This is a genomic window from Robinsoniella sp. RHS (assembly GCF_001029355.1).
Classification (GTDB): domain Bacteria; phylum Bacillota; class Clostridia; order Lachnospirales; family Lachnospiraceae; genus Robinsoniella; species Robinsoniella peoriensis.
In genome coordinates this window covers 57672-288357 of sequence record NZ_JNGB01000004.1, presented here as the reverse complement: position 1 = coordinate 288357, position 230686 = coordinate 57672, and the positions used below count along the sequence as shown (strand labels likewise).

Annotated in this window: 187 protein-coding genes and 2 pseudogenes (2 of these 189 only partly in view); 31 read left to right on the top strand and 158 right to left on the bottom strand. The window is 41.0% G+C overall.

The features are described from left to right. From RHS_RS04245 to RHS_RS04195, 12 genes and pseudogenes are all read right to left on the bottom strand, one after another. Positions 1-693 carry the start of a response regulator gene (locus RHS_RS04245; RefSeq protein ID WP_047832407.1) on the bottom strand. 837 nt of this gene lie to the left of the window's left edge, so 693 of the gene's 1530 nt are visible here — the first part of the coding sequence; the start codon lies at positions 691-693; its stop codon lies off the left edge, out of view. After that, a complete protein-coding gene (locus RHS_RS04240) occupies positions 668-2476 on the bottom strand; it encodes a sensor histidine kinase (RefSeq protein ID WP_047832406.1) in 1809 nt (602 codons plus the stop codon). The genes RHS_RS04245 and RHS_RS04240 overlap by 26 nt, the downstream gene beginning before the upstream one ends. A 178-nt stretch (positions 2477-2654) precedes the next feature. Next, positions 2655-3638, bottom strand: a complete 984-nt coding sequence (locus RHS_RS04235; protein WP_138003170.1) for an ROK family protein — start codon at positions 3636-3638, stop codon at positions 2655-2657. Continuing rightward, on the bottom strand, positions 3635-5062 hold the full coding sequence (locus RHS_RS04230; RefSeq protein WP_047832450.1) for a 6-phospho-beta-glucosidase: 1428 nt from the start codon (positions 5060-5062) through the stop codon (positions 3635-3637). Before RHS_RS04230 ends, RHS_RS04235 begins: the two co-directional genes overlap by 4 nt. A 252-nt stretch (positions 5063-5314) precedes the next feature. Next, positions 5315-5818 (bottom strand): annotated as a pseudogene (locus RHS_RS30070) (MBL fold metallo-hydrolase); the annotation flags it as partial. A 77-nt stretch (positions 5819-5895) separates the two neighbouring features. After that, complete coding sequence (locus tag RHS_RS04225) at positions 5896-8658, bottom strand: family 78 glycoside hydrolase catalytic domain (RefSeq protein WP_047832405.1); 2763 nt, start codon at positions 8656-8658, stop codon at positions 5896-5898. Positions 8659-8677: 19 nt separating this feature from the next. Continuing rightward, entirely contained in the window at positions 8678-10075 is a 1398-nt protein-coding gene (locus RHS_RS04220) for an MFS transporter (protein ID WP_047832404.1), read from the bottom strand. Between the two features lie 312 nt (positions 10076-10387). Then, complete coding sequence (locus RHS_RS04215; RefSeq protein ID WP_047832403.1) at positions 10388-16126, bottom strand: LamG-like jellyroll fold domain-containing protein; 5739 nt, start codon at positions 16124-16126, stop codon at positions 10388-10390. 59 nt (positions 16127-16185) lie between these two features. After that, a complete protein-coding gene (locus RHS_RS04210) occupies positions 16186-20811 on the bottom strand; it encodes a discoidin domain-containing protein (protein WP_395021238.1) in 4626 nt (1541 codons plus the stop codon). 62 nt (positions 20812-20873) lie between these two features. Next, entirely contained in the window at positions 20874-21698 is an 825-nt protein-coding gene (locus RHS_RS04205; RefSeq protein WP_044294292.1) for a carbohydrate ABC transporter permease, read from the bottom strand. Between the two features lies 1 nt (position 21699). Next, a complete protein-coding gene (locus RHS_RS04200; protein WP_044294291.1) occupies positions 21700-22569 on the bottom strand; it encodes a carbohydrate ABC transporter permease in 870 nt (289 codons plus the stop codon). 85 nt (positions 22570-22654) lie between these two features. Further along, positions 22655-24037, bottom strand: a complete 1383-nt coding sequence (locus tag RHS_RS04195; protein ID WP_047832401.1) for an extracellular solute-binding protein — start codon at positions 24035-24037, stop codon at positions 22655-22657. 194 nt (positions 24038-24231) lie between these two features. On the opposite strand from RHS_RS04195, the gene RHS_RS04190 reads away from it, so the two are divergent. Beyond that, positions 24232-26055 (top strand): histidine kinase, encoded by a 1824-nt coding sequence (locus tag RHS_RS04190; RefSeq protein WP_047832400.1) that lies wholly within the window; start codon positions 24232-24234, stop codon positions 26053-26055. Beyond that, positions 26042-27574: a helix-turn-helix domain-containing protein gene (locus tag RHS_RS04185; RefSeq protein ID WP_047832399.1), complete on the top strand. Its 1533-nt coding sequence runs from the start codon at positions 26042-26044 to the stop codon at positions 27572-27574. The genes RHS_RS04190 and RHS_RS04185 overlap by 14 nt, the downstream gene beginning before the upstream one ends. Before the next feature lie 24 nt (positions 27575-27598). On the opposite strand, the gene RHS_RS04180 is transcribed toward RHS_RS04185, so the two are convergent. From RHS_RS04180 to RHS_RS30055, 20 genes are all read right to left on the bottom strand, one after another. Beyond that, a complete protein-coding gene (locus RHS_RS04180) occupies positions 27599-28777 on the bottom strand; it encodes a MalY/PatB family protein (RefSeq protein WP_047832398.1) in 1179 nt (392 codons plus the stop codon). A 103-nt stretch (positions 28778-28880) separates the two neighbouring features. Continuing rightward, positions 28881-29495 carry a LysE family translocator gene (locus RHS_RS04175; RefSeq protein ID WP_027292170.1) on the bottom strand — a complete coding sequence of 205 codons (615 nt, stop codon included), beginning with the start codon at positions 29493-29495 and terminating at the stop codon, positions 28881-28883. Positions 29496-29552: 57 nt separating this feature from the next. Then, positions 29553-30098 (bottom strand): cyclophilin-like fold protein, encoded by a 546-nt coding sequence (locus RHS_RS04170; protein ID WP_047832397.1) that lies wholly within the window; start codon positions 30096-30098, stop codon positions 29553-29555. Between the two features lie 61 nt (positions 30099-30159). Then, positions 30160-31026: a DUF3737 family protein gene (locus RHS_RS04165; RefSeq protein WP_047832396.1), complete on the bottom strand. Its 867-nt coding sequence runs from the start codon at positions 31024-31026 to the stop codon at positions 30160-30162. 60 nt (positions 31027-31086) lie between these two features. Beyond that, positions 31087-31719, bottom strand: a complete 633-nt coding sequence (locus tag RHS_RS04160) for a cyclophilin-like fold protein (RefSeq protein WP_047832395.1) — start codon at positions 31717-31719, stop codon at positions 31087-31089. Positions 31720-31834: 115 nt separating this feature from the next. Next, on the bottom strand, positions 31835-34183 hold the full coding sequence (locus RHS_RS04155; RefSeq protein ID WP_047832394.1) for an FtsX-like permease family protein: 2349 nt from the start codon (positions 34181-34183) through the stop codon (positions 31835-31837). Between the two features lie 11 nt (positions 34184-34194). Beyond that, entirely contained in the window at positions 34195-34956 is a 762-nt protein-coding gene (locus tag RHS_RS04150) for an ATP-binding cassette domain-containing protein (protein ID WP_047832393.1), read from the bottom strand. Then, on the bottom strand, positions 34931-36316 hold the full coding sequence (locus RHS_RS04145) for a phenylacetate--CoA ligase family protein (protein ID WP_047832392.1): 1386 nt from the start codon (positions 36314-36316) through the stop codon (positions 34931-34933). The genes RHS_RS04150 and RHS_RS04145 overlap by 26 nt, the downstream gene beginning before the upstream one ends. A 15-nt stretch (positions 36317-36331) precedes the next feature. Continuing rightward, positions 36332-37426, bottom strand: coding sequence for a linear amide C-N hydrolase (locus tag RHS_RS04140; RefSeq protein ID WP_047832391.1), 1095 nt, complete (start codon positions 37424-37426; stop codon positions 36332-36334). 203 nt (positions 37427-37629) lie between these two features. Further along, positions 37630-38238 carry a hypothetical protein gene (locus RHS_RS04135; RefSeq protein WP_044294274.1) on the bottom strand — a complete coding sequence of 203 codons (609 nt, stop codon included), beginning with the start codon at positions 38236-38238 and terminating at the stop codon, positions 37630-37632. After that, positions 38235-40673, bottom strand: a complete 2439-nt coding sequence (locus RHS_RS04130) for a glycoside hydrolase family 3 C-terminal domain-containing protein (RefSeq protein WP_044294273.1) — start codon at positions 40671-40673, stop codon at positions 38235-38237. Before RHS_RS04130 ends, RHS_RS04135 begins: the two co-directional genes overlap by 4 nt. Before the next feature lie 76 nt (positions 40674-40749). Further along, positions 40750-43782 (bottom strand): glycoside hydrolase family 3 N-terminal domain-containing protein, encoded by a 3033-nt coding sequence (locus tag RHS_RS04125; RefSeq protein ID WP_047832390.1) that lies wholly within the window; start codon positions 43780-43782, stop codon positions 40750-40752. Between the two features lie 127 nt (positions 43783-43909). After that, the gene (locus RHS_RS30065; RefSeq protein ID WP_395021230.1) at positions 43910-45226 is read right to left on the bottom strand and encodes a GHKL domain-containing protein; all 1317 of its coding nucleotides are present in this window, start codon (positions 45224-45226) and stop codon (positions 43910-43912) included. Position 45227: 1 nt separating this feature from the next. Further along, entirely contained in the window at positions 45228-45932 is a 705-nt protein-coding gene (locus RHS_RS04115) for a LytTR family DNA-binding domain-containing protein (RefSeq protein WP_044288849.1), read from the bottom strand. 332 nt (positions 45933-46264) lie between these two features. Then, positions 46265-47437, bottom strand: a complete 1173-nt coding sequence (locus tag RHS_RS04110; RefSeq protein ID WP_044294270.1) for an iron-containing alcohol dehydrogenase — start codon at positions 47435-47437, stop codon at positions 46265-46267. A 139-nt stretch (positions 47438-47576) separates the two neighbouring features. Further along, a complete protein-coding gene (locus RHS_RS04105) occupies positions 47577-48128 on the bottom strand; it encodes a flavin reductase family protein (protein WP_027292182.1) in 552 nt (183 codons plus the stop codon). A 15-nt stretch (positions 48129-48143) separates the two neighbouring features. Beyond that, positions 48144-48551, bottom strand: a complete 408-nt coding sequence (locus tag RHS_RS04100; RefSeq protein ID WP_027292183.1) for a MerR family transcriptional regulator — start codon at positions 48549-48551, stop codon at positions 48144-48146. Positions 48552-48646: 95 nt separating this feature from the next. Then, positions 48647-49342 carry a response regulator transcription factor gene (locus RHS_RS04095; protein WP_047832389.1) on the bottom strand — a complete coding sequence of 232 codons (696 nt, stop codon included), beginning with the start codon at positions 49340-49342 and terminating at the stop codon, positions 48647-48649. After that, on the bottom strand, positions 49343-50188 hold the full coding sequence (locus RHS_RS30060) for an ATP-binding protein (RefSeq protein WP_395021227.1): 846 nt from the start codon (positions 50186-50188) through the stop codon (positions 49343-49345). Then, complete coding sequence (locus tag RHS_RS30055; RefSeq protein WP_395021225.1) at positions 50189-50836, bottom strand: hypothetical protein; 648 nt, start codon at positions 50834-50836, stop codon at positions 50189-50191. A gap of 262 nt (positions 50837-51098) precedes the next feature. Here RHS_RS30055 and RHS_RS04085 point away from each other — a divergent pair, with 262 nt between their 5' ends. Continuing rightward, complete coding sequence (locus RHS_RS04085) at positions 51099-51998, top strand: LysR family transcriptional regulator (protein ID WP_047832388.1); 900 nt, start codon at positions 51099-51101, stop codon at positions 51996-51998. 55 nt (positions 51999-52053) lie between these two features. Here RHS_RS04085 and RHS_RS04080 read toward each other — a convergent pair whose 3' ends face one another. From RHS_RS04080 to RHS_RS04065, 4 genes are all read right to left on the bottom strand, one after another. Beyond that, positions 52054-53379, bottom strand: a complete 1326-nt coding sequence (locus tag RHS_RS04080) for an MATE family efflux transporter (protein WP_047832387.1) — start codon at positions 53377-53379, stop codon at positions 52054-52056. A 139-nt stretch (positions 53380-53518) separates the two neighbouring features. Further along, on the bottom strand, positions 53519-54409 hold the full coding sequence (locus RHS_RS04075; protein WP_047832386.1) for a LysR family transcriptional regulator: 891 nt from the start codon (positions 54407-54409) through the stop codon (positions 53519-53521). A gap of 328 nt (positions 54410-54737) precedes the next feature. Continuing rightward, complete coding sequence (locus RHS_RS04070) at positions 54738-56366, bottom strand: FIVAR domain-containing protein (protein WP_047832385.1); 1629 nt, start codon at positions 56364-56366, stop codon at positions 54738-54740. A gap of 239 nt (positions 56367-56605) precedes the next feature. Continuing rightward, positions 56606-60268: a LamG-like jellyroll fold domain-containing protein gene (locus RHS_RS04065; protein ID WP_395021220.1), complete on the bottom strand. Its 3663-nt coding sequence runs from the start codon at positions 60266-60268 to the stop codon at positions 56606-56608. 369 nt (positions 60269-60637) lie between these two features. Between RHS_RS04065 and RHS_RS04060 the strand changes: the two genes are divergently transcribed. Next, positions 60638-61057 carry a low molecular weight phosphatase family protein gene (locus tag RHS_RS04060; RefSeq protein ID WP_047832383.1) on the top strand — a complete coding sequence of 140 codons (420 nt, stop codon included), beginning with the start codon at positions 60638-60640 and terminating at the stop codon, positions 61055-61057. Positions 61058-61139: 82 nt separating this feature from the next. Here RHS_RS04060 and RHS_RS04055 read toward each other — a convergent pair whose 3' ends face one another. Then, positions 61140-62123, bottom strand: a complete 984-nt coding sequence (locus RHS_RS04055) for a M28 family peptidase (RefSeq protein ID WP_047832382.1) — start codon at positions 62121-62123, stop codon at positions 61140-61142. Positions 62124-62442: 319 nt separating this feature from the next. On the opposite strand from RHS_RS04055, the gene RHS_RS04050 reads away from it, so the two are divergent. Then, a complete protein-coding gene (locus RHS_RS04050; protein WP_027292212.1) occupies positions 62443-62877 on the top strand; it encodes a DUF1801 domain-containing protein in 435 nt (144 codons plus the stop codon). Positions 62878-63090: 213 nt separating this feature from the next. On the opposite strand, the gene RHS_RS04045 is transcribed toward RHS_RS04050, so the two are convergent. From RHS_RS04045 to RHS_RS03935, 21 genes are all read right to left on the bottom strand, one after another. Continuing rightward, a complete protein-coding gene (locus RHS_RS04045) occupies positions 63091-63261 on the bottom strand; it encodes a flavodoxin (protein WP_395021273.1) in 171 nt (56 codons plus the stop codon). Positions 63262-63279: 18 nt separating this feature from the next. Next, the gene (locus tag RHS_RS04040; RefSeq protein ID WP_047832381.1) at positions 63280-64035 is read right to left on the bottom strand and encodes a carboxymuconolactone decarboxylase family protein; all 756 of its coding nucleotides are present in this window, start codon (positions 64033-64035) and stop codon (positions 63280-63282) included. A 110-nt stretch (positions 64036-64145) separates the two neighbouring features. Then, positions 64146-65240 (bottom strand): aldo/keto reductase, encoded by a 1095-nt coding sequence (locus tag RHS_RS04035; protein WP_047832380.1) that lies wholly within the window; start codon positions 65238-65240, stop codon positions 64146-64148. A 116-nt stretch (positions 65241-65356) separates the two neighbouring features. Next, positions 65357-66475, bottom strand: coding sequence for a metallophosphoesterase (locus RHS_RS04030; protein WP_047832379.1), 1119 nt, complete (start codon positions 66473-66475; stop codon positions 65357-65359). Between the two features lie 186 nt (positions 66476-66661). Continuing rightward, a complete protein-coding gene (locus RHS_RS04025; RefSeq protein WP_047832378.1) occupies positions 66662-67414 on the bottom strand; it encodes a flavodoxin in 753 nt (250 codons plus the stop codon). A gap of 210 nt (positions 67415-67624) precedes the next feature. After that, on the bottom strand, positions 67625-68467 hold the full coding sequence (locus RHS_RS04015; RefSeq protein WP_027292217.1) for an aldo/keto reductase: 843 nt from the start codon (positions 68465-68467) through the stop codon (positions 67625-67627). Positions 68468-68842: 375 nt separating this feature from the next. Then, entirely contained in the window at positions 68843-71281 is a 2439-nt protein-coding gene (locus RHS_RS04010; RefSeq protein WP_047832376.1) for a glycosyl hydrolase, read from the bottom strand. 96 nt (positions 71282-71377) lie between these two features. After that, positions 71378-71899 carry a GtrA family protein gene (locus RHS_RS04005; RefSeq protein WP_027292219.1) on the bottom strand — a complete coding sequence of 174 codons (522 nt, stop codon included), beginning with the start codon at positions 71897-71899 and terminating at the stop codon, positions 71378-71380. A gap of 95 nt (positions 71900-71994) precedes the next feature. Beyond that, positions 71995-74937 (bottom strand): glycoside hydrolase family 3 C-terminal domain-containing protein, encoded by a 2943-nt coding sequence (locus RHS_RS04000; RefSeq protein ID WP_047832375.1) that lies wholly within the window; start codon positions 74935-74937, stop codon positions 71995-71997. A 178-nt stretch (positions 74938-75115) separates the two neighbouring features. Further along, on the bottom strand, positions 75116-76420 hold the full coding sequence (locus RHS_RS03995; protein ID WP_047832374.1) for a GHKL domain-containing protein: 1305 nt from the start codon (positions 76418-76420) through the stop codon (positions 75116-75118). Positions 76421-76422: 2 nt separating this feature from the next. Further along, entirely contained in the window at positions 76423-77127 is a 705-nt protein-coding gene (locus RHS_RS03990) for a LytTR family DNA-binding domain-containing protein (RefSeq protein WP_027292222.1), read from the bottom strand. Positions 77128-77163: 36 nt separating this feature from the next. Continuing rightward, the gene (locus RHS_RS03985) at positions 77164-77970 is read right to left on the bottom strand and encodes a metallophosphoesterase (protein ID WP_047832373.1); all 807 of its coding nucleotides are present in this window, start codon (positions 77968-77970) and stop codon (positions 77164-77166) included. 95 nt (positions 77971-78065) lie between these two features. Then, positions 78066-79046: an ABC transporter ATP-binding protein gene (locus RHS_RS03980; protein ID WP_047832372.1), complete on the bottom strand. Its 981-nt coding sequence runs from the start codon at positions 79044-79046 to the stop codon at positions 78066-78068. A gap of 688 nt (positions 79047-79734) precedes the next feature. Continuing rightward, on the bottom strand, positions 79735-80202 hold the full coding sequence (locus tag RHS_RS03970; RefSeq protein WP_027292226.1) for an LURP-one-related/scramblase family protein: 468 nt from the start codon (positions 80200-80202) through the stop codon (positions 79735-79737). 98 nt (positions 80203-80300) lie between these two features. Continuing rightward, a complete protein-coding gene (locus RHS_RS03965) occupies positions 80301-81305 on the bottom strand; it encodes an ABC transporter ATP-binding protein (RefSeq protein ID WP_044296886.1) in 1005 nt (334 codons plus the stop codon). A gap of 142 nt (positions 81306-81447) precedes the next feature. After that, on the bottom strand, positions 81448-82263 hold the full coding sequence (locus RHS_RS03960; RefSeq protein ID WP_027292228.1) for an ABC transporter permease: 816 nt from the start codon (positions 82261-82263) through the stop codon (positions 81448-81450). Positions 82264-82272: 9 nt separating this feature from the next. Beyond that, positions 82273-83214, bottom strand: a complete 942-nt coding sequence (locus tag RHS_RS03955) for an ABC transporter permease (protein WP_027292229.1) — start codon at positions 83212-83214, stop codon at positions 82273-82275. Positions 83215-83236: 22 nt separating this feature from the next. After that, on the bottom strand, positions 83237-84853 hold the full coding sequence (locus RHS_RS03950) for an ABC transporter substrate-binding protein (RefSeq protein ID WP_047832370.1): 1617 nt from the start codon (positions 84851-84853) through the stop codon (positions 83237-83239). A 52-nt stretch (positions 84854-84905) separates the two neighbouring features. Next, a complete protein-coding gene (locus RHS_RS03945; protein ID WP_395021208.1) occupies positions 84906-85745 on the bottom strand; it encodes an MBL fold metallo-hydrolase in 840 nt (279 codons plus the stop codon). Continuing rightward, positions 85742-86605 (bottom strand): MurR/RpiR family transcriptional regulator, encoded by an 864-nt coding sequence (locus RHS_RS03940; RefSeq protein WP_242858575.1) that lies wholly within the window; start codon positions 86603-86605, stop codon positions 85742-85744. The genes RHS_RS03945 and RHS_RS03940 overlap by 4 nt, the downstream gene beginning before the upstream one ends. 90 nt (positions 86606-86695) lie before the next feature. Further along, positions 86696-87385 carry an HAD family hydrolase gene (locus RHS_RS03935; RefSeq protein WP_027292231.1) on the bottom strand — a complete coding sequence of 230 codons (690 nt, stop codon included), beginning with the start codon at positions 87383-87385 and terminating at the stop codon, positions 86696-86698. A gap of 433 nt (positions 87386-87818) precedes the next feature. On the opposite strand from RHS_RS03935, the gene RHS_RS03930 reads away from it, so the two are divergent. From RHS_RS03930 to RHS_RS03920, 3 genes are all read left to right on the top strand, one after another. After that, positions 87819-88550 carry a GntR family transcriptional regulator gene (locus RHS_RS03930; protein ID WP_027292232.1) on the top strand — a complete coding sequence of 244 codons (732 nt, stop codon included), beginning with the start codon at positions 87819-87821 and terminating at the stop codon, positions 88548-88550. Between the two features lie 13 nt (positions 88551-88563). Continuing rightward, the gene (deoC, locus tag RHS_RS03925) at positions 88564-89268 is read left to right on the top strand and encodes a deoxyribose-phosphate aldolase (protein ID WP_047832369.1); all 705 of its coding nucleotides are present in this window, start codon (positions 88564-88566) and stop codon (positions 89266-89268) included. A gap of 238 nt (positions 89269-89506) precedes the next feature. Then, positions 89507-90562 carry an NAD(P)-dependent alcohol dehydrogenase gene (locus tag RHS_RS03920; RefSeq protein WP_047832368.1) on the top strand — a complete coding sequence of 352 codons (1056 nt, stop codon included), beginning with the start codon at positions 89507-89509 and terminating at the stop codon, positions 90560-90562. Between the two features lie 105 nt (positions 90563-90667). Here RHS_RS03920 and RHS_RS03915 read toward each other — a convergent pair whose 3' ends face one another. The 22 genes from RHS_RS03915 to RHS_RS03805 form a co-directional block, all read right to left on the bottom strand. Next, positions 90668-92092: a sugar transferase gene (locus RHS_RS03915; protein ID WP_047832367.1), complete on the bottom strand. Its 1425-nt coding sequence runs from the start codon at positions 92090-92092 to the stop codon at positions 90668-90670. A gap of 35 nt (positions 92093-92127) precedes the next feature. Further along, complete coding sequence (locus RHS_RS03910; RefSeq protein ID WP_047832366.1) at positions 92128-92889, bottom strand: tyrosine-protein phosphatase; 762 nt, start codon at positions 92887-92889, stop codon at positions 92128-92130. A gap of 32 nt (positions 92890-92921) precedes the next feature. After that, entirely contained in the window at positions 92922-93998 is a 1077-nt protein-coding gene (locus RHS_RS30050; RefSeq protein ID WP_052431008.1) for a glycosyltransferase family A protein, read from the bottom strand. Then, positions 93998-94558 (bottom strand): immunoglobulin-like domain-containing protein, encoded by a 561-nt coding sequence (locus RHS_RS03900; protein ID WP_047832365.1) that lies wholly within the window; start codon positions 94556-94558, stop codon positions 93998-94000. Before RHS_RS03900 ends, RHS_RS30050 begins: the two co-directional genes overlap by 1 nt. 23 nt (positions 94559-94581) lie before the next feature. Beyond that, a complete protein-coding gene (locus RHS_RS03895) occupies positions 94582-96033 on the bottom strand; it encodes a polysaccharide biosynthesis tyrosine autokinase (RefSeq protein WP_047832364.1) in 1452 nt (483 codons plus the stop codon). A 28-nt stretch (positions 96034-96061) separates the two neighbouring features. Next, entirely contained in the window at positions 96062-97450 is a 1389-nt protein-coding gene (locus RHS_RS03890) for a CpsD/CapB family tyrosine-protein kinase (protein WP_027292239.1), read from the bottom strand. 10 nt (positions 97451-97460) lie between these two features. Continuing rightward, complete coding sequence (locus RHS_RS03885) at positions 97461-98375, bottom strand: hypothetical protein (RefSeq protein WP_047832363.1); 915 nt, start codon at positions 98373-98375, stop codon at positions 97461-97463. 35 nt (positions 98376-98410) lie between these two features. Then, positions 98411-99397 carry an O-antigen ligase family protein gene (locus RHS_RS03880; RefSeq protein ID WP_395021201.1) on the bottom strand — a complete coding sequence of 329 codons (987 nt, stop codon included), beginning with the start codon at positions 99395-99397 and terminating at the stop codon, positions 98411-98413. A gap of 387 nt (positions 99398-99784) precedes the next feature. After that, entirely contained in the window at positions 99785-100789 is a 1005-nt protein-coding gene (locus RHS_RS03875) for a glycosyltransferase family 2 protein (RefSeq protein WP_044288853.1), read from the bottom strand. Beyond that, positions 100771-102081, bottom strand: coding sequence for a PssE/Cps14G family polysaccharide biosynthesis glycosyltransferase (gene pssE, locus RHS_RS30045; RefSeq protein ID WP_395021199.1), 1311 nt, complete (start codon positions 102079-102081; stop codon positions 100771-100773). Before pssE ends, RHS_RS03875 begins: the two co-directional genes overlap by 19 nt. Positions 102082-102099: 18 nt before the next feature. Further along, on the bottom strand, positions 102100-102576 hold the full coding sequence (gene pssD / locus RHS_RS03860; protein ID WP_047832361.1) for a PssD/Cps14F family polysaccharide biosynthesis glycosyltransferase: 477 nt from the start codon (positions 102574-102576) through the stop codon (positions 102100-102102). A 9-nt stretch (positions 102577-102585) separates the two neighbouring features. Beyond that, positions 102586-103698, bottom strand: a complete 1113-nt coding sequence (locus tag RHS_RS03855; protein ID WP_395021196.1) for a DegT/DnrJ/EryC1/StrS family aminotransferase — start codon at positions 103696-103698, stop codon at positions 102586-102588. A gap of 8 nt (positions 103699-103706) precedes the next feature. Continuing rightward, a complete protein-coding gene (locus RHS_RS03850; RefSeq protein WP_047832360.1) occupies positions 103707-104357 on the bottom strand; it encodes a NeuD/PglB/VioB family sugar acetyltransferase in 651 nt (216 codons plus the stop codon). Positions 104358-104369: 12 nt separating this feature from the next. Next, positions 104370-106136 carry an ABC transporter transmembrane domain-containing protein gene (locus RHS_RS03845; RefSeq protein ID WP_047832359.1) on the bottom strand — a complete coding sequence of 589 codons (1767 nt, stop codon included), beginning with the start codon at positions 106134-106136 and terminating at the stop codon, positions 104370-104372. A gap of 59 nt (positions 106137-106195) precedes the next feature. Next, complete coding sequence (locus tag RHS_RS03840; RefSeq protein ID WP_395021192.1) at positions 106196-107095, bottom strand: glycosyltransferase family 2 protein; 900 nt, start codon at positions 107093-107095, stop codon at positions 106196-106198. 9 nt (positions 107096-107104) lie between these two features. Further along, positions 107105-108115 carry a glycosyltransferase family 2 protein gene (locus tag RHS_RS03835; RefSeq protein ID WP_395021190.1) on the bottom strand — a complete coding sequence of 337 codons (1011 nt, stop codon included), beginning with the start codon at positions 108113-108115 and terminating at the stop codon, positions 107105-107107. A 40-nt stretch (positions 108116-108155) separates the two neighbouring features. Further along, positions 108156-109139 (bottom strand): glycosyltransferase, encoded by a 984-nt coding sequence (locus RHS_RS03830; RefSeq protein ID WP_047832358.1) that lies wholly within the window; start codon positions 109137-109139, stop codon positions 108156-108158. A gap of 32 nt (positions 109140-109171) precedes the next feature. After that, positions 109172-110617 carry a lipopolysaccharide biosynthesis protein gene (locus RHS_RS03825; protein WP_052431009.1) on the bottom strand — a complete coding sequence of 482 codons (1446 nt, stop codon included), beginning with the start codon at positions 110615-110617 and terminating at the stop codon, positions 109172-109174. Between the two features lie 12 nt (positions 110618-110629). Then, a complete protein-coding gene (locus tag RHS_RS03820) occupies positions 110630-112888 on the bottom strand; it encodes a polysaccharide pyruvyl transferase family protein (RefSeq protein WP_047832357.1) in 2259 nt (752 codons plus the stop codon). A 21-nt stretch (positions 112889-112909) separates the two neighbouring features. Then, positions 112910-113842 (bottom strand): glycosyltransferase, encoded by a 933-nt coding sequence (locus RHS_RS03815; RefSeq protein ID WP_044296905.1) that lies wholly within the window; start codon positions 113840-113842, stop codon positions 112910-112912. Further along, positions 113839-115542 (bottom strand): hypothetical protein, encoded by a 1704-nt coding sequence (locus tag RHS_RS03810; RefSeq protein ID WP_044296906.1) that lies wholly within the window; start codon positions 115540-115542, stop codon positions 113839-113841. Before RHS_RS03810 ends, RHS_RS03815 begins: the two co-directional genes overlap by 4 nt. 24 nt (positions 115543-115566) lie before the next feature. Further along, positions 115567-116253 carry a helicase associated domain-containing protein gene (locus RHS_RS03805; protein WP_161597389.1) on the bottom strand — a complete coding sequence of 229 codons (687 nt, stop codon included), beginning with the start codon at positions 116251-116253 and terminating at the stop codon, positions 115567-115569. Between the two features lie 331 nt (positions 116254-116584). Here RHS_RS03805 and RHS_RS03800 point away from each other — a divergent pair, with 331 nt between their 5' ends. The 3 genes from RHS_RS03800 to RHS_RS03780 all read left to right on the top strand — a co-directional run bounded on the left by RHS_RS03800 (position 116585) and on the right by RHS_RS03780 (position 122929). Continuing rightward, entirely contained in the window at positions 116585-117349 is a 765-nt protein-coding gene (locus RHS_RS03800; RefSeq protein WP_141728653.1) for a LytTR family DNA-binding domain-containing protein, read from the top strand. 159 nt (positions 117350-117508) lie between these two features. Next, on the top strand, positions 117509-120910 hold the full coding sequence (locus RHS_RS03795) for a hypothetical protein (RefSeq protein ID WP_047832356.1): 3402 nt from the start codon (positions 117509-117511) through the stop codon (positions 120908-120910). A 1044-nt stretch (positions 120911-121954) separates the two neighbouring features. Continuing rightward, positions 121955-122929 carry a GHKL domain-containing protein gene (locus RHS_RS03780; protein WP_395021185.1) on the top strand — a complete coding sequence of 325 codons (975 nt, stop codon included), beginning with the start codon at positions 121955-121957 and terminating at the stop codon, positions 122927-122929. A gap of 146 nt (positions 122930-123075) precedes the next feature. On the opposite strand, the gene RHS_RS03775 is transcribed toward RHS_RS03780, so the two are convergent. The 11 genes from RHS_RS03775 to RHS_RS30035 form a co-directional block, all read right to left on the bottom strand. Next, positions 123076-124185: a hypothetical protein gene (locus RHS_RS03775; protein ID WP_377143493.1), complete on the bottom strand. Its 1110-nt coding sequence runs from the start codon at positions 124183-124185 to the stop codon at positions 123076-123078. 99 nt (positions 124186-124284) lie between these two features. Then, entirely contained in the window at positions 124285-125679 is a 1395-nt protein-coding gene (locus tag RHS_RS03770; RefSeq protein WP_047832352.1) for an ATP-binding protein, read from the bottom strand. Next, entirely contained in the window at positions 125676-126329 is a 654-nt protein-coding gene (locus tag RHS_RS03765; protein ID WP_047832351.1) for a response regulator transcription factor, read from the bottom strand. The genes RHS_RS03770 and RHS_RS03765 overlap by 4 nt, the downstream gene beginning before the upstream one ends. A 91-nt stretch (positions 126330-126420) precedes the next feature. Beyond that, on the bottom strand, positions 126421-127776 hold the full coding sequence (locus RHS_RS03760; RefSeq protein WP_047832350.1) for an ATP-binding protein: 1356 nt from the start codon (positions 127774-127776) through the stop codon (positions 126421-126423). After that, a complete protein-coding gene (locus RHS_RS03755; RefSeq protein ID WP_027292259.1) occupies positions 127752-128426 on the bottom strand; it encodes a response regulator transcription factor in 675 nt (224 codons plus the stop codon). The genes RHS_RS03760 and RHS_RS03755 overlap by 25 nt, the downstream gene beginning before the upstream one ends. Before the next feature lie 17 nt (positions 128427-128443). After that, positions 128444-129175: a lantibiotic immunity ABC transporter MutG family permease subunit gene (locus RHS_RS03750; protein WP_047832349.1), complete on the bottom strand. Its 732-nt coding sequence runs from the start codon at positions 129173-129175 to the stop codon at positions 128444-128446. Continuing rightward, positions 129172-129669, bottom strand: a complete 498-nt coding sequence (locus RHS_RS03745; RefSeq protein ID WP_395021180.1) for a hypothetical protein — start codon at positions 129667-129669, stop codon at positions 129172-129174. The genes RHS_RS03750 and RHS_RS03745 overlap by 4 nt, the downstream gene beginning before the upstream one ends. 267 nt (positions 129670-129936) lie before the next feature. Continuing rightward, positions 129937-130635 (bottom strand): lantibiotic protection ABC transporter ATP-binding protein, encoded by a 699-nt coding sequence (locus tag RHS_RS03735; protein WP_027292262.1) that lies wholly within the window; start codon positions 130633-130635, stop codon positions 129937-129939. Beyond that, positions 130636-130806, bottom strand: a complete 171-nt coding sequence (locus tag RHS_RS30040) for a hypothetical protein (protein WP_395021177.1) — start codon at positions 130804-130806, stop codon at positions 130636-130638. A gap of 50 nt (positions 130807-130856) precedes the next feature. Further along, positions 130857-131180, bottom strand: a complete 324-nt coding sequence (locus RHS_RS03730) for a helix-turn-helix domain-containing protein (protein ID WP_047832346.1) — start codon at positions 131178-131180, stop codon at positions 130857-130859. An 84-nt stretch (positions 131181-131264) separates the two neighbouring features. Further along, positions 131265-131438 carry a DUF6783 domain-containing protein gene (locus RHS_RS30035; protein ID WP_395021271.1) on the bottom strand — a complete coding sequence of 58 codons (174 nt, stop codon included), beginning with the start codon at positions 131436-131438 and terminating at the stop codon, positions 131265-131267. Between the two features lie 29 nt (positions 131439-131467). On the opposite strand from RHS_RS30035, the gene RHS_RS03725 reads away from it, so the two are divergent. From RHS_RS03725 to RHS_RS03695, 7 genes are read left to right on the top strand one after another with little or no spacing between them, the layout of a single operon-like run. Beyond that, positions 131468-132082 (top strand): 4Fe-4S binding protein, encoded by a 615-nt coding sequence (locus tag RHS_RS03725; protein ID WP_047832345.1) that lies wholly within the window; start codon positions 131468-131470, stop codon positions 132080-132082. Beyond that, positions 132076-133614 carry a glycine betaine ABC transporter substrate-binding protein gene (locus RHS_RS03720; RefSeq protein ID WP_047832344.1) on the top strand — a complete coding sequence of 513 codons (1539 nt, stop codon included), beginning with the start codon at positions 132076-132078 and terminating at the stop codon, positions 133612-133614. Before RHS_RS03725 ends, RHS_RS03720 begins: the two co-directional genes overlap by 7 nt. Positions 133615-133628: 14 nt before the next feature. Then, positions 133629-134381, top strand: a complete 753-nt coding sequence (locus RHS_RS03715) for an ATP-binding cassette domain-containing protein (protein ID WP_395021174.1) — start codon at positions 133629-133631, stop codon at positions 134379-134381. Between the two features lies 1 nt (position 134382). Continuing rightward, positions 134383-135162, top strand: coding sequence for a protein-ADP-ribose hydrolase (locus RHS_RS03710; RefSeq protein ID WP_047832441.1), 780 nt, complete (start codon positions 134383-134385; stop codon positions 135160-135162). Continuing rightward, positions 135107-135592, top strand: a complete 486-nt coding sequence (locus tag RHS_RS03705) for a hypothetical protein (RefSeq protein ID WP_395021171.1) — start codon at positions 135107-135109, stop codon at positions 135590-135592. Before RHS_RS03710 ends, RHS_RS03705 begins: the two co-directional genes overlap by 56 nt. Further along, positions 135589-136452 carry a Sir2 family NAD-dependent protein deacetylase gene (locus RHS_RS03700; RefSeq protein ID WP_243133061.1) on the top strand — a complete coding sequence of 288 codons (864 nt, stop codon included), beginning with the start codon at positions 135589-135591 and terminating at the stop codon, positions 136450-136452. The genes RHS_RS03705 and RHS_RS03700 overlap by 4 nt, the downstream gene beginning before the upstream one ends. Before the next feature lie 50 nt (positions 136453-136502). After that, positions 136503-136877, top strand: coding sequence for a TnpV protein (locus RHS_RS03695; RefSeq protein WP_047832342.1), 375 nt, complete (start codon positions 136503-136505; stop codon positions 136875-136877). 133 nt (positions 136878-137010) lie between these two features. On the opposite strand, the gene RHS_RS03690 is transcribed toward RHS_RS03695, so the two are convergent. The 4 genes from RHS_RS03690 to RHS_RS30030 are packed head-to-tail and all read right to left on the bottom strand — an operon-like array spanning position 137011 to position 138666. Further along, on the bottom strand, positions 137011-137439 hold the full coding sequence (locus RHS_RS03690) for a DUF1016 N-terminal domain-containing protein (protein ID WP_047832341.1): 429 nt from the start codon (positions 137437-137439) through the stop codon (positions 137011-137013). Beyond that, positions 137412-137762, bottom strand: coding sequence for a tetratricopeptide repeat protein (locus RHS_RS03685; protein ID WP_395021169.1), 351 nt, complete (start codon positions 137760-137762; stop codon positions 137412-137414). The genes RHS_RS03690 and RHS_RS03685 overlap by 28 nt, the downstream gene beginning before the upstream one ends. Next, positions 137759-138235: a hypothetical protein gene (locus RHS_RS03680; protein WP_156042733.1), complete on the bottom strand. Its 477-nt coding sequence runs from the start codon at positions 138233-138235 to the stop codon at positions 137759-137761. The genes RHS_RS03685 and RHS_RS03680 overlap by 4 nt, the downstream gene beginning before the upstream one ends. A gap of 47 nt (positions 138236-138282) precedes the next feature. Beyond that, positions 138283-138666, bottom strand: a complete 384-nt coding sequence (locus tag RHS_RS30030) for an ATP-binding protein (protein ID WP_395021166.1) — start codon at positions 138664-138666, stop codon at positions 138283-138285. A 39-nt stretch (positions 138667-138705) separates the two neighbouring features. Here RHS_RS30030 and RHS_RS03670 point away from each other — a divergent pair. Continuing rightward, a pseudogene (locus RHS_RS03670) lies at positions 138706-138933 on the top strand (DUF4368 domain-containing protein); the annotation flags it as partial. Positions 138934-139296: 363 nt separating this feature from the next. Beyond that, positions 139297-140667 carry a D-alanyl-D-alanine carboxypeptidase family protein gene (locus RHS_RS03665; RefSeq protein WP_052431067.1) on the top strand — a complete coding sequence of 457 codons (1371 nt, stop codon included), beginning with the start codon at positions 139297-139299 and terminating at the stop codon, positions 140665-140667. A 98-nt stretch (positions 140668-140765) separates the two neighbouring features. Here the strand turns inward: RHS_RS03665 and RHS_RS03660 are convergent, their stop codons facing one another. After that, positions 140766-141272 (bottom strand): VanZ family protein, encoded by a 507-nt coding sequence (locus RHS_RS03660; protein WP_047832339.1) that lies wholly within the window; start codon positions 141270-141272, stop codon positions 140766-140768. A gap of 335 nt (positions 141273-141607) precedes the next feature. On the opposite strand from RHS_RS03660, the gene RHS_RS30025 reads away from it, so the two are divergent. Then, positions 141608-141730 (top strand): hypothetical protein, encoded by a 123-nt coding sequence (locus tag RHS_RS30025; protein ID WP_276327281.1) that lies wholly within the window; start codon positions 141608-141610, stop codon positions 141728-141730. A gap of 403 nt (positions 141731-142133) precedes the next feature. After that, positions 142134-142946, top strand: coding sequence for a DUF305 domain-containing protein (locus RHS_RS03655; protein ID WP_047832338.1), 813 nt, complete (start codon positions 142134-142136; stop codon positions 142944-142946). Between the two features lie 443 nt (positions 142947-143389). On the opposite strand, the gene RHS_RS03650 is transcribed toward RHS_RS03655, so the two are convergent. From RHS_RS03650 to RHS_RS03625, 6 genes are all read right to left on the bottom strand, one after another. Then, complete coding sequence (locus RHS_RS03650; protein WP_047832337.1) at positions 143390-143818, bottom strand: hypothetical protein; 429 nt, start codon at positions 143816-143818, stop codon at positions 143390-143392. Between the two features lie 20 nt (positions 143819-143838). Then, positions 143839-144069 (bottom strand): alcohol dehydrogenase catalytic domain-containing protein, encoded by a 231-nt coding sequence (locus RHS_RS03645; RefSeq protein ID WP_047832336.1) that lies wholly within the window; start codon positions 144067-144069, stop codon positions 143839-143841. Between the two features lie 38 nt (positions 144070-144107). Continuing rightward, positions 144108-144641: a hypothetical protein gene (locus RHS_RS03640; RefSeq protein WP_047832335.1), complete on the bottom strand. Its 534-nt coding sequence runs from the start codon at positions 144639-144641 to the stop codon at positions 144108-144110. Positions 144642-144644: 3 nt separating this feature from the next. Then, positions 144645-145721, bottom strand: coding sequence for a HAMP domain-containing sensor histidine kinase (locus RHS_RS03635; protein ID WP_044297520.1), 1077 nt, complete (start codon positions 145719-145721; stop codon positions 144645-144647). Continuing rightward, the gene (locus tag RHS_RS03630) at positions 145718-146389 is read right to left on the bottom strand and encodes a response regulator transcription factor (RefSeq protein WP_027292280.1); all 672 of its coding nucleotides are present in this window, start codon (positions 146387-146389) and stop codon (positions 145718-145720) included. The genes RHS_RS03635 and RHS_RS03630 overlap by 4 nt, the downstream gene beginning before the upstream one ends. 68 nt (positions 146390-146457) lie before the next feature. Then, positions 146458-147120 carry a hypothetical protein gene (locus RHS_RS03625; protein WP_044297521.1) on the bottom strand — a complete coding sequence of 221 codons (663 nt, stop codon included), beginning with the start codon at positions 147118-147120 and terminating at the stop codon, positions 146458-146460. Positions 147121-147370: 250 nt separating this feature from the next. On the opposite strand from RHS_RS03625, the gene RHS_RS03620 reads away from it, so the two are divergent. Genes RHS_RS03620 through RHS_RS03610 form a run of 3 tightly spaced genes read left to right on the top strand, consistent with a single transcriptional unit; the run spans position 147371 to position 149673 of the window. Continuing rightward, entirely contained in the window at positions 147371-148006 is a 636-nt protein-coding gene (locus RHS_RS03620; RefSeq protein WP_027292282.1) for a TetR/AcrR family transcriptional regulator, read from the top strand. 16 nt (positions 148007-148022) lie between these two features. Next, positions 148023-149324, top strand: a complete 1302-nt coding sequence (locus tag RHS_RS03615) for an MFS transporter (protein WP_395021161.1) — start codon at positions 148023-148025, stop codon at positions 149322-149324. Between the two features lies 1 nt (position 149325). Beyond that, entirely contained in the window at positions 149326-149673 is a 348-nt protein-coding gene (locus RHS_RS03610) for a hypothetical protein (RefSeq protein ID WP_027292284.1), read from the top strand. Between the two features lie 76 nt (positions 149674-149749). Here RHS_RS03610 and RHS_RS03605 read toward each other — a convergent pair whose 3' ends face one another. Continuing rightward, positions 149750-150808 (bottom strand): uroporphyrinogen decarboxylase family protein, encoded by a 1059-nt coding sequence (locus tag RHS_RS03605; RefSeq protein ID WP_047832334.1) that lies wholly within the window; start codon positions 150806-150808, stop codon positions 149750-149752. Positions 150809-151024: 216 nt separating this feature from the next. Here RHS_RS03605 and RHS_RS03600 point away from each other — a divergent pair, with 216 nt between their 5' ends. Beyond that, positions 151025-151873, top strand: a complete 849-nt coding sequence (locus tag RHS_RS03600) for an AraC family transcriptional regulator (protein WP_047832333.1) — start codon at positions 151025-151027, stop codon at positions 151871-151873. A gap of 3 nt (positions 151874-151876) precedes the next feature. Here the strand turns inward: RHS_RS03600 and RHS_RS03595 are convergent, their stop codons facing one another. From RHS_RS03595 to RHS_RS03585, 3 genes are all read right to left on the bottom strand, one after another. Further along, positions 151877-152353, bottom strand: a complete 477-nt coding sequence (locus RHS_RS03595; protein WP_395021158.1) for a helix-turn-helix transcriptional regulator — start codon at positions 152351-152353, stop codon at positions 151877-151879. 128 nt (positions 152354-152481) lie between these two features. Next, a complete protein-coding gene (locus RHS_RS03590) occupies positions 152482-153621 on the bottom strand; it encodes a glycerate kinase (protein ID WP_047832331.1) in 1140 nt (379 codons plus the stop codon). Between the two features lie 85 nt (positions 153622-153706). Continuing rightward, positions 153707-154429 (bottom strand): FadR/GntR family transcriptional regulator, encoded by a 723-nt coding sequence (locus RHS_RS03585; RefSeq protein WP_044297527.1) that lies wholly within the window; start codon positions 154427-154429, stop codon positions 153707-153709. Between the two features lie 261 nt (positions 154430-154690). On the opposite strand from RHS_RS03585, the gene RHS_RS30020 reads away from it, so the two are divergent. Further along, a complete protein-coding gene (locus RHS_RS30020) occupies positions 154691-154831 on the top strand; it encodes a hypothetical protein (RefSeq protein WP_395021155.1) in 141 nt (46 codons plus the stop codon). Here the strand turns inward: RHS_RS30020 and RHS_RS03580 are convergent. The 6 genes from RHS_RS03580 to RHS_RS03555 form a co-directional block, all read right to left on the bottom strand. Beyond that, positions 154824-155624, bottom strand: a complete 801-nt coding sequence (locus RHS_RS03580; protein ID WP_047832330.1) for a TIM barrel protein — start codon at positions 155622-155624, stop codon at positions 154824-154826. The two genes, RHS_RS30020 and RHS_RS03580, sit on opposite strands and share 8 nt — an antisense overlap. Then, positions 155621-156667 (bottom strand): alcohol dehydrogenase catalytic domain-containing protein, encoded by a 1047-nt coding sequence (locus RHS_RS03575; protein WP_047832329.1) that lies wholly within the window; start codon positions 156665-156667, stop codon positions 155621-155623. The genes RHS_RS03580 and RHS_RS03575 overlap by 4 nt, the downstream gene beginning before the upstream one ends. Before the next feature lie 27 nt (positions 156668-156694). Continuing rightward, positions 156695-158065, bottom strand: a complete 1371-nt coding sequence (locus RHS_RS03570; protein WP_044297531.1) for a GntP family permease — start codon at positions 158063-158065, stop codon at positions 156695-156697. An 88-nt stretch (positions 158066-158153) separates the two neighbouring features. Next, positions 158154-159038: a 2-hydroxy-3-oxopropionate reductase gene (gene garR, locus RHS_RS03565; RefSeq protein ID WP_044297532.1), complete on the bottom strand. Its 885-nt coding sequence runs from the start codon at positions 159036-159038 to the stop codon at positions 158154-158156. 49 nt (positions 159039-159087) lie between these two features. Next, positions 159088-160020, bottom strand: a complete 933-nt coding sequence (locus RHS_RS03560; RefSeq protein WP_047832328.1) for a transketolase family protein — start codon at positions 160018-160020, stop codon at positions 159088-159090. Positions 160021-160034: 14 nt separating this feature from the next. Further along, complete coding sequence (locus RHS_RS03555) at positions 160035-160859, bottom strand: transketolase (protein ID WP_027292294.1); 825 nt, start codon at positions 160857-160859, stop codon at positions 160035-160037. 298 nt (positions 160860-161157) lie between these two features. On the opposite strand from RHS_RS03555, the gene RHS_RS03550 reads away from it, so the two are divergent. Further along, entirely contained in the window at positions 161158-161421 is a 264-nt protein-coding gene (locus RHS_RS03550; RefSeq protein ID WP_047832327.1) for a CatA-like O-acetyltransferase, read from the top strand. On the opposite strand, the gene RHS_RS03545 is transcribed toward RHS_RS03550, so the two are convergent. The 8 genes from RHS_RS03545 to RHS_RS03510 form a co-directional block, all read right to left on the bottom strand. Continuing rightward, positions 161410-162057 carry an ABC transporter ATP-binding protein gene (locus tag RHS_RS03545; RefSeq protein WP_047832437.1) on the bottom strand — a complete coding sequence of 216 codons (648 nt, stop codon included), beginning with the start codon at positions 162055-162057 and terminating at the stop codon, positions 161410-161412. The two genes, RHS_RS03550 and RHS_RS03545, sit on opposite strands and share 12 nt — an antisense overlap. 71 nt (positions 162058-162128) lie before the next feature. After that, positions 162129-163025: a hypothetical protein gene (locus RHS_RS03540; protein ID WP_047832326.1), complete on the bottom strand. Its 897-nt coding sequence runs from the start codon at positions 163023-163025 to the stop codon at positions 162129-162131. Continuing rightward, positions 163018-163776 carry a hypothetical protein gene (locus tag RHS_RS30015; RefSeq protein WP_395021150.1) on the bottom strand — a complete coding sequence of 253 codons (759 nt, stop codon included), beginning with the start codon at positions 163774-163776 and terminating at the stop codon, positions 163018-163020. Before RHS_RS30015 ends, RHS_RS03540 begins: the two co-directional genes overlap by 8 nt. 97 nt (positions 163777-163873) lie before the next feature. Beyond that, on the bottom strand, positions 163874-165460 hold the full coding sequence (locus RHS_RS03530; protein WP_047832325.1) for a DUF6034 family protein: 1587 nt from the start codon (positions 165458-165460) through the stop codon (positions 163874-163876). Positions 165461-165536: 76 nt separating this feature from the next. Next, positions 165537-167267, bottom strand: coding sequence for a sensor histidine kinase KdpD (locus RHS_RS03525; protein WP_047832324.1), 1731 nt, complete (start codon positions 167265-167267; stop codon positions 165537-165539). Positions 167268-167278: 11 nt separating this feature from the next. After that, complete coding sequence (locus RHS_RS03520) at positions 167279-167950, bottom strand: response regulator transcription factor (protein WP_047832323.1); 672 nt, start codon at positions 167948-167950, stop codon at positions 167279-167281. Positions 167951-168204: 254 nt separating this feature from the next. Continuing rightward, a complete protein-coding gene (locus tag RHS_RS03515) occupies positions 168205-172521 on the bottom strand; it encodes a PAS domain-containing protein (protein ID WP_395021146.1) in 4317 nt (1438 codons plus the stop codon). A 4-nt stretch (positions 172522-172525) separates the two neighbouring features. Beyond that, a complete protein-coding gene (locus RHS_RS03510; RefSeq protein ID WP_395021144.1) occupies positions 172526-176113 on the bottom strand; it encodes a response regulator in 3588 nt (1195 codons plus the stop codon). Positions 176114-176470: 357 nt separating this feature from the next. Here RHS_RS03510 and RHS_RS30010 point away from each other — a divergent pair, with 357 nt between their 5' ends. Together RHS_RS30010 and RHS_RS30005 are read left to right on the top strand one after the other, a co-directional pair. After that, positions 176471-177064: a TetR/AcrR family transcriptional regulator gene (locus tag RHS_RS30010; protein WP_070041922.1), complete on the top strand. Its 594-nt coding sequence runs from the start codon at positions 176471-176473 to the stop codon at positions 177062-177064. After that, on the top strand, positions 177058-177945 hold the full coding sequence (locus RHS_RS30005) for a hypothetical protein (protein WP_395021141.1): 888 nt from the start codon (positions 177058-177060) through the stop codon (positions 177943-177945). Before RHS_RS30010 ends, RHS_RS30005 begins: the two co-directional genes overlap by 7 nt. Before the next feature lie 33 nt (positions 177946-177978). Here the strand turns inward: RHS_RS30005 and RHS_RS03495 are convergent, their stop codons facing one another. The 6 genes from RHS_RS03495 to RHS_RS03465 form a co-directional block, all read right to left on the bottom strand. After that, a complete protein-coding gene (locus tag RHS_RS03495) occupies positions 177979-178359 on the bottom strand; it encodes a hypothetical protein (RefSeq protein WP_047832321.1) in 381 nt (126 codons plus the stop codon). A gap of 637 nt (positions 178360-178996) precedes the next feature. Beyond that, positions 178997-179956: an ABC transporter permease gene (locus tag RHS_RS03485; RefSeq protein WP_047832319.1), complete on the bottom strand. Its 960-nt coding sequence runs from the start codon at positions 179954-179956 to the stop codon at positions 178997-178999. A 4-nt stretch (positions 179957-179960) separates the two neighbouring features. Beyond that, positions 179961-181454: a sugar ABC transporter ATP-binding protein gene (locus RHS_RS03480; protein WP_047832318.1), complete on the bottom strand. Its 1494-nt coding sequence runs from the start codon at positions 181452-181454 to the stop codon at positions 179961-179963. A gap of 24 nt (positions 181455-181478) precedes the next feature. Continuing rightward, entirely contained in the window at positions 181479-182585 is a 1107-nt protein-coding gene (locus RHS_RS03475) for a substrate-binding domain-containing protein (RefSeq protein WP_047832317.1), read from the bottom strand. Positions 182586-182732: 147 nt separating this feature from the next. Next, entirely contained in the window at positions 182733-183854 is a 1122-nt protein-coding gene (locus RHS_RS03470; RefSeq protein ID WP_044297544.1) for a uroporphyrinogen decarboxylase family protein, read from the bottom strand. 51 nt (positions 183855-183905) lie between these two features. Further along, positions 183906-185411, bottom strand: a complete 1506-nt coding sequence (locus RHS_RS03465) for an FGGY-family carbohydrate kinase (protein ID WP_047832316.1) — start codon at positions 185409-185411, stop codon at positions 183906-183908. A gap of 339 nt (positions 185412-185750) precedes the next feature. On the opposite strand from RHS_RS03465, the gene RHS_RS03460 reads away from it, so the two are divergent. Continuing rightward, positions 185751-186545 carry a DeoR/GlpR family DNA-binding transcription regulator gene (locus RHS_RS03460; protein WP_044297546.1) on the top strand — a complete coding sequence of 265 codons (795 nt, stop codon included), beginning with the start codon at positions 185751-185753 and terminating at the stop codon, positions 186543-186545. Positions 186546-186673: 128 nt separating this feature from the next. Here RHS_RS03460 and RHS_RS03455 read toward each other — a convergent pair whose 3' ends face one another. From RHS_RS03455 to RHS_RS03295, 32 genes are all read right to left on the bottom strand, one after another. Then, positions 186674-187651 carry an ABC transporter permease gene (locus RHS_RS03455; RefSeq protein WP_027292312.1) on the bottom strand — a complete coding sequence of 326 codons (978 nt, stop codon included), beginning with the start codon at positions 187649-187651 and terminating at the stop codon, positions 186674-186676. After that, on the bottom strand, positions 187648-188394 hold the full coding sequence (locus RHS_RS03450; protein ID WP_047832315.1) for an ABC transporter permease: 747 nt from the start codon (positions 188392-188394) through the stop codon (positions 187648-187650). The genes RHS_RS03455 and RHS_RS03450 overlap by 4 nt, the downstream gene beginning before the upstream one ends. A gap of 13 nt (positions 188395-188407) precedes the next feature. Then, positions 188408-189346, bottom strand: coding sequence for an ATP-binding cassette domain-containing protein (locus RHS_RS03445; protein WP_047832314.1), 939 nt, complete (start codon positions 189344-189346; stop codon positions 188408-188410). Then, the gene (locus RHS_RS03440; protein WP_027292315.1) at positions 189339-189914 is read right to left on the bottom strand and encodes a MarR family winged helix-turn-helix transcriptional regulator; all 576 of its coding nucleotides are present in this window, start codon (positions 189912-189914) and stop codon (positions 189339-189341) included. Before RHS_RS03440 ends, RHS_RS03445 begins: the two co-directional genes overlap by 8 nt. A 247-nt stretch (positions 189915-190161) precedes the next feature. Continuing rightward, entirely contained in the window at positions 190162-190650 is a 489-nt protein-coding gene (locus RHS_RS03435) for a helicase associated domain-containing protein (protein ID WP_044297550.1), read from the bottom strand. A 110-nt stretch (positions 190651-190760) separates the two neighbouring features. Next, positions 190761-191435, bottom strand: a complete 675-nt coding sequence (locus RHS_RS03430) for a hypothetical protein (protein WP_047832313.1) — start codon at positions 191433-191435, stop codon at positions 190761-190763. Between the two features lie 5 nt (positions 191436-191440). Further along, on the bottom strand, positions 191441-191878 hold the full coding sequence (locus RHS_RS03425; RefSeq protein ID WP_027292318.1) for a hypothetical protein: 438 nt from the start codon (positions 191876-191878) through the stop codon (positions 191441-191443). Between the two features lie 52 nt (positions 191879-191930). After that, positions 191931-192224: a cell division protein SepF gene (locus RHS_RS03420; RefSeq protein ID WP_044297552.1), complete on the bottom strand. Its 294-nt coding sequence runs from the start codon at positions 192222-192224 to the stop codon at positions 191931-191933. Positions 192225-192293: 69 nt separating this feature from the next. Beyond that, the gene (locus tag RHS_RS03415) at positions 192294-193052 is read right to left on the bottom strand and encodes a class C sortase (protein ID WP_044297553.1); all 759 of its coding nucleotides are present in this window, start codon (positions 193050-193052) and stop codon (positions 192294-192296) included. A gap of 1 nt (position 193053) precedes the next feature. Beyond that, positions 193054-193911 (bottom strand): class C sortase, encoded by an 858-nt coding sequence (locus tag RHS_RS03410; RefSeq protein ID WP_047832312.1) that lies wholly within the window; start codon positions 193909-193911, stop codon positions 193054-193056. Between the two features lie 63 nt (positions 193912-193974). After that, complete coding sequence (locus tag RHS_RS03405; RefSeq protein ID WP_047832311.1) at positions 193975-195546, bottom strand: SpaH/EbpB family LPXTG-anchored major pilin; 1572 nt, start codon at positions 195544-195546, stop codon at positions 193975-193977. A gap of 3 nt (positions 195547-195549) precedes the next feature. Further along, entirely contained in the window at positions 195550-198402 is a 2853-nt protein-coding gene (locus RHS_RS03400) for a SpaA isopeptide-forming pilin-related protein (protein WP_047832310.1), read from the bottom strand. Positions 198403-198565: 163 nt separating this feature from the next. Then, positions 198566-200146: a glycosyltransferase family 39 protein gene (locus tag RHS_RS03395; RefSeq protein ID WP_047832309.1), complete on the bottom strand. Its 1581-nt coding sequence runs from the start codon at positions 200144-200146 to the stop codon at positions 198566-198568. A 12-nt stretch (positions 200147-200158) separates the two neighbouring features. After that, complete coding sequence (locus tag RHS_RS03390) at positions 200159-200551, bottom strand: GtrA family protein (RefSeq protein ID WP_395021128.1); 393 nt, start codon at positions 200549-200551, stop codon at positions 200159-200161. Then, positions 200548-202116, bottom strand: coding sequence for an NAD(P)/FAD-dependent oxidoreductase (locus tag RHS_RS03385; protein ID WP_047832308.1), 1569 nt, complete (start codon positions 202114-202116; stop codon positions 200548-200550). The genes RHS_RS03390 and RHS_RS03385 overlap by 4 nt, the downstream gene beginning before the upstream one ends. A gap of 90 nt (positions 202117-202206) precedes the next feature. After that, on the bottom strand, positions 202207-202866 hold the full coding sequence (locus RHS_RS03380; RefSeq protein WP_047832307.1) for an MIP/aquaporin family protein: 660 nt from the start codon (positions 202864-202866) through the stop codon (positions 202207-202209). A 30-nt stretch (positions 202867-202896) separates the two neighbouring features. Next, positions 202897-203688, bottom strand: coding sequence for a hypothetical protein (locus tag RHS_RS03375; RefSeq protein WP_044297560.1), 792 nt, complete (start codon positions 203686-203688; stop codon positions 202897-202899). A gap of 65 nt (positions 203689-203753) precedes the next feature. Beyond that, the gene (locus tag RHS_RS03370; RefSeq protein ID WP_027292327.1) at positions 203754-204686 is read right to left on the bottom strand and encodes a glycosyltransferase family 2 protein; all 933 of its coding nucleotides are present in this window, start codon (positions 204684-204686) and stop codon (positions 203754-203756) included. A gap of 35 nt (positions 204687-204721) precedes the next feature. Further along, a complete protein-coding gene (locus RHS_RS30000; RefSeq protein WP_395021124.1) occupies positions 204722-207223 on the bottom strand; it encodes an NlpC/P60 family protein in 2502 nt (833 codons plus the stop codon). 28 nt (positions 207224-207251) lie between these two features. Then, positions 207252-208382 carry a hypothetical protein gene (locus RHS_RS03355; RefSeq protein WP_047832306.1) on the bottom strand — a complete coding sequence of 377 codons (1131 nt, stop codon included), beginning with the start codon at positions 208380-208382 and terminating at the stop codon, positions 207252-207254. A gap of 39 nt (positions 208383-208421) precedes the next feature. Further along, complete coding sequence (srtB, locus tag RHS_RS03350) at positions 208422-209303, bottom strand: class B sortase (protein ID WP_047832430.1); 882 nt, start codon at positions 209301-209303, stop codon at positions 208422-208424. Further along, entirely contained in the window at positions 209257-211674 is a 2418-nt protein-coding gene (locus RHS_RS03345; protein WP_047832305.1) for a WG repeat-containing protein, read from the bottom strand. The genes srtB and RHS_RS03345 overlap by 47 nt, the downstream gene beginning before the upstream one ends. 18 nt (positions 211675-211692) lie before the next feature. Further along, positions 211693-214332, bottom strand: a complete 2640-nt coding sequence (locus tag RHS_RS03340) for a YfhO family protein (protein WP_047832304.1) — start codon at positions 214330-214332, stop codon at positions 211693-211695. Between the two features lie 13 nt (positions 214333-214345). Next, complete coding sequence (lepB, locus tag RHS_RS03335) at positions 214346-214894, bottom strand: signal peptidase I (RefSeq protein ID WP_052431072.1); 549 nt, start codon at positions 214892-214894, stop codon at positions 214346-214348. A gap of 10 nt (positions 214895-214904) precedes the next feature. Next, positions 214905-215513, bottom strand: coding sequence for a hypothetical protein (locus tag RHS_RS03330; protein ID WP_047832303.1), 609 nt, complete (start codon positions 215511-215513; stop codon positions 214905-214907). 36 nt (positions 215514-215549) lie between these two features. Beyond that, positions 215550-216197, bottom strand: a complete 648-nt coding sequence (locus tag RHS_RS03325) for a hypothetical protein (RefSeq protein ID WP_027292333.1) — start codon at positions 216195-216197, stop codon at positions 215550-215552. Positions 216198-216278: 81 nt separating this feature from the next. Continuing rightward, the gene (locus RHS_RS03320) at positions 216279-216701 is read right to left on the bottom strand and encodes a hypothetical protein (protein WP_047832302.1); all 423 of its coding nucleotides are present in this window, start codon (positions 216699-216701) and stop codon (positions 216279-216281) included. Positions 216702-216883: 182 nt separating this feature from the next. After that, positions 216884-217690, bottom strand: coding sequence for a hypothetical protein (locus tag RHS_RS03315; RefSeq protein ID WP_047832301.1), 807 nt, complete (start codon positions 217688-217690; stop codon positions 216884-216886). 68 nt (positions 217691-217758) lie between these two features. After that, positions 217759-221274: an InlB B-repeat-containing protein gene (locus RHS_RS03310; RefSeq protein ID WP_047832300.1), complete on the bottom strand. Its 3516-nt coding sequence runs from the start codon at positions 221272-221274 to the stop codon at positions 217759-217761. A 20-nt stretch (positions 221275-221294) separates the two neighbouring features. Further along, positions 221295-225836, bottom strand: a complete 4542-nt coding sequence (locus tag RHS_RS03305; protein WP_047832299.1) for a hypothetical protein — start codon at positions 225834-225836, stop codon at positions 221295-221297. A gap of 80 nt (positions 225837-225916) precedes the next feature. After that, positions 225917-229243, bottom strand: a complete 3327-nt coding sequence (locus RHS_RS03300) for a hypothetical protein (protein WP_047832298.1) — start codon at positions 229241-229243, stop codon at positions 225917-225919. Positions 229244-229619: 376 nt separating this feature from the next. After that, on the bottom strand, positions 229620-230686 hold the 3' portion of the coding sequence (locus RHS_RS03295; protein WP_044297570.1) for a site-specific integrase. 67 nt of this gene lie beyond the right edge of the window; 1067 of the gene's 1134 nt are visible here — the last part of the coding sequence; the start codon falls outside the window, past its right edge; the stop codon is at positions 229620-229622.

Sequence of the window (230686 nt, the reverse complement as noted above, 5' to 3'; positions counted from 1 at the left end):
CAGCAGAATGTTATTCACATAAATACCATAGAAGATGTTCTGCCGGTTTCGCTCTTCTTCTTCCTGCCGTAGTTCTTCCAGCACTTGCTCCAGATATACCCGTTCCAGAAAATATACATAGCAGAGATGGCAGGGACGTTGGTAAAGATCTATATATTGTCCGTAGAAATCCTGAAGTCCTTCCACTTTCTGTTCAAATATATCCCCTTCTTCCCTCTCAAGCGCAATGCCATCCATCAGCAGATGAAAGATTGCATCCTGGCGAATTGTTCTTGTCATAGCGCTCTGCTGTTCCTTTTCTTCCATCTGTTGTTTTATTCTGAGACATTCTTCTCTGGCCTGTATAATACTTTCCCGGATTTTTTCCTCATTGCATGGCTTCAAAAGATAATGTCGGATACCATATTTCATGGCCTCCCGGGCATATTCAAAATCCTCATAACCCGATAAGATAATAAATTGTATCTGCGGATTCGTTTGTGCTATCTCCCGAACAAGATCCAATCCTGACAGACCGGGCATCCGTATATCTGTCATGACAATATCCGGTGTTTCATCCAGGATCATATTGTATGCCTCTATCCCGTCACTGCACAGACCGACTAATTTTATTCCAATCTCTTCCCAATCAATGAAACTGGAAATTGTCTCCCTAATTACTCGTTCATCATCTGCAATTATTAATTTCAACATTCCTTTCCTCCTCCGGCGCCGGAATAGAAAGCTCTGCTACTGCATAATCCTCCTCATTATACATACGCAAGCCGTATTCCTCTCCATATTGCATCTTCACTCTTCTGTCAATATTCATCAGTCCCACACCATTACCATGAGGTTTAATTTCTTCTTGTATCAGCTTTGTAAGCAGATTTTCTTCCATTTCCGATCCTGTGTTCTTCACGTAAAAATGCAATACCTTCCCTTTTATTTCTGCCTCCAGAACAATATAGCATGCTTCTACATTTGTTTCCAGACCATAAAATATGGCATTTTCTACCATTGGCTGAATTACCAATTTAGGGATTCTCAGTTGATTGTAAACTTGACCAATATGATTTTCAAATTTCAGTCGGTCTTCATACCTCAGTTTTTGTATGGTAATATAGGAATGTACTGCCTCCAATTCTTTTCCTAATGTAAAATCATTCTCATCCTTATTGCTTAAAGACGTACGCAGCAGTGTCCCCAAAGCATCTACCATATCAGAAATATCTCTTTCTCCGCTAGCCATTGCCCGCCATTTAATCGATGCCAGTGTGTTATATAAAAAATGCGGATTTATTTGATTTTCCAATGCTTTAATCTGTGCCTCTTTTTTCAGTATTTCATTTACGTAATTTTCTCTGATTAAATGAATAATCGTTTCGCTCATCTGATCAAACTGCCGGTTCAATGTTCCGAGTTCATCTCCCCGACTTGAATAATCATAATCCACCTCCGGCACCCGTGTATTATCTCTGGCAAACTGCTGCATCTTATCGGTCAGTCTTCCCACATGTACCATTAATTTTCCAACAAGCCGGACAGATAAATAGATTACGATCAAAAGATCCAGGACGATAATTATGAAGCAGATCCACTTAATACCGGCCAGTTGTTTCGCAATTCCTTCATAAGAGATCAGATAATAATAATCCCAGCCATACTCGGAAATATTTCCATGCACCGCAAAGTAGCTGTTTCCATTTAACCACAATACCTGATAACTGTTTGTTTTCTCCAAACGGACCAACTCCGCATTCTCCAGGGACAGGTTGTCAGTGTGATACAATATCTGGTCTTTATCCAATATCACGTAGGCTGATTCACCGTAATTATCCTCCAGCTTTGTACTGGAAGCAATCAGCTTATCCATATCTACATTCAATAAAATTGTACCCAGCTTATCAAGTTGAAGTCCCTCAATCTGTCGGATATTTCTGGCAAGAAACAATCCATATTCATCCATGTAATCTGCAACCCAGCAGGGTGCACCTCCCATTTCATCTGCCTGTTTCAGTATCTCCTCCTGAATTTCTTTTGGTGTCTTATCTGCAGCGATAATATTCGTATAAACGACTGAAGAGGGCAAGTAGAGATTAATATATTTTAATATCCCGTCAGAAAAGGATTGATAATACTCTCCTATATAGGAACGCATATTCTGGACAGCACTCATGGAGCTGGCCATCTTCAAATTATCTTCTTTGATTGTTCCTAAATTATTCTGTACCTTCTCTTCTCCCAAAAACATGGACGTGAGCGACTCCATTTTTTTCATATACTCTGTAATTTCACCGGATGAATAGGACATTGATTCAGAAAGAGTCTGATAGAGCATCTTGTTGTAAGAACCAGCCAAAACCTGTATAACAATATAGGCTACTGCCGCCATAACCGAAACCCCAATTAGTACAATGGCCATAATTTTTTGTTTTAATGGCATGTCATCAATTTTTTTTCTTGCTGCCCTAAGCATGCTGTTATATCCTCCCATTATTTGGACTCCCTATCAGGTAAACTCTGCAATATTTGAATTATAGCATGCTATGCCTGCTTCGTCCAAATATTTAAATCCTATCTATATACGCAACAGAAGCACCTCAACATGTGAGATGCTTCTACACAGACAGAAACCTTTTATCTAAATCAGGCAGCCACCGCGTCTGCCACATCTATCCAATAAAAAGTTCCCTTAAATACTGTCCTTCTCTTCTATCCTGCACAAGGCTCATGAATTCTTTTACTTTATCCATGTTGATTTTCTCCTCTTTTGACTTCAGATGCACATATAATGCGCCAATCAGATTGGAATCATTGAAGAATTTACAGGCTGTGACTTCCGGAATCGGTACCTCATGAGGATAAACTCCGTTTAATTTTTTTAGTTCTTCCTTGATCATTTGCAAAAACAACGGCTGCGCACTGATCCCACCGCCGATAGCTATGCGTTCCGGGTCAAAGATAAACTGGCAGTTTGTAATCTGAACTGCCAGCGTATTAACAAAACTGCGGATACAGCAAAGCGTTTCTTCATCGCCGCAGTTTGCCATGGAGAATATTTTTTCTCCATCCAGTTCTGCTATTGGAATGCCTTTCTTTGATGAAACCAGATGTATCAATGCCGGAATACCGTTTGTCATAGCCAGCGTCTTATCCTGATTAAACGCATCTTCTCCATCTGTTAATATATAGCTGAATTCCCCTGCCATAAAATGCTTCCCTCTTAAGACCTTGCGGTTGCAGATCACGGCACCGCCCACCGCAGTGCCGCATATGACTGCAATGGCATTTTTACAGTCAGACAGGCTTCCTCTCCACACCTCAGCCAATGCTGCACACTTTGCATCATTTTCAACAGTTACCGGTACATGACAACGGTTCTCCAATATTTCCACTATGTTAATATTGGAAATGCAGAAAATAGATCCACCGTTGTACATAAATCCTGTTTCACTGTCAATAATGCCTGCTGCACTTAATGCGATGCCTTCTATCTGATCTTGATTTTGTTCATAAATCCATTCCAGCATTTGTATAAAATCTTCGAAAGATTCCTGCCTGGTGGCAACTTTATTCTTATTGTAAAAATTACACTCTTCGTCCATAACCGCATATTTTGTATAGGTACCGCCTACGTCAATGGCCAAATATTTCATATATCTGCCTCCTCACTGCCGTCCTTTAATGACGCTCCGTTGCTGGCTATCACATCCCGGTACCAGTAGAAGCTTTTCTTTTTATACCGCTCTAATGTACCACTGCCGTCATCATTCCTGTCCACGTAAATGAATCCATACCGTTTCTTCAATTCAGCGGTGGATGCACTGACCAGATCGATGCACCCCCAAGTGGTATATCCCATGACTTCTACACCATCCTCAATTGCTTCCTTCACCTGCAGCAGATGATCTCTTAAGTAAGCAATCCGGTAATCGTCAAATACAGTAAGATTCCCTTCCTCATCCTCTTCTAAACGGTCCACTGCACCCAGTCCGTTTTCCACAATAAACAAGGGCTTCTGGTATTTATCCCAGAACTGATTTAATACATAGCGCAGCCCTCCTGGATCAATCTGCCAGCCCCATTCACTGGCTTTAAGGGCAGGATTTGGAACTCCTCCAAAGAGGTTTCCCTCTCCGCTGATATCTTTGCGCTGATCTGCCGTGGCACAAACACTGGCATAATAGCTGAAAGAAATAAAATCCACTGTATTTTTCAGAATCTCTGCATCCCCTTTATCAAATGCGATCTGAATGCCATGTTCCCTTAGGTAACGCTTCATATATCCCGGATATTCACCCCTGACATGAACATCTGTAAACATGGCATGTTTATGCTCCTCCTCCATCGCCCGAATGACGTCCCCGGGATCTGGTGTCAGAGGGTACACCGGCATACTGAGGATCATGCATCCAATCTGAAAATCCGGGTTAATTTCATGACCGATTTTCGTTGCAAGGGCACTGGCAACTAATTCATGATGGATTGCCTGGTATAACTGGGACTCAGTCAGCACTTCCTTCGGTGTATTAATTGCACCGCTCATAAATGGAGAATTTAAGATAGAATTAATTTCATTAAATGTCAGCCAGTATTTTACTTTCTCTCTATAGCGTTTGAAAATCGTCCTGACATACCGCTCATAGAATCCGATCATCCTGCGATCCAGCCATCCGTTCCAGGTTTCCGCCAAATAAAGTGGCGTCTCATAATGGGAAATCGTAACCAGTGGTTCCATTCCATATTTCCTGCACTCGTCAAACAGGTCATCATAAAACTGAAGTCCTGCCTCATTTGGCATTTCTTCATCTCCACGTGGGAAAATCCTGCTCCATGCTATCGAAGTGCGGAATACTTTAAATCCCATTTCCGCGAATAATTTAATATCTTCCTTATATCGGTGATAAAAATCTATGCCCACAAGTTTCATGTTGTCCTCTGAAGGCTTTTCTGTCCTGGGGCCTTTGATGCCGTGTGGCATCACATCCTGAATAGAAAGACCTTTGCCATCCTCCTGATAGGCACCTTCACACTGGTTGGCGGCAACTGCTCCGCCCCACAAAAAGTTTTTCGGAAACATTTTCACATGTTCTTTGCTGTAAATAATATTTCCGGCTTTCCCATCTGTCCTTTCGAACCGTTCATTACATGATTTTGCAATATATGCATGCATCCCCATAAATGAAAATGGAATATCGTCTGCCTTCCCCTGCAAAATATCCTCACAGACCTCAATTACATTTCCAATGATATCAACCGATACTTCCATCACATGGTGAGACAAAAAAACATGTTCATACTTTCCATCCAGGCGCAGCTGAATACGTTTTAATGTATCCCGGTATTCTTCCAATGGGCTTGCATCCTGGTCAAAAAGAAAGGTGGAATTATTACAGGAATCTCCTAAAATCAATATTTTCAGTTCCGGTAGCAAAAACACCATGCTTCCCTGTGTATGTCCCGGCAATTCGTATGCCTCAATATGAAGCCCTCCCAAATCAAATTCCATACCATCAATCAAAGGCTGAAATTCCATGAAAGGAACTGATTCCACATAATTGAGATTCGCCGTCTTTTCAAAAACTGTTCCCAGATTCGCCTGCAGATAACCCCTGCGTTCTTTCACATGACACTGCCTCCGGTAAATTGGGATATCCTTAACATTCATATACACATTCTTGAATTCAGGTGCTCCCATGGCATGATCAATATGTCCGTGTGTCAATAAAACCATAATCGGCTTCGCTGTAATATTTTCAACAAAATGCCTCAGATCCCCCACACCAAGACATGTGTCTATTAAAACTGTCTTTTCTGTTCCTTCCGCCAGATACATAATCTCCCCTGTCAGGCTATGTATGGCAGTAATATGTGTATTTATTTTCTCTGCTTTATAAAATTCCATTCTAATCACTACTCCTCATACAGCTTTGTTAATTCCTTCGTAAGACTTTCAATCTCCTCCATGGAGAATCCTAGGAAGAACATTCCCTTTAACGTTTCCAGACTTTCATGCAGAAATTCCTCATCTCCGGAACCCAGGAAGTGCTGAAGCAGCGGTGAAATGCGGTCTATAATTTCCAGGGCGGCATCATCCTGCATCATGTCTTTAAACAGCGTCTTCCTGGTATACCTGCTTCGCAAATTCTCCATTGGCTGATAACAGAACTGATGAACTCCAGCGTTAAGTTCACCAATTGCCTTTTCGGGATACGATGGCAGACAGACTATTGCCGAACAGCCAAACGGAATCTCAATCAGCACCCGGATCTGTCCATCTTTCTGAATTTTCCACTCACTGCGGTATCGCCCATAAGCAGAATCATAAGACGCTTTCATATATTTTAGTTTCTGATTGACCAGCGGCGTAATCTCTGCCTTTTTAAATCCGGGTTCCAGTGCCTTAATTCCCGCCACATCCCGGTACAAAAATTCTACTATGGCCCCAAAAGAATAATGATTCAGCGAATTCATTAAAGTGCCGCTTATCTCACCATTATCCAGTACCGAATTCCATCGTTCCCATATGGTAGTTGCGCCTAAATTAATGCAGTGCATCCATCCTGGAAAGCCTTCCTGAAGCAGGAAATAAAATGCTTCATCTTCCATTCCATTTTCAGCCAGAACCCTGCACATCACCGGTGCACCGGCAAAACCTCCTTTTAGTTTATAACAATCTTTATAAAGCCGCGTTCTCAGACCTTCTATTATTCTCTGCTTATCTTTATAGATACCAAAATAAAGTGAAACGATATATCCTGTCTGGGTATCTATACACAGCCTGCCTGTTTCGGAAAAATACTCCTTCAAAACCGCATTGTAAACACGTTCATGCAAATCTCTGTAATATATCTCTTCATCCTGCTTTCCAAGAACCTTTGCCGCATCAGCCGTTTTTTTCAGAGATTCGGCATAGTAGCATGAACCAATAAAATATTCGTCCGTACCGCCTTTCATGCTCTGTGAAGTTCTGCCATCCAGAGCCAGCCAGTCGCCCAACTGATTGCCAAAATCGAACAGATATTTCTGCCCTCTCAGCCGGTCTTCTTTGGTAATCTTATCCACCCAGTCCTTCATCATAGGATAATACTGTTCCAGCGCTTCAACATCCCCGTAATGTTCATATAATACCATAGGGAGAAAGGTGGCAATATCTCCCCAGACGCTGCTGAAAATCGGACCATTTGGATCGAATACTGGGATCACTCCCGGAAGAATTCCATCATATTTTTTCTGTTCTGTCCGCAAATCATGAAGGAATTTATGATAAAATGCTGCAGTATCCATATTGTAACAGGCGGTTCCTGAGAAGACCTGGGCATCTCCAGTCCAGCCCAGACGTTCATCTCTCTGGGGACAGTCTGTTGGAAAATCAATGGAATTAGACTTTTGCCCCCATAATGTGTTCGAAAAAAGCTGGTTTACACCCTCATGCCCGGTTACAATATGCCCGGTTGTGCTCATTTTAGAATACAGCGCCTTTCCGGCAAAATCCTCTTTTTTTACCTCTGTGGTCCAGCCGCTTACCCGGACATAACGAAATCCAAAAAAAGTAAACTGCGGTCTTACCCATTCATCCCGCCCATCCGTTGTATAGACGAGCCGGGATTTTGCTTTGCGGTAATTTTCATTATAAAAATTGCCATTCTGGAGAATTTCCCCAAAATCCAGAATAACTTTCGTTCCTGCGGGAAGCTGAGAATGAAATATAACATATCCTGCAAAATTCTGTCCAAAATCCAATACGGTCTCCCCTGCAGGCGTATGAATGATCTCTTTTACAGGCATTTCTTCCTGCTCTGTAACCGGGACGCTGTAACGTTCCACAAGTTGTCCTTCTATTTCTCCCAAAGCAGGTTTTTTCAAGGCATTTTCTTTTTCTTCCCATAGAAGATGATTGATTATCTCTCCGTCATAAATATCGCTGTCCTCAATGTCTGAACCTTTATACAACCATGTTTCATCAGAAGAAATCACTTGTTCCGTGCCATCTTCGTAGGTCAGATGGATTTCAGCAATCATCTGAAATTCACTTCCGTAATTCTGATCCATATAGGCAAGCCCGAATTTTCCTTTATACCAGCCATTGCCCAGCATAACTTCGATTCTGTTGTTTTTATGTATTTCACCTGTGATATCATAGGTCTGGTACTGGCATTCCGTATGATAGTCACTGAAATACGGTGCCAATACCTCATCTCCTATTTTCTTTCCATTGAGCTTTGCCTGATACATGCCAAGTCCTGAAATATAGAGCCCTGCTTTTACTGCTTTTTTTGTGGTCTGGAATTCTTTTATAAATACCGGATGAAATCGGTCACCACACTGGGGTTTCAGCCATTGTGCTTTCCATGGCTCTTTCATTTTACCTGTCTCAAAAAATGCAGTTCCCGTACTTACCGCTTTTTCACCATTATCCCCCATAGCCTGAACACGGATATAGTACCTGCTTCGGGGTGCAGCCTTCATATCCAGCCTTTCCCCGGCGGAATTCAGCTCCTTTCCTTCTTTTACATACACAATGTGCTGAAATTCCCAGTCACTGCTTACTTCTATTTTTATCTTTTCAACAGCTTTTGCCTGTGTATCTGTAATAATCCAGGCACAACGAATCGTATGAAATGAAAATCCTATGGGATTCACCATCCCATTAATCTTTAATCTGCCTATTTTCATAAAATTTCACCTTTGGTTCTTATTCTTTTTCCCGGGTTTCAAGTTCCGTTATAATAGATGGCATTTCATCATCCAGCCGATAGAACAACATCAGTATAAAAGCTAAAATAACGCATCCCACAGGAATCCAGTTATAACATATACTGATTGCAGTCAGTGCAGTGTCAGGCTGGGTTTCCAGCAAAGCATTGAAACCGCCGGCAGATAAAACCCATCCCATTACAGCCTGTCCAAGACCAAGTCCCAGCTTCTGTGCCGTGCTAATACCTGCATTACCCATACCAACGGCACGGATCCCTGTTTTCCACTGTCCATAATCAATTGTATCAGAAATCATTCCAAATGCCATGCCGCCGGCAGCCCCCAGTCCAAGACCCTTGACTGCATTGAAAAAGATTAACAGCGGTATATTCGTACCGCTCAGCCCGGTTCCAGCAAATCCAACCATAAGAAACAGCAATCCAAACTGATATATCTTGTGTTTGCCGAATTTCTTCATAAAAAATGGGGTAATGAACATGATTCCAAATTGTGCAACAGAAATCGCATTATTAATCGCTGTATAATAACCTGCATCCCCCAATACATATTGAGCATAATAAATCGCAGCAACTACATACATGACAATTACAAAGAAAATCAGGAACATACAAATAGTAAGAATAACCCAATATTTATTTTTAAAAAGGGATTTTACCGCACCTGCCGGATTAGATGCATCTGTGGTTCCTTTCCCTTTTTTCCCGGTTTCATGAATCCGCTCTTTGGTTCCCATAACAGTAATAACGCTGGCTGCAGCCACAATTATTCCCACAACAATGAATGCCATTGTCCACCCCTTCTGGGAATACATATCGCCTCCGCCAAATGCAGTAAGAAGCTTAATAAAAAAGGTATTCATGGCAATATTGGCAAGTGTTGAAAAGATCTGATTGATATTTCCTAAAAGTCCACGCTCATAACGGTTTCTGGTCATAAGATAATTCATGGAATTATATGGAACTGCCATTGCGGTGTAAAATACAGCATTAACAATATTATACATGATAAAAACATAAACACATTTCACTAAACCCGTCATGGAAGCCGGAATAGAAAATAACAGGATTGTGGACAATACCAGCGGAAGGCACATTCGCAGCAGCCAGACCCTGGCCTTGCCCATTTTTGATTGTGTACGGTCAACAATATTACCCATAACTAAATCGCTGATGCCGTCAAATATTTTGGAGACCGCTACAATTGTACCGGCTACTCCGGCATCCATAAAAGAAACATTCGTAAAATATACCATTAAAAAAGATCCGAGAATACCATTAATCAATCCCATACCAAACATGCCTGAGCCATAACCAAGCCGTTCTGCCCAGCCTAGCGCTGCCTCTGGATCATCGTGCTTTGTTGCAAAATTTAACATATCTTCTCTCCTTTACTTTCATACTAAATCTGTGCTAATTACGCGCGTTTTTAACATTCTTGTTTGATGTCATAATAATATCAGGTAAGAAGAAATTGTTATATCGTTTTTTTGTCCTTTTTGTCTTTATTTTGCTGTAATCTGAGTTGTGTTTAGCTTAAATCCGACGAATGAATCTCTGCAGAAGAAGGTACAAAAACAGCAGGAGATATAATTTTACATCTCCTGCTGCATCTCCTGATCAGACTGCTCTCTCATGCATATGGAAGAACTTTTGTCAGTTTTAATATGGAATATGGATGGAACGGTGAATTAAAATTTTACAACCTTTTTAATTCCTTTGTCTTTCAATAACTTTTTATACGTTCTTAACTTAGAAGACGGTACCTTTATTACCGCATTGCTTCTACTCTGATCGAATGCCTTTTTACCTACCTCATGCAGTCTGGCAGAATAAATCTTAACATTTTTCAGTTTCTTTTCCGTTCCATAGAATGCATAGTTTCCTATTTTCGCTACGTCTCTTCCTATCTTTACACTGCTCAGCATTTTACAGTTCTGGAATGCACGCGGGCCTATCGAAGCAACATTGCTGCCTATACTTACACTAGAAAGTTTTTTAAAGTTCCTGAAAGAACTGCTTCTGATATAAACAACTTTAAATGTATAATCTTTATATTTGACAGTTGACGGAATGCTTACTTTTTTAACTGACTTTGATACCGCTCCTATAACACTAACTGTTCTTTCTTTTTCCGTAGATTTCTGTACTTTGTATTTCAGTCCCTTATAGCTAAAAGCAGTGCCGGATTTCGGAAGGGATACCGGATTCGCGGCAGGTGCCGCTTTTTCCAGCTGCGCTATTCCTGTCTTGAGGCTTTGTGCCGCTGCCTGTATCGCTGCTGCGGAGACATTGTTATCCCCATATATTTTTTGTGCATTGGCTAATGCATCCTGATACTTTTTCCAGGAAACTGCTGTATAAGCATCTGCTTTTAACAGTTTTGAGCAGGAAATGATGCTTTCCAGAATTGCCTTTTCCATAAGTATCTCATTCTGATCAAAAGATTGTTCCGGGTCAACAGTCCCTCTCTTCTCAAGAGCCATGATCGCTTCCTTCAATTCACTCTGTACCCTTTCCAGCTCCTGTGCGGATGGCATGATACGCTCTAATAATTTCTCTGCATTTTTCAGGACTTCTGCCATCCTGGCATAGCTTTTTTCCGTATAATCTGCCTGGGATAAAGTTTTTGCAAATGTAACGGTTCCTTCCAGTTCACTCTTCGCTTCCACATCTACATGCTCCATGCATATGCTTCTGACGCGTTCCCCGGTCAGACTGACATTGTAAAAATTCAGTTCATCAATCATTCCCTTAAACTGCCTTACAGGCTCACCTCCGGCAGCATTGCGGTAACCGCCCAGCCACATGGTATACTCATTTCCTGACTGATCGATACCTGCACTTTCTTCCGATGCTTCCTGTTTCCCATTTACATACAGTACAAAAGTGTCTCCTTCCCTGACAAGGGTTATATGATTCCATTCTCCTTCCTTAATAAGACCCGGATCCGTTTTAAGTTCTGCCTTTACTTCCTGTTCATTTCCTCCCTTACCATTATTGATTTCAAAGAATACGCTTCCTTCCCTGATACCAAGATTCCACATCCATGCCGGGAATGTATCTCGCTGTTGTCCCAGCAATGTCTGTTCTTTCTGTATATCCTCCGGGTTCATCCAGAAAGAAATCCCGAACTCTGTAAAATGATCTACTACTCTACCAAGATTTACATAATTCTGCGCTCCGTCAAAGGAAAGTGCCGATCCCTGAATACCATTTACCCGGATTGAATTTCCATAGATGGTTCCATTTTTACCATTAATGCGATCCAGAATTTCATCTCCGTCTGTCTCATTAAAATCAAATGCTCTCAGATTTCCGAATACAATTGACCGGGCACTGCCTTCAGCAATTACATTTCCGGATAGATCTTTTATGCCGCCGGCTTCCACTTCAATTTCTGTAAATGCCTTCATTTCTTTTTTCAGAGTCAGCGTTACTTGCTTGCCGTCTGCATCCAGTGCGGCGGATAAAACTTCATTTCCAGAAACACGGTAGCTGCCCGTATTTTCCGCCGTTTCTCTGTCTAATTTCTCGTTAAAACGAAGTTGGATTACATTTTTGTCCACTGCTTTTGCTTCTGTTAATTCAGGCGCCTCTTTGTCCTCTTCTGTACTGATGGCCACTTTTGCGCCAGTTCCGGACACCGTATTATGCACGGGTATGATTTCATATTCGTAGCTGCTATTCGCTTCCATTGTCTTATCGGTAAATGCATTGGTAAATGCCTTTCCAAGATAATTGCCATTGCGGTAAACAGCATATTCTTTTACATTTCTGCCATCTGCGGAAACAGGATCCCAGCTCAGAGTGATCTGGCTGCTCTCCATAGATGCTTCTGCATTTTGGGGAACCGGTATTGCCGCGGAAGTTCCCGGCGCATCCTCGGGATCATATACTGTAAACCATGCATAGGTTCCCGGTTCCATAGTTAATTCAATTTCAATGTTTCCATTGCTGTCAATGGTATATTCCTGCGGATTCATATCACCAAAACATAATACTGCTTTTTTATCCGTAGGAACTCCCTCCGGTGTATTAATTTCCGGTATCGGCGGATCATACCAATCCCCCAGACCGGGGTATACCCTCATGTCATCACGGTAATGGGACCCTTCCACAGGTGCCGGTGCCGCTTTTAAATCCGTAAGGCCGGTATAATAAAGCGGTACTTTCACTTTCTGCGTAACTTTTTCTCCGGTCTGGTTGAAAAATGCGCCCAGCCCTTTTTGCTTTGTATCCACAGATGCATGAATAAATCCATCAATATCTAATGTTTTATCACTTGTACGGCTGTTTGATCCTTCCGGGATATCATATACCGGTGGTTTTATATGAATCACATCACCATTCAAAATATCATTGTATTTATTATAGAATTCACCCCAAGTCTTCATAACATTTTCCGAGGGTGCCCCTTGATACAGCCCATTTGCACCGCGGTAAGAGCCGCCTACGCCAAACATCATATTCAGTGCAATAATGTAATCATAATCGTTGATTCTTTCATCATATGGCCAGAAAACGGAATCGTCTCCTCCGGTATAGGCTGAAAATGGAACCAGCGTCCATCCCATGGACGGCATTTTACCAAAAGTGCCATAATAAGCGATCTCTCGTCCATAGATCAGCTGGTGGGCTCTTGGAATTGCAAAAGCCGCCTCTTCATATCCCATTACACCCATACTTGCACCATTCATATAATGCCAGTCCGGGGAATTGATATATACATTCATTTCTCTTAAATCTTTGTAGAAATCCCTGACTGCTGTCTCCCACTGTTTCGCAATGGAATCCTGTTCCCCATCATGTCCGATGTGTTCCGGTTTTTTATTGTTACAAACCCAGCTTGGGTAGGTACCATCGATTTCAATACAATCCATGCCTGTTTCTTTATAAAATTTCAATGCGTTTTGGAGACTTGTCTCTGCTGCAGCAGAGGTCATACAGCGCATATTCCCCCAGCATCCGTTATAGCTTTCGTGGGCGCCCTGATCCCCGCGGGATACTACCATGGTATAGGAGCCGATCAAAATATCTTTTTCATGAGCGTAATCGCAGATGCGTTTATACTTCTCAATATTCCCTGCCGAAACATCCTCTACATTGACTCCGGAACCAAAGGAAAGAAGTACCATGTTGAATCCCGACGCTTTTGCCTGATCAATACCTTCTTTAATTTTTTTCTCGTCCGAACTGATCAAATGATAAATTGTAGGATTATCCGTTGTCTGTGGAAAAAGCACCCGGTACATTTTCTTTACCGCAAGCTGCTGCCATTCATAATAGCTGCTGCTTTGAAATAGTTCATATGTACGAAAACCTGTGAAAGTCTCACCCGGCTGCAAGGTATATGCGGGACCAAATTCTTCTATTTTCTGACCCAGATCCGGTTCATACGAATACTGGCTGATAAGCTGTCCAAATGTCCCATTGTCTTTCCACTGCACAGACTGGTGTCTTCCATTATTCCTGTCGTGATTTGGATTTCCGCCATTATAACTGGTTTCCATATACAGTGCATCCTTTTTTGGTATCTGTATGGGCAGTATTTCAGACCTCAGATGCTGAACAACTATTTTCTCTCCGCCCTCGTTCACAACTTTTACATACTTGGATATTACGGGTATTTCATCGTAAATTTCATACCGCACCTGAAGTTTCACACCTCTGTATTTTTCTTCAACCGAATCTTTTGCCCCATAGTTAACTATCAAAGCCTTTCCCTTTGCGGGCCAGGGTGTATCCTTCATAGTCGGATCCGCCATACGCGGGTCATATTCCCAGTGGAAAATCTCTTCCGTATTCTCTTCGGTTGTATAGTTCAGGTATTCAAAATCCGAATCTTCTCCGCCTATCCGGTATCGTACTTCTCCATCGTCCCCATCTGTATAGTGGTCATTAAGCACAATTTCCATATCTGCCCCAAGGCTGCCATTCTCCAGTAAATCCAGTCCTGTGTACAGATTGTTATAACCGGTTGTCATGAAATTTTTGGATACATCAAATGTCCTCTCCACAATCCCATTGCTCAAAGTAACCATATCATCCTTTTGTACAATCGTAGAAGGAATCTTAACTTCACCGTTGAGCCAATCACCCAGAGTGCTTTCGGCGCTGTTTCCTTCCAGTTCTATGCCAACGCTAAAGGTAAAGATCTTTAATTCTCTGTTGGTTATTCCCTGAAGATTCTCCAATGCCCCGGCAGGAATGGTAAGAGAATACACATGTCCCGAAGCCAGTGGCTCCGCCGCTGTTATTTCCAGGGTTTCTGCACCTTCAACTTTTTCATCACAATCCAGCACTTCACAAGCAGCCGGAACCTCTGTACCAGTTGTTTCATCTTTGAAAATAATGGCTTCCGTACTCAGTTGAACCGCCATATTATAAGTAACAGCTATCTTTCCCTGTTTACTAATGGTACTGCCATCGGATGGTGATACCCCTTTGATCTCCGGCGGCAGATTCTGAAGGATTCCTTCGGTTGATTTTTGAATCTGCTGTTCTGTCAATGCAACATTGAAAATCCTTACATCATCCATTCTGCCTTTAAAAGCATGACCGTTAAAAATAGCAGATCCGTCCGCATTCCATCCTGAACCGATCAGCAGGTCATTGGGATTTAATGCCTGGTCTATCTGCATCGCTACCGCTTCCGATGCTATCAGCTCTCCATTCAGATACATTTTATAAGTATTTTTATCACAGGTAACAGCCAGATGGCTCCAGTTATCAAATGCCAGACGATAGTCTTCACCCGCTGCTATCCAGGTTCCTCCTGCAGTTCCTTTGTTCTCAAATTCAATATTTCCGTTGTTTCTGACGCAAAAATAAAAGGCATTCTGTGGAACCGTGGTGCGGTCCCGCCCAAAAATTTTATTCAGGCTGTTTCCGCCGCTGGGATCAATATTTACCCATGCTTCAAATGTATACTCATCGTGGATATCCGGATTACCGATATTGATATAGGTATTATTTCCGTTAAACTCCAGAGACTTTCCATAAATACCAAAATCATCCACCCTATAGTTACCATTTACTGCGTATTCTTTCTGATCAGTTTCGTTGATCACGACCTTTTTCCCTGCATTCTCCCCGGTTCCGTCCACGACCTCATCCATTGTGAACTGGAATAAGGATTCGGGCAGTTCTATCTCTTCATCCGGGTTCCCTTCCGCTGCCAGATCTTTCATCTTGGCATCATTTACAGCCGTATCAATGTAGTTTGAAATTCCGTCGAATTCAAGTGCTTCTCCATGGCTGCCAACGGGGTCCGTCAGGGATTCGTTATTCCCGGCTTCAGGTTCTGCTGTTTCTTTCTGTACCGTGTTTTCCGTGATTAACTCAGCTGCGCTTACCGGTACGGCCCCCATTACCATACTTGCTGATACAGCCAGTGCAAGACTCTTTTTCATCCATTTTTGTATCATTTTTTTCCCTCCTGCATTATAATTTTACTAATATGCTTTTCTCCTTTATCTGACTAACATTATTTCTTTATTTCCACACTACCTGGCAAGCCTTTCCCCCTGAATAATTTCTTATAAGAAGAAACCTTATTTTTAGGCACGCGTATAACTGTCTTCCTATTAATTTTCTTAAATGCGCTGGTACCTACGGAATTTAATTTTTTAGTCTTGATCTGGATATCTATTAAATTTTTATCTCCATAGAAAGCATATTTGCCTATTTTCGTAACCCGCTCGCCAATTGTAACTTTTTTAAGCTTTGTATTATTCTGGAATGCATAATTTCCTATAGAATTTACATATTTGCCAATAGTTACCTTGGACAGCTTTTTGTAGTTTTTAAATGCTTTTGCAGAGATTTCCGTTACACGGAATGTATAGCCATTCACCTTGACAGAGGAAGGGATACTCACTTTTGTCATGGTATTCTTCGTACCTGACACTACCGCAACTGTACCGTCTTTTGCTGCAGATTTTGTCACCTTGTATCTCAGGCTTCCAATCTTATGTACAGAGCCTGCCTTTGGAAGTTTCACAGCCGGCGTTGCGGGAGGCGTAACTGGCTTTAGCTGTAAACCATTTGCTGCCAGTCTTAGTTTTTGAGACATTGCCATCATCTCTGCCTTATCTGCGGATGGTTTTGCTGCAAGTGCTGAACCTTGTGCAATCGTATCATTGAAAGCTTTCCAGCTTGCATCCGTATAATTGCCCTGGCCTTTGCCCAGAACCGTATTCAGTACAGACAGGATGGACTGAAATTCTATTTTGGCTTCCACAAAGGAAGTATCTGCTTTCACCGTTAAGTTCCGGAATGCATTCTTCGCCCGGTTTACTGCTCCAATGACTTCCGATGAGACTGCATCCTGCTTATCCGACATCTGAACAGCATTGTTCACTGCATTGATATATGCTTTCCAGCTGCTGTCCGTATAGATGCCCTGGCCTTTTTCCATCATGGCTTTTCCCACTAATATCTCTTTTTCAAGAGCTATCTTCGCCGTTTCCAGATCAACAGACTCCTGAGTAATCAATCCCCGGACTGCCTTTTCGATTGCTGCAGCCATTGCATCTACATCTGCCTGCCGGTCAATCGTCAGATCCCTGACAACAGCGTTAACCGCGTCTGTTACTGGAGCTGCACTTTCCCGGGTATAAATGGTGAGATCCTGCGGAACCTGACTCAGTGCCGCATCCACATTCGTGTAATCAGCCGGTTCTTCTCCTGCATACTCAATGGTATAAACTGCGTTTTCGGTACTTTCAAATTCAATTGTCTTTTCCCCCGTATTTACTGTAGAACCTTTTTTATAATCAATTTCCTGTCCTGACTGGTCGGTTACTCTTACAACAGAATTTTCCCAGGGATTCACCAATTTGACCGGTTCCCCTTTTTCACTGGTGATTTCAATGTAATCCACCTGTCCGCCTGTCATGCTGGAAGACAGTAAGAATGCTCCTCTTTCCCGCAGTCTGGTAAAGCTTGCATCCGCTCCAGTCCAATTCGGGAATACCTTAATAATATCATTGTCACTCTGTAATAACATGGTGTTAATAAATTCAATTGCTCCCGCTTTTTCGATTCCGTGGTAGCCATCCTGTATCACGAAGTTCTCACACATGGAACTGTCAAGAAGCTGCTTGAATTTCGATATAATGTATTGAGGATCCACACCGCATCTTACCGCATGCAGATATACTTTCGGTGTTTCGTTGATTTGAGACCATATATTTTTGTTTGCAAGCTCTTTTAATTCAATACTGTTTCTTGCCGCTTCCCGTAGTTCCGGATCGGTATCATATCCCAGCTGCTGTCCCGGAGCTATAAACTCAAGCCCGACATTTGCCTCATGAGCCCTGAATTTGGCTCCTACCTCACTTAACGGAACATACGGTTTGTCATAAGTAAAATTCGCATCACTCTGAGGCACAAAATCCTGGATCGGGTAATCCGCAAAGTTTTCATACATGTCCTTCCAGACCGCCAGTTTCTCTGCCGGAGGGAATATATTTCCATCCTCTGTTCCATCGATCAGGCATTCTAAGATATTCTTTACCGTACCGATTGCAGTTCCGGAATTCATGTCAAAGGTGTTCTCATGTGCTCCTGTCCAGATATTATAACGGTATTTACCATCTCCAAGATCTTCTTTTTCACACCATTTTTCATAAAAATTAGCATTTGCTAGCAGATACGGATAAATTTCCTTTAAATAATCACCATCTTTCGTATAATTGTAATATTGTGTCAGACCCATTGCTGCAAATCCCGCATTGTATACCTGCATCAGATATCCGCCTGCTTCGCCGCCCCATGCATAAGATCCCCATGGTCCCAGTGCAACCGGGTACAGAATACCGTCATCAATTCCATCCACCAGTTCAGGTCTTCCGTCAAATTTACCATTATTAAAGGCCGTTCCATTTTCGCCCGGCTGATTTCCTCCATAGATATAATTATAGTATACATTAGCGATGTCTGTCTTTGCTCTCTGGCTGCCGTTTTCCATGAAATCTAAAAGCGGGTCCTTCAGCGATTTGGAAAATTCCCCGCGGTTGCTGGAATGCATACCATAAAACGGTGCAATAAAGTTATAATTCATATGGAAATCCCCGTTCCACATAGCACCGTCCGTTGTGGTCCAGATACCATAGAGACCGGGCGGAAGACTGTCTTCCCTGCTGGTACACGCCATATAGTATAAAGAACCATAATAATATCTGTGCAGTTGTTCATCTCCGATGTTAATATAAGATTTCAGCCAGTAATCTTTCCACCACTGATCATTGCTTTCTTTTAAGGATACCAGATCCTGGGCATTCTGATACTGTGCCAGAATATCGGATGCCTCATTTTGCGGCTCCATACCCTGTAAATTACCTGTGAAATCATAATTTTGGCCGCCGCCTCCCACAGATGTTACAATCTGCACGGTCTGTCCCGGTTCAATGGTAAACTTAAGTACTGCTTCGGAATCTTTATTTTTCTCAGCTGCTGCTTTAGTGCCCAGAACTTTTGATTTTAATACAACTTCAGAAGTCCAGGATTTTTCATTCTGATTTTCAACCAGATTAACCGTTTTCTTCGACGCCCAAACCATGTCGCCGTCAACCCCGGAATCAAGTGGGAAATCCTCAAGATCTGCTCTGGTCCAGACTGCACTTTCCAGATTAAGCGGTTCTTCTCCGGTGGATGTTATTTCTGTTACCATTACATTATCCGTAGCAGAGATCCAGGATGAACAGGTAATAGGTATCCCTGATATTTCCATATTTGTATCCAGTCTGCCATCTGTGATATCCAGTGTTTCTTTAAAATCATACACAATATCGCCAGTGATCAGATTTTTGTTGGCCTCATCATAAAACCGCATTTCTGCAATCCGGGCGGTACTGTCTCTTCCAGGATTAGCCTTTGAAATAAAGACTTTTACGTACTGCGCCTCTATTGCCTCATCTAGAATAAACTCCGTTGCATTTTCCAAATTTTCCGTTACGGTCTGAACTGTTTCATAATTTTCACCATCCTTACTCACCCGGACTTCAAAATCAGAGGTATTCATTTCCGTCTGGGCATTATTATAGGATCCCTGATGGTAAAGAACATATTTTTTTAGCCTGTTCACTTCCCCAAAATCGACCTGGAACCAATGGCTTTTTTTATCATCCGCATGTTCGTTGCCATTACATGCCCAGGTGTCCTTGTCCTGTTCCATTTTATCATCTATGATTCCTTCCAGATCATAGATATACGCAGGGTTTGCATCACTGATATATCCACAACCGGTTACCTTTGCTGCTGCTTTGGTACTTTCCAGCAGTTCCATTTCCAGAATTCTGGCTGTGTTATCTCTGTCTGCGTTGGGTTTTGCAATATCTACTTTGATATATTGTATTTCTTTTGCCTGTTCAAACTGAAAGCTCGTTTTTTGCTGGTCATTGTCCGTAACGGTTTGTACAGTTTCATAATTAATTCCGTCTGAACTAACGGATACTTCAAAGTCTGATGTATACATTAATGGATTCATATGGTGATAAATTTCATATCCACGGATGGATTTTACCTGATTTAAATTAATCTCAAACCAATGTGCGTCCGGCTCATGATCGGTTCCCTTACATGCCCAGCTGTCTTTATCCTTATCCATCTTACCGTCAATAATGCCATCCAGATCATAAACATATTCCGGATTCGCATCATCGATAAACCCGCATCCTGTTACGGTAGGTTTTATCTCCGGTTCCTCTTCCTCCTGCATCTCCCGTATGGTCAGGCCCCCGACGGACAGGGGGGATACCCTGCCTGCATCTGCAGAGCCTATGTTATCCGTGTTCATATTTCCACAGTTCCAAAAATCTTGTTTTGATATTAAATAGGACTTTTCTTTTGAATTACCGGAAGAGTTAACACCGACATCTCCATTTCCCATCAATGCAGTCTCTATCATTCTCTGCGCCACAGCACCTTTATAGGTGGCATCATTCCACACAGGAGTATAATTCTTCAATGTCTCACGCAGCGTTTCCCATTGAGCGTCGTTGCCAACGGAACTTCCTTCATTTGCAGCTGCACTGACCGGCATCATATTCATAAACACCGATGTAATCAGCAAAGCAGATAATCCTCTTGCCATAAACCTTCTTTTCATTCTCTTATTTCCTCCTTTTGTAAAATTCTGCAAATTCATGCATCTGGCCCCATAGCCAATAATCATCCTTTGACAGCTCCTGCCGTAGTTCCGCTGACAATATATTTCTGTCCAAATATATAGAGAATCATAATCGGTGCAACAGATAACAGAATATCTGCAAAAATCATATTCCATTCATTAAAATGCTGTCCGAAGAAATTATATATTGAATTAATCATTCCCAGCTTTTTTGTATCGTTTAAAAGATACAGCGGGGTAATAAAATCATTCCATGCCCCTAAAAAGTTAAGCACAAGCCCGGTGATGGTAACCGGCTTCAAAAGGGGCAGAATCACCTTAAAAAACAGACTGAGAGGTCCGGCTCCATCAATAACTGCCGCCTCATCCAGCTCTCTTGGTATCCCTCCAATAAAACTGTCAAAGAGAAAGATCAGAAACGGAATGCCTAATGCTGCATTCACCAGGATAATTCCCATATATGTATTCTGAATATGCAGTGCCTTCAATACAAATATAGTGGCGACATAGTTTACCGGTGCAATCAGTCCCAGAAAAAAATAATTGTATAGGCCCTTATTCATTTTATTTCTGTCTCTGCTAATAGAAAAAGCAGCCATTGCCGAAACAATCAGGCAGATCACTACGGATACTCCTGATATAAGCATACTGTTTCCAAATGCTCTCACCAGGCTTCCTGCTTCAATTACGTCTATATAATTCCTCCATTGGATTACCTGGGGGAATGCAAAGTTCAATTCTCCGGCTTCACTTGAGGTTTTCAGGGAATTTATTACAATGAAATATAACGGCAGAAGGACGGTAAGGCTGCCTATGGCGGCAGTTATAAGTCTTAATATTTTTCCAGTCAACTGTTTTTTCTTCATTTTATTCCTCCTCCCCAACTAAAGCTTTTTTCATAACCATTGAAATAATGAAGGTTACCAGAAATACAATGACAGAAAGTGCATTAGCCATACCATAACGCCCACTGCCAAATTCCTTGAACACCTGTGTATTGATTACTTCTGAATAGGTTCCAGGACCGCCGCCTGTCAATGAATAAATAATGTCAAATACTTTCAGCCCGTGAATTGTATTCAGTACCATAACCATCGTCAGCGAGGATCTTAAGAACGGCAGCGTTACATAGAAAAACTGTTTCCATTTACCCGCTCCGTCAATTCCGGCAGCCTCATAATACTCTTTCGGAATCATTTGGAGACCTGCAAGCAAGATCATCATATTCCATCCTGCCATTCTCCAAATCTCAACAACCATGGTACTTCCCAGAGCTGTATGCGGATTGGCAAGCCATCCTTTTACCAAGCTCTCAAGCCCCAGAAGACGAAGAATGTTATTCAGCGGTCCATCCATTCCCAGAATTGAAGTAAATGCAATACCGATAATCAAAGGCGCCAGTGTATACGGGAGAAAATACAGGCCTCTGAATAAATTTTTGCTTCTCAGTCCTGTATTCAGGAGAAGCGCCAGACCAAGCCCAAGCAGAGTTTTACCTATAACCGTTACTACGGTAAACGAAAGCGTATGCTCCACACTCTTCAGATATGGGCCGCCGTGGGACAGGAAAATATCTTTATAATTCTGTAGCCCTACAAAAGAAATTTTAGACCAGGACGTATTCCAGTCTGTTAACGAAATGCCGATTCCGGCCACCACAGGTATCATAAACATAACTGTATACAATACAATTGCCGGAACTGAAAATAATGGACTGTATATCTTTTTTTTGTTCATAATATTTTACCTTTTCTCTATTTCATCTTAATATTTAAGAGGTAATGATTTTGCTTATCCATTACCTCTTTTCCATAACCTTTCTCTATTTTTCAAATAACGGTTCTCTCATGGCATCAATGCCTTCCAGCACTTCCATAGCTGTTCCGCCAAGATACATATTTTGAACCTGAATACCAATCTCTGTGCTGTTCCAGTTGGTTACACCGGTTTCAAAGTTCTGTCCCACTCCTGTTCCATTTGAAACTACGGTCTTATAACCATTGGATACATTCCCTTCAATATCCGTAAATGAACACTGTCCCAGATCCTGTCTGGCTGCATAATAAGTTTCCAGATTATCCTTTCTTGTCAGGAAATTAAAATAATCTTTCGCTGCATCGATCACCTTAGAATCTTTGTTGATACTGCGCCCTACACCACCTGAAGACTGGGCAAATACCGTATTGTCATTTAACGGAACCTGGAACATTTCCCATTTGTCTGCATTAGTAGACGGATCTTTTGCCATAATCTCATTCTGGAAAGTAGTATATACCAGTATCATGGCATATTCTCCCGTAATCATTTTATCCACACTGCTCTCCCAGGTGTTGGACATGAATTCTTCTCCAAAATAACCAGCTTCTTCAATTTGCTTCATCTGTTCCAGACCTTTTAAAAGTCCTTCCTGTTCTGCAAACTTTGCAGTGTCCTGATTGAGGGATTCCCGAAGTCCCGGCTTGCTTGCTTCCGCCTGAGCCGAAAGAGTATCCAGCCATGTTGCCTGGTGCCACTGAGCCGCTCCCGGTTCATAGATCGGTGTAATACCTAAATTCTTAATTGCCTCACAGGCTTCCATAAAACTGTCAAAGGTCTTAGGTACTTCTTTGATACCCGCTTTTTCAAAAATATCCGGGTTATAAAGCATCGCCCATCCGTCAGCACTCCAGGTAAGGCACTGCACTATTTTTCCGTCATAAGTGGTTCCTTCTTTTGCCCAGTCGCGATAGCGTGATACCCATTCTTCTCCGGACAGATCCAATGCATGTTCTGACGGCTGATATTCCTGTATTCCGGCTCCTGACTGGGTGAGATAAATATCCGGTCCTTCACCCACAGCAAATTTAGAATTCAGTACATTGGTATACTGGTCATCAGGGCTTGCCTGCCACTGGATTGTATTGCCGGACTCATCCTCATATTTTGCAGCAAGTTCCTTATCAATATCTTTGATCCAGTTGGATGATGCAGCTACCGTAATCGTAACCCCTTCTTTCGCTTCATCGCTCTTTGCTGTTTCCGCAGATCCCGCTTCCGTATCACTCGCCGTGGTATCTCCCGTTGTTTCCTGAACCGCTTCCGTTCCTTTCGATTCAGTAACTGCCGTTTTGCTTTCCCCGCTTCCGCCGCATCCTGCAAGTGCTGCTGCTGATATCGTTGCTGCCAGTGTAACTCCCAAAACCTTTCTCAATTTCATGCTATTCATTTTGCTTCCTCCTTTTTGTTTAACATGTTTATACTATAGCACCCGGAATTGTATTTGTATTTACACATTTTCTACTTCACATTGTGGACTTTTCCTACTTCTTCCTTTTCTGCCTGTTTTTAGCAAATAATCACTTGTAATTCCTTAAAATAACGGATATGATTAAGAAAATAAGAACTTTTTGGGGGGAAGATATGAAAAAGTCTATTCAATCCAATCTTTTTTTGAGCTATTCAAAACTAATTGTTATCCTTATTCTTATTTTAGTGACTTTCTTCTATGCTTACATATCTAATTCACTAAAGGAGAATGCTTCTAACGCGCTGGTGGACAAATGCGACAACCTGACTACCCAGATTGATACCCAGTTAGAAAGGCTCAATAACTATTCCAAACGTATTGCTGTATCCAAACCGATCAAATCACTGTTAAAGCAAGACATGTATAGTTTTACACGTGAAAGTGCCCAGAAAAAGTTAGACTTTTCAGATATGGTATTTAGTGCTTTGGACTATAGAATCGATAATATATCCATTAATATTTTTGATTTTGACGGTCACTATATCAATATGTCAAAATCCAGTACGTTTAAAACGATCCCCCCCGAAAAAGTAAAAAACCTGACCTGGATCTCCGATGTTATGGATGCAAAAGGCAATAAAATCCTGCTTGAGCCTCACCCGGATGACTGGGGTTTTGAGAATGAACCGGTTATTTCACTTTGCCGCTCCTTCAGTGAAAAAAATACCCTTCCCCATAATACGATACTGGAATTACAGCAGCCCTTCTCTGTGATTCAAAAGATCATTGATAAGACGCTGTCCAATAAAACAGAATCTTATAACCTTTACATATTGGACGAGAACGGCCATATTGTTTATGCATATGAAAACACCGGTCATAATAACCATAACGGGAGTATCAGCGAATATTGGAAATCGATTACAGTCTGTGAATCTGCCAACGGTCTTCTCCAGGGAAATACTGCCGAAGCAGGCAATACTTACTGTGCTTACCGGACTTCAGCCCAGTTTGGCTGGACGTTCCTTGTGGAAACCTCCAGGGATGTACTGTTAAAACCCATTAACCAGTTCCGCAATATTATCTTTTTAACACTTGTTGCAATCCTTCTGACTACGCTTCTGATATCCTATCAGATATCCAGAAGTCTGGTAATACCGCTGCGAAAGCTGCAGGAAATCACAACCCGGCTGGATCTGAAGACGATATCTAAAGACACCGTTCCGGATTACAGCAGCCAGTATGATGAACTAAACCAGCTGTACCATTCCTTCCAGTCCATGAACAAGAAGCTGGAGGATTCCCTGGATGAAGTAGTATCCCTGCGTTCCCATGAGATTCAGGCAAAAATGCTTGCCCTTCAGTCCCAGATGAATCCCCATTTTCTCTATAACACACTGTCAACCATCAGTATACTGGCGGAAGAAGACTGTACGAAAGAAATTATCGATGTATGTGACGATCTTTCCTCCATTCTCCGCTATATTTCTTCCAGCAGTATGCAAAAAGTAATCTTAATCCAGGAAATTGACCAGAGCATTGCCTACATGAACCTGATGAAAATAAAATTTGAGGATCGGCTTATCTTCCACATAGATATTGATGATTCCATGTACCACATAAGAATTCCAAAACTAATCATCCAGCCCCTTCTTGAAAACTGTATCAAGTACGCAATCCATGTAATCCCCCCCTGGGTGATACATATTGAAGGAACAACAAAAGAAAATACCTGGTATATCAAAGTAACCGATAACGGATCCGGTTTTAATCCTGAAAAATTAGAGGCACTTGAAAACACGCTTGCGTCCATTATTCCTGAAAAATCCCTGCCGGAACTGGAAATTGATGGTATGGGGCTGATTAACCTCTATATACGGCTTAAGCTGGCTTACCGTGAAAATGCTGTTTTCAAAATAAAAAATCTGCCTGGCGGCGGAACGGAAGTTACTATTGGTGGAATTATAAGCGAGGATAAAAATTATGGAGATAAATAGACCTGTACGCATCATTGTTGCGGAAGACGAATCTTTGATTTTAAAAAATATCATTAAAAAAATTGAAAATATTTCCCCAGATTTTCAGGTGGTTGGAAGTGCCTACAACGGATTGGATGCCCTTCACCTTCTGGAATCAACTAAAGCACAGATATTATTTACGGATATAAAAATGCCAATGATGGATGGGCTGGAATTAATCCGGCGCATACGGGAAAAAAATACATCCCTTCAAATTGCCATCATCAGCGGTTATGATGACTTTGAATATGCCAGGAGTGCAATCCGGTACGACGTTGCAGATTATCTGTTAAAGCCGGTGAAAGAAGCGAATCTGGAAAGTATTCTGCGAAAAATGCAGGACACAATAAAGCAAAAGGAGAAATCAATTGAGCGCAGCATCCTCTCTTCCGCCCTTGCGGGGCAAGCCTCGGATGCGCTTATGCCTTCTTCCTTTTCCGGCAGACACTTTATGCTGTTCCTGATCTGTTTTGGTAATTTAAAAAACCATATTCCCGGGCTGACGGTTCAAGCAGACGATGACTCTTTATTTTCGGAGGATACTATGCTGAAAGCGCTCAATACTTGTTTTTCTAAACAGGAAAGCTGGTGGCTGATTGACGAACGGGAAATGAACCAGAAATTCTTAATAGTTGCTGCCAGTCAGAATAATGAAAAAGAAATCTTGCAAAATGCCAAAACTTTGCTGGGGATTCTGGAAAAAATATATGCACCTGTATCAATCGCTGTCTGTGAACACTATATTGCATATCAGGATATTGAAACTTCATCAAGGATGCTGCGAAACCGTTTGTACCATGGCTTGATTATCGGTTTCTCCCAAGTCATTACTCCGGAATCCACCGTCGGTCATACCAAGCTTGATATTTCCGATATAAATAAATTATCCGCATCTGCGAAGTCTGAGAATTTTGTATCTTTTTCACAATTTCTGGAGGCTTTGTTCAGTCAGTGGCAAAATTTAAAATGTCCCCAGTATATGATTGAAAGTCAGCTGCTGCAAATTCTCCGTTTAACGGAAAATGACTTCGAGACAACAAATGAAGAAAATAATATGCACGAAAAAAGGTTATACGACTGCATCCAAAATGCAGCCGCCATTAATTCATTATTTTCTGAGGTCTTAAACATATTCCAGGAGATCTTCCGTACACAATCAAGAAAATGCTCGGATGCATCTTCTATCATAAATGAACTAGAGCTATTTATGAAGAAAAATTATGCATCCCCTATTAACATAGAGGACATGGCAAGGAAGTTTAATTTCAACGCCTCTTATCTGACCCGGATTTTCAAAAAGCATACCGGAGAATCCCCCGTGAAATACCTCCTGCGGCTGCGTATAGACGAAGCAAAGAAACTGCTTCTGGAACATTCCGATTTATCCGTGAAGCAAATAAGTACTTTGGTCGGTTATGAGGACCAGCACTATTTCAGCCGGTTTTTTAAGGAATTAACCGGTGTATCTCCTTCCGATTACCGAAATAAGAATCTTTGAATAAAATAATTGCTGCCGTCTATATTAACACTGGCCGCATACCCATGACTCATAAGCTGCCACACTGTCCTTCAGACGTTTCAGGCCATCTTTCACTTGCTGCCTTGGACATGCCAGATTCATACGCAGGAACCCCTTTCCGTTCCGGTATTCATTTCCGTCCGAGAGATATAAACCACTGTGGCGGCGAATAAAGCGGCAAAGTTCCGATGAGTCACCAATGACGGACCGGCAGTCAATCCAAAGCAAATACGTTGCCCTGCCGGAAACCGCTGATACTCCTCTGATTTCTTTTTCCATGTACGCTTCTGCATACCTCCTGTTCTCCCACAGATACTCTCTTAAGGCATCCAGCCAGTTTCCGCCGCAGCCAAATGCCGCAGCCGGTGCCATGGCAGCAAATACATTTGGCTCTGCCACTTCATCGGTATTCAGACCTCTGACCACTTTATTCCTCAGATTATCATCCGGTACAATCACAGCAGCCGTCTGAATCCCTGCCAGATTAAATGCCTTGGTAGGGGATACACATGTTATACTGTTGTTTTGGCAGTTTTCCGATACTGAGGCAAACGGTGTATAATCAGAACCAGGCTCAGTAATATCACAGTGTATCTCATCCGATAAAACAGTCACATGGTATTTGACACATAAATCCCCAATCCTCTTAAGCGTTTCTCTGTCCCAGATTTTGCCCACCGGATTATGTGGATTACAAAGGATCAGTAGGGTCGTCTGGGCATCTGCCAGTTTCTCTTGCAAATCTGTAAAATCAATCTGATATTCATTGCCATCGTATTTCAATGGGTTTTCCAATACATTTCTGCCATTATTACTTATAGAGTTAAAAAATATGTTATATACCGGAGTCATTACTACAACATTTTCCCCTACGGTAGTTATCTTACGGACTATGCTGGAGACAGCGGGCACTACACCAGTGCAAAAAACCAGCCACTCTTTCCTGATTTCAAACTGATGCCGTTTTTTCCACCAGGTCTGGTAAGCCCCATACCATTCATCTGTCACCAATGTATATCCAAATACTCCATGTCTGGCTCTATCCACCATGCTTTCTGTTATTTCCGGTGCTGTCTGAAAATCCATATCAGCCACCCACATGGGAAGTTCATTTTCATTCACATCCCATTTCATGGCCCCCGTATTCCTGCGCTCTATTATTTGATCAAACTGAAAATTCATGCCTTTTCCTCCTATTTTCTTTTAATTTCAAGCTCAGTGCCCGCTTAGTATTCAACTGTCTCCCATCGCATTCTAAGCTTCCCTTTTTCAGCGAAACCCAAATTTAAGATATAATTGTTTGATGTAGTACTACTGCACCAAAAAGGATTAAAATGATACCGAATATCCGGTTTATAGCTGCGAGATGATCCTTCTTTGCTTTTTTCTTTAGTAAGGTAACCACTCCGGAAAGTGTTCCCCACCAGATATAGGTCCCGATAAATACGCCGCACACCAATCCGATCCCGGATGTAATTCCCGTCTCTCCATCTATACCAAACCAGGAAAACGCAAACAGAAAGGTAAGAATGGCTGCCGGGTTTGTTATTCCCACTGCAAAGGACGAAACGAACATCCGGATACCTCTGACAGGATTCTGTACATTTTGAGGCCTGGCATTTTTTATCGTCAGCATACTGATACCCATGCCCAGAATCAGGCAGCCTCCCCCCAGATGAATGATACTTTGATGCCGAAGTAAAAAATCGGAGATAAAGGTAAATCCACAGGCACCGATACAAGCATACAGACAGTCCGCAGCAGAGGATCCTAATCCCGTTATCAGACCTGCTTTCATGCCATAATTCATGGTTCTTTGTGCTGTCATTGCCCCAACTGCTCCGGCCGGCATGCCAAAGATAAGCCCGATTAGAATCCCCTTTATAATAAAAATACCCATTTGTTCCTTCCTCTCCTCTCCCGCCTGTTCGTCTGGCGGAAATCCTCATCTTTTCTTTTACTCACCGTTTACTGCTTCAATCTTTAGTTCTCCTGATAAAGTTTCAATCTGTTCCGTACCAGACACAGCTTCGCCAAGTGCATACAGGCCGCTTGCGCCTCCACACTCACCGTAGTAAAGAACCACATCCCCCCACGGTTCATAGTAAGCCAGTGTTCCTGCAGGTCCCTTGGCCAGGGGAGTGTCCCTTGTATCCAATTCATTGGGGGGATAAAATATTTTTTCATCATTGCTGTAATCTTCTGCCGGGACAGAAAGAGGGAGCTGGTCATACAATGCATGTGCTGCGGAGCTGTTATTCAACTGAAAAACAATATTCTGCCCGTCTTCTCCTTCTACCCGGATTTGTAATTCCTTTATGGGGGGTTCCTTTGTATCAGAAGCTGTTTCTTCTGATGGCGGGGGCGGGGCCTCCGTTACAGGAATGGTTTGTTCTGTCTGGTCTGCATTTATACTTTCCGTATGCAGCCTGGAACTGCTGCTGCAGGCTGAAAGGATAAACAGCAATACGACACAAAGGAAAAGGGGGGTTAATTTTTTCATGTGCTATACCTCCTGTTGTGGCTGTTGTTCTCATATATATCCATTATGTATGTTTCATTGGTTAAACCGCCATTTTGTCTGGACTTTGATCCATTGTGCAGGTAATGACTGTTTTATGCGGATCCACTTTGTCTTTTTCAATAATCAGTTCCTTGATGTAATCTGCCCGGATACTTCCTCCTGTTGGATTCATAACGCTGTCAATCTTTCCGTCAATTTCTACATCCACGGTAGAATACTCGAATGCAAGGGTGGTATTCAGCAGCCTGCAGTTCTTCATAACAAGATTGTCAATATAACACATTCCCTGCAGGCTTTCGACGGTACAGTTAATCAGTGTCAGATTTTTTGCATTCCAGCCAAGATATTCCCCTGATATAAAGGAATCATATACCGTCACGTTTTCACTGTTCCAGAAAGCATCTTTGGAGAGCAGTCTGGCATTATGGATTTCCATATTTTTTACCCCGTCAAAGGAATAGTTCCCGATCAGTTGAAAATTCTGAAGCTTCATGTTCCGGCTGTTCATGGCAAAGTAGTCTCCTTTTGCCGTAACCTGCTCCATGATGACTTCATCACAGTTCCACAGGGTTTCTGCTGCATTTGGAAAATGTACATTCTGAAGGGTCACGCCATGACACCGGCGGAAATTCTTTGGTGCCTCAATGACTGCATTCTTTACCGTGATATTGTCCGTATACCACACCCCTGCACGGCCCATTTCAAACCAGGTGCAGTCCTCGGCAATGATATTCCTGCTGTACCACAATGGATATTTCCATTTGAACATACTGCCGAAAAGCTCAATATCATGACTTTCCTTAAGCGGTGATTCCCCATCCGTAAATATGGTGTCGTATATTTTTAAATTTTCTCCTTTAAAAAGTGCACGTTCTCCTGTTAAAAACTCACGTCTGATTTCTTTCATTTCTACCTCTCCTTTGATATGTTGTCTTTATGTTATCTTTATGTTATTTTTATGTTATCTTTATGGCTGTGCAATCTGCACGATCTTGTTTCCCCAGCCTTCTAACACAGGGTTTTCCTCTACAGCAGTCACAAAGTCATCCGTTGCATCAAAGGTTCCTATTTTGGTATATTCTCCCGTGATTTCTGCGTCATGATAAAACAATACGATACGGTTTGGGTCCGAATAATAGACTTCCCCGGCTTTTTCCGATGTTACTGTTTTCCCATTGGATGGGATATTATATCTGCCGGATACATCGTAATACTGCATCACGTCATAGTCCGCATCATCATCTCTTTCATAAATGGGAAGTCTCCAGTCAGAAGTTCCCACATAGCGGGCAATCGCTGCCGCGGTCTCGTTATCTTCCAGCTGCATCATGAACGGGGAGCCGTTATCTCCGAACCGTACTTCCAGTTCAGTTACTCCGCTTGTATTCTGGCTGTCAGCTGAATTGCCGCTTTTGGCCTCTGTTTCTGTTACTGTATCCGTCTCTGTTCCTGCATTGGTGCCGGCCACAGTATCTGATGTACTTTGTCCGGTGCTTACGCTCCCCTGTCGTTCCTCCTTGCCGCAGCCAGCCAGAAGTGCCGCAGATAGCATAATTAAAGTTGCTGCTCCCATTGCTTTTTTTACGAGTCTATTCTTCATAATCCATACTTATTGAGATGTTTTTCCTCAATAAGATCTCCTTTCTGCGCATTTGCGCTCAGCTTATTTCTCTTTACCATGTCCTGACTCCTATCTAATGATATGTGTTACACGACTATTCAGCCGTCAACACTGTCATATCTGACTTCTTTATACGGCCGGCTGCCAGATAAGAAAATCCCAAAAACAACAGGATAACGATGAAACCTGGCAGAACCATAGTGAGAATATCCGGATGAGATGCAAAGTTGCTGATTCCCGCAAGCCGCATGACTGCGGAAACCAACGGGTCTGTAAAAATGGATGCCAGTACAGTCCCCACTGCCGCGCCCGTCACTGCTGCGATGCCAAACCGCAGCGAAAATGACAGGCGCAGCATTCTGGTGGAACATCCAATGGCTTTATAAATCCCCATGTCCTTCTGCTCCGCTGTAAGAATCTTGCTTCCGGTCATGATTGTCACAATCAATACAAATAATGCGATCATCCCGTACATAAATGCCAGAAGCCCATGCATAGCCGAAATGATTCCGAACAACCCCGGCCAGGAATTCTCATGCACATGTACGTCACCTCCAAAAGCTGCCTGAAGCTCCTCCGTTATCGCTGTCCTCTGTGACTCGTCTGAGAGGAAATAATGGTGGCACCATAATTTGGGGTCATCCTGCCCGATAGTGAGATATCCTTCCCGGCTCATCCCGATATTGGCCCCCATGTCATTTGCACAGTGATAGATTCCGGAAACCGTAAAGGTACCGCTCCCCATGTCCCCACGGATCGCCACCGTATCTCCAATGGATACCCCCAGGTCGGAGGCGGCGGTTTCTGTCAGTACCACCTCATCTTCTCTCCGGCTGGTCTCACCCTGGCTGATATGGAACCGTTCCGGCTCTGTGATTACATTTGCCGTAAAATTGGTTCCATTTACGGATATACTTGGCATGGCAAGTTGGTAGCTGTCGGTGATGTCGGTGTAAGAGCGGACCATGTCCTCCATCACCTCCGGTTCAAGCTCTCCCAGCGCCTGCACGCCGATATCCAGATCCGCCGGATTAAATGCATCCATCATTCCTTTGCCCTCCGGTCCAAGCCATGCATTTGTCCTTCCTGTCAGTGAGGCAAAGAAAACCAGCAAAACCGCAATCAGGCAGGCGCTTATGTACTGCTTTTTTCCAGTCTGAAGCTGGCGCATTGCAAGCCTTAGAGGAAGCCCTTCTTTTTTCATCTGGACTGTTTTTAGCGGTTTCCATTTTCGTTCTGCTGTTTCACCCCGGATCGCCCTCATGGGTGTGACAAACATGATTTTCCTTAAGTTTAAAACTGCGAATCCCACCAACAGGAGAAAAATCACTGCAAAAACTATAAGAGAAGGCAGAATCGGTATATTCTGGGGCAGAAGGACTCCTGTGGCCGTCAGCGTAATCTTTCCTGCCATGCTGACTGCAGGAGATGCCGCCAGTATTCCTGGCAGGATCCCGATGCACATGGCTGTGGCATACTGCACAAGCTGCAGCCGGACCAGCCGGTTTGCGGTAAGCCCGATGGTTTTTAATATCCCCAGATTTTTATATTCCTGTTCGATCACACCGGAAATGCTGTGCCCCAGAACCACCATGGCTGCCGTTAGAAGAACCAGGGCAAATGCCGCCAGCAGCCCACAGAAGGCATTCTGCAGGATACCCATAAAGCTCCGGATTGCCTCTGCACTGTGTATAAACTCTGTGTATTGGGAAATGGGGGTGTTTTCATTGAGTCTCTGGTTGATTTCGTTTACACTGAACTGTTCATTATTCGTAAAGATATGGATCATCGCACCGTTCCTGGCCAGACTGTCCATCCCAGTCTCTTCAATCATCTTCTGAATCTCCGCGTAATCCGCTTCTGATACCAGGAAGCCTTTCATTCCAATCATGGAGCTGCCCATGAACGGATCCTCATAATATCCGGATACCGTTAAGCTTTTGGTGATTCCGCTTCTAGCCACAGGAAATGTGATGGTGTCACCAATTTTAAGGTCCATAACGGAGACCATGGAAGGAGATACATAGACCGTTCCCGGAACGATTTCCCTTGAAGCGTCCCTGTAACCGTCCAGCCCGTCACGGAAGAAATGATAAGTTTCTGTTCCCGAATTCCAGGGGATTAGCTGTCCTTCGCTGTCTGACTTCACGCCATTTGCTTCGTAATCGGAAAAGATAAGGTCCTGTACTTCTGTCCTTTCAATCCCCTCCTGTGTCCCTATGCTGTTGGTCAGTGCCGCAAGATCCGGCACACCCGATACCCAGGCGGTAAGGTTTCCAAACCCAGCCCGCTGCATCTCCTGCTCTATATGCCTGCCGCCGCCAAGGTACACCGTGAGTACTGTGGTCAGGGACAGGGAAACGAAAAACAAAAGGACTGCTATTCCGAAAAGGCTTGCTTTATGCCTTCGGATTCCGGCTCTGCATATGATTGTATTTTCCATGTTGTATCCTCCTACCACTGTAATTCGGAAAGCCATTCTTTTAATTTGTTTTCCCTCTGCCTTTCCTCAGCCATCTGATATTTTGTCATGGTCAGCTCATCCAGGACTTTTCCGTCCTCCAGATATAAAATCCGGTTCCCTCTTAGCGCTGCCCTAAGGTCGTGGGTTACCATCAGGATACTCTGTCCGGAATTGTTTAAGGAGGTCAAAAGGTTTAAGACCTCATCGGTATGGGATTTGTTCAGAGCCCCGGTAGGTTCATCCGCAAACAGGAGTCCGGGATTTCCAATCATGGCTCTCGCAATGGCGGCACGCTGTGCCTCGCCGCCTGACACCTGGGAGGGAAGACGGTTCTCTGCTTTTTCTACACCCATCTGGGTCAGCAGCGTCCTGGCACGTTTCCGGATTTCCCCCGTACTGCCTTTTTTACTTACGAAGCCTGCGACCGCCACATTTTCAAAAAGTGTAAGATTGCTTACCAGATGTGTCTGCTGGAATACAAATCCAAATTCCTCCGCCCGAAGCTTCGCCATCTGCTTTTCCTTTAAGCGGCTGATCTGTATTCCTTTGTATTCCACCGTCCCATCTGAAATAGCATCCATTCCGCTTAAGGCATATAAAAGTGTGGATTTTCCGGCACCGGAGGAGCCCATGATAATGGTAAAGTCCTGTTCATAGATATCTACATCCACCAGGTCCAGTATCTTATTCTTAACCTGGCCCTGCACAAAGACTTTGCTCACCTGTCTACCCTGCAATAACACTTTTTTCATACTGGCCTTCTGCCCCTTTCTGAAGTATCAATGATTTTTTGCCTGTCCTTGGATCCGGAAGGATTTCATTTGTAAAAATCATATAAAACTGTACATAATCCAGCTTCTTGCCGGCAAGGATTTTTTTCATCTGATACAGCATTTCTGCTTTTATTTTTTCTCTGGAGGCAGATGCAGAAGTTTCTGCGTACATTTCAAATGCATCCTTTCCGACCTGCCGGAACTGGTAATCCATAAGCCCTTCGATACAAAAGCCCTCAATGGCAAGAGGATGCAGGAACTCTTCGTTTCCGGATCCGTCTTCAAACCAGAGGATATCTTCGTTTCTGCCCAGAAGACCGACCGCCCTGGTAAATGGATAGGGACTGTTAACCTCTGCCGCTTTCAGAACAAGACTGTCAGAAATACGGTAACGGATCAGAGGCTGTGCAAAGTTATACAGACATGTCAGATACATCACTCCGCTCTCCACTTCAATAAAGTTCATATCATCAAAGAGTATCATACCTTCCTCCGGGTTCAACTCCACGCCTATAGTCAGTGATTCACTGGCTCCATAGAAATTGACCACCTTTGTCTGAAAACTTCTTTCCAGGTAGTTCCGAAGGCTTGCCCCAAGAGGCTCCCCGCAGGAAATCACCCGTACTGCATTTACTTCTACCCTGCCTTTTTCTACAAGTTCCGCCAATATCTTGATGGCGGATGGATATCCAATGATAATATTGGGTTTGAATTCTTTGATCTGCCGTATCCACTCGTCAAGCGGTGTCTTGATATCCAGATACATCCGGCTCGCACCCACTCCGTCGATTCCGTCACCGACTGCCATTGCGCCCCCGTATCGTCCATCCGTTGCTGCAATATATACAATTCTGGGACGTTTTGCCAGCAGGGACAGTATCTGGGGCATGGTCATGTTCCAGAGCGCTGCCCGGATCATGCCAAGCAGCATATGATTCCATGCCGCTTCATCATATACAAAATATCCCGGTTTTCCGGTACTCCCGGAGGAATGTACCACATGGTATTTCCCTTTGTATGGCTTTCGGTCGGATGAATCTGCCGCATCAAATTCACGGAGTTCTTTCTGGCGCAGATCTATTGGAACAATCAGCTCGTCAAAATGCTCTAAAAATTCTTTCTTATCGATGGTAGGGAAGCAGGATAGCGGGAGTTCATCCAATTGTTCCTCTGTGATGCCTGCCGCCGTAAAGGTTCTTCTGTAGTAGGCAGAATGTTTCCATGCGTAATGCAACATGTTTCTTAACTTTTTATTCTGCAGGGTGCGCATCTGTTGTGTGGTAAGCTTTGCCTGTTTTTTCAAACGGTATAGATCCACCAGCGTCTTAAAATAATTCATCGTTCTCCTCCTTTTCTATTCAACCGATATGGTATATCCCTGCTTATAATTTTCCCTGTGATAGTAAGTCAGTTCCTTTGTCTCCTGATTCATGACGATGCTCCATTCCGTAGATTCAAACTCTCCGAAATTGTCTTTACTCACGCTGTCCAGTGCATTTCTCACATCCGTTTCCGTCATGCTTTCCTGCTTTTCCAGTGTCTCGTTCAAAATATCATATCTCGTATGGGACTGGGAAGTTCCTATCCCGTATTTCTCTCCTGCCGACAGGTAAAAATTGGTGACAACCGGGGTCTCTGTTACAATCATCTGATTGTTTACATATTCCACCACGACACTGTTTCCTTCTGCATCAGAAAGTGCCAGATGGATCATCATTCCCATAGAAGCATGGAAGTCGTACTGGGAAAGCAGATTCAGTGCATCCTCCACATTTGCGGCCTGATCCAGAAGCAGGCGGATGGCTGTCGTGGTTGTAATGTCCGGCTTATCTGTATTCTGTTCAATGGTGTCTGAATCCTCAATCATGTTGACAGATACCGCGAATCCTTCTTCATTCATACCATCCAGCGGCGCATACAATCCGATTATAGCCTGTGCCATGTCAGGCAGTTTAGAAATATCAAGCCCGCCAGCCTGAATAAAATCCATGTTGACAGTTGAAACGGATGCGTAACCATTGTCCGGTTTTGAACTGATAATCAAAGCGTTACAGGCATCCCAGTCAAAGTTTCTGCCGAACAGGTAACCGCCATCGGTATTCTTCACTGAAAGTGTGCTGCACCCGAATGGGTTCCCGCCAAATAGCAGTTCTGGTATGCTTGATGTGAGCTGGCTGCTCAAATACTCCACCACCCCTTCATCGGAGACAGCGCCGCCCTGCTCCAGAAAACTGCCGAAGCCATAGTCTCCTTCATAGCGGACTAATGACAGCCCTTCTTCCAGCTCTGTGATTTCTGTTCCCGGTTCTACCTTTTCCTTAACCATATCTTCTCCTTTTGCTGTTTCCGTCTGTACTGTATTTTCAGGTGTTTTTGTATTCTCTCCACAGCCGACGACTGTACCGAGAATCAATGACATCATGAAAGCCATGTATATTTTTTTCTTCATCTCATTTATTTCCTTTCTTCATCTGCTACTACTGTAACTCCCACGGATAACATGCATCTAACAAAAAGATAAACAATTTCTAAACGGATTCTTTCGTATTGAACCAATAATTCCAGATGCATCATTTTTTTAATGACAGAAGCCCTATTGTCTCAGCATGTTTACTACTGTTCCATTTATGACTTTTTAGACAACATCAATTTTTAGTTCTTTTGCGCTTCACCTTCCGGAAAGATAATCTTGAATACAAAAAAGAAAATAATCATAGATACGCCACCGGTGATAAATGTCACCAGCAGGTTATAGACTGCCGGGGCCACATAAACGGAGGCAATCGGCATCCATAAGTTATTGAATCCATTGCAGATCAGGGAAATCACGACCCAGGCAAGGAAATACCATACAGCCTGATACCAGGGATTACCGTGGCTTTTAAAAGTGATGTTCCTCTGCAGTGGGAAATTGATACACTGGGCAAGAAAAGACCCAACTTCATAACTGATAAAGTATCCAAGCCCTCCACCTATCATCACAGCGCCTCCGGCATCATAGAGAACATTGTAGCCAAGAAGGCTCCATGTGAAGTCAACACCGAAGAGATGCAGCTCTTTTTGCGGCCACATAAACCTGGTTCCGGCAAGCCCCATTCCCAGAAATCCCGGCAGAAAGGTAAAGACCAGGTACTGAAATACCGTTACCATCATGCTGAATACAAAAAAATAAAAAATCTGATATACCCACTTGGAAAGTTTCGGGTGCTTTTCTTCAAAGCCGTTCCATCTCGTAATCCATTTTTCTTTTATCTGACTCATCTTGTTTTCCCCTTCTTTCCTGATAATCTTCTTTCATATGCCTTATTTGCCCTGGCATTGCCAAAGAATCCACCTATTATCTTTTTCATTCCCCTAAAGAACTGACCGTTCACAACTGCTACAATGCCATCTACCATATCCATGCTGACTGCCCCTGCCGTCATTTTTGCCAATGCCCGAAACGGCATGTTATAAATAAAGAGGATATTCAAATCCGGTTTTCCCCTTTCCTCACTTTTCTTTTTTATGCTGGTCAGACGGTTATAAATGAATCTGGCAAGTCCGCTCTTTGCATAATACATTTGACAAATGGCATCATTCGATGTAAGTTCCCCCGTCCATTTTCCTTCCGGAATCGGATACCCCAGAAGTGTCTCAAATTCCAGGTCAGATATCTGCTGTACAATCCCTGTATAATAGTAGGGAAGCATTGCCGGATGATATGGATATTCAGAAGTGGTGCCTTCCACTTCCCATTCTGCCTCCAGCCGGATATCATTTACACTTGCACCGACCATAATGCGGTAGGTTCCCATTTCTTCTTCCCAGCAGTTCGTTTTTATGTTCCAGTAACGGAAGGTTTTATCGTCGAATGAAATATGCACTTTACGGCTTTCCCCTGTTTTCAAAAATACTTTTATAAATCCTTTCAATTCTTTTTCCGGGCGGAACACAATGGCATTTGGAAGTCCCACATACAGCTGCACCACTTCTGCGCCATCCATGTTTCCGCTGTTTGTCACATTCAAGGTAACCCCCTGGCTGTCAGTTTTCATATCCGAATAGGTAAATTCGGTATAGGACAGGCCGAACCCGAATGGATACTGTACCCGGACTTTGCTGGTATCATAATAGCGGTACCCCACATAGATACTCTCCCGGTACTCTGCATTTCTCTCTGTGCTTGGAAAATGCCTTAGTGCCGGTGTATCCTCATACCGGATAGGATAAGTCTCCGCAAGCCTTCCGGATGGGTTTGTTTTTCCGGTCAGGATATCCAGCATGGCGCTGGCTCCCGCCTGTCCAGAAAGGTATCCATGCAGAATCGCTTTGCAGTTCTTCTGCCACGGCATTTCCACAGAGGCCCCAGCGCTCATAATTCCAACGATATTCTCATTTACCTGCAGAATGGACTGCAAGAGTTCAATCTGGTTCTGCGGGATCCGCATATGTGTACGGTCCAGCCCTTCCGACTCACTGAGTTCATCCAGTCCAAAAAAGTACAATATAACATCTGCCGTGGAAACAAGATTCAATGCTTCCTTCTTCAAAACTTCGTCCGCCTCACCGGTACGTCTATAGCCCCTTGACACTCCAGCCACCTGCAAGTCATACTCTGTAATGGAGTTCTCTATGGTCTCTATTTTTGTGGGTTTCACCATAGATGAGCCTGCGCCCTGATATCTCGGTTCTGCCGCAAAATCCCCGATTACTGCAACTTTACAGCCTGCGTTCAGCGGAAGTATGTGATCGGCATTTTTTAGAAGCACCGCACTTTCAGCCGCCGCTTTTTTGGCAAGCTTGTGATGTGCTGCCTCGTCAAAGTGCGCTTTCTTTATTTTGTGGATTTCACTTACTGTGAACACGGCATCCAGCAGATCGTCTACACAGTCATCCAGTTCTTCCATTGTAAGCTCCCCATCTTCGATGGCAGATAGAATCTGTCTTGCCGAGTCCAGTCCCGGTGCAGGCATTTCCAGAGTTGAACCTGCTTTTACGCCTTTCACATGGTCGTTAGAACCGCCCCAGTCTGTAATAACAATCCCATCAAACCCCCACTCTTTTCGCAGAATGTCTAAAAGAAGATGCTGGTTTTCATTGGCATATATTCCATTCACCTGGTTATAGCTGGACATTATAGCCTTCGCGCCACCCTCTTTTACAGCTATCTCAAATCCGGTCAGATAGATTTCCCGAAGCGCCCGCTCATCCAGCACTGCATTCATCGCCATCCTGCGGAGCTCCTGGCTGTTCACTGCAAAATGCTTCGGGCAGGCATACACTCCCTGGCTCTGTATTCCCCGGATATAAGAAGCTGCCATTTTCCCGGACAGATAAGGGTCTTCCGAAAAATATTCAAAGTTCCTGCCGCAAAACGGGCTTCGTTTGATATTAAGTCCCGGTCCCAGCAGCACTTGTACATCCAGTACCGCGGCTTCTTTGCCCAGTGCTTCTCCGATTTCTTTTCCCAGATTCACATCCCAGCTGTTTGCTATGGTAGCTGCTGTCGGAAAACAGGTGGCCGGCAGAGACTCATTTAACCCCAGATGGTCACCGGCTCCCGCCTGCTTGCGGATTCCATGAGGTCCGTCAGAACAGAACACAGAAGGAATACCAAGGCGGGGGATATCACGGGTATCCCATTCCCCTTTCCCGCTTAAGAAGGCTGCTTTCTCCTCAAGAGTCATTTTTTCTATCATATCTAAATGTTTCATTACATTCTCCTTTTTCTAAAGGGCAGTTGAGAACGAAAGGGCTTCCCATTACTGAGAAGCCCCGTTATCCTGCCTGTTACTCTTCTGTCTTTGGAACTATTTCAATGGTAACTTTTTTTCTCTTTTTAAAGTACCTGACAAGAACAAGTGCCATAATACCAAGTGATACCACTGCTACGGCAGCATCAATTCCAATGAATAATTTTGTCATATTCGGCATCTTGTCTGCATTTGGATCCTCTATGGTGTAGTTTCCGCTGTTAGAAACCGTATAGAGAATGTTTTTAGCCGCCTGCCGCATAGCCAGAACCATTGTGGGTGAGGTGTTTGTAATCTGGTTGGACTCTGCTGCAAAGAATCCAAGCATAGCATCGTTTCCATTACGGACAGCGTCATCCGTATTCTGATATCCGTAAGAACCATTCCAGTCAGATAATACCATTCCCTGGAATCCCCATTCATCCCGAAGTACGTTATTCAAGAGGTTTGCATTGGCACCAGTCCATCTGTCCCCGATAAAGGTAAAGGAGGACATCACAGCCAGTGACTTTCCGTCAAAGTTCTTTACACAGATCTCAAACGGTTTCAGATAGATTTCCCGGATGGCCTGTTCATCAGAATAGGTCAGGAGCAGACTGCAGCGGTTTGTCTCCTGTTCATTCAGTGCAAAATGCTTCAGATATGCATAGACACCTTTTGTTGCCATTCCATTTACCGTGGCCGATGCCATATGACCGGACAGCACGCTGTCCTCGGAATAATATTCAAAGTTTCGTCCGGTAAATGCAGAGCGGTGGATGTTCATGGCCGGCGCGTAAGCCCCGAAAATACGGCAGTCAGCATATTCTGCGCCAACGCCTTCACCAATGCGGCTGGAAAGATCTTTATTCCATGTCTGTGCGATGAGAAGCTGTACCGGGTAAGCAGTACCATATACCCCGATATACCAGTCATTTAAACCCGATGTGCCATCGGAATCCAGTGTTCCGACTTTTCCAATAGAATCCACGGCAACGGTCTGGAACCCTCCAAGATTGACCATGTTAATCATATCTTCCACGGACAGCTCATCCAGCAGTTCCTCCCACAATGGGTCGTCGTATTCTTTTCCCGTCAGATCCGCTACGGTTACTCCATTGTCTGCCTCTGTTACAGGCATCTTATCCTCCGGATTATCATATTTGGTGGAATCATAATGTGCAACAGATTTCTCACTTACAAACGCTTTTGTTTCCTCATCCATCTCATACAGCTCTTCGCCTGGCGCTGCTGTGGCTGCCTCATAGTTTGCAAAGCCATTTGCCCGTGACAGATAGGTGACTCTGCCTGCGGAATACTCCTGGAATTGATTTACTGCAGTGGTATCATCGGATACACGGCCATCTGCAGCATAATTGATTTCTGCATCCACATGGAAAGTCTCCTCATCCAATACCGTATGGGAATCGGATCTGACAGAAAGGTTATAATCTCCGGCTTCCAGGATGTAACCGCCATTTTCTACCTTGATGCCTCTGGAGTCATAAGCAGCCATATCTTCCTTCATGATCTCAAAGGAAACTACTTCTGATTCTCCCGGCTCCAGCACTGCTGTTTTACCAAAATCGATTAAGTTCACAGATGCTTTTTCAATTCCGCCATCGGTATATGGAGGGGTATAGTAAAGCTCAACTACATCTTTTCCTGCTGTGTTTCCCGTATTTGTAACCGTCACATCTACAGAAACAGTATCCCCATTATCTTTCAGATTTTGAAGCTCCTGAGTGAATGTGGTATAGCTCAATCCATATCCAAATGGGTACTGCACTATTTCGTCATAGTTAATTAAATTTTCCTGTGCAGCCGTCTCATAGAATTTGTATCCCACATAGATATTCTCCACATAGTTTACAAAGGGAAGCCCTCCCTCATATGCCTCGTCTGCTTTTGTGAGTTCTTCTTTTAAATCCTCCACATTGCTGAATGGGAAATTCCCATAGTTGTTGTATGTAGGGGTACTTTTCAAGTCATATACATATGTGTCCACGGTTTTACCTGATGGGTTCACAGAACCGTTTAAGATTTCTCCTAAGGCAGCCATACCGGTTGCTCCGGTGCCCGGTGCCAGAATCACAGAGCCAATATTTTCGTATTCGTCTACCCATCCAAGCTCCATTGTATTATTTGCATTGATGACTACAATGACATTGTCAAATTCAGAGCATACTTTCTGAATCATAGCCTCTTCTGTATTGGAAAGCTCCAGATAGCTTTCTCCTTCATCAAAGTCATCATAATCACCGTTATTATCGTATTTGCAGGCAAAATAGTTATAAAGGTCATTTCCATTAGCCACCTCGTCACGGGGATCGTAGGTTCCGTCAATGACTGCTTTCATATCAAGGGGAACATCCTGCCCCTCTCCGCCTGACCTTGACAGAACGATGATGGACGTGTCAGAAAATTCTTTTGCTTCCTTCATCAGATCATCTGTGTAATACTCTTGCGTTGGTTCCGGCAGAGACCAGTCAGTATAAAAGACACTGCCGGCACTTCTGGTGGGACTGTATTCCTTATACATATCTGCAAGTTCCTGATTTACTTGAAACCCGGCATCCGTCAGCGAAGTAAGGATATCCACACTTCCGGAATTATCAGCCGCCCCTGCCCCTGTACCGCCATAAATCGGATTGGTGGATGCCCACCCAAATACATTCACATTGGTATTGGCTTCCAGAGGTAAGGTTCCCTCATTTTTTACCAGTGTCAGTCCTTCCTCACCGGTTTCTTTGATAATCTCCCTGGATGATTCTATGGTTTCCTCAGAAACAGAACCTTTGCCATTCAGAATCGGCGCTAAGTTATTGTACATGGGGCCAAAGGAAATCATATTGGCCAGAACTGTCACAATGAGTATCCATGAAATACCGGCGGCCCAGCGGACAACATGTCTGGTTCCTTTTTTTACCACCCAGTGGGCTGCTATCATAATAACAACTGCTGCAACCAGCAACCCTGCAATCACATAAATATAACCGCCTAAAGTATGTACATACCGCTGTACATCCGTTTCACTGACACCCATGCTATTAAAAATAGGGGTCAGCCAGTCAATTAAAAATTGAAGCATGTTTCTTCCTCCCTTGCTTTAAAAATTATAGTTGATTTCTTTAACTGTGTTTATTATAGCAGGGAAAAGTCTATGTAAATGTAAATGCGAAAACTGGTCGTTTTTTTACGATAATCGGTAAACTGGTCTATTCTTCTGCCAATGACGGAAGTAAGATATCCAGATTGAACTTACCGTCCCGCACAGACATTACAATATCACCATGATATTTATCCACAATATAAGTCATGCTTTTTACACCAAAACCGTGTCGCGTCTTATCTTTTTTTTCTGTGACAGGCATACCGTTTTCAAAGGAAAGCGAGCTGCTGCATCTGTTTTCCAGATGAATCAGCATCATATCATTATGGTGTTTGATCTGAAAGCTGATGATACGTTCCCCTCTCTTTTCCTTCATCACACGTTCCAGTGCATTGTCTAATGCGTTTCCCAAGAGAGCATACACATCGGCAGAGGTCATGTATGAGATCATTTTACCTTCCACCATACAGCTGAACTCAATCTGTCGTTCATTGAATATCAGTGTTTTTTCCCGGAGCACATAATCCAGCGCGCTGCACCCGGTATGGTAGGTAGCGTCATAAATGGATACCGCATCCCGAATCTCCTGTAAATACTCTGTTCTGGAACTGTCATCTTCTATCTTCGCCAATGCTTTCATCTGGTGTTTCAGGTCATGGCACTTCATATTGATGATATCAATGGCTTCTTTTGAGCTTTTCTGCTGTGCAGTTGATATTTGGAGAAGCTGCTCCATCATTTCCTGTTCATGTTTCAAGCTGTTTTCCCGGAGCACGTAATACTCCATCAAAAGTACAAGCACGCAGCATAAAAAGCTGTATGCAGGACAGATGATGTCCCCGGTGCCGATATATTCCTTGGGATAGGACCAGTAAACACTGAATCCAATGGCAAAGACCATGATGATAAAACCAAGCACTGCAATCCTAAAATCACTGTCCCTCAGTTTATTCTCTTTTTTCTTTGTTCGGATGATTAAAAGGTATACCGCCACTGCCCCAAACACATAAATAAGGTATCGTGTGACCAACAGGTGAAGCAGGCTGCCATATAATTGATATCTTACACGTATCAGGTGCAGAACAATCCTGCTGAGTGCAAAAGTCATATGTTCTGTCGCATATCCACCTGCCAGAATAAAAATCAGCTCCTGAATTCCGATATCGAAACTGCCCAGAATGGGTATCATCGTTAAAAGCGCGTAGCCAAAATACAACAGGACGTATTGGAATAAGGATTGAGGTAATAAGTATGTTAGTGCAGATTCCCACAGAACGCCCAAAATGATTTGCAGAGCCAGGCAAATGACCAGCCTCGGTACAAAGCGCTTTCTTCTAGGTACATCAAGTAAAAAGATCCCTTCTGAAATAAGCAGCTGAAATGGAAATTGAATACAAAGATTTTCAAAAAAGTTATATATCATCTTACAAGCCTCCCATGAATCTAATATAATCTTGTGCAAACAGTTTTTTTAACCTTCTGGAAAGCGGAAGCTTCTGATCTGTAGTCAATACCACACTTTCTTTCTCTACCCTCCTTACATAATTCAGATTGATTAAACAGCCGGAGCTGCACTCGGCAAAAGGAAGGGATTTCAGTTTATCCTTGATTTCCTTCATACTCCCTCTGCTCTTGGAACATCCCTGCCTTGTATAAAACAAAAGATAATCACGGTCTTTCTCTATGTAAAAGATATCAGAAGCTGTTATTCGGACAATGCCATCTTTATTGCTGATTAAAATATCCTGCTCTTTATGAATTTCTATAAAACGGAATGCTTTTTCCAGTTTCATCGAAAAATTGTAGTAACCGACTGGTTTTACCATGAAATCAATTGCCTGGACCTCATACCCCTCAATGGCATACTGGGCCAGACTGGTAATAAAGATGATACCGACTGCCTGGTCTCTCCCTCTTATTTCCCGCGCCACCTCTAAGCCATTACTCCCGGGCATTTCGATATCCAAAAAAATAACATCGTAATCCCCACAATATTCTTCTAAAAAGTCAAAGCTGGCATAAAAGACTTTTGTCTGAAAACTTTGGCTGTTTTCTCGTTCAAACTGCTCTAAATATGATACAATACGATCCGCATCCTCTATTGAATCATCTACTACCGCTACTCTCATATCCTTTATTCTCCTTTTTCCTGCGTTGTTCTGCTTTCTGCGGCGAAATACTTTCCATCTTTACTTCCATATTAGCATGTGCTACGATTTATAACAAATACGTATCCTTAATGCATTTCTATAGCTTTAAATAATGCAAAATAGTAATGGGAGTTCTTTGAGTAATACAGAAAGTGTTTGAATTATAATTAAAAAAAGGATGTACCAAATCCGCTTAAGATTGGTGCATCCCTGAAAATATATAACATTATAAAAATTCTCAGCCCATACCACTACCTTTAGATGTAGCGAATGGTATGGCAGACTGGAAACAGGCCTTTTATATATCCATATTACAGACTTTCTTTAAAAATCACCTTAATTTCTTCAGGTGTCAGCACTTTATAACCACCTTCCATAACAAGGGTACTCTTAACAAGGTCATCCAGCATCTCCTCTGTCACACCCAGTTCCTTGATGTTCATCACTACACCAATCTCTTTCATCCAGGCTTCCATCGCATCTAAACCAGCTTTTGCAACTTCCTTATCACTCTTTCCTGTCGGATTAATATTCCAGACATTCTCTGCAAATCTTTTAAACTTCAAAAGCCCGTATGGCATGATATGTCGGTAATAGGGCAGCGAGACAGCAGAAAGTGTCATACCGTGTGTTGCATCTGTATGAGCACCCACTGCCTGGCCAAGCATATGCACCATCCAGTCTGTGGTTTTTCCCATAGCTACCAGGGTATTCAGTGCCCATGTGGCCGTCCACATGATATTGCTTCTTGCCTCATAGTTTTCCGGCTCCTTTATTGCAATTCTGGAGCTGTGGATCAGTGACCTCATCAGTCCCTCCATCAGATAATCAGATGTATTATCATCCTCTCCTGAAAAATACTGTTCGCAGATATGATTCAGGATATCATAAAATCCGGATACCATCTGGTACTTCGGCAGGGAATAGGTAAAGGTCGGATTTAAAACGGCAAATTTCGGGAATACCCGTTCTCCGAAGATATGTCCGATTTTCAGCTTACTCTCATGGTTTGTTATCACTGCGCCGCCATTCATCTCAGACCCGGTCCCAACCATAGTCAGCACACATCCTACCGGGATAATCTTTGTGTCTGCATCCACGTCCTCGAATTTCAGATAATACTTTTCCCACGGATCCTCCTTGCAATTGACAGATATAGAGACTGCTTTTGCATAATCGCAGCAGGAACCGCCGCCCACCGCCAAAATAAAGTCCACCTTATTCTCCCTTGCAATCTGAACACCCTCATAGAGCTTTTCAACCGTTGGATTTGGCATAACGCCGCCATCCTCGAAGATTGCTTTTCCATTGGCTTTTAAGATTGCTGTGACCTTATCGTAAATGCCTGTCTTTTTAATGGAGCCGCCGCCATATACAAGCTGTATATTCTTTCCGTATTTTGGCAGTTCCTCATTCAGATAGCTTAAGGAATCTTCTCCAAAATAAAGTTTCGTTGGGTTTGTAAACGCAAAATTTCCTAACATGTTTAAATTCTCCTTTTTATCTTCTAATTTCTATTTTATATGTAACAGTTTTCTCTGCATCTGATATGCTGCAAATAGGAAATCTAAATGCACGATGCTGCAAATACTGTTTGTTTCTCGATTATCAGCAAACTGCCTGTTATGCTTCCTCTTTACCAATCTTCATACATTTCCCAATGATATCTCCGGTCCGGAGGTACTCATAGGTTGGCATTTCAAACAGTACGGGTTTTAAAGTATGATAATCCAGTTTTCCCTGTCCATTGATTACCTGTTCCTCTGCATAAACATGGTCGATGGTGCAGATAAAGCTTTCAAATCCTTGTGTTTGATAGATATCCTCAACGCTGCACTCCATAACCACAGGTGCCTCATCCATGATTGGTACCCCAGAATCGCTCATATGATAAGCAAATATTCCAGATTTATCTTCCTTCGCGCCGCTGACACAGCCCACATAATCTGCTTTTGTAAGCATTGCTTCGTCCACAATTGCTACGGAAAGCTTTTTTGTTTCTTTGATGCCCTTATTCGTGTAATGTGCGTTTGCCAGACTCACCATAATGTGGTCATGGCCCATAATTCCCAAATGTCCGACTAAAAGCCAGTTTGGTTTTCCTTCCACAACAGCCCCTACAACTACTAAGGGTGTCGGATATAATGCTAATGATTTTCCAATATCTTTTTTCATGGTTTACCTCCAAATTTATGATTCCTGTTCTTTTTTCTTCTTCCAGTCATTTACCATATCTATCGTGACGGGACCGCATTTCTGGTCATAAGTGTCCAGCTTGTAACTGATTACATCAAGGCTTTCCTGGATTTCCACTAATTTAATTTCCAGCTGTTCTTTTGTTTCCAATAAAATTTCTTTTCTGGCGGGTTTTGTTTCTTCCCCTTCCATCGCAAGCTGTACATACTCACGAATGGATTCCAGTGCCATGCCACCACGTTTAAAGCGCATTACAAAATCTATCCAGCTTAACGTGACATCATCATAATTTCTAATTTTGGAAGCACTGCGCGGTACTTCCGGAATAAGTCCTATCCTTTCGTAATAACGGAGATTATCAACGGATATGCCAGTTTTTTCGGATGCCTCTTTAATGGTCATATTTCATTCCTCCTGTCTGTAGAATCGATTCTGTAATGACTATAAACCCTGAACCTAACTCAAGGTCAATACCCTTTTTTCTTTTTTTCTATTCATCAGCTAATTCTGAAACGGTATCCTGCTCCCCAGACAGTCTCGATAAACTGTGCTTTTTCTGAATTTTTTCCAAGCTTATCCCGCAAGCGGTTGATATGTACCGTTACTGTCGCCATATCTCCTATGGAATCCATTCCCCATATGCGGTCAAAAAGTGTGTCTTTAGAAAAGACGATATTCGGATTCTCTGCCAGAAAAAGCAGAAGTTCAAACTCTTTGTTTACCAGGATAACCTCTTTCTTGTCCAGATACACCATTCTGGATTTTGGAAGAATGGTAAGATTCTGATAAGTGATATCAGTCTCTGCATTTTCATCCTGCGATTCCAGCAGCAGACTGTGGATATGGATATGGGACTTCACTCTGGCTACCAGTTCTGCCGGACTGAAGGGTTTCACCAGATAATCGTCTGCACCCAGACCAAGTCCCCGGATTTTGTCGATATCTTCTTTCTTTGCCGTCACCATAATAATCGGCAGATGTAAAAACCGCCTCAATTCCCGGCATACATCAAATCCTGTTTTTCCCGGAAGCATCACATCCAGTAAAATAGCATCATAGCCTCCTGTTTTTGCCTTTCTTTCTCCTTCCAGCCCATTATAAGCAATTTCAGTCCCGAACCCATTGGCTTCCAGATAATCCCGCTCCAGCTCCGCAATCAGTTCATCGTCTTCCACAATCAATATTTTTTCCATCTATGTTATATCCTCCCTGGTTATTGGAAGATGGATGATCATAGCCAGCCCTTCCCTGTTCTCCGCCCGGACTTTACCGCCGTGTCCAAGAATGATTTCTTTCACCACGGCCAGCCCAATGCCGCTTCCTTTTTCAGACTGGGTTCTTGCATCATCCACCCGGTAAAAACTGTCAAATATCTGTTCCAGGCTCTCACATGGCACTCCCGGTCCGTCATCTTGAAATACCAGTTCAATATCCGTGCCTTCCATCGTGCGTTTTAGTGATATCTGAATGTTTGATTTTTCTAACGTGCGGTATTTGACCGTGTTTGCAAACAGATTGTCAAACACCCGTTTGAATTCCTCCCTGTCAATCTGTACCGGATAGGTCTCTTTTCCATATAAGAATGTTATTTCCACATGGTTCTGTTCTGCGTCAGATCGATAGGTTCCCAGGTACTGATCCACAAAATCCTTAAAATCTGCTCTCTCCATCCGGTACCGGAACCCATTGTCCAGCCTGCTGTACTCCGAAAGACTGTCCACAAGGCTCACGAGATTCCCAGTACGGGTCTTAATTGCCTGCAGATAACGGCTTCTTTTTTCCCGGGTATCTGCAATCCCATCCATCAGCCCGTCAAGATAGCCGCTGATGGATGTAAGTGGCGTCCTTAGGTCGTGGGAAATACCGGTGATGAGAGAACGTCTGCGTTTTTCATCTCTCAGGCGCTGGTCAACGGACTCTTTCAGATAAGCACGCATCTCGTCAAAGTCCCTGCATACTTCCCCAAACTCATCTTTCTTCTGATATTCCATCCTGGTATCCAGATTCCCTTCCCGGATTTCTTTTGTACCCAGACTCAACTAATGCAGCGGTTTTAAGATGCTTCTTGATATCCACCAGGAGGTTATTCCATTCACAAATACAGTCAGTGCTACAAAGAATGCAAGTATTCCAATCAAGTATTTCAGGATATAATTCTTCAGATAATTCACAACCCCCTGATCTGTCTGCTGACGGTGAACAGCCGTAATACAAAATACTTTCTCACCATGATAAAAAGTATTCTTGATAACAGAAACCTCATGCCTGCTGGCGGTAAGAGTCTTTGCCGTATCAATCGCATCCCCGGCTACCGACCGGGCCGCCTGCATATCTTCTTCCGTAAGATTGGTATAGATCAACTTTTCATTTTTTGTGATCATGAACTGGTATCCCATCCCTGACAGCTTATCTTCCAGATGGTTCATCTCGTCACTGCGGTTTATTTCAGATATCGCATCCGGGTATTTCCCCTGCCCCCAATTATTCTCCCACAACTCCTGCTGGTAGGTATAGATCATGCTCTGAGCAAACTGAATACTGTTTTCATCGCTGTACATGGCTTCCAGAGTATACCAGTAACTTCCCAATGATGTGTGCAGGCAAACATTTATCACGATTGCCGTAAATAAGATGGGAATCAGGACCATCATAATATTGGATATCCTGATTTTTTTCTTAATTGTCAATATCTTACTCTCCTTTATCGTTACTGAACCAGGTATCCGGTATTTTATTTTTACCTGACCGTTCTGCGTCAAAGGTCAGGTTCTTGAATTCTTTCATTTTCCGCCTCCTTATTTGCACTTAAAACGACTTCTGTTTTCAATTACAGTATAGTCCGAGCGAATAATAATAGCCAATACTTATATCATATTCATTATCATAGTTGAAACCTATACATTTTCATGTTAAAGTATTAGTAAATCTTATTGCAAAGGAGATTTACTAATGGAATTAAGAGTACTTCAATATTTTCTGGCAATAGCAAGAGAGCAGAGCATTGTACGGGCTGCAGAGTCTCTGCATCTTTCCCAGCCCACCCTTTCCACACAAATTAAAAATATGGAAGAGGAATTGGGCAAGCAGCTTCTGATACGGGGGACAAAGGGGTCACGGAAGGTTACACTGACGGAAGAAGGCATGATCTTGCGGAAACGCGCAGAAGAGATACTGGAACTGGTAAAGAAAACAGAGTCTGAAATCACGCTTTCCGACAATATTATCTTAGGTGATGTTTATATCGGGATGGGAGAAACAGATGCCGTGCGTCTGATCGCCAAAGCCGCTAAGACTCTTCAGGAGTCTCATCCCGGAATCCATTACCATATTTCCAGTGGAAATGCCACTTTTGTCATGGAACAACTAGATAAAGGACTTATTGACTTTGGCGTTGTATTTGGAACGGTGGATTTAACAAAATACAACGCATTAAAAATGTCAGATACAGACATATGGGGGGTATTAATGCGTAAGGATTCTCCTCTAGCAGAAAAAGAATTGATTACGCCAGAGGATTTGTGGAACAAACCTCTAATCCTATCCCAGCAGGAAAATAGAGGCGGAGATGTTATCCGGTGGCTAAATCTGGAAGTATCCGAATTAAACATCACTGCAACTTATAACCTTATGTTTAATGCTTCTTTGCTGGTCGAAGAAGGTCTTGGGTATGTTATTGGCTTAGCTCATATCATCAATACCTCCGGAGACAGCAATCTCTGCTTTCGCCCGCTTGCACCCAAGCTAGAAAATGAACTGAGCATTATCTGGAAGAAATATCAGTTGTTTTCTAAACCATCACAAAAGTTTTTAGAGGTTTTGCGGCTGTATCTTGATACGGACTTGATCTAATTCCACATATGTATTAAAGTGTTTTTATGTTTCATTAAATATAGGTATCAGTACTTTATATCACCCGAATTTTTTTCCACTTCCCACTTTTATATCGGATTGAAAATGCAACAGAACGTGCCAGCCAGTCCATGCCCATGGCAATCCATACACCAATAATCCCCATATTGCAAACGATCCCAAGGAAAACAGCCGTTCCCAACCGAAACACCAGCATAGATCCGATCCCAATGTACATGGTTATCTTTACATCTCCTGATGCCCGAAGGCTGTTAGATAAGTTAAACGAAGTGGGGTGAAGTAAAAATGCCATCACATTGTGCATCACAACCAGAATGCAGCCCAGCTTCCACGTCTCCTCCGATATTATATAAAATCCATGAATTACCGGCAGCAGCAGACAAACTCCAAGACCAAGGGTTCCCGTTGCGATATAAGATATTTTCATAAGTTTTTTTGTATACTTTTCGGCCTGGTCATATTCTCCTGCCCCGCTGCACTGCCCTACCACAGTCACCACGGCAAGGTTAATGGCATTTACTACCAGGATTGCAATCTGGTCAATGCCGTTTGCCACACCATTGGCGGCAATCTGGTATGTGCCAAACAATGCCACAATGCTGGTGACAAGCACTTTTCCCAAAGCAAACAAGCCATTTTCTATACCATTTGGAACCGCAATCCGAAGGATTTTTTTAACGGTCTCTTTATTCCAGGCAAAGATTTCTCTCATCTTCACGGACACCTGATTTTTTTCGTTAAAGGACATAGCAAGCATAATCACCGCACCTGCCATTCTGGAGACCAGCGTAGGTACTGCCACACCTGCCACTCCGGCATGCAAAACAAAAATCCCAATGGCATCCCCTGCTATATTGATCACATTGATGAGAACAGATACATACATGGTGATTTTCGTTTTCTGCATGGAGCGGAAGATGGCAGCGGACGAATTATAGATTCCCAGAAACGGAAAGGAAAGGGCTGTGATCAGAAAATAAGTGACTGCCGCCTTTTTTACATCTGCATCAATCGCCCCAAACAAAAGCTCTAATATCATTGTATGGAACACAAGGCAGATTCCCATAATGGCTATTGATAGCAGCACAGTGACCAAAAGGAGCTGGCTGGCACAGCGGCCGGCATTTTTCTTGTCCTTCCTTCCCAGATATTGGGATACGATTACCGCACCACCCGTATCAATAGCTGAAAGTACCACAATAATCAGATAATTTATCATATCAACCAGAGCTACACCCGAAATTGCCGCCTCGCCAACATAGGACACCATCACGGTATCCACAATCCCTACCATCATGACAAGCGCCTGCTCAATCACAAGCGGGAAAATCAACTTTCTTAAATCTTGATTTGAAAACATTTTCACTGCTCCTGTCTTTTCTGCATTACCTCCTCCGTCATTTTCATCGAAAAAAATAATGTAAATGTTCTGAGAAGAATATTTCTACTCTACATTTACATTATAATTTCTGCGGTTTCATATGTCTAATACCTATGTTTTATGTCTTACTCATGCTTAAAAAGCATTTAATGTGTTCGATGAATTTTGCTGCAGCGGGTCCAAACGGCTGTCCTCTTTTCCACGCCAATACACTTGTGGCTGTCAATTCCGGAAACAACGGACGGTAACAGATTTTTTCTTTATCCAGGAATGGCAGGGACCCTTCAACCACCAGTGAATATCCCAATCCCCGGTATACCATGACCGCACCATTGGTACTTAAATTGCTGGTAAAGAGTATATGCAGATCCTTGAAGTAATCACCAAACCAGCTTGCCAGCTCACTCTGTACATTGGGACGTCTTACCATAATAATAGGCAGGCCGGACAAATCAGCGGCTGTAACATACTCTTTCCTGGCAAGGGGATCGTCGGGTCTCATCAGTACCACCCAGCTCTCTTTCATATCCAGCCGTATAAAATCATACTTGTCCATATCAACCGGCTCCAGTAAAAGCCCGATGTCTGTCAGGCCATTATCCATCCGATCTCTGATCTGATCTGCATTTGCAGTAAATAAATCATAATTGACACCGGGATATTTTTTGCTGAACGTATCAAACAGCTCCGAGAGAATTCCTACGGATGCCAGCTCTCCGCAGCCAATTGAGATTTTCCCTTCAATCAGCTCTTCCTGCTCCGCCAGTTCCCTTTCCGTAATGTCAACCAGCTCCAGTATTTCCTGCGCCCTCCTGCGCAGCAGAATTCCTTCACTGGTAAGGGTAATTTTTCGTGTCCCTCTGTGGAACAGCGTAACCCCCACGGCTTCCTCCAGCTGGGCCAGCTGCCTGCTCAGTGTGGGCTGTGTTATATGCAGTACTGCTGCTGCTTTCGATATGCTTTCCTCCCGTACTACAGTTAAAAAATAATTCAACACTCTGATTTCCAAACGTTCACCCCATTCCTGAAAAATATACTTATGGGTATATCATAACAAATCAAAGTAAAATTTGCAAAATCTTATTCCTAACAGCCCCGCCCCCATCACGGCAGTGACGACGTTTTGAAACGGACAAATTGATATTCAAGGCAAGACTCAGGTGCCTGGGCGGGCATAATGGGTTGAATTAATACAAAAAAGGAATCAGCTAATTAAATTCAATCGCTGATTCCCTTTTTCGCGCGTCTGTCTTAGAAACAATTTTCCACATTTCTTTCTGCCTGCTAGATCTGCTTTAATTTTTCACCAGGGCATTTTCCCAATCATTTTTTAATGATCATTTTACTTTTACTTTAACTTTTATCTCGTTGCTGTATTTACCATAGACATTCTTACCATTCGCTTTTTTATACACACGTACCTTGTAAGTATATGTTTTACCTTTTTTTACTTTCTTGTCTGTAAATCTGGTAGTTTTGCCATTAACAACTCCGATGCGGCTCCATTTTTTACCTGTCTTCCTGTAAATACGGTATCCGGTTACTGCAGAAGATTCTTTCTTCCAGGTTACTCTGATGTTTCCTTTCAATTCTCTTGCTTTTATTGTGGGACTCTGAGGAACCGCCTTTATAGTAACTATTTTATACTTACTATAAACTGTTTTTCCATCTGCTTTCTTGTATGCTTTTACTGCAAAAGTATATTTCTTGCCAAGTTCTGCTTTTTTGTAAACATAGGATGTGGAACTGTTTTTCTTAATTGTTTTAATTGTTTTCCATCCTTTGCCAGTTTTGTTCATTACAACATAGCCATCCGCTCCGGAAACTTTCTTCCAGCTTAATTTAATGTATCTGGAAGCCTGATTTGCAGCTTTTGCGGTAACTGTTGCAGCTTTTACTTGTACAGCCGCTTCTTTATCTGCGTCAATTTTTAATCCCTGAATTGCTTTTGCCAGCGCTGCAGTCTGTGCATCGATGGCTGCCTGTGCTGCTTTCGGGTCTGCCGCAACTTTTTCTGCAGCTGCAATGGCTGCCGTCAGCGCGCTATAGGATGCATTTGTATAATTGCCGATCTTAATCGCTTTTGCCTGCGCAATTTTTGCATATAGTGCTGTCTTCGATGGCTGTGGTATTTCTACTTTCAGATTGCTGATTGCATTCTTCAGTGCGTTTACCTGGGCATCAATCGCTGCCTGGGTTGCATTCGGATCTGCTGCAACTTTTTCTGCTTCTGCAATGGCAACGGTTAAAGCGTGGAAGGAAGCATCGGTATAGCTGCCTTTTTTAATAGCTTTCGCTTCTGAAATTTTCCTATTCAAATCTGCCTTTGACGGCTTTTTTGTTTCTTTCATATTGGTAACGGCATCCATCAGATTCCGGCTTGCCTGATTGACCGTCTGCGCATCCGCACTGATATCTGCAAATATTTTTTCCGCTTCTGCAAGTGCAGCCTTTACTGCTTCAATGCTTTCAGGGGTATAGCCCGACAGCTCCGCACCGTCTTCCAGAATAGCTTTGGCTCCATCGATCGCCGTCTTCAGCCCTACTTTTTGTACGCTGTCTTCCAGAAGATCACAAGCCGTAATCAGTTTCAGAAAAGCCTTATCAATCTCTTCCTGGGTTAATTCCGGCTTTTCCAGCATTGCTCTTGCTTCATCCAATGCTTCTTGTACTCTTTCCCAGCTTTCCGCTGTAAAACAGTTGTAATCTTTCTGCTGCTGCTCTAACTTCCCAGCCTCGGCTACTGCAAGCTTCAGGCTGTCCGCAGCAGACTTATTTTCATCAACATTTGCATTGCTGCTCCTGAATCCTTCATTGAACTCCGGCATTTCCTGAGTCAGAGGCTCGTCTTCCGTGATACTCTCTGCATGCACATTTATGGTCCCGGACAAAGCTGAAAATGGAGACGAAGCCGCTAATACACCGATTAATATCCCTGCTGTAAACTTTTTTCCACTTTTTTTCATATTTTCTTTTCCTTTTCATTTTCTGGCATCAGAGTCTGATTAATATGTTCCTTTTATCCCTTGACGCTCATTAAAATTATTGAAGAAATAATTTACTTCTATTGACAATATATTACCATAAAGGACACGGATAACTTTAGGATTATATTAAGGCAATCTAATATTTTATCAAGATATTATGGGTTACTACTTGCATTATTTTGTAGTTTTTGGATTATTTTAAGAAAATTTAACCTGTTCTAAAACTCCGTTATTCTTTCGGCTGCATACTTTAATATAAACGTTGCGTCAGTACCGTCAGAGATGCCATCACCATTCACATCCGCCACTTTATGCTGCTCTTGCGTAAGTTCTTCAAGCTCTGCCACAGATTTTAATACCTTTGAAGAGTCAGCGGTATTCACCTTTCCGTTCATATCCACGTCTCCCATCAAACGCGCCTTCAGAATCTCATTGACCAGTTTTTTAAGAGTTTCTCCTACTTTATTGCTGTCTGCATCTTCATTGTCATAAACTGCCTGAGCCTCATCTATCACTGCTTCCAGCCCGGCAATGCTTTCCGTTAAATATTTACCGGTATTAGTCAGGATCTCATTTGCCTTGTCCAGAGCATTCTTCAGTTCCTCTTTGTTCGCTTTTCTCACAAGTGAGGTCATAGCCTCTGCCAGTTTGTTATAGGCATCATTGATTTGTAGATCTGCCGCCTGGCTGTTACCAGCCACAGCCTCTGCTGCCTCTAATGCCTGTTCCAGCGCCTGCACACTTGAAGGCGTATACTTATCTTTATTTTTCAAAAGTTCATTTGCTTTTAGAATCAGGATTTCCAGCCTTGTCCCCTCGTTTTTCACCATCAAACTGGTAACTGCATCCATCAATTTCCGGCTTGCTTCATTGACCGTCTGCTGATCCGCACTGGTCTCTGCCAATACTTTTTCAGCTTCTGCAAGTGCAGTTCTTACTTTCTCAATACTTTCCAGGGCATACCCCGACAGTCCCGCCTCGTCATCCAGGATCGCTTTCGTCCCCTCTATCGTCGCCTTTAGTCCTGCTTTATGCACCCCTTCCTCTAAAAGGCTGCATACCGTAATCAGATTCAGGAAAGCTTCATCAGCATCTGCCTGTGCTGCTTCCGGGTTTTCCAGCAATCCTCTTGCAATATCCAGGGCTTCCTGTACTTTGCTCCAGCTTTCATCTGTAAAACATATATTTTCTTTTTGCTCCGCTTCTAATTTCTCAGCCATGCCCACTGCAAGCTTCAGACTGTTTAAATCAGCTGAAACTGGTGGCTCAGGATCATCATTCTCTACGGTATTCAATATATCAGGGTAAATTTCTTTTCCCGCCTCTGTTCCAAGCATAATCTCTTCCAGTGCCAATTGCGCATCGCCTGTTGATATATAGGTAATTTCAGCAAGGCGCTCTGGCTGGCTTTCATAAGAAATAGTCAGTTTCAGCTTCCCGTCTGCCGTTTCCTGCCGAAGAATATTACCATTGTCTATACGAACATCATCAACTTCTGCACCATTTAATTCAATAACTGCATCTATCACCCTTGTATCTGATTTCTGATTTTCGAGAGATAGTACCGCTGTGCTTTTCCCTCTTTCTAATACAACTTTTTCAATATCACGATTTTTCTTACTCATCTCTTCCTGGGTAAGAAACATGTTCTCGTCAAATACCCGGCCTGTCATAGACTCCGGTACTTCCATGCGAAGCGCTGACAAAACCATAGGGGAAATATCCGCATTTGTACCTCCCTGCAAGCGAGTTCCCGAATTAACCGTCTGTCCCCCTACTCCTATAAATATATCCATATTCGATGGATCAAGAGAACCATGCCCATAACCGCTTCCACCATGATCAGCATTCGTTACAATCAGGGTTTCATCATATTCTCCGCTTTCTTTTAAGGCATCAATAACTGCTTTGTACTGATCATCATACTGCTGAAGTTCATCCCAGAACACATCCGAATAATACCCTCTTCCATGTCCTACATGATCCATCCAGTCATTCTGCATATATACCACTGCCGTATTTTGATATTCTTTACTCCTAATATAATCTGCTACATCATAAAAACTTCTCTGAGATTCAGAAACGCTGCATATCACCGGAGCATCCGGTTCAATAATACCATCCATAATCTCTGCCCACTCAGTAAATGCCACATTCTGACGTTCTGGAAATGCAGCTTCAGCCGCCTTGAAAACAGAAGGATACAGCGGTGTTTTTCTTCCATAATCCGTATAATAACTGACACTTGCCATATCATTATCGATTTGATAATCTACTGGTACGTCCATCCATGGAATCCCATGAAGAATTGAGAAGTAGTTCTGCGCCGAAATAGACGGCACAGTCGATTGGGCAGTATAACTGGCTGCAAATTCTTCATTCATAAGTTTCATTGCATATGTATTTTTTCTTTTGCCCATTGTTTCCGGATCCGAATGCTTCGTAGGTATTACATCATTATTTGGGGCATAGTATACTGCGTCCGGATCCCACACATTACCTGAGCCGTCCATTGTGAGAATTACGGCATGTTTGTATGGATAAATGGATGCCTCCCCAGCGACGGCAGCTTTTAAATTGTCCTCAGCAAGTGCGATATCTCCTGCACCAATAATCCCGTCCTCATTAACATCAAGCATATTTTTCCCATAGAGACACATCTCTTTTTCGGCCTTTGGAAGCATTTCCAAAGTTTCTGTGACCTCTTTGTTTGAAGAATAAGCTTTGAAATTATCCGTATATACTGTCGTCGTAACAGAATCCGATATTCCTTTTATCTTAAAGTTTAATTTTCCCATTCTGGTAGCGTTATAATTATGGAAACTTTCTGTTGATAGATCCATTTCAGAAACAACATGCAGTCTTCCGCTTTCTTCTTCTGTAATCGTAACACCTTCTTTTAGATGCTGCACATTTTTATATTCCATAAGGGTGTTATCATAAACAATATCATACTCGATCTTGTCTATATCATTTGATTTATTTTTATTTCCATGGATATTCAGATTCCAGGAAGCCTCTTCTGCGATACCGGAAGATCCAATCAATCCAAGATTTATCTGGCTGCCTGCTTCTACTGTTGCTCCTTCAAACGCATTTTCATTCATAATACTGATTTGTTCATCTGATAAAGCCTCACTGTATATTCTGGCAAATCCAATATCTACATTTGACAAGAAATTTGCACTTCCATCTACCGTACTGTCTCCACCTAAGACCATATTCCAGGCATCTGTGGAGGAAGGGAATTGTATTCCTGTATTCCAGGCATCTGTATTTACTGCCTTTAGCTCTCCATTCACATACAGCTTTACTTCCTTGCCATCTACCACCCCTGCTATATGATACCATTGATTTGCAGATACTTCTGCTTCAGGCTGCCGGTAATTTCCATCTACATGCGCAAAAAAAGTAAGCATACCATTATTTAACCCTAAACCAATGCCCCCATATTCCTGATTAGAGAAAAACTCATGTTCACCGGTTGGAATATCTTTAAACTTTACCAGACATTCCATTGTTAAATTCTGGCTGATTTTATCATAATTTTTCTTTCCAAAAGAATAAATATATGCTGACCTTCCATTAAAATTTGCAATATTTTTATTCAATTCCCTGTCATTAGCAATTTCCGGAGATCCCAATGTTTTTCCCAGTTGATTTTGCATTGGTGATCGGTCCTCCAATCCAATTGAAAAATCAACATTAAAAACATCTGCACTGGGAAGTTCTGCGTTCTTCAAATTTGTTTCATCCTTAATATCAAAATCCCCACCGGCTTCTGCATATGCAACAGACTGATTACCTATCATAGCTGCTGCTAATAATATAATGATTAATTTTTTAGATTTTCCAAGTTCAAAATATCTTTTACGTTTCATATATTCCTTCCTTATATTTTTCTTCCTCATCTCTTCCTTCTCCTCTCTGCATATTCATTAGAGTAACCCTGAAAATCCTTCCATTTTTGTATCTACATTTATTATAGCACAGGCTTTTTTAAGGTTTTTAGGATTAAATTTATGTTAATTATTATTATTTCAAGAAGATCCGAATTAATCTTGGATATTTTAAGCCAATTTGAACTTTTTCAGGCACTAAAAGAAAACAGATAGAGACGTCCGGTAAGACGTTTTAACTCCGAGATCACACTCATAAAATATTCCATACACAAAATATCAAATTGACATCAGTCGCTTTTAGTGTTATTGTTTTCATATCGAAATTTATGAATATGAGGTTGGAATAGAATGAAAATAAAAATTGCATTTATTTGTGTACATAACTCATGCCGGTCACAGATTGCAGAAGCACTTTGCAAAAACTTTGCAGCCGGGGATTTTGAATGTTATTCTGCCGGAACAATGATCGCACAAAATATTAATCCTGATGCAGTAAGGCTTGTTAAAAAAATCTATGGCATTGATATGACAAAATCACAGGCTCCTAAATTGATATCAGATATTCCAGAGGTTGATATCGTCGTTACTATGGGATGCAATGTTGCCTGTCCTGCCATGCCATGCAAATATCGTGAAGATTGGGGGCTTTCGGACCCAACCGGCAAAGCGGATGATGAATTTACAGCCACGATACGGTTGATTGAAAGCAAAGTAATAGATATGAAAGCCAGATACCAGACTTTATCAACTCTGCAAAATTCAAAGTAAAATCTTAATAGTGAGTTTCAGATTGGGGTGATAGGCTAACCATTATTTGATTAGCCTGCCACCCACACTGTACACACTTAATTTAATAAACTCTTCCCCCGCTGTCTAATACAAAATCAGCCACCACATTTGATAATCTTATTATTTCGCTGTAATCCAGCAAAGACGTATCATTATCATTTTCGGTATTAACGATTTCCGCCAATCCATCTTCTCCCAATATGATTGCAGCTCTATCATTATTCTGGAAGATCTCATGGTCACTTGTACCTATTACCTCAGTACCATCAAATGCATATAATACGTCCTTGGTAGGTATATCATATTTATCAAAATATTCCCCGAAATCCCGGTAAAGATTTTCCGACTCACGATGATTATTCTGAATCGCCAGCGGCTTATCCAGAACTCCGACACAATCCATATTTATATTATAAAAATCTTTATATTCTTTTGTCATTTCCTGATAAAAGTATTCACTTCCCAAAAGTCCTATTTCCTCTGCATTATATGCAGCCAGTATAATATCTATTGGAAATACATCATTTTCCAATCTTTGGGATATGATTTTCCCTGCTTCCAATAGTGCTGCGATACCAGAAGCATTATCTATTACACCTTTTGAATCAAATGAATCTAAATGTGCCGATATTACCACTGCTTTAGAACTGTCTGCGCCTTCCATTTTTCCGACGACATTTTCTACTTCTCCACTTACCGGTAGAATCTTAAATTGTGAATTTTTCAAATTCTGGGCTGTAAAACGTTGATAATACGTATTATTCTGAAAAGGTTTTAACCCCAACGCTTCAAAGTAGTTTCTTATATATTGTGCTGCTTCTGCATTTCCCCTGGTCCCTGCATCCCTTTTCTCCGGAGATGTCAGGTAAGCTACTGTAGTTTCCGGATATACAGATTCCACCTTACTTCCTATTAAGGTATTTTCTTTTATATTGGATGAATTATATACTTTAGCATAGACAAATATATAGTATAGAATTGATACAATCAGGATAAAGGCTGCTACGATAATCAGTGACCTTAACAGCCTACGTCTCGGCTTCAAAATTCAGTTCCTCCTTGTATATATGGTACTTTTTTCGTTATACTATTCCCTAATTCATATTAGATATACAATTCTGTTGCGTCAATACAAAATACAGAAGTCTTCCGTGTATGCCATAAAGACTTATTTTTATGTTTCAATAGCAAATGGAAGATCAAATACTGGCGACACTATTTGATAAATACCATAAAATTATTTTTTACGCATAAACACTTTACTCCGAAAGAATAATGTAAGTATGTTACCTTTGATTCTGCGATCCGGCAAAATGCTGTGAGACGTAAACGGAATACCCAAACTAAAACCAAAGGAGTCTAAGATGAAAAGTAAATACACATTGAAAACCCAGCCTACTGATAAAGACCCAATGCAAGTAATTGACTCAATCCCGGATGAAAAAAAGCAAGCAGACGCAAAAACTTTGCTGGATATATTTGAGAAAACCGTTGGGAAACCACCCGTGGTATGGGGAGAAAAGTTTATCGGCTATGGAACCTGCAAGTACCGCTGCGCCTCCGGATACAGTGGGGAGATCTATGCTACCGGCTTTTCTGTGACGAAAAGAAAAATCACGCTGCATCTTTATTTGGACGAGCCGGAACTACAAAGCTATCTTAAACGGTTGGGCAAGACCACATCAGGCAAAAGCTGTGTGTATATAAACAAACTTGCAGATATTGATACCTCTGTTTTGGCAGAAATGCTGGGCAAAGCGATGAGCTATGCCAGCAAGCTTTCAGACAAGGATGCCTGACAGAATGACCTGCCCCGTTCATTCCCCCGTCTCCTTCATGAATCAGATACATTCCCTGGAGGGCAGACTTTATGCATCTATCAACAAGATAAACAACTTCTAAATGGATTCTTTCGTGTTTCTTAACTGCTTTTATCATAATACCAGGTGTTATATAAAAACAGGGATGTACCAAACCGATTATGTTTGGTATATCCCTGCACATATAAAACATTATAAAAAATTTTCAGCCCATTCCTTCAGTTCTATTTCTCCTGTACCTGCGTCAAAACGTCTGCCTCTCCGCAGATCAGCCCCTTTACAGGAATCCGCCAATTCTGTATTCGTATTTCCCATTTCACTGCCTCCGGACGTAGCGAATGGTATGATTGTTTTACCCTCCAGATGGTAGCTTACTCCTTCTTATTTTACTTTTCCATATTGTTCATCATCAACCTGCTCCAGCCATTCATTGCTGCTGTTCTCACCAGGCACCTCCACTGCCAGATGAGAAAACCAACTGTCCGGTGCGGCGCCATGCCAGTGTTTCACACCAGTGGGTATATTAACAACATCGCCTGGTGTCATCAGTACAGGCCCTTTACCCCATTCTTGATAATATCCGCGCCCTGCCACACAGACTAAAATCTGGCCGCCGCCCTGGTCTGCATGATGGATATGCCAGTTATTACGGCAGCCCGGTTCAAAAGTCACATTAAAAATACCCACCTGTTCTGCAGATACCGGTGCCAGATAACTCTGCCCCGTAAAATACATTGCATATCCATCATTGGAACTGCCAATAGGGAATATCATACGATTCTCATGCTCTGCCTTTGCATCATCTCCGCCCAATGCTTCTGCCCACACTTCCTTTGCCATATAAAAAGCGGCCCATGCCTTAGGCCATCCGGCATAAAAGGCAGCGTGCGTAAGAATTTCCGCAATCTCCGTTTTCGTAATACCATTCTTTTTTGCTGTCATGAGATGATATTGAAACGAGGAATCCACAAGCCCCTGCGCCATAAGTGCAACCACGGTTATTATGGAGCGGTCTCTCAAGGAAAGTTTATCTTCCCGGCTCCACACCTGTCCAAACAATACATCATCATTCAGTGCCGCAAATTCAGGCGCAAATTCACCTAAAACATCTCTTCCTGCTGTCTGTTTTACTGCCATATTTAATCCTCCCTTTTGTTCTTCATTTTTATCAGAAACGTCATATTCTTTGCCAGCGTCCGCACTGTATAACTGACGATCCCGGAACGCAATTAAAGTGGCGTTATCAACTATTCCCCGAAATAAGTTCCTATACTTTTCATTCGCTTCATCTGGTTTACATGGAAAGGACAACGGGAATCGCAATGTCCGCATCCAATACACGCATCCGCCTTCTTCTCCAGTTTTAAATAATGACTGTGGGCAAGTTTATCTCCTGCCTTTGTCAGATCATAATATTTATTGATAAGCCCCACATCCAGCCCGGCAGGACAAGGCTGACAGTGATTGCAATACACACAGATTCCTTCCGCAGCCGGTGGTGCAAAAGTACCCAAAACAGAGTAATCCCGTTCTTCCGGTAATGCTGTGAAAAAGCCTAAAATACGTTCCAGATCCGATTTCCCCCGAATACCGGGCAGTACCGTCACAACACCAGGCTTATCCAGCGCATACTGGATGCACTGGTACTCGCTCAATGCTTTCCCGAAAGGCGAAGTTTTGGCGTTCAGCAGCTGTCCGCCGCTGAATGCTTTCATAACTGAAATGCCCACACCCTCTGCTTCACAGCGGCGATAAAGAGCCATCCGTTCTTCAACATTTCCTATGGCATAATCCCCATGCCTATAGTCATATCCTGGATTGATACTGAACATTACCATATCAATCAGATCCATATCCAGCACCTGGTTCACCAGTGCAGGGGTATGGGAAGACAGACCGATATGCCTCACGATTCCCTGTTTTTTCAGTTCCTGAATATACGGAAGAATTCCCCCGGACAGAACTTTTTTCAAATCAGAAGGTTCATCAATACAGTGGATAAAACCAAAATCTATGTAATCTGTCTTTAGCATCCGTAGCTGCCAGTCTATGGATTGTTTCACCGTATCCAGATTCACCGTCCAGCCATAACTTCCGGTTTCATAATTTGCCCCAAAATGAATTTGATAATAAACCTTATCCCGGCTGCCTGCTGCTGCCCGACCATAGGCACCAAATGGCTTTGCATCTGCCGATGCCATATCAAAATAATTTATCCCATTCTCCAAAGCAAACGTTACGGTTTCCTCAATCTCTCTTTCGGAAGCAGCACCAACAGAGCTTGTGCCCAATCCGAGAATGCTGATGTCTTCCCCACCGCGGGGCAGTTTTCTATATTCCATAAAAATGACCTCCATTAGAACTCTAATATCTTGTTTAATATCTTAAATGTTTTAAGGCACATGACAGAGCCATATACATCTCTATTTACGAATTACGTTTATTATCTTAAATGTTTTCAAGGTACCGCCATAATATCTATTATTACATACTCACAATTACCTTCTGTTCTTACCGGGTATCCCCATCCTGTAAATCCGGAGGACACAATTACCTTGCAGTTTCCTTTCTGATATTCTCCGTAGTTTAAGACTCCTGCCAATTCGGACAGCCATCCTACAGGCCATATCTGACCTGCATGGGTATGACCGGAAAGCTGCAGGTCTACCCCCTGCGCATTATTTTCCTCTGCCGCAATCGGTTGGTGATCTGCCATCACAATATAGTTATTCCGGTCAGCCCCTTCCAGAATTTCTTCTGTGGAAGCCCTTCCGGATGTACCTCCCCATGCAGCATCGCCCCTGCCTGCAAGCACCAGATCATCCTGAATTACTACATTTTCATCCTCCAGAATGGAAATCCCGTTTTCTGTTATGGCCTCAGTCAGTTCTTCATCTGTATAGCTCCGGCTGTCTGTATAAGGCTGCCTGTCATGGTTTCCATATACATAATAAATACCATATTTACTGTTCAGCATCCCCAGCAGTCCGAATATTTCCTGCATTGATTCTTTTGAAGTCCCCTCCTCAACAATATCACCGCCCAGGATTACAATATCAGGTCTCTGGGTATTAATTTCTGAAATACGATTTTTTAAGATATCCGGACTTTGTATTGTGCCATAATGGGTATCTGTAATTAAAACGATCCTGTAATTGCTCACATTTTTAGTGGTTTCAACAAAATATTGTGTTTTTACCACATACTTCATATTTTCATATCCATACCCCAACAGGAGAATGGTGAGCACAACCGGCAGAAGACCGCAGCCGTATAGTTTTCTGCATACTTTATAGGCTTTATATGTGCTCCAGCTTTTAAAAAGTTTTTTCAACACCAGCGCAATCATATCTGTCAGAATAAACAAGGCAACTATATGCAGAAGCACCATTGCTCTTGTGTTCCACATATTTACGCAGGAAACAATTACATATATAACCAGAGCGATATTTACCATTCTTAAAAATTTCCCGGAAGTATTGAATCCATAAAATTTCATAATTCTTTTAACTGTGTGATACACATATACACCCAGGGCTGCTGCCAATACAATCATTATCATCAAATATGCTGACATAGTTCCCTCTTTTGCTTACCGAAACCCCCACCTTACCGCTTCACAGCGAGGGGCGAGATCCATCCTTTCTTCTATGTTTCCTTTAATGCAGGAATCCATTCAATTTTATTATAAAATCCTTTATTTCTTATGTCTATTGCTTAAATTCTCTGCCTAACCCATGCCTTTCAAGCATCTTTCACCTAATTACAGTCCCAGATCCCTCAGCCATGACTGAATATCATCTGAGGATGTCCCGGAGCGGAATCGATCACCCTCAAGCCAATTTCCTGATCCTGCCATTTCTTGAAGCAGCTCTCCACTCTCTCCAATACCTGAGGAAGTGGCAGTACAAAATGGAACAACTGTCTTCCCGGTAAAATCATTCGCTTTAACAAATCCATTTACTGGCCAGGCTGCAATTCCCCACCAGATAGGATAGCCGATAAACACCGTTTCATAAGATTCCCAATTATCAACCGTAGCTGCTGTAAGCTTAATCTCTCTGCTGTCTGGATTATCGTGTTCCCTGCTTACTCTACTGTCATCGTTTCTCCAGTCCAGGTCATCATCACTATATGGTTCTTCCGGTTCCAACTCAAATAAATCTGCGTTTGCAGCCTCTGCAATTGTAGTGGCAACATTTTCTGTATTTCCTGTTGCTGAATAATATACAACAAGGCTTTTTCCGCTATCCTTTGCCACTGCTGCATTTTCAATGTCTGTGATTGTACTATCTTTATCTGTACTTTGATTATCTGTGCTTTGATTATCTGTGCTTTGATTATCTGAGCTTTGATTATCTGTGCTTTGATTATTTGTGCTTTCTTTATCCTGTTTATCTGCACTTTCCGCAGTAGGATCAGATGCTGTAGTTGTCTCATCAGTGGTGCTTCCACATGCTGTTAATCCAATAAGTAATGTTGCTGCCAAAATAGCAGCCATGATTCTTTTCTTCATATGATGATCCTGCCTTTCATATTATAGCGTTTGAGAGGTAAACAGCGCATGAAACATGAAAAATGCCATGTTTTTTCCAAAAATGCGCATGGTCTGCATAAAAGACCCGGTCCAGAAAAGAGGTCATCCCGCCGGGAGCCGCTCCACAGTGGACAGGGGGTTCCAAATATGAACCCGTGGCTTCCGTTTGTCAATAATACTTTCATATCCTTAAATTCCCCTTTTCGTCAGCATTTCCACAATAGCCGGATCATAGTGGGAGAAGAACAGACTCTCCTCCGTATCTAAATCTGCAATTTTCTGCATATCCAATGCATCCAGTGTAAAATCAAATATTTCCATGTTCTGCTCCATACGCTCCCTGCGAACGGATTTCGGAATGACTGCCACACCACTCTGCAGCAGAAAGCGCAGTGCTGTCTGTGCAGATGATTTCCCATATTTTTGTCCAATCTCCGTGAGCACTGAATTGGTAAAGAAATTTTTTCTTCCCTCTGCAAAAGGCCCCCAGGACTCATGCTGCACACCATACTTTTTCATTACCTCATGGGCTTTCTTCTGCTGCTGGAACACATGGGTTTCCACCTGATTGACTGCGGGTATAACCTCCACGAACTGGCAAAGGTCAATTAATCTGTCCGGATAGAAATTGGAAACACCAATCGCACGCAGTGTTCCCGCCTTATAGGCTTCCTCCATGGCACGGTAGGTTCCGTAATAATCATTGAATGGCTGATGAATCAGAAGCAGATCCAGATAGTCTGTCTTCAGTTTTTTCAGAGATTCCTCAATGGAGGCCTTCGCCTTTTCATAGCCGCCGTTAGATATCCATACTTTTGTTGTAATGAACAATTCTTCTCTGGGCACACCACATTTTATAATTGCACTGCCCACTGCTTCTTCATTCCCATAAGCCTGTGCCGTATCAATAGAGCGGTATCCAACACTAATAGCATCCAGCACACACCCCTCACACTCCTCATTACTTACCTGATAAACACCGTATCCCAGCTGCGGCATTTTTACTCCGTTATTTAATGTTATATATTCCATATTATACCATCCTTTCCATTCGTGTTTTATTCTTCGAAAACCTCTTTTGCCATGCAAAATGATGCTGCTTTTGTTCATCCAAAGCCTGTACCTGAGCTTTAAGAAGCAGCTTTATTATAAACAAATCGAGGCCTCATAAGAAGTCTCGATTCATTTAAGCTGCAACCTTGAATGGGCATCATCCACCTCCGAGTATTTTCCTATGCTGCTATTATACCTTTCATTTACTTAACCCGGAATCTCCAATATGTTACCATTGTATAAATATTTAGTTTATACTATAACGTATGTTTGTTGTATCTCCTGCTATTCTGTAGGTTTCAAAGGTCCATAAAAGTAATACGCAGTTGCACCTCCATCAATAATCTCCTCTCTTTAATTTCCCAACTTCTTCTCATATAATTTATTTGCTCTGGCATTTCTAAAGTATCCGCCGATCACCTTTGCCATCCCCCGGAAGAAATGTCCGTTGACTATGGCAACAATTCCCTCTGCCATTTCCATGCTGACTGCACCGCCCGTCATCTTTGCAATTCCGCGGAAAGGGATATTATAAATAAACAGAAGATTTAGATCCGGTTTTCCCTTCCTTTCATTTTTCGCTTTCATCTTAGTGAGTATTTTATATATACACCGGGCGAGACCACTTTTTGCATTATACATTTGGCAGACAGCGTCATTAATTCCCAACTCTCGGGACCATGTTTCTGATGGAATAGGGTGTCCCAGCAACTCTTCAAATTCTGCGTCCTTTACTTCCCGAACAAGACCCGAGAAATACTGCGGCATTATTTCGGAATTATAAGGCATTTCACTTGTAGTTCCTTCCCGTGCAATCACCTCTTCCAGCCGGATATCTGATACGTTTGCACCCACATATATGGTGTAATCCCCGCCTTCTTCTTCCCAGGCATTGGTCCTGGTATTCCAATAACGGAACGTTTTATCATCGAACAAAATGGCAGCACGCTTGCTTTCTCCCGCTTTTAGGAATACCTTTGCAAAACCTTTTAATTCCTTACACGGACGGAAAATCTTCTCTTTTGGCCCGCCAACATACATCTGGGCAACCTCAGCACCATCTCGTTTCCCGGTATTAGTAAGTACAAATTCAATTCCTTCCTTCGTTACTTTTAATTTGGAATAGGCAAATGATGTATAAGATAGTCCATAGCCAAACGGATATCGTACCCGTATTCTGGCAGTATCGTAATAGCGGTATCCTATAAAAATACTTTCCCGGTATTCAGAATTTCTTTTTGTACCAGAGCATGTTTTAAAATGAAGAAATGCAGGAGTATCTTCATAGCGTACCGGATAGGTTTCGCTTAATTTTCCGGAGGGATTCACCTTACCGGTCAGCACATCCATCACGGCACTTGCACCTGCCTGTCCGCCAAGATAACCGTGTAAAATTGCCTTACAGCAGTAATGCCACGGCATTTCAATGGAGGACCCTGCGCTCAATACCCCTACAATATTCGGATTCACCTTCGCAAGTGCTTCCAGAAGCTCAATTTGGTTTTGTGGTATCCGCATATGGCTGCGGTCCATCCCTTCCACTTCACTAATTTCGTCCAGTCCAAAGCAGTAAATCACGGTATCTGCACGCTGTGCAAGCTGCAAAGCCTCCCTTTTCATCGTTTCATCGTTCTTACCTGTTCGGTGATATCCCGAAGCACATCCAACACAATTTATCGGGTAACTACCGATTACTTTTTCCATAGTCTCAATCTTTGTAGGATTTACCATAGAAGAACCCGATCCCTGATACCGTGGATCAATGGCAAAATCCCCGATGAGCGCCACGCTGCAGCCTTTTTTTAATGGAAGAACTGCTTCGGGTTGGGCTGTATTTTTCAAAAGTACAATGCTTTGTGCCGCTGCCTTTCTTGCTAACCCATGATGTGCATCCCGGTCAAAATTCTCTCCTTTTTTCCCGCCTTCCTTTTTTAAAGTTAAGATTGCATCTAACAGATCATCTACACAGTTATCCAATTCTTCTGCCGACAGTTCCCCCCTTTCCAGAGCCAGAATAATCTGTCTGGCTGAATCCAGTCCCGGTTCAGGCATCTCCAGATTCGAACGCGCAGCCACCCCACTTACGTGGTCATTGGATCCACCCCAGTCTGTTATGACAATCCCATCAAATCCCCACTCATCACGAAGTATATCTTTTAGCAGATGTTTATTCTCATTGGCATAAGTTCCGTTTACCTGATTATAGCTTGTCATCAGGGCTTTCGCATTTCCTTCCTTCACTGCGATTTCAAATCCAGTCAGGTAAATCTCCCTCATCGTACGTTCGTCCAGTACGGCATTCATTGCCATCCGGCGTAGTTCCTGGCTATTAACGGCAAAATGTTTCGGGCAGGCATATACCCCTTTGCTTTGAATTCCTCTTACATAAGATGCTGCCATTTTCCCCGACAGATAAGGATCTTCAGAGAAATATTCGAAGTTTCTTCCGCAAAGAGGACTCCTTTTCACATTAAGCCCCGGTCCTAACAGTACATTTACATCCTGAACCGCAGCTTCTTCTCCCAGTGCTTCTCCCAGCTCCTGTCCCAGCTGTTCGTCCCAGCTGTTGGCAATCGTCGCTGCAGTCGGAAAGCAGGTAGCCAGGAGGGACGGATTAAGTCCTAAATGGTCTCCCGCTCCTGCCTGTTTCCGGATACCATGAGGTCCGTCAGCACAAAAAATTGCCGGTATTCCAAGTCTTTTAATTTCCCTCGACGTCCATTCCGAATCTCCGCTTAAAATCGCTGCCTTTTCTTCCACAGTCATTTTACTGATTAAATCCGCATGCTTCATGCCTGGTGTCTCCTCCTTTTTTCATTCAGGCAAAATACCCTGAACTCTTTCATTTCATGGATCAATCCAAATTTAATACACCATGTTTCCATATCATCATCTCACTGTTTTTTTATTATCCACATTTGGCATTATCCAGAACTTCATAGCCGGATAACTGATCACTACCTGCACTACTATATTCGCTACATTTGCCAGTGTCGGCGCAATTTTCAGTGGAAGCCCTATATTTACAAAAAATGCCTGACTGTAAGCCGGAAGGGCAGCAGATACAAGCACCAGTATCACTGCCAGTAAAATGTATTTCGGTACTGCTTTTCCATAATCTGCATTTGATTTAAACACAAGGTTCTTCTGTACAATGAAATTTACGGTCTGCGCACATGCCGTTGCAGTGAGGAAACTCAGGAACCCGCATAGTCCCAGGTCACTTTCCACATTGGTATAGTGAAAGATCAGGAACTGGAAAGGTTTGTCAGCAAAAGACCGGAATACTAATCCGGTACACACCCACATCACAATAAAATTTGCTGCTGTCGCACAGTTTGAAAGAAGATTGAATAAGATAAATTCCCACAATGAAGGATGTTCATCTATCCATTTCTTTACTGCATTCATCTGTTACCCTCCTTAAAAATCTGCTCCGGGCACAGGAATTTTAAAGTTCCATATACCCGGAGATATTTTTTGTCTGTACAAATCTGGTAAAATGATTACTCTTTACTTTCACCTTCTGCATTTACTGCTTCAATTCTGATTGAATCTTTTCTCTTTTTTATAAAGCTTCTTATCATTAAAATCTCCGTCAGCAGAACCAGCACGGCAATGACTGCATCTGTAATATAGAGAATCAGCATCCAGGACGGGATTGTTCCCGGAGTGTACTCCTCATAGGCCGCACTATTGACCGTTACATAGAAAATATTTTTTACAGCCTGCCGCATTGCGGTCACACTTGTGGCACTCAGATCAGTCATAATTGCTTCGTTTCCTGCGGTTCCCAGCATCAGATCTGTTCCTCCGCGTACCGCACGGTCAGCATCCATGTACCCGTAATTGCCGAAGTAATCGGAAATCACCATTCCACGGAATCCCCACTCTTCTCTTAATATGTCATTTAAAAGTGCCGTACATCCGCCTGCCCATTCTGTTCCAAGAAAATTGTAGGAAGACATCACTGCCAGCTTTCCCTTTTCAATATTTTTCACACAATATTCAAAGGGCTTCAAATAAAGTTCCCTTACACTCTGTTCATTGAACCAGGTACACAAAAGCGCATTTCTGTTAATTTCCTGTTCATTCAATACAAAGTGTTTTATGTAAGGGTATATCCCTTCCTCTACGGCTGCAGAAACTTCAGCCAGAGCCATTTTACTGCTTAACAGACTGTCTTCCGAATAATATTCAAAATTACGTCCGCCGAAAGCGCTCCGGTGTAAGTTCATGGACGGTGCATACCATCCAACGATATTGTAGTCTGTAAATTCTCTGCTGATTCCCTGTGCTGCTTTTGCTGCCAGCTCTTCATTCCAGGTCTGGGCTATAACGATTTCCGAACAATATCCGGTTCCAAAGGCCCCCAGTGTACTGGAATTCACACCTGCCGGTCCGTCTGTATCCAGTGTTCTAAGTTTTTTCACAGAATCTACAGCGGCAGTCTGATGTCCTCCATATGCAATCAATTCCACCATCTCATCTACGGTCACCTGGTCAAGAAGCGTCTCCCACCGGGGATCATCATATCCGGCTCCTCTTAATTCAAATAATTCCATATCGTTATCTGCCCCGGTGATCGGCATTACATCCTCCGGATTGTTATAATCCTCAGGATTATAAGTTCCATTTCCCTGAACCTCTCCCTGGAGCTCAAAATTTTCCGGGGCTTTCACTGCTTCTTCGTAATTGGCAAATCCATCTGCACGGGATAAATAAACCACATCCCCTTCTGCAAAATCAAGCCTGTTTTCCGCCGCCACTACATCATCGGAGTGTGGATTGTCTTTATCAAATAGGATTGTCCGGTCCGCCTTATACACTTTTCGTTCAATCACATTGTGACTGTCTGAACGAAGGCTGATTTCATAATCACCGGATTCCAGAACATATGCCCCTGCACCATAAGTGTCATAAGAAGCCATGTCCTCGATTGGAAAGCTGATTGTCAGTGTCTGGGACTTCCCCGGCTCCAACAGATCCGTTTTACCAAAAGCCGCCAGATTGACACTGGATTTTTCAATGCCGCCATTCACATAAGGAGGAGAATAATATAATTCTACAACTTCTTTTCCCGCTGTGTCTCCTGTGTTGGTTACCGTTACATCCACACGGATACTGTCCTCGGTGATCTGCAATTCTCCCATTTTCTGGTCAAAAGTCGTATAGCTTAACCCATATCCAAAAGGATACATCACATGGTCATTGTAATTAATCAGCTTTTCTTCCGCTGCTGTTTCATAAAAACGATAACCGGTATATATGCCTTCCGTATAATTAACAAAGGAAACAATGCCATCTGCTTTTTCCCACGCTGCCTTAGCTGCCTCTTCTACATCTTTGGTATTGGTATATGCGAAATGCCCAATATTATTTATGTAGGGTGCCTGTTTTAAATCTTTCACCCAGGTATCCACTGTTTTACCTGATGGATTCACATTACCTGCGATCACATTTCCCAGAGCATTGAATCCCGTTGCCCCTGCACCGGCGCACAGCAGAACACTTTTAATCTGTTCATAATCATTTGTCCAGTCAAGTTCCAAGGTATTTGCACCATTATATACGACAATTACATTTTCAAACTCACTGCAGACCATTTCAACCAAATCTGCTTCTGTACGGCTTGGTTCCAGATAAGACTGACCCGCTTCAAAATCAGCATACTCCACTGAGTTATTTACATAGCTTCCTTTCAGATATTTCGTTCCCACATGCATGGTGGAACCGTCCATAATGCTTCCCATATCCTGCGGCAGATCTGTCCCCTCTCCGCCAGTACGGGAAAGTACGATAACCGCCGTATCTGAAAATTCTTTTGCATACTCTATCATATTATCCGGATATTTAGAAGCAGGTACCTCAGGAAGCGTCCACTCCTGCCCTTCATTAATACTGATCACCGGACGGTCTGCACGATAATTTACATAAAGATCAGACAGTTCACTGTTTGTCTCAAATCCGGCATTCTCAAGCCCCTCCAGAATACCCACTGCCGTAGTCGTATCTACCGTACCTGATCCGGTGCCTCCGTAAATTGGATTTGTAGAAGACCAGCCAAAAACATTGATTTTTTGTGGTGCCAGCGGCAAAAAAGAATCCTTATTTTTGGTCAGGACGATGCCCTCTCCGGTAATTTCTTCAATAACCTGCCTGGAATGGTCAATATTCTCCTGACTCAATTTCCCTTTATCAGACAACACTACATTTAATGTGTTATACAAAGCGCCTGATAACATGGTATTCACCACAAGTGCTACAACCACGATGAATGCCATAAACGACTGAAACCGTATAAAACCTTTCACAGGCTTTTTCCATCTGCCTGCAATAAACATAACCGCTGCCATACATATCAGTGCAGCCGCTATTACGATCAGATGTGTCCTGACCAACTGGATGACGCTGATCACGTCCTCCCATGCAACTTCAACATTTCCCATACCTTTTCCCTCCATTAATTTTTTTTGTACTTCTTATGTTGTAAACTCAAAATACCACAAAATAATACAAAAAATAATTTCTGGTTAATTTGGTATTCCACACGGTAAAACTGGTCATTTTTTGCAGCAAAAAACAGCGGATATGTTATACCCGCTGTCAGTTGACCCTTTCTTCATCTTACAAATAAAATAGTATATCTACCTGAAACCGCTGCTCAACAGCCTGCATCAAGATATCACCTTTATACTTGTCAACAATATATTTGATACTTTTCACACCAAAGCCGTGATAAGCTTTGTCCTTCTTGGAAGTCACTGGCAATCCGTCTTCAAAAGTGAGCTGCTCGCTGCAATAGTTGTCCACATGAATATGGCAGCCCTGAGGTTTCTTCGCCACCAGTATACTGATAATTCTCTTCCCTTCATCATCTTCCTTCATGACACTTTCAATCGCATTGTCCAGCAAATTACCAAAAAGCGCATATAAATCAGTTGTATTGCTAAAATTCATAATGGAACCTTCTATCATACAGCTCATTTTTATTCTGTATTCATCACATAAAAGGCTCTTTTCTGTAAGTACAAGATCCAGGATATCATTGCCTGTCTGGTATATATTATCATAGATTGCCACTGCGTCTTTTATCGTCTCAATATATTCTTTCTGTTCTCCTGCGTCCTCAATTTTGGAAATTTTGGAAATCCGGTATTTTAAATCATGGCATTTAATATTAATAATATTGATGTTCTCCCTGGACAGCTTTTGCTGTTCCTTCAGATTGTGCAGCATGTTTTCCATCATTTCGTTCTCGTGTAGAATCCAATTCTGCCTGGTCAGATTAAACGCAGCAAATATCGCCATTGCACAGCAGAGCACTGCATATATTTTACAGAGAATATTTCGCAAAATGCCCGATTCTCCCTGAAACATCCTGTTGTCTACCAGCGCACTGATAAATATTGCCGTAAGCAGAATTACAAATGCTAACACCAACATACGGCTATCCCGATCTTTCAGCTCGCTTTCTCCCTCATACCTTCTAACCAGACCGAAGTAAACACACAGGGAAACCAGTACATATGGCAAAAATCGATAGAACAGGAAGTCAGGTACCGGACTCAGCACAATTCCGGTTATCTCCCGAAAAATCATAAAAAACGCAAAAGCGATATGCTGGGTGGCATAGGCACAGACGCCTGCAAATAGAATTTCCTTCGCCTTTACCTGAAAACAGCATTTCATCCCTGCCAAAGTCAAAAAAAACATGCTAATATAATATAACGTATAGATGACCGGATTACTGCCCGGAATGCTAACGAATAAATGAAACAGCAGACTTACAGACAAAAAATATACTGCAAAGGATATTAGCAGCCGCAGTATAAAGTGATGCTTCCGGTTCCACCCTAAAATAAAAAAGGCTTCTGCAATCATCAATTGTAATGAAAAGCGCACACATGAAATAAACTGCATATCTTCCATTCTTACATCCCTCCTATATATTTCATCAAGTCTTCTTTAAATTCCTTTTTCCTCTGCCTGCTTAAGGGAAGCTGTATCTTATCGACCCATACCATATCTTTTTGAACCTTTGTTACATATTTCAGGTTAACCAGACAGCCGCTGATGCACTTTGAGAATCCTTCCGTTTTCAGTATTTCTTCAGCCGATATCATCGTTCCCCTAACACGGTAAGCATCTCCTTTAGTATGATAAATCAGGTAATTTTTATCTTTTTCAATATAAGTAATCTGAGAAACCCTCAGCTTTACCACAATCTCCTCTGTATCAACCACAACTTCCTTTTCCATATTCAGTTTGGAAAATCGGAGTGCCTTTTTTAATTTGTCAGTAAAGACGTAATACTCCACGGGCTTCACTATAAAATCAATGGCATTCACTTCATAACCCCTTATGGCATACTGAGCCATGTTAGTCACAAAGACAATTCCCAGTGTCTGGTCTTTTTCCCGTATTCTCCTGGCCGCCTCCAGACCGTCAAGATGCGGCATTTCAATATCTAAGAAAACGACATCCAGCTTTCCATCATATTCTTCTACAAAATTCAGTCCGTTGCGATATTCTGTGATGGAGAAATTCATGTTTTCCTGCATTCCATATTTTTTTAAGTATGATTTCATCAACTCCAGATGCTGAACATCATCGTCCACTAATGCAATCCTGATCATGATACTCCCCTTCCCAAATTCATAAATCTTAAATCTTTATGATAGCTCAATCACCTGCATCGCATCCCCAACTTCCTCAGCCAGCACGCCACTCTGCCATTCCGTATGGTAATTCAGACACACACATCGGTAATCCACACCATTTTTCTGAAGTCTCTTCCGGTAATGCACATGACCCATAATACTATAAGCAACCTTATATTTTTCAAACAGTTCCCCATATTCTCTGCTTCCCAGAAAGGCATTAAAATAATCCCAGTCCGGTCTATCTTCGGGCACTTTAAATTCCGGTACCCCAACCATATGGGTAACCACAATTATCTTCTTTCCTGCACATGCCAAAATCTTTTCTTCCAGATCCCCTAAGATCTTCGTATGGAATTCTTTGTCACTCTGGTGCCATTTCACCATAATGCTGTCCTGCCATACCCTTTCATTATGTTCTTTCTTCACAAATTCATCTTCCGAATAATCCGATGCCCCAAATGAATAATCATACCAGCCGATATTTCCAATTACAACCCACTCTTCATTCAGCTTGGTAATCTTTCCACACAGACAGTCCTTTCTGGATGCATATTTTTCGTAGATTTTCCGGGCATCCTTAAATTCTCCTTCTTTATCCCACATATCATGGTTTCCCGGCACAAAGAAGACGGGTATGCCGGCAGCTTCCTTCATCTGGTCCAAATAGGGAAGGCTCATTTTATAACTATTCGATATATCTCCTGCCACTAATAATACATCCAGCTTCTCTTCCCTGATTCTGTCACAAATTGCTTCGATCACCGGATGTGCTTGATTCACATCCAGGTGTATATCAGATATTGCTCCGATTCTCATATTGATTCCTCCTGCATATCCAGGTCCCGCCTGCGATACCTCATTCATAATTTATTTAAAAAGAATTTGTTTTACCATTGTTTGATCCTGCATGATTACACATAATGGCAGCTTACAAAATGACCTTTTTCAATTTCAACTAATCCTGGACATTCCATGTTGCAGGATTCCTTCATTTCCCTGCATCTGGTATGAAAAGGACATCCCCCGGGAGGAGCCGAAAGATCCGGTACATCCCCTGTCAGTAAAATACGTTCCCGCTCCTTTTCTCCGCTCACGGATGGAATGGATGAAAGTAATGCCTTCGTATAAGGATGCTTCGGTGAGTGATAGATATCATCGACACTTCCAACCTCCACCAGCTTTCCAAAATACATCACTCCAATTCGGTCACTCATATACTGCACCACATTTAAATCATGAGAAATAAACAAATAGGTCAGATTCTTTTCTTCCTGAAGCTTCTTCATCAAATTCAGAATCTGAGATTGTATGGACACATCCAAAGCAGATACTGATTCATCGGCGATTATAATCTCCGGATTCAGCATCAGTGCCGCAGCGATACTTACTCTCTGTCTTTGCCCGCCGCTGAGCTCATTGGGATACTTGCCTTTGAAACTTGCATCTAATCCCACAACTTCCAGTATTTCTTCCACTTTCTGCTTTCTCTCCTGAGATACAAGTTCCGTATGCAGCTTTAATGGTTCTTCCAAAATCCACCCTATTTTTTTCTTAGGATTTAACGATGAATACGGATCCTGAAAGATAATTTGAACCTGCTTATGATACTCTTTTTTTTCTTGATGGCTCATAGCTGAATAATTTTTCCCTTTATAGCTAATCTGTCCATTTGTGGGCGTTATGACATCTACCAGCATTTTAGCAAAAGTACTTTTTCCGCATCCGCTTTCTCCTACCAGTCCAAACACTTCTCCGGGATAAATGCAAAGGTCTATATGCTCCACTACTTTTATGTATTTTCTTTTATTGAGAATCTTGTTACTTTCTGCTGCATAATACTTGCAAAGCCCTTTTACTTCCAGTAAAGGCTTCTCTAAATTTTCGTATTTCATTCGTATCCCCCTAAATTCTTAAATTAATCAGGTCAAATAAAATCAAAATCCAACTTCCGGATGGAATACCAGAACGTGTTTGAAAATTCATTCCTGCACAATTGGATAACCAAGAAGGATAAGCTTCATTTCCATTTATCTGAATTTTTTCCTTCACTCAAAATATAAACCACTTTTATTATGTTCTCATTATATTATTGTAAAATTTCTGCAAATAAATGATGTGAGGTAAATTACTACAGCGAACAATAATCTTAAATTTGGGTTTTGCTGATTAAGGGACGCTTTGTAGATTTAGGTAGTGTTCGGAAAGATGGGAGACCCTGGGCTGTGGCCGGCCGTTCGTTTTTGGATGTTGCAATATGTGTTTCAGCAGTTCTGTGTGAAATGGATGTGACCGGAGTGCTTTTTGGCGGATACAATTCGACTAGTACTGCATTGCAAAATGCAGTACTTCTCCCATCGGATTGTAAGCGGGCAGTGAGCGTGCCGCCAAAAAGTGCTCCGGGAAAGTTAGAAAATGCCAGTTTACTGTTTGCTGTAGTACCAGTTACTCTATATTCAATCACAATACGTACTCTAATGTCAATTACCTTTATAACAAAAATATCTTCCTGATTCAGCCTCATTCCTTCTGAATCAAGAAGATATTTTGGAAAGCAAAAACACGTTTCCAGAAATTTTCCGATTATCCTCTGCTGCATTTAGCAGCATCAATCGCCAAAACGATCATCAGACATATCAAAGCATCTTCATCCTGCTCGATATCCATAACATAGGTATCCGACCAGTTAAACAATTGCTTTTCCACGTGCATAATATGACGCGCACTGCTATATACGTCATAATCCCATTCCATAACACTTCCCTGAATTTCCCAGTCATTACATGTCAGATAAAATTTAGGTACAAAAAAGCTTAATTCTTTCTGTATAATTCCAATCTCATTACCATGAATATACATCCGAAACTTTGGAAGAAAGGTTAATACTTCTTCCCTAATTTCACCAACTTCTTCACCCCGCTGATTATAAATTACCAGACGATGTCCCCATGATAGTCTTCCCTCTACCGTAAAAACGGTGTCCTCATATTCATTATAAATATCATAGCTATCCAGCCAGCTGAAAACACGTTGTTTAAATAAAAGCTGCATAAGAGAACCTCCTTTGACTTTTGTTTAATTATAACATGATTTTCATGGAGCGTCGATTGTATTAATTTACTCGTTTCATTTTGTAAATCCTTTACCCTTCAGGCAGAGACTCTTTTACATTCCTCAGGTAGTTTTTCCTTCCCGTCCAATTCCAGGCAGCTTACTCTTCTTCCCTCTGTTTTTTGCATTTCCGGTTTTTGTGTCTGGCATTCTGCCTTGGCATTTGGACAACGTTTTGCAAAGACACATCCCGTCTGGCTTCTCTTCGTCAACGGCTCTACGATACCTGGTATATTATAGAGGATTTCTCCTTTTTTTTGGGGTGTGGGTATGGATTCCAGCAGGCCTTTCGTATAGGGATGCATTGGGTTGTGCAAGATTTCTTCTGTACTTCCTTCTTCCACAATATTTCCTGCATACATAACAATAATTCTGGAACACAGCTCTTTGACTACGCCCAGATCATGGGAAATAAATAATATAGTGGACTTAAATTCCTTATTCAGTTCCCGCAGAAGCTCCAATATCTGATACTGGATTGTCACATCTAAAGCTGTAGTCGGCTCATCTGCAACGATCAGCTTCGGATGATTGATCAGCGCCATGGCGATTACAATTCTCTGTTTCATGCCCCCTGATAATTGATGGGGGTATTCCCGGTAGAGCTTTTCTACCCTGGAGAGTCCAACTTTTTTCATCATTTCTTTCGCTTTTACACCGGCATTTCTTTTTTCTCCGGGATGGTGAAGGAGATAGGCTTCCTCTATCTGTTTTCCTACCGTGATCAATGGATTCAGCGCGGTCATCGGCTCCTGGAAAATCATTGAGATATCAGCGCCTCTGACACCGCACATCTCCTCCTCCGACAGCTTTAACAAATCGGTATCTCCCAGACAGATGCAGCCTGCCGATACCCTTGCCGCCTGAGGTAAGAGCCTCATAATCGCCAGGGAGGATAAACTCTTCCCACATCCTGATTCACCCACCAGACCGACAATTTCCCCCTCTTCTGCCTGAAAACTGATGCCATCCAGTGCCTTGTAATAATTATTCTGATTTTTAATTTCTACCGTTAAATCTTCTATCCTTAATTTTTTATCCATTTTATTCCTCCTGCTTGTTGCTGAAATTGCACCGCTGCCGGCCACTGAGCAAATGTTTCGGATTCTCCGGTACGGACAGCCGGGTGTATTGGCTAAAATCTGCGTCAGGTGTTCATACACGAAGCCTGGCAGATTGCAGTTACTAGCTGCGGCAATCCGTTATATCCCGGATTCCGTCTCCCAACAGGTTAAATCCTAATACCATAATGGTAATCATGACACCGGGTACGACGGCATACCAGGGGTTGGTCAGCAGATATCCCTGGGCTTCAAACAGCATCTTTCCCCAGCTGGCATCGGGCGGCTGTATTCCAAGCCCCAGATAGCTTAATCCAGCTTCAGATAAGACTGCACTGGAAAATCCAAGAGATGCCGTAACAATCAGTGAGGATACGACATTGGGTAATATATGTATAAACATAATCCGCAGATTCGATGCCCCCCTCGTCCGCGCTGCTTTGATATAATCCATTTCCTTTATCTGCATAAATCCGCTTCGGGTCATCCGGCAGAACCTGGGAATCGCCATGATTCCAAGTGCCGCTGCGGTATTCAGTATCCCGCTTCCGAAGATTGTGATAAATACCAGCGCCAGGATTACCCCTGGAAATGCCATTTTTGCATCCATGATTAACATGATAATCTTGTCAATCCATCCCTGGAAATATCCTGCAGCCGCACCCAGTATTACACCGATTGCCATTCCGATTGCTACTGCCGTGAATCCCACCAGAAATGCTGTCTGAGACCCCTTTACAATACGGCTGAAAATATCTCTGCCAAAATTATCGGTTCCCAGAAGATGGGCAGCCGATGGTCCCTGAAAGCTGTTTAAAGTATCCATCTCATTCGGATCGTAGGGCAGGTAGATGAAACTTAGCAGCAGAAGCAGTCCCAAAAATGCGACCATACCTAATCCAATCATAAAATTTTTATTATTTCTGCATTTTTTCCACATATCAGCCACCTACTCCAAACGAATTCTGGGATCCACTGCCATATACAGCAGATCTACCACCAGATTAATCACAATCACCATAAACGCAAGATAAAATACCAGCCCCTGGACCAGAGGAAAATCCCGGTTTCCTACTCCTGAGGTAATAAGATGTCCGATTCCCGGCAAATTGAAAACATTTTCAACAATAATGCTGCCGCCCAGTACATCCACAACGGTCATTCCGAGAATTGTAATGGTGGGAAGCAGGGCATTTTTCAATACATGCCGGTAGAGTACTCTCTTTTGTGTGGCACCTTTGCTTCTTGCCGTCCTGACATAATCCAGGTTCATTTGATCCAACAGGGTATTTTTCAGATAGCGGATAACCACTGCCGATGTACCAATGGCGATAGCCACCGATGGCAGTATAAGAGACCGGATGCATCCCAGCGGGTCTTCTGAAAAGGGAATAAAATCTCCCGAAGGCAGCACCTGAAGTGTAACAGCAAATAGCATAATCAGCAAAATCCCCAGCCAGAAGGACGGGACTGCCACACCGATCTGTGTTAAAAAAGACAGAAACAAAGCTGATTTTTTGTTATTGTTTTTAGCCAGAAATATAGCGATTGGAATCACGGTAACCACCGTAATCAGCAGCGAAAAAACCGTTAAGGAAATGGTAACCGGAAGACTGCTCTTTAACAGATCCCCCACAGGAACCTGATAACGGATAGAATCTCCAAGATCTCCCCGGAATAAATCCCCGATCCAGTTCACATACCGCTCACCAAGAGGCAGATCCAGTCCTAACTGCTTTTCAAGGGCCTGTGCCTGGAGCGGATCTGCATCCACTCCAAGTATCACATCCACCGGATTTCCAGGAAGTATCTGAAAGACGCCAAAGGTCAGTAAAGATATAACAAATAACGTACATACCATGGTAACTATTTTTTTCAAAACGTATTTCATCAAAATTACCTCCCGGTATCCCCTATTTTGTCAGGCTGATACTGCTCATATCCAAAAACGTAACCGGATAATTTTTCATTCCCTGTACACTTTTTGAGGTAGCATAGATGACATCCGGGTCCTGGATATAGACTGCCGCTGCCTGGTCTACCAATAACTGCTGACATTCCTTAAATAATTCTACTCTTTTTGCCTCGTCCGTGGATACTGCCGCCTGGTGAATCAGCTCATCGTACTGAGGATCGGAAAATTTAAAATAATTCTTATCATATGCGGAATCAAAACGGTTGAGAAAATCGTTCGGATCCAGTTTTCCGCTGTGTCCGATAATTGTTGCTTCATAATTTGCCTTACCATAAACGGTATCCAGCCACTGCGCCCATTCGATCAGCTGAATGTCAGCTTCAATACCTATTTTGCTCAATTGGTTTTTAATCACCTGTGCGGTATCTACATGGGTCTGGTAATTAGATGGTACGGTAATGGTCATTTTAAATCCATTCTCATATCCCGCTTCTTTTAAGAGTGTCTTCGCCTTTTCGATGTCCGTGTCATAACAATTTTTCAAATCCGTATTAAAATAAGTGCTCATACTGGGGCTTAAGAAGGAATCTACTTTCGTTCCGTTGCCATTTACCACCGTATTGATGATCTCTTCTTTATTTACAGCATAATTGATAGCCTGTCTTACTTTTACGTCATTAAATGGTTCCACGCTGTTATTCAGCGCCATGAGCTGCACCATATTCTGTGGCCCCTGTACAATATTGTAATCATTTTTCAGTGCTTCCACATTCTTTGCATCCACAGAGGTAATATCCAGATCCCCGGATTTCAGCCCCATAAGGCGCGCATTTGCATCCGTCATAATCTTAAATTCTACTTTGTCAATAACCGGCATCCGCTCTTTGATGGTACTGTATTCCGGATATTTTTCTAAAATAACTTTCTGGCCCTGTATGTATTCCACAAATTTAAATGGTCCGGTACCAACTGGTTTTGTGCTGTTCTGGGTATAGTCTTTTTCTACGATAGATATAGTAGCTTTCGATAAAAATCCTGCATTTTTTTCTTTTAGAATAAGATTTACACTGTAATCATCCGGAGTTTCAACCGATGCCAGCAGCTGGTTCAAAGTTTCATTCAATGGTGCTTCCCCATTTAAACCGGCGAGCTTTTCATAAGTATATTTTACATCTTTGGATGTAAAATCTGCTCCGTCGTGGAATTTTATTCCCTGTTTCAGTTTGAAGCTGTAGGTAAGCCCATCTTCAGAGATATCATAGGTCTCCGACAAAGCAGGGATGAATTCTCCTTTTTCATTAAATCCCAGTAAACCTTCAAACACATTCATCATGATTGCAGATGTATCCGTTGCAGAAGAAAGCATCGGATCTAAATTATCCGGCTCGGATCCAACCGATACCTTCACGGTTCCTCCAGCTGCAGATGTCTTTTCAGCTTCTGCACCGGCATTCTGGCTGTCAGCCTCTGCTGCAGCAGATTCTCCTGTTTGTCCTGCTTCCGTAACTGTAGTGTTATCCGCCTCTGCCTTGCCTTGAGAACTGCCGCAGCCAGCTGCTGATGCAGCGATAACTGCTGCTAATGTAAACACCATTAATTTCTTTAATCCTCTCATAATTGCTCCTTTCGTACCTTAACGTACTGTCTGTACTATCTGTACTATCTGTTCAATCGGCTTCATTCCGGTTATCTCCAGTCAAATATCCCAGCCCACCGCGGGGTATCTGATCCTCGCGGCAGTCTCCAAATGATCCCCAGGCGTTGCATGGCTCTTTGCTCACGGGAATATTCAGACGCATGCCCGGCTCTGCCAGAATAATATTACCCTGATATACTTTTTCTGCTTCTTCCTGCAGGTTTCGGATTTCCCCATAATGAGGAAAATGAGTCAGGCATAAACCAGATACTTCTGCCTTCACCGCCACTTCCCCGGCCTCGCTGGAGCACATATGTCCCCAGACATCTCCTTTTTGACAGGCATACAGTGAAGCTTCGCATAATAATAAATCAGCTTTTCCTGCAAACTCCGCCAACCCATCGTAATAATTCGTATCACCCGAATATACCAGCACGCCTTCTGACCTGCCTTTAGTCTTTACGGCATAGGAAGGGATCTCATGCTGATTCAGGTTCACTTCAAATTCCAGGTCCCCGATTTGAAAATGGGGCTGGTTCTCATAACTGTATCCTTTGCAGTAATTCTCATATGACAGCTTATTCTCATTTCCGGGCCCCCACGCTGCAAAATCTTTCCTGCGCCTGCCGGTTAGGATATCCAGCATCACCGCATATTGCAGGCATCCCAGGTCTGCACAGTGGTCAGGATGATAGTGGGTGAGAACCACCCCGTCTAACTCCTTTAAATCTATCACATTTTGTAACCGGGATAATACACCGCTCCCGCAATCCAGAAGAACTCTGGTATTCCCTTCTTCCAGGAGATAACCGGAAGTTGCTCCATTTTTCACGGGATATGCTCCGTGGCAGCCTATGATTGTCAGTTTCATATGTTCCTTTCCATACAGTTTTCATAGATCATCTCTGTACTTTTTACATTACTCTTAATTCTTTCTTTGTCCAGGCTGACCAGTTTTACCACCAGTGCCTGCGCAAGTGTAAATACCGACGAATAAGAATCCAGAAAAAACACGGATTCCGTAGCGGCATAATACGATATATCAGCCGCTTTCGCAAATGGTGACAGGCTGCAGTCTGTAAATGCAAGAATGGTGACTCCCTTTTCTCTGGCGAGGTTTGCTGCAGACAGGGTTCTCTTACAATACCGCTGGAAGCCCACCAGAATCATCACATCGCCCTCTTTCATAAATGCAATGTGCTCATAATAATTGGACAGATTCAGATGCGTGGCATTTCCCAGAAGGTAATTCAATACAAAATGCAGATAGGAGGATACTCCCAGTCCCATTTTGTCACCCATAATCCAGATTCTCCCGGCATTTGCAATTTCCTTTGCCCCCCGTTTCAACTCATCTTTTTCATTCAAACGAAGGGTATTGGACAGGTTTGCTGCTTCCATATGCCAGTATTCTTCCAGCCAGCTTTCCTGGTCCGTGTTATTTTTCAGCTCCAGATTCACCAGTGCCCGGTTTTTCATCAGATTTTCTTTGACACTGTTTTTCATCTCCAGAAAGCTTTCATATCCCAGTCTTCCAGCCAATCTATGTATCGTAGCCTCACTGACTTTTGACTGTTCTCCCACCTCTTTAGCCGTCATCACGCAGATATTTTCCCAGTTTTTCTTCATATAAATAGCTGCCTGCTGCTGTGTATCCGTCAGCTGCTCAAACTGGTCATCAATCCTTTCGTACAGATTCCTGCCCTTCTTTTCCATTTGCTTTTCTTTCATAATCCACTCCCTTTACCGGAAGGTCCTAAAACAGAGTTTCCGGCCTTCCGGTATTTATTTAAATTTTCGATCCTATACTAATCATAAATTCTAATCTACAAACTTTATAATTTCTGATATATCGGAAATGATTTTATCATGGGTGATCTCTTCAATTCCTTCGTTTCCGTAAGGATTGATTAACACACAATTCATTTCCACTTTTGCGGCCCCTATCACATCGTCATAATAATTGTCTCCGACGTACAGAGATTCTTTGGCACTGGTATTCCCTTGCTCAAAAGCCGCTTCAAAAATTTCTTTTTCCGGTTTTTCAACTCCCATTTCCGAAGAAATTACCACCGTGTCTAATAAATCCAGTAATTGATTTTCCTCCAGAACTTTCCTGCAGGTACGATCCCAGTTAGAAATCAATCCCGTTTTTATCCCTTTTCGTTTCAACTCTTTCAAAACCCCCAGTGCACTGGGAATTTGTTTCCAACCTGCCGATTCTTTTGACCGAATCTCTTTAAACCTCTGGTAAACCTCCATAATATTAAGCCGGACATCTAAAAAATAATTCAGATTTCCAATATACCAGGGCATATAGCAAGTCTCATCCGTCCCCAATACATGGGGATACTCTTTCATAAACAGCTTATCTGTCAGATGATAAGCCTTGTGAATCCGGTTCTCAGACCGGTCAATCTGAAACTCCTTTAATACTTTTTGATACAGCGAACTTCTGGATGGTTCAACCAGAGTCATTCCCAGATCAAACCAAACATAATGATATCTCATTCATTCTGCCGCTCCTTTCTGTAGCCTAAACTTCAATTTCGTGATTATGAATTATTTCCTACAGTTTAATAATATAAATGATATTTATCATGCCTTTATCAGAATAATGTAAAGTTTTTGTGAAATAGTTTTGTGAATAGTTGGACGGTAACCCTGCAGATTACCATCGATGTCATATATTACATTATTTCAGAATATGTATTTTGATACTGGCATGGTAGAAATGAAGTTTAGGTTCATTTTTTTCAGTCTCATTATAATACAGGAACTTGTTCAATGCAAATCCATATACATCAAAAAAAGCCCTCCACGGGCTTTTTTAATTACAGTACAGAATCAATTAAAATCTTTGTAAAAGTCAGCAAACACTTGCGCACCATAATCATTTGCCATATACTATATGCAAACAGATAAAAAAAGAAAGAGGACAGTTATGAGCGAACGTTTACCTGCCTATTTAAAAGTATACCAACAATTAAAAAATGACATCCTGGATGAAAAATATAAAGTTGGGGAAATGATTCCCGTTGAACGCCAGTTAGAAGAAATCTATTCTGTCAGCAGAATTACCATCCGCAAAGCAGTGGAACTTCTTGCGGAAGAAAACTACGTGGAAGTCCGCCAGGGAAGAGGAACCAGGGTATTGGATTATAAAGCCAGGCAAAGCCTCAACTGTGTTACCTCTGTTACGGAAACATTACGGAAAAAGGGGTTTACAGTAACCACAAAGAGCATGTATATCGATACCCTGGTACCTCCGGCTCATGTTTCCCAGATTCTTCAATTAGGGGACAGAGAAAAAGCAGCCAGAGTACAGCGCATACAGCTGGCGGACGGACAGCCTATCGTAATTATGAAAAATTATATTCCGGAATCCCTGGTTCCCGGTATTGCCGGCTATTGCAGCCAGTTCTCCGCACTGTACCAGTTTCTGGAGGATACGTATCATATTGAAATTGATGAAGCCGCTGATAAAATCTTTGCTAAGAACGCAGAGTTTGAAGAGGCACAAATGCTGGAAGTAGAGGTCGGGGAAGCACTGCTCTGCATTCAGAGGCGCTGTTCCCAAAGAGGAAAACCGGTCTGTTTTGATGATGTAACCATTATTGGTAAGAAATATGAGCTCTATACTAATATGACCGGCCGGAATAAAAACTCAATCTGAAAGGAGTAATCCAATGAACCTGCAATTCTTAAAGGAACTGCACCGGCACATCGATGTTAGCTGTGTCCGTGCCGAAAATACCATGGATGATATTAAGCAGATGATTTTATATGCAAAGCAATACCGATTTATCTGTGCATTCTCAATGCCCTGCTTTACCCCTTATCTGGCAGATGCCCTGAAAACAGAACCGGATATACATACCGGCGGAGTTGTGGGCTTCCCTTCGGGCGCAGACACCACCCTTTCTAAAGTACAGCAGAGCACACAGCTTCTGGAAGCAGGATGTCAGGAACTGGATATGGTAATGGCAGTGGGAGCCTTAAAATCAAAAGACTTTCAATATGTAAAACAGGACATTGCACAAGTGGTACAGACAGCCAAAAAAGTACCTGTTAAAGTAATCATAGAGGCGTCTTATTTAAATGATACTGAATTGGAAACTGCTTGTAAAATTGCTTCAGAAGCCGGAGCCGCTTATGTTAAAAGCGGTACCGGCTGGGCAAATATTCCGGTCAGTGCTGATACGATCCGGAAAATGCGTGCTGCTGCTTCGGCTCATGTCAAAATAAAAGCCGCCGGGGGAATCCGCACCCTTGACCATATATTAGATATGCACGAAGCCGGGTGTGACCGGTTTGGCATTGGTGTACAGACAGCTGTGCGGATTATGGCTGAAGCAGAAAAACGCCTTGAAAGTGGGTCAGACAGAGGATAATCGTCATATGAATGTCGTTTTACCGAGACCGTAAACATTATATAAAGATTATATCTTATATAATGTTTACGGTTTTATTTTTACTTTTCTGGTTATTTTATATACAAATTGCACAATTTTTATCCCAAAAGATTATGATATATTTTTGTTATTATTGAATTGATTATACATTCATTATATGTTATATTTATGGCATGTCAAATAATTAACAATGTGTTTTCGAAAGGAGATCGTAACTATGAGAGGTTTTGCAATGTTAGGAATCGGAAAAACTGGATGGATTGAGAAGCAGGCACCTGAATGCGGACCATTAGACGCAATCTGTAAACCACTTGCCATCGCTCCCTGTACTTCTGATGTACATACAGTCTGGGCAGGCGCTTTAGGTGACAGACATGATATGATTTTAGGACATGAAGCAATTGGTGAAGTTGTGGAGGCCGGTTCCCTGGTAAAAGACTTTAAACCGGGAGATAAAGTAATTATCCCTGCTATCACCCCGGACTGGAATTCCCTGGAGGCTCAGGGCGGATATTCCATGCATTCCGGCGGAATGCTTTCCGGATGGAAATTCTCCAACTTTAAAGATGGTGTATTCGGTGAATTATTTCATGTAAATGATGCAGACGGGAACCTTGCCCTGCTTCCATCCGGTATGGATCTGGCTTCCGCAAGTATGCTCTGTGATATGGTTCCCACCGGATTTCACGGTGTTGAATTAGCGGATGTACAGTTTGGTGATACGGTAGTTGTCATCGGCATCGGTCCTGTAGGGCTTATGGCGGTAGCCGGAGCTGCACTTCGCGGTGCCTCCCGCATCTATGCCGTTGGTTCCAGACCAAACTGCATTCAGATTGCGAAAGAATACGGTGCAACAGAAATTGTAAATTACCGTGAAGGCGATATCGTGGAACAGATTATGGAAAAGACCCATGGAAAAGGCGTTGACCGTATCGTCATTGCCGGCGGTGATGTAGACACCTTTGACCAGGCAATCCGTATGTTAAAACCAGGCGGAAGAATTGGAAATGTAAATTACCTTGGAGAAGGTGATTATATTAAAATCCCAAGAGTTGAATGGGGCTGCGGCATGGGCCACAAGACAATCGCAGGCGGTCTGATGCCGGGCGGAAGACTCCGTATGGAAAAGCTGGCTTCTTTAATCGAAACCGGCAAACTGGATACCAGTAAGCTGATTACCCATACATTCCACGGATTTGATAAAGTGGAGGAAGCGTTGATGCTGATGAAAGACAAGCCAAAGGATTTGATTAAACCGGTTGTACTGATTTAATATAATGACAAGGGGCTGTAAAAAAACACCCTTTACAAAACAGGTTAGCGGGCATCATCTGTGCCAGCTAACCTATTTTAGTTAGGGGAGTTTTTTACAGCCCCTTTATGTTGCGCCTCTTCTAAAAAACACAACATAAACCGTCTGAAAAAGTATTTTTATATCCAGACCCAGCGACCAGGTATCAATATATTTTAAATCCAATGCCAATACATCTTCGAAATCCTGTATATTACTTCGGCCGCTCACCTGCCAGAGTCCTGTAATTCCAGGGCGAAGAGTTAATCTCCTTTTATACTGACCTTTATATTTTTCGAATTCATCAACAGTCGGTGGTCTGGTTCCAATAAGGCTCATATCACCTTTTAATACATTCCAGAATTGTGGAAGTTCATCAATACTGGTTTTTCGTATGAATTTTCCCACACGCGTAATTCTAGGATCATCTTTGATCTTAAACATGAGACCATTCATTTCATTTTGCGCTAAAAGCTCCTGTTTCCTATCTTCCGCATCTGCGTACATGGAACGGAATTTATATATCTGAAACCGCCGTCCGTTTTTACCGATCCTGATCTGGGAAAAGAATAAAGGTCCGGGTGACTCCAAAAGAATAAATGGAGCAACCAAAACAACTGAAATGCCAGTTAAAACCAGCCCTACTATTGCACCTGCTATATCTATTAATCTTTTAACTACCTCCATTCGCAGGCCAATGGTTTTTTTATAAAAGGAAGTGACATAATAATTCCCCATAATCTGCAATTGCTTATTATGGTCCGCAAGCCGTTTATCTAATACCTGTATATTAACATCCACCATAGCTCCCATATCCTCCAGGCTTTCGATAATGGGATAAAGGTCAATGCCTCCATTGTACGGCATGTTAATAAATACTTCATCCATAACTGCCTGCTTTGCATATTGAAACAGATTATTCTTATTAGCAGTGATCTCAATACCTCTGATTTTGTCACCCAGTTCCTCATCACCTGCATCCCACAGAACCAGAGACTGAATTATGTAATCCCACATACTCTCATCTTCCAGATTATCCAGAACCTCCTGCACACACTCCTTTACAGTTAAAACTACCAGGCGCTTGCTATGATTACTGTATTTATAAATACTGTTTAAATAAATTTTATAAAACATCCGGAATAAAAACATGAAGAGTATATTACCAATAAAATTATAGAGCAATATTAACCTTGAAAAATCAGATGATTTTTTCACCAGGAACAGCAGCACTATAATAACTGCTATCAGGTAAATATTTCCCCGCAGAACAGAAATCAGTTCCTTCCATGCACCTCTCCTAAAAAAGCGCAGGCCGGATGAGCGTAAAAAATATATTCCTATATAAACCAGCACAATTACCAATAAAGATGATCCCGTACCAAATTCTATTCCAATCTCAAAGAAATCTCCAAAACGTATGTAATTCGCAATAAAAAAACTAAGTGAAATGGCCATTATATCCATTAAAATCACGATTACGGTATTCAACTTTTGTTTTTCTGAATTCATACAACCATCCCTCCTTCTCTGATACATTTTTTCTATCAATATAAATATGATCCTGGTACCCTTGGATTTATAATCAATACCTGTTGATCCCTTAATATTCTTTCGGGATTAATATTGAAAAGAATCTGCGCATAGCCTTCTGAATAATTTCTGCTGATATAACGGTATACACTTTTCAATCCCGGCATCCGGCTGTGGATGTGATGGCAGTCACTGGCTATCACCTGTACCAGATTACAATCTAACAGAAGGTGCGCAGTTTCCTTTTCAGCCCGCCCGAATACACCTGCAATACTTCCTTTATTTATCTGAATAATATAACCTCTCCGATTCCAATCATAGGCAATCTGAGGATTTTTTTGAATTGTTTTATATCGTTCCGGATGCGCAATCACCGGAATTAATCCTTTACTTTCAATGATCTGAAGAAGTTCAAACAGAATTTCCCGATCAGTATCAAATGAAAATTCAGTCAGCAGGTACTTTGACTGGTTCAGTGTCCAGATAGTTCCGTCGGATAATTTATCATATAGATTATAGGATGCAAATACTTCCATACCTTTATAAATATTTATTTGCATGTTCAATTCAGAAAGTCTTTTTTCTAACCGTTTGAATTGGTTATTTATTGACTCCTGCCGGCTTTCAGGGAATATCTCCGTCAGATTTCCGTGAGGTGTCAGAACCACATCCGTAACACCAGACTGTGTACATATTTTTAACATCTCTACTGCTTCTGTCAAAGAATCTGCCCCATCATCTGTTTCCGGTAAAATATGGGTATGTATATCTATCATGTCATCCTCCTTCAAGTGCAGTAAAATCAACATTAATTACGGTATTCCGGTTTTCTGATTATTTTTCGCAAGAAACAGACATTCTTTTTTAATCTGATTTTTATTTTTTCTTTCAGACAAATAAAGAAATATATCAGAAAACTGCAATTTACAGCTGCAAGCAGGCTTATGATCCTGTACACAGGAAATTTTCCTGGATTCCGGTAACTTTTCCAGAATTCCATTACTTCCTTGTTTAGACATATTTGTTTTACTTTATTATATCCTTGTTTTGCACAGTACATATTGATCAATTGGGCATGTTTCAAATACGCATAATGGTCTTCATAAGCCTGCTGAATCCTGCTGTTCTGCTCTGCAAATCTACCAAGCCGTTTCAGACAACGGTTTTCTACTTTAATTCGGCTGTCTAATATAACCTTTGTAACCAGACTGTTCTCTCTGGTATAATAGATGTACACAGATCTGGATACATATCCGACCTTTCTTTTCAAATGGGAGAAATATTCCAGATTAAAAAGATAATCTTCACACCAGGATATATCCTCCGGAAACCAGAGATTGTTATTTTGAATAATTTCTTTTTTGTATAGTTTGTTCCATAATGCACCGTAATAAAAACCATGTACACATTTTGAAAAATCATCAATAAAGCTGCTCTGATCCAGCACTCCCGTTAACGTTGACTGCCAGAAGTTTCTTTCATTTTCAAATTTCCCAATAACCAGATCTACATTTTCTTGAGAAAGAAAAGGAAATACAAGTGCAGACAAACTTTCCCGATCCATCCTGTCATCTGCATCTACAAACCAGAGATATCTGCCCTTTGCCCTTTTTATACCTTCATTTCTGGCATGTGAGACCCCCAGATTTTCCGTATGGATAACATAAATTCTTTTATCCATTTTCTTAAACCTGTCACACAGAAGACCGCTTCCATCATCAGAACCATCATCAATAATAATGATCTCAAAATCCTGATACGTCTGATGCAGTATATCCTGTACGACAGCCTCTAACCATGATATACAATTATAAACTGGAATTATGATACTAACCGTGTAAGTTGACTGCATATAGCCATGCCCTTCTTCCGTTCTGGTTACCATTATTTCACTGTTAAATACAGCTTTTTCCCAGTTGAGACATTTCCGTCCTCATCCGCAACGGTATATACAAGTGTATATGTCCCGGGAGCTTCCGTATTATATTCACCATCAACCATGATCTGACGGTATAAGTACTGTTGGGATGATTTATCGTCAACAATTTCTGATATATAATCCAGTGGATTAAATTTGTCACCTATTTTTATTTCAACTTTTTCTTTCAGCAGCTTCAGCACCGGTACTGCCGGATTTGCATTCTGTTGTGATGTATCCGTTTCTGTTGAACCTGATTCTGTTATTTCCTGCTCTTCTGTATTCTTTTCTGTAATATTTGTTTCAGCTTCTGTTCCATTATCTGCTTCTGTTACATTCCGCTTATTTACTGATTTATTATTCTCGGAGTTTACTGCATCTTTTTCATCTGTATTTTTATCTGTAAACTCCACCGTATCTTCTCTGCCCTGACGGATCCGGTTCTGTGTTACTTCAATTGCACTGAGACTTAATAAAAACAGACCTGCGCATATAATTCCGAGAATCACTGTTATGATTTTTCTCATATACACCCCTCCATTGCCGTATTTTAATATCGTTCATTTTCATAATCTACGTATTCATCATATTTTGAATACCCATACTTACTGTATTTTCCATATTTTCCGTTTCCGGTAATTCCTGACTCTGCAAAATTAAGTATATATCCTAGAATATTGATGCCACTGCTTTGTAAAGTGTCAATTCCTTCCTCGACTGACCTCATTTTGCTCTGCCCCTGCTTCATTACATATATTGTCTCATCCACATATCCTCCGATTATAACCCCATCATTCATCAGTGTAACCGGCGGCGAATCAATAATAATGTAATCAAAAGATTCCTCTTCCTTAAGGTATTGCAGTAATTTAGGGATATCTCCTTTCGTGAGCAGTTTGTCAATTGCTTCTCTAGCTGTACCTGACGGAATCATAAAGAAATTTTTATCCACTTCTTTCAGAATATCCTTTACCTCTATATCCCCAGCCAGATAATTAGCAATACCTGCCTCATTTACCTGCATTACCAGATAGTTGTCCGGGTTTGACTTCTGATGCAGATTCATATCCATTAATACTACTTTTCTGCCTATTGAAGCAAGCGCTCTTGCAAGCCCCGTGGCTATCGTCGTAGTTCCTTCATTTCTTCCTGAACTGGTGACCAGAAAAACTTTACTTTCTTCATCTCTTTTTTTGTGTTCCAGTTTAAAGCCTACCACATTTAATAAATCCTGAAATTCATTACCCACACGGCTTTTTCCAAAAATCATTTCATTTCTGCGCCGGCTTCTGGCTTTCATTAATATTGTGGGCAGCTGAGTGAGGCAGGGTATATTGGTTATACGTCGTATATCCTCAGCAGAACGCACGGTTTTCTGTGATGCTGTATAAAAAACCACAAACAATACACAAGCGAAAACCCCCAGAACACCTCCTATTAAGCCATAATAAACTGCATGATATGGTGTCATCGGCTCCTTTTCGTTCATAGGATTTTTAACTTCTTTCAAATCAACATTTCCCACTACGTCAGATGCATACGACGGGTATACTTCTTTTATTGTTTCCGCTACACTCTGAGAGACGGAATAATGATCCGACACGGCCTCTATGGTGATCATATTGATACCTTCTACATAATAACCGGTAATTTCAGCAGGAATACTGTCCAGGGAATCCACCCCCAGAGCATTCGCGATATCTTGTCCGCAGCCGCTGGCTGTTAATGTTTCTTCAAATGCTGTTCCCAGGTATTTTGCCATCAGTATATTCTGGGAAGAATCCTGGGTCTTATTGACCATGTATGTAACAGCTGCCTTATATTCCGGATAGTATATAAACCCTGCCACAGATAAGACCAATGCTGCTGATGATAAAATAACCAATAACATTGACAGCCAATAACGTGACAGGCACCTCCAGATGTCATCTATGATACTGCTGATATTTATTACGGCTGCATCATCATAAATATCTTTTACCTCATTTTCATAATCTCGCATCTATTTATCCTCTTATTTTCTATAATTACTAATAAGTACTAATTCGTTTTTCTTTGCTTTTTTGTCTTTTCACCATGCTGCACACTTTATTCTTTACTCCATTAAGTACAAATCCAATAACCGGAACCCCATTGCTCTCCATTAGGTCAATACTGTCATTAATCATTGTAACCCTGGATGACTCCTGACGTACTACCATAAGCATGGAATCCATATATCCCGCCATTACTTCGATATCCTGAATAATACCTACAGGTGCAGAATCAATAATAATATAATCCATCTCTTTTTTAGCTTCTTCCAGCAATGCTTCCAGATTCCCTATCTTTTGTATGAAATTGTTTCCTGCTATAAATTTATCACCGAGAATATAGTACAGATTGCAGCGTCGGTCATAAGATATCAGGTCTTTATATCCGGTACCATATTCAAAACAATTACCGATCTGTTTATCCGGCAGTACAGGAAGTCCCAATACTTTATGTAATGCTGGTCTTCGAAGATCCAGATCCAGAACCAATACTTTCTTTTCCCTTTGTGCCAGAATTAATGCTATATTAGCTGCAAGCGTAGACTTTCCTTCATTCTCCAGGACACTTCCCAAAAGCAAAGTTTTGGATTTGGTTTTATCCATTTGATATTCCATTTTAGTTACAATCTTCTTCATATTTTCAGAAAATGCAAATGACACTGAGGGTTTTGTTACCAGAATACTTTCTTTTCCTTTATGATCTTTTGCTTCGTAACGAACACTACCGATAAAATCAGCGTCGATCTTTACCTTGGCCTGCTGTTCATTATCCAGTTTCCCATTGAACACATGAAATAGTATAACAGCCGCCATTCCCGTAATAACAGCCAGCAGACTAATACCGACAGATAACAGTATTGCATTATTAGGTATCGGTTCAATCTGGTCAGCAGATGGAGCAGATAACGTTTCCAATGTATAACTTTCCATGGCATATGCTGACACATCTTTATAACTGTTAATTGCTTCTTTCATTATTTTAAAAGCATTTTCCGGAGTATCTCCGGATGCCTTTAAAACTATAAGATTTGAATTCTCAGTTCCTTCTGCAATCAGACAGTTTTTCGTATAGACATTCTTTCCCAGTTTTTCTTTTACTATGTTTAAATAAATATCACTGTTTAATATTCCGCAGTACTGTGCCACAGCCTGATTATATTGAAACTCTCTTAAAGTCTGTGCTGAATTATCTTTTGCCACCACTACTACACTTGAGGCAGCAGAGTACTTAACCGGTAACAATTGATTAATACCTACATAACTTAGGAATCCCAAAATGATACTCAACATCAATATAATTTCTAAATTCCTCAGCACTGCTCTGGCAATAGCCGGCATGTCAAGACCCATGGTCTTATTTAGTAAAACTTTACTTTCTGATGCCATAATATCCTCCTCATTCAACAACAACTATCAATTCTGCATTGCCGCTATAACCGGTTTCTTTTGATGTATAGTTATAAATAACGGAATAATTACCCTTTTTGGCAGTATCAACATTTGACTTGTAAGATATATCAGCAATCGAGATCCATTCCCCTGCCTTTTCTAAAAGCTGTGATTCTGTGTTTTCTCCCTCTGAGACACTTCCCCGCTCAATCTGTTTTACACTTCCGTCTTTTACATAAGCCACAAAATCTGCCGGATTCAATTGCTCACCTTTTTTCATGTATAATATATATTGTTTTAGATATATCTGCGGTTCAAATGCTGTTTTCTCATAACTATCCTCATATATTTCCACAGAGACCGGCAAAACGGCAGTATCTCCAAGGCTATTTTCCACTTCCAGAGAGCACTTATAAATTCCGCTTTCTATATCCTCTTTAAAAATATCATCGCCTGTGACTTTTACAAATGCACTGATATCGCCATCAATACAATCATCGGCATGAACAATAGACATCAAATCTATCGCAGTAGATTTGGAAAATCTCAAAGGACTGTCTATGTTGAAATGAGGGGAATTATAATCTGTATACTCCAGCTTTCTGGAGGTCTTCCCAATATTCCCTGCCTTGTCTATCGATACATAAGTTGCTGTAAATTCCTGTTGGTCCCCCTCCGGATTTTTTTTAATTCCTTCCAGGAAAACTGAATCTGTCAGATCACCTTCTTCAGGATCCATCGCAGTCACACCTTTTAACAGATCTTTCTGGCTATCGTGTATACTTGCTTTTATTTCTGTGGGATTACAGCTTAAAACCGGCTCTCTCAGATCTTCATTTTTAATCTGTATGAATATATATACAACCATACAGATCACAGAGCATGCAAACAAAATTCTCATTACATATTTCAACCATTTCATATTACTAAGTACTCCTTTCATTGAAACTCTTTTTTCTATTCCGGTAATTCTTTGTATTTTACCAGCATATATTTCTCATCCATCGCATATAGAAGCGCAAATAATACAAAAATGTAATCCAGGGTTCCAAGCACATCTACCCACCACAGAGATATAAAATATAAGACAAAGCATATGCTTAGTGCAGCCGCCAGACGGGAGCCCCTGCATAACGCGTTCCGAAAGCCTTTGATAAGAAAAAATCCATATAGCAGCAGCTGTATTATTAACCCGGGATAGGCGACTTTTATATACTGGTTCACATAATAATTATCAATGGAACTTATCCAGAATCCCTGATACGCCCAGTTAAAGGTATATCCATATCCTCTTCCTATCAATGGATTGATCCAATCTAGTTTAAAAATAAGCGGCAATAACTTTCTGTAATCTTCACTCAATACATATGTCGTTGTATCCACCCCCAGAGATTCTGCAAACTTTGTATTTAAGGCTGCATCAATCAGATGGGCAATGGAGATAAGTACCGACTGGACAGCAGAGGTATTGTAAAACAACATTATGACAATGATACCGGTTATAGCAGTATAAAAAGCAATTAATAACACCGGTAATTTTTCTTTACGGGAACTTGCCAGAAAGATAATGAAGATTTCAAGCAGAAACAGTCCCAACGTAGATCTGGAACCTGTCAGATATACATTTACGGCTATCAGCAAAAAAAGCCAGAAGTGTGAAAATAAACTAATTGCTCTTTTCTTGTAATGAAAACAAACCAAAGGTGTCATTATCAATAAATACAATCCGTACCCCAGTGGATGATGAGCCGGCCCCATGATCCGGTACTGACCATTTCGAAAAGAATCACCCACCACCATGCCTGGTATCATTTCAAACTGTAAGAAAACAGAACCTTTTAACAGGAATTCCAAAATACCAAGAATGCACAGCACATAAGCGATACGGATCAAAACGGATAAAAATTTCTCAACCGAAAGTTCGGCTTTAAATAAATAGATCATTGTGTATAGAACCGCCAACTGATCAAAAAACGGGTTAAAGAATGTATTTATATTTCTTCGGTATACTGCTGTGTAAAGCAAAACAATCATATATATCAGTACAAAAGCATTCCCTCGAAATGAAAAAATGACATTTTTAAATTCCTTTGTCCGCCCAGGATTACGCAAAATCATATACCAGATGATTAAGAGTGTTACCCTCTGGCAATTGAAAACAGAAAAACCTATGTAATCCGGAATAAAAAAAATCGAGATTACAAGAAAAATTGATAATGAATATAAGGAAACTTTTTTATTCTTACTTCTATTCTGGTGCCTTAATTTTTTTTGGAAACCAACTTCGCTGTTCAATGGAAATATTCACATCCTCTCCTGATTCTAAATCCCCTACACCTTCATTCTGATTCTATAGAATTGTCCAAAAACCACTCCGAATCCCCTTATCGTATATTTGTTAACTAACTTTAAAATACATCCTCTTATTCCTCTTTTAAGATATTTATTACTTCTGTAATTACTGAAATAAGTATCAATTATGTTTATAATCTGATTTTGATAATCCATTTTTAATTTCTTATCCCTTAATAAAGCAATTCTTCCAAGGGAACTGCATAGCAGGATTTTTACACAGAAATATTCCAGTTCTGCAAAATAGGTATCCCAGAAATGGTGTACATGGTAAAACTGAATGATTTCGTGTATTACCGTAATCATTTCTCCAGCCCGTGGATTATGCTTTTGTGTCTGGGTAGAATTTTTTCTATAATAATGTGTTACATATTCAGCTTCCAGATAAACGGCTCGGTTAATATACGGAATTAAATTTATGTAAAAGGCAGTATCTTCGTATATCAGCCCTTCCGGAAAAAACACTCCGGCCCGCTTTAATACCGATGCCTTATACAGCTTATTCCAGGGAGAAACCAGGGGATCCAGAAAAAGTTCTCTCTTATTCTTTTTCTCTGATACGGAGGCATAATTTTTCAGACGGTATTTTCTTCCATTTTTAATCTCATAATATCCGTAGCCGCATTCCACCATATCTGCACTTGTTAATACTGCTCTTTTATACATTTGCTCATACATAGCAGAATCAACTGAATCATCAGAATCCACAAATCCTACATATTCTCCGGAACATAAAGATAAGCCCTGGTTTCTGGCTGCAGCCTGGCCTCCATTAACCCTGGTGAACATCCGGATTTTATCCGGATATTTTTTTAAGTATCCTTTCATAATCTCCTCTGAAGAATCTGTAGATCCGTCGTTTATCAGGATAATTTCTATTTCCGGTAATGTCTGGTGCACCAAACTGTCCAGACACTCTTTTAAATATGCTTCGGTATTATATACCGGTACTATAACGCTGACTTTTATTTTTGATCTCTGCATGCCATAACCTCTTCTATAGACCTGACTAAAAAATCCGGAAAATATAAACTGATATCAGAATGATTTTCATAATATAAGATTTCTTTTTTCGTTGAAAAATTACCTGTCTCTAAATCCATCAGCATAAATTTAATATGCTCAGAATAGGTATGTTCTGCTTTAGAGTAATGCAGGTAAATATGGTTTTCTTTATTATTTCGGACAGCATCCAGGATCTTCACTCTCAGATGATTATTTAATTTCTCTAATTTATCCTGATCTGCATCCAAATACCCACAGCCGGTAACCGATACCAGAGTCTGCTCCAGCCGATTATTTTCATCCATCAGATAATCTCCAAGCCGGTATTGGGGGGCACCTGCAATGATTGTACTGCCAGGAATCCGAACCCCAAAATTGATTGCTGCATAACCGCCTTTACTCGATCCGGCAAAAATGATTTTTTTATACCGGCCTTCACTGATTGTTTTCTTAATCAGGCTTTCAACTGCGCGTTCAACAAAAAAATCCATATTCTCACCCAGATAAAATAATCCTCTTGCATCATTCCCTCCATCGTCCAGCACAAACATTTTATCTGCATTTATCCTCTTTAGTGTTCTGACGTAATTATATCTGGCCTTAATTCCGGCTCTTGTACAGGAACTAAACACAAAAATGACTGCATCAGAGTGCATTTTTTCAAATAGATATTTCACAGTAGTATTTTCATACCAGTAGTATTTCTGATGAAACATGATTTTGATTTTTGTAGTGAGATATTCTATATATTTCCCAAATCTTTTCTTAGCAGACTGATCCTGTTTTCCTGCTTGTATCCGATCCAGACAGCCTCCAATATTTTTGATATAAGATTCCGTATTCGAGTTGTAAATGAGGGGGGTAAACTGTTCAATTGCCTCTAATTTATTTGCAAGATCAGCTGTTTCCCTGCAAAAGCAAATAAATCCTGCTGCTTCGAACTGGCTGAGCAGTTCCACCTGATGATTGTCTATATGTTCATGGTATTCTTTTTTCCTTGGCACTGCGACTACCTTTTTCCCAGCTTTTATTGCCCTGACTATAATCCCGGTTCCACCGTGTGTTATAATAATCGAACTTTCAGATATTTTTTCTTCCATCTCAGTCTGGTTCAGAAATGCACGGTATGTATAATTAACAGGGATATATTGGGAATAACCGGTTTGGGCATAAACAGCTTCTTTTATGACACCTGTCCCGATCAGGCGGTCTACCTCTATTAATAGCCTGTCAAAAGGAAACTTTTGACTGCCCACTGTAACAAAAATCATTTTTAATCATCTCCTGCCTTAATAAATACCTCCCAGATAAGAAGCCCGGGGAAATATATCCAACATTTTCTTCCATTGTACATAAAAGTTATCCGCAAATTTATATAGAAGTTTTCCAGTTTCCGTTGGGCTTTCAGACTTTGCAAAAGACTCTATATAAATTACTTTTTTTCGAAACAGTTTACATAGCAGACACATCGGTACCATAGCCAAAACACCGGTGCAGACTACCACTTCCGGTCCTTCCATCATAAAAATCCAAAAAGATCTTAATGTTATCTGAAACATATTTAAGACCCACAGCTTCTCTTTTCTGTTGATCTGTTTCAGAAAATAGGTTTTGTGATTTTTTGTACTGACTTCATAGCCGGTTTTTTCCGTCAATATAAAGCTGTCATACTTGTCCATTAAAGGATCAAGCATCATTAACTGATCAAAATGCCCACCGGAAGATGCCGCAAAACACACTTTTAACTTTTTATCTGCTTTCTTCATTTTTTTCCCTCATCTGCATGCTTTCATCAGTTCACAAATACGATCCACATCATCCATAGCAAGTTGCGGATAGAGCGGCAATGTTATGATATTCTCGGATATATATTCTGCTACAGGTGTAAATCCAGGATCAAACCTCTCCCTGTAACATCTGCAATTATTGATTAACGGGTAGAAATATTTGCGCGGATAGATCTGTTCTTTATTCAGTGCCTCACAGACTTTATCCCGGTCTGCTCCAAAGCTTTCCTCCACTAAGACCGGAAAATAAGCATAATTATATTTGATATTGTCTTTTCGTCTGTTTAACCGGATTCCGGTAACATCTTTTAAATTTTCTTCATACCGATGTACAATATTTCTTCTTCCGTTAATCAGTTCATCAACATGCTTCAGATTACATAAGCCCATTGCAGCCTGAAATTCATTCATTTTGGCATTTGCTCCGATACTGCTGATTGTAGTTTCACCGGTAATCCCAAAATTTTTAAGCTGATACAGCTTATAACCGGTCTCCATGTCCTTTACAACAGCTGCCCCTCCTTCAATTGTCTGAAACACCTTTGTAGCATGAAAACTAAATATGGAGCCGTCACCATAATTACCAATTCCAATTCCATTTACTTCTTCGCCAAAAGCATGCGCCGCATCATAAATAACTTTTAACCCATGCTTTCTGGCTATTTTTCGTATAGATTCCACATCACAGGGATTTCCGTATACATGAACCGGAATAATAGCTGAAGTCTTATCTGTAATCAGTGCTTCTATCTTACCGGTATCAATTGTATAGTCGTCTTCCAAAATATCGCAGAACACAGGTGTCAGTCCATTTCTGACAATGGCATGTACCGTTGATGCAAATGTAAATGGTGTTGTAATAACTTCTCCTGTCAAACCGGCGGCCTGAATTAAAAATTCAAGTGACAGATGTCCATTAGTAAAAAGCATGGCATAAGGAACATTAAGATATTTTCTTAACTGTTCCTCCAGGTGATTATGCAACGGTCCTGAGTTTGTAATTACACCGGATTGCCAAATTTGATCCAGGTAACGGTCATATTCTTCTCTTGGCGGTAAAAATGGTCTCGTCACATAAATAGGATTCTTCATCTTATCCATTCCTTCCTCTAAAAAAGCTTTTTACCATTTTCACGTACAATGCTTTTGGCGGGATTACCAATTGCTGTGGTATGTGCAGGAACATCTTTATATACAGCAGCATTCATACCGATCACAGACGCCGTACCAATGCGCAGCCGGTCACGGATAGCCGCTGCCGGTCCAATATAAACTTTTTCTTCTACACTGCAGTGACCTGCAATAAAAACACCTGCCGAAATCATTGTATTGCTTTTGACACATGTGTCGTGTCCGATCACTGCCATATACCCCACCGCCACATTATCTCCCAGTGTCACATCGCTCCCGATAAATCCATTAGCTACGATCAGTCCCTCTCCGGCTATCAGTGACGGGGATATATTCGAATGAGGATGGATAATTGTTGCAAGATAATATCCGTTATCTTTTATTCTTCTGTATAGAAGTTCCCTGTCAGCCGGATCTCCCACCGATACTGCAAATTCAATCTCATCTGAATCATATGCAGTGATTGCCTCCTCAAAAGTATAAACTCTTTTCTGATATGACTCACTCACACCAATAACATCATCAATAAATACAATTTCCTGCCATCTCTGTTTGAACATATTTACTGTTTCTGCAAGATCTACAAGAATTTTGCCATTTCCGCCTGCTCCATATACCCCTAGTACCATATCAGTCTCCTTTTAAAAATCATTTATCAATTTTTTTATTTCACCATCATCCAGTTCCGTTACCTTATGATCAACAATCCGGTATACGCTGCTGCACATAGCCAGTACACTTGGTCTGTGAGTGGTAAGTATACAGGTTCTTCGGCTTGCCTGGCCCATAAGATTTTTGAGTATTTTCCGTTCCGTCACTACATCCAGCGCAGAAGTCGCCTCATCTAAAAACAGGATGGGTGTTCTGCATAACAGGGCTCTGGCTATTGCCAGCCGCTGAGCCTGGCCTTCTGAAAAACCGATACCGCCTTCTCCAACAGGCTGATGAATGCCTGCCGGAAGTTTATTGACAAAATCCAGGGCACAGGCATTATCCAGAGCTTCCATTAATTCTTCATCAGAAGCTTCCTCCCGTACTAAGCGAAGGTTTTCTGCAATTGTACCGCTCATTATTGTATTTCCCTGTGGGACATAAGCAATCAGTTTACGGAGAGACGGATTCAGTGGCAGAGTATCTTCTTGATTATTACCAACCCGCATCACCGCTTTGTCCCCCGGCACACGAACAAGACCAAGTAATATCCGGAGCATGGTGGTCTTTCCTTCACCCGAAGGGCCTACCAATGCTACAATTTTACCGGGCTCTGCTTTCAGAGTGACATTTTCAAAGACCTCTTTTCCATTTTGGTAAGAAAAATTCATATGCTGAATATCAATTGTCACACCTGTACGCATCCCTTTTTCCAGAAAGTCCACGCTCTCTTCTTCATGTTCTGTCTTTTCATCTTCCATAGCCAGCAGGCTGCGTATCCTGGAAGAAGATGCTATGGTTGTTACTGCATTGGGAATTGTCTGAACCAAAGTCTTAAAAGCTGTGGCTATATAGTTTGCCAATACGATTAACAGAGTCATCGTTCCAATGGAAATCACACCGGTATAGATATGATAGATTGTCCATGCCAGACATACCATTGCACCAAGCTGGCCGCTTACATACATCACTCCCCAGGAAGCAATGGAGTATTTATTTACCAACAGTTCAATTTTCCTTCGTTTTTCCTGTAAATCTACAGATTTTTCCGTGAATACTTTATGAAGATCAAATGCTTTGATTGACTGGATATTATGGAAACTTTCTTTTAAAAACGTCATCACATCGCTGACAGCTTTTCTCTGCGTTTGATTACATATGTACATTTTCTTTAAAAAAATTCTGGAACCAAACAGTACTACAGGCCCTAGAAACATAATTAAAAATATCATGCTGAAATCGTAATAGACTATCAGCAGTGCAGAAATACCTATCTGGATTCCCAGGGATAAAAGACTGGGTATCCACCCGACAACGCTCCCGGATACCATATTAATGTCTTCACTTAGCCTGGTCATCAAATCTCCTGAATGAAGCCTTGTAAGATTTTCCCATTCTGCCGTCAGTATCTTTTTATAAGCCCGCACCGATAAATCCTTTCTCATCCGGTTGCTGATTATGGCAGATAATCTCTGGCTCAGCATGGCTATTATTAAATTCACTAATCCTATGCTGATATAAATTGCAGCAACGGCTATTACACCCTTAAAATCTTTATTCAGCAGCAAATCCACAAAATCTTTTAGCTGTACGGAAATAACCAGTGTAATGCATGCCGTAAACAATGCCAGTGCAGTATACAGAATAATTCCTTTTTTATATGCATTTGAAAGCTGATAGATAAATTTCAGCTCCTGACAAACCTCTTTAAAAAATCCTTCCCTGATTTTATGAACCACTTTTTTTATTTTTATCATCACGTACTCCATCATATCTATTCTGAATTTTCTTTTTCAAACGAAGGTATAATATCCGATTACCATGAATTATCATATACATTCTGTGCGTTCCAAAAAGGATCAATAAAAAAAGCAAGAAAAAAATATCCCGGCCGTTTACATACAAACCCTTTCGCCATATAGTCAGAATAGAGCTTCGCCTCCAGATTACGATAAGAAATTAAAACATTCAGTTTTTTTCCTATCTTTTCAATTTCTCTATGTATTGCAAAGGCATACGCTCTCCACAGATAATTTCCCCTTTGAAACTTATATGACCAGCTGCCTTTCTCTTCAATCAGATAACGATATACGGACATTTGTTCCTGCATACAGCCAATCTTCCCCTCACTCAGCAAAAACAGCGGGACAATTCTGTCAAGCGGCGCATAATGTACCTTGTAAAGCAGCTCCAGGAGGGATAAATCCTCTTTCCAAAAGTTTCTGGCTATTACTGTTGAAGTCTGACCTGGGATTAAATAATTCTCCATATCTTTTACCGAATATTCCGGCGAAGCTGAAAATGTACCGGGTAATTCTATTTCTGTCTCATGATGGTCTATAACTTTACATGCGTGATAAATAGCTGAATAATCTCTGTGCTGATCCAGAAAGTCCACCTGCTTTTGCAGTTTCCCACTATCTGTCCAGTAATCGTCCCCCTCTAAAAAGGCAACATATTCACCCTTACAGGTTTTCAACGTTTCAATACTGTTGATTTTCATCCCTACATTTTTTTTCCGGAGTACTGGCACTATGCAATCAGAATTTTGTTTTTGCAGTTTTTGAATCACTGCTTGTGTCCGGTCCCCAGAGCAGTCATCACTGACAATAATTTCAATTGAAAAGGATGTCTTTTGCGCTAATACGCTTCGTATGGCTTTCTCTATATATTTTTCATGGTTATACGTTATAATTGCTACACTGACTTTTTTCACTTTTTCCTTCTAACTCATCCATTTATGGATTATGTTTTTCTTCTTTATTAAAAAAAACTGACTCCATAGGAAGACTCTGCTGGCTGTTACCGGATATTTCGCAATTACGCGGTAAATCAGCTGCTTTCGCTTATGTATTGTCTTTTGATACTTTTCTGTCTCGGCTTCCAACAGCCTGATTAAGCTTTCCCATACATCTTTTTTATCTGCCTCTACCATACGAAATAACTGTATGCAGATAGTATCCAGATAACTTTCTGTCATTTTACTGCGAATCTCTGCATATACCTCTTTCTGGCATATAATAACCCTTTCCCGGAAAGCTTCGATCATGGAAAGATGACGTATATCCAGAAAAAACTTTTTATCCATAATACTTCCACGCCGTTTTCTGTAAAAATATAACTGGCTGGCGGTTACAACTGCATATGGGATTTTATCAACCAGCTGGTGGATAATTAATTCATCTTCATGCAGCTTTCCAGGAGAAAAACGACACGTGCAGAACAAGTCCCTTGAAAATAATTTATTACAGGAAATAATAATTGTCGTGTTCTTTTCATCGCATCCTGTATATGCCAGCGACCGCATTAGCTCTGCTTTGTCCTTTATGACCGGTTTGTCAGAAAGTTCTTTATCAAAATTCAGGTCTGTATCCTGTTCAAAAACCAGGAAGCTGCATATTGAAACTAAAGCATGGAATTCAATAATGTTCCGGTATAAAATTTCCAGATATCGTGGATGGACAATATCATCAGAATCAACAAAACACAAATATTCTCCGGAAGATTCCTCAATCCCTCTGTTTCGAGCCGCAGATAATCCTTGGTTATCCTGTGTAAAATACTGTATTTTTTCAGATGTCTTAGACAAGTCTCTGCATATTTCACCGGAATGATCGGTAGATCCGTCATTAATAAGGAGAATTTCCATGTCCTGGTAAGTCTGGGAAAGCAGAGAATCCACACATGCTTTTAGATAAGGTTCTACATTATATACCGGTACAATTACACTGATCATTCCATTACTTCCTTTCCTCCATTCCCCTGGATTTTCTTTATCACTTATAATAATGTTCAAAGAAAAAAATCCTTTTTTTCATCAGCCATATTTTAACCTTCATCTTATTTCTTCTGCTTACTGCATTCGCCAGGTAATATTTAAATTTCGGATTCGTTAACATCTGATATTCTTTTTCCAGTTTTAACTTCCAGGAAAACTTTTTATTTCTGCGTACCTCCTTTGAAAACATCAGCATTTTATGAACCAGATCCGCATAGTAATGTGACATATCTATATTATGCGGCAGAAGACAGATCTCAAGTTTCTCTCCTAAGAGCATAATTGCTTTATCTGTATCTTCATGGTATTTCGTTGTCAATGCACCGGGGCGGAAATAGTTATAACGGTAAAGTGCTTTATCGATTACTTTCAAATACTTTGAACAGTTTATTAAATCCATTGAAAAAATTAAATCTTCCAGAAACCAAAAATTCTCGTGAAAACGTATGTTATATTTTTTTAGAAACTCTGTTCTGACCATCTTATTCCAGGGTGCATTAATTAAAAAATCATCATACATTTTCCGAAACCTCGTCGTAACAAATCTGTCTTTTCTTCCTGAAAAACGCTTGCCAATCTGATAGGAAACCAATTTTCCTTTACGGTACAGATGAAAACCACAGATTACAAAATCAACATAATCTTCTTTCATTTCCTTACACATGTTAGAACACGAATCTGTTTCCAGGGTATCGTCACTGTCTACAAATAGAATATATTTCCCTTTTGAATGATCAATTCCATAGTTTCTGGCAGATCCGGGACCATTGTTTCTCTTTTTATAATAATGTATTCTGGAATCCCTGCCTGCATATTCTGTACATATGTTCCTTGTATTGTCAGTACTCCCATCATCAATGCAGAGTATCTCGATATTTTTATAATCCTGCTGTATCAGACTCTCCAAACAAAATCCAATGGTTTCATCCGAATTATGGATAGGAATAACAATACTTACCAGTTCTTCTGTCTCCCTCTTCATTCCAATTCCTCTCGCATACACTAAGATATCCACTATTTGTCCCGAATATCTTTTATAATATTTATCAGATATTTTCTTTTTATTACTACCGTTAAAACCAACCCCAAAATAAGCAGATACCGAATAATCCAGTTTCCATAAAACACACTAATAACTGACGCGAACATCAAAAAAGCAAATGAGACTGCCAGTAAGTCTGATGTACTGAACAATGGAGATCCGGTGTTAGCTTTGACAACCTTATTGACATAAACGTAATGCATTCCTGCAAAAAGCAGATAACAAAACAGCGTTGTGTAACCTGCTGCTGAATATCCAAACCGGGGAATACAATAATAATTCAGTATAATGTTGGCGGCTGCCCCTATTGTTGAAATGATCATTGCTGCCTTATTTGCATCATAAAAAAACTCAATATTGCAAAATACGCTGTATAGAAAAACAAAAAACATACTGGCTGCAACGGGCGGAATGACTTTTACCGCGTCATAATATTTTTCAGATGCCATTAATCTGATCAGCTCCGGACCGAGTGCTATAAATACTAAAAAAGCAAATGCCATCATAATACCTGCAGACTTCATCTGTCCTGCTACAGCCTTGTATTGGCCCTTTTCAAGTTTCCGGTACTGCCAGGGAATCAGTGCATTATTAATACTGTTAACAATTATTTTCGTTACAAGCCCGGCATTGTAGGCTACACTATATAAAGCTGCAGATTCCAGACCACACATTTTCTGAATCATAATACGGTCAGACTGATCCAGAATATAAGACGAAAAGTAATGGGGAATTAAAGGGATATTAAATATAATTGCAAATTTAATATATTCCCATTTCCAAATCTTTTTACTTTTGCTTAAATTAAGCAGGTAAAAGATCATGCCAAAACATGCCTGTACGATAACACACGAAAGTATTCTGGCAATTCCTTTATCCTCCATACAGATAACAGCAGCTAAGCCAATCAGAAAATTTGCAGCAGACATAGCTGCTGTTACAAAAACTACACCTCTATAGTGAAAGTCATATCTTTGCCGGATCATCCAGAAATTCAGAGCAGGCGTAAATAACAATTCTAAAAACAGAAACAAGGTAATTGTTGTACTTAATTCCGTTAATTGATTAATCTGTTTTCGAAACAACAGATATGCCAGAAAAGCAGTAATTGTCAGTAACGTTGTAATTCCCTGCATGGATGAAGTATACTCTTCTTTATTGTCGTGATATTTGGTCATCCCTTTATTAAATACCCCAAAATCTAACCGGAAAGTGCACACAATGGTAAATACCTGCAGCCATGACAGATAAACACTATATATTCCAAATTGTTCTTTTGTTAAAAGGCGAGTAAACACCGGGGTTGTAATAAGTGAAAAACTTTTTTGTATCACGCTGCAAATAACAAACCAGATTCCGGCTTTAGCGGCTATTGACAGCGTACTGTATTTTTCCTTGATTTTAATTATTCTGCTCACAGACACCGCCCCTTATCTGCTCTCTCCAAACATAGCTGCCATTTGCTCAGCCATGGAATAAACGTTTTTTTTCCAATCCTTAACCTTTTGCTCAAATTCTTTATTCTCATTGCTGCAAATCAGGGGGATTTTATTTACTAAATTCTCTATAGCAAGCCTGTCATTGCGATAACAATTATCCTGGCACCCGATTGCCTCCATAAAATTATCAATTTTAAAATTATAGGATATAGCAATACTCTCAATGTTATAAGAGGCAGATATAATTACTGGATGCATCTTTGAGCTTATCATTACCTGTCCTTCTGAGAGATATCTGCACAGTTCATTTACCTTAGGATTTATGATGATTTCATAATCTTTATCCGGTAAATTTTTTGCGATTTTTTTCGTGAAATTCAAATCAAAATACCAATTTGTGCTCATAACAAAACGTATTTTGAATTTCTGCCCGTAACTCAGAAGCTTTATTATTTTTTTCATCTTAAAACTATATACATAATATTTTAATGTAATTCTGCTAATGAGTTTATTAAAAAAACGGTTTTGTATGAAGTCACCCTGAATCGCAGTGTACTTGGAATACCCGGCTGCCATTACATTTATAACTGGCTTTTTTTGCTCTTTACCTGAAATATAGGTATCTGATATTATGATTGCAGTGTCTATTCCGAGTGTCACATCTTTATCAGGTAAAAATTTTCTGATCAGATTAAAAGTATCCTTATCACGGACATTTATATAGTCGCAGGCATTCATTGCATTTTTAAAATATCTCCTGTTCACTGCACTTGTTATAGGACCAATGGATTGCCCGATAATAGCAATCTTTGCCTCCTTACGCTTTGCTATCTCTATTTCCAGAATACGGGCTATAAACTGGCGCTTCCAGCGATCATTAAAATACCCTCCGCCTGCCATAACAAATAATGTACTATCATCAAGACTATCTGAAAATTCATCCAGAAGAAACGCTTTTGGTTCTCTTAGTACCTCCTCAATCCCGGATAACGTATTTAACCCGCATCGATCTACTTTTTTATGCACGGATTCCAGCGATTTCATTTCATGGTGATAATAAAAATTTTGCGGATCATAGGAATAAATCGTCAGATTGTTCCGGGGAAAAAAATTTTTTAATAAGTATATGGTACTGCGGGCGATTGCTTCATCTCCGATATTGCCATAGCTCCATCCGCCAGATAATACTATTTTCATTATGTTCTCTCCCCCCCTTATAAATCTTCCTTGCAGCCGGACTGCCGCTAACTTTAAAATTACAGGTACGCATACTCCAACTAATGTATAACAGATCCACCACAAACCCCCGGTCTCTATAACCGGATAATCTGACAGGCGCGTAACCGGCAGTCGGTATATTATGATGATGATTAAACTTACTATTTTAAATGCCAGAAAATGTAATGCCATTATTTCCAGCGAGCATTTGCCTATCTGTATCAAATACTTATTATTCTGAAACCAACCGAAACTGGCAATCACCAATACTAAGCTTATACCCAGCAAACCGCCTGCTGCAGAAGCACCTATATTATTATATACATCACTAAAATATCCCATCTCATTGAGCCAGGCTATAACACCCAGGGTAGTCACTGCTGATAAAAGAATTGTTTTTCTATACTTGCCAAGAATTCGATCCCAGCCATAATAATGGTAAAGATATCCCATCACAAAGAAAAACATTCCCCCGGAAGCCCTTCTCACAATCATAGGTTTTGGGATTACAGAAATTTTACTGAACAGAAAGCAGCAGAGTGCCACGGCTGTAATAATATAAATTCTGTACCTTTCCAGCCCTAATTTCAGCAAAAGGAAATTACCCGCTGAAAACCCGACTGTTATTATAAATATCGCTATTAAGAACCAAAGTGCACCTGAAAAATATTCTCTATGGCATCCAGTTATAATATCAAAAAAATGTACTTTAAATTCCTTTAGCGAGTATGCACCGCCTCCATTTTTCGCATCTACCAGATGCAGCAAGGCGAAAATATTATGTAAAACCAGATATCCAATATCATAAGCAAGAAAAGGAAGATAGTATGCCTTTATACTTTTCTTAATACGTATAAAAGGATGTTCTGAATAGAAATCTTTATACAGATATCCGCTGATGAAATAGAACAAGGGCATCTGGAACATCATGACTGCTGTAACTATAAATGTTGAAGTTCCGGAATGTCCAATGCAGACACAAATGATTCCAATTGCTTTTGCTATATCAATAAATTTCAGTCTGTCATTCATTTTTTCTCCTCATACAGCATCTTATTTATTTCTCACTGACATCAACATTTCGACCAATATAGATCTTTTACAGCTGTAATACTTTAGGTACCGCAAAGTCAATGGAATTATATTCATCCATTTTTTATTTTTCAATAATTCTATGCGCAGTCTGACAGATTCCTGGTTGTTTCGGATCATTGTCAGGATGTCGGGAGCAAGCTTCTTCATTTTTGCATATTCTAGGGTTTGTCTGTGACTGACCAGCAGCATATCCAGGAACTGGATTCTTTTTTCTATCTGATGCATTTTCCTTTTTGATACGTTGTCAGAATGCAGCCTTCTTTTAAATAATATCCTGTGATAGAGATAGCAGGCATCTTCACATAAAGAGAGTTTCCATATAAATTCATCATGTGCCCAGCCCGAAGTCCAATAGCCTTTGATTTGCTCAAAGAATTGCCGCCGGATACTCATGGCACAGCCTTCGCTTCTGATAAAAATTGTTTTACAGTCCAGATGTATATGCCGGACAGATCCATCATTTTTCATTCTATTCATGATTTCACGGGAGAGTTTTGGTGCATCTTTTGTACATGCATATGGTTCATAATCACATGCCAGCAGTTTTATACCAGGATTATCATCCATAACCTTTACCATGCGCATCACTTTATCATGAAACCAAATATCATCCTGGTCACATAAAAAAATATACTTTCCATGGCACAAATTCATGGTTCGGATAAAATTTCCTGCATATCCGAGATTTTCTTTATTTTTATAAATATGCCATGAGCCGTGAAGATTCTTCTCCCTGATAAAAGATTCGGCTACTAATACCGTATTATCTGATGAACAGTCATCACATATAATAACCTCGTCTACCGTTAGCGACTGTTCATAGACAGACTGTAATTGTTCCTTTAAATATCGTTCGCCATTAAAGGCTGCCAACGCTACCGATACTTTCATTCCACTTCCCCTTGTTTTGCAATATAATATGATCCTAAATAATTTCCGTCGGAATAAAATGTGACGGATACTGCATCGCAATCTGGTTCCTCCATATCAATACGCTCTGTAAGATTCACTGGTTGCCGGGGATAATCAACTACCTTTCCTCCATAATCCAGTTTTTCCCCATAATCGCTGAACGGTATATATCCCCCTATATCTGCGGAAAATTCCTGCTCTCCCGATTCTTCACCATTTTTTAGATATCTGATTGTTCCGTTGACAGACTTTGCCTGCGTGTTATAATTGCTCAAATTAAACACAAACTGATTATCTTCAACATATATGCTGCCAATCAGCGGCTCCATACTCCTTGCTGTATTAATTTCCGACATGTTCTGCTGTGAATTTTTGTAATATACTCCAAACCGGTAACCGTCTCCGATAATCGTATTTTGCATCACAACATTTGCAATTGTATTCTTCTTAGGAAAAGAATAGATGGTAAAACCTCCCCCGTTTAAGATACACCGGTTTAACTCTGTGCCATTCACAGCACCATAATCCGGCTGAATCATTACACAGGCATTTGCCACATGATATCCGGGAATATGCGGCATATCAATTCGGACATTTTCCAAATAGATATCATATGCATCAATAGAGTCATATCCTGCTATCTGAATTCCATCAGCATGTGCTTCCGGATTAGTCCCTCCATCGGTAAAATAACTGTCATAGATCTTCACGTTATATAATGCATTTATAAAATCACTCTCTGAATCATGCATATAAATCTTATCTATTACCATATTACATGCTCTTATCATTCCATTCTCAACTTCTCCGTTTCGAAGGGTTATGACAGTATTCCCGCCATTATTTCGATAGTCATTTATAATATTCCCATCGCTCAGATAAAAATCATCTAATAAGACCGGGGTATTCAGATTTGTAAAACGTATATTTTCCGAAGTTCTAAACTGTTCAAAACAATAATTATATTTTTCCGCACTCTTTTCGGTTATCAGAATCCTTCCGTCGCTGCCAATACACTCGGGATACTTTTCTGTAAATTCCTGAAGTTGTTCAGCCGGACTGTAGTATCCTGTATTATTCATATCTGGTATCACATAATTCCAGACCCCACTTGTATCTGTCTGTTTCGTAAGGCTAAGAATGATACTGCTGTCTTGTAAACAGCTTTTCATCTCGAATGTTTCTCCACCAGCTATTCTTATAAGCCATCGGTATGTACTGCCATCTTCCGTATCTGCTGCTGCATATCCATACTTTTGCGCAAGATATCGGATTAAACACTCCCATGCACCATCCGTGTATTCTGCCGTATAAAAAGCAGAATCCATCGAACCCTGCTGATCAAAATGTAACTCTGCCTCAAAAAGCATATCTGCTATATTGACATTACCGGTGAGAACTTCTCCCGTCGTATCATTTGTAGCAGAAACAGAACTGTTTTTTTCCTTAAACTCAGATACTGTACATCCTATTGCAATGTCTTCATTATCTGGAAGGCTGTAATCATTCTTTCTGTCATTTAAACCGGAAGGAAACGTATCCTTTTCAAAGTTCTCCGGTCTGTTTTCTGCTTCCCTGTTCGGCTTATCCGGGAATATCCTTGTAATTTTTACTGCACCTATAATGACAAGGATAACAATCACTAATATACCTGCCGCAACTGCTGCTTTCTCTTTCATATTATCTCCAACATATGTTCTTTCTCACGATCTGCTGCTGCGAAATCCCCACAGCATACCGATTTGATTTAACTTAAGCAATTTACTGCTATCGATATTATTCGTTCTGGTACCTCTGTATTTTTCCCTCTGTATATTTATCCATAATCCAAGCTTTAATCCGGATTCGGTCACGTAATTAAGAGGCACTTTAAGATCACCGTATCGTTCATAATATTCTTTTGCTTCCTGATACCAGTCATCCCATTCCCGCCTTATACGTATCTGCCATCTCATACCCAGCTGCTCCAGTTTTTCAATCTCACTGTCGCTAATCTTTTTTTGCTTATAGCGTTTCCTTTGATAACACAGCCATTCACCTAAAGGAAGATGTTTGTATATGTAGTTTTTCGGAATATCCAGATGCCCATAACTCGAATAGTACCGAACGCAATACTGATACCAGATGTCCCATTGTGTTCGAATTCCCATCGTCCATTCCATTCCAATCTGATTAAGTAACGATATCTGCGTATCACTTATTATATATGAACCTTTTTCATGGTATGCTGCCCTCTGCCGTTCGATCCAGCGGCCTAACAGAAGTCCGTTTTTTGTTTTATACTTGATGGGAATTCTAAGATTCTGATATGTAAGATAATATTCTTTTGCATATTGGTACCACTCTTCCCACTCAAGTCGTGTATACCTGCGTTTACTCGTCCTGACCATAGAATCCACCTTTACGTTTATCCTTTCCTTTGTACCTCGGCCGTTTTCTGCCATGATTTTTTCAAATATAGCAGACTGTTTTGTACCAGTCAACGGATAATAACCCAGTGGATGTCCATGCCGCACAGAGGTCATAATTATTACAGTCCGGTCAGTATATGATCAAAACTAATTCCAGGACCGGCTTAATTCAATGGTACCTTTTTACACAGAGAGGTGTGTTTTATGACGGAGTGGTGGTTGAACTCTAAAATCTTCTATATTATAATAAAATTCGACTTTATAATATTTATCTATATATAAGCATAAGTAGTCTTAAATCAGCAGTGAGGTGAAAAAATTGAAAATAGCTATCGTTGACGATGTTGTAGAGGATCGGCAGGAAGCCATGAGTTACATAACAAGTTATTGTAGTACTTATCATCCGAATCTACCTATTGAATATGTTGAATTCAACAGCGGCGAAAAATTGCTGATAACATTTCGTCCTGGATTGTATGATATTATATTACTTGATGTCTATATGGATGGAAAAAATGGTATCGAAATTGCAAAAGAGATATATCAAAAAGATCAAACCGCCTGTCTCATGTTTTTTTCAGACAGCGACTTTTATGTACTGGAAAGTTTCTCTGTACAACCTGTCTACTATATCCTAAAACCCCTCTCTATGCACAGAATACAATTTGAAGAAGGGCTTCATCTGTGCTTTGACAAGCTGGAGAAATTAAACGAAAAACCAAAATCCCTAGAAGTTACAATTAATAAATTCAAAGCCCAGCTGCCGCTTAAAAATATTATTTATGTAGACTGCCAGCTGCGCAGATGCCGAATACATATGGTTAACAATGATATTATTATCGTTGCAAACCCCGTCAGTTACTGTATCAATCAGCTTTTAAAAGAGGAAATATTTATGGAATGTTATCGTGAAGTAGCAGTTAACATGGATTATATAAAAAATATATATAACAATTACATTTTACTTACGAATGGTGAACAGCTTCCAATTGCCCGACGTAAAAAGAAGGAATTCCTTAATTTATATGTGAAACATCTTGTTAATAAAGCTGGTGGTCAGGTTCTTTCTCTATAATTCCGGCTTTACAGATCATATAATTTGAAAGAAATCTTTTCTTCCATATTAATATATGATAAAATACATTATCAAAAGCAAAGATTTAAAATACTATGGATTAAGATAGTCTTTTCTGCACGAAAAGGCTATCTTTTATCGCGCCCAAAAGGAGTTTTTATGAAATATTATATAACTATTTTTATTTTCCTTATGTTTCTTCTATCTATGGAAACCGCTGCAAAATCCCCTGATACCATTAGCGAGAATACCGAATCTGCAGCCGGTCAAACAGATAATCCGGCGACGGACCCTGAATCTGACCAGCCGGATATTCAGGACATGGTGTCTACTGCTGATGAACTGGATAGCTGGCTTCGTTCTCATCAGGAGACTGGGGGCTGCGTAACTCTGGCTGATAATATTTCCCTGCCCTCAACGGATACCTACTATACCCGCCAGCCCATTACCATTGAGACAGGTTCTTACGGTCTGGCAGGAGTCTCCTTTAATGGCCCTTTTACCTTTTGCGGTATCGGTACAGATCAACCCGTTCTAAAATCTGCCAACCGGGATTATGGATTATCACTGTTACGAAACAATGGCACATGTACGGTAATCGCAAGAGGCACTTCAGAGAAGGGAGGAACTGCCATCTATTCTGACAGTACCGTATTACTTGATTCTTCCCTTATTACCGCTTCCGGACCTGGAGCAATTGCAGTTCACATCAAAGAAGGGCAAATTAACTGTGAAGCGGGCAGTATAATAGCAGAAGGAGAAAATTCCAGGGCAATCTTCTGGGAAAATAATACAAATAGTAATGATAATATGCTGCAGACAGCGCAAAACCGGATTGATTTCAGCCGAATTCACGCCTCAGGATTGGGTGCTTTATCCATAGATTCTCCCGCCTCTTTATCTTGGATCTTAACAGAAAATGATATTATTCCTGAATTTTTCCATCAAAATAGTAACCTTTCTATGATTAAAGCTGATCAGTGGAATAAAAAAACAATCCTTAAATCAGCTGTTAGCCATTATCTGCATACAGGTTTGTATAATGTTTGGTTTGTATCCAACGACCCGAGAATTCCTACCAATCCGATATATTTTTCGGTACCCGTTGTATGGGATCCCCCCACTACAGCAGATGCCAATGGAAACTATACAATAAGCGGTCATCTCGGAAGTTACTCTAATGGAATGGTGTTAGTCGAAAACGAAGAAGTGCTTCTTACTGTCCGTTCGGATAATCAGCCCGATCTGACCGCTGCCATCCCCAGTGTAAATCAAAAGGATGCCAGTATTATGTTCCGGTGTTCCGGTTATTCTTCAGATTTTGATTTATGGGGCTCCGATAATCAGGGTCAATCCTGGAAAAAGTACTCCTTTGAACCGGTAACTATTGCATCTGAGTATATACAAATCGGCGGTGATTCTGATAAAGAAACAAATATTCAGCTTGGAAAAGAATATATTTTTTTTCTGGAAAACAAACCGGACAGCAGCTCGCCCGGTCTGCGCTCCGATCTATTCTATTTAACGGTTTACGCTGACGGAAACTATAACTGGAGTACCGGAGCAAATGCTTCTGTCATAGAAAATCCGGAAGAACCCTATTATACAGCATCTACGATAAGCGAACTGACTAACTGGATTAATTCACATAATGAGGTTAATGCAGCGGTACATGTGCAAAAAGACTTAATTATTTCCGACATTCAACGTCTTGATTCTAATTCACGTTTTTTTGAAATTGGCACTACTTCCATAGATATGGGTCCTTATTCGATTATAGTTGAAGAAGGCGGAGTGCTGTTTTTAAATGTAAATGAATTATATGGTGAAGGTGTCAATCAGCCTTTGATCAAGGTAAAGAATAAAGGAAAGCTGATTCTTATGCAGTCTTTCAGCGGACAGGATCCATATCTGCGTGACTATTACACCATACGATCTGAAGGCGATGGAATGAATGGAGGTACCACCATTTCTTTGGATCCAGGCAGTACACTTTCTGCAGAATATGTGAAAATAATAGCGGAAGGCAATCAGGCAAAAGCAATTGAGAGTCTTGATCCAGATGGTTTTTCCCTGCCTGCAGCTATGTATCTGTCCGTTTCCGGCACAGATAGTACTGCACTTTCCTGTGTTGGAACAGCTGATGTTTTTTACAGTACAATTATTGCACAGGGGCTGAATGCCAAAGCCGTTGAAGCATTACAGGTAAACGCAGATTCTTCTTATTTGGATCCGTTTGAATCTGACTTTATAACAACATATAGTAAATTTGTTGATTTTAATATAGATATTGATCAACTCAATGTCTTACCTTTATATACAAATAGAATTGATGCCTGGATTACCACACCTGACTATATTTATATTACCGTTGCAAAAGCAGGAGATATGAACAACCTGAAAGCTATCCCCATTATGTGCAAATATGATTTCAGTGAAATCAATACGCTCAAAGAAGGAAAATATCCCCTGTCTGTGCACCTTGAAACTATAGGTGGTATGCATGTACAGAACCTTCCTGAAAATAAGATACTGACTGTAGGTGTACAGGATAAATCCGTCCCCGATATCAGTTTAATCAAAATATTTGCTCCCATATTGTCACCGCTTGATGAGGAACCTAGACATACTGTTCGCATTGATACGCTTCATCACTACTCATCAAAAAACAGTAAGATCTGGTATTCCACTGACAATGGATTGTCCTGGAAGAATGCTGCTGAAGATTTCAACGTATTTTATGATAATTCCAGCATTTATATTGGCGGTCTGATATCCGAGGTTAATTACCTGCTCAAGATGGAGGCTGACAATTCTTCCAATAGCATATCTGAGGAACAAACACCAGATGGATGGTCTGCAGTTCAAAAGCTTTTTATAGAAAAAGACAATAATATTACAGTTATGAATTGGAACGGAAGCCGTGGGGATGGTGACCGGACCGATCAGGAATTACCACCTGGCAACATTGAAACTGAAAATCAGAATATGCAGGATGAAACAGCAGAAGCAAAGCCAGTGCAGGCGGTGACCGATACGGAGACTATTATTTCAGGTACTATGCTAAACCAGCTTATGAAAATAAGCCATAATACGGTGCTATTTGAAAAAAACGGAACCTCTCTATATATTCCAAACGATTTTCTGGAAGGTCTTAATTTATCAGAAAATGATATGCTGGCTGTTACCATAAAATCCATAAGCAAAAATTCGTTTTATTTTGCAATTTCTATAAATGGAAAACCTGTGAATAAACTTACAGAAATTTCGGTACAGTTTCCTACAAGCCTTTCTATATCGGCAAACAACAAATACTGCTACGATCAGAACGGCTCTTTCATATCTGAGGCAAAATCCGATTCAGATCTGGGTATTGTAAGCTTTACAATTTCCGATACCGGAACCTTTTATATACAGGAATCTCCCGGGAGTTCATCCAACAGGCATGTTGCCAATGAATCTAAGCTGCAATCTTATATTACAGATCAAGGTGTAAATTCGTTTGTGTTTCTCATTTTCTTTTTCTTGTCTTACATTATAAAAATAAAGAAACATCATTAAAACATTACGGTTAACCAGCATTTTCTTTTACAGAGATCTCCGGAGGATTCAAAATGCAGACTAGACTAATTACATCTTTAATAAATAAGTCCTATAGAAAACAACTAAAATTGATCGTTATAATACTTGTTACTGTATTATCGGCTGTATTACTTTTTCATATTTTATATTACAAAGATAATAAGTATACTAATACTGCACTCCAGCCAGTTAATGGAGTTTTGAATCTTACTGAAGATTTTTTTTCCTGAGAAAGATCTTCGATTCCTTACTCATGAATGGGAATTCTATCCGGGTGTATTATTATCTCCGTCTGATTTTACAGATGGTCCTCCGGACCGTTACCGCCAATACATATCTATCGGGCAATATGGAGGTTTTGAAACAGGCAATCCAGTCCGTTCTCCTCATGGAAGTGCCACATATCGGCTTACTATTAATCTGCCGTCGCCTCAACACGTTTATGCCCTGGAAATTCCGGAAGTTTATTCTGCATATCGTTTATATATAAATAATACCCTGATTGCCCAGATAGGAAATCCGGATGCCGGCCTATATGCACCAGGTCTGCAAAACAAAATTTATTCTTTCAATGGTGAAGGCAGTGTACAGATTATTCTGGCTGTTACCGATTATTCATATTACTTTAGCGGACTGGTCTATCCCCCCGCATTTGGTGATCCGTTTTCAGTCAACTTCAGGCAGGACGTACAGCTTTGTATTCGCATTGCTGTATTTCTAATTTCCATTGGCTGCCTGTTCCTTTCATTTTTTCTTGGAGTTCGGGTTCATCACAGATATGCCCTGGTATTTTCTGCACTTTGCCTGGCATTGAGCGGTTATACCGTTTACCCACTTATCCATACCTTTTTGCTTACCGCTATCCAGCCTTGGTATACAATAGAGCGTTTCTGTTATTTTTCTATGTTTTTGTTTATTGTGTTCCTTCAGAATAAGCTCTGTAAAACAAACAGAATAGCTGCCGGAATCTCTGTAGCTGCATGCATCATGCTTTGTATTCTTTCTCTGGTATGCGGTGTCTTCATGCCTTATTGGAATCTTACTGCATTAAAAGCATGGTCTTATCTGTTTTCCATCAATAAATGGCTAACAGCATGTTATTTAGTTGTAATCGTAATGGCCGCAATGTACCGACAACTTCTGCAGGAATGGTTTATTTTATCCGGAACTTTATTCTATGCCGTTTCTCTCCTGGCAGACCGTATCCTGCCAGCGTATGAACCTGTATATGGGGGATATTTCTCTGAATGGGGCGGTGCCGCATTGATTTTAAGCCTGGGATTTTTATTATGGTCTGAAATATTCGACTCCTATAAGTATCGGATACTTCTTGAAGAGAAACAGCACCATATGGAGCAGCAGCTCTCTATGCAGCATGAACATTTCAATCAACTGCAGGAAAAAATCGAGGAAGTCCGGGCTGTAAAGCATGATCTGCGCCATAATCTGCGAACTTTCCGTACATTCCTGGATTCGGGTAATATACAGAGTATCAAAAATTATCTAAACCAATATGAAAAACAGCCGGCTTTGCAAACGGTACCCTTCACATACTGTAATAATTTAACAGCTGATGCCGTTATCCGGTATTATGTACAAAAAACCAGCAGTGCACAGATATCTTTTAAAGTTGCCCTTTCCCTACCGGAAGATTTTCCTTTTCCGGATTTTGAATTGTGTATCATTCTTTCAAATCTTTTAGAAAATGCTGTTGAAGCCTGCTGCCGTCAGATAGAACAAGAACAACGCTCAATCTGCCTCCAGGGAAAGTTTACGAATGAACAATTCCATTTGATTGTTTATAACTCTTATGCTGGAAAATTATATAAGAAACATGACCATTTTCTTTCTTCCAAACGGAATGAATATGGCATTGGTATCTCATCCGTCAAAAAAATTATTAAAAATCACAATGGATTATGCTCAATCCAACTGAAAGACAGAGAATTTCAGGTATCGATTTTGATTCCAATCATCACGGAAAATTTATCTGCTTGAACATTCGTACATTTACAAACAGCTATTTAAAATAAAAGTCATAAACCTCATTAGCCCCGCAAAAGTGTAAAAAGCAGAGCGCAAATCTTACTTTTGCGCTCTGCTTCCTATATCATTTTCCCATATTCAGAATTCTTTTTAGTAATCTATTCCTCCCCCGCCGATGGTATCAGATAGGAATTTTCTGCCTCCGCATACTCTGCCTCCGGCATTGATTCCAAAGTTTCCAATGCCTTTTCCGAAGCCTTCAGCGCAGATGCTTTTTCAGCCGGCTCAGAAATCTTAAGGCTGGCATCATAGATGACACCTTTAAATTTCTGATCATATCTGGAAAAAGATAATAGTGCTCTTTCTCCGTTTATCCCGGTCACTTCAATAGTGATATCAGGATCATTATTGGAATAACCCTGACAGCCATATTCCGAAGATGCTGCTTTCCCATTCACAATATCCAGCTTTTCTGCCAGTTCTTTTGCCAGTTGCGTATACTCGCCGGGATTATCCATTAGTTTCTGGTCAAAATCCAGTGACACTTTCTTATCCAGAGTGCGTGAAAAACCTGCATTAAAGCGTTCCCCCGTTACGGCATCGATCATAAAAGAGTAGCAGGTATCTTCCGGTGAGCGGGTATCCCCCAGACGCACATCCCCGCTCCAGAATGCCCTTGGAAATGTTTCCGTACCGGCATTATATGACATATAGATGGTCGCCCCGTTCATCTTTAATCCATAAAGCTCCCACAGCATTTTAGCCCCTGTCTCAGCTGCTACATCCTGTTTCAGATCCTTCTCAGTTGGAATGCTGTCCTTCGTCAGAGGATCAGAAACCACTTTATAAGTTCCCTTCACATATTTATTTTCCTGCACTTCTCCATTTATCACAGCATCAGCTTCCTGGATTTCTTCTTCTGCTTCGATGGCTGCGTCTACTTTCTTTGCTCCCTTGCTTTCAGTTCCTTCTTTTGCCTCTGCCGTTCCTTCTTTTGCCTCTGCCGTTTCTTCTTTCAACAGATAGCTGGTGGAAACAGTCGCTGTTTTCCCCAATTCTGCTGCCATAACAGCATCGCTCACACTCCCAAATAAAAATGCACATACGCCAATTGCTGCAAATGCACCAGCGATAATCCTGGGAAATTCATTTTTATCACTCTTTTTATTTCTTCTGTTATTTGCTGCAGTATCTCTTCTGCTATATATCTTTTTATCTGTTCTTTTATCTGTTCTGCTGCCTGTTCTTTTACCTTTTCTATTATCCATATTTACCCCTTTGCTTCTGGCATGCCTGCCTTTTTATTCGTATTTGTGATCACATTTCCTATCTTAGACTCCGGAGATTATAAACTTGTAATGAACTTGTTACAGAGTTGTAAACATTACTTTTACCTCGGTCCCTTCCATAAGACCGGATGCGAATTGAAGATGTGCATTATGAAGCTGGGAAATTTGTTCACAGATCGATAGTCCCAATCCGGCTCCGCCTTCCTTGCGGCTTCTGGACTTATCTGCCCGATAAAAAGCTTCTTTTACGTGCTGCAGCTGTCTCTCTGTCATACCTTTTCCATAATCCCGGACGGATAAAACTTTTACATTATCTTCCTGATAAGCTTTTACCTCTATCCAAGACTTCGGATTGCTTGCTTTGATGGCATTGTCAATCAGGTTCACCAGCAGACTTTCCAGAAGTTCTGCATTTCCGGTAATACAATCCATTTGACAGCTGTAGTTAACCGTAATCTCTTTTTCGACAGCCTTACGCAATATGGTATTGCTTACAGCATCCAGCAATGATTTCACTTCTATCTTTTCTTTTTTGATTTCATTGTTCCGCATCATCGCCAGGTCCAACAGCTGGTACGCCATGTTTTCCATTCTTTTGCTTTCAGACATGATATAACCGCAGGACATGATTCTGTCTTCTTCTGAAATTACCGCTTTTTGTACATACTCCGCATACCCATAAATTGCTGTTAAGGGAGTGCGCAGTTCATGGGCAAAATTATCTATAAACTGTTGTTTCTGCCTTGCCGCTTCATTCAGGTCAGCTATTTGTTTTTGTATTTCCATTGCCATGTGGTTAAAGCTCTGTGCCATATATGCCAATTCATCATTGCCGGAGACCGGAAGCCGTTTTTCATACTCTCCTGCCGCAATCCCCATGGATGCCTCCGAAATCTGCTTCAGCGGGCGGAAAATCTGATTTAGCAAAATCAGCAGGCAGAATGCCAGACATACGGATAAAACGGTTCCCGCCATATACAGTGTATTCTTTAACCGGTTCCAGGAAGTTATGGTCTCTTCTATATTATAGCGGTATACCAGGGCATAGTCCTCAAAAGGTGCCGGAAGCAGACCCGCCACATAAACAGACGGCTCCTCATTTCCTTTGATGGATACATAGCGCTGTCCTTCCTTATAAGAATCAGTATTTATATCCTCCAGAACTTCCTGCGCCATATTGGTATAAACCAGGTTTACCTTTTTATACACTGCAAGACCCATGCCGTTACCTTTTGCCAGATAGGAATACGGATGCATTAAGCTCTCCATCGAGCCCCCAATCTCTACCCCTCTGCTGTCCAGAGCCTGAAAATCTTTTAATATAGAAGAAACAATCACGTAATGCTCCGCCAGGCATCGTTCTTTTATAACCCCAACCTTATCTTTAAATATGATTGCTGACATTACGGTTATTCCGGCGTATAAAAAGAATAAGAACAAAATAAGCGTGGTAAAAAAGGCCCGTTTTTTCATTTCGTGACCTCCAGACGATATCCCATCTTATATACTGTTTTTATATAATCCTCCAGTTCCAGTTTCTTCCGCAGTTTCTGTATATGTACATCCACCGTCCTGGTATCCCCTTCAAAATCATACCCCCAGACAAGCTCCAGAAGTTTTTCCCTGGATAGAGCAATATTTCGGTTCGTAACCAACGTTTCCAGCAGGTCATACTCCTTTGGCGTACAATCCATAAGCAGGTCATTTAAAAATACCTGATGGCTTTCAAAATCTATTCTGACTTTACCAACCGAAAACCCGGTATTCTGTTTTAATGTCCTGCGCAGAACCGCCTCCACCCGCGCCAGAAGCTCCAGCATTTGAAACGGTTTGGTAATATAGTCATCCGCCCCCATTTTTAAACCTTTCACCCGATCCGATAAACCGGTTCTGGCAGTGAGAAATATAGTAGGTGTTCCCTTTGATTCCCGGTATACTTCATATCCGTCCAGCCCGGGCAGCATAATATCCAGGATTAACAGATTAAAATGATTCTGCCCAAGCTCCCGGACTGCTTCCTCTCCATCAAATGCCGTCACACACGTGTGCCCCACAAGCTGCAGATTTCTGCGTACTAATTCATTTATCGCTAACTCATCTTCGACAATTAGTATTGCTGCCATTTTTATCCCCCTTTCATATCGCAGATGTTCCTGCTTTTAATGGAAATATAACATGGGGATGTTACCAAGTTGTAAACTTTCTTTCGGCGGCTTAACAGAACCTGACTGTAACCACCCCGCCAGATTCACAGTTGTCCAGTTCCAGTTGTCCAGCGTGAGCTTTTACTACTTCCGCTGCAAACCAAAGTCCAAGTCCATTGTGTCCATCGGTGCCACGCGCTGCATCTCCACGCCACAGGCGCTCTGTTGCATGGTGTAATGCCGATTTACTAAAGCCGGGACCTTCGTCACGCACAGTGACCTGCCAGCCCCCCTCTGCCATGCTGCTTTCCAGATACACATTTCCTCCTGCGGGGGTATACTCAATTGCATTCTGCACCACATTGCCGAGGGCACGAAGTAAATGGTCTCTCTGAATGCTCACTGTACCCTCCAGGCCGTTATGGGTTTGCAGGCAAACCCTCTTTGTTTCTGCAAAAGCCATTGTTCTGTTGCCCAGCTCGTCAAACATAGCAGACAGGCTGGTGTTTTCAAATGCCTCATCACCACCGGCGGCGGTTTCCAGCAGGCTGGCAACATACTGCCTGGCCCTGTCGTTGCCTGCCATAATTGTTTCCACCATTTTGCGGCTGCTGCCAGGCAGTTCTTCACCCAGCAGAAGTTCGGCATTGCCTCCCACCAGGGTGAGCGGGGTTTTTAAATCATGCGCAAGTGCTGCTATTTCTGCCTCACGTTCCTGCTGTGCCGCCCACTGAGAAGACAGGGCGCTGTACAATGCCTCCCGCATATGCTCCATGGCGCCAAGAGCCTGGTCATACTCGCGGATGCCTGCGTGAGGAATTGTGAAATCCAGTTCCTGGGCGCCGATCTTCTCGCTTACCTCACTGAACAGCTTCAGCTTGGCTGCGAGACGCCGGCGGAGCCACAGAGTATTAAATAACAGGCAGAGCACCAATGCCGCACCAAAGGTGGCCAGCCACAGGTATTCAAAGGGTGGCAGCATGTCACGCAGCACAGGATTGGTAAACTCTGCCCTGTAATGCCAGCGAAAGATTATGGTGCTTCCATCTGCGTAAGTGTACCGCGAAACATCCGCGTTGGTGTGCCGGGAAACATAAAGGCTGTAGGCATCCTCCTGAAAAATTCCGGAAAGGGTTTCCAGCTTCTTTCCCTCTACGTTGCTTTCCAGCACTTTGCCATTTGGATCAAACAAAGCATACTCAGGCAGGAAATCGTCACCGGGAGAAACAAATGTTTCTGGCGCTCCGTCCAGCATCTGATCCACCTGTTGGTTCGGGACAACTCCCCGGTAAGCAATGCCGGTGTTTTGAAACCTCACCAGGCAAAAAGACCATACCATACAGCATAACAGCATACAGCCGGACATAACTACTGCAAAGCGCAAAAGCACAAAAGAAAGGCCTACAGAACGCTGTCTTTTCGCCATTTGTATCCCACCCCCCAAACAGTTTCTATAGGACTTAAGCCGTCGGCTTTCAGCTTGGCGCGGATATTTTTGATGTGCTCCGCAATGGCCGACGAATCGCCTTCCGCGTCAAAACCGAAAACGGCTTCGTATAATTGTTCTTTGGTAAACACCTGCCCGGCATGCAGTGCAAGGTGCTCACAGATGGCGTATTCGCCCTTGGTAAAAGGCAGTGTATGTTCACCCGCAATGGCCCCCTTTGCCTGCATATCAAAGCGAACACCACCCCGGTTCAGGGTGCGGCTGGGCTGGCGTACCTCCCGCCGCAGATGGGCATTTACCCGTGCGCACAGCTCCGCGATCCTGAATGGTTTTTTAATATAATCATCAGCGCCCAGGCCAAAGCCCTGCACAAGGGCCGCATCTTCCGCCCTGGCAGTCAGGAACAATATGGGACAATCCACCTCGGCACGGATGCGGCTGCAAAGAGAAAATCCATCCTCTCCGGGCATCATCACATCCAACAGCAAAAGGTTATACAGCTGACACCTGGCAGGCTGCACGGTAGCGGGATCCGTTTCGGTGTCTACCTGGTGCCCGTCCCTTTCCAGGGCGGTGCGTACCAGTGCCAGCATATCAAGGTCATCATCGACCACTAACAGTTTCGCCATAGTCTATCCTCCTAGTTTTACTCTTGTATAACTTTACCTTCCCATTTACTATACCATAGTAATGTCAAAATCAGAATCATCGAAGTAATAATAATCTGAGAAATAATTCCAGGAAAAATAAGTTCACTTGAAAATCCAAAATAATTTTTCAAATACCGAACACCCCATTCCCAGGGAATGAACGGCCAAATTTTATCACCAATGGGATTTTCAAAGAAACCCGCTAAAATCGTACCAGAAATCCCCAGCAAAACAGAAATACTTGAACCAAAACGAAATGCAATAGGTACGTGTAATAAATATAATAATAAACTGTTATTTAATATAATACAAAATATGGCAAGATATGAACCAAAGTTCATTACACTTATATCCAGAAAAAAATTGACTCCAATATAGAAACAAAGTTCATATATGATCACGCTTATGGCTGAAAAAAACAGTAAAAAGAACAATTTTCCCAAATATACGCTTCTTCGGGACTTCACTAAACCCAGAGCATTTTGAATACCGTTTATATTCCTGTCGAGATTAATTAAAATTGGTGCAGCAATACTAACAAAAATCGGATAACATATTTGTAATACCACGAAAAACAATCTCGCATCCGAAATAATATGGTAACCGGCAGAAGCGTAATAAACCAAAAATAATGTTGTAACCACAACAGGCAGTAACAAATGCAATAGAACAACCGGAGTTCGTCTGATTTTGGTAAAGTTAGATAAAAACTCCCTTATAATAGTCATTTGCGGTACACCTGCTTTCCATACCAGCGGGCAAACAAGATTGAAAAAACTAACATAGCAAACAAGCTTATCAATACCAGCAGCAAATTTTGTCCTGAATTTAATAATAATCGTGAATCTGCACCAACCAATAATCCGCTTGGCAAAACTCCAAATAAAGTAACCATAAACCTGGCAGTCCAGCTATATGGGAAAACCCAAAACAACGGCGTCAAGGAAAAAAACAGACCGCCTAATGCACTGGCAAACAAATTTATTATCACAGATCCAACAAATCCGACTTTCTGATCTAAAAATAAACAGAACGGAATCTGCCATAATAAAGAGAGACACAATAAGAAGTATCCTAAAACATAAAAACCGGCAAAACCTATCGCAGCTGAAACACCTGACCATATGACTTCAGAGATTATGGCGATAAACGATAGCAATAATGATATCATCAAAAGATTCAGCGCTATTAGAATTGTTTTAGCAATAAATGTCTTCTTCAAGTTAATGGGCAAACTATAAAGCGTACGGTATTTGTGTTTTTTGATCCTTATGATTAACTAAATGACATAAAATCACAATGGACAAAGATGCAACAGGCATGCACCAATTGCAAACGATAGAGCTTGAAAAGCCACCTAAACCAATATTTAAATATATAAATATCATGGATATTAAAATTAAAGCTATTGGTATAAATATAATAAGTTTTCTAAATAAAGAGCGTTTAAATTTCAAGTTTTCTGCTTCTAAATATGTTCGCAGCATCATTATGCACGCTCCCTTCTTACAATATCCATAAACAATTGTTCCAGATCTTCATCTGCTTCAACTTTGTCCTGGTAAAGAAGCGATCCATTGTATATGATCCCTATATCATCGGCAACCTGTTGTATTTCGCTTAAAATATGACTGGATATAATTACAGAAATCCCAGACTCCGCAAATGTTCGGATCATGATCCTTAATTCTTCTATGCCAAAAGGGTCTAGCCCGTTAGTAGGTTCATCCAAGACTAATAATTGGGGGTTATTAAGCAGCGCTAATGCTATACCCAGTCTCTGTTTCATTCCCAGCGAAAAATCGGATATCTTTTTATTTTTCGTATCCGCTAAGTCCATTTTTTGCAATACTTCAGTACATTTTTCTGCCCCAATCCCCAAAAGAGTCGCCCTCACTTTTAAGTTTTCAAATGCCGTTAAATTCTCATACAGCGGTGGTGATTCGATCAATGAACCAATATTCAATAAATCTTTTCGGGACCAGGGATGATTGTTGAATAATATTTCTCCTGAAGTCGATCTGGTAATTCCTGTGATCATCTTCAGCAATGTTGATTTACCGGCACCATTAGGTCCTAATAAACCGTAGACAGAATTTTTTCTTACACACATCGATAAATCTTTTATTGCATACGTCTTTTTAAACTTTTTAGAAACATGATTGGTTTTTATGATATACTCATACATTTATAACTTCCTCCATTTTACATAATTGACAACATAAAACGGTCTGCCGGCTGCAGCCGGTTTGAACAGTGTCCGTCCCATAGCGTTGTAACTCTTTTGATTTGTTACTGCTATGGTAACAGCTATTTTTAAGGAAATTATAAAGAAGCTGCTGCTTACTTGAAAATTCACCCCTGCCAGCAGCCTATAAAGTTTAAATCTTGCGTTTGTCAGGCTGGACTCTAAATTTGTTTCTTCTTATATTCCTTTCCCCAAACAACCATTGCCTCCAAAACTGTATTCAAACTCAACCCCATCTCTGTCAATTCATATTCCACACGGGGCGGTACTTCCGCATATACCGTTCTGGTAATCAAGCCCGCCTCCTTCATATCCTTTAGATTAGAAGTCAGCACTTTTTGTGAAATGTTCCCAATCGAATTTTTCAGTTCTCCAAACCTTTTCTTGCCTGTTAACAGATCACGGATAATCAAAACTTTCCATCTGTTACTGATTAAGCTTAGTGTTGTTTCAACCGGACATTCCGGTAATATCTGTGTTTCCATATGATTTCCTCCATTAGTTTCTTTTTGGCACCTTAAGCACTTTATTGTGCCTACTTGCTCTAATCGCTGTATGCCTTTAATATATTACTTATAAAACAAGAAGTCAAGACAAGAGCGTGTTAGAAAATTGCTTTCTGACAGATGTGCGTCACAGTTTGTGGTAGATTTGTCCCGGATGAAGGGCGCGTAACGGGCTACGCAACCTGAATCCGGGGCAAATATGCCGCAAAGTGGGGCGTGCAGATGGCAGGAATGAATTTTAAAACACGCTCTAGGGAGGAATACCTATGGAAAACAAATATCTCAACATACTTAGGGAAATTAAAAGTGTATCGATGTCAACTGTCAGCAGCGAGGGAATGCCCCAGGCAAGAATTATTGATGTTATGCTTGTTGAAAATCAATCCTTATATTTTTGTACCGCCAGGGGGAAAGATTTTTACGCAGAATTACTGGAGAACAATATGGTTGCGGTAGTGGGAATGACGAAGAATTATCAGATGATCCGCTTAAGCGGCAAAGCAAAACATCTGTCAGAGCAGAAGCTCTGGATTGATAAAATATTTAAAAATAACCCCATTATGAATGACGTTTATCCCGGGGAAGCCAGATATATCTTAGAACCATTTTGCATAAACAGCGGTTCCATAGAATACTTTGATATAAGCTCAACTCCTGTATACAGAGAATATGATTCTTTTGGAAACATGGACTCCATTATGAAAGGATTTGAAATTACCGGGGATTGTATTTCCTGCGGCATTTGTGCCGAGAACTGCCCGCAGCATTGTATTGATTCGAAAAGCAAATATATGATACAGCAGCAGCATTGCCTGCACTGCGGATTATGCTATGAAACCTGTCCCGTAAAAGCCATTAAAAGGAGAACGAAAATATGTTAATGGATATTTGGATTTTACTAACACAACGAAGTGCATTTTTCATTAATCTATGCCTGGAACACTTGAAAATTTCTATTATCTCTATCGTAATTGCAATTCTATTCGGAGGGATCCTTGGTATTCTGGTTAGTGAATTCCGACGATCGTCTAAGCCTGTACTTGGCATTATCAACTTTCTGTACACCATTCCATCCATTTCTATGCTGGGATTCCTGATACCCTTTTCGGGCATCGGAAACATAACTGCCGTGATTGCACTTACCTTTTACGCATTAATGCCGATGGTGAGAAACACTTATACAGGAATCACCAATGTAGATGAAAATATTATTGAAGCTGCAAGAGGGATGGGCAGCACAGACAGGCAGATTTTATTTAAGATTAAACTGCCATTAGCGCTTCCGGTAATTATGTCCGGCATCCGAAATATGGTAATTATGACAATCGCTTTAGCAGGTATCGCTTCCTTCATTGGTGCCGGAGGTCTGGGTGTTGCCATTTACAGAGGAATCACGACGAACAATGCTGCAATGACAATGACAGGAAGCCTTCTCATCGCTCTGATCGCCCTGTTATCTGATTTTATACTAGGGCTGATTGAAAAACTGCTGCAAAGGAAACGAAAAAATAAAAACAGGAAAAAAATATCGGTGATCATAGGCGGCGCTATTCTCATCCTGGTTGTTTTTGCTGCCGCTGCTTTCTTCCACAAATCAAAAAAAGAAACGCTACATATTGCTACAAAACCAATGACAGAACAATATATCCTTGGCGAAATGCTGGGCATTCTGATTGAAGATTATACAGATTTAAATGTAGAGATTACCCAGGGTGTAGGCGGAGGAACCTCAAATATCCAGCCTGCAATGGAAAAAGGCGAGTTTGATATCTATCCGGAATATACCGGAACAGGATGGAACATGGTGCTCAAAAGAAATGAACTGTACACGGAAGATATGTTCGGGCAGTTACAGTCCGGGTATGAGTCCGGGTATGGACTGCAATGGACGGGTATGTATGGATTTGCAAACAGCTATGCACTTGCCGTAAGAAAGGACATCGCTGACAAATATAACTTAAAAAGTATCTCCGATCTAAAGGACATATCATCTGAATTGACCTTCGGTGCGGAATACGATTTCTATGAAAGGGAAGACGGATACACCCCGCTATGTGCTGCCTACGGAATGGATTTTAAAAATACCGTTGATTTGGATATCGGTTTAAAATACCAGGCGATCAATGAAAAGAAAATCGATGTAATGCCGATTTTTACAACAGACGGACAATACAGTGTCTCTGATATCATTGTGCTGAAAGATGATAAAACTTTTTATCCCTCTTATCAGTGCGGAAACGTTGTCCGCATGGAAGTACTGGAAGAGAATCCGGATCTGGCAGATATATTTGAAATGGTGCAGGGTATTCTGACTGATAAAGAAATGGCTGAAATGAATTATAATGTAGAAAACAATGGCTCGGAACCCAGAGAAACTGCAACTGCTTTTTTAAAGAAAAAAGGATTAATCTAGCCTGGAGGTAAAAAATGTTTGATAAAAAAATGCCAATAATACAATTTAAAGATATCGAAAAAAAATATGATGAAAATGCCATCATCACGCATTTCAATCTGGATATAGAAAAAGGAGAATTTCTCACCGTTATCGGTTCGTCCGGCTGTGGAAAAACAACACTATTAAAAATGATAAATGGACTGCTGCTCCCGAACAACGGGAGTGTCCTGGTGAACCAGAAAGATATTAAAAATGAAGATTTAATTGCACTCAGACGCAGTATCGGTTATTGCATCCAGGGAAGCGTACTCTTCCCCCATATGTCCGTGGAAGATAATATATCCTATGTCCCCAATCTGCTGAACCATCGTAACAAGAAGAAAACCCATGAAGCCGTTGCAAAATGGATGAAGATCGTAGGTCTGACCGATGATATGCGGATGCGCTATCCATCGGAACTGTCCGGCGGACAGCAGCAGCGGGTGGGGATCGCACGTGCACTTGCTTCCTCTCCTGAAATCTTACTGATGGATGAACCCTTTGGTGCCGTTGATGAAATCACCCGGGTACAGCTGCAAAAAGAAATCAAAGAGATCCATCAAAAAACGGGTATTACTATTATTTTCGTTACCCACGATATTTCTGAAGCATTGCAGCTCGGTACAAAAGTCCTGGTATTGGATCAGGGTACCGTCCAGCAATACGACACCCCGGAAAAAGTAGTTCACTCGCCCGCCAATCCATTTGTGGAAAAATTACTGAATGGGAAAGGAATTCAAATTTAATATGACACAAGATAAAAGATTACGTTACCTGATTCGGTTTCTCCTGAATGAAAATTCTGAATACAGTACACTCCAGATTCCGGCAGCCGGGCAGGAGCAAAAAAAGCTTTTGCGTTCCCTCATGAATGTACGATTGCCCAGACCCATTTCTCCGGAGTTTTTAGAAATACAGGATGCTTATTTACAAGAGGAACTACATGAAAAAAAAGTCACTTCCCTTCTTGATTTATCCCCTGTAAAGGATGGAATTTATTTATGGAAAGGGGACATTACCACACTTCAGACTGATGGTATTGTAAATGCCGGCAACTCTGGCTTATTGGGCTGCTTTGTTCCCTGCCACGGCTGTATTGACAATGCTATTCATTCTTTTGCAGGCATACAGCTTCGTTTAGCCTGCCAGGAGATAATGGAGCGGCAGCAAAGCGGGGAACCCGTTGGCAAAGCAAAGATTACAGAAGCATATAATCTTCCTTCCAGGTTTGTATTGCATACGGTAGGTCCAGTCATCCACGGGCGCCTGGGGGAAGAAGATTGCGTTTTGCTGGCATCCTGCTATCGCTCTTGTTTGGAACTTGCCGACACTTACCATTTAAAAAGTATCGCCTTTTGCTGTATTTCAACCGGAGAATTTCATTTTCCAAATGAAACCGCAGCACAGATAGCAGTCAATACGGTAACCGCTTACCGTAAAAATACACATACAGAAATGGAGGTCGTATTCAATGTTTTTGGAGAAAAGGACTACAGCATCTACCAACAGCTGCTTAGAAAAAATTAAGACTTTAAAAGAAAAAATAGATACTGCCGATGCCATTCTGATCGGAGCCGGTGCAGGACTGTCTGCAGCGGCAGGATTGGAATACAGCGGTAAAAGATTTACGGACAACTTTTCCGATTTTATTGAAAAATATGGTCTGAGCGATATGTATTCCCCAGGTTTTTATCCATTTGAAACATTAGAAGAATACTGGGCATATTGGAGCCGTCATATTTACATCAAACGCTATAAATATTCCACGGGAAAACCCTATACGGATCTGCTAAAACTGGTCAGAGACAAAGAGTATTTCATACTGACAACCAACGTAGACCATTGCTTTCAAACCGCGCACACCAGAAACAAATTAACGAAAAAATTGAGAAAACGGCGTATTTCAGGACATTTGCAAATTCAAACTACAACTTATAAGGAAAGGCGGTGTGCATGATGTTTGGCAGACGAAGCTTTGGACAAACCAATACGATAAATGGCATAGATAAGCTGCGTAGCGCACTGGCACAGGCAGACACTGTCATCATCGGTGCAGGAGCCGGTCTTTCCACATCAGCCGGTTTTGTTTATACGGGAGAACGCTTTCAGGAGAACTTCCATGGCTTTGCAGAAAAGTATCACTTTAACGATATGTACTCTGGTGGGTTTTACCCCTACGATACCTTGGAGGAGCATTGGGCATACTGGAGCCGCTATATTTGGATAAACCGCTACACACAGGCACCAAAGCCAGTGTATGACCAGCTGTTTGACTTGGTGAAAGACAAGGATTACTTTGTCTTGACTACCAATGTTGACCATCAGTTCCAGAAAGCCGGATTTGATAAAAAGAGGCTGTTCTATACGCAGGGTGATTACGGTCTGTTTCAGTGCAGTGAGCCATGCTGCCAGAAAACCTATGACAATGAGGAAATCGTTCGTCAGATGGTGGAACAGCAAAGAGATATGCGTGTGCCAACGGAGCTGATACCTCACTGCCCTGTCTGTGGCAAGCCCATGAGTATGAATCTGCGAGCAGACAATACATTCGCCCAGGACGAGGGCTGGCATAAAGCTGCGGAACGCTATTCAGAGTTTTTGCGGCGGCACGAAAATACGAAAGTGCTGTTTCTGGAATTAGGTACTGGAATGAATACGCCTTCGATTGTAAAATTTTCTTTCTGGCGTATGACAAACCAGTGGTCTAATGCTACCTATGCCTGCATCAATATGGGTGAAGCCTATGCACCAGATGAAATCAAAGCAAAGTCTATCTGTATCAATGAGGACATTGGAAGTGTCTTGAAGCAAATTTAACTCGTACCGATAACCGGCACAGGCTTATGAGAGCCGGAAAGGATACGCAAATGGAACATACGATTATTGAAAATGGATTTACCTATCATTTGGCTGAGGATGGGATGTACTATCCCGATTTAAAGCTGCCGGAGGATGAAAAACCCCGCTACGGCAGATACGGGAGGATGCGGAAAATATTCCTCATGGAACACAGGCACGGGATGTTCATGGCGCTTTTGTTAGATGGTAAATTGGTAAAGCATCTGAATGAGATAGACGAGCAAGCACAAAATCAAGTGGATTTGATTGTTCGTCAGATGGCGGAGAAACAGGGGGTAAACGAAGCTTTGAAAGCCTGTGACCAGATGGCATGGGTTGGGGCGAAAAACAATATTAAGAGTGCAGCGGAGGAAATTGTGCTGCCAGAATTGATTTATAACTAACTCAAAAGGCGTAGGTAAAGCGATGTTCGCTCTGCCTACGCCTTTGCTTTTATAATGTTGCTTGGGCATTCGTTTCCGAATTTTTTGGCTCAAAGCATGAATCAAGATTTTTGCATACTTTCTTTTAATTCATTTAACAGAAGTTTTGCAACGGGAGTGAATATTTGATATTTCTTCCAGATGATGTGCATAGGAGAACGAAGCTGAGCAATTCACAATAATGTGACCACGACAATTTTCCAGACACTGTCTGGATTTTTTGATAGCTGAGATAAAACAACCTCATATTATAGATATTGGAACGGGAAAATCCTTTTCCAAACTCCTTGGAAAGTGATTTGGATAACTGTTTCAGTGTATTCTCTCCGTAGGCGGCTCGTATCTGATCATTTTGTTCATAACGAACGATAATTTCACCGATTTTCCAGTAGGTGGATAGCAATTCGGTGTTTACCTGCGCCGCAACCTTATTTCTGGACGAATCTAATATCGTCTTAATTTCAGAGACAACCGAGCTGGTATATTGATTTGTAGCTACTTGTAAATCTTTATTATCAACCATATGTTTATTCCTTTCTTAACAGAGCCTTTACCACCAACACCTGTCAGCGCAAAGTAATTAGTGATTTCTGCCTTTTTTGCTTCGATGAATTCCGGCTCATCGGCATAGAATCGTTGATAGATTGACAGTGCAAGGTCAAAGTGCTTTTCACACAGTTTTATTTGCCCCATGCCAAGGTACAGGCAGGCAATCGTTTCTTGGATTATCGCATAGTCCAAACACTTATCGGAATTATATTTCTTTACAATGATGGCACATTTTTGCAGGGCTTCAAGCCCCTGCTCCGGGTTGCCCATTTCACCAAGCAGAACAAAGTAGTTCACAACGCCAACGCATCCTTTTCCAGCTTGACAGCTTTCTCTGTCTTGTTATGGAAGGTATCCTCATATAATGCGGTGTAGTCCAGCAGCAATGCCTGGTCAGTGTTTTTGCCACAATCCGGGTTATTCAGCATAGTTTCCACCTCTTTTAGTAGAAAGACAATGCCTGGTTCATAACTGTACTTTTCCATATAAGGAATGGTATCCTCAACGAACAGCAGGAGGAACGCTTCATCGTCACGGTCAAGTAGCTTCACGGCATTTTCAATGGTCTGGAACAGCGTTTTGTAGTTGGCAATATCCTGTCCATGCAGCAGACAAATGTGCTGAAGGTTTTCCAGCAGTGTACGGCAGTTGGTGACAGACGGCTTTGTATCTGTGACTGTGATTTCCTGCATCATCGGGTGCAGAGCAATCATGCGCATTGCCTTTTCCTGTATGAAGCCCATTTCAATTAAATCATTAATGCCGTTCATATTCGGCTGCCCTATCCATCCGGCAAACTGCCGTGCGGGGATGCCCGTCAGCGGCACAAGAGCAAGCCCACGCAAGATGTTTTGCTCACTTTCAGAGAATTATCAATGACAAATAAAGTGTCGTCTTTCAAGGTGCGCAGGAATTTATTATGCTTCTTAAAGCGTTCTTCTTCGGTATCAGTAGGCAGATCATCGGCAAAATCCATGTCGATGATGTCCTGCTTCAAATCTCCGCTGTATGTCAGATAAAGAAAATTGGTGTAGCTTTTTTGGTATTGGGCTGCATAGGCTTTTGCAAGCTCGCTCTTGCCGATACCGGCAATACCATGCAGAAACCACCTTTCCGTCCTTTTCCAACAGGTCGTGGAGCTGTTCCAGTTCCTGTGTGCGCCCGCAGAACCAACGGCAGGGCTTGGGAATATCGTTGGCAAGTACATAGTCCCGAATGACCGGGGGAAACAGAGCAGTATACCGATATTACCGAAGTGACCGCCGAGCTTCTGCACACACTGGTTGAAAACATCGTGGTGCATGAAAAAGAGGTTGTCGATGGTCAAATCATTATGCGAGTGGATATTTACTACCGCTTTATCGGGAAAATCGGTGCTATGGACGGCGAGGATTTGCAGGCTCCTAAAATCCGCAGGAATACCAAACTCTTGCGGGAAGCTGGTGTTTTTCCGGCTCTGGAAGCCTAAAAGGGAAAAAGAACAAAATGGTGCGCAATAAACATAACACTCCGGGCATTATAAAATACCCCTTTTGGCAAATGACATACGAAAATCCCAAATCTGCCTATGCCTGTATCAATCCTGGACTAGAGCACTGCCCTTTTGAAATCGAAAGCCAGTCAATTTGTATCAATGATGATATCAGAAAGGTAATCCACGTTCTCCTTACGCAATAACAGTCAACTGCTAATGACTGCTAATGACTTTAATTTAAGCCTTCTATTTGAGACATCTTTGTAATAGTATATTAAAGAGCCGGCAGATTGTACCGCTTTTTATCTGTCCGCCATTCCGGTCACTTAAAAAATAAGACCTGATAAGGAGATGTCCATGAAACGTATATCCATCGCTATTTTAATTTCCATGTTCATATGTCCCGCCATACTCCTAACGGTATATGCAATGCCGGATTGGCCTTCTGATGTCTGGATTCAGGCGGAAGCTGGCGTAGTAGTTGATATGGATTCCGGTGCAGTTCTTTTGGGTCAGAATATTGATACACCCTATCCTCCTGCAAGTATCACGAAGCTTCTGACTGCCCTGATCGTTATAGAAAACAGTAATTTAGAAGACATTGTGACTTTCTCTGAGGATGCGGTAAATAACGTGGAAGAAGGCAGCGGGAACAAGCTCAATGTTGCTGCAGGTGATCAGTTAACCGTAGAGGACTGCCTTTATTCCCTGCTCCTGCACTCCTGCAATCAGGTGGCAAATGCTTTAGCAGAGCATGTTGCCGGAAGCCGTGAGGCGTTCGTACAGATGATGAACGATAAAATAGCAGCACTCGGATGCACCAAGAGCCACTTTGCAAATCCATCCGGTTTAAATGATGATACACAGGTTGTCACCGCATATGAAATGGCGCGCATCGCTCAGGCGGCATTTTCCAATCCAAAGCTTCTGGAAATTGATTCTTCCCTGTCTCATGATATCAGTCCGACTCTTAATAATCCCAATGGGATCACGATATATATGGAACATAAACTGGTCAGCACCTCCGATGAAAACAGCGAATTCTACTGTCCATTTGCCATCGGAGGCAAGACCGGATACACCACCCCTGCGGGAAATACCCTGGTCACTTACGCGGAACAGGACGGCCGTAGACTGATAAGTGTCATCTTACGGGGCACACCTTCCCAATATTATCTTGATAGCAAGGCTCAGCTGCAAAGCGGCTTTCAAAACTTCAAGAACCTGGATATTTCCAAATACGACAATACATCCAATCTCTTTAAAGAACCCGTTACCATAAATGGAAATACTTACGAACCGTCACAACTGGAACTTGCCGGTAACAGCATAGTATCCGTACCTGCAGATACCACTGACTTTAAAGGAATTAAACGTATCTTAATCAAAGGGCTTCCGAATAATCCACCTTCCAATGCCGTCGGCGTCATCCGGTATGATTATGGAGAACATCACCTGGGTTACGCATACCTGTTAAAAAAAGACAGCAATCAGGCATCCGCAGAAGTTTCGGCTACCCCTAGTTCATCAGGTACTCCGCAAGAATCGGATACTCCGCCAAGCGAGAGCACGCAAAGTCATCAAGATGCCGATCTGCCGCCTACTGTTGAAAGCAAGAAGGATGGTATTGATCCCCAGAGTAAACTTTTGTTTTTAGCCGTGTTGATTATAGCGGGGATCGCATGGTGTGCTGTTTCATTTGGGTCAGGGAAAGAGGATACACAGTAATAAGTGTCGCTGCTACTTTATTAGAAAAGATAAAGGAAACTTGCATAAAAAAGGATCAATCGTCCCGCTGATCCTTTTTATGCCCCAAACAATATTTGCTATAAATTTACAATAATGAGAAGTCCCAAAAATGCAATAACCCCAATTGTCCCAATGCAGGCTAATATATTTAATACTTTGTTGGTTTTATCCTTTAACAGCTTATAAAAAACCATATAGATCAAACAACCAATTACACCTCCAAGGGTATTTCCAATTAAATCCGTTATATCAGTTGCTCCAACTGCGAATATAAATTGTAATATTTCCAGCGCTAAACTTGTAAGTGCAATCGGTACGATTTTTTTCAAAAATGACCAGTTACTTTTTATCATACAGATATACAATCCAAAAGGGATAAAAATAAGTACATTGTTAATTATTTCATCAAAATCCATTTTCCCATTAATTATTACAGATCCGGCAAAAGGAATTAGATTTACTCCTCTTAGATGTGGTAAGCCTTTTAGTGTAAACTGCATTTTTAATAATATAATCCATACTAATACAAAAACATAGATTATAAACAAGATCCATGTTAATTTCCTTTGACTCTTATTCTCCATTTACTCCTCCTTATTCTATAATAGAAATATACTAACACAACTATCCATTATATTTCTATTATAAATATTCTTATTTTTCTATTATGAATATTCTTATTTTTCCTTATCTTCTATATTTTCTTTTTCAAAGGCAAGGCAAATAAGCCGCAAATTTACAGTAAGATATTTGCTGTAAAAACATCCTAATCTATATTATTATACTTCCATGTGTTATAATGAAACTAATTAATAATCAAGGTGTAAATATAAGCGTTGTAATCATCACAGGCAGCTTGTGGAAATGAATTTACAAACAGGCTCTACGCAGAATTCGTAATATCTATGAAGGAGCAAATATGAAACTTGAATATAGAAATGCCAAAAAAGAAGATGCGAAACTTCTGACAGATATTTATAATAAATCATTTTATGATGATTATATACATTATAGTGAATGTCCCAAGTACATTTTTCTATAAAACGGTAATATTCGATTTCAGCACTACTGATCGGTTTGTTCCCTTTGCAATAATAATTATGTTTATGTGAAAGGAGGTATGTTGCATGTTAGCAGCTTTTATGGGGCAGTTCGGTATGTTTTTAAGTATCCTTTTCAATGTCTTAAAATTAATATTATATGTTCTTGCCATATTGGCTTTGATTAAATACTTAAGAACTAAATAATCTGCAAAAAGGGTAAACCGTATATATCGTTTACCCTTTTTCTCGTTTTATATCCCACTTTTCTTGAAAAATACAATTATAACGGTCATTTTACCTCCTAAGTTTTAGAAAAACAATATTTACTGTATAATTTCCCCTATCCTGAAAAAGCTATAACTAAATCTAACTTACTGCCTGAACGGCTGAATGGAGGTCTTTATGAATAAAAAAGGATTTTACTGGACGATGGGAATCATAGCTGCTCTTTTAGTGGTTCTTCTGATCTGGCTGTTTTTTGCCGGAAGAAATAAAACTGCTCCTATGCCAAACACAGATACAAACACCACCCAGGTTACTACCAACAGCAGCGGTGCTGACCACGCAAACAGCAATGCCAACAGCAATACTAACAGCAATGCTGCTGACCAAACAGACGGCAATGCCGCTGACCACAGCGGTATGAATCATGATAATACGAACAACCATGGAGATAAAAATCTGGCTTCCTATTTGGATGAGCAGGACGATGATATGGAAGATATGATGGAGGACATGGAGGAGATTGACAAAACAGGCTATGCTGCTATTGATTTTTTAAACGGAATGCTTCCCCATCATGAAGCAGCTATTTCCATGTCGCAAAGCTACCTGAAATACGGCGGTGCCAACGAAGAATTGAAAAAACTTGCAAACGATATAATTGATGTCCAGAAACAGGAAATTGATCAAATGCAAACACTCGCTAAGGAATTAAAAGCTGCCGGCAAACAGGATCTGGATCAGGAAAATGCCTATCTGGAAGAGTATAAGAAGATGTTTTCTTCCCACCAAATGAATCACTCTACTACTAATAATGTAGAAGCCGCTTTTGCTGAAAGCATGATCATGCACCACCAGATGGCAGTTGATATGGCAGAATCTATTTTAAAATATACAGATGAAGAACAGGTAATCTCACTGGCTCAAAATATAATCACCGCTCAAAAAGAAGAAATTAAACAGATGGAAAATCTCTTAAAAGAAGTAAATTGAATCATTTTTTCGCAAATCGACTCGAATCGTGTCGTAAAACGAATTGACATATTCCGCTCGGAATTATATACTATAGAACGTGTTAACTTCTTAATTCGACACATATGATTCATAGCCCAGATCCCACGTCTGGGCTATTTCATTTTGACACACCTGGCATACGTTCAAAATATGGATTATCTGAAATGATCTGTAAATCTCACATTCTTACCCGAATTAGAAACATCCATGCACGATTGGTAAAATTTACTACCATTACAAACCCCGTAAACCCAGGAAATAACCGAAAAAATATGAAATTAATATTTCATAACATAAAACCGGTATTTCAATACATTTCACAACTACATTTAAAATTAATAGTTATAATATAATTGTATTTAATTTTTCAATTTATACTCCGCAACTCCCACACGTTGCGGAGTACTCCCCAAATAATATTCTTATTGTTCATAATGAATTACTACATTTAATGCCCGTTCAACATCAGCGGCTTTTTCTATCGCTTCCGGCAGTTCCTCCCAGGTATAATCATGTGTAATAATGCTTTCAATATCCCATTTTCCGGACTTCATAATCTTCATAACATCCTTTACATCCGCCGGCATATAGCCCCCGCTCCCAATCAATGCATGCTGGGCAAATGTCATATTTAATATGTCCACCGGCCTCATTCCGGCCAGAACCGCTACGATCACCATACGGCTCTCTATCTTTCCCATATTTTGATATGTAAAAAGAATAGACTCGGCTCCTGCCGCATCAATATAAATATCCACATCAGCCGTAGGCCCATTTAAAGAAGGTGCCTCACCAAAATACTCCATCGCTTTTTCTTTCATATTTTCCCGCCCGTTATTGCAGACTTCCATACCGAGAGCACCGGCCTTTTTCAGGCGAAAATCTTTCCCACCTGTACAACTTCTGAAACTGTTTCATGTCCAAATTCACCACCTACGTTAATTTTGTGCCCTGTACCGGGTCCATGTTGGTAAACTGCCACATCCGTCCCGCAAATACTGGAATATAGATTGCGGACTACAATATCATAATCACCAGCTTCAGGCATCTCCAGTGCTGCCATTTTAATATTCTTTTTTCCCTGATAGATCGCTGCTCTCAATTTTTTACCCTCCTTATAATCTTTCAATAATATTGCTTTTATAATAGACTGTTTCCTTTTTCACATATTTCATATATCTCATCATATTTGTCTTCCATCAACAAATTTACTTTCTTTCTGCGGCTCATCCTTAGGCTTCGGAAAACAAAATACGGCAGTATCCAGCCTGCAAATGCCGGGAAAGCAAGTAAAATGCAGAGCCAGATAATGGGGGGTTCATTTGTCACGGCAAATACAGAACCTGCCATACATACTGTACCCAAAATGCCAATCGTTATCGCCATTATTGTTGGCATGGCTGTCTCTGACTTCTTAGCGGCATTAATTTCATCCATACATGCTTCGAAGTGCCGCTGCAGACGGGTCAGCTCTGCTCTGTTTAATATTTTACGGTCCCTTTTTAAACGGAGAATAACTTTTGAATTCTTCTTTACCGGCTCTACATTTTCATCTGATATCCATCCAAAATTTTTGTAACCATCCAGATAACGGGATAACTGTTCTTCCTCAATCTCTACTTCCTTATATTCATATCCCACAAAATCCTTTCCTTCTTTCACAATACCACTCATTCTCTACTCACCTGCCTCCGTAATCGGGATCCGCACCGTAAAGGTGGTGCCCTGACCCATTACACTTTCTGCCAAAATTGTATACTCCATTAACTGCAATACACGTAACGCTATTGCCAATCCCAGTCCGTTCCCTTCCGTTGCGTGGGAGGTATCCCCCTGATAGAATTTATCAAAAATGTGATTTAATGTTTCTTCACTCATGCCGCAACCATTGTCCGATATCTGAACAATGATTTCTTTTTCCGTGGAACTCTGCTTTAAAGTTACGGTACCACCGGGTTTCGTAAACTTAATGGCGTTGGATATCAGATTGTTCCACACCAGTTCCATAAGATTTTCATCTGCAAGAATAATCGCCTCATCTTCCATCTCTGCTGAAAACTCAATTTCTTTTTGATCCCACAGTGTTTCGAAATGAAGCACACATTCACAAAGCTGACTGCATAAGTCATACTCACTTGCTGCCGGGTGAATCGTCTGCTTTTCCAGTTTGCTCAGCTTTAAAATATCTGTAATCAGTTGGGACAGCCGTCTGGAAGACTGTAATATGTTATCTGCATATTCCTGAACTTTCTCCTTTGACAGATTTGATTTCCCCAAAAGTTCGGCATAATTTTGGATCACAGCCAAAGGAGTTTTGATCTCATGGGACACGTTTGAGAGAAAATCTGTTTTTAACGTTTCAATACTTCCAAGCTCCGCCACCATTTTGTTAAAATCTGCAATCATGACATCCAGATAGTCCGCCTTATCTGCTGTGTGAATGGGTCTTACATAAACTGAAAAATCACCGTTGGCAACATCCTTCGTCGCTTTTACAAACTGCTTTAAAGGTTTATCATAATGCCGGACTATCTGCCAGCGTATAAGTATAGTAAATGCTGCCGAAACCAGAAGCCAGTACGCAGTCATTCCAAAAATATATCCTTTGGGAATGGATGCAACATCAATGTATGCTCCTAAAATTTTATTCTGCGTGGTAGTCAGGAAAGCCAGTACAAAAAACGTAACCACAAATATGCGGATAGGGAAATGCTTGACTTTTACGCGGGGATCGGCATATTCTTTTTCGCTCATAATAACACCGCCTTATATCCGATTCCGCGTACAGTCACAATTTGAAATCCATCACATCCCGAAAATTTATCTCTTAGTTTTGTCACATAGACATCCACAGCCCGAAGGCTGGTATCACAGTCAACACCCCAAAATTCATCCATCAGCTGTGCACGGGTAAAAGTTTTTTTTGGATAAGAAAGCAGCTTATACAGGATATGGAACTCTCTTGTGGTAATTGGGATTTCCACATCATTGACAATCGCAGTCATAGCATCCGAATCCATCACCAGATTACCTGCTGCAAGCTTTCTTTCCGTTTCAATATTGGCACGGCGCAGCAAAGCCCTGACCCGAAGCAGCAGTTCATCAAGTTCAATGGGTTTCACCATATAATCATCAATCCCCAGCCGGAACCCTTTCTGTTTGGATGGCAGATCATCTTTAGCCGACATAAACAGGATGGGAATAGAGCTATTCACCTGACGCACCGTCCGGGCAAACTCAAAACCATCGATTTCCGGCATCATAATATCAGAAATAATCATACTGCAGATTGATTGATACATCTCATCATATGCCTCCGCCGCACACATACAGCCCTTAGCCTGAAACCCGCTGTCATTTAAATATGTACAGACAATTTTATTTAACCGCTCATCATCTTCCACTACTAATATACGAATCATTCCGTACCTCCTTTTTTCTTTCAGAATCCAACGCACTCAAAGAACTTCTCATTATTTTAACATATAATCTATTTGCTGCATTCTTTTTTTATCCGGTTTACCCGGATCACCATGATCACTCCCAGCAGGGTGGCTGCACTTCCCATCAACACACCCATTAATCCATTGGACAGGGATGGATCGTAGCCGATTTCACGCTCATGGGTAAATGACAGCAGTGCCGTCTGGGTCAGAACCAGGCAGATCAGAGAAGATGCCAGATTAATCATTTTAATTGCATGGATTAAAAGAGTATGATTATGGCGTTCTAAGATAACTCCCCGGATATTCAGCGTTAACTCCGTAAATGTAAAAGCTGCAATGGTAATTCCCACATAGGGATGGTACGAACTGACCTCTGGATAGAAGAAAAGCCTTGCAGAGTAAGCAATATATAACGCACTGGCTATAATGAGAACTTCTCCGGAAAGCATATAATAGCGGCACTGTAGTTCCCGGCTTTTCCCTTTTGAGATCCCGGATAACGCAAAAAGCTTAGCCAGAACCATACCAAAAGTATAAAATGCACTGACACAGGTAAATACAGAAAATGAGAGTATTCCCATAATCAGCTTCCCGGCCCCCACAAGAATATTTCCAATACAGGATGCTCCGGTAATCTGCAGAGAACGTCTTGGATTACAGATTCTTTTTACTTTTTGCAGCAGTTCTGTTTCTCTCATTTTCTTCATTGGTGATACCCCGTTTTAAAATAAAGTATATTTGTTGTATGATAGGATTGATTATAAATGAATTTTGTTTGTGATTTGTTTGAGAAATGTTTCTAAATTGTGAATCATTTGTGTATTGATAATGTCCGTTGGTAATGTCCGTGCTTATGCAGCAAGCCCCTTTTTGCTATTTATTATTTATTACCTTGACAAATCAAAAATGAAACCCTATAATAAAACAAACAGACAGTCTGTTTATTGGGGGATTAATATGAATAGAGAAGAAAAAAGTAAAAATAGTAAAGAAAAAATAATTCAATCAGCATTTTCTTTGTTTTCAGCAAAAGGATATGATGCGACTTCTACACAAGATATTATAGATCTATCTGGTCTGTCCAGAGGCGCAATGTATCATCACTTTAAGAGTAAGGAAGATATCTTAAGAAGTGTAACAGAAGGATTTTATTCACATATGAATAGTTTCTTAGAAAATCTTGTTGCAGATACTACTCTTACATCAAAAGAAAAATTGATGAAACTTATTACTCATAGCGCGGAGGATTATACACATAAACAAATGGTAGATTGCTATTGGAGTGAAAAAATACCGTTTGCTCTATTAGAAGAAGTACAATACCTTAACAATGTGGCTGCTCCATATTTTTGTAAAATAATAGAGCAAGGCGTTGAAAACCATGAATATGAATGCGAATATCCGCAAGAATTGGCTGAAATTCTTATTTTTGCTGTCGACGTTTTACTCAACCCAACATTATTCACTCGTAGTTATTCTGAAGTATGCAGCAGATTAGACTTTTTATTTTTTCTTTTAAAGAAAATGGAGATACCAATTATTGATAGTGATGGAATAAATAAAGCCAAAGAACTATTCAAACAGGAATTATGATATAAAGGAGGAGAATGTGAATAATACAATTAATGATAATATACAATGCAATTCTGTAGAAAAAAGAAATATTCCACCGTTAAAAAACTTTAAACTAATGGTCTTCGGGCAGATCATATCAATACTAGGTTCTTCACTATTACGATTCGCATTATCGTTGTTTGTTTTAGATAAAACAGGTCGTGCGGATGTGTTTGCGACTTTATTTGCTATTTCTAATATCCCACTCTTATTAGGTCCGTTTGGTGGGGCCATAGCGGATCGGTTTAATCGTAAAAATTTAATGGTAATCTATGATTTTTGTAGTGGTACGATTGTATTTTGTTTATTTCTTTTACTTTTAACTGGAAATACTTCTATTGTAGTAATTGGTATCATAATGATACTGCTTTCCGCAATCAGCGCAATGTACAATCCAACTGTTTCAGCCAGTGTACCGTTACTGGTTGAAGAAAAAAAGATTGAAAGCAGCAATGGGATTGTAATGGCTGTTCAATCATTGGCAATGGTTTCTGCTCCAATTATAGGTAGTCTTTTATATAGCGCTATAGATTTTAATATTCTCATATTAGTATGTAGTATATTATTTATACTATCTGCAATTATGGAAATTTTTATTGATATTCCCTTTAGCAAAACCAGGGAAAAAGGACATATCATACATACGACTATATCTGACTTAAAAAGTGGCTTTATATATGTAGTAAAAGAACCTTATATCTATAAATCCGTCCTATTTGCAATGGCACTAAATCTTATAGTGACACCACTTTTAGTAATTGCAACTCCCACAATTCTTCGTCTGGTTATGGGAAGTACAGAAACAATGTATGGTCTAGGCATGGGTCTGATCAATTTTGCAACAGTCGTTGGTGCATTGACGGTTGGTATTTTTGCGAGAAAATTGTATTTTAATAGAGTGTATCGCTGGGTGTTGATTATGAGCGTAATGTTCCTTCCTATAGCAGTATCAATTTTACCATCCGTCTTGAAATTTGGATATTTACCTGCATTTTCAATTTTTATGTTAGGGGCAGTTCCGCTATCCGCTATGATACAAATACTTTCTATCTTTGTAGTTAGTAAGGTTCAAAAGCAAACACCAAATGAAATGTTGGGCAGAGTCATGTCAATCATGATTGCCGGGGCACAATGCAGTACACCAATTGGACAAATTATATGCGGAAATATACTGGAAACCTTTAGCGGTAATTTCTACTTACCTGTATTATTTATTTGTGGAATAATGATAATTATATCAGTCATAACAAAATATAGTTTTAAAAATATAAAATTGAACTGTGAAGGAGGAATTTAATATGCCATTTACCGAAATATGTATTTATCAGGTCAAGCCGCAAAAGGTGGACGAGTTTGAAGCACTCATGCTTGAGGTTAAGAGTTTTTTAGAAAAGCAAGTAGGACTGCTTTTACTTCGATTTGTCAAAAGGGAGTATCATATAGACTTAAAACAAATTAAAGAGGGGCTTCCCCCTCCCAAAATTACGCGCATTGTAAAAAGCGTTAAGTACATGCTTTATTGGGAATTTGATACTAAAGAAAGTTATGGAACTGCACAGAAAAACCTTTACGATAGTTATTGGAAATCTATCGAAAAGTGCTTAATAGTGCCACATGACAAATATTTAGGAGAGGGGTTGTTTTGACGGACAACGGCAAGCCCCGGCCAAACTGGCGGCCGGCCTCACCGCTAATTCCGTTTCGTCCTTACAGCTTGCAGGCTTAACGGGGTATCTGCCGTTCTACCTCATACAGCGCCTCAATATTCTCAATCGGCACATCTCCTTCAAAAGCCTGGCTTGCCATTAATATGTAACCGCCATCCCGATTCAATGTTTTAATAAAACGCCTTGTCTCTTCTGCAACTTCCTGAGGTGTCCCATAAGGGAGTATTCCCTGCGTGTCGATTCCGCCGTGAAATGTGATTTTTCCGGCAAACTCTTCCTGGAGGCTCTCCGGTTCCAAACCCGCAACTTTTTGGATCGGCTCCAGTACATCCACATTGCACTCAATCAGTTCCGGTATAATAGGGCGCACGGCGCCGCAGGAATGCTGTTGGTAAAACGCGTTGTATTTATGTGCCAGTGCGGTGAGCTTTTTCGTATTTTCTTTGAAGAAATCTCTCCACATGTCCACACTGAATAAGAGGGAGATCTGGGTACCATAATCATCGTGGGGCCTTAAAATGTCAATTCTGCCCTCTCCAGCCTTAAAAATTCTTTCATAATATTCCAGTTCAAAAGCTACCATGCGGTCTAATATACGCTGTGCCACTTCCGGTTCTTCAATCATCATTACAAAAAAACGATCCATATCAATCAGAAATGTTACTATCTGGAAAGGTCCTTCATGTCCTACAATAATAGCCTTATCCGGATATTTATCGCATTCTTCTTTGATAACGCTATAATCAAACCAATCCGGATCAGGGAATGGATACGCATCCACTTGTTCTATGGTTGTAACATCATTTAACGGAAAATAGGATGTCATACCGTACTCATCAATAGCTGTTTTATGGATGGTAGTTTCGTATCCCCAATAGCTGGTGGTGACTTTCTGCCCTTTTTCGTTTACATACTCCTTGCATTTTGGTCCGATGTATTTTGGCGAAACCGGTACTACATCGATTTTAAACTTATCTAATAACTGGCTGTAATCCGTAAATTGATAGTGCACCATTAATTTTTCCACTACGGAATCTACAGCTTCAAATGCCGCCGGTGTCCGGTCCGGCTTCTGGTGGGCAATTGCCGCCCTGACTCTTTCTCTGGATGTCATAATTATCCTCCTTCAGTACCTTATGATAGCCTTATTGTACAATTTACCCCCTCTTACAGCAATGAAGAAAACAGTACATTTTATTGTATATTTTAAAACTAAATATAAACTTCAATTGACAATTTTATACCATGATTTATAATGGAGATATACTCATATTCGATGTTTCCATATGTGGGTTTTGCATTTTACTATTGACAATTTAGAGGTTATCATATGACAATTGATGAAAGAATAAAAAACGTACTGCATTTCAACTACCGTTTAGCTACGCCACCAGCAAACGATAACTTTTTATTTCACGTAATCCGTGCCGGATGCAGTTATTTTGATGAAGATTTTAAAATTATCCGTGACAATAATTACCCTTATTATACGGTTCATTTTGTTTTCGACGGATGCGGAATTTTTCATATCTCAAAAAAAGAACATCTCCTGAAAAAAGGAGATGCATTTATTATTTTCCCCGGAGAGGCCCATGACTACAGCAACTACAGCCATTCTTCCCTGGGACTGCTGTGGATTGAACTGTCGGGCAGTAACTGTAAAGAATTATTCAGTTATCTGCTATCCAATAATCAATATGTTTTCAAAAATGTATCCACTGAAAAAGCCGGTCAGCAGCTTCTTGATATTTTAGAATATTTAAGTCCCCCGGTTACTATAAATAAATATGAATTATCTTCTAAAATTTACACTTTTATCATGTATTTGTTGGATTTAATGACCGGTATTCCCACAAAAAATACCCCTGCGCTTATTGTAAAAGCACTAACTTACATCGATGAAAATTTTACCGGTCAGATTCAGATTCGTGACATAGCAGACAATCTTCATATCAGTCATACTTATCTTACGAAACTGTTTCAGAAAAATGTTGGTGTGACTCCTGTTAAGTATATCAACATGAAGCGCATTGAATATGCCTGTTATCTGCTGCAGAATACGGATTTGAGCTGCGAATCCATCAGTGATAAGACAGGGATCTACGATAATGCATATTTTCATAAGATGTTTAAATCCGTGAAAGGGATGACCCCTGTTCAGTACAAAGAATCCCTATAAAGATTACCGGGGATTGTTATCCCCACGATACTCCCGGGGACTGCACCCTACATATTTTTTAAATATTTTGGAAAAATAGTTCTGGCTGTTAAATCCGGTCTCATAAGTGACTTCTTTGATGCTTTTTTTCTGACGAAGCAGACGCTTTGCCGCTTCAATCCTCCTTTCTGCAAGTACATCCGTAAAGTTTTTCCCGGTGTTTTTTTTGAACACCCGGCTCAGATAAAATGGAGAGATGCGTAGATATGCCGCCATATCATCCAGTGTAATGTTATGGCTGTAATTTTCTGAGATATACATCATCGCCTGTTCCACAATATAGTGATTATTGGTCCGGTTAAATTTCAGGATTCCCTCCTGCATGGTAATCAGCTGCATTTCCAAATAAAGCGTTAATTCCTTTGTATCGTTTAAGGTTAGAATTTCTTCTAAAGACACTGTAAATTCCGTGAGCAGCGTAACCTCAGCATATTGCTGCATAAGGAACGATTTTGCTGTTTTATCTATTATCTTGTCATAGCTGCAAAAAAATAGCAATATCTTGTCACTATGACAAGATATTGCTATTTTCCCGAAAAGGAATTGCATTGCTGACAGCTCTCCTTGATTTAATCAAGGCTTTTTATCAACCGGAATACCTGCTCCGCCGCATTTGTAATATTGGTAAGCGCCACCCGGCTGTCCATTGCCTGCTCTAATGTTGTTATCTCCTGTAAGATGGGAAAGTATGCATCTATCCCTTTTTCATTGCATTTCACTGCATCTTTGGAGACACTGCCGGCAAAGGCGATCACTTTAATTCCATGTTTTTTGGCAAGACCTGCTACGCCCACCGGTGCTTTTCCCATGGCAGTCTGTAAATCAAGCCGTCCTTCTCCTGTAATCACAAAATCTGCGTCAGCTATCTCTTCTTCCAGATCAACCGCTTTCATCACCAGATCAATTCCGGGCGAAAGCGTTCCGTTAAGAAAGCTTAAAAATGCAAATCCAAGCCCGCCTGCCGCACCTGCACCCTGATATCCGGAATAATCATGTCCAAAAGTGTGGGCAGTGACATCTGCAAAATGCTGCAGATCCCTGTCCAACGCCTCTTTCATCTCATCCGTTACACCCTTTTGGGGACCATAGATCCAGGTTGCTCCGTTTGTACCACACAGTGGATTATTAACATCACACGCTATCCGGAAAGTACACTCACTGATCACGGGATTTACGGCATCCGTTTTGATGGATGCGACCAGCTTTAAGCTGTCTGCGGAGATCCCCACAGGATTTCCTTCTTTGTCCAGAAACCGGTACCCTAACGCAGTGAGCATCCCGATGCCGGCGTCATTAGTAGCACTTCCGCCAATTCCTATCATAAAATTGCGGCAACCTCTGTTTATTGCATCCAGGATCAATTCTCCCACACCAAAAGTCGTTGCTGATAACGGTTTTTTATCTCCTGCTTTTACAAGAGTAATTCCGGCTGCCGCTGCGATTTCTATGACCGCCTGTTTTTTATCCGGTATGAATCCATATGCGGCATTTACCGGTTCTCTCATCGGACCGCAGACATAACGGCTGATATAGGTCCCTCCGCATCCTTCCACGAAAGCTTCAACGGTGCCCTCACCACCATCAGCCAGTGGTTTTACAATGACCTCTGCATCCGGATAAACCCGTTTTATTCCTGCGCGTATGCCACCGCCTGCTTCCATGGAACTCAGGCTTCCTTTCAAAGAATCAATAGCAACTACCACTTTCATACAATCATCCCTCCACCTGCAGACGCAGCTTACCTGCCTTCCTTTTATACCTCCTGCATATCGCAGGTTCCGCCTGAGATATGCATTAATAAGTAGTTCGAATGGAACTTTCACACTTTATCTCTTCAATATATTTCACATTATTCTCAAGATGTTCCCTCATTACCTCCACAGCACCCTTTTCATCTTTTGCTATGATTGCGTCAATTATTTTTCCATGATATTTCAGAGCAAGATCCCAGCCCATTTTCTCGATAATGGTCGTCACGTAAGAATTGATGACTTCCCTTAATATTTCATTTGTCTTTATAATCAGAGGATTTCTTGTCATCTGGCTGATTTTAAAATGAAACTCGGTATCCATTACCGCAAATCCTAAGGAATCGGACTCATCCTTTTTCTGGAGCATTTTCTTATGAATTTTCTTTAATTCTTCAATATCCTCCTGGGTACCTCTGCGGACTGCAAGCCTTACCGACTCCACATCGATGATCTGGCGGAATTCAAATACCTGTTCTGTTTCCTGCCCGCTTAAATACACTGCCGGAACTAATGCCTGCATATTCTCACTGATATCAATCACTTTCACAAAAGACCCTTCGCCCAGGCGGGTTTCAATCAGTCCCAGCGTCCCTAACTTCTGCAGTGCCTGGCGGACAGTGATCCTGCTGACACCCAGCATATCCGCCAAAGCATTCTCCGAAGGAAGCTTATCCCCCTGCTTCCATTCTCCATCTATAATCATCTGTTTTAATTGATCAAATACCTGCTCCCCGACATTCACGCGCTTGATTGGTTTTATACTCATACGTGCCTCCATCTTTCTGCCTGTACGTTGTCATACAGATACAATCATCATACCTTCTTTTTAGCATGATTGCAACTGTTTTTGTAAGGCTTTTTCTTATGAATATCCATATAAATATAATCTTTTCCGCCTGATCTGTAGGGGCACTCTATTTTTCCAATTTCCCCACTGCCGCATTGCCGCCACTGCTGCAAACCACGCTCTAGTACTACAACGAACAGTTTCTTGAATTTGGGTTTAGCTGATTAAGACGCTTTGTAAATGATTGGTAGTGTACAGAAAGATGGGTGTGGGAAACTGGCATGGGCTGTGGCAGGCTGTTCTTTATTGGATGCAGCGCAGTATGTTTCGGCTTTTTGCGTAAAAGAAGATTCGCCGGGCGACACTAGATTCATCATCTGAAATATTTCTTAAAAAACGCAAGTGCTTTTGGAGCACTTACCCCATAATCATGGGTATATGCTTCACAGCTGACGCGCCCGTCATATGATATAGCTTTCAGGGCATCTATAAAGGGCTGATAAGTTTCTTCCTCTATGGACTCCGGGTATACACGCCCATCCGGTCTTGCAAAATGAACGTGTCGCAAATACTCTTTTCCTTCTTTCAACAGGTGTTCAACCGGTTCTTTTTCTTCCGTCAAATGATAAAAATCAACCAGTACCTTAACACACTCTCTATCCACAGCCCTTGCCAGCCGGCATCCTTCTTCAAAAGTATTGATTAGGTTACACTCCTGTCTGCGAAGGGGTTCAATCACGATTGTAATATCGAAGTTATGTGCAATGTCATTTACCTGCTGCAATAAAGAAACTACCTGTTGGTATCCCTGTTCCAGGGGGAATCCGTCCGGTACATTTTTTGCAGGCCCGCTGCCGAACACTACATACTTCACACCTAACCGGTGTGCCCGCTCTAATGCCTCTGCAGCATAATTCAGATTGGCTTCCATATCTGCATCCGGACCTGTAAGCCGGTAACCGGTTGGGAAAAAATTATTGCAAACCTCACAATTTACACCGGAGGTGTCTACACAATGCCTTAATTTCCCGAATTCATCCTCACTCAAATCCATCATCTGCGCAAGGGGTAATTCTGCATAATCATATCCGCAAGATACTAGTTGTTCCAGGAATTCGATGCCCGTTCCGTCTGCACCCTCCGCTATCATATTTAGACAACAACCAAATCTCATTTTCTTTTACCTCTTTTTATACTGGGATCAATCATGACTTTTATATAATCATCCGGGTTCGTATGCAAATCATCCATAGCATCTTTTACTTCCTCCAGAGAAATTGTTTTCGTTATCAGCTTTGCTGCATTCAATCTGCCGCTTCCAATTAAATCCACTACTTCTCCAAATTCTTCATGGGTATAGTTAAAGGAGCCAATCACTCTGCGGGCAGAGCATACGATATCCTGCATATTAATTTCCATTTCCTTTTGGGACATTCCCACCCAGATTGCCTGTCCGCCGATTTTCAGGCACTTAATGGACTGGTTGGCTGCAGCCTGAACGCCCACTGCCTCAATGGAAGTATCAATCATCCTCCCATCCGTATATCTGGAAACAGCTTCCATATAATCTTCATCCTTAGGATTAATTACCTCATCCGCTCCAAAGGCTCTTGCAGCAGCAAGTCTTGTATCACTTAAATCCGAAACTATGATCCTGCCCGGATTCTGTAATTTTACAATCTGCAAAATGCAAAGCCCAATGGCACCGGCTCCAATAATCAGCACATTCTGGCCTTCTAAATTTCCTGCCTTCTTCACCGCTCCGTATGCAACCGCATAAGGCTCTGCCAAAGCACCGATTTCATAATCCGTATTATCCGGTAACTTATACAGAAGTTTTTCGGGTACTGCTGCATATTCAGCCATCGCCCCGTTTACCGTCAGTACGCCAAAGAATCTTTTATTCAGGCACATATTTGTCAGTCCTCTTTTACAGTTTTCACAGGTACCGCAGAAGTGAATCGGCTGAACGATTACTCTGTCACCCTCTTTAAACTTTGTGGCACCTGCCCCCGGTTTCACTACCTCAGCCGCGAACTCATGCCCCATCGTCATTGGTGCAATCCTTCTTCCCGTCAAACCCAGATATCCGTGCACATCACTTCCGCAGATACCACATGCCCTGACTCTCAGAAGCACTTCCTGTTCCCGGGGAACCGGCATCTGCTCTTCCTGTATTTCTAGTTTGCCTGGTCCCATATATTTTAATGCTTTCATTACGTTCTTCCTCCTTTCAAACACACTCTAGAATACCGGGAATACCAATGCCCCGATAATTGCTAATATAAAGATACAGATTGCTGATATAAAAGAACCCAGTGTATAAGTTTTCAAACCGCCGGTCACCGTTAATCCCGACAAATTTGTTGCCACCCAGAATCCACTGTCATTTACATGCCCCACACTATTTCCGCCTGCCAGACATGCCATGGCAATATAAACCGGATGTATGCCCACCGTTGGTGCCAGGGTTGCCATAATCGTCATAGAGGTTAGTCCTGCTACCGTACCGGAACCCTGAGCTACACGGAAGATAAATCCGATGAAGAATGCCAGGAACAATACCACAATGGCAGAACTGGTATCCAGTCCCAGCTTGTCAACCAAAATTGTACCAATATCGGTTGCTTTGATCACTGCACCGAAAGAACCGCCGGCTCCGGTAATCAGAAGAACTACTCCGGCAGCCTTTAATGCTTCTCCGGCAGAGTTTTCAATATTTTTCTTACCAATATATTTATAACCTAATAAATAAGATGCCAGTGCGCCTAATAGAAGAGCCGTTAATTTATTGCCCAGGAACTGGCTGATTATAGGCTGGTTCTCTTCTCCAAATATTGCCGTTCCCACGGTTCCGCATAAAATGCAGATAATAGGAACTACAATTGGCAGCAGCGAGATGAAAAAGCTTGGTCTGTTCTCCTTGATCACTTTACCCTGTTCTTCTAATTCTTTCACAACATTTGAAGAATGATTTACATCCTTTTCCTCATTCCAGAAATGCCTGTCATGAATTTTGGTATATAAAAATACACTAACCGTTACCGTAATAATACCGAAAATCAATCCGAAGATCAGCATGATGCCCAGGTCAAACCCGAAGATATCCGGTGCTGCCAATGGATTCGGGGTTGGCGGAACGATACAATGGGCAGTGGTTGCACCAATCGTAAGTGCCCCCGTTGTATATGCCATCGGTTTGTTGATCTGCCTTGTAATAGCAATTCCGATTGGAATCAGAATCACAAAGGTAACATCAAAATAAACCGGTATGGATAATACAAAGCCCGTAAATGCAATGGCATATAAAGCTTTTTTAGCAGGGAATTTTCTGACAAGCGTTTCTGCAATTACGCTCGCCCCGCCGCTGTCTGACAGCAACTGGCCTAAAATAACACCAAATCCGATAGGCAGTCCCATACTGGACATCATGCTGCCGAAGCCGTCTGAAATCTGCGTAATTGTACCCATGACACCCAATTTTGATGCAATCCCCATATATAAGCAGGCAATAATCATTGCAATACTTGGGTTGATTTTCAAAACCATAATTAAAAACAAAATAATTGCAATCGAAATGACCAGATTAATAATTAATAAAGTACCAACGTCCATAAAGACCCCCCTAGTAGATGATATCTGCCGGAATTCGAGCTTGTTTGAAATTTACTTTCTGACACACCCCGGTCCGAACAGATTCAGATTATCCGCGGATTTCTACACCTGTAATTTTTTCATAATACTTTGCAATTGCGCTGTGATCTTGCTGCCCGCATCCGTCAGCACGTAGCGTCTGCAGCATTTCCATGGCCAATGCGGTCATCGGAAGCGGTGCGCCGACTCCATGGCCTGTTTCCAAAGCATTATTCAGATCCTTAATATGTAAATCAATTTTAAATCCCGGATTAAAGTTGCCTGCTGTAATCATTGGTATCTTAGCATTCATAACTGTGGAGCCTGCCAGCCCGCCTTTAATTGCGTCAAATACCCTCACCGGATCCACTCCTGCTTTTGTGGATAACATAAATGCTTCCGATACAGCAGCAATATTCAATGCCACAATAACCTGATTGGCTAATTTCGTTGTATTTCCTGCACCGATGTCACCACAGTGTACCGCACTGCCCCCCATCACCATTAGCAGATCATACACCTGGTCGAAGACCTTTTTATCTCCGCCAACCATAATTGACATGGTTCCGTCAATTGCTTTTGGCTCGCCGCCGGATACCGGTGCATCAATCATTTTTACTCCCTTTCCGGCACATGCCCTGGAAATCTCCTGGGATGCAAGCGGTGCTATCGAACTCATGTCAATTAATATGCTTCCTTCCTGTGCACCTTCCAGAACTCCGTTTTCTCCCATAACAGCCGCTTTTACATGTGGTGAATTAGGCAGCATGGTAATAATGGTTTTACACTGTTGTGCAACTGCTTTGGAAGATTGTGCGGGAACTGCCCCATCCGCTGCCGCTTCCTCAACATTTGCCTCCATTACGTCAAATGCCACAACCTCATATCCCGCTTTTAGCAGGTTTCTAACCATTGGTTTCCCCATGATTCCCAGTCCGATAAAGCCTACTTTCATTTTCATTACCTCCATTTTCTAAAATGTTTTTGATTTGTGATTATTCTAATCAGTTAAAGTTATCCATCTTTTCGATAGCTTCCACAATACGCTCTTTCGTCAGTCCGTGGTAGTGCAGCACATCCGCATAGTTATGTGCGCTGCAGCCGAATGTGTCATGAATTCCTACAAACTCAATGGGTTTGCATTCTTTGCAGATTGCCTCTGCAATAGCAGATCCCATCCCTCCGGCTACATTATGTTCTTCTGCTGTCACGACTGCTTTTGCATCTTTTACAAGCTGGATAACAGCCTCCTGATTCAATGGTTTTATAGTGCTGACATTGACTACCTTTACAGACACTTTTCCTTCCAATTCTTCTGCTGCTTTTAATGCAAGCCCCACCATAATTCCGGCAGCAAATACAACGATATCTTTTCCTTCTTTTAAAACTGACGGCATCCCGATCTCAAATTTTTTGCCTTCCGGCGTTACATTTTCATAATCATTTCGATTCAACCGGATATAACAGGGACCATTGTATTCTGTAATTGCCTTTACTGCTTCCACGGTTTCATTGGCATCTGCCGGACAAATTACCGTCATGTTGGGGACAGCCCGGAAGATTGCCATATCTTCCACACACTGGTGGGTCGCCCCATCACCAAAATCAGACATTCCCGAAGAAGAACCACATATTTTAACATTTAATTTTCCAATTGCGATCGTCTGGCGGATCTGATCAAATGCCCTTCCGCCAGAAAATACGGCAAAAGAATTTGTAAATGGGATTTTTCCGGTTTGTGCAAGCCCTGCCGCAACCGATGTCATGTTCGCCTCTGCAATACCCATTTCAAAATGCCTCTCGGGATACGCTTCTTCGAACAGCTTACCCATTGTAGAACCTCCAAGATCAGCATCCAGCACTACAATATTTTTGTTTTCTTTTCCTAAATCCACCAGTGTTCTGCCGTAAGCGATTCTCTGATTTGTATAACTCATTCTCTTAGCCTCCTTTAAGATAATTCTGCAATAGCCTGTTTATAATTTTCTTCTGTCAGCATTCCATTATGAAATCCCACTACATTTTCTGCGAAGCTTACGCCCTTGCCTTTTACAGTATTTGCAACAATCATGGTCGGTTTTCCTTTAACCGTATCTGCTTCATCCAGCGCACTTAAGATTTCCTGCATGTTGTGTCCATCTATTTCAATGACATTCCACCCAAAACCTTCCCATTTCTCAATTATGGGATTCGAATTCATCCGATCCACAATTTTACCGTTTGCCTGCAGCCCGTTTCTATCCAGAATAGCTACGAGATTATCTGCCTTATATGCACTTGCAGCCATAGCCGCTTCCCATATCTGGCCTTCTGCCATTTCACCGTCTCCGCAGAGCACATATACTTTCCGGCCGATCCCGTCCAGTTTCATCCCCAGTGCCATTCCAAGACCAATTGACAGCCCCTGTCCCAGAGAACCGGTCCCGGCTTCAATCCCAGGTGTTTTCAATACATCCGGATGCCCCTGCAGGTAAGAACCGATTTCTTTGGTGGTCTTCAAATCTGCCACCGGGAAATAACCGGCTTCTGATAAAGCTGCATACTGCAGGATTGCCACATGTCCCTTACTTAATAAAAACCGGTCTCTGTCCTCCATTTTCGGATTCACGGGATCATGTTTCATCTTGTAAAAATATAAAGCAGTTACGATGTCAGCAGAAGAATTAGATCCTCCGATATGACCGGCAACCCCTACACCGATGCTAACGACCACATCTTTTCTAATTTGCTTTGCTTTCGTCTGAAGCTCTTCAATCAACTTATTGTCATAAACCATTCCATTTCCTCCTTCACTATTTTGTATGTTGTTATATGTCAGTTGTATTACAGGTGATGAGTAGAATATTACTCTTCTCTGGCATTTTTGTCAATAGAAATGGTTTATTTAATATTTTTTTGTTTATTATATATAATTTATTATTTGAATTTTTGTTTATATTTTTATAGATGAAAAAAATTAAATAAAGTTTGCAGACGTCCGTAAACTCTACGGAGCGTTTATTGCTTTTATTCTAATTTATAGATATGCTTAGATTCGGTAAAGAAAAACAGGCTGTACTTAGGAAAGAAAAATAATGAGTAATTTTCAACCAATAGATATACCGACATGGCCTATGACACAGGCTTTTTACTACTACACGAAGATGGCACCAACCAGCTATACCGTCAATGTCAATATGGATGTGACAATTCTTAGAAAAGAACTAAAAGAATGCGGGTATAAGTTTTTTCCGGAAAATCCTCAAAGTAAGGGTTTTGCACAGTACGAGAACCGCCCCGGCTCATATTCAGCCGGGGCGGCAGCCCTTTCCCTCATTTATAATCACTCAGGATACTAAAACTTTCAATTCCCCCGCATCCATCTCGCATACCGTATCACACAGCATCTCAATATCGGCGGCATTATGGCTGACCAGGAAAATCGTCTTTCCCTGGTCATTTAATTCCAACATCAGATCGTACACTTCCTGCACTCCCCGCTTGTCCAAACCGTTAAAGGGCTCATCTAAGATTAAGATATCTGGGTCTTCCATGATCGCCTGGGCAATCCCCAGCCGTTCCCGCATTCCCATAGAATATTTTCCCACATGCTTCTTTGACTCTGCATCCAGCCCTACGCGCCGGATTGCACTCCGGATTGTTTCATCATCAATTTCCCCTCTTAACGATGCCAGTAATTTTAAGTTCTTAAACCCGGAAAGATTCGGAAGAAATCCCGGACTTTCGATAATCATTCCTAAAGATTCCGGGAAATCGATATCCCTTCCTACAAGTTTTCCCTCTACATAAATCCGTCCTTTAGTTGGAAATAAAAATCCGCAGATACATTTTAACAGCACCGTTTTTCCGGATCCATTCATCCCTACAATACCGTGCACCATTCCACATTCAAAATCATGCGTAATATTCTTTAATACTTTTTCCTCACCAAAATCCCTGCACACATTTCTTAAACTGATTGCAATATTCTCCATCTTATTCACCATCTCTATCCCTCTGCCGTATTCCAAACCCGCCTTCACTATTGCCGCAAATAAGTTCTTCACTACTCATTTAGCTGCAGGAAATGAAATTCATATCTATGCGCCATTTTGCAGATAAGCAGTAAAATTATTATTAAAATTCCCCCAAACATGCCTGTACTCATCCATATCCGGGGAAGATAATCATATCCAAAATTATGCATATAATAGGTGGCATGATTAAGAGGAGAGAGCCATCCAACCGCTAAATTTGCTTTATATTCCATCGTCTGGGGTAATTGAAACAGTGTCATAAAAATCTGAGGACTCAACAGCAGTCCGTACAGATTCAAAACAAAAACACTGATTACTCCCATAAACTGGCTTTTACAGAGATTAAAAAGCAGCATAACAGAGGCAATCACCAGAGAATACAAGGTAGTCAGTAAAAATATAACCGCTGCACACTGGTATGGATAAGACATTTCCATGGTCTTAACAGATGCCGGCAGTGCGATCTTTACCCCAACGCCGGAATAACCAAGAAGAGCCCCTGTCTCGCTCCACATATTCCCCGGAAAAGACAGAGGAGCGCAGATGATACAGCTGACCGCCAGTAAGAAAGAAGTATAAAGCACTGTAGCAAGCACTACATAGATTACCTGCCCCCATACCCACAGGGACCGCTTCGTCCGATAAAGATAATAAGGGGTTCCCTGGCTGATAAAAGGCATGTCTGCAAACAGTAAAATCAATAGCAAAGAGGATATCATAATGGAATTCCCATCTCCGAATGTCCATACAAAAGCCTCCAATATCTGCATATTTGTACCGTAACTTCTCGCCAGGGACACTGCTTTGTCCGATAACATCAGACAAAGTACAAATGCCAGGGCAAAAGTCATAATGACTCTGGGATTCTTCTTCCATAGACGGAAATTATAGAACGCAATCTGAAAAGACTGTTTTATGTCACGCATCCTTCAGCCTCCTTTCCATGGTAATCACAAAAGCCGCTGCTGCTGCAAAACCTACCACAGAAACCATCAGTCCGGCTTCCCAAATCTGTATCATCCTTGGTGCTGCCCACTCACGGGGATTCAGTATATACAGAGAAGAATAATATCGTTCTTGAAATGCATTCAACACATAATACAAAATAAAAGGTGTGGTATATGCCATATATTTGTTTTTCATTACAGCCGCAAAAAATCCACCCAGCAATGCCCAGAGGCTGCCGCTAAAACAGGTGAGGACTATCCACCCTGCCACTTCTGTAAGGTGGGGAAAAATTTCTGTTTTCATGAAAATCCCCTGCTTCGGATCTATAAAAACTACCAGTGTTATACCTGCTAAGAGCAGCAGCACCCCAAACAATACCATCAAGCCGCCGGATAAAGCTGTCACAATTACTTTTGAACTAAGATATCGTCTCCATCCGGTACGTACAAGGCCTGCTAATGCAAATCGGTACTTCAGTTCATCCGAAAATGCAGCCCCATAAGCAAGTGAACTAACCAGCGGAATCGCCATCAAAAACAATTCTGAATGAATCACCGCTTCTGCTAAATAAATCCAGCTGCCCTGAGAATCATAAACCCTGTTTTCCTTCATATATGTCACTGCTGGCAATCCACCGCAGATGCCTGCGATGACAAGTCCTATAATGCCGGTTAGGAATCCCATAGATAACACTGCCCTTTTCCAGTCTGTGAAAAATACTTTTCTCATCTTTATACCTCCTGCATATAGCAGGCCCGCCTGCGATACTGCCTTAATAAGTGGTTTAAAAGGAACTTTCAGACTTCTCCTGCCTGTTGCCGTAACTTTATGAAGGATTTACAAAACCTCCGTCAATCCCATTAAGAAATACCGTTTCCGGCATCGTATACATCTCACTGCCCTCGTAAGAAGACTGGACTACAAATACCCAGACCGGAATCAACCAGGCATGATCCGGAGCATTAAAAGCCGTGGAATAAGCCGCTTTTAATTCTGCACTTTTTACCTTGAAAGTGACAACTGTCTGATCTTTATCTGCCCCACCTGCACCATCTGGCGGCAGACCGATATACTGCAGATGTTCTGCCAGCCTGTCCTTGATTTTATCAAAAGGCAGAAGTTTCGTATTTTCTGCAACCACCTGATACAACTCCGCCATATTGATCCAGGAAAATCCCACGACTCCGTCTTCCGTAACCGTTATTTCGATTTTTTCCGGTTGAAAAGGAGGATTATAGGTTAGTTCAGGCATATCATTATGCAAAGTACCTCTAATAGGTCTATATTCCGAAATTCCATCCAGATTCCAACTATACAGTAACGTATAGGCTGCTTTGTTCTCTCCCAAATCTGAAGCATAATCTTCATAGCCATGCCCCCATATAGGGGGATTCGGAAACCAAACGGCCTTCTTGCATTGTTCCAATGAAAGACCGGTAATTCCCAGATCCTTCAATATTTTATTTCCTGTTTTAACAGCTTCATCTATTGCTATTGCCGGATTTTCCATTGCTGATTCACATCTCTGTATAAAATCCTCTTTGTCATCCAGATGTTTGCTCCCCTGGGGATATCTGTTTTTCCTATCCCATATACAATCTTCCTTATCAGAATTCAGGAATTCTTCATCATAAACATCCCCCGTAGAGTATGAAAAGTAACCTGCAGTTCCTGCTTTTTCATTGAGGCTGAAAGCTTTTATTATAGGATCCACTTTTTCTCCTGTTTCCACTACTGCCCAAAAACAGTTATTCTCAGTACGTACCATCTCATCTTCAGTACCCCACCACATATATTCCATTTCTGACTGTACCGGTTTTGAAAACTCCGGCTTCCTATATATTTTTTCCTGCTTTTTATCCGGTGCTTTTTCCATTAATTCTTCCAATCGCGGCTTCCATTCCATTTTGCTGAGCATAAGAAAAGTGCCCTCTCCGTATATCCCTGATTTATTTTCTATATTAGTAATCTGATGTGATAACTCTTCTTTTGTCATTTGCGGCTTTTGATAAAACTTCCTCCCTTTGAAGAAATAATCGGTCAATTTCTTCAACTGCTCATTATCAAAGTTCGCTTTTTTTAATTCTAATACCGGAGTATTACTTACCGAGAGCCTGGGTATGTCCACATCCGCCTCTACTGTCACACGTCCATCCATGCGCTCCATGGTTTCCTTCCAGTGTTCCGGTGCATCAATCTGTTTTAATTCTCCATCTTTCACCTTGTCAATTATGCATCCTTTGGGAAGTCCTTCTGATTTATTAACAACCGGTGCCTGGTCAGGCGTTTTCTGACAGGCAGTTACCGTACATCCTAACATGACGGCCAGCAGAATCATACCATACCACTTTTTTCTATTGTTTTGTCTGTATTGTTTATTTTGTCTGCTTCGTTTTCTTATTTCTTTCACCATCGCACATCCATCCCTCTTTGGCATATTTACCGGTGTCTTTTCATTTACAAAAGCATAACAGAAAAATATCCCCTTTTTATTCTTCTGCCTTAAATCGAATACGAAATAAATTCCCGGCAGATGTATTTTCAGCCTCGCATCTCATTCCATGCAGACCTGCAACCTTTTTAACCAGATACAGCCCATATCCCAGATGCTTCTCCCTGCCTCCGGACAGCTGTTTCCCACTGGAAAAAAGTTCAAACATATCCCTCTTCCAATCTTCCGAAATAGGTTCCCCTGCATTTTCAATTGAAAGTTCTTCTTCATCCAGCATAATACGAATATAACCACCAGGTGTCACATAGGAAACAGCATTAGACAGCAGATTTGATACCAGTTGTTCAAAATAATTCTGATTCACTTCTTTTTCCACCCGTTCTATATCCATCTGTAAATCGATGTCTTTTTCCAAGAGCAGAGGGGCAATCCGGTTCAGAGATTCCATTACCAGTTTCGCCAGATTTGTCCTTTGCAGCTGAAGCATGAAATGTATGGAATTTATCTGCGACAACGTCATCATCTGGCGAATCATAGTATCCATCTCTTCTGTCTTCTGGTTAATCATATCCAGATAATATTCCTTTTTATATTCCAGCTCTTTTATCCGCAGATTATCATCACACATCCGTATAATTGCCAGCGGCGTCTTCAGTTCATGGGTCATTCCATTGATAAAATCCTTACGATCCTGTTCCATCTGCTGCCGCTTTTCTTCTGTTTTTATCTGGCCATAAGCCAGATACAGCGCACATAAGCCCAAAATAAAGAACATGACCAGATAAGCCCACTTCAGATTTACCAAAGATGTATACAAATGCCTTCCGCTTGCCCGTATTTGAAGGCAGATATACGACCTGCTGTTGAGTAACGAAAACCTCATACAGGTCTCCATCTGTGTTGTTAGAAATCCAGAGGTCAGGGTCTTCCCATTATCCCAATTCCTTTCCTGACCGGATGCGGTGTTCATTGAAATTTCTTTCCTGTTATGCAGCCATTCCTCCTGCTCCCAGTAATTCCACTCTTCAAAACCATCCTGATAGTAAGGAAATCCCAATATCTGTATTTCTCTGTATTTTCCGTTTTCAGATATGGCGCTTATTTCTGGAGAAATCCATTCCATTACAATTTCACTGCCGGACTGACAATAATTCTTCCCATCATACTCTGATTTCCATGAGCGTGAGGTTAATAACCAGGGATCCTGCTGTGCTTTCTCTCCCTGTTCTCCACTGACCCACTCTAATTTTTCAACATACAGACCCGTTAAAAACACTTGCCCATCCCTGCTATCGGTACTGCAGAGAAAACGATATTTCGGTGGTTTCGATTTATTCCTGCTGTTTTCTTTTATAGCCGTTATAAAAACATTTTTCTGCTCTATAGAAAACAGCTCTTCCGGAAATATCAGCTTCGATTCAGTCGTTTCTCCATCCTCTATTTTAACATTCAGATAATTTTTACTTTCCGCCAGTAAATCTTGCTTATCATTGTAAACCAGGTAACTGTAATATTGGTTCTGGAAGTTTCCATTCAGACTGCTTTTCGCACTGTCTCCCACTTCGTTAACGATTTTCTGAAAATCCTCTTCGCTGCTTTTTACTAATTTTTCATATATATAATTTTTCTTTTGTTGAAATGCCTCCTGTCCCAGTTTCCTGTTTCGTAAAGTATCGTAGGTAGTTATGATACATGCACAAAGCAAAAACAAAAGTAAAAAACAACCTCCGGTTTTAAGCAGAATACGATATTTTTCCTTTTTGGTCATATATTTCTCCCTTATTGAATCTGAAAAGAATAGCCTGCTTTTGAAACCGTTCGGATATAGCTGCCTGCATCTCCCAGAGCCTGGCGCAGCTTAACGATATGTTTATCCACAACCCGGTCCAGAATCTCGGCATCCACTCCCCAAACCTGGTTTAAAATCTGTTCTCTGGACAGTACCCGGTTCTCGTTCTCCATAAAATACAGCAGGAGCTGATATTCTTTGTCTGCCATGATACACTCCCGACCTGATGCAGTTACTTTTCTCTGTTCCGGATTAAGCGTGAGGATGCCTTTCTGTAATACCCGCTCCTTCCTGTCCTTACTGGTCCGCTGGGCCAATGCATGTACCTTCGCCAAAAGTACCGGAAGAGAAAAGGGCTTTGTTATATAGTCATCGGCACCGCAACCATATCCTCTTAACTGCATATTTTCCGCCTCCAATGCAGTCAGGAAAATCACCGGAATCTCCATGTTTTTCCGAATCTCCTTACAGACTTCAAATCCATTCATGCCAGGAATCATTACATCCAGCAGCACCATCTGAACCTCATTCCTTTGCAGATAAGCAAGCGCTTCCCTGCCATTATCAAAACATGCTGTCTGCCATCCCTGTACGGTAAAAAAGTCCGCTACCATCTCCTGAATAAGCATTTCATCTTCCACTAACAGTAATGTATTTTTCATTCTTTATTTTCGCCTTTCTATTAAGCAGTAAAATATTATACAAGTTTACTATAAAAATGTCTTCTTTTTATGCTTTCCTGTATTTTAACAGCTGTTCCCATTTCTAAAAATAAAAAAGCCGCTGTACTCCCTTATGTCTCATCAAACAACAGGAAAGTACAGCGGCCTTATTCCAGCGCAAGCTTAAAAATGTTAATATTAATTTGCGGTCCAATTTCCAAGACATTCTATGGTAAAATGCTAAAATGCTTCCATTATCTTCTCAGCAATTTACACAAAATATCATGCAGCACCTTAAAATCAAGAGGCTTCGCCAGATGCGCATCCATTCCGGAATCCAGCGCCTCCTGAATATCTTCCTCAAAAGCATTGGCGGTCATCGCAACAATAACAATATTTTTTGCATCCTCTCTGTCCAGTGCACGGATCGCCCGGGTAGCCTCGTATCCATTCATGCCGGGCATCCGGACATCCATCAGAATTGCATCATAGGTATTGGGGGCTGTATTTTGGAATGCCAGTACTGTTTCTGCCCCATCTATCTTCACAACCGATTCTGCTCCGTGCATCTGAAGCAGTTCACAGAGAATTTCTGCATTAATGGCATTATCCTCTGCTACCAGAAAGCGGCGTCCTGCAAATATTTCATCCTGGGAAGCAGCTGATTTAACCCTTCGGACATCTTCTGCGTAAATATCCGGTTCACCCTGCGCTGCCTCACATTCCAGTTCCACACGGAATGTAGATCCCTGATTAAGCACACTCTCAACAGATATCTCTCCATTCATCAGATCCACTAATCCCTTGGTAATACTAAGACCAAGTCCTGTTCCCTCCACATTCACTGCTGCACTGCTGCGTGTAAACGGTTCAAAGATATGCCCGAGAAATTCTTTGGACATCCCTATCCCCGTATCACGAACCGAGAATCGGTAACGCACCCATTGCCCGCCTTTGACGGAAGGCACTTCCTCCACCAGAAACTGAACCTTACCGCATTCCGGGGTAAACTTCATCGCATTGCCCAGAATATTGATGAAGATTTGATTGATACGCAAAGAATCCCCATAGAAATATTCATGGCAGATCCCCTCCGTCCGGAGTTCAAACTTCAGTCCGGACGCCGTGACCTGGGGTGCCACAATAGCCGTCAGCTGCTCCAGCAGCTCAGACATCGATATCTTCATGCGGTTTAGCGTGATATTAGACCGCTCGATTTTGCTCATATCCAGAATATCGTTGATCAGACTAAGCAGATGCCTGGAAGAAATAGAAATCTTCTGCAGACAGTCCTTCACCCGCTCCGGTTCTTCAATATGGGCTGTTGCCAGCGTAGTCATCCCCATGATCGCATTCATAGGTGTACGAATATCGTGACTCATGGCAGACAGGAAATCGCTCTTGGCACGGTTTGCTTCCTTTGCAAGTGTAAGCGCATTTTCCAGGGTCTTTTTCGCCTGCCTTTCAGCCGTCAGCATATCCGTTACATCCGCCCGAACCATACAGATCGTACTGTGGTTTACATCTCCCCACAGTACATTAATCTGCTTATACAACAAACCATCCCTGGATTGGTAAGGAAGGACAAAGTCATAACCCTCCGGCTTTTCTTCCAGACGCTGAAGCATGTTCTCCAAACAGAACCGCTGCAATATTTCTGCCCGGTCTTCCTCTGTACCATAATGGTCTGCAAATGCTTTTGCATTATCATAATTATCTGCAATATATGGAGACAGGTTTTCCAACACGGTCTGACGGGTATATGTCACAAGTCGTTTGGTGTTGACATCAATAAATCCCGCCAGTTCAAAAGTATAGGCAATCATATTAAGCAGACCCTGCTGCTCCCGCACAGATTCCGTAATGTCTGTACGTACCAGACAGACCCTCCCAAGTCGCAGATCTACAGCGGAAACGGTCATATTTTTGGTACGGATTTCACCTTTTTCATCAATTGTAGAAAAAGCAAATGTATAGGAACTCTTCTCCGTCAGCCTCCGGTAAATTTCATCAGGTGTCAGTGCCCTGGCATACTGTTCTCTGTCCTTGGGCACAATGGGAGACCGAAGCATATCTGCAATCCTTTCCGAATGACAGCCTTTGGTTGCCGGTAAAAAATCTGAATTCTCATTAAATGTCAAAACCGTATACGAATCCTGCTTAAGGTTTAAATCTATGACAAAGTCATAGTTGGTGACTGAAAGCTGGTGCAGAATCCGGTCAGATATGGTCTGCTCCGTAATATCCGTTACCGTCAGTATCCCGGTGATATCCCCGGTATCGGGCACCTCCACCAAATTTACCTTAAATTGAACATAACGTCCAAAATCTTCCCGCGGCATTTTTATAAAACACTTTAGGATCTGTTCCCTGTCATTTCTCTCAAAAGCCTCCAGCGCAGGCGCATTCAGATAGGTCTTTAAAAATGTCTGCCTTTCCTTTTCATCAACAACAAGTCCTGCTATCCCGGTAAAAAACTCTTCCCGTACCGTACCAAGAGTTTTTAAAAGGTCTGAATCTGTAAGATCAATTATTTCCAGAATCTTATTCCGCGTGATATTGCAGTGGCCGATAATCAGTGCATTGGGTACCGGAATCCGATAATGCTGTATAATCATATCCTTATACTGCTCCCGGAGCTGTTCCTGTTCCCCTAATTCCCTGGTCATATCATGATAGACAGCATAAACCCGGCTCTCTCCATTCTCATTCTGAATCAGGGAGAGATTATTTTTCACCCATACATAACTATTGTCGCCCTTTTTCAGACGATATACCATTTCACACTGGTTCTCACCGCTGGAAATATATGCTGTCAGCTGCTGGTTCACCATTTCCTGATCATCCGGATGTACACCCGCCAAAGCATCCTTCTCGTATAGCTCCCAAGCATCTTCCAGGGTCATTTCGGTCAGTTCTGCAAATCCATCAGATAAAAACTCAGGAACCATTTTCCTGTCCTTCTCATAACGGACAACCGAAACTCCCCCCGGAAGATTTTTAACTAAAGTCTGAAAATACTGCTCCAGACGTTCTTTTTCCTTTCGAATCCGAACCTCTTCCGAAATATCCCTGACATAATTGACATACGCCGGAATTCCATTCCACTCCGTTTCACGAAAACGTATGCTGTAACAGGCGTCTGACTCATCAGACATGATCTCCTGTTCTTCCCCGTCAGGCTTATTATTTTTCAATGTGCAGAATTCGCAGGGTGCGCTTTTGCCATGCATTGCTTCATAGCATTTAAGACCGATACAATCCACTTTCTTGCTGAAAAGACTCTTGGATTCATTGACATAGAGCAGATCATAATTTCTCTTGTCGATCACATAAATTCCATCCGCGGTTTCGTTGGCAATATTCTGAAACAGGTGCGTCTCTGCCGACATGCCGGTAAAAACTGCATAAAATTTTGAGTTCTCTGACAGAGGTCCCATACGTCTTCCATTGAGATGAATCCAAATCAGACGGCCATCTTTATGACGCATACGATAGGAGACATCCAGAACTTCTCCGCTGGCAAGAGCTGCCTGCGCCGCTTCCAGAACCCGCTCCCTGTCCTGCTCGTATACAATGTCAAACACATCATGCCTTGCCATCTCTGAATACTCTTCCCGTGAATGACCGGAAAGTGCCATTACCCCATCCGAGAAAAATGTTGGGATGAAACGCTTTCCTTTTACCAGATAACTGGCAATCCCACCTGGTATGGAATTAACCAGATGATCCATTTCCAGCTGTGCTTCCTGCATCTTTTCATTGGCTCCGGCAAGTTCCTTTTCCAGATGCACCTGTTCGCTTACATCGCTGTATACGCCATATAATAATTTTTTTCCGTCAGCCTGTTCCTTTACCGCTCCCTCAAGATGAATCCAGCGGTATTCTCCCAGCCGGTCATTGAACACCCGGTAAGTTTGACGGACGAATCCATTACTTAGGATTGCTCTTTGGATTTTTCCCTGTAAAAGCTCAAGATCTTCCGGATGAACCCCCAGAAAATCTGTCTTCTGTTCCAATAACCGTATATGTTCTTCTGAATACCCCATAATTTCATAAAATGCAGAGTTATGGAATAATGGAGAGATGCAACCAGCTTCAAATTCATAAACGCATAAGCCGCAGGGAATGCTTGTGAATGTTGTCTGCAGCTCCTCTTTCACCGCTTTGAAGTGATTTTCTTCCCGTTTTTTATCCGTAATGTCCAGTATGTACTCGATATGAGCGGATTTGCCTCCCCATTCGATAATTTTCCCACTGAGCTGGTAGGTCCGGTTATTGCCGGGATGATGGAATTCACGGACAAAAAGCTCGGTCCGGCTCATGTCTCCTGCATGACAAAAGGGGCATGGCCTGTCATAACCCGCCGCTTCATAACAAGTAATCCCACCAATGCCAGGATACTGAAAAATCAAATCCTTTACTATCTGATTGGCATAGAGCAGTTCCATATTCTCAGCTGCGCTTACATATATAGCTACCGGGGCATTGTCCAATATGGCCTCCATCTGCTCCGTTGAAAGAGAGATATCCTGCATTATCCCATCTTCCTCATTATTTAATTCCCCCATCCTCTCAGACCTCCTTTCCATAGATGAAATCATATAGAGTCTGATACAGCCGGTCTGGTTCAATGGGTTTTGCCAGATGGGCATTCATCCCCGCCGCCTTGCTTTTTTCGATGTCGTCATCAAAGGCATTGGCAGTCATGGCAATAATGGGAATGGTCTTAGCATCCACATTACTAAGATGACGGATATTGTTCGCCGCAGTCAATCCGTCCATCAGAGGCATCCGGATGTCCATTAGGATGGCATTATAATATCCCGGCTCTGATTTGCTGAATAATTCTATAGCCCGCAGTCCGTGTTCCGCCGTGTCCACAACAAATCCCTTATCCTCCAGCAGCATGGCAGCCACCTCCGTATTAATCATATTATCTTCCACCAGCAGCACACGGTTGCCGGTGAAATCGTAATTGATCACCTCCGTCTGCTGAGCCTGTTCTTCCTGCTCTCCCAAAGCTCTTGTGAATGCGGAGACCAAAGTAGATTTAAACATCGGCTTGCTCATCAGTAAATTTACCCCCGCAAGCTTTGCCTCATTTTCAATCGAAATCCAGTCATATGCCGTCATAATAATGATCGTAACTTCCGGGCCTACAATCGCACGGATACGCCGGGCAGTCTCAATACCGTCCATTTCCGGCATTTTCCAGTCAATGAGAATCATGTCATAGTATTGGGATTTTTCCCACAGGTCCTTGACCCGGTCAATTGCCTTACGGCCGCTGTCTACCCATTCCGCCCTGATACCTATCTCCTGAAGCGTATTGATGGTACTTTCACAGACAGCTACATCATCATCCACCACCAGTGTTTTCAAATGTGAAAAATTGTGATTTGTTTTCTTCTGGTTGTGACGAAGCTTTTCCTCCTCCGTAATACCCAGCTTCACATCCACGGTAAACTCTGAGCCGATTCCTTTTATCGACCTGACAGTTATTTTTCCATCCATCATATCCACTATGTTTTTGGAAATAGCCAGACCCAGCCCGGTTCCTCCATACAAAGCAGTAGTTCCGGAGCTTTCCTGAGAAAATGGCTCAAAAATATGTACCAGATACCCTTCGCTCATCCCCACGCCGGTATCATTGATGATAAAACGAAGAACGGCATCATTTTTCGTCTTCCTCTGCTGCGCTGCGGAAAAAGTGACCTTTCCGCCTTCCTTTGTAAATTTAATCGCATTGCTTAAAATATTAATAAGGACCTGCTGCAGCTTCATCGCATCGCCTATGTAATAATCATCCAGTACAGGATCCACAATACACTCATATTCCACCCCTTTGGCTGCCGCCTGGGAATAGCAGATAGAGTTAATCCCGGTTAAAAATTCCTCCACAGGTATCTTCTCTTTTTTCAGCAGCATCTTACCGCTCTCGATCCGGCTCATATCCAGAATATCATTAATCAGTGCAAGCAGGAATCGGGAGGAAATACCAATCTTAGAAATACAGTCCGCAACCTGTTCATCATCACCAATAGAACGGGCAGCGATTGCGCTCATGCCGATAATTGCATTCATCGGTGTACGGATCTCGTGGCTCATACGGGAAAGAAAGTCCGATTTTGCAGCATTGGCCTGCTCCGCGGCAACAAGAGCCGCCGACAGCTCCTCTTTTTGTTTCTGTTCCTGCCGTACAACATCCGTGGCATCATTACACGTTACACAGACCCGTCCCAGATCCTGGCTGATATAGAATATCTGGAAGCGTTTGACATGAACCATACCAAATTCATCTTTCATCTCCACAATAAAAGTATAATTATCCTGCTTCACCAATGTCTTTTTCATATATCCGTAATCCAGCTTAGCAAGAAATTCTTTCTTTGACGGTTCATCCATAAACTGGTCGGCAATGACACGTATTTCCTGCTGAAAACCATCCTGACACGGAAAGATATTCTTCTGGCTGCTGCTAAAAGAAAACAGACGTTGGGAATCCTGCTGTATATCAATTTCCATAATAATATCATAATCCAGTTCTGTGATTCTATTTAGCAGCTGTTCCTGCAATTTCTGCTCCGTAACGTCAAACATATAGAAAAAAACGATCACGTCCCCCGTTTCAGGGTTCAGCGAAGAACGGAAACTCATACTGCCCCAAAAAGTTTCTCCGCCTTCACTCCTGCATAAGAAATCAAAGTGATAATCTACTTTACCGGCAGCATGGTCAGCCAACAGCTTCTCCCTGCTCAGGGTATTGCGGATCTTTTGCCCATAATCCCTGTCTACAGCAGAAGCTGCTATACTCTCGACAGTCTCTTCATAGGTATTCCCTACATGTGCAATTGCTATATTCGAAGAGGCTGCATAACTTTCCAGCTTATCCTTCGTGACATTAATCCGTCCCTGAATACTTCCTCCTGCGGAAGACAACTCTGCAAAATACTCCAGTTCCTTTTCGTACAGCTCCCTCTCCCTCTGCTGCAGCAGTTTTTCTTCCGTAATATCAACAAAAACACAATAGAAATACTTCTCATTATCCTCTTCTGTAAGAAGTTGGGCTTTAATCGAAATCCACTTTACCGTCCCGTCTTTACAGATCAACCGGTTCTCATTCTGTATGGTATTTCCATCCGCCAGCTGTACTTTCAGCCGCTGCGCCATAACTGACAGATCCTCCGGATAAATTACAGATGACATTTTGTTGCCCATTGCTGAAAATTCTTCACGGGAATAGCCAATAAATTCAAACAGCCCGTCATTTGCATCGATTACAGAAAAATCAGCATCAAATCGGCAGCGAAACACTGCACCGGGTATGTTATTATAGATATGAAGCACTTCTTCCTGTGCCTGCTTTTGAGCTGTAATATCAATACAAACTGAGGTGATGGCAGGCTTGTTGTTCTCTGCAGTCATCTTAAGCCCTGTATCATGAACCCAGATGTAAGTACCATCTTTTTTCTTCATCCGGTATTCTACGACATATTCTCCTTTTTCCTCTATCTGGACATCCACCTCATGATCCACCCGTTCCCTGTCATCCGGATGCATACATTGGGTTATCATTCCGCCAATATCCGAAATAAACTCTGCTTCACTATCATAGCCCAGATATTCCAGCATCCGGCGATTAATAAAATAAAAAGGAAATCCCGGTTCAATATAACCGCCCATCATTCCGCCTGCCAGGGAATCATTTAGAAGTGCCTGCCGCTGCTTCATCACATTTTCCAGAACCAACGTTTGCGGATAGTGCTCCCCGCCCCTTTGGCTGCTGCCAGGTTCAGCAAAGTGCAGGCTGCATACCAGCCATCTGTTACTCTGCCTGCACAGTGCAAAAAAGCCGTGCAGGCGCCAGGCATACACGGAATTTCTGAGTGTAAACTCAGCAGTCATAATATAAATTGCATCGTTAAAAACCTGCTCGTGGATAACCGTCAGTTCCATTTCAAACGGTTCCGGAATTTCCCGGATATCAGTAAGAACATAATTCGCCATATCCGTCTTCCCCAAGGCAAACTCTTTCTCCCCCGTACCGATAAATTGGATATCATCCGCCAGGAATTCCGTGGCCAGCGCTGCGTCCCGCTGTTCAAACCAAGAACTGCAAAATAGCCGGACTGTCTGCCGTGCAGAAATTTGTTCTTTCATATCATTTCCTCTTTCCATAAACAAATATTTCCTTTATTATAATTTTTCACTTGCTAAATTGTCTGAACACCTATGGCATGACCGAAGAAATGCCGTAAAACTTAACGTCACACTGCCTGATAAACCGCCGGTTTATACGGTTAGGATTACAGAGATATTTCGAGTTATTTCGCCTGAAAATATTATTTTCATTTTAGCATAGAAAAAGTGGTTGTGCAATCATTTCAGTGAGTGGTTCGGAAGATCCAGAAGAATTGTTTTCGTGGACTGTAAGATGATTTGTATTGACTGATTAGAAATAATATGCTATTATTTATATGACCTTAAACAAAAAATAAGTCATATAAAGGAGTGTATATGCCTAAATTTACAGCGACAGAACGTGAAAAGATTTTCTCCCTGCTTTTGGAAAAAGGCAAAACGTTATTTAATGAAAAAGGATTCTACGCAGTAACAGCAGAAGATATCTCTTTAGCAGCCGGAATAGCAAAAGGAACCTTCTACCATTTTTTTGACAATAAAGAACATCTATATATGGTGATAAATAATCGTTTACAAGCTAATATTTTTGAATTCCTGCTTTCAATGCTGGAAGAACATAAAAGTTGTCATAATGCTGAAACTTTTTACCGTATGTTATGCTATGTAATGGAAAAGTTTATTGAAAATCCACTTATTATGAACATTGATGCACAGTTATGGGAACGAATTGTAGCAAAAGCACCAAAATCGTGTATAGATGAGAATAATGATAGAGACTTGGAATTAATATCCATGTTAGAAAACTCGGGTTTTATGTATCGATATAGCTTAGAAATCACAACTAAAATCTTGCAGATGCAGTTTATTCAATTATCTTATCTTAAACATGAAACACAAGATATTGAGTTGATGAAGATTGTATTAAAGGCATTGTCAGAGCATCTAATACAGGAGGAGAGAGAATGCTAATTAAACCATTAAATGAAGAAGCGATTAAACAAGCTGGCTGGAATGACACTTATATTTCAGGCTATTCTGAACGGGTACATATTTTTTATTATCATGCAGAAGCAGCCAGTAAAAATATAATTGTTTTACACACACCTGTAATTGCTGTAAAAAATTGTTATGAATGTTATGAACAGCTTGGCAGCATTTATGGTTTCAATGTATTTGCTGTGGATTATGTACCGGGCGAAGGAGAGTGCAGTGGTACGACAAAAGATTTTACACTTCCTAACATGGTTGCAAATTTAGATGCCGTGTATGAGTATGTATCTGGAAAATATTCGGGCGATATTCATTTATTGGGTTATACGGGCATTGGCGGCATTATGGCACAATATTATTTGGGAACAGGCTGTAAGTTCAAGAGCTTTGCGCAATTTGCTTGTGGAATTTACGGAGACATAGCTCCTTTAGGACTTCCGAAGTTCCTTGCAAAACCGTTAATTCAAGTTTGCCGTCTATTAATCAGGATAAAACCAACTTTGGCAATTACCTTTACCCCACCGCCAGCAAAGGGTTATCATGCTGAATTAGATAATGAGTTTTATAAATCCTTCCGCTTACGGGATGCCAACTTTTTCATCATGAAAATAAATACACTGCTCCGAATGCTGGAGTGTATGGTTGGAAAAGAAAGCTTATTAAAAGTGCCCCTTGCCTGTCCGACTCTGGTGTTTAAAACATTACATGACCGATATTTTTCTTGCGATTATTTCGATCAGTACTTTGATGCATTAACCTGTGAGAAAAAACTCGTTGAGATCAATGATGTCCACAATAGCTATTTTATTTCCCCAGAGCCTTTTATGAAAGAATTTGCTGCATGGGTGAATAGCCATTAACTAAATTCCCAAAGTGCAGGTATTCCACCAACTTCATTTTTTCTCATTAAAAACTTTCCAATAATTTTGTATAACCCCCTTACGCCATGCAAGCAATATATTAAAGCATATAACCAGCCCCGCCAAAATAATTACAACAACGGGATTCATCCCGGAAACATCCAGAAACTGTGTCACATCATCACCTACCGGTGCTTTTCCATTCAAATAAAGCAGCGGTACTAAAATCCATGCTGCAGCGGAGAAAGTAGCCCCTATTATAAACATAAAAGAAAAAATCTTATAAAACACATTTTGCTTCTCTTTCTGATACAACAGCAAATAGATAATGGAGACTATAACCGGCAGCAGCATGCCACCCGCCTTAAGCAGCGCAGAAGTTAACGGCTGATAAACACCGCCTACAGAACTCATATGCGCCTGTAAAATAATCTCCAGCTTCCATTTCCCAGGCAGCTAATGAGAATATTTCTTATTAACTGCTTTCCTCTTGGCATTTCCAAAATTTTATAGTATGATACACTGGTTAGACGCACCTAACTTTCATAATTCTCTTCTGTATGTCCAAGATCATATAACCGTTCTCTGCCGGGCCCCACAACCGCAAACGAACGATGCTATGTCAGAATGTAAAACACTATAAAACAAAAAAGGAAAATGCAAATGATTAAACACAAAGAATTTACTTTTATGATAATTTCTGTTATTTTATGTGCTGCACTATTTTTCGTAAAGATTACAGGAAACGCTGTGCATACTCTCATTGGTTTTCTGTTAGTTGTCATCTCCTCTGTTCACCTGTATGCGAAATGGAAAAAATACAGGTATATGCCGCCAAACCCCAGATTAGTAGATCAAATTTTAATACTTTCATTCGTATTCATATTGATTTCAGGAATTGCATCCCATATGTCAGCAGGTCTGCTGATATTCAAAATAATACATAAACTGTCTGCTCTGGTTTTTTGCATCGGTTTAATCGGACATACCGTGCAGCACAAGCAATTCCTGATAAAGAAGAAAGGATAAGAAGCAGGATTGCCACTGTAACTTATACTGTCTTTTCCGAACGCTCCGTTACAATCTGAAGCAGCACAGCTGCAATAATTATAAATCCTTTAATAATATCCTGTGGATAAGACGGAACCGCCATAAGATTCATAATATTTCCAATGAGCGCCAATACCAAGGCTCCCACTACAGTCTTTATTACAAATCCGTTTCCGCCCGCCAGACTTGCTCCGCCGATTACACATGCCGTAATGGCATCCAGCTCCTGCCCCATTCCCACGGAGGCACTGCCGGTAGAGCTTCTTGATGCCACAAAAATTCCTGCCAGGGCAGCCAGTACACCGGAGATTGCATAGACAGAAATCAGATAACGTTTCACTCGTATTCCAGCCAGTTCAACCGTGGTCTCATTGCTTCCCACAGCTATTACAATACGTCCAAATGCCGTATATTTCTGTATGAACCAGAAAATCACCACTATAAGCACTGTAATTATAATAATAGGATAAAACAGTTCTTTTTTCACCAGCAGATCCAGATACCCCTTTTCTAATTTGATTGGAGTGCCATTAGTAAGTACAAATGCCATCCCACGGGCTATTGTCATCATTGCAAGAGATGCCACGAATCCCTGCATCTTCGTATAAGCAACCAGTACACCGATAAAAGTTCCCATGAGCAGCCCAGCCGCCAGTGATATGAGAATTGCCAGGAATAAATTCATGGAAAAATCTCTGATCAGTATGGCTGTCAGGGCTGCACCGAAAGCCATAACAGAGCCTACCGATAAATCGATTCCTCCGGTTAAGATTACAAACAGCATGCCGATTGCCACACAGATCGGTGCTGCCTGCTGCAAAGCAATATTTCTCAGGTTCATTACTGTCAGAAAGTTTTCCGACAGCAGACAACAGACAATAAATAAAATGATAAAGATAATATATGTATTATTTTGAATGAATAGCTGCCGTATCCGGCGCTTCTTTTTCTCCTGCTGCATCCGCTTATACCCCCATAGCATATTTAATTAGATTACTTTCTGCCAGCTCTTCCTTACTCAGTTCCCCGGTAATCCTGCCCTGAAACATAATCATGGCTCTGTCGCACATGCCGATAATCTCCGGCATTTCTGATGAAATCATAATGACTGCCACGCCATTTTCCGCAAGTGTATTCATTATCTTATAAATTTCTATCTTGGCGCCAATGTCTACGCCCCTGGTCGGTTCATCAAAGACGATACATTTACAGTCTGCCGCCAGCCATTTGGCAAGAGCTATTTTTTGCTGGTTCCCGCCGCTCAGGCTATTTGCATTGTCCTCGGCAGAGCCATATTTTGTTGCCAGTCCGGTCAGTAACTCACAGACATATTTTTTCTCTTTCTTATGATTGATTACACCAAATCTATTTGTGATTTTCCCAATTGCAGCCAGTGTGGTATTCACACGGATACTCTGTTCCAATAGAAGTCCCTGCTTTTTCCGATCCTCCGGAAGCAGACCAAACCCGCTTTTGATCGCTTCTTTCGGATCTCTAAAATTCACTTTTTTCCCAAAGTAGATTATATTTCCGGAATCTTTCCGGTCGGCTCCAAAAATGGCCCGCATTGTTTCCGTTCTGCCTGATCCCACAAGGCCGCTGAATCCCAGTATTTCTCCAGATTTCACATAGAAACTTACGTTATTGACCAGCTCACCGGCATTCAGTCTTTCCACCCGGAGCACTTCTTTTCCAATCACTGCATGCCGCCCGGGAAATAACTGGGTCAGATCCCTGCCCACCATCATATTGACCAGCTTTTGTTTATCAATGGAATCAGTTGGCACCGTACCCACGTAGGTGCCATCCTTTAGGATCGTGATATGATCGCTTAGTTGAAATATCTCTTCCAAACGATGGGAGATATAAATGATACTGGTTCCTTCCGATTTTAATTTCCGGATTACTTCAAATAATTTTTCGATCTCGGAAAAAGTCAAAACTGCAGTTGGTTCATCCAACACCAATACCCTGGCATTGCGTGTGAGGCATTTGCAAATCTCTACCACCTGCTGATATGCCACACTCAGGGTACCTACCCTCACACCGGGATCTATTTCCCCGAATCCCAGTTTTTCTAACTGTTTCTTAGCGTCGGACTTTAATTTTCTCCAATTAATGGTCAGCTTTCCTGCGGACAATTTATCAATAAAGATGTTTTCCGCCACTGTCAGATCCGGTGCCAGCATAAATTCCTGGTAAATAACTGCAATTCCATGCTCTTTCGCATCTTTCGGACCGTTTATTTTGATCCGGACACCATCGACCAGAATTTCCCCGTCATCCTTCTGATACGCGCCGGATAAAACCTTCATCAGAGTTGACTTGCCTGCCCCGTTCTCTCCAATCAGAGCATGTACCTCTCCTTTCTGAACTTTTAGCGAAACACCGGTCAGTGCCTTAACGCCTCCGAAATGCTTGGTTATATTTTTCATCTCAAGTCTGTATTCATCCTGCATAGCGCCCCTCCATATTCCGGCAATCTAAAATCCGAATTGATAATGTTCATCGACGTTTTCTTTTGTCACCGCAACTGCCTCCGTCAAAATAACATCTTCATAGCTCTTCCAATCCTTCTTATCCACCAGAATCTCTTTGGCAACTTCTATGCCTTTTTCTGCAACTTTATATGGAGAATTTTCTCCTGTGCCAAAATATTTTCCTTCCTTTATCAGATCATAAGCTTCCTTTGCACCATCTGCTGCTGCAACCATATCCACCCCTGTGATACCTGCATTTTCCAGTGCTTCCATTCCGCCGAACAGCATCTGGTCATTTTCACCCAGCATACAGTTTAAATCTTTATTTGCTGTTATTAAATCTTCCGCCGCAGTTAATCCTTCTTCTCTTGTTCCTGCACCCCAGCCTTGTCCGCGCAGCGTAAATCTGGCCTTCTCATTGGATGCTTTTCCATTTTTCATTAAATCATCTTCAAATTCCTGCGCCGCTTTCCACGCTTCCTCTTCACTGTATCCTGCTCTGCTTTCGATGATTCCACAGAATAATCCCAGCCTTCTTTCCATACATGCCACATTTCCTTTCAGTGCACTCAGAAGTACTGCAATAATTTCCTTGTCTTTGTCGAACTGTTCACCATATGCTTTTCCGACCAGCCGTCCATTCTGCTTATTATCAGAGTATATGGTAGTACATTGATTACACTCTCCCACTCCGCTGTCCAGATTAATGACCGGTATATCTGCTTCTGCAGCTGCATTGATACTTGGAATGCAGGCATCCGGCTCCACACTGTCCAGAAAAATCAGATCCATCCCCTGAGTAATAAAAGTCTCTAAATTTTCAGCTTCTTTGCTAGTATCACTGTTCGCATCCAGAACGGTACACTTCCATCCCTTTTCCTGGGACAGTTTTTTTACAGCCTCCACCAGGCTGACGAAATAGGGGGAATCCTGTGTCTTTATTGCAAAACCGACTTTAATATCCGATGTTTCCTGTACATCCTCCACTTCCTGTCCTGCAGCCGCTGCTGTTGCCGCTTTTGTTTCTTCACCCTTCCCATTGCTGCCACATCCTGCCATTGTTATTACCATTGTGAAACATAACACCGAACTTAATATTTTCTTCAACATACCAATACCTCCGCTTATTTTCATTAACATATGATTTTACCGCAACTTCCCACACATGAATTCCCTTTTCCGCTTGTGCTTATTTTTCAAACAGGCTCCCCAGCGTGTCTGACAATTGCTTTTTTGTCAGCTGTGCGCCAAAAGGCTCTAGACATACACTCCGATTTCTTTCGCCAACCGTGCAAAATTTACAATATTTTCCAATGGCATATCATCCATGAAATTACTGGTAGGCGCCATAATATATCCGCCTTCTTTTCCCAGGGACTGCACTCTCACCTCCATTTCCTGCTTCAACGTTTCCAGGGAGCCGATCAGCGCCGTCTGCTCATCAATGCCGCCATGGAAGATCAGCTTATTTCCAAACTCCTTTTGGAGCCGGAACGTATCCATATCGTCTGCACTTGGCTGAATGGGATTTAATATGTCAACTCCCGTAGCAATTATTCCGTCCAATATTTTATAGACAGATCCGCAGGTGTGATGGAATATCTTTACCCGGGGTGCTTTTGATTTAATAAAATCATTTAATTTTTTACGCCTGGGAACGATCATTTCATTAAATAACTCCGGAGATATAATAGGTCCCCTCTGTGTCCCATAATCATCCCCCGTCTCCACAATCTGTATGTACTCGCCACATGCCGTTAACAGAACATCATACAGCCCCATCTGAATTTCCAGTGTTTTATCCAGCAGTCTGTTGGCAAATTCCTTATCCACCAGCATATCAACCAGCATATTTTCCATTCCCCTCAATTCCCAGGCAAGTTCAAAAAATCCATGTGATACTGCTCTGGATGCAATTGCATAATCAGTGTGATAATACAGGTATTCTGCTCTTTCCCTCATCCCCCTCGCACGTCCGGGAGCATAAGGATCCGGCCAGGGATAGGTATCAATATCTTCTATTTCTGCATCCTCCAGGGGACTGCTGTGCCCCTGGGACAGGCCGTTGACCAGCTTTTTCTTAATGCCGAATTCATTTGTGATCACACCTTCCTCATCGTATACCGGCTCATATCCATCGGGCGGCAGCAAGAAAACATGGCGAAAATCTCCTCCCATCTTTTCCATCAGTTCATCATTATACAATGCAGAACTCTCATCCGGCCGAATCACAAGATCCTCGCTTTCCACCTGGAAATATTCCTTTACCCGCCTGAAGGTGGGATTGGTCATACCCGATGCGGTTGAACCGATATCAATTGCTACACGGTCCGGTCTCCTGTGTTCCAAAATACACTGCACTCTTTCTCTGGGTGTCATTTTTGTTCCTCCTTGTTATGCATTATCTGATTATTTTAGCAGCTCTTTTATTTATAACTGTAAAGCTGCCAGTTCTCTGAACTGCTCTTCCATTGCGGGATATAGCTTTGTATATATTCCATACAGACGGTCATACTTTTCAGCGTTTGCTTCCTCCACGGATACCGGTTCAAACTTCAGATATTTTTTTCCGTCCTGAAACGAATTCAGAATTCCCGCTCCATATGCTGCATTTATCATATTTCCCATTGCAGTAGCCTCTTCGCACTCTGCCAGATACAAGGGTCTTGCAAGTACTTCTGCAAATATCTTCATCCAGATATTACTCTTTGCTATTCCGCCAGCTATTCGAAGTTTTTTGGCTACGGCACCTTCTTTGCCAAGTAATTCCATGATCTCCCTCACTGTCAAAGCGTTCCCTTCCATAATTGCCCTTAAAAAATGTTCTCTCCCATGATTTGGGGATATTCCAAAAAAGACGCCTTTCATACTACCATCCCATTGAGGACATCGTTGTCCCACTAAGGTAGGAAGGAATAAAAGTTTATCGGCACCTGCCTTCACCTTTTCAGCCATGCGGTTCATTTCTTCATAAACAGAATCCGAATTAAATTCCTGCATGAATTTATCCCGGAACCACCTGTAATTTCCTCCTCCAAAATCAACCCCCGCCATATTGCACCATGTCCCCGGAACAATATGGTGATATACATGGAGGGAACCACTTCTAACCGGCCTGTTAGTACATACTCCAAGGGCGGTGACAGTACCCCCGGTAATAAAAGCATCGCCTTCTTTTGTAATTCCGCATCCAAGACCGCAGGAGACTGCATCCATGGCACCTGCCACTACCGGAGTTCCCATAAGCAGACCAGTGTTATCACCAGCCTGTGCAGTAATATTTCCCACCACATCAAAGCACTGGTAAATCAAGGGCAGTTTATCCATATCCAGTTCACAGGCTTTCACCAATTCCCCGGACCACTCCCCCTTCTCAACATCAAACAGCTGGGTCAATCCTCCTTCCGAAAGATTGCAGGAAAATATTCCGGTCAGCTTATAGGCAAGAAATCCTGCAGCATTTAATATCTTATAGGTATGCCGATAATGCTTTGGACAATTGTTCTTAAACCACTTCAGCTTAGGTGCTATATTGGATTCATCATTGCGGTTACCATTTATCTGCGTGAGGATTTCCTGCCCCACGTTGATATCGATCCATTTCTTTTCCATAACGGCACGGCGATCTGTCCAGATCATTGCATTGTGAAGTATTTCTCCGTCTCTTCCTATTGGTATCATGGCACTGCTCTGGCTGTCGATTCCCACCACAGCAATCTGCTGGCTGCTGATCCCGGCTTTCCATAATACTTCCCGGATTGTTTCACAGGCACCCCTCCACCACTCATTGGGATCCTGCTCTGCAGCACCGTTCTCTCCAAAAAATGTTTTATGTTCTCTGGACGCTATGCCAACCATTACACCTTCGCCATTAAATAAAGCCGTCTTGCAGCTGGACGTCCCCAGATCAACGCTGATAATATACTGTTTATCCATTTTCTCTTCCTCGTTGTTTATTCAATGTTTATTATTTGTTTATTGTGTTTGTTTTGTTTATAGTTACATATAATCATATCCTATTCGTTTTGTCAAGATGTTTTTGATGTATTTTATAATTTATTGTCTTTTTTAGTAATTTGTTTGTTTAATTCATATATCATTTATTATGGTATTGAACATTTTTTCTGATATCACTCACACTTGTACACAAACAAACATTTTATTCCAAGAATCCTATTGTAATTTTTTCTACTAAACTATATAATAGAATAAACAAACATAAGGTAACTATGTTTTATTTGTGTTTGATTCTTTTTGAAAGGAACATAAAATTATATGAAAATCAAACGAACAGATCAAATTATTGAATATATGCGTACTCATGGCGGTGTCGCAAATGTTGTTGACTTATGTGAGAAATTCGGTGTTTCAGATATGACCATCCGAAGAGATCTGCAGACACTGGAAAATAACAAGTCTGTAATCCGGCATTACGGAGGCGCCACCCTGATACAGGAAATAACCTCCTCTGTAAATGCCGCTCCATTTCAAACACGGCTCAATGTAAACCAGCAGATTAAAATGAGTTTAGGACTGGCTGCAGCAGAATACCTGCAAAAAGCCAGCATACTTCCCACCTGTAATGCAGTATATATTGCCTCCGGTACAACTTTGTACAGTATGGCACTGCAAATCAATTATCCGTTAAGTAATACTACCCTGGTTACAGACAACGTAAGCGTATCCCAGGTATTGGCAAGCCACCCGGACTACACAGTAATTTCTATCGGAGGCCAGTTAATTCTCCCTTCCCTGAATGCAGTGGGGCATGTTGCTGAAAATATGATTCGCAGCTTTTCATTTGATTATGCCTTTATCAGCGCTGCTGCCATCGATGAAAACGGTTATATTTATAACTACAATTATATAGAGGCCGGAACTTTTACTGCCGTTCTGGAATCCAGCCGCCATATTATTGTAGTTGCCGATTCCACTAAATTTATGAAAAAAACCTTTGTGCAGCTCTGCCAGCTGAAAAAGGGATACACCCTCATTACAGATTCGGGTATATCCCAGGACTTTTATCATACTTTGGTTAAAAATGAAGTTGATGTGATTGTAGCACCATGATGGTCAGATATCTCTGACGGTGGGAAGATATTTGGCTTTTGCATATAAAAAGCCGATAACCATATATATTTCATAGGTTATCGGCCCTGCCTCACCAAACACATTTTATTGCATTTTGCATTTCTAAATTAATAAATCCCTTTCTTTACTTTATGGCTCGTAATCACTCCTCCAATCACCCAGAATCCAACAATCCAGATCATTAAGTAGATAACTTGATCCATGTAATTAAAGAATTTCCCACCACCAGCAATTCCCTGAATCATATTCATGTATGCCTTTTGCGGTATGAGATTTAATACATTGTCTAGCAGAGTGTTGTTATCCGAAAATGATATAAAACAGCCGGCTAATATACAGGTAATTACCGCAATACCACTAGCTGCCAGCGAAGTATTCCTTTCAATCAGCGAAGAAATGAACAGGGCAAATGATGTTGAAAAAACTGTAAGAATCCCAAGTAATAACGCCATCATTCCAAGGCTATAACCAAGATTTATTCCAAAGCCGGCATTTGCAATAACAATTGCAACATATGTTGGTATGAAAAGGAACAGAACTGTTAAAATACCCTGTGAGAAAAGATATTGTTTTTCACTTACAGGCGCTGTCATAATCCTGCGAAATGTTTTCTTAATTCGGTCTTCCGGATATAGTATCGTTAAAGCTACCGCCTGCATAATCATAATCATGAAAATATATCCCAGTATATTCGTTCCTGCACCCCTTTTGTTTTCTATTTCCATTTTGCCGGTATTGAAATAGTTTTCCATTGCAGATTGTTCTTTTTTACTTTTGATGGTTTCAACCCGATAAGTTCCATCCTTATTTTGCTCGATGACAGCTGCATATGTCCCCATAAGCAGGGCAGATTCAGGGGGCCTCTCTTTCACAACATCTATTTTATATTTGTTATTTTCCGATATTTCCCGGGATATCCCACTTATATCACCAACCAAGGCAACGGATAATTTCATTTCAGCCCTTTCAGAAAATATCACAGCAATTCCTATGAAAACCGGTACAATAATTATGGCAACTGCCAGAATCTCTTTATGTGTAAGAATACGTTTAAAGTTGTTTTTAATTAAATTTATACAATTCATGCTACATAGTCCTCCGGTTTAAATGTAATCTGGCAGATTGCAATACATATGGCTGACAGCAACAGCATCATACCCATTACAGGAAGAAACAGATGAAAATTCTGGTCATAGATTATCTGAAAAGCACATTCTGTTACCCATCTTACCGGTGAAATAACAGATATCATTTCCACCATTCTGCCAAAGCTCACTGTAGGAAAAAATATGCCTCCAAAAAAGACGAATACCAGTATAACAAGGGGTATCACGGAATTTGCTCCCTCTTCACTTTTTAGAAGACAACAGCACATAATGCCGAAAGCAGTTCCAAATAGTGCAGCAAAATTAATCAGCAGCATAATATAGACCAGGTTTTTTCCTCCAAAATTTATATGGAAGATAAACTGCCCGAGAAAACAAATGAAACTGTATGAAATACTGCCCAGAATATAAGTAGAAATCATTTTTGACAGATATATTTTCACTTTGGAAACCGGTGCATAAATAATCCGGGTATTTCCTCTCTTTACTTTTTCTTCCATAAATGTATTTGATGCTGTCATTGCTATCAGGAATGCCACAAAAATCATCATTGTGATCCCATTGTAGTCGAAAGAACTCACATTGCCTGCTCCAAAACTGCCTGATGTTACAAGTCCCATTACCCCAATTAAGATAAACGGAAATATGGTATTGACTATGAGCAGCATTGGATTTTTGATAATATTCATAAAATCGAATTTTATGATTTTTATAAAGTTCAAACTAATCACCTTCTTAATCTCTTAATTTTCGTCCGGTCAATTCAAGAAACACTGTTTCCAGGGACGCCTCTTCACTGCGCATACTTTCAATTTTACAGCCATTTGCAATGATTACGGATATAATATCATTTAGATTTTCTTCTGATTGGTCCGAAGTAACTGCAATATTTGATTCAGAAAAAACAACTTCCCGAACACCTTTCAAGTCCAGAAAATCCTGCTCATTGCATTTTTCCTTTTCCTCAACCTCAAAGTAATACGTGACATCATTATTTACTTTCTGATTCAATTCTTCTTTTGTCCCCTCCGCAATAATCGTTCCTTCGTTCATAATAATAATCCGGTCACAGATTGCCTCCACTTCTTCCATATAATGTGTGGAATAAATAACGGTTGCCCCTCTCTGCCGTAAAGTCCTGATTGACTCTAAAATGTGATTCCTTGACTGCGGATCAATCCCCACCGTAGGTTCATCCATGATAATCAGTTCCGGCTGGTGAACGATGGCACAGGCTATATTCAGCCTTCTTTTCATACCACCGGAAAAAGTTCTCGGCTTATCATCCTTTTTATCATATAAACCAACTAATTCTAAAGCTTCTTTTGCCCGTAATTCTAATTGCTTCCCGTTTATTCCATAGAGACTGCCAAAGAAACGTACATTTTGAATGGCTGTAATTTCTTCATAGATAGCTAATTCCTGAGGTACTACCCCCAGCAACCGTTTAATTTCCTTTACATTCTTCTTTAAATCCCGGTCAAAAATCGTGACCTCTCCCTGATCCATAGAAAGAATGGTTGACAGAATATTAATGGTTGTGCTTTTTCCAGCCCCATTTGGTCCAAGGAAACCAAGAATTTCTCCTTCATTCACCACAAAGTTAATACCATTAACCGCTTTCTTTGTATGATAGCTTTTCTCCAGATTTTGGACTTTAACAATACTATTCACTTTTATTTCCTCCATTATGGGCATAATATCGGCTCCGGTCAAATTCTTCCAGTGCTTTCATCTGGCTTTTGGTAAGCTCTCCGTCTCCAACCACCCGATTATCTACATCTTCCTCAAAACCATCCATTTCTTCTCCATCATAACGGTACATTTTTTTGAGCAGGCTCCATAAAATTTCAAGTTCTTCCGTTGTAAAACGCTGAAAAACATCGGCAAAAAACTTTAAGGAACGTTCCGAACACTCCATCATAACCTGCAAACCAATATCAGTTATTTTAACATTCACGGCTCTTTTATCCTGTTCACTGGGTACCGTAACCACATACCCCTTTTTTTCGATGGCTGTAATTAAATGCTTCACACTTTGTTTTGTAGTACCAAGCTTTTTTGCAATATTATTCAGTGTTGTTTCACCTTCTTTTAAATGCGCTGCCGCAAGCATAGCCATATACTGCCGGGAAGTTAAATCCTGCATAAACTGGTCTCCTTTTACCTGTAGTTTATTGGTAACAGAAAAAAGTGTGGCATATGCCTGGTTCATTAGAAATAAATCATTTGCGTATTTCATTATATTCTCCTTTCATACGACAACATGCTGTCTAAATGTATGTTAACATTAAGACAGCATGTTGTCAATGTATTTATGAAAATATTTAAAAGGTTCCTTTTATTAAACGGGCTTTCCTCTTCATTGAAAGCTTCAAATTCTTTAATTTATAAATTATACTAAGATATTATATACCACGAAAGATTATATCTGGTCGTTTATGTATCTAAAGGTAAGTTTATTGACATGAACCATACGGTAGTTGATTTCATTTCTCTCTTTCATGTCTTCTATATCTTATCTGCCACTTAATTCCAAGGTTTTCTAATTTTTCGCATTTCCATTTACTTATTTTATTCAGGCGATAGCATTTCCTTTGATAAAGGAGCCATTCTCCAAGAGGCATTTGCTTATATATCAAATTCTTGGGTATATCAATGTTCCCAAATTCTAAATAATACGCTTCGCAATATTTATACCCTGTCTCCCATGTTCTTCTCACCCCAAGTGTCCACATCATCCCGATCTGGTTTAACAGATAAATTTTTCTGGCATCAATTTTATAAACGCCCTTTTGGTGGTATGCAGACCTCTGTCTTTCAATCCACCGACCAAGAAGAAATCCTTCTCGTGTTTTATAATTCACAGGTATTTTTAAATGATGCTCTAAAGAATAAAATTCTTTTGCTAACGCATACCACTCATCCCACGATAAACGTGTATATGTTTGTTTTTTGGTAGATTCAAAAGTACTCATGTTTACCTCCCTTCTGCAAAAGTTTTTTCCTCCAACTCCCGAATATATTCTAAGATTTCTTTTTGTCTCATCTTTTATTCCTCTCTTTTAGAGCGTGTTGGAAAGTTTAATCAAGATATGCGGTCGGGTTTGTGAGAAAAATTTATTTCTTCCAATGGAATAGAATATTCATTAAGTGGTATTATTACGTCTATGGTATTCATAATCCCAACTGCACTGCTTACATATGGCACCCACTCTTTTAATTTTGTATATAAAGTTCTAATCTCGCTAATAGTGATATTCCTTCCGCTTAACATCCCTCTTAAAATTAACAATATCTCTTGTTTATCGGCAGAACATATATCTCTTCTTTTCTTTATCAGATCACAATAATGCTTTAATTTTCTATGATTCTGAATTTTAACCTGAAGATTATCATGATCTGTGATACTCACATATATAACATCTCCATTATATAAATTAAATTCCTGCATCAATTGATACCTGTACTGAATTTTAACTGCAGGAAACTGCACCATTCTTAAAGTCTCTATGATTCTGTATTTGATCCTGTCATCCGACATCACAATACTATTTACTTTATATGTATTTTCAATTGCTCTCATTTTTTTTCTCTGCCATATGTACACTTTGACCGTAAAGTATTCCTTACCATTTATAATCCGTATTCTTCCTCTTAAATCTTTTTTTTCATATGTCTTTTTGTTGTCTTGTATCCTAAGAACTCCATATATAATTACGATAAAAATTAGTGTTAGTGAAATCCAGTAAAGTCCGATCATCCCGTCTATTTTACCTCCGGATCTTCAATATTAGTGATTCCCAATAAAGCATTCATTTTCTTTAACATTTCCTTTGAATTTTTGAAGTAAGTTTTTTGTTTACAGCCACTGTAACTCATTATCCCATGCCAGGTATTATCTTCTAAAGATAAGATATTAAGGGCAAAGAAATATATTTTAGGTTTGATAGAATAACAGTTTTTTTCCGGATTTATAACAGGTTTTAAATAAGCTCTTTCTTCTTTTGTTAATTTTCGAACCAGGGTATCCGCCATAATATACATTTGTGCAAAATTCTCAAAATATATTAGTTTCCGGTAAAAGGGACTGTAAAAATATCCACAAACTTTATTTTCCACAATTTTTGTAACTGAAATAAATATGGTTCCGATTCCTCCACTTAGAAATCCTATATCCTTCTTTGATTCATTCATATGTCTCACAGCACTCCTCCCTGTTATTTCTCTACTCTAATTAAACTTGATACTATCTGCCTTATACTAACTCTCTTATTCTGGATCCCCGTGGTATTAAAATATAGATATTTTCTGCTACTTGAAATAACCGGATTTCCAGAACAAAAATTGCTCCGCTTATAAAGTCCATCATTTTCTGCTTTTCGTTTTGTTCCAAATTTCCCATGTTCATCAGAACTACCTGGTATTCTGCACTTTCTACAATGTCGTACATGTTTTGCTTTTCTTTTGGTGTGAAAATCCGTACACTTTTACCTGACAAATCATATCTTTCATCTTCATCGCCATACTTTTCTCTGTTTAACAAGCCCATATGATAACCCTCATGTTCTTTTTATTTTTCTTCCATTTTAGTTGTCATAACTTCCCCCAATATTACCATTTACTTATCTTCCACCCGCTCACAATAAACCACATACCTTTGATAATTATATCCATACGGATGACACGTAATTAACGTCACTAAATCACGGTTGGGCTGTATCAGTATCTGATCTATATCCGTTGGGATGATTACTTTAATTTCAACCACCGCATAGGTTAGTGTTTCCCGAAAATTTTTAATTGTAACCGGATCTCCTATCTGTAAATCCTCTATATCCCTGAACATAGCTGCATTACTATATCCCCGATGAGCCGCTATAACTGCATTCGTATTATTGCCGCCGACCGGAAGCGACGTTTGCGATAAATGCGCCGCCCCTTTTATCATATTCTCATCAGTTGCGCCTAAATATATGGGTAATTCAATTCCCATTCTGGGTATCTTCAGGCTGCCAATCATATCCTCATCAAATCCCCATTCTTTTAAGCTGAAATCTACCTGTTGATAAGAAAAAGGATCCACTAAATCTTCCTGACCGGTTCGAAATAGCTTTCGGTTATATTGCACTATTTTCTGATATAAATCTTCATGTCCCAGATTAATCTCTTTTTTCCCGGATGCCGGTTCCGATTTCACCGCAACACCGTTCTTTTCATCCGCCTCCAAATAATCGCTTTCCATCTTCTTATCAAATTCTTCTATAATTTTCTTAGCCTGATCCGCATACATATATTGGCGTATATGAGGATATAAAATTATGCTAATTCCAAGTAACAGGAAAATACCCGCTGCTGCAAGTGCCATATTTCTTTTCATTCTATTCCCTCCTGTTTCTGCTTTTCCTTTTTAACATTTTATAGAATATTAAAATCAGCAATAGAATAAAGAATATACATGCACCTGTGACCAAATATTCCATGTGAGATGTCCCCTCAGTAACTGCTGCTTCTGTTTCCTTTATCCCGCGCGTATTTTCTGCTTGTTCCACATCCGCAACTCTGGTACCTCTGACTAACAGTCGATGACTGTTCACTCCATAGGGCGTACACGTTATCAGCGTAACCAAATCTCTATCCGGTATAGTCCGCAAATCCTGCACTTCATCCGGGCTGATTACTTTTATCTGATCCACTTCATAGGTCAGTATCTTGTCTAAAATATATAAATAAAATTGATCACCTTTTTCTAATTTATCCAAATCTGTAAATAACTCTGCTGCTGGTAATCCTCGATGTCCCGACAAGACACAATGATTACCCTTTCCTCCAATAGGCAACGCTGTATCTTCTAAATGTCCCACTCCTTTTTGTAAAGACTCTTCCTTACAGCCATGATAAATGGGTAAATCCACCTTAATTTTCGGAATCTTTATATATCCCATTATTCCGTCTACATCTAAAATTTCTTCGTAATTATCCTGGATTACTCTTCCACTGCCGGGCACAAAAGGATCTCCGATCACTGCTCCCGATAGTGAAGCATTATATTTCTCCGCAGCTTCCCACTCTGCTTTTATATCTTTCTCGTTTGATTTACTAACTTTATTTTGGTAATTTGATATTATTTGAATTTGATTTTTGATTGCAATATAATTACTCACAGTCGGATAGCTAAGTATTCCAACACCTAATATAAAAATGAAAACAATAAAACATGTTGCTAATTTTTTACTCATTTATCCACCTATCCAAAAGGAAGTAGGGTCTTCCTACTTCCTTTATTATTTTATGGCAATTTATTATTGTGCTTTTTTTCTTGCTTTGAATCCCATGAATACAGCAAGAAGGATTAATGCTAAACCGGAAGCTGTGAACATTACGGTTCCCATACCGCCAGTTACCGGTAAAATTATTTTATTTTTATTTATGATAGTTTTAGCTATTGCACTATCTAAATGGGATGTAGCGCTCACTTTTACCTCTACTGGATCTTTTAATAAACTATAACCCGTTGGCGCCTTAGTCTCTACAATCCAATATGATGTTTCTTTTGTTGTATCGAAATCTTCTCCCTTAATGCCGCCATAAGCAAGTCCATAGAATTTTACCAACCCGGTATCATCTGATATTACAGTATCCGTAAATCCGGTGCCTGCATTGTTAATTACAGAAATAGGATCTGTTCCGGCCCTGGCATCTTTCTCGGAAGCATAAATTTTAAATTCAGCCCCTTTCAGTGCATCTCCTTTATCATCTGTCTTTTTGATTTTCACTCCACCAGTATGTACTTCCGGTCTTTCATCCTTATTAGGATCATATGGTTTACTTGGATCAGTTGGATCCATACCATCCGGTACGATAACTGGGGCAGTTGACTGATCTTGTGCATTTGTATATTCCAGAGTAGCTCCATTAGGAATGGCAACGCCAAGTTTTGCTGTTTCATTTAATTGTGTAGTAAAATGAACATGGACTTTTTTAGCCCCAAGTGCTGCAACCTTTTTAATTCCCGCCTCTGTCAGTGCAACTTCTAATTTTCCGCCATATTTACCTACAGGTTTTGTCAACTTATAATCATCATCTAATACCAAAGTGCCGTTAGCAAGTTCAGTATTGTCTTTTGCTGCAGCACATACTTTTACATTTCCAACATAAGTTAATTGTGTATCCAAATTATCGGAAATATTATATTTCTTAGATGCTGTAATGCTCTTATCCGCATTTTCCACTACCATATTCGTAGGTACAGTTGATGAGATAATCCACTCATGGTCTTTTCCCACCGTTGCTGCATGATCCTTATTAGGGATATTTACAACATGTTTGTCGATAGCAAGTTTTTCATTCTTAGGATACACATGAACATCATAGATCCATCCATCTCCAGTCGGATTCGTCATTGGAACACTTACAAGAAATGGTGCAGCCGGAGATACTCCTGTTACGCTGTTAGTCTCCTGAATTTTATAAGTTCCAAATGGCAGATCACTAAATGATAATGTTCCATCATCTTTTGTAGTTCCTTTGTCTGTACCATTAGTAGCAAAATTTGTATCATAGTCAGTGCTGGTTACCGGGTCCGTATCTTTCGCCAGTTTACTGATGTTAAATGTAACACCTTTTAATGGTTTTGCTCCCGCAGGAATTTTATCCCCTGCAACCTCATTTCCGTCGGATGGCTTGCCTGCATCTGCTATGTCATCCATAAGAAACTTGTGAATCGTTATTGAGCTGTTTCCGTTCCTTGCCGGATCTGGTAATGCCTCTTGCGGCAAAGTCGTTGCAAAAGCAGTTGTGGATAGCATTCCGATTGCCATTACAGAAGCCAACACCATTGTTGTAACCTTTTTAAAAAATTTTTTCTTAACCATAGTTTACTCTCCTTTTCTTTTTGGTTTTCTTTTTACTATGATGAATAATATAATTGCACCTCCAATGAGGATAATGCCTGTTACTGTAAAAATAATAGTTCCTATGCCACCCGTAAGAGGTAAATCTGTCTTCTTGAAATTGGGTAATACATATGACACTTCATTTCCTGCGTCTTTTTTTATAAACGCTGGCGGCTGGGGATTCCCGACTGCTTTTATTTGAATTGGTTCCTGCGCATTTGTTATGTCTACGCGGATTCTCCATTGTCCCAAGGGCAGCGCATAGTCCGGATTAGTTTGGATTTCTACCAGCTGATAGTCCCCACTGGGTAAATCCTTAAAACTAACCAATCCATTTTGATCACTTGCAACCGTTTCTCTTTCTTTCCAGCAATTTTCAGGATCATTGGTCACGAGTACATCATGCTGAGAATCATCTGCATGGTTTTTGCTGCATATATACAACGTAAACTTTACATCCTTTAATGGTTTGGTATGATCATCCCCGTCTACTTTAAGGAATCGAAATGGAACCGTAAGCAGCGTATTTGTAAATTTAGCAGCTTCTGTATTCTTATCTCCGCCTTTTGAAGAATAAGTGATGCTCTTTACTTCCAGCTTGTCAGTACCCGGTATTTTGGCAATCACTACTTCCGCCTTATATTCATTTATGTCGTAGATATAATCAGGATCCTTATCATCTAATTCTGTAATGATAAAATGATAAGTCCCTTCTGCACCAATGGATAAGGCTGAAAATTCAGCAATACCATCTAAATCATTTGCTTTTACCTCATCAACCGCCGGAGTGACAGCAGATGTCTTATCATTTACCAAATGGAACTTAAATTTTCCTTCTGGAACAACAGCTTCACTTCCATTTGGCGTAACCAACTTTTTATCAGCCTTTAAATTAAATTCAACTGGTGTCAGTGTATCTAATTGCTGAACGGATAACGTTTGTGTAAAGGACGCAGATACTTTTACATTCTGGTATAACTGACGGGCATCATTGATTTTTGACTCTGCTTTTGCAACTATTGCATCTGCATTTTCGGTATCTGTGACCGTAAATGTCTGATTGTCGGCAGTTCCGCCCTGGTTACCCTCGGTCCATTCAATTGTGATGGATGCAAGCTTTCCGTTAGCGGGCGCTTGAACCTCCAGTTTTACAGGGTCTTTTGTATCCCCGCTTAACATAAATACTCCATCTGTCTCTTTACTACCATCCGCAGTTTCAAGCTTGTTGCCGGATCCTCCTTTAATAATGATCTTCCCATCTTCTACCACGAAAGGTACCTTAGCCGGGTTAATTTCATATCCTTCCGGAGCCTTTATTTCCTGGAAATAATACTCCGCTGCGGTAAGCCCCTGCGTTACTCGCAACAAACCGTCGGCATCTGTAGTCAAGTTTTCCATTACCAGATCGTCGGTTCCTGTGCCGTTCTTTTTATAAAGATTGTAGACTGCACCGGCTTTTCCTTTGTTGTCATCGGCTCCCAGTTTTTTTAGGGATACAGAATGAGATGTGGTTAGTTGGGCTGGTTCGGTTTTGGTGTATATTTTTGTTAATATAGGTATGTACCATTTCATGGTTTGACCCCCTGTAGATAACTGTCCACGTGAGGTTTCCGTCGTATAGGACATATCACTTGTATTTTCTATGTAGCTTTTCAAGGCACTTATCTGTATTTCAAAACTGCCAGTATTCTTAATTCCCTGTACAGATATCTTGTCTATTCTCCCACCAAGTTCACTTCCTGGAACAAACACAGCGCCACTGGGCGTATCATAAGGTGGCGTATTTTCATAATCATACGACGGCTCTGCTAACTGTGTAAATCCTGCGTCTAAATATGGTCTTATATTCCATCTCCATAAATCTAATAAAGCCTCATATGATTTTTCATAAGCAGACGTACCATCACTTAGAAAACTTAGTTCTCTTTCCTTTAATGGAATACTGTAAGTTTCTAACGTTGGAGTTAATACAATACGTCCCCCAATCATCCCAGGATATTTTGCAATGGGATTTCCTTCTATGTTAATAGTGAAATTTTTTCTAGGTGTGCCATAATATTTTAATTCCTCCTCTGTTAGTTGGTCTCCTGATTCTGTATTTGTGATAGAAAGCGGTATTAAATTTTCAATTTTATTGTCTCCAATATCCAATTTAAGTGCTGATTTCAACATGGAGATACCCTTAATACTCTTTATTTTATCTCCATCGGTTTTTCCACTTCCATTAGCATCAATGTCTCCAATAAAATTATTTAACAGTTCTTCAACACCTGTATAAGTATTGTTATCTAATGTCTGACCATTCAAAAACTTCGTCGGATCTGCCACTATAGAATCATATATAGCCTGCGCAAAATTCCGGTCCTCAATTCCAGCTGCTACAATTGCAGCTACAGTAAACTCACTTGCACCTAGTTTCGGCGTAACCGTCTTATTATTCAGACTTTCACTTGCTTTTTCTGAACCTTTTTCTTCATCCTCCTTTCCTTTCTCACTCTCTGTCTTCTGTGTATTTGTCTGTTTTTCTGATTCTTCTTTCTTTCCTGTTTCTGAGTGTTTCTCTGTGTCTGATTGCTTTTCGGTTTCAGGCTTTGTATCACTCTGTTTTTCTTCTGTATCTGTTTGATTTTGTGATTCTGATACCTGCTCCGTTTCTTTTTTATGCGTTTCCTTAAGTTCTGTTTCCGGCAGTTTCGATACCTCTGACTGTTCCGAAATTTCTTCCACTAATGATGCTGCCTCAGACTGCTGTAACCATATGGGACTGGCTGTCATACATACAACAACGCATAAAACAAATGCAACAATCCTTGTTATACTTTTTTTTAATTTCAAAGCATTTACCTCCTATCCATAAAAATTTCCTACATCTTGTGATTTCCTACCTCCCCATTTGATATTAATACTCCCTTACCCAAAACTTTCGGGCGGTTGGAGCCCATATATATATAATATTTGACTATTTCTCTAAAATTTTTATAGTCAAACAACATGGCCTTTATCCATTTACACTATTCAACGTTTGAATATCAGTAGCACTCCAATTCAAACAATACGCAATCATCAATCCAATGCACAAAACACTAAATCCGCAAATCATAATTTTAACTGCCAGTGCTTGCCGCTGATTTTTACTCTTTTCAAGCCAAATGCCTGTCCCAATTGCAGGAAACAGGATTGTCACCACTATATAACGAAAGTTCATCGTACAAATAAACGGATACTGAAAGCAAAATTTTATATATGAGATAAGCAGCACTGCGTATCCTGCGACAATCATGCCTTTTAATGCGCCATCCATACTTCTTTTTTGAATAAGCTCACGGATCAGCATCACGTTCATCAAAACAGCAGCCAGAATACTGGTAATTAGCAATATGACTGCAAACCATTCATACAGAGTTCCCGTCATTTGAAAGGCTTTTTCATCAAACAAAGCCGAACGGAATAATTCTGCCCATATATTATGTTCCGCTCCCGGATTCCATTTGTTCCATGCATGACTCATAGACTCTGCCCCTGGAATACCAAGCCTTTCCCATACACCATAATTTCCTACGTATTGATACTGATCTATTTCACCCAACATAGGCACATAAGTAAATGGAATCTGATACAACATTCTTAATCTGACTACCCATGCCATTCCAATAGGAATACAAAGCACTCCAAAAGCCAGAAACTGACGACAGATTTTTATCCATTGATCTCGTTTTCTAACCATTACCATCAAAAATACAATTCCAACACCGGGGGCTAAAAGACCCACTGATGTTTTTGTTAACATCCCCAGGCTAATCGATAATGCGATCAGCAAAATTCTGCTGATACTTTGCTTTTTATACCATCGAACGGTATATAGGAGGGTACTCAATGAAAATAAAACCGCAAGGCAGTCATTATTCAAAGATGCGCTTAATACTGTAAAAACCGGATGAAAAATCAATACACCTGTTAAAATTAATAAATTACTTTCTTTTATTTTGAATTCCTGTAAAATGCGGTAAACAAAATAGGTACTTACTGATCCATAAAATAATGTAAGAATCTGTAAATTCTCCATACACAGCTCGTAATTAAATCCCAGCATCCGGTTGATCCCTATCCAAACAGCGGAAATGATATGATGCAGCGGCGGATTATAAAATGCCCATATTCTTGTTGGATCAAAGTTTGGTAATTTTTTGAATTTATATAAATATTCAATATATCCAAAATGCCCGGATCCAATTTCATTTGTATCCCATCCGCCGACGAAATGAACATCATGCTGTCCCAGTTCATAAGGGGAAACCAGGATAAAAAGTACTCTGATCAAAAAGCTTCCTAAAAAAATACCCGTAATTATTCTTCTCTTATTAAGAGTTCCCTTAAAATAACAATAGCCATAATACGCAAGGTATCCGGCAATTATCAAAACAGCCAGGAATCGTTTGTTTCCCAGGATTACACGCTGAACAAACTCTATGGAACCAACAGCCCATATACAGATACAGGAAAATACTATTGCCAAAATTGGATACCTGTACATCATATTCAGCCCTTTTCTTTCCTTACTGTTTGAAATGTTTTTATTCATGCCTTAATCCCCTTATGCCCGTTTACTTTCTAAGAGCATTTTCCTGCTTATAAAGTTATAAACCATCACAATAGCTGTAGCTGCAATCTTGGAAATCATATAGTGAATACCAGCTGCCTCTACCATAACAACCATTACGAATTGGTTAATTCCCAACCCCACTGCACTCAGAATAATAAATGCAAGAAATTCTTTTTTCTTATCTGTTTTCCCTCCTGGGCGGAATACGAACTTCATGCTTAACAGATAATTAACGGCAACAGAAACTGTAAACGAAACACTGCAGGATACGAGGTAATGTAAATGAAATAATTCTGTTAAAAAGGTCATCAGTCCATAATCTATGACAAAACATAAAAATCCAACCATTCCAAATTTTAGTATTTGCTCCATCAGGTTCTTCACGCCGGTTTCCCTTTCATTTCACAGGATTTACTTTCCTCATGGTATTCTTTTTCCGTATTCACGTTCCAGATCGCTGTTTTATCCTTATTCCCACTCCTGATATTTTTCACTGCTTCCAAAGACGTTGCCATAGAATGGTCCATATTATTGTAACGGTGTTGTCCGTTCCGTCCCACACAGTATAGATTTTCAATATGATCCACCCACTGGATCAGTTTATCAATCTGTTTATATGTATCAAAGTATGCCGGATACGCCTTTTTTACTTTCTTGCAATGATAGTCCTTCACATCTTCCCCGCTCTCTATTACCCCCATTTTAATCAGTTCTTTTACTGCTATTTCCACACGCTCATTACTTTCTAAATTCCAGAAGTCATCATTTTCATTACAAAAATACTCCAGGCCCAGCCAGACATTTGATTCAGCATTGGAAACAAGATATGGTGACCAATTATTAAAAATCTGTATTCTTCCCAATTTAACGTCTTCATTTTGTACATAGATCCAGCAGTCCGGTACGATATTGTTTATGGTTCTAATGCTTGTTTCATTTTTTATTTTAAGCTTGTCTGCCAGAAGACCAATGGTAACAAAATCCCGGTATGATAATCCGTTTGCTATTGTCCTTATCTGTCCGGGCACATATTTCCCCATTCCAAGCACCAGATCTTTTAACGGCATGGAGGAAATAAAAATATCCCCCTCTATTTTCTTTTCCATACCGCTTTGCTTATCCCAGTATATTAAGCCTGTCACCTTATTTTGGGCAGCTTCAATCATTCTGACAGATGCTCCATGCTGAATCCTGCCACCCTTTTTCTGAATTTCTTCGGCGACCAGTTCCCAAAGCTGCCCCGGTCCCAGCTTGGGATATATAAATTCTTCAATTAAAGAAGTTTCTTTTTTGTCACGGATAAATAGGTTTTTCAGCAGTGCAAAAACAGATAACCCCTTAACCCTCTGCTCTCCCCAGTCCGCAGAAATTTCACGCGGATGCCTTCCCCATAATTTTTCTGTATACCCTTCAAAAAACATGGAATATAAAACTTTTCCAAAACGGTTGATATAAAAGTTCTCCAATGAATTTTCAGGAAGTTTATGTAAACAGGAGCCCAGATAACTGCATCCCGCTTTTATAGTCTGCAATACTCCCATGTTAATAAAAGTCTGAGGTTTCATAGAGATAGGATAGTCAAAAAATTTTTCATGGTAATATATCCGGGAAACTCTTTGTCTTAAAAGCATAACCCTGTCATCTTTTTCCGGATCGGGGCCTCCCTTTGACATCTGTTTTTCCCGTCCCAAAACCAAATCATCATAAGATGGTTTCCCCTGAATGGGCATTATATTTTCCCACCATTGCATAATTCTTTTGTCTTTGGAAAAAAAACGGTGACCTCCTATATCCATACGTTTCCCGTTATATTTCTCAGTCATGGAGATACCGCCAATATCCGGCGTTTCCTCTAAAATAACAACCTCATATTTTAATGGATCCTCTAATAATTCATACGCTGCCGTCAAGCCTGCCGGACCGGCTCCAATAATCACTACCTTCTTCATATTTTCTCCCCTTTGTACGTTTTCGCTTTAACCGTTTTGCTCAGAACTCTTCGCTTAGACTTCTTCGCCTGAATCTCTTCTTCATTAGAACTACGGTGTCTTTGTGTCAAACAAACCTTTCCAGATTACGGCTGCAGCCACCCCGCCCAACAACGGTGCAACTATAAATACCCATACTTCCATCAATGCATTTCCCCCCAGAAGCAACGCCGGTCCAAGAGAACGGGCAGGATTTACAGAGGTACCCGTAAAATAAATACCAAACAAATGAACCAGTGTCAGCGTTCCCCCGATTACCAGACCGGAAACACTGCTGTTTTCCTTTTTGCTGGTAACTGCAAGAATTGTAAGAATAAATACCGCAGATAATACTATCTCAATAATAATTGATTTCCATACACTTCCCTGGTAAAGTCCATTTGCCCCCAGGCCCATATCCGTACCAATTAACAACCGCAGCAGTGCCGCTCCAGCTATGGCGCCCAATACCTGAGCTGCAGCATAACCGGCAAAATCCTTTAATTCCATCCTTTTTGTCAGCAGCATTCCAAGGGATACCGCCGGATTAATATGACATCCCGATATACTTCCAATAGAATATGCCATGGCTATAATGACACCGCCGAATGCCAGCGCAGTGAGGAGATAAGACGCATTGGCTTCACCGTTGCATCCCGTTACTGCTGCGACACCACAGGCAAATAATACTAATACAAAAGTCCCAATAAATTCTGCAATATACTTTCTCATATCATTCCCTCTCTTTCACGGTTTTCAGCACTATTTCCATTTGATGCTGTAGGCTCCGGAAGTTGATTTCAAGTTGCTGGATCTTGTTACTTTAATATAGTAGGTACCTTTAGGAAATTTATCTCTTGTAACATACTTATTCGTACCTGACTTCACGATAGCGCTGCTCCCTGTAATAAATACATTTTTATCTGCTGCCGCAATCCTGAAGTTAATATAATCGTTTGCTTTTGCGCCATACCATAATGTTATCTTTTGTTTGTTTTTCAGATTGATCTTATACCAGTCTGTCTTTGAACCGTTTTCTCCGGCTGGTAAAACTCCGTTTACGGTTTTATTCCGCTTGATTGCAACTGCTTTTCTCTGGCTTGAACCGCTTTTCTCTTTTACGGAAGAAAAAGAATAAGAGAGATTATAAAGTTTCTCCCCTTCCACCTTGAGATAATAGGTCCCCTTCCTGACTCCATAATAGCCTGTGAATCCTGGCTTGGAATAACTGGAGAGGTAGGTCTTATAGTCCTCCATTGGTTTCTTTTTTGAATTACACAGCAGAACCCCCATACTATACCGGTTCACACTGTATGCAGAACGTCCCCATCCGGTCACTTTTATATAACCATTTCTGGGAATCGTGATTTTGTGATAAACTGAAGTATTATAATCTGCTTCATTTCCAATGTAAGTCTTCCCTGATGACAGGCTTACCTGTCTGGTTCCTGCCGCCATCGCAGTCATTCCCAGCATAAACACGCCCAAAATAACCATTGTGCTAAAGGCGATAACATGTCTTTTTAAATTTTTTATTGTCTGCAATCTCTTCATATCATTCCCTCTTCTCTCTTTTCAAATTTTCTATCGTTTCTCACTCTTTGCCATTCTCTTATCCGTCATCCCTCTTCTTTTACAATAAAAACCGGTCTCCCCTTACACTCTAAATAAGTTTTAGACAGATACATTCCTATAATTCCAGTAGCACAAAGCTGCAGTCCTCCCAGAAATATTACGATACATGCCAGGGATGGCCAACCTGCTACCGGATCACCAAACAGTAAAAACCGTACGATCAGCAGCAAGATTAATAAAAATGAAATACCGCATAATGCAATCCCTCCAACAGAAGCCAATGCCAGAGGCGTGGTGGAAAATGCAATAATTCCTTCTATGGAATATCCAAACAGTTTTAAAAATGACCATTTTGTATTTCCTGCTGAACGCTCTCTGTTTTCGTATGCGATATACTTCGTCTTAAAACCCACCCATTCAAAAATACCCTTACTAAAACGGTTGTATTCATTCATCTGCAGTATTGCATCCACTACCTGGCGCTTCATAAATCTGAAATCTCTTGCACCGTCTACAATACCCGTTTTAGAAATGCTGTTCATCAGTTTATAAAACCGTCTTGCGAAGAATGACCTCAGCTTTGGTTCGCCTTCACGGCTGCAGCGTCTGGTCGCCACACAATCATAGCCACCTGTTACAACAGCCTCATACATCTGTGGAATTAGATCAGGCGGATCCTGCAGATCTACATCCATCACCGTAACAAATGCTCCTTTTGCTTTCATAAGTCCTGAATAAATGCCTGCCTCTTTCCCGAAGTTCCTGGAAAATGAGATATAGCGAACTCTATCGTCTTTCTGATGCAGTTCACGTATAACAGACAGAGTTCGGTCACTGCTTCCGTCATCCACAAAAATAAATTCAAAGCAAAGGTTCTCCGGCATATTTTTTAGCATTTTTTCCATCTCATCATAGTAAATGGGAATGGCTTCTTCTTCGTTATAGCAAGGAATAACAAAGGAACACAGCTCTTTCATCTTTTCCATAATTACGCCTCCACCTCTATATTCCGCTACTTTGCAAGGTATACATCTCCATATTGAAGCCCAAACTGAAGTGCTTCTTCGTGTGAATTCAAATAAATATCCACATGGCCGTAAGGTGTTCCCCGGTCTTCCACCACATAAATTTTCCCGCCTATGATCAACCGTGTTCCAAAAGGCAGACCTGCCATCGCCACCGTCCTGCCCTGGGTTGCTGCAGTGCCGCTGGCTGTAGCTCCGTCGGCCCACTGTCCGCAGCAGATTGCGCAGTTACAGTAAGCAGTCAATTTGAAGTTGCCTAACAGTTCACCAAAATCCACCCTGGCTGCTGCAGTATAAGCAGAATCATAAGTAATACCTGCTTTTTGGTTTACTTTCTCAATCTGTTCATTATCAGTATCCGATATAATTCTAGTAGCCCAGACAGATTCCCCCCTGCTTACTTCTGCTGTAATAATTCCAATTTCGGAATTGGCTGCCTGTACCGTCTGTCCATTTCCGATATACATAACGACATGATAGATATAGCCATCTTTCGCATAGAAGATAAGATCTCCGGGCAAAGCATCTTCCACTGGTATCTTCGTGCCATATTGTGCCTGGTCTTCTGCAACTCTTGGAATGGAGTACCCATATGTACTGTAAATGGTCTGTACAAATCCGGAGCAGTCCGCTCCATTTGTCAGGCTCGTTCCTCCCCATACATAAGGATTCCCAACAAACTGCAGTGCGAAATCAACCATAGACGTTCGTATAGGGCCGGAAACAGATCCTTCTTTGACTGACGTAAACGTATAGTAAAGGCTTTTATTTTCCTCAGGCTTTTTCGTCATCTCAGCTGACAGAAGATGATCCTCTCCCTCTTTTTCCACAATCTCTTTCGCTTCATCTCCCAGAATCATTTCATCACTTCTTACAAATCCTCTTACATCGCCGGATTCTACAAACAGCCAGTCAGCATTATCATTAGCCAGTAAGTAACACAAGGTATCCTTCTTTAATTTTCCTACCGTTTCTGCACCGGCATCTGTGGATTCCATTACAGCAGTATTTTTCTGTGCTATCACATAGACCTTGTCTGCCAATGTCCTGCGGGTAGTAGTTCTTGTAAATGCAAGCGCCTTATTCTCCAGCGGATCAATGAGGGCTTTTGCATAAGTCAATGCCCCGCTTACTTCCTTCGATATTTGGTGCAAATCACCTTGATAACTATCCTCACCCTGCGCTTCTGTTTCTGTATATTCTGACTTGGTTTGTCTGTCTTCCCCGGACTTTTGCATCTCTTCATCCGGCTCAGCTATGGATTCACTCTGCACCGTTTCCCTTTGCTTATCCTCTGATAACTCTTCCAGCAAGAGCGTATACGATACCTGACCGCTTATTTCAGATCCATTTTCCGGTTTTTTCGGATTCGTTATTATTTGGGGTTTATCCTTTTTCTTATCTGTCTGCTTTTCGGTCTGTAAGCCTACCGAGTAGGATGTATTACTGTCCATTAATCGATCCAGGCTCAGTTCGTATTTCACAAAACTGCTTTCTCTTTGCTTGATTAGTGCCTCGACATCCTCACCGGTCTGAATCATCCCGCTCTTTACAAACCCTCTTACAACTCCGGATTCAATGTATGTCCATTCCCCTTCCTCTTTCAGGATATAGCAGATATCATCCATATTCATTCTCCCGGCTTTTCGTGAATCTTCCTTCATTTCTTCATAGACCGGTACCACTTCTTCGCTTGCCATAGCGGCTTTCTTCTTCACTGTTACGAAACGAAAGTCGTCTTCTATCCGGGGCAAACGGATGATCTGCTGGTTTTCCAGCAACTGTTGGTTTGATTGAAACTGCCTCTGGGTTTCAGCGGTTTCCGCTTGATCTTTCTTAATGTCTTCCTCTGCTTCGGAGCCGGGTTTCTTTGTTATATTGGTGTCTGTATCTGTTTCCGACGGAATTTCAGTATCTGTTCCTGGTAGGCTTTCCGGCTCTGTTCCGGGATGGCTTCCTGGCTCTGTTCCTGGTTCGCTGCCTGTATCTGTTCCTGGACGGCTTTCCGCTTCTGTTCCTGGCTCACTCCCTGGCTCCGTTTCTGGCTCGCTTCCCGGCTCTGTCTCCGGCTTGCTTCCCGGCTCCGTCTCAGGCTTACTTCCCGGCTCCGTCTCAGGCTTACTTCCCGGCTCCGTTCCTGGCTCGCTTCCAGTATCCGTTCCTGGCTCGCTTCCTGCATCCGATCCTGGCTCACTCCCAGCATCTGTCCCGGATTCGCTTCCGGGCTCCGTCTCTGGCTTGCTTCCAGACTCTGTTCCAGAATCACCCCCGCCATCCATTCCAGGCTGGCTTCCTGCTCTCATCCTTGGCTGCTGTTCAGGCTGGGTTTCCTTCCCCCCCGCTGACAGTAACTCTGCTCCTGCCCCGGAATCTCCCGTCAGGTTCCCGGCATAAACTTCAGGAAGTGAAGCAGCATTTACCCCATGTACCGGAATTGGCATTAATATAACAACCGTCAATAATACTGCAGCAGCCTTTTTATAATGCATTTACCATTCTCCTCTCCGGATCACCGTCTTATTGCGCTTCTTTTTCGTCGTCCAGATCTAACTGTGACAGATCACTCAATTCCTGAATATTTACCGTATTCCCTATGTAGTTAAACAGATCCTGGTAACTCTTGATTGCATTTTGCTGCATCATGCGGTATCTGTTATAATCCTCACTTACTGCCTGAATTACTTTACTGGCTCTTTCATTTGCCCTCTGCATAATTCTTTCTTCTTTTCTGATTGTCAGATCCAGTTTTACCTTTGCTTCCCGCTTCATGCTCTCTGCTTCAAATCGGGCATCCTCTAAAATTTCTGCTTCATCTGACCGAATTTTTGCAACATAATCAATTCCTTCCTGCTTGGCATCTTCTTTGATCTTTTCTGCTTCTGAACGTATTGTTTCAGCATCTTTACGGGCTTTCTCAATCAAGTCAGCAATTTTTCTGTCTGCCTCTTTTTCCTTCTCATCTATCTGTTTTTTTACAGCGGTGAGATATGCATCTGCTTCCTTCTTCGCATTATCAAATATACTGGAAAACCGTTCCATATCCAGAATCTCTTCATTACTGCTTTTCACTTCCGACTCTTCTTTTTCCCTTACCGCATCTTCCCATACCGATTTTTCCCAGGCTTCTTTTTCTTTTACCAGTTTTTCCACAGCATCCTTCAATTGAACGTTTTCCTCCATCAAAGTATTCATTTCCTCTGAGACATCCGGCTTTCTGCTGCTCACCGCTATATCCTCCACGGCTTTATTCCAGTTTTCACTTTCTTTCGTCAATTCCGTTATTCTTTCTGTCAGCATTTCCTTTTCACGTTGTAAACTCTGGTATTGTTTTTTAAGATCTTCCAATTCTTTTCGTGTTTCATTGTCTGCTTTTAACTGTTTTTTCAGTAATTCTTTTTCTCTTCGCTGGTCTTCTAAGAGATTATTGAAATTCCCTACTTCCAATTGGCTATCCACCACTTGCTTATTTAAAGCCTTTATCTTAGTGTTTGCCTCCTCTAATCTATTATAAATACCTTCACATTCTTCTTCTTTTTCCTTTAACTCTTCATCAATGTCCGCAACTCCCTTTTGCAGGATTGCAATATACTTCTCTACTTCCTCTTTGTTATAACCTCTGCGTTCTTCTGAAAACGTCACTTTATTCATCTTCCTTATCCTCTCTTTACTGTTTTATTTCTGCCCAATCTATCGGACAGCCTGAACAACATAGCGGTCCTGGTTTGTTCCATCCCCCGTACAGGTTGAAAGCGTGAGCACTCTGTTGTCAATATTAAAGTCCTTTTTCTCTGTCTGAATACCCGAATTTAGACTCATCCGTTCTAAAAATGACAGATAATTATCATCGGGCTGTGCAAACAGGGTATAACATTCGTTTGCCACAGTTACTACCTGTGCTGAAAATATTTCATATCGGTAATTATTATCTTCCGTCAATATCCATACATAAGGACTTTTGTCATATGCTCCTTCTAACGTCATTTTTTTTAATTTCCCGAACATACTGCCATCCGCCATGTTATGTCCGTATATAACCGTATTGCAATCTTTAAAATCGTTTGAATTCTCCCAATCCATAAATATGGAACCAGCAAAATTGTAGTTTCCTTCTATCGTTCTGTGCAGGTAATAGTCATTATCTTTTCCTTGTACCACCGGATAGCTGATATCCAATGCTTCAATATAAATCCATGCCAGTATCTGGGAGTTCTTTTGCTTCAGGGTTTTAAAATCCACGCTTATAGGCGCTGTTAATTTATTTTCTTTCGCCGGCGTTTCACCTGCATTTTTTCGTATGCCGTCTTTTTTTTCTTTCTCAATGGTTTTCATCTGTTCCGGGATCTGTTCTACAACTTCTTCCTCAAGCTTTTGATACTCCTCTTTCCCATCTGAATAATCAGCATTCGTCTGATATAATTGAAAAAAAGAATATATCATTATAAAAATTAAAACGAGGATGAGCAGATTGAAAATTTTATTGGAGATGCCTTTTTTCTCCTCAATTTCCGGCCTGTTTTTTAATTCAAAGCTTTTTAATTCTTCTTCCAGTTCCTGCTTTCTGCGTGCCATCTTTTCTGCCCCTCTTCTGTTTTAACCTCTGGGCTGTTTTCTTTCTCCAAAAATAAAAACTATCCGCTATTTCTGTGTAACAGATACCCGTAAACAACATTAGTAAAAGTAAAACAAGTGCCAGTCTGCTTGATGCATGCCAGATCTGCCAGAACAGATGCTGGTATCCGGTCAGCGTAATTGTTCCATAATTGTATTTGTAAATACCAAGCTTTTCACTTAGATTATCTACCAGCAGAAATGTAATATCCGACTGTTCTATCTTTGTCACAATTTTGCTTCTGCTAAAAGCCAGACCCATGGAATAAGTATTATCCATTACTGTCTGGTTCCCGGTAATTCGATAAGATACCGGATTTTCGGGAATATTATGTATCAGTACATAGTCTGACAGATCATTTCCCTTCTCTTCCTCCATTACATACCGTACCTTCTGCAGCTGGTTTCCTTCATTGTCCAGATAATAAATATCATTCCCTTTTTGTCCAAAATACCAATTCTCCTGACCCCCGTCGGAAAGTATGGTATAACTCTTGCTGTTCCTGCTGTCTGCTGCATAAATTGTCTTTCCATAACCCACATTGTCATATTCAATCGGTATAATCTCCTGACCCTGGTAATTCGCAGCTCCAACCAGACCTTTTTTGTCTGTTATGCGCAATGCATCTACATGTCCATTAAAAAATTCAATATCGTCATATACAAAATCCAGTATTTTATCTCCACCTGCCGTAAAAGCTCCGTATTTTCCATTTCTTTCGCAGATAAATACCCTTTCTGTCTCTTTTTCTTTTGTGTTATTCTCATCATTGTATAAAATACTGTCCAGATACTCGGCAACCACAACACCACTGTTGGTTACCAGCGTTCTGCCCTTGTCACCCTGATATACAAAATAACTGTTTTGAAAAATAAACCGGGACTTTTCATTTGTCGAATTAAAAAACCGATCCTGTTCTCCTTTTCCAATTCGGAACAACTCACGATTCTGATAATTCTTTACAACATAATCCTTACCGTCATCATAAGTAATCAGTTCCGATGTAATCATACAATCCGTTTCCGCCCCAACATCACATAATAGCGTGCCATCACCAGCATTATATACACGGTAAAAAGTATCTTTTGTATCGATCAGCAGCTTATTATCTTGGGCAAAAACCGGCATATCTACATTCTCTGTTCTGGGACCCTCGAAGGTTAAAATAATATTTTCATTTCTGTCCTCCAGTGTACAGGTTCCCTTAAAAATTCTCAGCCTTCTGTCCCCTCCGTCAACATACCGGTTAACACCGTCATAATTTCCTGCTACTCCTTCATAGTTTTGAATATCCATATTGCCTGCCTCAGCAGCATCTGTATCTGTAGTGTCCCTATTCTCGGATTCACCATTATCTTCAGCTTCTCCGCCGGCTGAATTTCCTGTCGTATCTTCCGCTTCATTACCGGATTCCGTTACTCCATTTCCAGCTCCGCCAGTTCCTTCTGCGTTATTATTTCCGGCACTATCTGTAGTTTCCGAACTGCCCTCTGTCCCACTCTGTTCTTCCGTCTGTCTGTCCTCTGTTCCGCTCTGTTCTTCCGTCTGTCTGCCCTCTGTTCCGCTCTGTTCTTCCGTCTCACCTTCCTCTGTGCTGTTTTCCTGAAGTTCGCTTTCCTGAAGTATATCTTCTGTCTCAGGTTCCGTTTCCCGTTCCTGTATCTTTTCTTTATCTAAGTTCCCGCTATCAAAGAAATATCTGGTAACGGTTCTGGTATCTTCATGGATTACTCCGATATATCCGCCGTCATCACTCATTGTTAAGCTGTCATATTCTAACGGGATCAGCGTTTCACCTTTTTCCGTTATTACTCCATATTTTTTATAAGCATAATATCCTCCGCCTGCCCCCGCATTGGAAAGTTCACCGGTTCCTGCAATAAACTGGTTCTCCTGTGTTTTTTGTAAAAACCCGTATTCTTGTGGAATTACAGTCTCATTTTTATCATTTACAATTCCAACCTTACGGTCGGAGATCACCCAGAATAAGTTTCCTTCGTGATACATCCCATCTTTGATTAATTCTCCGGTCCACGGATCAAATATCGTAGATTCGAATGGGAGTACCACCTCTCCTTCGTAGTTGAGCGCTCCTGATTTACCATTCTCTGAACTCGTAGCAATAATCAATCTGCTGTTCTCGTCGGTTACCACATTAGAGACTTTTTCATTAAACCAGGTAATCTTACTACGGTTAAACCAAATTCCACATTGACTCGCCAGCATACATACAAGGCACACTGCTATAACTTGCTTAATAAGCCGATGGTAAGACTTCTTTTGAAACAAATATTTTAAATTTAGATTTTTAAGTCTTTTTTTAATCTTCATTTCCCTTTTCCATTTCCGTTATCTGTCCGCCGCGATTTCCTTTGCATCTCTTCTTCTGCTGCAGATGCACAACAGAACCATAACTGTCAGACTGAGTAAACTGATCCCAAGGCCCGCATATAAACCTGGCGAAGTATACTTAAAAATAACTTCATGTTCTCCTGTTTCCAGATCCAATGCGATCAAAGACTGATTAATCGGCGTTATTTCAGCCTCTTCCCCGTCTATAAAAGCTCTCCATCCTTTTTCATAAGGAATAGTGGTAAATAGAACTCCATCTTTTTCTGCATGTACCTTTCCTCTGACGTACCCATCCCTGCCTTCTTCAATCAGAAGCGATTCACTGTTCAAATCTTCAAATGCCCGGTCCATCTCCTTCTGATGATATGCATACATAGAAAGGCTGATCTTGCCAAATGTCACACTCTCTTCCTGGATCCCTATCTTCAGAGTTATCTTATCTCCCTTTTTTACATCTCCCACATGATAGAAATGATTGCTCAGCTGCTTATCTGCAATTAACTCATCATTTATAAAGATCTGGACTCCGGATGTATAAGCTGCTGCCAGACGCAGATACAGATCTTCATCCTCTTTTACTACTGCTTCAAAGACGATATGATCCTTTCTGCTGCCTTCTGCAGATAGATATCCAAACTGCTGGTTATCAATAATCTGAACCTCCACATCATTCTGCTCTTTTAACTGAAACTCCTGCTCCATGAACACCTGATATTGTTTGCCCGTCATCAGATGCAGCAGCTGCGACTGATTATAAAAATAATCGGCATTCAGAGATTTCCAGTCCCTTACCTCGGGTTCACACATATATGCTATTGGCAGTATCTGCTTATTTTCATATACATCAACATTTCCGGTCTGTGTACTAAGTTCATAACGGTTATCCAGACGACTGGCATCACCATTTAATACCAGTATATTTTTCAGACCAAAAAGTGTATTAATAACCGGCGTTCCACTGGCATATCCAAAATGATTACTGCTGAAAGAAAAACCAATATTCCCAAGAAATGTTGCCATTGTGCTGTTTACCATAGATCCAAATAAACCAGTGCCGTACAAGTTATACGCCATCCCCTCATTTTCTACTGTAGGATTTGACAATTCCTGCCGGTAAAGATCCTTACCAAGTAATTTTCTCGCTTCATAGACATCATTCTGGCTCCTGTAAAAGTCAGTGACGGTAATTCCGCCCTGTAGTTTACTTCCCGTTACAGCACTTGCCAAAAGCTCCAGGCATATAACAGATATCATGATTCCCATTACGAATTTCCGGTCTTCTGCTTTTATTACGTACCAGATCTGCATAATCATATATCCTGCTGCTAATGCCACGCTAAACCAGAACATTTTAATTGAAATATTTTCACGCTGCAGAACATACAGGGCAGATAGACCTGCGATGACGCAGATGTCAGCCAGCAGGATCTGCCACAGGGGATACTTCTTTAAATTGCAAAAAGCTTCATATGCCAGTAACAGAACTACAAAAATTAATAAAAATACAAAACGGTTCGGAATTCCGACCTGATTATGAAAACCATGCCAGATAAAGTTAAGGCATTTTTCATTCGTGCTTAAAAATAACAGCAGTATGAGCCCAGCCATTTTTAATTTGCTGCTTATCTTTATTCCCCTTTTTAAAAAATAAAGCAAAGCAAGTCCTAACATAGCAATTCCAGTGTATAAATTTGCATTATAGGAAGCATTATTCACAACAGAAACCGGATCAGAGAAGGCAAATATCCCCCCTTCTTTTCCAGCTAAAATATTAGAAAATGTCGTCATTAATTCTATTTGTGGCAGTTGTTCATTTACGGAGGTCTGAGACACTCCAATATATGCCGGTATAAGAACCAGGCAGGCCATTCCTGCCGCTAAAACAGAAGAACCGGCAAACAAAAATCCACGCTTAAAAAAGCATTTAATATTTTCAAACTGATAAAAGAAAAACCATATTACTAAAAAGATGCAGATCATATAAGTAATGTAAAAACTGCTCCATAAAGAAAGCGACAAACTAACGGCATATAACTTCCATTTACCATTTTTCAGCAGTTTCTCCAGACCTGTAAGTATCAGAGGAAACAGTGCAAGACTGTCCAGCCACATAATATTAAAAGAATACCCAATCATAAAACTGGACATGCCGTAAGCGCATGCAAATGGTAAAATTCGTAAATCATGTTTATTTCCCCGGCTGCCAATATAAAATGCGAAACTGAGGCTGCACAGGACCAGTCTTAAACCAATCAAAAAATTCATTGCAAAATCCAGGCCATCTGCTGGAAATAAAAGTATGATCAAATTCAATGGAGATGAGAGATAGTAAGACCATAAGCTCAAGAAATTAAATCCCATACCTCCGCCAAATGAATATTGTAAAGACTGTCCTTCTAAGAGACGTTCTCTATACTGGCCCATAAATGGATAATACTGATGAATTGCATCATTTGTCAGAAATGAATTATTACCAAAAGGAGCATATCCCATAAATATAGAAATCAAGACCCAGAACAAAGCCGAGACTGCAAGTACGATTACATACACACGATTTTCTTTTATCCATTCTTTCCAGTTAAATGATTGTTTTGCATTCATTTTTTCTTTTTTTTGCTTGTGTGTAAAAAGTTCCATTCCTGTACTCCTTTTATTTCATCAGACTTATTTTATGAAAAGGAAAAACCCGTGCAACAATGTGTCCGTCAATTTTCTCCTTGGGAATCGTCCCTATTTCACTGTATCTGCTGTCCATAGAGACCGTTCGGTTATCTCCCAATAAAAAATACTGCCCCTTAGGAACTTTGGCTGGATAGTGAATATCACCCGTGACAATCGTGGTATCCATAATATAATCCTCTTTTAATTCTTCTCCATTGACATATAAATTACCAGTCAGTGGATTTATATCAATCACATCACCGGGCACCCCTATTACACGCTTTACCAGTTCCTCTTCCATTCCTTTTCCGGAATGACAAATCACAATATCTCCCCTTTTAGGTTCATATCCCAACTTTATGTATATCAATAAATTTTTATTTTGCAGCGTAGGCTCCATACTCTCACCATGAACTAACGCAAATCCGCCTACTGTTAAATTTATCAGAAAAATAACAAGCCCCACTGCTGCCATTTGAAGAAAGAAATAGAGCCACTCTGCAGCTAATTTTTTCTTTTTCTCAATGTGATTTTTCACTATAATTACCCTAATTCTGGATTACTATGGTCATTGCTGCTTTCATCGTTCCGGTCACTTCTTTTCCGTCCACATCGTAGACATAATAGGTGAGTGTAGCCGGATATGCACCTTTTGGCAGGTTTTTGGTAAGTTTAATTGTGGGGATATACTGCTCAGGATAAATGAGGTCATCACTGCGGTACAGCTCTGATCCATCCTCATCTAAAGTTAAAGCTACCGTACACGGAAAACTATTGCCCGGGCTGTTTACAATATCTACCTTGCCCTTTGAAGTTCCATTCTGAAAAATCGGCTGGCTATTTACATTAACTGTAAACATAGATTCATCTATTTTCTGCTGCAGTGCATCTCCCAATTCCCCTTCCTTCATTCCTTCCGGCAAACCATTCATAATAGCTCCCTCTGCAGCTATACCTGCAGTTTCGGCTTCATCTGCTGTATTGTTTTTAAACTTTGATGAAAGCGCAAACGCTGTGGTTGAAAGTATCAGAACAACTGCAATCAGCAGAACCCATTTTCCTTTTGACTTTGACTCAGGCTCATGCATTTCCGTTGTTTCTTTTTTTTGTTCCTCCAGTTCTTCTTCATAAGCCTTGTTTAATTCATCTAGTTTCATCTGTTTTATAATCTCCTTTAAATTTCTATGACTGTGTCATCTATCTGCCTGCTCATGGGTTTCAATAGTAGCTGTCACCTGGTGTTCCCCTACCACTGTCTCCCCCTTTTCGTCATAAAATGTATAATAAATCGTTGCATTATAGATTCCTTTTTCAGCTGGCAATCCGGTGAGTTCTGCATCTTCCACGCTGTCGCCAGGTTTTATCAACTCTGACTGATAGAGATAAGCCTCTTTTTTCTCATCTATAGACAACTTAATTTTAAGGGGATATGCACAATAAGGTGGATTTGCTAAACGCAGCGCAACCGTTTTTCCATCCGCTTTTACATCTAAACTGGTATTCACATACACATAAATCTGACCTTTATCTACACTTTTATTTTTCCAGTCTGCTTTTTCTTCTTTAGTGATGAAAGATGGATATTTATTTCGGATATCACTGCTGTTCATTTTATTCACTCCCAGAAATATTCCTCCTATTATTACAAGAATCAACGCAGGAATTACGGCAGCCAAAATATACAATTGCTTTTTTCTTCCCACTATATTTCTTTTTTTCTTACCCGCTCCCCTATTTTTCGCTCTTTCCGGGGGCTTACCGAATTCTTCCTTTACACTCTTGGAAGATTCAAATTCTTTTTCCAGCTGCTCCAATGCGGAGAGTCTTCTGTTTTCATCCATGATCTACCTCTTTAAATTATTATCGTCAGCCTGATAGGCTGACGAAAAATATTCTCCAATATGCATTTGGGAACTCCCCGCCTATTGTTTGTTTCTTGCAGTTCTCTGTTTTAACACCACTGCTAAAATGATTACTGATACAATCAGTAAAACCAGAAATATCAGATTTCTGTTTAAATCTCCGGTTTTTGCATTCTGAGTCAGCTTATCATTTAGTCCATTTCCAACCTGAGTGGTTGATGGTTTTGAAGATTTAGATGACGAAGACTTACCTGATGAAGCTGTACTTCCATTCTTTGCCTTTACCGTACCATCAACATCCACCTTTCCATTTCCCTGCACAGGTTCTTTATTCCCGGGAGATTGCTGCTGAATTGTTTTGCTCTCTGCTTCAGCCGCATAAGCTCTGTACGGTAACGTTAAAAGCAGAGAAATCGACAACAAAATTCCCAGCAGCAAAAAGATATTAGTTTTACTCGCTTTTCTTCCTATCCTTTCTTCCATAAAGTCCTCCTTGTATTGTAATTTTCAACGTGGCCCCTTGAGAAACAGCTGCATCTTTTCAGCTGTTTCTCAAGGGGTCAAGTATTTCTCAACCCCAGTTTAAAAAATAAGTAGCCAACGTATTTTTTGTTTTTTAGACTGTCCATTTTAATGAATGGACAGCCATCATATGTATTCAGTTATTATTTGTTGTAGCTATAAACCATATTCAATTTGAAATTACTTTTCAGTTCTTTGCCATCTTCGTAGCTTGAAGCAAATTTAGTTGTAACACCTGCTGCAGTTCCATTCTGGTCAGCAAAAAATAAATCTGTTGAAGATGGATTTACAGCATCTCCTGCTGCTCTTGTTCCTGCCGCTAAAGTTCCTAATGCTGCCTTGTTTAAATTAGCACCTAAATCCTGTGCTGTTCCACCCTTCAGGTTCAGATAAACACCGGCAACCTGATTTGAATCTTCTGCTGCATTGATGCCGCTTACAACTTTAAAGTCTCCTGTTGCATTTGCTTTCGTTACTGCTACACTAACTGTCTTAGGAACCGGCACTTTACTAGACTGGATATAACAGGACTGATTTAAAATCGTACCTTTTACTGATTTATCACTGGAAGTAAGCTGAATATTAGCATCAGTACCATCACCTGCTACCAGGAAAGAAAGGTATGTAGGTGCAGTTATAATAAGCTGAGCAGAATCTTCTGTTCCATCGCCGCCCCAGTCTGTTGAAGAACTGTTGCTGTCCAAAGGTTTTCCTGATCCTGTATAGCTTGGAAGTGAAGGGTTAACAGAGCTACCATTAGAATCAATAACTGCATCTTTAGTCAGCCAACCGTCTACATCCACACTTGCTTCTGCATTTGCCGGAGTGTTATCTCCCGCTGTTCTTTGATTTAAAACCTGATCCGGTGTGGCTGCAAATGCTCCAATTGACATGGATGCCGCCATTGCTACTGTTAAACCTAACGCGATAAATCTCTTCTTGTTTTTCATATGTTTCTTCCTCCTAAATTAAGTTTGGCTACTCTATATAATTAACGCCATTGGCTGTTAATCCGTTATTATTGTCCGCTTCCAAATGAAAATGAAAGCTTCATAGTATGAAATCCATTTAATACAATAGTATTGTCTGTAATATCACTGGGCTCCTGATAATAGCGCTTTGTCTGCGGATCTGTATATGCACTTGGAACTGCCAGCTGAATCTTAGATTCACCATATGGTGCTCCGAACCAGACTTTATCTACAGTTCCCGCACTATCATCTAATGAGATTCTTTGCTGTCCATCCACATTCGCCAATGCTTCCAGCGCTACCAGGGGATGAGTAGAAGGCTTCGCCATCTGTTCCGCAGTTACCGTTGCAAAATCAACTAATGAGTAACTGGACGTGGCACGTGTCTGAATTCCTTTATAACCCACATTTGCCACATGCTGCTTCTTGCCATAATCCTTTTGCTGTCCATCGATTAAAATGGAATCTTCAAATGAAGCACTTTCATTATTTAAAACAGCAGGAGGCGCAATAAATCCTTTTTCTGTTCCATTCAGACCGCTGGTATAAATATTAAAGATAATTCTTGTAGGAACGGTTATTTTTAATTGATTAACCGCTTCCGGAACGCGGACTGCCTGATAGCGGCCATAAACTCCGCTTGTATCCGCTATATTAGTTCCTGTCAGCCCGAATGTTTTACCATAAAGGTTATTTGCACTATAGGATGGGTCCAGGTACTTAGTATCCTGATCCCCTTCTGCAAGTCCTCTGACAAAGGCTTTTCCGGTTACCGGGTCGGTAACAGCTACATCATCTTTTAGCCACGTACCATCTATATTATCTAATACAGAGATCATCTGATAATTACCTGGTATGGTAAATGCGGCCCCCTTAATACTTAAGTCTAAGTTTTCAGAAACTTTGCTATATAAGGTAAGATCCAGTTTTTTAGCTTTTCCTGTAATACCCTGGATTGGTTCTTTTCCCTTATCAGCTGCAGCACTCACCGTACATCCTTCATTGATCTTTATACTTGTAACATTTTCGCTGATAACAAGTCCTTCACCGTTGATATTTGTAAAAAGATTATCCATATCGCCAGCATTGCTTCCAAACGTCACCATACCATAGTTATCCAGATTCAACTGCTTAGCGCTTACACCTTTTACTGTTATATTAAATTTTTTATCTTCTGACCCTTCAATAATTACACTTTTATCAGCTTTTCCTATTATCTCTAACTCATGGATGTGATCCGTATTGCAGCTTACAAAGGCATTGCTTGTCATAACAATTGTCTTACTTGTAACCGTGAAACCACTTGTAATATTCTCATTCTTTGCATTTTTTAATGTTCCTGCGGCAATGTCTAAAACAAGCGGGCATACGTCTGAAATTGTATTTGACCATTTTGCTGTCAAAGTCACATCCTGAGCAGGCATCCGAAAGGTATCATTAGGGTTTAACTGCTGTTTCTCCTCACTGCCTACTAAAACTGGTACACTACTTTCCCATCCCGCAAATATCCATCCTGCTCCTGGAGATGTCAGCCCTTCTTTACCCAGAACAACGACATAAGCATCTGTCTGGTAAGGGCTATTGCTATCCGTTATACTGCCGCTTCCGTTTCCTGCACTGTAGAGTACTTTATATGTCATCTCCCAATGTGCATATAAAGTAACATCTCCCGTGGGAGTATAAGGTGCTTTTACTTGGGTGCCGCCTTCTGCTTCCGTAAACCATCCCTTGAAAATATAATGCTCCGGATGTTCTGCTGTTGGGAAAGAAGCAACCGCATCTCCTTTTAAAACGGTATCACTAGCTTTTTCCGGAGTACCGCCATTTCCGTCATAAGTCACCGTATACCCGTCTTTAGCTGTCCATACCGGATAAAGTATCAGGTTAGTCAGATCTTTAATCGCATCTCCCGGCTGGTACTCTGCCGTCTCTGCTCCGGAAACCGTACTCCACCCACCAAATTCCTTACCTTCCGGTGCTGTAAAATTAGGCATCGTAAGAGGCTGGCTTGTATTCTGTGTGGGATCATTATTCAGAATTTTAGCATTTTCTGCATCTTCATCTGAATAATAGATCTGTTGATATTGTGCTGCTCCATCTGAATCATCGAATTTATACAGCATTTTTTTACCTGGTATTGTAATACTTCCCAACGTAACATGACACCGCTCTGAAACAACCTCCTCGCCTGTCTCAGCGGATATTCCGTAGACTTTAGATTCATTATCCTCCTCACTAAAGTAATCACGAAGACGTACATTTTCAATCACTTCTCCTGGTTCAGCTGCAAAATTATAAAAATATAATTGAAATTCGTGATATCCAGTACCATCTTCCCCAGGTGTAAGCACACCACCATTCACATTCCACCATTTAAAAAGCTGTCTCAGGCTGTACAATCCCATTGATGCATCTTCTGGCAATTCATAATAGGGTCCCCCCGTCAGTGGTCCTAACTCCGGAGCGTTTTTAAGCTCCGGTAACGGAAGCCTCGAAGGCCATGACCATTCCAGGACTCCACTTTTTATTTCTTTTAATTTAGCCGGATCGGTAATTACTCTTACATTCATAGTTGCATTATATCTTCCGTCTGCCAAGTTTGGATCTCTATCTGCCCTTGTATCGAATACTTTATAATCTACCCAATTTCCTTCCAGATGTTCTTCGCCTTTCCAAACCGGATAAAGCGTAAGATTCGATACCTTGTAAGATCCATCTGAATTTTTTTCTTCCAAAGAAGTACCTGGCTGGTATTCCGGATTTTTTGAATTAGGAGTTGTACTCCAACCCAAAAATTCTTTATCCTGCACGACAGGAAAACCTGTAGCTTCAATATCCAGTATTGTTTTACCAATTAATTCTTCATCTGTTTTATAACTCTGGGTATAAACCTGACTTCCCTCTGCGTTCGTCTTGTAAATAATCGATCTTCCAGGAATTCTTATATTGCCGATTGTAACCGTTTCTCTGACCGAGTCTACACCTTCATTCGTTGCCGGATTCATTAATTCAAGTGTACTTACTCCCGAATCCGGACTAAAATAATCACGTACTCTGACTCCTTTGAATACTTCTCCCGGCACTGCTTCAATATTTGAGAAAGCTAGTTGAAACTCTTTGTACCCGGTTCCATTTTCACCCGGAGTCAAAGCACCGTTAACATCATCATTAACAAATTTAAAAACTTGTCTCAGGCTTCGCAACCCCATTGCTTCATCTTCTGGCAGCTCATAATAGGGCCCTCCATGCTGTGCTCCAAGAGGTGGTGTATTAAGAAGTTCTGGAATCGGCAGCCGTTTCTGCCAAGACCATTCCACACCTCCCCCTATAATATGTTTTACTTTTTCACGATTTACTGTCAGTCTTGCAGTCAATGTTGCATCATATTTACCCTGTGCATTTTCAGTGGCAACCGTATCGAAAACAGTACATATAACACCAAAATCATCTTTTGGAACTGCCTCCCTATTATTAGCTGCAAATGCATTCCCCGCCATGGAACTAATAAATGTAAAGCACAGAAGTACTGCCAGATACTTTTTTAATTTTTTATTCTTAAACATAAACTTTCCAACACTCCTCTCTAATTTACAATTATAGCTTCCAGAAGCTCCACATCCTGTGGAGTAATACGAATAGTTCCGGTTGTAGCTTCACTGTTCATATCGCCCATTATTTTCTGATAGGCATACTGGTCAAGTTTCACACCTGGGTCACCACTTATATATGCTTCCAACATTACTATATCAGAAGCCCTGATATTACCATTCAGATCCACATCTCCTGAAGAAATAATAATACAGGAGGCCTGGCTGTTTTCATCTCCATTATAACTAATCGTCAGTTTCACAATCCCAGACATTGTCTTCTTTGTATTAGCGGAAATTGTCAAATTATCGGCTCCAGGTTTTGTGATACTTATTGGCAGTTTTTCAATATCAGCATCATTGATACCTTCCTGTAACACTTTGCCTGACCAGTCATAGGTATAATTTCCTGAACTTCCGGTTCTGGTATAGCGCTCATAAGTATAAGTCATCTTTTCCAGATCCTCCAGCGATGCATCTTCTCCATTGATTTTTATCTTCGGCAATGCTTTGCTGTTCACTTTTCCTGCTTCATTTTTGATTTTTAACAATGCATCATTGCCATCCTCAAAACCGTCAAATTTAATATCTGTTTTTGCATCTTTCCATATTGCTTTCAAAGTTATATCCTGAGCCGGCATTATAAAGGTATCTTTGGGATTCAGTTTTGTGGTACTTGTTCCGTTTACAGTAACCGCTGCGCTGCTTTCCCAGTAGTCAAAAACCTTGTCTGCAGGAGGTATCATATCTGCACTTTCTCCAACGGTCGCAGTTGCTCCTTCTTCATAAGTCTCAGTGAGCGGAATCCCTCCGGTCCCTCCATTGAAATTATAAGAAACCTGATAACCAACTCTTTCTCCTAAAACTATGTTACCTATGCTGTCTTTGCCGATCTTATGAGGATAAACCAGTGCATTATCATATTGAGTCTCATCAGCCTTTGATTGTGTTCTGAAATTCAGTAACTTATCACCCAGAACATTTTGAACCTTCTTTTCATTCCATTCACCCAGTTTTAATTTCTTAGTAGATTTCATGCTTCCATTCGCTGCAATACTAAGAGGATACGTATTGTTATGGTCTGTTCCTTCCGATTTATAAATATATAATCTGCTTTCATCACTGGTGTTCACAATACTGCCAGCCAATCTGTCTGCCACTTCTCCTGATGCACCCGTATGACCTAACCTCAGATCTCCACCTTCCATTTGCAAAATACCGGCTCCGTTTGTATAATTGCTTCCTGAAATTATAAATTTGCCATTAATAACATTAAACAAATCTCTCCCCGATGCCTTATCATCTGCAGTACCTTTAATATTTACATTCAAATTAGCTGCTTCTATACCACTTTCAATATTCCCACCTGATCCAATTATGTTTCCGGTAGTTAAATTCAAAACAGCTGTTTTTCCTGCTGCATTCTGAACTGTTTTATTGTAAGTACTATTTTTATCATCGTTACCATGTGCAACAATATAATTAACTGTTACATCTTCCAAATTTATTTCTTTATCGCTTTTAAGATACGTGGTACCTCCAGCCGAAAACATGATTCGATTCAGATTCACATCCTCACTTATATTATTAAGATTTAAAGTCAGCTTTGGAATTGCAGTCGCAGTTGTATCACCTGTAATTTTACTGCATCCAATAATATCCATTGGCTGTTCACTTCTATTTTTTATATTTGAAATATTAACTGTAATGCTATTTCCCCCTTCAGCGTTATATACAGAACTGCCAATCCCTCCGATTGCAATCCCTTTCGCTGTGGAATTTCCTGTAAAAGTCACTCCGGAAATATCAATAATATTCTGTCCATTTCCTTTTCCATATGGAGAAGTATAGGAATTTGCTGCTGATATCGTTGAGCTCTCATAAACGCCAATACTTAACTTTGTTTCGGGAATATCGTATGGTTCAACACTATTAAAAGTTCCATCTTCTACATTATAGGTAGTAGTCATACCATCCTTTGCATTTTTTCCATAGATATGATTTGGCTTATACGTATTCATACCTGTACCTACGATATTAGATGTAACAATGCTATTTTTAATACTTAGCTGGTTATTTTCACCTGATATTCTATTTGTATTCCCTGATGCGTTTTCATCAATTCCAGTCATTCCAAACAGAAATGCTCCACCCACCGTTGAATCAGAAATATTAACAAATAAATTTTCCTGTATAGTTCCTGCCATATCATCTAATGCCACTCCAAAAACAGAACCATTTACAATACTGTTACTGACATCCATAGTTAAATTATTGATATATCTTGGATCATTATCATACATCTCCGTTACACCATATAAATTTCCGCCAATGGCCGCATTTTCCATGAGAAATTCTAAATCAACGTAAGTAGTTCCCCATTCATAATGCCAGGCTCCTTGGAAATTGTCTCCACTAAATGCATAAAGTGATCCATTAATCTTTACCCCATTTTCACCAGGCGCAGCTCCTTGGATAACAGTTTTCATATATGGCATAGATACTACATCTGACCAACCGCCATTAAATACATTACCACCAATTATAACTCTGTCTTTTATAGTCAACGTGCTGGTACTTCCATCATTTCCCATCATCCAAGCATTTGGAGATCCCATATCCACGCCTTGTACAACCTGTACATCATCCTGAATTGTTAATGATGCATGAAATTTATAATATGGTGCTACTACGTTATACCACGCATTATCGCTTGCCATATCGCCTGCAACAACACCCATATCTTTTATCCAGCCATTTTCATAAGTATATTTAACCGTATCTCCAATAACTTTAACATGATCCTTAACTAGGATATTCATATTAGGCATGTGTACTTCAGGATTCGTTCCTCTAAAATGATTTGCACAGGTTCCAGCAATGACACCTGTTTTGGTATATCCTTGTACAAGAATATTAAAACCAGACACAGTACTGTTTTCCACAGCTTCACTATAAATAATATAGTCACCATTAGCTAATCCCGTTGCTACAATGGCACCTTCAACTGTAACATAATCTGAATCTGTGTCACTTGGGCTGCCCACAATAACATTCGTCTCCGTGTAGGCATGTCCTCTTCCCGCACCACCGGCAATAAAAAACCACGTCCCGCTATAAATTTCTACATTAGTGCTAGCCAATCCATCCTGATTAACAAATTTTTTCGCAGTTCTTCCATCATAGCTTCCATCTACGGCACCATATACTGTTGCATTTCCTGTAACTTCAACATCTTTTTCAACAATAAAGCTCCAGCCATTTGCCTGTATATTATTATCATAAACACTTCCATATGTATCACTTGCCCTTGTGGGAGTTTTTAATTTACAGCCAAATGCATCATTTTCATCTCCATGAATAGTTACATGTGCCCCAAACCTTGTGTTTTTTCCCAATTCTAAGGTAAATGCTGTAGAACCACTGCCATCGCTTCCCGTTGAACAGAAGGTTAATCCCCATTGAACAGCCGGTATTGCATTTGCTCCATTCAGTTGTCCGCTCCAATCTCCTGCTATACTTAAATCACCATTGTGCAAATCAATAATATATTTACCGCTATCATGATTATTGGTTGCTGTATATCCAGGATTACCTCCGTTTATATTACTAATATTATTACCATAACTACCATTTCTATCATAATTTAAAATCTGTACAATCCCATACTTACCTGCAGTTGTATTGCTCCAACTATCAGACCCATCAACATATATCTTTTCACCATTCCCCAAATCTCTATATACATTGTACTTAAAACGATTAACTACAAATTCTGATCCTTTAGATAATGTAGAGCTTTCATTTTTTACCAATGGGAAACTTTTTTCTTCCTGATCTGCTGCCTCTGTCTCAGCTATTTCACTTTCCACAGCTTCCGTTTCAGTTTTATATGTACTCTGTTCCGTTCCCTCTGAAACCTCAACGGTTTCATTCACTGATTCCCTTGTCTCAGTGCCCGTTTCAATAACCTCTTCTGTTTGATCATCTACTTCGCTTTTTATTAACTCAACTTTAAGATCGGTCCTAATCCAAAAATATTCAGTCAATTCCTTTTTTATATCTTTCAGATCCTCTGTATCCGCTTCTGTGTTGTCTATCTTCACTCCTTTACATAATTTCCAGATATAATATCTTCCGCCTTTTCCATCATACTTCTCTAGTCCAAAAGCCTCCATATTATTTAAATCATTATTATTCGGTTTTAAATATCTCACATCATTTGTTTTATCTTCTTTACTTACATATATCATCACATCTTTTTCATTAGCAGCTTCCAAATTCTCATACCCCTCTGAAGCAAGCTGCTCTGCTGCATTTTCAACACCCAATGACCATGCCTCATTAAATTCTTCGGAAGGTTCAAATACATCCACCTCTGTACCTGAATCATTGTATGTAAGCAATGTTTTATTTTCTGCACTCTGTTCATCACCAAGAGCATAAGCAATTGGTATTCCTCCTATGCAGATACACACTGTTAATAGATATGCCAATATCCTTCGTATATCAATTCTGCTGTTCTTTTTCTTCTTCATTTTCCTACCTCTGTATGTGCATTCTTATCGTTGATATAATATTCCTGTTTCTTATACCATTTGAAAAAAAGTCGCAGTACCTAATTTACTATAATTGCTTCCAGAAGCTCCACATCCTGTGGAGTAATGCGGATTGTTCCGGTTGTAGCTTCACTGTTCATGTCGCCCATTATTTTCTGATAGGCATACTGGTCAAGTTTCACACCTGGGTCACCACTTATATATGCTTCCAACATTACTATATCAGAAGCCCTGATATTACCATTCAGATCCACATCTCCTGAAGAAATAATAATACAGGAGGCCTGGCTGTTTTCATCTCCATTATAACTAATCGTCAGTTTCACAATCCCAGACATTGACTTCTTTGTATTCGCAGAAATTGTCAAATTATCGGCTGCAGGTTTTGTGATACTTACAGGCAGTTTTTCAATATCAGCATCATTGATACCTTCCTGTAACACCTTGCCTGACCATCCATAGGTATAATTTCCTGAACTTCCGGTTCTGGTATAGCGCTCATACGTATAAGTCATCTTTTCCAGATCCTCCAGCGCTGCATCTGCTCCATTGATTTTTATCTTCGGCAATGCTTTGCTGTTCACTTTTCCTGCTTCATTTTTGATTTTTAACAATGCATCATTGCCATCCTCAAAACCATCAAATGTAATATCTGTCTTTGCATCTTTCCAAATTGCTTTCAAAGTTATATCCTGGGCCGGCATCACAAACGTATCATTAGGATTGAGCTTTGTGGTACTTGTTCCGTTTACTGTAACCGCTGTGCTGCTTTCCCAGTAGTCAAATGCTTTATCTGCAGGTGGTATCATAGCAGCAGCGTCTACAACCGTTACTTCTTTTCCCTCTTCGTAAGAATTTGCCAGTGGTATGCTGCCTGTTGCTCCATTAGCGCTATAGCTTACCTGATAGTCCATCTTATCACCTAAAACATAGTATCCATCTGTTCCAGATTTTGTAACTGCTATCCCATAATTATTCTTCCGCAGATTAGGTCCCAGTTTCATGCCTTTTTCTTTAAATCGTTTCACATCAGCATAACTGCTTGTCAAGAATCTAGTGATCTTTTGTCCCTTTCTCAAGCCGGAAACAGCTTCGTCAACAACATCCAGCGTCAATCCTCCAAGATAATCACCTTTCAAGTAAATACCACTATAAGCTAGCGGATTAACGCGTAAAATACCTGTATTATCTGAAGAACCGACATTACGAAGTCCATAGGAATGCTGATATCCCATAACATTAAGGGATGCACCTTCAATAATATCAACATCTCCACTAAGATCCGTTGTATAAAGTACTCCATTTTCATTTACTGAATCATTAAGATCATTAGCATTTAAAGCATTATCACCTTTTTTATTTACAGTTGCCCCATTTCCAATGATCAATTTTGTATAAAAAACAAGCCAATTTGTTTCTAAATCACAGTTGATTTTTATAACAATCCCATAATTATCATCATCTTCTTTATATGGATAATAAGCAGTTGTACTTTTTCTTCCTACAATGCTTTCTGCAGAATTATCACCTACGCCTACTCCACATATATTTCCAATCTTCTTAACATTATTAATAATAAGTTCACATGGCATAGTATAAGTTCCATTCACCACATAAGCATTACCTGCACTCACATTTCCAAACGTAAAATCCGGTGCATCAATAACGGTTTTATATCCTTCTGGTACTAGCCCTGTTGATGATGTATAGCTGTAATAATTATTAATCTTACCAATTACTCCCGGATCAGCATAAACTTCAACGTTTACCTTGTCTGCATTAGAGTTCGAGTTGCGTAATGGTTGTAAATACACACAGGCAAATTCACCATAACCTTCTTTAACATCAATAGAAATATCTACGAGTTGGCTGGTAGACCCCTCTGCTGATCCATGAAGATAATCATAGCTGCCACCATATACACGCAAAAGTTGCTTATTAACAACAGTCTGATTATAACTCTTTGTGCCCGCCCACTGCCATTTACCGGTGTATATTGTAACTGAAGTATTATCTGTATTCATTTTTCTGTTATAATCTATTCCATATATGTTTTGCTTACCAGCATCACATTGCACGCCAGGTCCAATCTGAATACGATTACCGCTACCACCATTTATCTCACCATTTCGGACAAGTTTTATATTTCTTATGGTATATGGTATTTTCACTTCATATAAATGCATATTTTTTGTGGTTAGCGTTGGCACGCCTTCGGGTGGATTTTTTTTATATTGATTTAAGCTAGGATCTGCCTTATCATCTATAAGATCCGTATTATGTCCATACCCATCTGACGATAAGCTAAAACCTCCACCTTGAGCCGAATTTGTTTGCGTCTCAGTCTCATTTACATCTCCAGTAAATATCAATCCAGCACAGTTTTCTTTTGTAATACTATTCAAATCAACCTCACCAGAATTAATCGTAAATGTTATTCGAAAAACAGTATCCGGTGCCTTCACTCCCACTAGAGCTTTTAATGCTTCATTCCAATTATTATATGATGATGAATCGCCACTAATCGCATTACCAAAAATCCCGGGTTCTATTCGAACGGGCGGGTTAATATTATCTCTCGTTGCAGCATCGCCTAAATTATTGTCTGTTTTTTTCATTTCATTTAATACGTCATTTGTTATACTCTTGTCAGTTGTATTCAACTCTACATTTTCTTCTATTATTGCTTCTGTGTCATTTTCCTCCGTTACTACTTCTGTGTTTTGTTCTTCGGTATTTTCTTCTTCTGTATTTTCTAATACATTTACTTCTTTAAATTTTTCAGTTACTTTTTCATTTTCTTCTATAGAATCCAAAGAAACAACTTTACTTACTTCCAGGGTTATTGGTATGTCTGTACGAATCCATAAATAATGAATTGTTTCTTTTTTTACATTTTCTAATATTTCCTCTGTGTTTTGGTTTTCTTCAAGATTCGTGGAGTCTATTATATTAATTGTCTTATATAATCTCCATACAAAATATGTACCGCCTTTACCGTCATACTTCTCCAACCCTTGTTTTTCCATACTAATTATATCTTCAAGATCCGTTTTCAAAACACCTTCGTTATTACTTACATCTTCCTTAGAAACATATATCATCACATCTTTTTCATTAGCAGCTTCCAAATTCTCATATCCTTCAGAAGCAAGCCGGTCTGCCGCCTTTTCAAGCCCTATTGACCATGCCTCATTAAACTCCTCAGAAGGTTCAAATACATCCACCTCCGTACCTGAATCATTGTATGTAAGCAAAGTTTTATTTTCTGCACTATGCTCATCCCCGAGAGCATAAGCAATTGGTATTCCGCCAATGCAAATACACACCGCCAATAGATATGCCAAAATCCGTCTAACATTTTTATTATTCATCTTCTTTTCCATTCGCCTACCTCAACCATCTTTTCCTCTTCTCAATTTACTGTGTACTAACATAGAATTTCAAATAAAATTACCACTCACTAGTAAAAAAACACAAAACGACATTATTACTTCGAAAGTAAACATATTCATTTTTCTGCTCCCTCCTCATCGTGCGTAACCCACCACTGTATTTCCACTTAATTCCTACCCTTTCCATCATATTTAAAATGTGTTATAATAACCCATTAATATACGATATAATGGGATATACTAATCCCGCGGCACTTTTTAATTTTCATGAAATTACTGATTTCGCGAAATAGATCTGGTTTTCTTATAAATTAAAGGTTTCATCCATTTTAAGGCTGACGGCTCATGACGGCTTATATTTTTGGTTTTAAGCTGCCAATCGCTTCATCTTCTTCATAGACTGCTGAATATGTTCATTTGTAGAATGGCCATACCAATCCATAGTAAGCTTTGCTGAAGTATGACCCAGCAACTCCTTCAATGCTAAAATATCCCCCCCTCTTTCCATGAATCTGGTGGCAAATGTATGTCGTAACGTGTGAAAATGTACACCTTTTATTTTCAGGGATTTTGTTATTTTTTCAATATGATACTGCAGTACTCTTGGATCTATAGGCCTTTCTTTAACTCCAAACATAAAATTAGCTTCAGTCCCTTCATGTTTCTTTTTTAAATTAGATAGTAAACGAATCATAAATTCAGGCAATGGAATAAACCTTACAGAAGCCTGGGTTTTGGGTTTAGAATACAAAAGAGTTGTCTTATTATTCGTATTTCCATAATCATGAATTCTTTGTACTGTGTGTGTAATTCGCATCCCCTTTTCTAATTGGTCAAAATCTTCCCACTTCAATGCGCTGCATTCACCTACACGTAATCCAGTATAAAGTGATAGAAGAATTGCCAGATCTTTCTTTTTTGTCTCATCCAGTTTCTTTTCCAATGTCTTTTGTTCATGTATCGTCATAAACTTAGCTTTTTTCTTAGTTTCATTCTTCTTTTTAAATGGAATAGCCGGTACTTCATGAATTAAATTAGACTCGTAAGCACTTTGTAATGCTGCTATAAAACGTTTGCAAATACTATGAGAAGTTGCATATGAAATGTTCTTATCTAAGATATTCTGATACAGTTTTTTCATACTTTGTCTGTTCACTCCGACTAGCGGCTCATTTCCAATTGCAGGCAGTATGTGCCGTTCTATCTGCCCTCGGTATACAACATACGTAGACTCCTTTACATGAGGCCGTATCTCTTCTTCCAGCCAGTATTCCAGCCAGGTCCGCAGCTTCCCATCTCCAAATACCTGCTTCGTATCTTTTAATAATCCTGCCAGATTCTGATTTCCTTTATAAATTTCTAACCTTTTCTTAACCTCCGTATATGTTTTTCCATATACATAACTAAATGCTGTTTTTCCATTATCTTTTTTCC

Coding starts and splice junctions, on each gene's coding strand:
- RHS_RS04240 (WP_047832406.1), bottom strand. CDS start 2,476: ATGGGAGGATATAACAGCATGCTTAGGGCAGCAAGAAAAAAAATTGAT.
- RHS_RS04235 (WP_138003170.1), bottom strand. CDS start 3,638: ATGAAATATTTGGCCATTGACGTAGGCGGTACCTATACAAAATATGCG.
- RHS_RS04230 (WP_047832450.1), bottom strand. CDS start 5,062: ATGTTTCCGAAAAACTTTTTGTGGGGCGGAGCAGTTGCCGCCAACCAG.
- RHS_RS04225 (WP_047832405.1), bottom strand. CDS start 8,658: ATGAAAATAGGCAGATTAAAGATTAATGGGATGGTGAATCCCATAGGA.
- RHS_RS04220 (WP_047832404.1), bottom strand. CDS start 10,075: ATGTTAAATTTTGCAACAAAGCACGATGATCCAGAGGCAGCGCTAGGC.
- RHS_RS04215 (WP_047832403.1), bottom strand. CDS start 16,126: ATGATACAAAAATGGATGAAAAAGAGTCTTGCACTGGCTGTATCAGCA.
- RHS_RS04210 (WP_395021238.1), bottom strand. CDS start 20,811: ATGAAAAGAAGGTTTATGGCAAGAGGATTATCTGCTTTGCTGATTACA.
- RHS_RS04205 (WP_044294292.1), bottom strand. CDS start 21,698: ATGAAGAAAAAACAGTTGACTGGAAAAATATTAAGACTTATAACTGCC.
- RHS_RS04200 (WP_044294291.1), bottom strand. CDS start 22,569: ATGAACAAAAAAAAGATATACAGTCCATTATTTTCAGTTCCGGCAATT.
- RHS_RS04195 (WP_047832401.1), bottom strand. CDS start 24,037: ATGAATAGCATGAAATTGAGAAAGGTTTTGGGAGTTACACTGGCAGCA.
- RHS_RS04190 (WP_047832400.1), top strand. CDS start 24,232: ATGAAAAAGTCTATTCAATCCAATCTTTTTTTGAGCTATTCAAAACTA.
- RHS_RS04185 (WP_047832399.1), top strand. CDS start 26,042: ATGGAGATAAATAGACCTGTACGCATCATTGTTGCGGAAGACGAATCT.
- RHS_RS04180 (WP_047832398.1), bottom strand. CDS start 28,777: ATGAATTTTCAGTTTGATCAAATAATAGAGCGCAGGAATACGGGGGCC.
- RHS_RS04175 (WP_027292170.1), bottom strand. CDS start 29,495: ATGGGTATTTTTATTATAAAGGGGATTCTAATCGGGCTTATCTTTGGC.
- RHS_RS04170 (WP_047832397.1), bottom strand. CDS start 30,098: ATGAAAAAATTAACCCCCCTTTTCCTTTGTGTCGTATTGCTGTTTATC.
- RHS_RS04165 (WP_047832396.1), bottom strand. CDS start 31,026: ATGAAAGAAATCAGACGTGAGTTTTTAACAGGAGAACGTGCACTTTTT.
- RHS_RS04160 (WP_047832395.1), bottom strand. CDS start 31,719: ATGAAGAATAGACTCGTAAAAAAAGCAATGGGAGCAGCAACTTTAATT.
- RHS_RS04155 (WP_047832394.1), bottom strand. CDS start 34,183: ATGGAAAATACAATCATATGCAGAGCCGGAATCCGAAGGCATAAAGCA.
- RHS_RS04150 (WP_047832393.1), bottom strand. CDS start 34,956: ATGAAAAAAGTGTTATTGCAGGGTAGACAGGTGAGCAAAGTCTTTGTG.
- RHS_RS04145 (WP_047832392.1), bottom strand. CDS start 36,316: ATGAATTATTTTAAGACGCTGGTGGATCTATACCGTTTGAAAAAACAG.
- RHS_RS04140 (WP_047832391.1), bottom strand. CDS start 37,426: ATGAAGAAAAAAATATACATGGCTTTCATGATGTCATTGATTCTCGGT.
- RHS_RS04135 (WP_044294274.1), bottom strand. CDS start 38,238: ATGAGTCAGATAAAAGAAAAATGGATTACGAGATGGAACGGCTTTGAA.
- RHS_RS04130 (WP_044294273.1), bottom strand. CDS start 40,673: ATGAAACATTTAGATATGATAGAAAAAATGACTCTTGAGGAGAAAGCA.
- RHS_RS04125 (WP_047832390.1), bottom strand. CDS start 43,782: ATGCTTCAATTTTTAATTGACTGGCTGACCCCTATTTTTAATAGCATG.
- RHS_RS30065 (WP_395021230.1), bottom strand. CDS start 45,226: ATGATATATAACTTTTTTGAAAATCTTTGTATTCAATTTCCATTTCAG.
- RHS_RS04115 (WP_044288849.1), bottom strand. CDS start 45,932: ATGAGAGTAGCGGTAGTAGATGATTCAATAGAGGATGCGGATCGTATT.
- RHS_RS04110 (WP_044294270.1), bottom strand. CDS start 47,437: ATGTTAGGAAATTTTGCGTTTACAAACCCAACGAAACTTTATTTTGGA.
- RHS_RS04105 (WP_027292182.1), bottom strand. CDS start 48,128: ATGAAAAAAGATATTGGAAAATCATTAGCATTATATCCGACACCCTTA.
- RHS_RS04100 (WP_027292183.1), bottom strand. CDS start 48,551: ATGACCATTAAAGAGGCATCCGAAAAAACTGGCATATCCGTTGATAAT.
- RHS_RS04095 (WP_047832389.1), bottom strand. CDS start 49,342: ATGGAAAAAATATTGATTGTGGAAGACGATGAACTGATTGCGGAGCTG.
- RHS_RS04085 (WP_047832388.1), top strand. CDS start 51,099: ATGGAATTAAGAGTACTTCAATATTTTCTGGCAATAGCAAGAGAGCAG.
- RHS_RS04080 (WP_047832387.1), bottom strand. CDS start 53,379: ATGTTTTCAAATCAAGATTTAAGAAAGTTGATTTTCCCGCTTGTGATT.
- RHS_RS04070 (WP_047832385.1), bottom strand. CDS start 56,366: ATGAAAAAAAGTGGAAAAAAGTTTACAGCAGGGATATTAATCGGTGTA.
- RHS_RS04065 (WP_395021220.1), bottom strand. CDS start 60,268: ATGAAACGTAAAAGATATTTTGAACTTGGAAAATCTAAAAAATTAATC.
- RHS_RS04060 (WP_047832383.1), top strand. CDS start 60,638: ATGAAAATAAAAATTGCATTTATTTGTGTACATAACTCATGCCGGTCA.
- RHS_RS04050 (WP_027292212.1), top strand. CDS start 62,443: ATGAAAAGTAAATACACATTGAAAACCCAGCCTACTGATAAAGACCCA.
- RHS_RS04040 (WP_047832381.1), bottom strand. CDS start 64,035: ATGGCAGTAAAACAGACAGCAGGAAGAGATGTTTTAGGTGAATTTGCG.
- RHS_RS04035 (WP_047832380.1), bottom strand. CDS start 65,240: ATGGAATATAGAAAACTGCCCCGCGGTGGGGAAGACATCAGCATTCTC.
- RHS_RS04030 (WP_047832379.1), bottom strand. CDS start 66,475: ATGTCAGCATATTTGATGATAATGATTGTATTGGCAGCAGCCCTGGGT.
- RHS_RS04025 (WP_047832378.1), bottom strand. CDS start 67,414: ATGAAGAAAAGAATCATGGCTGCTATTTTGGCAGCAACATTACTTATT.
- RHS_RS04015 (WP_027292217.1), bottom strand. CDS start 68,467: ATGGAATATATAACATTAAATAACGGAGTAAAAATGCCGCAGCTGGGA.
- RHS_RS04010 (WP_047832376.1), bottom strand. CDS start 71,281: ATGAAGCATGCGGATTTAATCAGTAAAATGACTGTGGAAGAAAAGGCA.
- RHS_RS04005 (WP_027292219.1), bottom strand. CDS start 71,899: ATGAATGCAGTAAAGAAATGGATAGATGAACATCCTTCATTGTGGGAA.
- RHS_RS04000 (WP_047832375.1), bottom strand. CDS start 74,937: ATGGGAAATGTTGAAGTTGCATGGGAGGACGTGATCAGCGTCATCCAG.
- RHS_RS03995 (WP_047832374.1), bottom strand. CDS start 76,420: ATGGAAGATATGCAGTTTATTTCATGTGTGCGCTTTTCATTACAATTG.
- RHS_RS03990 (WP_027292222.1), bottom strand. CDS start 77,127: ATGATCAGGATTGCATTAGTGGACGATGATGTTCAGCATCTGGAGTTG.
- RHS_RS03985 (WP_047832373.1), bottom strand. CDS start 77,970: ATGAGAATCGGAGCAATATCTGATATACACCTGGATGTGAATCAAGCA.
- RHS_RS03980 (WP_047832372.1), bottom strand. CDS start 79,046: ATGAAATACGAAAATTTAGAGAAGCCTTTACTGGAAGTAAAAGGGCTT.
- RHS_RS03970 (WP_027292226.1), bottom strand. CDS start 80,202: ATGCAGCTTTTATTTAAACAACGTGTTTTCAGCTGGCTGGATAGCTAT.
- RHS_RS03965 (WP_044296886.1), bottom strand. CDS start 81,305: ATGGATAAAAAATTAAGGATAGAAGATTTAACGGTAGAAATTAAAAAT.
- RHS_RS03960 (WP_027292228.1), bottom strand. CDS start 82,263: ATGTGGAAAAAATGCAGAAATAATAAAAATTTTATGATTGGATTAGGT.
- RHS_RS03955 (WP_027292229.1), bottom strand. CDS start 83,214: ATGAAATACGTTTTGAAAAAAATAGTTACCATGGTATGTACGTTATTT.
- RHS_RS03950 (WP_047832370.1), bottom strand. CDS start 84,853: ATGAGAGGATTAAAGAAATTAATGGTGTTTACATTAGCAGCAGTTATC.
- RHS_RS03945 (WP_395021208.1), bottom strand. CDS start 85,745: ATGAAACTGACAATCATAGGCTGCCACGGAGCATATCCCGTGAAAAAT.
- RHS_RS03940 (WP_242858575.1), bottom strand. CDS start 86,605: ATGAAAGAAAAGCAAATGGAAAAGAAGGGCAGGAATCTGTACGAAAGG.
- RHS_RS03935 (WP_027292231.1), bottom strand. CDS start 87,385: ATGAGATATCATTATGTTTGGTTTGATCTGGGAATGACTCTGGTTGAA.
- RHS_RS03930 (WP_027292232.1), top strand. CDS start 87,819: ATGAGCGAACGTTTACCTGCCTATTTAAAAGTATACCAACAATTAAAA.
- deoC (WP_047832369.1), top strand. CDS start 88,564: ATGAACCTGCAATTCTTAAAGGAACTGCACCGGCACATCGATGTTAGC.
- RHS_RS03920 (WP_047832368.1), top strand. CDS start 89,507: ATGAGAGGTTTTGCAATGTTAGGAATCGGAAAAACTGGATGGATTGAG.
- RHS_RS03915 (WP_047832367.1), bottom strand. CDS start 92,092: ATGAATTCAGAAAAACAAAAGTTGAATACCGTAATCGTGATTTTAATG.
- RHS_RS03910 (WP_047832366.1), bottom strand. CDS start 92,889: ATGATAGATATACATACCCATATTTTACCGGAAACAGATGATGGGGCA.
- RHS_RS30050 (WP_052431008.1), bottom strand. CDS start 93,998: ATGGTAACCAGAACGGAAGAAGGGCATGGCTATATGCAGTCAACTTAC.
- RHS_RS03900 (WP_047832365.1), bottom strand. CDS start 94,558: ATGAGAAAAATCATAACAGTGATTCTCGGAATTATATGCGCAGGTCTG.
- RHS_RS03895 (WP_047832364.1), bottom strand. CDS start 96,033: ATGCGAGATTATGAAAATGAGGTAAAAGATATTTATGATGATGCAGCC.
- RHS_RS03890 (WP_027292239.1), bottom strand. CDS start 97,450: ATGGCATCAGAAAGTAAAGTTTTACTAAATAAGACCATGGGTCTTGAC.
- RHS_RS03885 (WP_047832363.1), bottom strand. CDS start 98,375: ATGAAATGGTTGAAATATGTAATGAGAATTTTGTTTGCATGCTCTGTG.
- RHS_RS03880 (WP_395021201.1), bottom strand. CDS start 99,397: ATGATCTATTTATTTAAAGCCGAACTTTCGGTTGAGAAATTTTTATCC.
- RHS_RS03875 (WP_044288853.1), bottom strand. CDS start 100,789: ATGCAGAGATCAAAAATAAAAGTCAGCGTTATAGTACCGGTATATAAT.
- pssE (WP_395021199.1), bottom strand. CDS start 102,081: ATGATTTTTGTTACAGTGGGCAGTCAAAAGTTTCCTTTTGACAGGCTA.
- pssD (WP_047832361.1), bottom strand. CDS start 102,576: ATGAAGAAAGCAGATAAAAAGTTAAAAGTGTGTTTTGCGGCATCTTCC.
- RHS_RS03855 (WP_395021196.1), bottom strand. CDS start 103,698: ATGGATAAGATGAAGAATCCTATTTATGTGACGAGACCATTTTTACCG.
- RHS_RS03850 (WP_047832360.1), bottom strand. CDS start 104,357: ATGGTACTAGGGGTATATGGAGCAGGCGGAAATGGCAAAATTCTTGTA.
- RHS_RS03845 (WP_047832359.1), bottom strand. CDS start 106,136: ATGATAAAAATAAAAAAAGTGGTTCATAAAATCAGGGAAGGATTTTTT.
- RHS_RS03835 (WP_395021190.1), bottom strand. CDS start 108,115: ATGATCAGTGTAATTGTACCGGTATATAATGTAGAACCTTATCTAAAA.
- RHS_RS03830 (WP_047832358.1), bottom strand. CDS start 109,139: ATGAAGAGGGAGACAGAAGAACTGGTAAGTATTGTTATTCCTATCCAT.
- RHS_RS03820 (WP_047832357.1), bottom strand. CDS start 112,888: ATGAATGACAGACTGAAATTTATTGATATAGCAAAAGCAATTGGAATC.
- RHS_RS03815 (WP_044296905.1), bottom strand. CDS start 113,842: ATGAAAGTATCGGTAGCGTTGGCAGCCTTTAATGGCGAACGATATTTA.
- RHS_RS03810 (WP_044296906.1), bottom strand. CDS start 115,542: ATGAAAGAGAAAGCAGCAGTTGCGGCAGGTATATTAGTGATTGTTATC.
- RHS_RS03805 (WP_161597389.1), bottom strand. CDS start 116,253: ATGGTCAGGACGAGTAAACGCAGGTATACACGACTTGAGTGGGAAGAG.
- RHS_RS03795 (WP_047832356.1), top strand. CDS start 117,509: ATGAAATATTATATAACTATTTTTATTTTCCTTATGTTTCTTCTATCT.
- RHS_RS03780 (WP_395021185.1), top strand. CDS start 121,955: ATGCCTTATTGGAATCTTACTGCATTAAAAGCATGGTCTTATCTGTTT.
- RHS_RS03775 (WP_377143493.1), bottom strand. CDS start 124,185: ATGGATAATAGAAAAGGTAAAAGAACAGGCAGCAGAACAGATAAAAGA.
- RHS_RS03770 (WP_047832352.1), bottom strand. CDS start 125,679: ATGAAAAAACGGGCCTTTTTTACCACGCTTATTTTGTTCTTATTCTTT.
- RHS_RS03765 (WP_047832351.1), bottom strand. CDS start 126,329: ATGGCAGCAATACTAATTGTCGAAGATGAGTTAGCGATAAATGAATTA.
- RHS_RS03760 (WP_047832350.1), bottom strand. CDS start 127,776: ATGGCGAAAAGACAGCGTTCTGTAGGCCTTTCTTTTGTGCTTTTGCGC.
- RHS_RS03755 (WP_027292259.1), bottom strand. CDS start 128,426: ATGGCGAAACTGTTAGTGGTCGATGATGACCTTGATATGCTGGCACTG.
- RHS_RS03750 (WP_047832349.1), bottom strand. CDS start 129,175: ATGACTATTATAAGGGAGTTTTTATCTAACTTTACCAAAATCAGACGA.
- RHS_RS03735 (WP_027292262.1), bottom strand. CDS start 130,635: ATGTATGAGTATATCATAAAAACCAATCATGTTTCTAAAAAGTTTAAA.
- RHS_RS03730 (WP_047832346.1), bottom strand. CDS start 131,180: ATGGAAACACAGATATTACCGGAATGTCCGGTTGAAACAACACTAAGC.
- RHS_RS03725 (WP_047832345.1), top strand. CDS start 131,468: ATGGAAAACAAATATCTCAACATACTTAGGGAAATTAAAAGTGTATCG.
- RHS_RS03720 (WP_047832344.1), top strand. CDS start 132,076: ATGTTAATGGATATTTGGATTTTACTAACACAACGAAGTGCATTTTTC.
- RHS_RS03715 (WP_395021174.1), top strand. CDS start 133,629: ATGTTTGATAAAAAAATGCCAATAATACAATTTAAAGATATCGAAAAA.
- RHS_RS03710 (WP_047832441.1), top strand. CDS start 134,383: ATGACACAAGATAAAAGATTACGTTACCTGATTCGGTTTCTCCTGAAT.
- RHS_RS03705 (WP_395021171.1), top strand. CDS start 135,107: ATGTTTTTGGAGAAAAGGACTACAGCATCTACCAACAGCTGCTTAGAA.
- RHS_RS03700 (WP_243133061.1), top strand. CDS start 135,589: ATGATGTTTGGCAGACGAAGCTTTGGACAAACCAATACGATAAATGGC.
- RHS_RS03695 (WP_047832342.1), top strand. CDS start 136,503: ATGGAACATACGATTATTGAAAATGGATTTACCTATCATTTGGCTGAG.
- RHS_RS03690 (WP_047832341.1), bottom strand. CDS start 137,439: ATGGTTGATAATAAAGATTTACAAGTAGCTACAAATCAATATACCAGC.
- RHS_RS03680 (WP_156042733.1), bottom strand. CDS start 138,235: ATGAACGGCATTAATGATTTAATTGAAATGGGCTTCATACAGGAAAAG.
- RHS_RS03665 (WP_052431067.1), top strand. CDS start 139,297: ATGAAACGTATATCCATCGCTATTTTAATTTCCATGTTCATATGTCCC.
- RHS_RS03660 (WP_047832339.1), bottom strand. CDS start 141,272: ATGGAGAATAAGAGTCAAAGGAAATTAACATGGATCTTGTTTATAATC.
- RHS_RS30025 (WP_276327281.1), top strand. CDS start 141,608: ATGAAACTTGAATATAGAAATGCCAAAAAAGAAGATGCGAAACTTCTG.
- RHS_RS03655 (WP_047832338.1), top strand. CDS start 142,134: ATGAATAAAAAAGGATTTTACTGGACGATGGGAATCATAGCTGCTCTT.
- RHS_RS03650 (WP_047832337.1), bottom strand. CDS start 143,818: ATGGAAGTCTGCAATAACGGGCGGGAAAATATGAAAGAAAAAGCGATG.
- RHS_RS03640 (WP_047832335.1), bottom strand. CDS start 144,641: ATGAGTGGTATTGTGAAAGAAGGAAAGGATTTTGTGGGATATGAATAT.
- RHS_RS03635 (WP_044297520.1), bottom strand. CDS start 145,721: ATGAGCGAAAAAGAATATGCCGATCCCCGCGTAAAAGTCAAGCATTTC.
- RHS_RS03630 (WP_027292280.1), bottom strand. CDS start 146,389: ATGATTCGTATATTAGTAGTGGAAGATGATGAGCGGTTAAATAAAATT.
- RHS_RS03625 (WP_044297521.1), bottom strand. CDS start 147,120: ATGAAGAAAATGAGAGAAACAGAACTGCTGCAAAAAGTAAAAAGAATC.
- RHS_RS03620 (WP_027292282.1), top strand. CDS start 147,371: ATGAATAGAGAAGAAAAAAGTAAAAATAGTAAAGAAAAAATAATTCAA.
- RHS_RS03610 (WP_027292284.1), top strand. CDS start 149,326: ATGCCATTTACCGAAATATGTATTTATCAGGTCAAGCCGCAAAAGGTG.
- RHS_RS03605 (WP_047832334.1), bottom strand. CDS start 150,808: ATGACATCCAGAGAAAGAGTCAGGGCGGCAATTGCCCACCAGAAGCCG.
- RHS_RS03600 (WP_047832333.1), top strand. CDS start 151,025: ATGACAATTGATGAAAGAATAAAAAACGTACTGCATTTCAACTACCGT.
- RHS_RS03595 (WP_395021158.1), bottom strand. CDS start 152,353: ATGCAGCAATATGCTGAGGTTACGCTGCTCACGGAATTTACAGTGTCT.
- RHS_RS03590 (WP_047832331.1), bottom strand. CDS start 153,621: ATGAAAGTGGTAGTTGCTATTGATTCTTTGAAAGGAAGCCTGAGTTCC.
- RHS_RS03585 (WP_044297527.1), bottom strand. CDS start 154,429: ATGAGTATAAAACCAATCAAGCGCGTGAATGTCGGGGAGCAGGTATTT.
- RHS_RS30020 (WP_395021155.1), top strand. CDS start 154,691: ATGATTGGTAGTGTACAGAAAGATGGGTGTGGGAAACTGGCATGGGCT.
- RHS_RS03580 (WP_047832330.1), bottom strand. CDS start 155,624: ATGAGATTTGGTTGTTGTCTAAATATGATAGCGGAGGGTGCAGACGGA.
- RHS_RS03575 (WP_047832329.1), bottom strand. CDS start 156,667: ATGAAAGCATTAAAATATATGGGACCAGGCAAACTAGAAATACAGGAA.
- RHS_RS03570 (WP_044297531.1), bottom strand. CDS start 158,065: ATGGACGTTGGTACTTTATTAATTATTAATCTGGTCATTTCGATTGCA.
- garR (WP_044297532.1), bottom strand. CDS start 159,038: ATGAAAGTAGGCTTTATCGGACTGGGAATCATGGGGAAACCAATGGTT.
- RHS_RS03560 (WP_047832328.1), bottom strand. CDS start 160,020: ATGAGTTATACAAATCAGAGAATCGCTTACGGCAGAACACTGGTGGAT.
- RHS_RS03555 (WP_027292294.1), bottom strand. CDS start 160,859: ATGGTTTATGACAATAAGTTGATTGAAGAGCTTCAGACGAAAGCAAAG.
- RHS_RS03550 (WP_047832327.1), top strand. CDS start 161,158: ATGAGTAATTTTCAACCAATAGATATACCGACATGGCCTATGACACAG.
- RHS_RS03545 (WP_047832437.1), bottom strand. CDS start 162,057: ATGGAGAATATTGCAATCAGTTTAAGAAATGTGTGCAGGGATTTTGGT.
- RHS_RS03540 (WP_047832326.1), bottom strand. CDS start 163,025: ATGCGTGACATAAAACAGTCTTTTCAGATTGCGTTCTATAATTTCCGT.
- RHS_RS30015 (WP_395021150.1), bottom strand. CDS start 163,776: ATGAGAAAAGTATTTTTCACAGACTGGAAAAGGGCAGTGTTATCTATG.
- RHS_RS03530 (WP_047832325.1), bottom strand. CDS start 165,460: ATGGTGAAAGAAATAAGAAAACGAAGCAGACAAAATAAACAATACAGA.
- RHS_RS03525 (WP_047832324.1), bottom strand. CDS start 167,267: ATGACCAAAAAGGAAAAATATCGTATTCTGCTTAAAACCGGAGGTTGT.
- RHS_RS03520 (WP_047832323.1), bottom strand. CDS start 167,950: ATGAAAAATACATTACTGTTAGTGGAAGATGAAATGCTTATTCAGGAG.
- RHS_RS03515 (WP_395021146.1), bottom strand. CDS start 172,521: ATGGGGGAATTAAATAATGAGGAAGATGGGATAATGCAGGATATCTCT.
- RHS_RS03510 (WP_395021144.1), bottom strand. CDS start 176,113: ATGAAAGAACAAATTTCTGCACGGCAGACAGTCCGGCTATTTTGCAGT.
- RHS_RS30010 (WP_070041922.1), top strand. CDS start 176,471: ATGCCTAAATTTACAGCGACAGAACGTGAAAAGATTTTCTCCCTGCTT.
- RHS_RS30005 (WP_395021141.1), top strand. CDS start 177,058: ATGCTAATTAAACCATTAAATGAAGAAGCGATTAAACAAGCTGGCTGG.
- RHS_RS03495 (WP_047832321.1), bottom strand. CDS start 178,359: ATGAGTTCTGTAGGCGGTGTTTATCAGCCGTTAACTTCTGCGCTGCTT.
- RHS_RS03485 (WP_047832319.1), bottom strand. CDS start 179,956: ATGCAGCAGGAGAAAAAGAAGCGCCGGATACGGCAGCTATTCATTCAA.
- RHS_RS03480 (WP_047832318.1), bottom strand. CDS start 181,454: ATGCAGGATGAATACAGACTTGAGATGAAAAATATAACCAAGCATTTC.
- RHS_RS03475 (WP_047832317.1), bottom strand. CDS start 182,585: ATGTTGAAGAAAATATTAAGTTCGGTGTTATGTTTCACAATGGTAATA.
- RHS_RS03470 (WP_044297544.1), bottom strand. CDS start 183,854: ATGACACCCAGAGAAAGAGTGCAGTGTATTTTGGAACACAGGAGACCG.
- RHS_RS03465 (WP_047832316.1), bottom strand. CDS start 185,411: ATGGATAAACAGTATATTATCAGCGTTGATCTGGGGACGTCCAGCTGC.
- RHS_RS03460 (WP_044297546.1), top strand. CDS start 185,751: ATGAAAATCAAACGAACAGATCAAATTATTGAATATATGCGTACTCAT.
- RHS_RS03455 (WP_027292312.1), bottom strand. CDS start 187,651: ATGAATTGTATAAATTTAATTAAAAACAACTTTAAACGTATTCTTACA.
- RHS_RS03440 (WP_027292315.1), bottom strand. CDS start 189,914: ATGAAATACGCAAATGATTTATTTCTAATGAACCAGGCATATGCCACA.
- RHS_RS03435 (WP_044297550.1), bottom strand. CDS start 190,650: ATGAGTACTTTTGAATCTACCAAAAAACAAACATATACACGTTTATCG.
- RHS_RS03430 (WP_047832313.1), bottom strand. CDS start 191,435: ATGATCGGACTTTACTGGATTTCACTAACACTAATTTTTATCGTAATT.
- RHS_RS03420 (WP_044297552.1), bottom strand. CDS start 192,224: ATGGGCTTGTTAAACAGAGAAAAGTATGGCGATGAAGATGAAAGATAT.
- RHS_RS03415 (WP_044297553.1), bottom strand. CDS start 193,052: ATGAAAAGAAATATGGCACTTGCAGCAGCGGGTATTTTCCTGTTACTT.
- RHS_RS03410 (WP_047832312.1), bottom strand. CDS start 193,911: ATGAGTAAAAAATTAGCAACATGTTTTATTGTTTTCATTTTTATATTA.
- RHS_RS03405 (WP_047832311.1), bottom strand. CDS start 195,546: ATGGTTAAGAAAAAATTTTTTAAAAAGGTTACAACAATGGTGTTGGCT.
- RHS_RS03395 (WP_047832309.1), bottom strand. CDS start 200,146: ATGAATAAAAACATTTCAAACAGTAAGGAAAGAAAAGGGCTGAATATG.
- RHS_RS03385 (WP_047832308.1), bottom strand. CDS start 202,116: ATGAAGAAGGTAGTGATTATTGGAGCCGGTCCGGCAGGCTTGACGGCA.
- RHS_RS03380 (WP_047832307.1), bottom strand. CDS start 202,866: ATGAGAAAGTATATTGCAGAATTTATTGGGACTTTTGTATTAGTATTA.
- RHS_RS03375 (WP_044297560.1), bottom strand. CDS start 203,688: ATGAAGAGATTGCAGACAATAAAAAATTTAAAAAGACATGTTATCGCC.
- RHS_RS03370 (WP_027292327.1), bottom strand. CDS start 204,686: ATGAAAGAGCTGTGTTCCTTTGTTATTCCTTGCTATAACGAAGAAGAA.
- RHS_RS30000 (WP_395021124.1), bottom strand. CDS start 207,223: ATGCATTATAAAAAGGCTGCTGCAGTATTATTGACGGTTGTTATATTA.
- RHS_RS03355 (WP_047832306.1), bottom strand. CDS start 208,382: ATGAATAAAGTGACGTTTTCAGAAGAACGCAGAGGTTATAACAAAGAG.
- srtB (WP_047832430.1), bottom strand. CDS start 209,303: ATGGCACGCAGAAAGCAGGAACTGGAAGAAGAATTAAAAAGCTTTGAA.
- RHS_RS03345 (WP_047832305.1), bottom strand. CDS start 211,674: ATGAAGATTAAAAAAAGACTTAAAAATCTAAATTTAAAATATTTGTTT.
- RHS_RS03340 (WP_047832304.1), bottom strand. CDS start 214,332: ATGGAACTTTTTACACACAAGCAAAAAAAAGAAAAAATGAATGCAAAA.
- RHS_RS03330 (WP_047832303.1), bottom strand. CDS start 215,513: ATGAAACTAGATGAATTAAACAAGGCTTATGAAGAAGAACTGGAGGAA.
- RHS_RS03325 (WP_027292333.1), bottom strand. CDS start 216,197: ATGGATGAAAACAGAAGACTCTCCGCATTGGAGCAGCTGGAAAAAGAA.
- RHS_RS03320 (WP_047832302.1), bottom strand. CDS start 216,701: ATGGAAGAAAGGATAGGAAGAAAAGCGAGTAAAACTAATATCTTTTTG.
- RHS_RS03315 (WP_047832301.1), bottom strand. CDS start 217,690: ATGAAAAACAAGAAGAGATTTATCGCGTTAGGTTTAACAGTAGCAATG.
- RHS_RS03310 (WP_047832300.1), bottom strand. CDS start 221,274: ATGTTTAAGAATAAAAAATTAAAAAAGTATCTGGCAGTACTTCTGTGC.
- RHS_RS03305 (WP_047832299.1), bottom strand. CDS start 225,836: ATGAAGAAGAAAAAGAACAGCAGAATTGATATACGAAGGATATTGGCA.
- RHS_RS03300 (WP_047832298.1), bottom strand. CDS start 229,243: ATGGAAAAGAAGATGAATAATAAAAATGTTAGACGGATTTTGGCATAT.